Raw genomic sequence first — 191,805 nt, forward strand, 5'->3', positions numbered from 1 at the left:
CTGAACATGAGCCACCTCGCCGCCGACGCCAGCCTCCGCTACGTCGTCCACGGCACAGGCGGCAGCTTCATCAAACACGGCCTCGACGCCCAGGAGAGCCAGTCCAAGGCCGGCCTTCGCCCCGGCCACCCCGACTGGGGCCTCGACCCCGCGCCCGGCGTCCTGACGAAACAGATCGACGGCCAAACCCTCCGCACCACCCCTGCGCCCGAACGCGGCGATTACCCCGCCTTCTACGCCGCCGTCCGCGACGCCATCCGGGGTGAAGGCCCGCCCCCGGTCCCCGCCGACCAGGCCCTGACCGTCATGCGCATCCTCGACGCGGGTCTCCGCAGCGCCGCCGAGGGCCGCGAGGTTCTGCTCTAAGCGCTCCCTCTACTTTCGTCATTCCGGGCGCCGGGCCGCTTGGCCCGAAGACCCGGAACCCCTCGTCATCCTCCGGCCCGCGAAGCGGGACCGGGGGAGGCGCCGAAGGCGAAATCTGTACGCCGCACAATTTTCAGGCAGTGAGTCCGCGACAGGTTCGCGCTCACGCGCGCCGCTGGGTTCCGGGTCTCCGCTGCGCCGCGCCCGGAATGACGAAAGAAGGGACGCCTGACCCTACCGCGAGTTCATCCCCCCGCCTCATTCCCGCCCCAATCCACTACACATGTAGCGCTACATATGTAGCGTCAACAGTCCCGGGAACAGCCTCATGATCGAATCCCTGCCCCGCCGCGAGCGCGAGATCTTCGAGACCCTGTGTCGGCTCGAGAAGGGCGCCGCAGCCGCCGTCCGCAACGCCCTGTCCGACCCGATCAGCGACTCCGCCGTCCGCACCCTGTTGTCGCGGCTGGAGGCCAAGGGTCTGATCGAACGCGCCCCTGGCCCCGACGGCTATGTCTACAGCCCGGTCCAGCGCACCGAGGCCGTCGCCGCCGGCGCCCTGCAACGGATGATCGACACCTTCTTCGCCGGCTCGGCCGCCAGCGCCGCCACCGCCCTGCTGGGCCTGGGCCAGAAGCTGACGCCGCAAGAGGCCGCCGCCCTCGAACGCATCATCGACGAATCCGTGGAGCGCGAGTCGTGACCTGGGCCCTTCTGCTGTCCCTGCTGGTCAAGTCCAGCCTGATCGCCGGCGCCGGCCTGGCCTGTTCGCGGCTTCTGGCCCAGCGGCCGGTCGACCGGGTCGACATCCTGCGCGGCGTGACCTGTCTGCTGCTGGCCCTGCCGGTGATCATGGCGGTCCTGCCGTCGCTGGAACTGGCGCTTCTGCCCGCCGCCGAACCCCTAATCACGCCCCAAACCCTGCCCATGTGGCAGGGCGAGGTCGGCCCCGTCGCCGGGGTCGAAATCTCCGGCGCCCTGCCCTGGCCCACCCCCGCGCTGATCGTCGGCCTGGTCTGGCTGATCGGCGTCGCGGCGGTCGCCGGACGGCTGCTCTTGGGCCTGCACACCCTGGAGCGCTGGACCCAGGAAGGCCGCGCGGTCAAATGCCCCGCCTGGCGCGCCGCGCTGGACACCCAGACCACCGGCCAACCGCCGCGCCTGATCGCCAATGACCGCCTGTCAGGTCCGCTCAGCTGGGGCGCCGCACCCGGCGTCATCCTGGTCGATCCGACCAGTCTCGCCGAACGCCAGGCCGCCCCCGCCATCCTCGCCCACGAACTGGCCCATCTGCGGCGCAAGGACTGGGTCTTCCTGGTCCTGTCGCGGCTCAGCCTGGCCCTGTTCTGGTTCAACCCCCTGGTCTGGGCCCTGCACCTCGACCTGGTCGCCCGCACCGAAGAGGCCGCCGACGCCGACGCCCTGACCACCGTGGACCGTCAGGTCTACGCCCGCGCCCTGGTCCGCCTGGCCGCACATCCCGTCCCCCGCTCCATTCCCTGCGCCGCCAGCCCCATGGCCGCCGACGCCCGCACCCTGAAGACAAGGATCGCCTGCATCATGTCGAACACGCCGTCCCGCCGTCGCCCGCTGACCGTCGCCCTGACCGTCGCCGCCCTCGCCGCTGTCGCCACGCCCTTGGCCGCGCTCGAGCTGAGCCGTCAGGACTGGGCCGGCCCGCCCCCGCCGCCTGAAGCGCCCGAGACGCCCGAACCCCCGGCCCCGCCCGCCCAGCCGGAACCGCCTGCCCCGCCGTCGATGGTCGTCCCGCCCGCGCCGCCTGCGCCGCCTGCGCCGCCCGCGCCTCCCGCTCCTCCTGCGCCGCCCGCTCCCCCGGCGCCGCCCATCTTCAGCTCAAGCTACACCTACACCTACAGGGGCGATCCCTCTCCCGCGGAACGCGCGGCGGCCGACCAAGCCCGAGCCCAAGCCGATCAGGCCCGCGCACGCGCCGACGAAGCCCGTCGCCGAGCCGACCAGGCCCGTCGCGGTGCCGACCAAGCCCGAGCCCGGGCCGAAGAAAGCCGCGCCCGAGCCGAGATCGCCCGCCTCGACGGCGACCAGGCCCGCGCTCATGCCGCCCAGGCCCGCGCCCGGGGCGAACAGGCCCGCGTCGAAGGCGAAAAGGCGCGGCGCATGGGTGAACAGGCCCGGCTCCAAGCGGCCAGCGCCCGCGTGGACGCCCGTCGCCAGATGGCCCTGGGCGCCGAACAGATGCGCAAGGGCGCGCAGGAGATGCGGGCCGAAGCCGTCCGCCTTCGCGACCCCGCCTACCGCGCCCGCCAGATCGCCGAGAACCGCGCGCGCGGCAACCGCGTCACCGACGCCGAACTGGTCGCGCTCTCCGCCAGCCTGCCCGCCAGAGCGGACGAGATGGACCGCGACGCGGACCGTCTGGCGCAAGACGCGCGGCGTCAGGACTGAGCTGGGCCAGCCCCCCAACCGTCACCCTCGGACTTGTTCCGAGGGCCCACTTTTCCGCCGCAGCAGCGGTTAGAGCAAACCCACTGTCTCGCCGTTCCTGCCCGCCGCCGGCGTAGGCCCTCGGAACAAGTCCGAGGGTGACGGACGGGGAGTGACGGACGGGGGTTCACGCCCCCTGCGTCCACCGCTCCACGTCCGGCTGAAGACCGATCAGGGCCAGGCCAGCGGCGATGGACTCGAACTCGCCGCCGGTCTCGATCCGCTCCGCCCCGAACCGGCGATGGAACATCCTCCGCACGGCGGGGGTCAGGGAGGTGCCGCCGGTCAGGAAGACCCGGTCGATCGCCTCCGGCGCCAGGCCCGAAACGCGCATCGCCTCTTCCAGCGCCTCGTCCAGGGCCGTTTCGATGGCGGTCAGTTCGGGCGCGATCCAGGTCTCGAACTCGGCCCGCGTGACCGGCTTCTCGATCCGCACATCGCCCGCCACGAACGAGAAGTCCGCCGCCTCGGCCGCCGACAGATCCTGTTTCAGCGTCGAGACCGCGCGGTACAGGGCGTGGCCGTGATTGTCGTCCAGCACCTCGATCAGCCGGTCGATCTTCTCGGGCTCCAGCGAGGTCGTGGCCAGGCCACGGATGTCGCGCATGTCGCGCGACGCCCGCAGCAGGGCCAGCTGATCCCAGCGGGCGAAGGCCGAATAATAGCGCTGCGGCACCGGCAGGGTCTTGCCGACGCTGGCGTAGAAGCTGCCCTTGCCCAGTTCCGGCGACACCAGATTGTCGATGATCCGATAGTCGAAGGCGTCGCCCGCCACCCCGACCCCCGACCGCGCCAGGGGCGTGGACTTCAGCCCGTCTGGCGTCCGTTCGAAGCGAATGATCGAAAAGTCGCTGGTGCCCCCGCCGAAGTCGGCGACCAGCACCGTCGCGTCCTGTTTCAGGGTCCGCGCGAAATAGAAGGCGGCGCCGACCGGCTCATAGGCGTAGCGGACGTCCTCGAACCCCAGCCGGCGAAAGGCGGTCTCGTACCGCTCCAGCGCCAGGGCCTCGTCCGGCCGCGCCCCGGCGAAGGTCACGGGCCGGCCCACGATGACGCGCGGCGGCAGATCGGCCATGGCCGCCCCCGCATGCTGACGCAGCTTCAGCAGGAAGGCCGCCAGCAGGTCCTCGAACGTATAGCGCCGGTCGTGGATACGGGTCTCGGTGAAGGCGGCGCTGGCGGCGAAGGTCTTGAACGACTGGATGAACCGGGTGTCGTGGGGATCCTCGACATAGGCCTCGATGGCCCAGGGCCCGGCCTCGACCACCCGCTCGGGCCGCCCGTCGCCCTCGGCCGCATGGAACTGGAAGCTCAGGGCCGAGCGGAAGGTCGAACTTTCGCCGCCCTCGACCACGAACTGCACCAGAATGGCCCCGTTCGTCGGGTCCGCCACCGCAACGACGGAATTGGTCGTGCCGAAGTCGATGCCGATCGTCAGCGGCTGTGGCGTGGTCATGACCCGGCTCCTTGAAGGGCGGGCTTCCTACAGTGTCCGGCGGCAATAGGAAACTGAGCTTCGTCGCCCTACGGACATTGGACCGAGCGCGAGGTCGTCGCCGCGCTGTCGGAGCGGCACGCGCTTTGGCGCTCCAGTCCGTCGCCGATCAGCCGAAACACCGCCGCCCAGACCAGCAGCGAGAAGATCACCGCGCCGCCCCAGCCGATAAATCGCCGGTAGGTTCGGCCGGCGGGATCCAGGTCCGGGATGATGTCAAGGTCGTCCATATCGACGTCCGATCAGAAACAGACCCCTTCATTCGCCTCCAGCGCGAGTCCCGCAACCCGGCAAGATACTTAATCGGATCAGCATCTGTGGACGGTCGGCGCCGTCATCGGCTCGCGGCTTTGTGGCGCGCCAGCACGGCCTCGGCCTGGACCAGGTGCAGACGCTCGACCATGGCGCCCCCCACCCGGATCGCGCCCCGGCCCTCGGCCTCCGGCGCGGCGAAGGCCGCCACCACGGCGCGGGCCGCCTCGACCTCCGCCTCGGACGGCGAGAAGGCGGCGTTGGCGAGCGCGATCTGCGACGGATGGATCAGGCTCTTGCCGTCGAACCCGTACAGCCGCCCCTGCGCCGCCTCGGCCGCCAGTCCGTCCGCATCCTCGATCCGGTTGAAAACCCCGTCGATCGCCACCAGCCCGTGCGCCCGCGCCGCGACCACCAGGGCCGCCAGCCACGGCTTGAACGGCTCTCTATCCGGCGCTGCGCCCGTCCCCAGCGCCTTGGCCAGGTCGTTGACCCCCAGCATCAGCCCGTCCAGCCGCCCGCCCGCGCCCGCAATGTCGTTCAGGGCGATCAGCCCACGCGGCGTCTCGATCATGGCCCACAGGGCGGCCCCCGGCGCGCGGGCCGAGATCGCGTGGACCGTCTCCACCGTCTCCACCTTGGGCGCGACGATCAGGCCGGCGCCCGCCTCCGCCAAGGCGTCCAGGTCATCCTCGCCCCACTCGCTGTCCAGACCGTTGATCCGCACCCCCAGCCTCGGCCCAAATCCTCCGGCCCGAACCGCCGCCACCGCCGCCGCCCGCGCCTCGACCTTGGCCTCGGGCGCCACCGCGTCCTCGAGGTCCAGAATGGCCACGTCGCAGTCCAGGGTCCGCGCCTTCTCCACCGCCCGTGCATTCGACGCCGGCAGATACAGGACGCTGCGGACCAGATCGCCCCGCATCAGACCCGCCCGGTCACCGGCACCAGGGCGCCGGTCATGGCCCGGCTCTCGGGCAAGGCCAGGAACAGGATCACCGCCGCAAGATCGGCCGGCGCGACCCAGGTCGCCGGATCGGCGTCCGGCATGTCCTTGCGGTTGGCCGGGGTGTCGATGATCGAGGGCAGGACGGCGTTGACCGTCACCGCCGTCGTCTTCAGCTCCTCCGCCAGGGCCTGGGTCAGGGCGTGGACGCCCAGCTTGGCCGCCCCATAGGCCCCCATGCCTGCGCCGGGCTTCAGCGCAGCGGCCGAGCCGACATTGACGATCCGCCCGTCGCTCGCAGCCTTCAGATAGGGCAGGGCCGCGCGGCTGGCGTTCAGGGCGGTGGTCAGGTTCAGCGCCTGCATCCGCTCCCAGGCCGGCGCCGCATCCTCAGTCGTCTGCCACACGAACCCGCCGGCGATATTGGCCAGCACATCCAGCCGCCCGAACCGGCTGATGACAGAGGCCACGGCCCCCTCGGCCTGGGCCGGGTCGGTCAGGTCGACCCCGCCGATCTCCAGCACCCCGGCCGGAACCGGATGACCCTCGGCGTGGTCGATGACCGCCACCGCCAGACCCGCCGCCCGCGCAGCCTCCAGCACGGCCCGGCCCAGCACCCCGTGCCCGCCGGTAATCACCATCACCCGTTGCGTCATCTCGTCCTCCATCCCCTCCCCCTGTGTTTCCGCTCAACCGGCGGCGAAGACCTTGGCCATCAGCCGCTCCAGCCCCGCCTGGTCCACCGCGTCGAAGGCCGCCGGCGTCGTCGCATCCACGTCGAACACGGCGATCAATTCGCCCGAGGCGTCCAGCACCGGCACGACGATCTCGCTGGCCGAGCGGCTGTCGCAGGCGATATGGCCGGGGAAGGCGTGGACGTCCTCGACCAGCTGGGTCTGGCGCGTCGCCGCCGCCGTCCCGCACACGCCGCGCCCGAAGGCGATCCGCAGGCATCCCAGCGTGCCCTGATACGGCCCGACCACCAGTTCGTCGGCCCCATCCGGCGTCTTGTCCGGCGCCACGACATAGAAGCCCGTCCAGAAATAATGGTCGAAGGCGTCGGCCAGCATCGAGGCCACGGTCGCCATCCGCGCCGTCAGATTCGGCTCCCCATCCAGCACGGCCAGAATCTCGGCCTCGACCTCGGCGTAACGGTCCGCCTTGTCGGCGGGGCGGTCGTCGCGGGCGACATAGGACATGGGCGGCTCCTTCGATTCGCAGCCGATATAGGCGGCGGCGCCCCCGGAAGCGAGCCTCCGCGCAGAAAGCTCAATTTCTTAAATATCGGAAATCGCACAACAAGGTTCGAACACCCGAAAAATGTCGCTTGCTGTGGCGCCGCTTTGTCGCAAAACATCGTTAACCATGTTTGACGGTCTGACCTGTCGGCGCCTGCGCGCCGCCCTGCGTCGCGTCGAACACGGGGCTTTGGGGAGCGACAGGACAGTATGGGGGAGTACGACAACGCGGATCGCGGTCCGTCCCGGCTCCAGCGGCATCGCATGCCCCTGGCCGGCGGAGCCGTGGCGGTTCTGGTCCTGCTGATCGCCGTCCTGCTGCTGGCCAGCTGCGGCGACGGCGCCCCCGCCTTCTGGCGGCGCGGCGGCCAGAACGACGCCGCCCTGTCCTGCCCCCGCCCCGCCTCGATCACGGGGTCCGAGTTCAACGCCCAGGAGGCCGGTCTGCGCCACCTGCGCCGCGCCGCCTTCCGCGGCGACGTCTTCGCCCAGCTCGAGCTGGGTTCGCGCTACGCCGCCGTCCGCGCCACCGACAAGAATATCGAAGATCCGATCGAAAGCTCGGTCTGGTACGCCATGGCCCTGGCCAATGACGAGGGCTACGCCCCGATCAACGGGGTGGACCGCAAGGGCGGCGTGTTCGGCGGCGGCCTGCGCCCCCTGTCGAAATACGACGACTGCCGCGCCTTCGAACGCCACCGCGCCTATCAGGTGCTGGACCGCCAGCTGTCGCGGATGAGCCGCGAAGAGCAGGAGGCGGTGCGCGACCGCGTCATCTACATTCTGTCGACCCAGGACGCCGAAGGCTATCGCACCCTGGCCCGTCTGCACGACGGCCTCTACGGCCCGTTCGGCGAGCCTGCGGACAATCGCGAGGCCCGCGAGGCCCTGGGCCGCAAGCCCGACGGTAAAGGCCTGGCCCAGCCCCGCTCGCGCGGCGGCTACTGGGCGGCGGTCAACCTGTTCCAGCGCAACGACGTCGACGCCTATCTCTACAACTATCTGGCGGTCCAGACCGGCGACGTCGGCGCCTATGTGCTGATGAAGGACTTCGAACGCTCCTCGCCCGGCCGCGCCCAGTACGCCGGCTTCGTCGAGGCCAAGGCCCGCCAGTGGACGCCCCCGTTCGAATTCTACCCGCTGGAGGCGCCGGCTTCGGGCGTGCCCTTCTCGGACGAAAGCCGCCCGCGCGGCGACGCCTATGAATACGCCCTGTCGCGGCTTCAGGGCGAACTGCCCTTCATCCATGTCGGCCGCGCCCTGCGTTATCTGGGCGTGACCCAGGAGACAGTCACCGCCCCCGAACAGCTGTCCCGGCAACAGATCGAGGCCTTCGAGGCCATGATCGGCCATGCGACCGAAAGCCGGCTGTCCCCGGTCGAACGGGTCCGCGCCATTCAGCTGGCGGCCGTCAACGGCTCGTCCGAGGCCCAGCTGGTGCTGGCGGTCATGTACGCCGAGGGGATCGGCCTGCCCGCCGACTACGCACGGTCGTTCAAATGGTTCAGCGAGGCGGCCCGCCAGGGCAGCCCCGAGGCCAAGTTCGCCATGTCCACCTATTTCGCCCTCGGCGTCGCCGGGGTGGCGGATCAGGACAAGGCCGACGCCGTCGCCTTCCGCATCGAATCCGCGCTGTCGGGCTTCGGCCCCTCGGCCTCGCGTTTGCAGGCCCTGCTGTCCCAGGTGTCCCGCGCCCAACAACAGCGCCGTTAACAGGGGGGTCTGGTCGCATGAACATCCGCTCGCTCGCGAAAGTCTCGCTCCTCGCGGCCTTCGCCCTTTCCGCCGTCACCGCCCTGCCCGACCCGGTTCAGGCTCAGGTCGCCGCCAAGGTCGAGGCCCAGACGCGGCCGAACTTCGGCGTCCTGCTGGACCCGCCGACCCGCAGCCGCCCGCGCGCCCATCGCCGCTACGACTACGGCCGTTATCGCGGCCCCGACTGGCGTCCCCTGCCCCGTCCCCCGCACCAGGAGGAAGTCGTCCTGGTCGACTGCGGCGGCAATCCCGGCTCGGGCGCGATCGAAAGCGCGGTCCAGCGCGTGCGCCCCGGCGGCACATTGATCATCCGCGCCCGGGCCGGCGCCTGCGTCGGCTGGCTCAACATCGACAAGCCGATGACCATCATCGGCGACAGCGGCTTCGATCCGCGCCGCTGGGACGCGGCGACCCCGACCCTCCAGGCGCCGGACGGCCTGCCCTGCCTGACCGTCGCGCCCGGCGTCCGGGTCGAGGTTCGCGACCTGGTCTTCGCCTCACCCCGCGCCGGCGACGCCGCCTGCGTGGTCGGCTACAACGCCGAGATCGTCATGAGCCGGGTCGGCTTCCGCCACGCCGGGGACGAGGCCGCCATCTACGCCGACGGCGGCCTGCTGGACCTGCGCGACGTCCTGATCGACGCCCGCACCGTCTCGGCCGCCATCGTCGCCGACGGCGCCGCCGCCACCCTGTACGAGCTGGCCATCACCGGGGCCCAGTCGGGCGTCGATCTGACGCCGGGCTCCGGCGCCCCCTCCACCCTGACCTCGGTCACCCTGATCGGCTCGGAACAGCCGAACAATTTCGGCCCCCGCGCCATCGGCGTCATCGTCCGATCCGCCCGCGACTACGGCCAGGTCGCCATCAGCAACGCCAAGATCTGCGGTTATGTCGAGGGCGTGGCGGTCGAGGGCGCCTCGGTCTCGGTCTCCAACAGCCGGATCTGCAAGGGCGACAAGGGCGCCGTCCTCTATAACGGCGAGCTCGTCTTCGATCAGAACCGCGTCCGCGTCAGCCAGGTCGGCGTCGCCGCCGCCTCGGGCCGGGCCGTCGTCACCGGCAACAGTTTCGCCGGCGTCCGCGAGGCCATCTACGCCGAGGACCGCGCCAATATCGAGGCCCACGACAACCGCGTCTGGTCGCGTGACCTGTGCCGCCCCCGCTTCGAAAGCCGTTACCGCGACCGCTACGCCCCGTCCTGGGGCAATCGCGCCCGCGACTACGAATGTCAGTACACCCCCTATCCCCGCGACTGGTGGGAAGCCGAGGACGGCCAATACTACGACCACGGCTATGCCCTGGACGGCTACGACCGCTATCAGCAGGGCTACGGCTGGTACGACCGCGACGGCCGCTACATCCCCGACGACCGCTACCGCGGCGACGACCGCTGGCGCCGCAGCGGTTGGTTCTAGTCAAGGCTCGAAAGCGAATTCGCGGCTAAGAGCCCCTCCACCACCGCGCAAGAGGCGCGGCGGTCCCCCTCCCCGCAAAGCGGGGAGGAGACGCGGCGGCGGCGCCTGTCTCCTCCCCACGCAGTGGGGAGGTGGATCGACGCGCAGCGGCGAGACGGAGGGGCTCTTTGACGCCGCACCGCGCAAAATGACGCTGCCTTCACACACTCACCTCCCCATTCACGCGCGGAGAGATGACGCCAGCCCCCCTTCTTTCGTCATTCCGGGCTAAGCGCAGCGGAGACCCGGAACCCAGCGGCGCCGAAGGCGAAATCCATCCGACGCACGATGCTGGACCAGCGAGTCCGCGACAGGTTCGCGCTCTCGCGCGCCGCTGGGTTCCGGGTCTGCGGGCCAAGCGGCCCTCCGCCCGGAATGACGAAAGATAAGAGGGGCCAGCGCGCACAATGACGCTGCCTTCACCCCAATGATCCACCCGCGCGCCCGGAAAGGTGACGCCCCCCCTTCCCTCTTTCGTCATTCCGGGCGCAGCGCAGCGGAGACCCGGAACCCAGCGGCGCCGAAGGCGAAATCTATCCGACGCACGATGCTGGACCAGCGAGTCCGCGACAGGTTCGCGCTCGCGCGCGCCGCTGGGTTCCGGGTCTGCGGGCCAAGCGGCCCTCCGCCCGGAATGACGAAAGATAAGAGGGGCCACCGCGCACAATGACGCTGCCTCCACCCCAATGATCCACCCCCGCGCCCGGAAAGGTGACGCCCCCCCTTTCCCTCTTTCGTCATTCCGGGCGAAGCGCAGCGGAGACCCGGAACCCAGCGGCGCCGAAGGCGAAATCTATCCGCCGCACGATGCTGGACCAGCGAGTCCGCGACAGGTTCGCGCTCTCGCGCGCCGCTGGGTTCCGGGTCTCCGGGCCAAGCGGCCCTCCGCCCGGAATGACGAAAATGATGTTCAATCACCTAGGTCAGCGCGCACAATGACGCTGCCCAGCTCTCAACGATTTCAACGCCCTAAAAGAATCTCACCCCGACTTCCGCGCCATAGCATCCGACGCGCGTAACCTCCTCTCATCCCCGCCGATGGGGAGGGCGTCGGATCCAGCGCCCTGACGGCGGCGGGGCTGTGGTCGAGCGATGAAGCCGGCGGGAAGGAGACCGCCGGGGTCCTTAGGGGCGGCGATGGATGCCGCCTCCTGCTCGCCGCACGCTTCGGAAAGCGGACCGCTGTCGATTTTCAATCGGCAGGTCCGCCCCGGCGAAGCCGTCGCAAGGCGGCCCGCCGATCCGGCAAGGCTCGAAGACGAGGGCCGCCAGCCGGAGTGCGTGTGGAAAACGACCGCGTGGGACGACGACTGCGCCGAAACGGTACTTAAAACTTCAAACCCCGGGTGCAGACCCGGCGTCCCACGCCCTCCCCGAACTTCGCCGCAAAAACGGCGAAGGCGAAAACCCGTGCCCGACGCGACACTGCGTCATCTTGTCAGACGGGGCGAAGCGCCCCACCTGAAGCCTATCCGAAAATCTTCCCCTCGCTCGCGACAGGAGCCTCAATGCCGCATGCCGACAGCCTGATCCTCACCCTGGTCGGAGGCTTCGTCCTCGCCTTCGTGTTCGGCATGTTGGCCAATCGCCTGAAACTGTCGCCCCTGGTCGGCTATCTGGTCGCCGGCGTCGTCGTCGGCCCCTATACGGGCGGCTTCGTCGCCGACACCGAACTGGCGCCCCAACTGGCCGAGATCGGCGTCATCCTGCTGATGTTCGGCGTCGGTCTGCACTTCTCGCCCAAGGATCTGATGCAGGTCCGCAAGGTGGCCATCCCCGGCGCCCTGGTCCAGATCAGCGTCGCCACGGTCCTCGGCTGGGCCCTCGGCCGCTTCGTTCTTCAGCTCGGCGACGTCGAGGCCCTGCTGATGGGCTTCGCCCTGTCCGTCGCCTCCACCGTCGTCCTGCTGCGCGCCCTGGAAGAGCGCAAACAGGTCAAGGGCGAGATCGGCCGTATCGCCGTGGGCTGGCTGATCGTCGAGGATCTGGTCATCGTCATCGCCCTGGTCATGCTGCCCATGATCATCCTGCCCGCCGGCGCCCAGACCGATCTGGCGGCCCTGGGCCTGAATGTCGGCTGGACCCTGCTGAAGGTCGTCCTGTTCGTCGTCGGCATGCTGGTCGTCGGCGGCAAGCTGGTGCCGTGGCTGCTGGTCCGCATCGCCCACACCCGGTCGCGCGAACTCTTCACCCTGGGCGTCCTGGCCATCGCCCTCGGCATCGCCTGGCTGGCCTATTATCTGTTCCATTCGTTCGCCCTGGGCGCCTTCCTGGCCGGGCTGGTGATGAACGCCTCGCCCTTGGGCCACAACGCCGCCGAACGGTCCCTGCCCCTACGCGACGCCTTCGCCGTCCTCTTCTTCGTCTCGGTCGGCATGTTGTTCGACCCGATGATCCTGGTGCGTCAGCCCTGGGCAGTGCTCGGCGTCCTGGGCATCATCATCATCGGCAAGTCGGCCGCCGCCCTGGTCATCACACATACTTTCAAACTGGACCGGCCGACCGGCCTGACCGTCGCCGCCGCCCTGGCCCAGATCGGCGAATTCTCCTTCATCCTGGCCGCCCTGGGCGTCAGCCTGGGCGCCATGAGCCGCGAGACCCACGAGACCTGATCCTGGCCGCCGCCCTGCTGTCGATCTCGCTGAATCCCTTCGTCTTCCTGTTCACCGACCGGATGGGCGGACGCCCCCGTCCTCCAGTGGCCGGCACGCCCGAGGCCAAACAGGCGGCGATCGACCACAAGGCCGAACAGGCCGCGCCCAATCCGGCCACGGCGTGAAACTCTCCTTGGCCTCAGCGACCGATCATCGTTAACTGCGCACCATGGACACGACCCTTTCCGCACAGGCGACCCTTCACTACGGCGACGGCGAATTCGCTGTTCTGAAACCCGGACGCTTCGTCCGCTGCGCCGTCACTGAACAGCCCATCCCGCTGGAGACCCTCCGCTACTGGAGCCCGACCCGGCAAGAAGCCTATCTCGGCCCGGCCGAGTTTATCGAAGGGATGAAGGCGGGGTGATCGGGCGCCGCGCCCTGCTGCTGGGCGTCGGCGCAGTCGTAGCGTCGCCGCATCGACTGGGAGCCTCCGCTCCGGCGCGGGATGAACTCGATCTGGTTCTGAACGGCGCCTGGCGTCAGGGCGGCTACGCCCTGGGTCGCACCGAACCCGGCGCCCTGATCTTCGTGGACGGCGAGGCCCTGTCCAACGCCTCGGCCGACGGCCTCTTCGTCGTCGGCTTCGACCGCGACGCCCCCGCCGGGGTCGAGATCGCCGTCCGCTCCGGCGATCGCACGACCCGCCGGGTCCTCGACATCGCCCCTCATGATTTCCCCTCCACCCGCGTCGACGGCCTGCCGCCCGCCACGGTCGAACCCAGCGACCCCGCCCTGTTGGCCCGCATCCAGCAAGAAGTCGCCGTCAAGACCGAAGCCTTCGCCAGCGACGCCGATGCAGACGATTTCCGCGACGGCTTCATTTGGCCGCTCGAGGCCTTCCGCATCTCCAGCGAATGGGGGGCGCAGCGCGTCCTGAACGGCACGCCCGCCCGGCCCCACTATGGCGTCGACCTCGCCGCCCCCGCCGGAACCCCGATCCGCGCTCCCGCCGACGGCCGCGTCATCTTCGTCCGCCCCGACATGCATTTCGAGGGCGGCCTGACCCTGATCGACCATGGACAGGGCCTGATCAGCGCCTATCTGCACCAGTCGCAGCAGGACGTGGCTTCAGGCCAGACCGTCCGACGCGGCGATCCCCTGGGTCGTGTCGGCATGACCGGCCGCGCCACCGGCCCGCACCTGTGCTGGCGCCTGAAGTGGCGCAACCGCAATCTGGACCCCTCATTGCTGATCGGCGCCCACGCGCCCTGAGCCGCCCCGGATACAACTGCAACGCTTGCAAGACTAAGGATAACCCCGTAATCTCAGCGCTCTTTTCGGTGGGGGCTCCGATGTCAGTGCTGCGATCGCTGAACGTGTTGGTGGTCGACGACCACGACCATATGCTGGCCATCGCCTCCACCATCCTGCGCGCCGCCGGCGTCCGCACCGTCCACGAAGCGACCGACGGCGCTGCGGCGCTCGACATCCTGAGCGCAAAGCCGATCGATCTGGCCCTGATCGACTACAACATGTTCCCGCTGGACGGCGTCGAACTGACCCGTCGGGTCCGCACCGGAACGGACGGGGTCAACATGCACCTGCCCATCATCATGATGAGCGGCCACGCCGAAAAAAGCCGCATCCACGCCGCCCGCGACGCCGGCGTGACCGAATTCCTGGCCAAGCCCCTGACCGCCAAATCCATCATCGAGCGGATCAAGTCGGTCATCCTCAACCCCCGCCCCTTCGTGAAGATCGACACCTATTGCGGCCCCTGCCGCCGCCGCAAGGAAGCCGCCAACTACGACGGGCCGCTGCGCCGCGCCGTAGACGCCGATCCGTCTTTCAACGCTGCATAGACCTTGTCGGGCCACCGCTTGTGGACCCAGAACCAGTCTTCCGGAACCTCGCGAACCCGGTCCTCGACGAAGCGGTTCACCGCCTGAACGCCCGCTAGGATGTCCGCGTCCCGGTCTCCGGTCTCGACGACCCGTATCGGTTCATGGGCCGTCACCCGGAACCGCACCCCCGGCAGACGCACCACCGACAGCGGCTGGATCACCGCCCCGAACTTCAGCGCCAGCCGCGCCGCCCCCGGCGAGGCGTTGACCGGCTGATCGAAGAACGCGACCTCCGGCCCCTGATTATATTTCTGGTCGACCAGCAGGGCGATCGAATCGCCCCGCTTCATGCCGGCCATCAGTTCACGCGTCCCGTCGCCCTTCGGCGCGAACAGGCGGATGCCGTAACGCTCGCGGCTCTGGCGGATCAGGGCGTCGACATAGGGATTGTTCGCCGCCCGATAGGTCACTTGGCAGGGCAGGCCCGAGGCCATGATCACCGCCGCCATCACTTCGAAGTTGGCCAGATGGCCCGAGATCAGCACCGCCGCCTTGCCGCTGTCCCGCAGGGCGTGCAGCCGCTCCATCCCCACCACCTCGACCCGCCCGCCCTCGGGCGTCAGCCGGTCCATGACCGCCAGCTCGGCGAAGGTCCGCCCCGTCCGGTCCCACTGTTCCAGCGCCAGGACTTCGCGCTCGGCCTCCGGCATGTCGGGGAAGGCGATCCGCAGATTGCGCATCACCGTCTTCTGCGTGCCCGTCTTCGGCCCCAGGGTCCGCAACAGCCAGCCGCCCAGGCCCGAAGCCCGCTCGACGCCCAAGAGGCGCAGAAAACCAAACAACGCCTGGAAGCCAAAGGCCTCCAGGCGCCAGATCAGATCTTGTCTTACGTCGGTCCGCTTACCAGGCAATCGTCAATCCACCGTCCACCACAAGGGTCTGCCCCGTCACATAGGCCGAAGCGGGGCTGCACAGATAGACCGCCGTGCCGGCGATTTCATCCGGCTGGCCGATCCTTTTCAGCGGGGCGGGCTCCGTCACCGTCTTCAGCAGCTCGGGGTTCTCCCACAGATATTTGGCGAAATCGGTCTGGACGAGGCCGGGCGCGATACAGTTGACCCGCACGTTCGACGGCCCCCACTCCACCGCCAGGTTCCGCACCAGCTGCATGTCGGCCGCCTTGGAGATGTTATAGGCCCCGATCAGGGCGTTGCCGCGCAGGCCGCCGATGGACGAAATCACCAGGATGGCCCCGTCCCGGCGCTCCACCATCTGCGGCGCGACCATCTGGATCAGCCAATGGTTCGAGATGACGTTATTCTGCAGGATCTTCTCAAACTGATCATCGGCGATCCCGCCCATCGGCCCGGCGTAGGGATTGGTGGCGGCGTTGCAGACCAGGATGTCGATCTGGCCGAAGGCGGCGTTGGTCTCGTCCACCAGCCGCTGCAAGTCCTCCTTCGAGGCGATGTTGGCGGGCGCCGCGATGGCCCGGCCTTCGCCGTACTTGGCGTTGATCTCGGCGGCGACCTCGTCACAGGGGCCAGCCTTGCGTGAGGAGATCACCACCCGGGCCCCGTGTTCAGCCAGCCGCTCGGCGATCGCCTTGCCGATGCCGCGCGATGAGCCGGTGATGACGGCGACCTTGCCGGTGAGATCGAACAGTTCCATTGCGTTTCCCTTGGGTTCCGCCGGGTTATTTGCACCCCGGCTCTAGCCGAACGCCATTGATAGCCTGATACTCAGGCGATTCCATCCGGGAGTGGCCACCGCCAGCCGATGCGTAACCTGACTACGGGCTTTCTGTATTTCGCCTATCTGTTCCTCGGCATGACCGTGGGCGCCTTCCTGTGGCGCGCCGGCCTTGGCGCAGGCGCCGGCGTGGCGGGGGCGCTTGGAGCCCTGGGTCTGCTGGGCGCCTTCCACGGCATCGTCACGGGCGTCGTCGCCCGTCGCGCCCTGAAGAAGGAGATCGACCAGGTGCGCGAGGCGCATCGGTTGCTGGCCGATGCGATGGAGTCGACTCAGGGCGCCCTGACCGAACTGGCGCACGCCATCGAAAGCGGCGCCTTGTCGGACACCGACGCCCTGACGGGCGAGGTGCGGATGCTGGAGACACTGGTCCAGCAGATGAGCGACAGCATCGACCATCGCCTGTCCACCGCGCCGAACATCGGCGTCGAGACCTTCGAGGGCCGCCGTCTGGCCCAGTCCAACGTCCTGCTGCGCACCATCCACGAGGCGCTGAGCGAGGGCCGGGTGGATCTTTATCTCCAGCCGGTCGTCTCCCTGCCCCAGCGCCGGACCATCTTCTACGAGAGCTTCACCCGCCTGCGGGATTCGACGGACCGGGTGATGATGCCGGCGGAATATCTGTCGCTGGCCGAAGGCGAAGGCCTGGTGCCGGCCATCGACAACCTGCTGCTGTTCCGCTGCGCCCAGATCGTGCGGCGGCTGGCGCGGCAGGATCGCAAGGTCGGGGTCTTCTGCAATGTGGCCCTGACCTCGCTGGGGGACGACACCTTCTTCCCGCGCTTCCTGGACTTCCTGAGCGAGAACCGCGACCTGAACCAGGCGCTGATCTTCGAGCTGGGCCAGGCGAACTTCGACGCTCGCGGCGCCATCGAAGCCCGCAACATGGCCAAGCTGGCCGACCTGGGCTTCCGCTTCTCGCTGGACAAGGTCCAGACGCTGGACCTGGACTTCGCCGATCTGCAGCGAGCGGACGTCAAGTTCATCAAGGTCTCGGCCGACCTGCTGATCGAGCAGCTTCTGGATTTGGACGGCGGCGCCCCCCTGCGCTCCATGCCCGACATCCAGGCCGCCGACTTCGCCGCCCTGACCCGCCGCTACGGCGTCGAGGTGATCGCTGAAAAGGTCGAGTCGGAACGCCAGATCGTCGATATCCTGGAGCTGGACGTCGGCATGGGACAGGGCCATCTGTTCGGCGAACCCCGCGCCATCAAGGAAAAGGTCCTGGCCGAAACCGACCCGCCGGCCGACTTCCTGCGCTCGACCCTACGCAGCGCCGAGCAGCGGCGCCGGTTCAGCTGAACCTCTTCCCTTCTCCCCTTGCGGGAGAAGGTGGCCGAGCGCAGCGAGGTCGGATGAGGGGTTACCCCCTCTGACCTTGAACGCTGTAACAACCTCTCATCCGGCCCTTCGGGCCACCTTCTCCCGCAAGGGGAGAAGGGCTATGGGATGGTCATGACCCTCCCCCACGCCCTGCCCCACCTCGGCGCCGTCGCCGGCGATTACGACATTCTGCTCTGCGACGTGTGGGGGGTGATCCATAATGGGCGGGAGAGCTGGGCGGCGCCGTGCGAGGCCCTGATGCGGTTCAATCGGGAGGGCGGCCATGTGGTGCTGATCTCCAACTCGCCGCGCCCGGCCTCCGACGTCATCGCCCAGCTGGACGGACTGGGCGTGCCGCGCGAGGCGTGGAAGGCCTTTGTGACCTCGGGGGACGCCACCCGCGCCGAACTGGCCAAGCGGGCGCCCGGGCCGGCGCTGCTGCTGGGCCCGGAGCGCGACGCGCCGCTGTACGCCGGGCTGGGCCTGGACGTGGCGAGCGACGCCGCCGACGCCGCCTTCGTCTCGGTCACCGGACTGGTGGACGACGAGACCGAGACGCCCGAGGACTATCGCGACCGCCTGACGGTCGCCGCAGCGCGCGATCTGGAGCTGATCTGCGCCAACCCCGACCGGGTGGTTCAGCGCGGCGACCGGCTGATCTACTGCGGCGGGTCGCTGGCGGACCTTTACGAGTCGCTGGGCGGCCGCGTGGTCATGGCGGGCAAACCCTACGCGCCGATCTATGATCTGGCGATCCGGGAGGCGCAGGCCCTGCTGGGCCGGCCGGTCGATCGGTCGCGCGTCCTGTGCATCGGCGACGGGGTGGTAACCGACGTCATGGGGGCCAACGCCCAGGCCTTGGACTGCCTGTTCATCGCCCAGGGCATCCACGGCGACCAAGCCAAGGGCGAGGACGGGGCGCTGGATCCGGCCCGCGCCGGCGAACTGCTGAAGGCTGAAACAACATATGCGCGATACGCCGCGCTCGAACTGGCCTGGTAAGGCTCGCCATTTTGTCGCACCGCAGCTAAAGCCTGATCCATGGTCGAATTGGTACAGCAGCATCCGTCCGGTGGTTACATCCTGGACGAACTTCACGTCGGCATGGCCGCGGAGAAAATCGTCGTCGCCACGGAGGATCGCATCCGGCTGTTCGCCGAGGCGTCCGACGATTTCAACCCGGTCCACCTGGACGAGGCCTTTGCGTCCAAGACCGCCTATCGCGGCCGGATCGCCCATGGCCTGCTGAGCGCCTCGTTCGGATCGGCCGTGGTCGGCACCATCCTGCCCGGCGCCGGGTCGATCTACATCTCCCAGACCCTGGCCTTTCATCAACCGGTGCGGATCGACGATGTCGTCCGCATCCTGATCACCGTGATCGAGGTCGAGCCCGAGAGCGCACGGGTCAAGCTCAGTTGCGAAGGCTTCGTCGGCGAGACCATGATCATGGACGGGGTGGCCGTCGTCCGCGTGCCCCGCCGGCGCAAACCGTCCCAGCGCTGATGCAGATCGTCCGCGACTGGCGCGACGTGCCGGACGCCCTGAAGGGCGCGGCGGTCGCGGTCGGCGCCTTCGACGGCGTGCACCGGGGGCACCAAGCGGTCATCGCGGGCGCAAAGGCCGCCGCCGAGCGGCTGGGCTCGCCCTTGGGCGTCGTCAGCTTCGATCCCCATCCGCGCCGCTGGTTCCAGCCAGAGGCGGCGCCGTTCCGCCTGATGACGGCGGACCAGATGGCCCGCGCCCTGGAGCCGCTGGGCGTGGACATCCTGTATCTGCTGCCGTTCGACGGAGAGATGGCCGGCATGAGCGACGCCGACTTTGCCGAACAGGTGCTGGCGGGCGGGCTGGGCGTCCGTCACGCCGCCGTCGGTTTCGACTTCACCTTCGGCAAGGGGCGGTCCGGTTCGCCCGACGCGCTAAGGACCTATGGCGAGAAGCTCGGCTTCACCGTGTCGGTGGCCGAGCGTCTGGACGACGCCGACGGGCTGAAACTGTCGTCCAGCGCGGTGCGCGAGGCCCTGAAGGCCGGGGACATGGACCGGGCCGCCGCCATCCTGGGCCGGCCCTTCGCCCTCCAGGGCGAGGTGATCCACGGCGACAAGCGCGGGCGCACCATCGGCGTGCCGACCGCCAATGTGGCGCTGGGCGACTATATGCGGCCCGCCTATGGGGTCTATGCGACCCGCAGCCGGCTGGCCGACGGCCGGGTCGTGGACGGGGTGGCCAGCCTGGGCGTGCGGCCCATGTATGCGCTGGAAGTCCCGCTGCTGGAGGTCTGGCTGTTCGACTTCGACGGCGACCTTTACGGCCAGATCATCGAGACGGAACTGGTCGCCTGGCTGCGGGGCGAGGAGAGCTTCGACGGGCTGGAGGCGCTGAAGGCCCAGATCGACGCCGATGCGGCGGCGGCGCGGGCGGTTCTGGCGGGGTCCCGCCTCTAGTCGGCGCGGCGCCGATGGATCGGGCGCTGAAATGGACGAAATCCACTCGATAAAAAAACCGTCTATTTTCGTACAATCTTCGCGACCCGTGCAATTTAGTCATGAGATTGTTTTTTAAGAACAAAAAACTGCACCCTGTGCAAAGGCGTGCAATTTCAGGGAATGAGAAAGCGCAGAGCGGCGCGTCTCGGCCGGTCATGGCTCATCCGCAACGATGTCAAAGACCCGGGCGAAAGGCCCACGCAAATCCTAGCCTGGATCCAGAGACCGATAGGTTGAAGGGCGAATTATTTCTCAAGCCCCTGAAAGTCAGGCGCTTTGCCTTTGAAATTAGGAAATCTGGAAAGTCAGGAAATGAGGCGCAGGTCCGACGCGAACCGTTTCCAGTTCTGGACATAGTGTTCGGCCGACATCTGCAGCACGGCGATCTGGTCGGGATCGCGTTCGCGCACCACCTTGCCCGGCTGACCCACCACCAGACTGTTGTCAGGGATGATCTTGCCCTCGGTCAGCAGGGCGTTCGCGCCGATGATGCAGTTGCGGCCGATCTTGACCCCGTTCAGCACCACCGCCCCGATGCCGATCAGGCTGTAGTCGCCAACCTCGCAGCCGTGCAGCATGGCCTGGTGGCCGACGGTGACGCCGCGGCCCAGGGTCAGGGGCGAGCCCATGTCGGTGTGAAGGACGCTGCCGTCCTGGATGTTGCTGTCAGGACCCACTGTGATCGGCTCGTTGTCGCCGCGCAGCACGGCCCCGAACCAGACGCTGGCGTTGGGATGCAGAATCACATTCCCAATCACCGATGCGCTCGGCGCCACCCAGTATTCGCCCTCAGGCGGAAACTGCGGTTTGCTGTCGCCCAAGGCGTAAATTGTCATCAGAACGCCGCCTAATCTTCTAAAAACGAGGGCTTTAACAGATTTCTAACCACGATAGCATCTAACTGTTGATGCGATTCGTGGGTCGCCATTTCGGCCCCGGATCCGAAGCCGGATCAAGCCCGATCCGGTCAGTTGTCGGGGCTTTCGCTTGGCGCGTTGGGATCCTGGTTCGGTTGTTCGGCGGCGGGTCTACCCCGTTGCGGACGGCCCAGCTGTCGATCCGGGCGGTCGCCGTGACGCGGGCCGCGACCTTTTCCTCCCCAAGACCAGCCAAGGCGGAACCCGTATGGGTCCGCCTTTTTTCATGCCCTGGAGGCGTCCATGACCAAGCGTGCGGCAATGAAGCGTCAGTCCCGTGAGAGCGGTATTCTCGATTCGCGGGAGTTCATCGAGGAGTCGAAAGTTCGCCGACTCCACGGCCCTCACAATGAACGGTCGGGGTGGTCGCCCCACCCGTCCAACGACGACCGCGAGCAGGGCTATCTGAAGACGCTGAAGCCGAAGTCGGAGGGCCAGATCGAACTGATGGCGGCCATCGACGCGCACAATCTGGTCATGGCCCTGGGTCCGGCAGGCACCGGCAAGACCTATCTGGCCGTGGCCAAGGCGGTCGAGGCCCTGGAGGCCGGCAAGGTCGGGCGTATCGTGCTGAGCCGCCCCGCCGTCGAGGCCGGGGAGTCGATCGGCTTCCTGCCCGGCGATATGGAGGACAAGCTGGCCCCTTATCTGCGCCCGCTGTACGACGCCCTGTCCGATCGGCTGTCGATGAAACGGGTCAAGGCCTTGATGGCGGAGGGTCTGATCGAGATCGCCCCCATCGGCTATATGCGCGGCCGCACCCTCAACAACGCTTTCATCGTCGTCGATGAGGCCCAGAACTGCACCTACGTCCAACTGAAGATGCTGCTGACCCGGCTGGGCTGGCATTCGACCATGGTGGTCACCGGGGATCCGCAGCAGTCCGACCTGTTGCCCGGGATTTCCGGCCTGTCGGACATCTCGGCCCGACTGGAGGCCATCGACAACATCGCCGTGGTGCGCCTAGCCGAACGCGACATCGTGCGGCACCCGCTGGTGGCCTCAATGATCGGGGTGCTCTGAGACAGCCTTCGCGCGTCGGTTTCACCGGCGACGGACGCGAAGCTCATGGATGAGGCGTGACGAGGGGCCGGGGATGGAAATCATCTCCGGCTTCTCTGACGTCTGCGACCGCCCCAGCCCCGGCAATTCGCGCCTTAAGGGATTTGTGTCGAAATCGGTAACAGGTCGCCTGCTGCAGCGCATCGAATGGGACTGCGAACAGTACGACGCCGCCCTGGGAAACAGGGTATCTGACGCATCCCACTGATAATCTACAGAAAATCTTGAGCTCGATCTGAAAATTGCTTTCACGTGCTTGAAACGACATGTGAACGGCCAAGTCTGATACCGGCGTTCGATCATGTCCATTTCGTGTTGTGAACGCTCTCAATCCATGCTTACCTAAGTCTGCGAGGGGCCGGAGAGCCTCCGTACAGGGAGCGGAAGATCGTCGGCCATAGCGGTCGGTGGAACCTGGCGTCACAGACGTCATCCGCAAACATGATCGAAAAGCCTGCTGCAGCGGGCGATGCTGACGGCTGTCCGCCGCCATCATGGATTGTGTGCGCGTCTCCCAAACTCTTGTTCTGACGGCGGCGCCCGTCGCGGAGTTCGGTCTTGGGGGATGTTTTGAAGTTTCGTACGCCGTCGTTGATCAGCCGTCTCGCCATGGCGCTCGCCATGGGCGCGGCGCCGCTGTCCGTTCTCGCGCATACGCCTGAAGGCGCGGCCGTCGCTGCGCCGACGAATGTGTCTGCGCGTGCGGACGCCCTGCTGGCGCAGATGACGCGCGACGAGAAGCTCCAGCTGATCCACGGCTATTTCCCGCCGATGGCGGCCCGCACGCCTGGCGCGCCGCTCGCCGACATGATTCCCTCGGCCGGCCATATCCCCGGCATTCCGCGCCTGGGCATACCGAACCTGCGTGAAAGCGACGCCAGCCTGGGCGTCGCCAACCAGGTCGAGCAGCGCAAGGGCGACGTCGCCACCGCCCTGCCCTCCAGCCTGGCCACCGCCGCTACCTTTGATCCCGAGATCGCCTATGCGGGCGGGGCCATGATCGGGTCCGAGGCGCGGGCCAAGACCTTCAACATCCTGCTGGCCGGCGGGGTCAACCTGACGCGCGATCCGTGGAACGGGCGGAATTTCGAATATCTGGGCGAGGATCCGCTGCTGGCGGGCGTCATGGCCGGGGAGCATATCCGCGGCGTCCAGTCGAACCGGATCGTCTCGACGATCAAGCATTTCGCCTTCAACGCGCAAGAGACCGGGCGGATGATCCTGGACGCGCGCCTGGACGAGGCGGCCCTGCGTGAAAGCGATCTGCTGGCCTTCCAGATCGCCATTGAACGGGGAAATCCCGGCTCGGTCATGTGCGCCTATAACAAGGTCAACGGCGACTGGGCCTGCGAGAATGACTTCCTGCTGAACCAGGTGCTGAAGCGCGACTGGGGCTATGACGGCTGGGTCATGTCGGACTGGGGCGCAGTCCATTCGACCGAGAAGGCGGCCCTGGCGGGTCTGGATCAGGCCTCGGGCCAGGAGTTGGATCGGGCGCTCTATTTCGATGCGCCGTTCCGTGAGGCGCTGGACGCCGGGCGAATCCCCGAGGCGCGACTGGACGACATGGTGCGCCGCCTGTTGGTCGGCCTGATCGCGACCGGGGTGCTGGACGCGCCCGTGGTCACGACCGAACAGCCGATCGACTACGCCCGGAACGCCGAGGTCGCCCAGCGCGCGGCCGAGGCCGGGATCGTCCTGCTGAAGAACGAGGGCGGGGTCCTGCCGCTGGCCAAGACGGCGAAGCGGATCGTGCTGATCGGCGGCCATGCCGATGTCGGCGTCCTGTCGGGCGGCGGGTCGTCCCAGGTGCGGTCGGTGGGCGGCGCCCCGGTCGAGATTCCGCTGACCTCGGGGGCGGCGGCCTCGTTCGCGCGGATCACCTGGCATGCGTCGTCGCCGCTGAACGCCATCCGCGCCGTCGCGCCGGACGCGACCGTGACCTATGTCGACGGCAAAGACCCTGCGGCCGCTGCGGCTGCGGCGCGAGCGGCGGACATCGCCGTGGTCTTCGCCACCCAGTGGACGACCGAGGCCCAGGACGTAGAGAGCCTGTCGCTGCCGGACGATCAGGACAGCTTGATCGCGGCCGTGACCGCCGCCAACGCCCGGACGGTGGTGGTGCTGGAGACCGGCGGGCCGGTGCTGATGCCCTGGCTGGAGAAGACCCCGACCGTGATCCAGGCCTGGTATCCCGGCCAGCGCGGCGGCGAGGCCATCGCCCGCATCCTGTTCGGCGAGGTCAATCCGTCGGGGCGCCTGCCGATCACCTTCCCCGCCTCGGCAGACCAGGCGCCGCGCCCGACCGCACCGGGTCTGGAGGCGCTGAAGACCGCCGAGGCCGCAGCCGCCGCCAATCCCGGAGCGCCCCAAGCCGGCGAAATCCAGGGCTTCGCGGTCGATTATACGGAAGGGTCGGACGTCGGTTATCGCTGGTACGCCCGCGAGCGCCGCACCCCCCTGTTCCCGTTCGGACACGGCCTCAGCTACACAAGCTTCGCCTATTCCAACCTGGCGGTTTCCAACGACGACGGCGTGAGCGTCAGCGTCGATGTGACCAACACCGGCGACCGCGCCGGAGCCGAGGTTCCGCAGATGTATGTCGCCTCGGGCGATCAGCCCCGACGGCTGGCCGCCTTTGCGCGGGTGACGCTGGCGCCCGGCGAGACGCGTCGCGTCGTGCTGACGGCCGAGCCGCGCATCCTGGCCGAATACGACACCAGCCTGCCCGGCTGGCGCATCGCGCCGGGCGATTACCGAATCACCGTCGCCCGCAACGCCGCCGAGGCGGGGTTGGACGCGACGGCCACACTTTCAGGGTCGACCATCAAGCCTTGAACCAATGCCGCACAACAAAACGCGGCGCCAATGAGGAGGGAGAACGAGATGAGAATCCACAAGAGGCCCATGCTGGCGGCCCTGATGGCCAGTTCGGCGCTTGTCGCGCCGGCCTATGCCCAAACGGGGGCCCAGACCGTAGAACAGGCGCCGATCCCGGCGCCGCAAGACGCGACCGAGGTCGGCGAAATCGTCGTCACCGGCATCCGGGCGTCACAGACCCAGTCGATCAACGTCAAGCGCAACGAAACCGCCATCGTCGACGCCATCTCGGCGGAAGACATCGGCAAACTGCCTGACGTCACCGTCGCCGACGCCCTGCAACGCATCGCGGGCATTCAGATCCGACGCACCGCCGGCGAGGGCTCGACCGTCAACATCCGCGGCCTGCCGCAGGTCGTGACCCTGTTGAACGGCGAGCAATATCTGAGCCCCGGCAATCTCGGCGGCGCCCAGCCGAACCTCAACGACGTGCCCTCGCAGTTGATGAGCTCGATCGTTGTCTTCAAGTCGCAGGACGTGTCGAACGCCTTGTCGGGCATCTCGGGCACTATCGATCTGCGCACCCGTCGCCCGATGGACTTCAGCTACGGCACGACCGTCACAGGCGCCGCCGAATACCAGACCGGGGAACGCACCCGTCAGGACGACTATCTGATCAACGGCCTGCTGAACTGGCGCGGCGATCGGATGGGCGCAATGATCTCGGGCGTCATGAGCAACTCGAACCTGGGCAACAACTACGCCGGTTCGGCAGGCAGCTTGCTCGGCAGCAACGACTGGGGCGGTTCGGGCAACGCTTGGTTCGCTCCCCACGGCTACGAGATGTTCAACCGCGTGGTGGAACGCGAGCGGATCGGCCTGAACGCCGCCTTCCAGTTCGACATCGAGGACGGCATCCGCCTGACGGCAGAGGCCTTCTATACCAAACAAGACGAGTATAACCGCGCTGCGGGCCTGAACGTCTCCAACCGCTGGAGCGGCCTGGGCTGGCTGACGCCGACCGAGTCGACCGACACCGGTCTGGGCTGGCTGGATGTTGAAGAATACGACGTCGACGCCTGGTGGGTGAACTCCTTCACCGTGAACCGGGTCACCAACAACGAGTCCAAGAACTTCAACCTGGAGCTGGACTACGACAAGGGCGGCCCCTTCACCTTCAACGCCCGGGCCATCAAGGCCGAAGCGTCTATGTTGAGCATGAACGGCCAAGTGCAGGGAGACCTGTCGAATTGGGAGTACGGACCGGACCGCGCCTTCACCCTGTTCCGTCAGGGCGCCGACCGGACCCGCGGCACCTTCTATCCGGCCTCCATCGCCGCCATGTATCCGGCGTCGCGCTATTCCAACGGCGTGGTCGGCAGCGAGGGCGGTCGCTACATCAGCCCCAACCCGTTTGGCTACGGAGCGGATCCGCAGTTGCACATCGACACCGGCGGCTCGAAGTTGGCCTGGAGCGGTTTTGAGAACAACATCGTCGGCGGGCTCGGCAATGTTCCGCTGAGCCAGTATATGTCGAACCTCGACTCCTACACGGTCGGCGCCTATTCGTCGGAAAGCAACCAGCGCAACAACTCCGATCTGACCGTCGTCCGCTTCGACGGTTCGTATGAGTTCCAGCAAGCGCCGGCCTTTGGCTTCCTGACCCGCGTCGACGCCGGCGTCCGCCACAGCGCGCGCGAAGTGTCGATCACCAGTTTCCACCTGTTCTCGGACTTCTACGCCGGGCAGGGCGAAGGCAATCCAGCGGGCTGCTCGGCCCAGTGGAAGGCCATCGACGTCGTGATGGACCAATCGCAGTGCCAGGCGGGTGAGTACGTCTCCAACCCTGGCTTCAACGCCGCCCTGCCGGTGGCTGCGACGCCCAGTTCGTGCGCCAATGGCGCGGTCGCCAATGCCCCGACCTGCTTCCAAGGCTATACGGTCAACCGGCCGACGCTGCTGCGGGAGAACAACAACACCTACTTCCTGACCGACTTCGGCTCGGTAACGTCGGGCATTCCTGGCGTGTGGGTGGCGGACCCCCGGGACTTCGACGATCCTCGCGCCTTCCAGGAGCGCGTGTTCGGAAACGCCTATGACGTGATCATTCCCGGCAACTCCTATGACGTCGATCTCTATGAGGACAGCGCCTATCTGAATGGAGCTATCGAGTTCGGGCAGTTGCACGGTGATGTGGGCGTTCGCTATGTCCGTACGGAACTGCGGGCGCGTCAGAACCTGACCGGCGAAACCCGCGCCTATGGCGACACCAACAACGACGTCGGCGACAGCATCTCCAGCCGCAGCTACGACGACTGGCTGCCGACAGCGAACCTGACCTACGATTTCACCGACAAGCTGAAGCTGCGCGCCGCCTACGCCAAGACCATGATCCCGTTGGATCTGGGCAACTACGGCGGTGGCGTCACGATTTCGACGGCGGATACGCCGGAATTGCAACCGGGCGAAGCACCCGATCCCACCCGTCCTCCCGTCGGCGTTCGCCGCGTCACGGGCGCGACGCTGGGCGGAACGGTGGAGCTGAACCCCTGGCGGTCCACAAACTACGACCTCGCCCTGGAATATTACCACGGGCCCGCGACGATGTTTAACGCGGCGATCTTCCGCCTGGACATCGAAAGCTTCGTCACGCGTCGTACGGTTCCGCAAAGCGGATCCTATGCCGACGGCGATGGCGTCATCCGTCGTTTGGTGGACGTCAACCGCCCGGTGCAGGGTGAAGGCGGGCAGCTTCAGGGCGTGGAACTGGGGGCTAAGATCGGCTTGTCCGACTTCATCGACACACCGATCTGGTCAGACTTTGGTTTCGACGGGAGCTACACCTACTCCGACAGCACATCGAACGACTTCGGACTAGACGGCAGAGAACTGCCGTTCCCGGACAATTCCGAACATTCGCTGAACGCTGCGGTTTGGTATCAAGGCGAGAAGCTCCAAGCTCGGGTCGCCTGGAATTATAGAACGCCTCGCCTAAGTGGAACCATGGGCACAACTCGCAACAACCTGCCTGTGTTCATCCCGATCTACCAAGACACGTCGCAATACGTGGACGTTAACGTGACCTATGACGTCAGCGACATGGTGACGATCTACGCCAACGGATCGAACGTCATGGGCGAGATCGAGGAATACTACCTCGAGTTCAAGGACGGCGCGAAACAGTTCCAGGCCCGCAACGAGTTCGAGCCGCGTTACACCATCGGCGTGCGCGCTCGCTTCTGATCTCTTTCCTGAGCCGACTGGCCGGCGGCATTCGTGTCGCCGGCCTCTTTTTTCGCGTATTGGTACCGAGCCATGGATGAGATCGACGATCCTCGCATCCGTTCCGTCGTCATCGTGGGCGGCGGCACCGCCGGCTGGATGACGGCTGCGGCCCTGGTTCAGCATTTCCGCACCACCCCGCTGAAGATCACGGTGGTCGAGTCCTCGGACATCGGCACGATCGGCGTGGGCGAGGCGACCATTCCCACCATCCGTCGGTTCTATGGGCAGCTGGGGCTGCGCGACGACGACGTGATGCGCGCCACCCAGGCGACGTGCAAACTGGGCATTCGTTTCATCGACTGGTCCGGGCCGGGCTCGGACTTCATCCACCCCTTCGGCCTATACGGGCAGGACGTGAAGGGGATCGGGTTTCATCATTACTGGCTGAAACAGCACCGCGCGGGCGAGACCGCGCCGCTGGCGGCCTATTCGCTGGGGGCGGCGCTGGCCGCCGGCGGCAAGTTCACCCTCCCCTCGCCCAATCCGCCGTCGTCGCTGTCGGTGTTCGACTGGGCCCTGCATCTGGACGCCGGCCTGTTCGCCCAGCATCTGCGCGCCTATGCCGAGGCGGGCGGCTGCGCCCGGATCGATGCGCGGATCCGCTCGGTCGAATTGCGGCCCGATGACGGGTTCGTGCGCGCCCTGACCCTGGACGACGGGCGCGAGGTCGAGGGCGATCTGTTCGTCGACTGTTCGGGCTTCAAGGGGCTGGTGATCGGCGAGGCGCTGGGGGTGGGGTTCGAGGACTGGGGCCGCTGGCTTCCGTGCGACGCCGCCTATGCGGTGCAGAGCGAGAACCGGCCCGGCGACGCGCCGGCGCCCTTCACCCGCGTCACCGCCCGCTCGGCCGGATGGCAGTGGGGCATCCCGCTGCGGCACCGGGCCGGCAACGGACTGGTCTTTTCCAGCGCCCATCTGAGCGACGATCAGGCCCTGGCCGAGCTCATGCCTCATCTGCTGGGCGATCCGTTGACGGAGCCGCGCCGCATTCCGTTCCGCCCCGGCCGTCGCACCCAGGCCTGGGCCAAGAACTGCGTCGCCATCGGCCTGTCGGCGGGCTTCCTGGAGCCGCTGGAGAGCACCAGCATCGCCTTGATCGAGACCGGGATCGAACGGCTGAAGGCCCTGTTTCCCGACCGCCGCTTCGCCCAGCCCATCCTGGACGAGTTCAATGATCAGACGGCGCGCGAGATGGAGCGGGTCCGCGACTTCATCATCCTGCACTACAAGCTGAACCGGCGAACCGACACCGACTTCTGGCGCGACTGCCGCGCGATGGCGATCCCCGAGACGCTGGAGCGCAAGATCGCCCTGTGGACCGCGCGAGGCCAGTTCGTCCGCTATCGTTGGGAGATGTTCCACCCGGCCAGCTGGCTGGCCATCTATGACGGCTTCGGCCTGTATCCCGACGGCCATGATCCGGCGGTCGATGCCATGGACCCCGCCTATCTGGCGCGCAGCCTGGCGGAGATGCGCGCCAATATCGCCGACCTGGTCGCCCGCACCCCCAATCACGCCCAATTCCTGGCCGGGCTCGATCCCGCCGCCTCTGCCGCATGAGACCCGACATGGACCAGCCCCGCCGCCCCCTGAAGAAGATCTGCATCGTCGGCGGGGGAACCGCCGGCTGGATCGCCGCCGCCTTGATGGCCGAGCATTTCAAGGGGCGGATGGCCGAGATCGAACTGGTCGAATCCGACGACATCGGCACGATCGGCGTCGGTGAATCGACCGTGCCGCCCTTCCTGGAACTGCTGGCCAAGCTTGGCGTCGACGAACGCGACTTCATCCAGAAGACCCAGGCCAGTTTCAAGCTGGGCATCCAGTTCGAAGACTGGACGCAGAAGGGCGAAAGCTATTTCCACCCGTTCGGCGCCATCGGGGTTCCGGTGGACGTCAGCGACTTCTATCCGGTCTGGCTGAAAGCGCGGATGCACGGCTATGACCGCCCGCTGATGGACTTCGCCGCCTCGGCCCGGATGGCGGCCCAGGGCCGGTTCATGCTGCCGTTCAAGGCCCAGCGCACCCCCATCGGCGGCGCCGTCTACGCGGTTCACGTCGACGCGAAACGGGTCGCCCGCTATCTGCGCGACTTCGCCGAGGCGCGGGGCGTCAAACGCACCGAAGGGATCGTCGAGGATGTGATGACGCGGCCCGACGGCTTCGTCAGCGGCCTGAAGCTGAAGTCGGGCCAGACGGTCGAGGCGGACTTCTTCATCGACTGCACCGGCTTCCGGTCCCTGCTGATCGGCAAGACCCTGGGCGTCGGCTATACGGACTGGTCCGAATGGCTGATGTGCGACCGGGCCATTGCAGTCCAGACCGAGAATGTGGGCCCGCCCAAGCCCTATACATTGGCCCAGGCCCAGGATTGCGGCTGGCGCTGGCGGATTCCGCTGCAACACCGGACCGGGAACGGCCATGTCTTCTGCAGCCGCTATATGTCCGACGACGAGGCGACGGCGCGCCTGTTGGAGCAGGTCGAAGGGCGGCCGGTGGTCAATCCGATGGTGGTCCCGTTCAAGACCGGGGTGCGCGAGAAGATCTGGGACAAGAACGTCCTGTCGCTGGGCCTGGCGAGCGGATTCATCGAGCCGCTGGAATCGACGGCCATCCACCTGATCTATCGCGGCATGGACTTCCTGTTCCGCCTGATGCCGGACCTGGACTGCGATCCGAACCTGGCGGCCGAGTACAATCGGCGGATGACCGTGGATTACGAGGAGATCCGCGACTTCATCATCCTGCACTACGCCCTGACGCGGCGAGACGACACGGCCTTCTGGCGGCAATGCCGGGACATGGTCCTGCCCGAGGGGCTGCAGCACAAGCTGGAGGTCTTCCGCGCCAACGGCAGCCTGGTCGAGGCGCTGGATCCGCTGTTCCGCAATGTCAGCTGGTACGCAGTGATGGATGGGATGGGCGTACGGCCGAGGTCCTATCCGCCGCTGGTGGACCGGATCGATTTCGCCGGCCTGACCGACGAGATGGACCGGGCCGCCGATATTCTGAACGCCTTCGTCGCCGATCTGCCGACGCACCAGGCCTTCATCGACACCCATTGTCCGGCCCCCTCCGTAGACCTGCCCGCGCCATTGGCCGTGCCGGCCTGACATCGGCGCGCTTGCCTTGGCGCGGCCAAGCCTGACACAATGACGGCGGGGATAAGGGATCAGAGTTTGCGCCGCGCCGTCACCATCAAACACGTCGCCGCTGAGGCGGGCGTTTCCCTGCAGACCGTGTCGCGGGTCATCAACAACGAGCCGAACGTTCGCCCCGTGGTGCAGGAGCGAGTGCGCGCCGCCGTGGCCAAGCTGGGCTATGTCCCCAGTCTGGCGGCGCGGCGAATGGGGGGGTCACGCTCCTATCTGCTGATGGCGCTGAACGATCGGGACCGGACCATCGAGGGCTGGAAGTCCGGCGAAGGCACCGACTGGGTCGATCAGATGCTGATGGGCGGCATGCTGAAGTGTGAGGCCCACGGCTATCGGATGATCTTCGAACTGGTCGACACCCATTCCGATCATGTCGACGCCGCCGTGCGCGGGGCGATTGCGGCCTTGCACCCCGACGGTGTCATCCTGACCCCGCCGCACAGCGAAAACCCCGCTATCACCGGCCTGTTGAGCCGGCTGGGCCTGCCCTTCGCCCGCATCGCCTCCATCGCCGAGGGAGACGGGTTCGCCGTGTCGATGGACGACGCCAAGGCGTCCGCCTTCGCCGTCGATCACCTGCTGGGCCTGGGCCATGTCCGTGTGGGATTCATCACCGGCAGCGAGGAATACGCCGTCAGCGGTGCGCGACTGGACGGCTATCGGCAGGCCATGGGAGCCTCGGCCCATGGGCTGGACGAAACCCTGATCGCGCGGGGAGATTTCTCCTATGAGTCGGGCGTGGCCGCCATGGAGGCGCTTCTGGCCCTGCCGTCGCGGCCCACGGCCGTCCTGGCCAGCAACGACCGCATGGCCCACGCGGCCCTGCGCACGGCCAAACGGCATGGCTTGTCGGCGCCCGCAGACCTTTCGGTCATCAGTTTCGACAACACGCCCCTGGCCCGGTTCGCCGACATGACCGCCGTCATCCAGCCGATCGCCGAAATGAGCGCCGTGGCCGCCGAACTGCTGATCCGCTCCACAGCCGGCGAAGCCGAACTGCCCCGGCAGAGCATGGTCGATTTCGGCTTTGCCCCGAGAGGCTCAACAGCCGCGCCGAAAGCCTGAACCACCGTCAGAGGCCTCGGCGGTTAATGAAACGTACACGGCTGGAATGTCTTTCATCCGCCGCCTCAACGTCATCCATCAGCATTCCCAGCGTCGTCTCAACGACATCGCCGCCGGTTACTGATCGCCGTTCAGGCCAAGCTGGGGGAAAACACGATGGCGAATGAATTCAAGACGCGGCTTATGGCTGCGGCGGCGATGACCGGCGCGATGGCGGCGGCGCACGGGGTGCAGGCCCAGACGACGGAGCCGGCGAGCCTCGACGAGATCATCGTCACGGCCCAGTTGCGCGAACAGAAGACGATCGAGGTGCCGTTCGCCCTGACCGCCTATTCCGGCCAGTTCCTGGAAGACCTGGGCATTCAGGAGTTTGAACAGCTGTCGGCCTTCGTGCCCGGTTTCCTGGTGCAGAACCAGTCGCCCAACAACCCGGGCTTCGTGATGCGCGGCATCACCTCCGACTCGGGCGCCGCCACGGCCGAGGCCCGCGTGTCAGTGTTCCAGGACGGCGTGTCGATCTCCAAGTCGCGCGGCTCCTATGTCGAACTGTTCGATCTGGAGCGGGTCGAAATCGCCAAGGGTCCGCAGTCGACCCTGTACGGCCGCGGCGCCCTGATCGGCGCGGTGAACCTGGTCCAGAACCGCGCCCAGCCCGGCGAGACCGAAGCCTACGCCAATATCGAGGCCGGCAACGAAGACTACCGGATGGTCGAGGGCGCGCTGAACCTGCCCGTCGGCGAGACGGCCGGCCTGCGCGTCGCCACCCGCCTGAAGACGCGCGGCGGTTCGGTCGAGAACCTGCTGGGCGGCGAGGACTACAACGCCATCGAGACCAAGGCCGTGCGCCTGTCGGGCGCCTGGGCGCCGTCGGACGCCATGCGGTTCGACGTGATCGGCAACTATCAGAACGACAACGCTTCGGGCACCTCGTTCAAGTCCATGGCCTATGAGCCCGCCAATCCGACCACCGGCGCCGTTCTGGGCGGCAAAGAGCCCTGGGAGGGCGCGGCCCTGACGCCGGGCGCCGACTTCGACGGCGGCAAGACCCTGGGCCTGAGCCGCGAAGTCTGGGGCGTGACCGGTCTGGCGCGGATCGACCTGAACGCGGCCTGGAGCCTGAACTCGACCACCGCCTATCGCGAGTTCGACAACTACGAGACCTTCGACGCGGACGGCGTCTCCCTGCCGATCCTGACGGCGGCGGAAGAGACCCATGGCGAGCAATGGAGCCAGGACCTGCGCTTGGGCTTCGACAACGGCGGCCGCCTGACGGGCTTCGTCGGCGCCGGCTGGTTCCATGAGGAAGGCTATCAGCGCACGCCGACCCAGTGGAACGAAGCCGCAGCCCTGGCGCAACTGTCCGGCCTGCTGGACGGATCGCCGACGACGGTCGGCGACAACACCCTGCCGGTCTCGGCCTATCCGACCGTGGCGCGCAGCATCCTCGCCTCGCTGTTGACCCCGCTGGGCGCCGGCGCCCTGGCCACGCCGATCACCGCCAATCTGGACTCGAACCATATCGAGACCCCGATCAACAGCTCGGAGCTGACGTCCTATGACGTCTTCGCCGACGCCACCTACGCCTTCACCGACCGGTTCGAGATGTCGGCCGGGGTGCGCTACACCCGCGACGACAAGACGACGGGCTACGCCAGCTCGGTCGAGAGCCGCTCTGCCCTGGGCGCCCTGCTGGCGATCCAGGCCGGCGCGATCCCGGCGGCCCAGTTGCCGGCCTTCCTGTCGGCCATGGCGAGCCCGGCCTTCGCCAGCCTGCCGGCCAGCGCCTTACCGCTGTTCGGCCTGACGTCGCAGCCGACCGCCAACAACGGCGACTTCTCCTACTATGACTCGGAAGACGACGGCGTGACCTGGCGGGTGACGGCCCGCTACGAACTGACAGACGACACCAATGTCTACGCCAACTATGCGCGTGGCCGTCGCCCGGAAGTGATCAGCGCCTCGGGCCCGTCCGCTCCCGGCGGAGCGCCGACCTTCAGCCCGGTCGACGCCGAGACGGTCGACAGCTACGAGATCGGGGCCAAGTCGGCCCTGCTGGACGGACGGCTGCGCGTTGATGGCGCGGTCTTCCTGTACAACTACGAAAACTTCCAGACGACGATCCAGGAAGGCACGCAGACGATCACGACTAACGCGGGCGAGGCCAAGTCCTACGGCTTCGAGGGTCAGGCGAACTTCGCCGTGGCGTCGATGCTCGATCTGTTCGCCACCTATGCCTACAACCACTCGCGCTTCGAGAACGGCATCTACGAAGGCAACCAGTTCCGCCTGTCGCCGGACAACGCCGCCTCGATCGGCGCGACCTGGCGCCTGCCGGTCGCCGGCGGCGAGATCGAGGTCCAGCCGACCTATACCTGGCAGTCCAAGGTCTTCTTCGACGACGACAACGACATCCCGGCCCTGCAGACCAGCAATATCGTCGCCGACCTGGTCCAGGACGAATACCAGGACGCCTATGGCCTGCTGAACCTGCGGGTCCGCTACACCCCGGAAGGCGGGAACTGGGGCGTCGAGGCCTTCGGCGAGAACGTGCTGGACGAGGAATATATCAAGGACGCCGGCAACACCGGCGACGCCCTGGGCATGCCGACCTTCATCGCCGGTCGTCCGGCGGCGTACGGCCTGGTGTTCAAGCTGAAACTGTAAGGATCGAACCATGACTCTGGATCGCCGCAGCCTTCTGGGACTGCTCGGCGCGGGGGCGGCGACGCCCGCCGTCGCCGCCCAGGCCGCCCACACCGGTCAGGTCGCCTTCCTTCATGGGGTGGCCAGCGGCGATCCGGATCAGCATTCGGCGGTCTTCTGGACGCGCGTCACCCCAACCGATCCGTCGGTCGGGGAGATCGCCGTGGTGCTGGAGGTGGCTCATGACGCGAGCTTCAGCGCCACGGTCCGTCGTTCGACGGGCCTGAGCGCCCTGGCCGAGCGCGACTTCACCGTCAAACACGATCTGGACGGCCAGGGCCTGGAGCCAGGCCGCGAATATTTCTACCGTTTCATCGCCAATGGCGTGACCTCGCCGGTCGGGCGGGTCCGCACCTTGGCTGCGAACGCCACGCCTCAAGTGAACCTGGCGGTCGTGTCCTGCCAACTCTATCCCGGCGGATTGTTCAACGCCTATGAGGCGATCTCGCAACTGGAGCGGCTGGACGCGGTCGTCCACCTGGGCGACTACATCTACGAATACGGCGCTGCGGCCGACGACTATGGCATGACCACCGGCGCAGCCCTGAACCGGGCGCCGCTGCCCCCGCATGAGATCGTCAGTCTGGCTGACTATCGGACGCGCCACGCCCAGTACAAGACCGACCCCGATCTGCAGGCCGCCCACGCCCGCGCCGCCTTCATCTGCGTCTGGGACGACCACGAGGTCGCCAACGACGCCTGGATGCTGGGGGCCGAGAACCATCAGTCGGCGACCGAAGGCGACTTCGCGACGCGCAAGGCCGCGGCCATGCGCGCCTATTACGAATGGATGCCGATCCGCGAGGCCAAGGCCGGCGGCCTGAAGGAGGCGATCAACCGCAGCTTCCACTTCGGCGACCTGGCCAGCCTGCATATGGTGGAGACACGTCTTCTGGCCCGCGCCGAGCAGATGGATTTCGCCAATATCCCCAAGGCCGCCGACGGCCGTCCCGACCTCGCCGCCTTCGAGGCCCAACGCCAGGATCCGTCGCGCGACCTTTTGGGCGCGGACCAAAGGCGCTGGCTGGGTGAGGCTATGAGCCAATCCAAGGCCGCAGGTCGTCCGTGGCAAATCCTGGGCAACCAGGTCGTGATGGCCCGGGTCAAGGGACCGAATATCGAAGAAATGGTCCCGCCGGCCCAGCTGGCTCAGATGATCGCCGGCCTGCCCGCCGAGTACCAGCCCCAGGTGCAGGCTGCGATCCAGCTGTTCAAGCTGGGCCTGCCGTTCAACCTCGACAGCTGGGACGGATATCCGGCCGGGCGCGAGCGCCTGTATGAGACGATGAAACAGGCCGGGGTCGAACCCATTGTCTTGGCCGGCGACAGCCATGCCTTCTGGGTCAACGAACTGCACGACAACGGCGGCCAGCGTCGGGCGGTCGAATTCGGAACCTCTTCCGTCTCAAGCCCTTCGCCGGGCGATCTGGTGGCCGGCTTGCCGCTGGGCCTGGCGCTTCAGGCCGCCAATCCCGAGATCTAGTTCTGCGACCAGTCGGCCAAGGGCTATGTGCTGCTGACCCTGGAGCGGGATCAGGCGGTGGGTGAACTGCGCACCGTCTCGACCATCCTGGCTAAGCCGTATGAGAAGAAGACGTTGAAAACCTATCGGCTGGCGCGGACCGAGACCGGTCTGGGTCCGCTGGAAGAGGTCACCTCACCCGCCTGATCGAAGCCACAGCCAGGGTCGCCCCGCCGAAACAGGCGGTGGCGGCCAGGAACAGGCTGCGGAAGTCCAGGCCCAGGGTCTCCAGCAGGACCAGGGCGATCAGGGGGGCGATCGCCTGAGGCAGGGTCACGGCCAGATTGATCAGGCCCAGGTCCTTGCCCCGGTCCTCGACCGAGGGAAGCACATCGGTCATCAGGGCGATGTCGATGGCGCCATAGCAGCCCTGGCCCACCCCATAGAGGGCGAAAGCCGCGACCACGGTCGTCCAGTCCTGAGTGGTCGCCATGACCCCCGCCGCAATGGCCAACAACACCCCGCCCGCGATGGCCAGCGGCTTTCGCCGCGTGATCCGCGAGCCGCCCATGGCGACGATAGTGCTGACGCCGACCACGCCGACCACGGCGATGGCGGTCAGCAGCGAATGACCGGCCTCGGCAGAGCGTCCGGGGAACAGGCGCGGGAACCCGATGGCGTCGGCGATGTAGAACAGCAGATAGAAGGCCACCAGCGAATAGCCGGTGACGACCAGGAACCGATACGACCAGGCCAAGGTGAAGTCGCGAACGGCGAAGGGCCGGAGCAGACTGGGCAAGGAAAAGCCCGACAAGGGCGCCCGCACCCGGTCGGCCGGCACGGGATCCTCACGCGACAGCAGGGCGAACGGGACGGTCGCGACCAGAACGACGGCGGCCAGGGTGGCGAAGCGCGCGACCTCGTCCTGCGGCCCCCAGGCCATAACGACCGAGCCGATCATGGCGGCCAGCGGATAGCCCATGCCCATGACCGCAGACATGGCGCTGCGCCGGTTTTCCGGCACGCGGTCGGCGAACAGGGCGATCAGCGGGGCCAGCAGGATATTGAAGGTCAGCTGGAAACAGACCAGACCCAACACCAGGCCCAGAGGAGTCGAGGACTGCTGGATGGCGGCGTAGCTGCCCATCGTCAGCACGGCGCCAACCACGATCCAGGGTCGCCGTCGGCCGTGCCGCGACCGAGTCCGGTCGCTGAGGGCGCCGCCGATGATATTGCCGACCCCGGCCGCCATACAGCCCCAGAACAGGGCCTGGCTGAGCAGAGGTCCCTTGGCCTGGCCGTCGATCAGCTCGGCGTGGAGGGGCGCGAGCACCTGAAGCAGGGGCGCGACGCCGATGAAGGCGCCGATATAGGCGACGGCGTAACCGATCAGGAAGGCCGACCCGACCGGCCGGGGAGACGCGCCGGCGGTCATGCTTCTGGTCTCAGGCCCGTACGGCTCGGGTCGCTTCGACCCCCAGCGCGGTCAGGGTCGCCGCCGCGATATGTTCGGCGTTCAAGCCCGCCTGGGCGTACATGGCGGTCGGGGCGTCCTGGTCCTGGAAGACGTCGGGCAGGTTCAGGGTGCGGACCTTGAGGCCGCGATCCAGCGCCCCCTTCTCGGCGAGCAGTTGCAGAACGAAGGCGCCGAAACCGCCCATGGCCCCCTCCTCCACAGTGATCAGGGCCTCGTGCTCGCGCGCCAGACGCAGGATCAGGTCGGCGTCCAGCGGCTTGGCGAAGCGGGCGTCGGCGACAGTGGCGGACACGCCCCGGGCCGCCAGCAGATCGGCGGCCTTCAACGATTCCTGCAAGCGGGTGCCCAGGGACAGGATGGCGACGGACGTGCCCTCGCGCACGATCCGGCCGCGGCCGATCTCGAACGGGGCGGCCAGTTCGGGAATCTCGACGCCGACACCGTCGCCGCGCGGATAGCGGAAGGCGCTGGGGCGGTCGTCGATGGCCAGGCTGGTCGAGATCATGCCCGCCAGCTCGGCCTCGTCCGCGGCTGCCATCAGCACCATGCCGGGCAAGGCGCCCATGAAGCCGATGTCGAACGACCCGGCATGGGTCGCCCCGTCGGCGCCGACCAGACCGGCCCGGTCCATGGCGAACCGCACCGGCAGCGACTGGATCGCCACGTCGTGGACGACCTGGTCATAGCCGCGCTGAAGGAAGGTCGAATAGATGGCGCAGACCGGCTTCATCCCGTCGGCGGCGAGACCTGCGGCGAAAGTGACGGCGTGCTGTTCGGCGATGCCGACGTCATAGGTCCGCTCGGGGAAGGCCTGACCGAACAGGTCCAGACCCGTGCCCGACGGCATGGCGGCGGTGATGGCCACGATCGAGGGGTCGATCTTGGCGTGTTTGATCAGCTCAGTCCCGAACACCTTGGTGTAGCTGGGGGCGTTGGAGACGGACTTGGCCTGTTTGCCCGAGACGACGTCGAACTTGACGACCGCGTGCAGTTTGTCGGCGCTGCTCTCGGCCGGAGCGTAGCCCTTGCCCTTTTGCGTGACGACATGGACCAAGACCGGACGATCCTCGATGGCCGCCGCCTTCTTCAGGATCGGGACCAGGTTCTCCATGTCATGCCCGTCGATGGGGCCGACGTAATAGAAGCCCAGTTCCTCGAACAGGGTGCCGCCGGTGACCATGCCGCGGGCGTATTCCTCGGCCTTCTTGGCGGCGTTGCGGAAGGGGCGCGGCAGGTGCTGGGCGACCGAACGGCCCAGCCGACGGACGTTCTGGTAGGCGCCGCCGGACACGAGACCGGCTAAATAGGCGCTCATCCCCCCGACCGGCGGGGCGATGGACATGTCGTTGTCGTTCAGGATGACCATCAGCTGGCCGTTGGTCGCCTCGGCCGCGTTGTTCATCGCCTCATAGGCCATGCCGGCGGACATGGAGCCGTCGCCGATGACCGCGACCACCTTGTTCTTCTCGCCCTTCTGGTCGCGCGCAGCGGCGAAACCGAGGGCGGCGCTGATCGAGGTCGAGGCGTGGGCGGCGCCGAAGGGATCGTATTCGCTCTCGCTGCGCTTGGTGAAGCCCGACAGGCCGCCGGGCTGGCGCAGGGTGCGGATCCGGTCGCGACGACCGGTCAGGATCTTGTGCGGATAGCACTGGTGGCCGACGTCCCAGATCAGAATGTCCTTAGGCGTCTCGAACACATGGTGAAGGGCCGTGGTCAGCTCGACCACGCCCAGGCCGGCGCCCAGGTGGCCGCCCGTGACCGAGACGGCGTCGATGGTCTCGGCCCGCACTTCTTGCGCCAGCTGCTTCAGCTGGGCGATGTCGAAGCCCCGCATGTCGGCGGGAAACTTGACGGTGTCGAGAAGCGGGGTGTCGGGCATCAGCCGGTAAAACCTTGAAAGTCTGATCGATCATCCCCTGAGGGAGATCGACGTTTCGTATCAGGACCGGCGCTTTAGCACAAAGTCCACGCTCGCCTTGAGGATTTCCGCCTCGTGACCAAAGGGCTCAAGATGGGCACGAGCCTGGTCGGACAGGTGCGCGACCCTCTGTCGCGCCGCGTCGAGCCCCAGCAGGGTGACGAAATTGGTCTTGCCCAGGGCGGCATCCTTGCCGCCGGCGGCCTTGCCCATCTCCTCGGCCGAACCTTCCGCATCCAGAAGATCATCGACGATCTGATAGGCCAGTCCGACGTCGTGGGCGAAACTGATCAGGGCGTGCTGATGCTGGGCTGAGGCGTCGGCGATGATCAGCGGAATCTCGAAGGCGTAGGCGAACAGGGCGCCGGTCTTCAGCCGCTGCATCCGGGCCACCCCGCCCAGGTCGTCGCGCACGCCCAACAGATCGATCATCTGACCGCCGGCCATGCCCCGCGCGCCCGAAGCCAACGACAGCCGCGCCGCCAGTTCGCACCGCACGGCCGCGTCGTCGTGGGTGTCCTCGTGCAGGATAATGTCGAAGGCCGCCGTCTGAAGCGCATCGCCGGCCAGGACCGCTGTGGCCTCGTCATAGGCGCGGTGAACGGTCGGGCGGCCGCGCCGCATGTCGTCGTCGTCCATACAGGGCAGGTCATCGTGAACCAGGCTGTAGGCGTGGACGCATTCCAGGGCGCAGGCGGCGCGCAGCACCGACCGTTCGTCGATGTCGAACAGCCGCGCCGCCTCCAGGGCGAAGAAGGGCCGCAGCCGTTTGCCGGGACCGAGCGCCGCATAGCGCATGGCCTCGGTCAGGCGGGCCTCCGGCCCCTCGGCGCGCGGCAGCAGTTCGTCGAGCGCCACGGTCACCAGGTCCGCGACTTCGGCGACCCGGTCGATCACGGCCTGCTCGGGCGAGTTGGCGGCGAGGATATGGGTCAAAACAGTCGCCCGCCCAGCGGCAGGTCGCGATCCACGCCGACCAGCACCACCTCGCCGTCCGCGTCGGGGAAACCCAGGGTCAGGACCTCGGACTTCACCGGCCCGATCTGGCGCGGCGGGAAGTTGACCACAGCCGCGACCTTGCGGCCTTCCAGTTCTTCCAGCGTGTAGTGGCGGGTGATCTGGGCCGACGATTTCTTGACGCCGATCTCGGGGCCGAAGTCGATCTGCAGCTTGAAGGCCGGTTTGCGCGCCTCGGGGAAGGCTTCCGCCTTGACGATCCGGCCGACGCGGATGTCGACCTTCATGAAGTCGTCGAAGGTGATCGCCTGCGTCATTCGAACGACGCCGCCTCGACGCCCTTGGCCTGACCGTCCGGTCCGACCACGATCTTCTCGACGCGCAGCTGGGCCGCCTTCAGACGGGCCTCGCAATGGGCCTTCAGCTTCGCGCCCTCTTCGTACAAGGCGATGGATTCCTCCAGCGGCGCCTGGCCTGATTCCAGGCGCGAGACGATGGTCTCCAGGCGCTGAAGGGCGTCTTCGAAGCTGAGGTCTGCAGAGATGGCGGCGGCGGTATCGGTCATGGCGCGGACCCTAGAGGGGGTCGAAGCCCGCATCAACGGTGGATGCGGCTATCGCTTCTCGTAGCGGCGCTGGGACCAGTATTTGAACCCTTGATTATGCACCAGTTTCCAGCCGTCGGCCTTCAGCCGGGCGCCGACCATGTGATTGAAATAACCGTGGGCGAAGACCAGCACGTCCTGGCCGGTTTCGGCGCGGGCGATCAGTTTGCGCGCGGCCTGTTCGGCGCGGGTCTCGGCCTGGGCGCGGGTTTCCTGGCCGCCGTGGTGGTCGAAGGCGTGCCACCAGAAGCGCGACACCACGCCCCACCATTTCGGCGACAGCCTGATCCAGTCGGGGATGGGCGGCGGCGGCAGGGGCGCCTCGATGAACAGGACGTCCGACATCACCTCGCGCCCGGCGGCGACGGCGGCGGCGGTTTCCTGGGCGCGCTGACGGGTCGAGGCGTAGATGGCGCCGGCGCCCTGGGCCGTGGCGATCAATTCCGGCGGCGGGGTCTGGCCGGCCAGCAGGCCGCCGATCTCGTATTTCGCCCACCAGTCGCCGTACTGACGCGCGGTGATCAGGCATTTGCGCGACAGGGCGGGCTCCCCGTGGCGCGTCAGGGTGATGGCGCCCGGCCGCACGCCGACTAAGGCGCGGGACGCAGAGGCCCCGGCCGGCTGGGCGGCAGAGTCTTCGGTCGAATCGAGGGACAGGGCGGGGGATGACATGGCGATCGGACGGGCCTTAAGTTTCAAGGCGTTGTACGTCCTATTCCTCCCCGAGCGCGGCGACGTGTGCGACCGCAGAGCGGCCTAGTCCTTCAAGGTCGTAACCGCCCTCGAGCGCGGACACAACCTTGCCTGCGCAGGTCCGGCGCGCGACCTCCAGAACAGCGCGGGTCGCCCAGGCGAAATCTTCGGCCTCCAGCGACTGGTGCGCCAGGGGATCGCGGCGGTGCGCGTCGAAACCAGCCGAGATCAGGATCAGGTCCGGCCGGAAGGCGTCCAGCGCCGGCATCAGTCCGCCGGCGAAGGTCGCGCGCCAGGCCTCGCGCGCCGCATGGGGCGCAACAGGGGCGTTGACGATATTGCCGACGCCGGTCTCGGACGCCGCGCCTGTGCCGGGGTACAGGGGCATCTGGTGGATCGAGGCGAGGAACAGGCTGTCGTCGTGCTGGAACGCGGCCTGGGTGCCGTTGCCGTGGTGAACGTCGAAATCGACCACCGCCACCCGGGCCATGCCTTCGGCCTGAGCCACGCGCGCCGCCACCGCGACGGACGAGAAGAGGCAGAAGCCCATGGCGCGATCCGGCTCGGCATGGTGGCCGGGGGGTCGAACGGCGGCGAAGGCGCGGTTCATCTCGCCGCGCGCCACGGCCCGGACCGCGTCGATCGCCGCCCCCGCCGCCAGCCGCGCCGCCGTAACACTGCCGGGCGACAGCACGGTGTCGGCGTCGAGCGCGTTCAGCCCCTGCGCCGGCGAGGCGTCCAGCAGGCGGGCGACATAGGCGGCCGGGTGAACCCGCTCCAGGTCGGCGACTTCGGCCAGGGTCGCGGCGCGCCGGTCGGCGGTCAGACCCGCATCGTCCAAGGCATCCAGCACGGCCTTGAGGCGCGCGGGGCTTTCGGGATGACCGACGCCCGGCGCATGGGCCAGCATCGACGGATGGGTGAACAGGGGCACGGACATTTCAGTCACGATACGCCGCCGCCTCCGCCTTGTCGCCGGTGACGCGCGCCTCGCCCCATTGTAGAGCCGGATCATGACCGAGACCCTGATCCGCCCTGCCCGCCTCGAAGACGCCGAACCCCTGGGCGCCCTCGGTCGGCAGACCTTCATCGACACCTTCGTGACCGGTTTCGGCATCCCCTATCCCGAGGCGGATCTGAAGGCCTTCCTGGACGCCAGTTTCGATCCCGAGCCGACGCTGAAAAAGCTGGCCGAACCGGGCTGCGCCTGGTGGGTGGCCGAGCGGGACGGCGAACTGCTGGCCTTCGCCAACGCCGGTCCCAACAGCCTGCCCCACCCCGACGCACGGCCGGAGCATATGGAACTGCGGCGCCTGTATGTGTCGCAGGCCGCGCAGGGTCTGGGCCTGGGCACGAAATTGCTGACCCTGTCGCTGGACTGGATGCAGGCCCATAGTCACGGTCCGCTGTGGATCGGCGTCTGGAGCGGCAACGAAAAGGCCCAGCGTCTTTACACCGCCTATGGGTTCGAGAAGGCGGGCGAGTATGAGTACCCGGTCGGCGCCTGGCGTGACCACGAGTTCATCTTGCGGCGCGGATAGACGAGGCCTATCAAAACAACCGGGGATATTTGATCCGGGGGACGAAATGATACGTCGAATCTCGCCGACCCTATTTGCAATTTTCCTCTTGGCGAGCCCCGTCGCCGCGCAGGAAGTCGCCGGCGCTCCACATGACCCCGTGGCGGCCAAGGCGGAGGGCGATCGCATTCTGGCAGAGGGTCGAGCAGCCGACGTGTTCGACAATATCACTGAAGACGGGGTCACCCGGCTACGCCACAAGGCCAGCGGCATGATCTGCATCTTCGACGCCGCAGCAAGAGGCAATGTCGTTCGCATCTATCCGCAAAGCCGTATGACGCCCAACCGTGGCGACGACGTCAGTTGCGGCAGCACCCTTATGGGCGCGACTTTCACAATCTACGCCACCCGTTATCAGGTGATGCCGAGCGAAGCGCAGGACATGGCCAGTTCCGTGGCGGGAATTCGAGATAACTGGTCCAATGTGCAGCCGCTTACGGGAGCCTTTGGTGTAGCATCGGTGGAGGGACGCCCCACGCCTCTTTTTGCCGCGTTCAAGGGACGTCATCCCTACGGATGGGACGCTTCAACCTTCATCATCCTCACTCATATCGATGGATGGTCATTCAAGACCCGCGCATCCGGCCCCGTCGCCGATGCAGACACCATCGCCTTGACTGCTGGATTGATGTCGGTTTCCAGCATTCCGCCACCAAAGAACTAAGCCACATGACGGCGTCAACGACGCCGTCGTATAGTGTAGCCATGCTCCTGCCCTTCTTCACCGCCCTGCGCGACGCCAAGGTTCCGGTGTCGATGAAGGAATGGCTCCATCTGATGGAGGCGATGGATCGCGACCTGGCCGGGCGCGAGATCGAGGCCTTCTATCACTTGTCGCGCGCGGTGCTGGTCAAGGACGAGAAACACTATGACCGGTTCGACCAGGTGTTCGGGACCGTGTTCAAGGGCGTCGAATCGATCGGCGCGGGCGAGGACCTGACCACCGACATCCCCGAGGACTGGCTACGGCTACTGACCGAAAAATATCTGACCGACGAGGAGAAGGCGCAGATCGAGGCGCTGGGCGGCTTCGACAAGCTGATGGAGACTCTGAAACAGCGGCTGGAGGAGCAGAAGGAACGCCATTCCGGCGGGTCGAAATGGATCGGCACGGGCGGGACCAGCCCCTTCGGCCACGGCGGCTATAATCCCGAGGGCGTCCGCATCGGCGGACCGGGCCGGCATGGCCGGGCGGTCAAGGTGTGGGAGAAGCGCGAGTTCCGGAACCTGGACGACACGGTCGAACTGGGCACGCGCAACATCAAGGTGGCGCTGCGTCGGCTGCGCCGGTTCGCCCGCGAAGGGGCAGCGGAAGAGCTGGACATCGACGGCACCATCGACGGCACGGCCCGCCAGGGCTGGCTGGACATCCAGATGCGGCCCGAGCGGCGCAATACGATCAAGGTCCTGCTGTTCCTGGACATCGGCGGGTCCATGGACGGGCATATCAAGCTGGTGGAGGAGCTGTTCTCGGCCGCCCGGACCGAGTTCAAGAACCTGGAATTCTTCTACTTCCACAATTGCCTGTACGAGGGCGTCTGGAAGGACAACCGCCGGCGTCATACTGAGCGGATCGCAACCTGGGACCTGCTGAACAAATATCCCGGCGACTGGCGCGCCATCTTCGTCGGCGATGCGACCATGTCGCCCTATGAGATCACCATGCCGGGCGGTTCGGTCGAGCACTGGAACGAGGAGGCCGGCGCGGTGTGGATGAAGCGGGCCCGACAGCAGTGGGAAAAGTCCGTGTGGCTGAACCCGGTGCAGGAGCGGTACTGGAGCTATACCGCTTCCGTCGGCCTGCTGCGCGAGGTGATGGACGACCGAATGTTCCCGCTGACGCTCGAGGGGCTCGACAAGGCGATGCGGGCGCTGACAAGGTAGTTTTCGCGTCCGGGGCGAACCGCCCCCTGGATAGTGTAAGAGAGGCCTGAGACATGCTCGCCGCCTTCGCTCTGTTTCTTCTGGCCCAACAGGCCGCCCCGGCCGTGGTCTGGGAGACGCCGCCCGTCGCCGTCGCCGAAGCGCCCCCGCCCCTGGCGGCGCACACCGTGCCGCAATGGGGGCTCGCCGATCCGTTCGGCTACGAGCGGGCGCGGTGCAGTCCGCAGCTACGCGGCGCCCGGTCGCTGGAGGTGTGTCAGGCCGAGGTGCGGGCCCAGCTCGCCCTGGCCCTGGGACCGGACCTGCCCGACGCCCTGCGCCCGGCGGGCATGGCGGGCGACTGTCAAATGACTCAAGCCGCGGAACGCGGCGGCTCGGCCTACGGGCTGCAATGCGGCCCCCAATCCCGCGCGCCGACGGATTCTCCCCTGCCCAAGGAGGTGGACTGCCGCCCCCGTCCTGTCGAGGGGGGCTTCAGCTCCGAATGCCGGCCGGTCGGTGAGACGGAGGACAAGGGGTTGAAGCTGAAGCTGTGGGGTAACGACTGACGGTTCGCCGTCCTCCAAAGCCAAGGCGCGCGATCCCGGCGCAAAGCTTGTATGTCGCCCTGGTCCAACCCTCGTCAGCACTGTGTTTGAGAACGTTCTCAGCCGTGCTAATTTCGTTGAGTTTGTCAGGGGGCAGCGATGAGTTCGGGTGAGGGTGAACGGCTGACCGCGCTGGATGTGCTGCGTGGCCTGGCGGTGGCGGGGATGATCCTGGTGGTCAGCCCGGGCGATTGGGGAATGACGTGGAGCGGGTTGCAGCACGCGGCATGGGACGGCTGGCGCCTGGCCGACATGGTGTTTCCGACATTCCTGTTCAGCGTGGGCCTGGCCATCGCCCTGTCCTTTCCGCGCGCCTTTGATCCGGCGGCGCAACGCGCCTTCTGGCTCAGGGTGGGACAGCGGGTCTTGTTGCTGATCGCGCTGGGGCTGGTTCTGGAGGCGACCTATAATCTGAGCCTGGCCTTGGGCGGCGGCGGGCCGGGTCAGGCTGATCTGGGACATCTACGCCTGCCCGGGGTGCTGCAGCGGATCGCCCTCTGCTATGGTCTGGCGGTGCTCGCCGTCGTCGCCACCGGACGGATCGCCACGCAGCGGATCAGCCTGCGTCCCGCCCCCGTGGCCGTTGTCATCGTTACGGTGCTGATCGGTTACTGGCTGTTGCTGACCTTCACGCCCGTGCCGGGCTACGGCGTCGGACGACTGGATCCAGAAGGCAACCTGGGGGCCTTCATTGATCGGGCCGTGTTTACGCCTCCGCATCTGTGGCCGCTGGGCTGGGCCGAGCCGGGCGGGCCGGTGGTCTATGACCCGGAGGGCCTGGTCTCGACCCTGCCAGCGACGACCAATGTGCTGTTCGGGGTTTTGGCCGGACACGTCGTCTCCACTCGAGCTGCGCGGGCGCCGCTGATCCTGGCCAGCTCTGGCCTCGGCCTCCTCCTCATCGGCCTTGCGCTGGACCCGGTCTTCGTCATCAACAAGCGGATCTGGACCTCCAGCTTCGCCCTCCTGAGCAGCGGCTTTTCATTCATGGTCCTGGCCGCCTTAATAGCGGTTACAGGGCAAAGGGTCATCGACATGCTGTCGACGCCGTTCCGCATCCTGGGCGGAAACGCCATAGCCGCCTTCGTCCTCTCGACCCTTTTGGGACGACTGTACGGCCTGCCCCTGCTCCCCAGCGCCGAGGCCGTTCAGCGAACGCCGCAAGGCTGGCTCAACGCCCGGATGCTGTCGGTGTTCGGAGAACCGTATTGGGCCTCCTTCGCCTGCGCCGTCCTGATGGTCTCGGTGGTGACGCTGATCCTGACGCCGCTCCATCGGCGGGCCATACACATCCGCCTTTGACCAAAAGAAAGGGCCGCCGGCGAACCGGCGACCCTGACTTCATCCTGATCGGGTTTGATCAGTTACGATTGTCGCGAAGACTGTCCTTCACGCCGCCGACGGCGTTCTGGACCTTGCCCTCGACCTGATCGGCCTTGCCTTCGGCCTGCAGTTTGGAATCGCCGGTCAGCTTGCCCGCGCCTTCCTTGATCTTGCCGCCGATGTTCTTGGCGGAGCCTTCGATACGGTCATGATCAGCCATGGGAATTCTCCTTTTCGAGCGACGCCGTCATGGCGCCGGGACGTGAAAGGAGAACGGGACGATCGCCCGCCTTGTTCCGTAAGGTTCAGCTTGCCCGACGCAGCCAGACCGCGACGGCCCAGGCGTGGGCGTCGTGGCGGAGGCGCGACAGAGCCACGGTCGGCTCCAGCCAGACCAGGGTGTGGTCTTCCTCGCACTTGGCGTCGGGGTTCTCGGCCGTGACCGATGCAGTCCAGAAGCCGCCGACATTATAGAGCGGCTCGCCGTTGCTCTTCAGATGATACTGGCCGGCTTCGGCGATGCGGTTCATGGGCGCAACGCAGAGCCCCGTTTCCTCGACGAACTCGCGCACCAGCGCCTCGACCTCGGTTTCCTCGCCGTCCACCGCGCCGCCGGGCAGGTCGAAATAGGCGCCGGCCGGACGCTCCACCCGGACGCAGGCGATCAGGCCTTCACGTTCAACGACGCCGAAGGCGGTCGCGCGATGGCGGTAATCAAGAGCGGGATTGCGAAGGCCAAACTGGAGCATGACGGATGTCCGACCTCAGAGGTCGAAGGCCAGCCTGGCGCGCACGCCCTTGTGAGCCCCGTCGAACTCGACCGCCGAGCGCAGGCCCGAGGCCATGGCCGAGATGATCTTGCCGCCCAGGCCGGTGCCCTTGGGCGTTCCGTCGCCCAGGCCGGGACCGTCGTCCTCGACAGTCAATATGGCGCGATGCTCGCCATCGGGTTTCAGGCTGATGCGGATCTCGCCGCCCTGCCCCGGCTGATAGGCGTATTTCACAGCATTGGTGACCAGCTCGGCGACGACGACGCCCAGGGACACGGCCTGGTCGGTCGTGACCCACATGGGGGCGGCGTCCACGACCAGACGGGGGGAGCCCTCGCCCGGACCGACCGACTTGGACAGTTCGTCCATCAGCCCTTCCAGATAATCGTCCATGGCCACGCGGCTCATGTCGCCCGAGGTATAGAGGCGGCGATGGACGTGGGCCACGGCCTCGATCCGCGCCTGGCATTCGCGCAGGGCTTCGCGGGCGCGCTCGTCGTCGATGTGCCGCATCTGCAGGGACATGAAGCTGGACACCAGCTGCAGCGAGTTGCCGACGCGGTGGTTGACCTCGCGCAGCATGGCCTCGGCGCGGTCACGGGCCAGGCGGATTTCCTCCTGCGCGATCTCGTTTTCACGCTGCAGCCGGCGGCGCAGCAGGGCGTCCTCGAGCGCGGAACGCAGCAGGGAGGTAAAGTCCTCGGAGACGTCCTTGATCACATAGTCGGCGGCGCCGGCGCGCAGGGCGGCGACGGCGATCCGCCCGTCCTGGGCGCCGGTGACATAGACGATGGGCGGCGGCGCGGTCAGGGCCAGGATGTCCGGCAGGACGTCCAGCCCGTCGCGGGTGGGCATATAGTGGTCCAGGGCGCAGACGTCGTATTCGTTGACCGCAAGCAGGGCCAGGCCCGCGTCCCCGTCGGGGGCGCTGGTCACGGCATAGCCGTGGCGGCCCAACTCCTTCTCGACCAAGCGCGACAGACCGCGATCATCGTCGATATAGAGCAGGCGAATGGCGCCCGAGGTTTCGATCACTCGATCTCCGGCGCCTGCATCACCGACAGGAACAGACCCAACTGGCGGATCGCGCCGGCGAAGGACTCATAGTCCACAGGCTTGGTGATATAGACGTTGCAGCCCAGATCGTAGCAGCGCTGGATCTCGACCTTGTCGTCCGTCGTGGTCAGGACGACCACGGGCGCGCGCTTCAGGCGATCGTCACCCTTGACCCGCTCCAGAATGTCCGTTCCCGACATGTCGGGCAGATTGAGGTCCAGCAGGATCAGCAGCGGCCCATTGGCCAGTATCTCGGGGCTGAACAGATAATCGAGGGCCGCGCCGCCTTCGTCGAAATGCTTGATCTCGTTGTTGATGTTGGCGCGACGGATGTTTTTTTCGATCAGCTTGGCGTGACCGTGGTCGTCCTCGACCATGATGATTTTGACGGCTTGCGTCACAGTACGCCTCCGGGTTCCGACAGGATCAGTCGTTTGGGGAATTTCAGCAGGAAAGTCGAGCCCTTGCCAAGCTCGGACTCCACATCGATCGTGCCGCCGATACGGCGCACGCTGTTGCGTACGAAGGCAAGCCCCAGGCCTTCGCCGGCGCGATCCTGTTTTCCGGAGCGGCGGAACAGTTCGAAGATCCGTTCATGGTCGCGGGGGGCGATGCCGCGGCCGTTGTCGGCGACCCGATAGACCACCCAGCCGCCCGCGACCTCCTCGCCCGAGACGATGATCTCGCCGGGACGGCCCGCATCCAGATATTTGACGGCGTTGTCGATCAGATTGCCGAGAATCTGTTCCATCGAAATACGGTCGCTTTCGATCGGCGGCAGGTCCTCGACGAGGATCCGTGCGCCTGAAGCCTCGGTCTGGTGGTGAACGCTGTCCGCGATGTTCTGGGCCATGGCGGTCATGTCCAGGGTCTCGGGCAGCGGGTTGCGCCGTCCCTCGCGCGAGAGTTTCAGGATAGCGTTGATCAGCCGGTCCATCTTCTCGGTCGAGGCGCGGATGAAGCCGATGGCCTCGGGCATGTCCTCGCGGACGGCCATGACAACGTCTGGCGCCACGGGTCGGTGTGTCTCCGCCTCGGCGATGGCCTTGTCTATGACCTTGCCGGCCTGCTCCAGCTCGGAGGTGTAGCCCATCACATTGACGAGGGGCGCGCGCAGGTCGTGGCTGACGATATAGGCGAAGCGCTGAATTTCGTCGTTGGCGCGGGTCAGGGCGGCCGTGCGGTCCCGCACCGTGTCCTCCAGCCCTGCATTCAGGGCGTCCAGCTCTTCGCGGGCCCTCTGGATCTCTGCGACATAACGGCGGACGACCCAGGCCGACAGGATCGCCAGCACCAGCACTAAGAGGCCGGCGATGGCGTTCATCGCGACGGTCAGGACGCCGAGCCGTTCCGACGTCCGCGTGCGCTCGGCGATACGAGTCGATTTCAGCGTGTCGAACGCCGTGATCGTGCCCCGGAGCTCATCCATATAGCGCTTGCCCTGTCCGGATCGCACCAACTGGATCGACTGGCCGATCCGGCCGGCTCGAGTCAGGTTCAAGGTCTTGTCCATCTCGCCGAACTTGGCGTCGGCGAGGGCATGAATGCGCGTCACATACGGCCGAAGCGAAGGATCCGCGGCCGCGCCTGCGTCCAGCAACCTCAAGGCCGGAGCGATCTCTCCGCGCGCCTCTTCAAACGGTTGAAGAAAGTCGGTCCGTCCGGTCAAAAGAAAGCCCCTCTGGGCCGTCTCGGCGTCCAGCATGGCGATCAGGACTGTCCGCGACGCCCGACGCATTCGCTGGGCGTTCTCGATGGAGTCGTTGATGGTCGCCGTTCGCTGGATCATCACGAAACTGGCGACATTGACGGTCAGCAGCAGGAAGAACGCCAGGGTGAGGAGCGCGGTGATCGAGCGCACCAGCGACGGCGTCCGCACGAAGTCGCTGAAACGCGACCAGTTCTGGCTTGAGCGAGGTGTCATGGCGCGGAGCATTAGCGGCGTAGCCGCGCGCGTCAAACGCCTGTTGCACGAAACCTGAGGGCGTTTGGCGACTTAGGGTTAATATGGCTTGGCTTGGACCCTGCGGGGGCAGGTCTAACGTGGGGAGCGGGACAATGATCTGGTGGTGGTGGGTTTTGCCGGCGGCGGTGGCGCTGATCGGGTTTGTCGTATTGATCCGAGGGCTGAGGGCGCTGTCCGGCGGAAAGCCTTTTCGCGGCGTAGCCGGCGCGCTGTTCGGCGGGGGTGCCCTCTGGGCGGCGTCGCTGGCCGCCCTGTTCGGCATGAACCTGCAGACCTACGAGCGGTTGACCTATGAGCGCCCGGTCGCGACCCTGGCCCTGCGCCAGCTCGGGCCGCAATATTACGAGATCAACCTGACGCAGCCGACGGTCCAGGGACAGACGGCCGACGCCGGCGCCCTTTATCCGGTTCACGGCGACGACTGGCGGATCGAGGCCCAGGTTCTCAAATGGAAACCTTGGGCCAACGTCATGGGTCTGGATTCGCAATACAGGCTGGATCGGCTGTCCGGCCGATACCGCGCCATTGAGCAGGAACTACACGGCGAACGCAGCGCCTATGATCTGGCGGCGGCGTCCAACGCTCGCAACGGCGCCGTGCCCTTCAAGGTCGAGGCCTGGGACGCGATCCGCCGGTACCGCCCCTATGTCGACGCCGCCGACACCCTGTACGGATCGGCCGCCTATATGCCCATGGCCGACGGCGCCCGGTACGAGGTCTGGATCACCCAATCGGGCCTGGTCGCCCGGCCCGTCAATGACGTGGCGCGCAACGCCTCGGCCGGCGGTTGGACGGTGGCCAACTGAGCCTCAGACCTGGCCCTTAGACCTGACCCAGCGTCCGCAGCTTGGCGCGGGGATGGATTTCGTTCTGGCTCATGACCACGGTCTGGCCCCGGAACCGCTCGATGATCGAACGGACATAGGGGCGGGTCTGCGGGCCGGTCAGCAGGACGGGGTTTTCGCCGGACATGGCGATCCGTTCGAAGGTGTCGCGCACGGTGCGGATGAAGTCCTGAAGCCGTGACGGCGCCATGGCCAGTTGCTTGTCCTCGCCGCCGCCAACCAGGCTCTCGGCGAAGGCGGCTTCCCACTCGGGCGACAGGGTGACGATCGGCAGGGCGCCGTCACCCCCTTGATGCTGCCAGCACAGCTGCCGGGCCAGCCGCGCACGAACGTGTTCAACCAGAGTGGTGACGCTAGTGCTGTGAGGCGCAGCCTCGGCCAAGCCTTCCAGGATGGCGGGCAGGTCGCGGATCGAGACCTTTTCGCGCAGCAGGGACTGAAGCACCCGCTGAAGCGTGGTGACGGTGACGACGGTGGGGATCAGCTCCTCGACCAGCTTCTTCTCTTCGACGCCCAGTTCCTTCAGCAGCTTCTGGGTCTCGCTGTAGGACAGCAGGTCCGCCATATTCTCCTTGAGGATCTCGGTCAGGTGGGTCGTCAGCACCGTCGAGGGATCGACCAGGGTATAGCCGTGGAAGGTGGCTTCCTCGCGCAGGTTCTCGTTGATCCAGGTCGCCGGCAAGCCGAAGGCCGGCTCTCGCATGTGCTCGCCCGGCAGTTCGACCTGACGACCGGAGGGGTCCATGGCCATCAGGTGGCCCAGACGCACCTCGCCCTGCCCCGCTTCCATTTCCTTGATGCGAATGGCGTAGCCCTGGGTCGGCAGACGCATGTTGTCGAGGATGCGGACCTGGGGGATGACGAAGCCGTATTCCTGCGCCAGCGACCGGCGCAGGGCCTTGATCTGATCGGTCAGCCGGCGCCCTTCGAGATCATTGATCAGGCTGAGCAGGGAATAGCCCAACTCGATCTTCACCTCGTCGATGGTCAGAACATTGCTGATCGGCTCCTCGACCTCCTCCTTCGGCTTGGCGGCGGCGGCGAGCTCCGCCTCGGTCGGCTGGGGCTTCAATCGCCCGCGTCCCAACTTCCAGGCCATGAAGCCCGAGCCGATCGCCAGGGCGGCGAACGGGATCAGCGGCATGCCGGGGATCAGGCCGATCAGGCCGGCGGCGCCCGACACAACGCCCAGCGAGACCGGGTTGGTGGCCAGCTGGGTGACCATGGCCTTGTCCGCCGTGCCCTCAACGCCCGCCTTGGACACCAGGAAGCCTGCGGCGATGGAGATGATGATGGCCGGCACCTGCGTGACCAAGCCGTCGCCGATGGTCAGCTGAACATAGGTATTGGCGGCCTCCATCGCCGGCATGCCGTGCTGCAGCGTACCGATCAGGATACCGCCGATGGCGTTGATGAAGGTGATGATCAGGCCGGCGACGGCATCGCCGCGCACGAACTTCGAGGCGCCGTCCATGGCGCCAAAGAAGGTCGATTCCTGCTCCAGCTCCTTGCGGCGCAGCTTGGCCTGGTCCTCTGTGATCAGGCCCGACGACAGGTCGGCGTCGATGGCCATCTGCTTGCCCGGCATGGAGTCCAGCGTGAAGCGGGCCGAGACTTCGGCGATCCGGGTCGAGCCCTTGGTGATGACGACGAAGTTCACCACCAGGATGATGGCGAAGATGATCACCCCGATGATGAAATTGCCGCCCATCATCAACTGACCGAAGGCGTTGATGACCTGACCGGCGGCGTCGTGGCCTTCCTGGCCGTGGGTCAGGATCAGGCGCGTCGAGGCCAGGTTCAGGCCCAGTCGGAACAGGGTCGAGACCAGAAGGACCGTCGGGAAGATGGCGAAGTCCAGCGGCCGCTTCATCATCACGGCCGTCATCAGGATCAGCACCGACGAGACCAGCGAGATGGCCAGCAGCAGGTCCAGAAGCATCTTCGGGACCGGCAGGATCAGCAGCATGATCACGCCGATCACGCCGACCGCCATCAGAACTTCGCCGCGGTTGACCCAGCCCAGGACGTCGCGCCCGGTGGGGCGCGCCATGCCGTCTTTCATCATCAAAGGCGTATCAGTCACGGCCCAGCGCCTTCAGGGCGCGGCGAGTCGCCTCGGCGATCACGGCGTCGCGCTGATCGTCGGTCGCCTCGATCGCGCCGGTGAAATAGGCGGCGACGATGACCGGCGAACCGCTCAGCGGGGTCAGCATGGCGATGTCGTTAGCCGTGCCGTTGGCGCCGGTCCCGGTCTTGTGGGCGACGGTCCAGCCTTCGGGAACGCCGGCCTTGATCCGGTTCGGACCAGTCGGCGAAGCCGTCAGCCAGCCGTTCAGCAGGGCGTCGTGTTCCGGCGTCAACCGGTCGCTGAAGGCCATCTCGCGAATATTGGCCAAGGTCTGCTCGGGCAGGCAGGTGTCGCGCGGGTCGTTGGGCAGGGCGGTGTTCAGGTCCGGCTCCAGGCGCGAGATCACAGTGGTGGTGTCGCCGAACGTCGGCCACCACGAACGCCATACGGCGATTCCACCCATTTCGCGGATCAGGATATTGGCGGCCGGATTATCGCTGACCTCGACCGTCGCCTGCATCAGCTCGCGGATCGTCAGGGTGCGGCCGATGGCCAGTTCGGTGACGGGCGCATGGGAGATCATGTCCGCTGCGGTGATCCGCACGGGGCGGTCCAGCTGTTCCTCGTCCCGCTGCACCCGTTCCAGGGTGGCCGAGGCCAGGAAGGCTTTGAAGGTCGAGCAGAAAGGGAAACGTTCTTGCGCGCGCCAAAGCACGCGCCGGCTGCTGCCGACATCCAGGGCGGCGAAGCCCAGGCGGCCGCCGTGGCGCGCCTCCAGATCATTCAGAAAGACCTCCGGCCCTTCATCCGCAGCCGCCTCGATCGGACGGGCCGGTTTACAGCCGATCAGGCCCAGCGCGCCCGCGCCGGCGATCAGCATCCGCCTGTCCAGCCCGGACTTCATGATCAGGCCGCATATCCCGAGGCCGACACGCCCGACTGCGGGGCGGGAATGGTCGTGCCCTCGTCGGCGTATTCGTTCAGCTTGTTGCGCAGGGTGCGGATCGAGATGCCCAGAATATTGGCCGCATGGGTCCGATTGCCCAGGCAGTGGGTCAGGGTGTCCAGGATCAAGGTCTTTTCCATCGCCGCCACCGTCTGACCGACGAAGCTGCGCGTCACCGCATCGGCCGCCTGGGCCGCGCGGGCGGCGACGCCGCCTCCGTACGGGTTTTCATGCCCCGCCGAGGCCGCCCCCATCATGCCCGAAGCCGGGGTCAGGGGCTGGCCGTCCGGCAGGCGGATGGCATCGACGTCGATCTCCGGGCCGGTCGCCAGCAGCACCGCCCGGTGCATGGCGTTTTCCAGCTCGCGGACGTTGCCGGGCCAGCGGTGGGCGCTGATGGCCTGGCGCGCGCGCGCCGAGATCGGTCGAACCGGCACGCCGTTGGCGGCGGCGTATTTCTTGATGAAATGCTCGGCCAGAACCCCGATGTCGCCCGGACGCTCGCGCAAGGCCGGCAGACGCAGATTGACGACATTCAGGCGGTACAGCAGGTCTTCCCGGAACGTGCCTTCCGACACAGCGCGGGCCAGATCGCGGTTGGAGGTGGCGATGATGCGGATGTTGACGGGCACGGGCTTGGAGCCGCCGACCCGGTCGATCACCCGCTCTTGGATGGCGCGCAGCAGCTTGGCCTGAAGCCGGGCGTCCATCTCCGAGATTTCGTCCAGCAGCAGGGTTCCGCCGTCGGCCTCTTCGAACTTGCCGATGCGGCGCGCGACGGCGCCGGTGAAGGCGCCCTTCTCGTGCCCGAACAGTTCGGATTCCAGCAGGTTGTCGGGAATGGCGGCGCAGTTGACGCTGATGAAGGGGCGTTCCGACCGGCGCGAATTGTCATGCATATAGCGCGCCATCACCTCCTTGCCGACGCCGCTTTCGCCGGTGATCAGGATCGAGGCTTCCGAGCGCGCCACCTGATCGGCCAGCTGCAGCACCGCCTTCATCGACGGGTCGGCCGAGATCATCGGCTTCTCGTCGTCGGCGACAGCGGCCAGAACGGCGGCGATCAGTTCCGCGTCCGGCGGCAGGGGGATGAACTCCTTGGCCCCGGCCTTGATCGCTGCGGCGGCCTCGCGGGCGTCGGCGTCAACGCCGAAGGCCACGACCGGGACCGTGATCCGTTCCGCCTCGTTCGCGGCGATCAGGGCCGCGATGTCGAGCTGGTAATCGACCATCAGCAGATCGGCGCCCTGCCCTCGTCGCAACTGCTCGGTCGCCTGGTCCGCGCGCTCGACGTGGCTGACCTTGGCGCCGTGCGCCATGGCCATTTTCACCGCCGAAGCGAGCTGTCCGCTCAGTCTGCCTACCACTAGAAGACGCATTGTTCTTCTCCTCTAAACTTTCATCCGGGTCGCTTTCGTTCCGCCGCGCAGAGCCTGCGCGGCGTCGCCTCAGCTCCCCGAGTCCTCGGTCTTGATGATTTCCGTCATGGTCACGCCCAGCCGGTCGTCGACGACGACGACCTCGCCGCGCGCGATCAGACGGTTGTTGACGAAGATGTCGATGGCCTCGCCGACCTTGCGGTCCAGCTCCAGCACCGATCCCTTGTTCAGTTTCAGCAGCTGAGCGACCGACATGTGCGACTTGCCCAGGACCGCTGAAATGTTCACCGGCACCTCGAACACCGTCGCTAGGTCGGCGGCGGTTTTGTCGCCATGATCATCGACCACGGCCAGGGCGGTGGAGTCGGGGAACTCCTCGAGCGAAAGATCGTCGGAGGCCATCAGAAATCACTCCGGTCAGTATTGATAGGGGGTTCGGCGTGCCCGGCCTCGGCGGCCAGAGCGGCGGTCAGGGCCTCGGCCACGCGCTGGGCCGAGCCTTCCGGATCGTGGTCGGCGCGACCGTCAGCCCATTCCAGCTTGAAGGCCGCAAATCCCATGCCCGGCTCGTCGCGGAAGGCGACCACGCCGGTGAAGCCGCTGTCGGCGCAGGCGCGCTCGATCTGAGCGCGGCCTTCGTCGTCCAGACCGGCCGCGCGGACGACCAGACGCGGCGAGGCGTCGATCTCTTGAGCCAGCGCCTCGAGTGCGGCCCGCAACGGCGCCTGGGGGAAGCGCTCCAGCGCTGCGCCGCCGATGGCGCGGGCGGCCGCCAGGGCCAGATCGGCCGACTGTTCGCGGTGGGCCTGGGCGACGCCCCGCAGCGACGGCATGGCCGCCGCTACGCCCTGGGCGATATTGGTCAGAGCCATGGCGCGAATATTGTCGATCTCGGCCAGCGCCTGTTGACGGGCCTCCAGCTTGGCATGCGCGACCAGCGCATCGACCTCGGCCGGCATATAGCTGCGCTTGGTCGGCTTCCAGGCGCTTTCGCGCACTACCGAGCCGTCGGCGCTGAACTCTGTATCAAAGGCGAAGGGCGTGCTCATGTCAGTAGATCAACTCGTCGTCGGAACCCTGGCCGGCCAGCATGATCTCGCCGCGCGCCGCCAGATCCTTGGCGACCTGCACCATGGCCATCTGCGCGGCGTCGACGTCCTTGAGGCGGACCGGGCCCATGGATTCCATATCCTCGCGCATGATTTTCGAGGCGCGTTCGGACATGTTGGAGAAGAACATTTCGCGCAGCGGCTCGGACGCGCCCTTCAGGGCCAGACCCAGCGAGTCCTTGTCCACCGCGCGGAGCAGGGTCTGAACGCCGCCGGGGTCCAGCTTGGCCAGGTCCTCGAACACGAACATCAGGGCGCGGATTCGCTCGGCCGACTCGCGGCTACGCTCTTCCAGGGCGCCGATGAAGCGGGCCTCGGTTTGGCGGTCGAAGCTGTTGAAGATGTCGGCCATCATCTCGTGGCTGTCGCGCTTGGAGGTGCGCGCCAGGTTCGACATGAATTCGGTGCGCAGCGTCGCCTCGATCTTGTCCAGGATCTCGCGCTGGACCGGCTCCATCCGCAGCATCCGCTGCACGCATTCCAGAGCGAAGTCTTCCGGCAGGGCCGTCAGCACGCGTGCGGCGTGGTCGGACTTCACCTTGGACAGAATGACGGCGACGGTCTGGGGATATTCGTTCTTCAGATAGTTGGCGAGGACCGCCTCGTTCACATTGCCCAGCTTGTCCCACATCGTCCGGCCGGCCGGACCGCGGATTTCCTCCATCAGGCCGTCGACGCGATCCTTGGGCAGGAATGCGGCCAACAGTTTCTGCGTCTGTTCGAAACTACCGACAACCGCGCCCGAGCCGGCCAGGCCCGAGACGAACTCGATCATCAGGGCTTCGACCGCCTCTGCGGTCACCGAACCCAGGGTAGCCATGGCCTGGGAGATCTCCTTGACCTCCTCGTCGTCCAGTCGCTCCCACAGGGCGGTGTGATCCTCGCCCAGGGCCAACAGGATGACCGCAGCCTTCTCCGGCCCGGTCAGCTTATTAGGGTCGTCGATGGAGTTCTTCTTGTTGACGAGCTTCGCCATCAGCCTTCCGCCACCCAGCTGCGCAGGATGTTGGCGGCTTCATCGGGATGGGCGGCGACGAAATCCGCCACCTTCTTCACCGACGACGCCTTCACCTGCCCCTCGATCCGGGCGATGTCGATCTTCTGGTCCATCTCGTTTGGGGCCGGCAGTTGCACCAGCTGAGGCTGTCCGTCCGGTCCAATTACCGTCGTTGCGACAGTGGTCACGGGCACGCCGTCCGCGCCGATCGTCGTGGTGGTCACCGCCCCCCCGCCGCCCGCCGTCTTCAGCAGCGGGCGCAGCACGAAGAAGATCAGCAGCAGGGCGACTACCGCCAGTATGGCCAGCTCGATCAGCCGCATGATGTCGGTGCGCGAGAAGTCGATCAGGGACGCCTTGCCTTCCAGTCCTCCGGCGATGCCGGTGTCGTGGTTGAAGCGGACATTGATCACTTCGATCTTGTCGCCCCGTGCTTCGTCGATGCCCGCAGCGGCGGCCACCAGCGACTTTATCTGGGCGATCTCCTCGGCAGTGCGCGGCGCATAGGTCGGTTCGCCCTTGCCGTCTGCAGCGGGGGTCCATTTGCCGTCGACCGCGACAGCGACCGCCAGCTTCTTGACCTCGCCCGGCTCCTTGGTCGTCGTCGTGGTGGTGTTGGAGATTTCGTAGTTGGTCGTCTCGGTGTTCTCGGCGCTGGTCGCGCCGGCCGGTGTATTGGCAGGCGGCGCGCCGCCTGGGATGTTGTTGGCGGCCGTCACACCGCCGTCGTTCTGGCCGGTCGTATCCGAGGATTGCGAGCCATTGGCGGTGGTCGAACGCACGACTTGACCATCGGGGTCGAACTTCTGCTCCTGGGTGGTGGAGCGGCTCTGGTCGATGTCGGCTGTGACCTGGACCCGCGCCGCCCCGATGCCGACGACGCCTTCGACGATATCCTTGATCCGCGCCTGCAACTGGGCCTCGGTATTGCCCTTGGTCTCGGCGGCCGAGGCGGAGGAGAAGGCCCCATCGTCGGTGCCGGCCGCCAGGGTGCGGTTATTCTGGTCGGCGACGGTGACGCGATCCGGCTTCAAGTTCGGCACGGAGGAGGCCACCAGATTGCGGATCGCCCGCACCTGATCCGGCGTTAGGTCACGACCACCCAGCCCGACCAAGACAGCCGCAGTCGGCTCTCCGGCGGCGGCGGTGAACATCTCGCGGCGCGGCATGGTGATATGGACGCGAGCAGCGGTGATGCCCCGCATCGACATGATCGTGCGCGACAACTCACCCTGCAGAGCGCGCTGCTCGTTCAGCTGTTGCTGGAATTCGGTCTGCCCCAGCACCGACTGATTATCAAAAATCTCATAGCCGACAGATCCCGAGGTAACGAGGCCCTTCTCGGCGATCAGCATCCGGGCCGTACCGACATCATCGCGATTGACCATCACGGTCGAGCCGTCGCCCTTGGAGGCGTACTTGATGCCGGCCTGCTGCAGGGCGGCGGTAATCTCGCCGGCTTCGCGCAGATCTAGGTTGGAATAGAGCAAGGCGTCCGGCGCCTGGCCCATACGCAGCATGACGGCGACCAGCACGGCGGTCACGCCTGCGGCGACGCCGAGGACCGCAGCCAGACGGCCGATCCCGAACTTCTGCAACGCCGCCGTAAAGCCGCCCACGCGTTCCCGCCCCAAACTCGCGGAAGACACAGACGCTCCGCTAGGCAGAAAATGCCGCCTGGATGGTAAACGTCGCGTTAAGAGACGTTTACGGGCATCGCCGCCTAACGGGAAAACGGGCCAGAACGCCGTTCGCGGGCTTGTGATCTCCTAGCGCCGAACCGAACAGCGACTCGCGCGTATCTTCCGTACACGTTCCCGTCAGAGGAGCATGGAGGAAGCGATGACGAGCTGGAATCCCGACCACCGCCGCCTGTCCAGCGGAAGCCTGCGCGCCGCCTTGGGCTACGCCGCCGCAGCGGTTCTGTCAGTCGCAGTCTGGGTCGTTCTGGCCAGCCTCATGGCCTGACAGCGGCGGACGTTTTCAATTGAGGCAGGACTTCAGGCGCGCCTGACGGCAGGGGGGCCGAAGGATCCTTTAGCCAGGACACGACGTCACGATAGACGATCTCTGCCTCGAGATCGCGGTTTAGCAGATGCCAGCCGTTCGGATACCAGGCGGTGCGCAGGCTCCCGCCCTCGGCCTGAGCGCGCTCCAAGGCGATCCGCATCGGCCCCTTTTTCACGATCTCGTCGTGGGCGCCATACATGAGGATGGCGTCGCCGCGAATACGACCCAGACTGCGGGACGACGTCTCCATCAGATCGACCAGTCCATAGACGGTGTCGAACCGGGTCGAGAGGATGCTCATCGGATCTCGTCCGTTACGGATCAGCTCCAATGTGTTCGACGAGGCATGGATGTCGCGGGTGATGAACTCCGGCGGCTCCAAGGCCACATCGCCCAGGGCGCGGGCGGCGATGTTCAGGGCCACGCTGTTCAGCGGCCCCTGGGTCGACCAGCCCCACACCCCCGGCGCCAGCAGTATGATCCGGTCCGCGTCCGGCGGATTGTCGGATCCAAAAGCGGCCGCCGTCACCGATCCCCCCATGCTCTCACCCACGACGGCGATGACAGCGTTCGGGTAGTGGGCGCGAGCGAGGGCCGTGATCTCGCGCAGATCGTCGGTCATCCGCTGCCGCCCGGCCCAGACGCCTCGTCCCGGCGCCGCGCCGAAGCCGCGTTGGTCATAGGACCAGGTCTCGATCCCCTGCTCGGCCCACCAGGGCCCCGCCAGACGGAAGCTGGCGTCGTGGTCATTCATGCCGTGCAGAGCCACGATCACGGCCCAAGGCGCATGATCGACCGGCCCCCAACGCAGATAGGGCAGACGCGCGCCGTCGGACATGACCAGGGCTCGATCCTCGACGTGAGCGCCGGCGAACCCCGGCGGCGGCGTCATCTGCGGCTGGATATGGGGCGTGGCGCAGGCCGACAGGCCTATCGTCAGAGCCAGCGCGGTGACGGAAACGACGGCTTTCATGCGCATATCCTCACGGGGGCCATCAAGATCGACCGCACCCGTTTCCGCAGATAGGGAACCACCTCGTCGTCGAACCAGGGGTTCTTCCTCAGCCAGCCCGTATTGCGCCAAGATGGATGCGGCAGGGGCAGAAGGTCCGGCGCATAATCCCGCCAGGCCCGCACCGTCTCGGTCATGCTCGGCTTCGCGCGCCGGCCAAGGGCCCAGGCCTGGGCATAGCCGCCCACTAGCAGGGTCAGCTCCATCTGCGGCAGGGCTTCCAGCAACTGCGGTCGCCACAAGTCGGCGCACCGTTTTGGCGGCGGATAGTCGCCGCCTCTCGGCGCTGTGCCCGGATAGCAGAAGGCCTGGGCCGCCACACCGATGCGACGGGCAGCGTAGAAGGTCTCGTAGTCCAAGCCCATCCAGTCGCGCAGTCGGTCGCCCGACGGATCGGTGAACGGAAGGCCGCTTTCATGCACCCGCCGTCCCGGCGCCTGGCCGCAGATCAGCAGTCGCGTCTCGGAAAAGACCCGCACCACCGGGCGCGGCGTATGCGGCAGCACGCCCGCGCAAGCGCGGCAGGCGCGGATGTCGCTCAGGACTGCGTCGAGATTAGTCGTCATCATCCGCAACGACCGGCGGACGGCGGCTCAGGGCCAGGGCCGTCTCTTCCTCGGTCGCTTGGCGCAGACGCGTCACGCCCCGGAAGTTGTCCGGATCGACCGGCTTGCCCTTCTTGGTGATGGTCAGCTTGCCCTGGCGCATCAGGCCGAGGGCCGTGGCCCGCACTTTGGGCAGCATACGCTGCCACTGCTCCGGCTGAAGCTCTTTGGCCACTTCAGCCGGCTCTATGCTCTTGCCTGGCTCAAGCGCAGAAATTTTGTTCAGGATTGCGGTTTCGATAGGATCGCTCATTGCGCCTATATGCTGCACAGCGAGACCAGAAGTAAGGCCGAGTCGTCATGCCGAAGAAAATCACCGTCACCGAGGGCGAATTCGCCGGCTGGCAAACCTATGACCTCCACGACACCTTCGATGTGGTGGTCGGCCCCTTCTACGGCCGGCTGGACCCCGACGGCCATATGCGCTGCGCCTTCCGCGCCGAGCAAAAACACATGAACGCCGGCGGAAGGATGCACGGCGGCTGTCTTATGACCTTCGCCGACATCGCCATGTTCCAGATCGCCTATCAGGAGATGGAGGGCGCCTCGGGCGTGACGGTCCAGTTGGACTCCACCTTCATCGACGGCGCTTATGTCGGCGAACTGATCGAGGCGACCGGCCAGGTCACCAAGGCCGGCAAGAGCCTGATTTTCGTGCGCGGCCAGATCAATACAGGCGAACGCCTGCTGATGACCTTCTCGGGCGTGATCCGAAAGTTCACGCCGCGGTGACGGCGGTCGCCGAGTAGCTGAAGTCCGTCAGCCGGACAGCGCCCGAACCCGCGCAATAGAGAGCAGGGCGCAGGCTCAGGAAACCGCCGAAGACATTGTGGTTGAGCCCTGAGACCTCCATCCGCGTGGGGTGCCGGATCCAGGTCGCCCCGTCATCGGTGGAGTATCGGTAGGTGACGACATTGTCCTGGTTCTCGATCCGTAGCCGCATTCGGCGGGCTGAGACCGGCATGCGAGCCCAAGTCTGTTCCTCCGCATACTGGTATGACTTGATCATATCACCGTCGAAACCCAGGCCGACGAAGGCCTTGTGATTATAGAAGAGCAACAGCCCGGCCTCGGCTTCGCCGGTCAGCTCCAGCCCGATTTCGACCGCATAGGCGCGATCGCCGACCAGACAGACCAGGGGGGATGAATCCGCCGGAGACAGCCCGCGCCCTTGAAGGCGCAATCCGCCTTCAACACGGCTTATCCGCGCCGCATCGTCTGCGCCGGGCTGATGGAAGCTCCACTGCGTCCCCATGCGATCGCGGCTGAAATCGTCCGACAGGGCGACGCCGGCCGTAGAGGCCTCCCACACGCGAGGCTTCGGCAACGGACGCGACAGGTCGCCGCCCATCGCCTTGAACCAGCCGTCCGCCGTCCACTCGATCGGCTCCAGCAGGGTCTGGCGCCCCAGGGTGCGGAAGCCGTTCTCATAGCCGTGATAGACCATCCACCAATCGCCGGCCGGGCCTTCCACGAGCGTGGCGTGGCCCTTGGACCACCAGGGTTCGTCAGTGGACAGGGTGCGGACCAGGGGATTGTGCGGACAATGCTCCCATGGGCCGTGCACCGACCGGGAACGGGCCGCGATGACCATATGGCCCGTAACCGGCCCCGCCGTGCCGCCGACGGCCGTGACGAGGTAGAACCAGTCGCCTCGCCTGAGCAGCTTGGGCCCCTCGGGCGCAAAATTCTCGGTCACCCAGTCTTCCGGGTACATCCACGGACTGTAAGCGGGCTCAAGCTCGCCCGCCGTCGCGAGGCCGTCGTCGGTCAGTTGGATCTTGCGGATGCCGTTGACGAACAGATAGCGACGACCATCCTCGCCCACGATATGACCGGGGTCGATACAGCCGCGAACGCCCAGGTCTATCGGGTCGCTCCATGGACCGGCGATGTCGTCGGCCCAGATCACATAGATGGACCAGCCGTCGCCGGTCGGATTGGCCGGAATATAGATGAAATAGCGGTCGTCGTGCTTGGCCAGATCCACCGCCCAGACGTCGCCCAGGTTCTTGGACAGCGCCGGTCCGACCGGGGCCCAGTTGACCAGATCCGTCGAGCGCCAGATCACCAGTCCCGGATAGGACAGGAAGGAGGAAAAGGTCATGTAATAGACCTCACCGTCCTTCAGGATCGTCGGGTCCGGATGGTCGCCGGCGACGATGGGATTCAGATAGGTCCCGTCGCCCAGGTCCGCCCGCCGCTGACCTTCGACCCCCTGCCCCCAGGCCGGCGTCTTCGGATTCGCGCTTTTCTCCGCCCTGGTCGCGCCCGCCGCGCCCAGCAACTGCAGGGTCGCGACAGCTCCGGTCACGCCGAACAAACGCCGCCGATCAATCATGAGGCCCTCCGAAAGTTAGCGCTAACATTGCAGGTTCGAAAGCGAAGGGAAAGCGGCCGTAAGGCGTCGATCCCAAAATGTCGCAACGGATTGGCCGTCTACTCCGGCCGACATTCACGCTGTACGGCTGGCCCTGGCGATGCCCGCCATGATGAGGGCGAAGGCGGCGGCGGGCCATAGGGCGGAGAGCCCCAGTCGCCCGAACGTCAGGGCGCCCAGGACGGCGCCCAACGTCAAACCGGCCCACAAGATCAGATAGGGACGATAGGCGGACCGGTCCGCGCCCTTCGCCGCGCCGGCTAGGGCCTGACCCAGCTTGACCAGGGTTCCGGTCATATAGGTCAGGCTGACCCCGACCTCTCCATTTCTCAGGAAGACCGAGTTCTCGGCGCCCATGGCCATAACCATCAGGCCGACGGCCGCAGGCGTCAGCCCCACGCCCGCCGCAGAAGCGGCGAGGGCCAACAGCAGGGCCTCGAACATCAGGACCCGGCTGCGCGAACGGACGTCCTCGCCGCCCGCGACCAGAGCGCCGAGAAACGAGCCCAGAACGAAAAGGGCCAAAATCGCCGCCAGATTTGCGGCCGCCAGCCAATGCCCTTCAGCGAGGTTGGCGGCCAAGCGTGTGGAGTTGCCGCTCATGAAGGAGACGAAGACGCCGCCGAGCTGCAGAAAGCCGAGGCTGTCTACGTATCCGGCCAACCCCGCCAGCAGCAGGGCCATCCACCGGTCGGACGGCGCCAGGGATCTCAAGGCCGCTCAGACCCCGGCCTTGGCCGCCGGGCGGGCCCGGCAGGCGTCGAACCAGCGGTGCAGGTTCTCAAACTCGGCGGGAGGCCGGTAGCGGACCATCCGCGCAAAGTCCAAACCCACCACGGCGACGATGTCGGCGATGGTGAACCGGTCCAGGGCGATGAACTCGCGCTCGGCCAGATGCCGGTCCAGGGTCTTCATGAACCGCTCGGCCGAGACCCGGTTGTAGTCCGCCACCTGGGGAATCTGCACCGCCTCCAGAGCGGCCAGGGCCGGATGGGAGTGTCGGACGTTCAGCATGATCGGATTGGACAGATAGAACTCGCACCGCCGGGTCCACATCTCGACCACCGCCTGTTCCCGGGCGTCGCGGCCGAACAGGTTCGGCTCTGGATACAGGGCTTCCAGATAGCGGCCGATGGCCACGGACTCCGAAATCGTCGTGCCGTCATCCAGCTCCAGCGCCGGCAGATGCGGCACGCCGACCTTGTTCCGATATTCCGGCTTCTTGTGATCGCCGGTCAGGATGTCAATCTCGATCAGTTCGACATCCTCGACGCCCTTCTCGGCCATGACCCAACGGACCCGCCGCGGATTTGGCGCGCGGTGCGAGGTGTAGAGCTTCATGACGGCGTCTCCGTTGTTTTGGGAAACGCTACTGCCCGAACACCGCCGCTGGCAAGGCGCCGACGATGGCGGCGCTCATCAGGGTGGCCATGAAGCCGGCGAACAGGGCCTTCCAGATCAGGCCCAGAACCTCGTGACGGCGCTCGGGCATCAGCACCGACAAACCGGTCACGGTGATGCCGACCGAGCCGATATTGGCGAAGCCGCACAGGGCGTAGGTCATCAGCATGCGAGTGCGTTCGCTCATCGCCTCGGGCGGCAGCTTGCCCAGTTCGATGAAGGCCACGAACTCGGTCAGGGTCAGTTTGACGCCCAGCAGCCAGCCGCCCAGCGCCGCTTCGCGCGTCTCGACGCCGATCAACCAGGCCAGGGGGGTGAACAGGACGCCCAGGATCCGTTCGACCGTCAGCGGCTCGCCAAAGACAACAAAGCCGCCCAGCATGATGTTGACCAGGGCCACCAGGGCCACAAAGACGATCAGCACCGCCGAGATGTTCAACACCACCATCAGGCCGTCCGACGTGCCCTTGGAGATGGCGTCGATGCTGCTGTCGTACTTCAAGGCTGAGTCATAGCTGATCGACTGGATGGCTTCCTTGTCCGGCTCGGGCACGATGATCCGCGCCAGCAACACCCCGGCCGGGGCCGAGACGATGGAGGCGACCAGGACGTGGCCGGCGGCGTTGGGCAGGCTCTGGGACAGGATGCTGGCGTAGGCGACCATGGTCGAACCGGCGACCGTCGCCAGGCCCACGGTCATCATCAGGAAGATTTCGGACCGGCTCAGCTTGTCGAGATAGGCCTTGATGACGATGGGGCTCTCGATCGTGCCCAGGAATATATTGGCCGCCACCGCCAGGGCCGAGGCGCCGCCCAGGCCCATGGTGCGCTGGAACAGCACGCCGAAGCCGCGGATCAGCCATTTCAGGATCTTCCAGTGCCACAACAGAGCCGACAGGGCCGAGATGACCATGATCAACGGCAGGACGTTGAAGGCGAACGTGAACAGGGCGCCCTCGTTCTGAACCGCATAGGGCTGATCGCCGCCGGCCAGATAGCCGAACACGAACCGCGTGCCCTGAGCCGTAGCGACCGCCAGGCCGTCGATGGCGCCCGTCACCGCCGCCAGCACCGAACGCGATCCCGGAATGGCGAACAGGGCCAGCACCAGCCCTGCCTGCACCGCGACCGCGCCGACGGCCAGTTTCCACGGGAAATCGCGGCGGTTCTCGGAGATGGCCCAGCACAGGGCGATGATGACGACCAGGCCGAACAGGCTCTGGAGGTTCAGCAGACTGAACATGAAAAGGCTATCCCCTGCCCGGCCCGCGCCGGCTTCATCCGCTTCAAGGACAAAGTGACGCGGCTGACAAGGGGCGCGCGCGTATCAGTCGATCTTCAGCACACGGTCCAGACTGATCACACCCGGTCCGCGCGCGATCAGATAGGCCAGCGGCCCGGCCCAAAGCAGGTGGACGGGCCAGCCGCCCGGCTCGACGAAGAACTGGATCACGAGGGTCATGAACAGCAGGCCCGCCGCCGCCGGCCGGGTCGCCAAACCCAGCACCAGCAGGATCGGCAGCAGATGCTCGGCATAGGTCGCCAGATGCGCCGCTAGGTCGGGCGGCAGCAGGGGCACGCGGTATTCGTCGGCGAACAGGTAGCGCGTCGAGGGCGTTATCGTCAGCAGCCCCTCGACCTTGGTCCGCCCCGACAGGAAGAAGGGCGTTGCGATCCCGAAGCGCAGCAGCAGGGCCAAGGCGGCCTCGGGCACGGCGGCGGTGATGCGGCGGTGAATATCGGCGATGAGGTTCATGGTCAGTCTTTCGGGATCGAGGATGATGTAAAAGCGCCGAGCGCGATGAGGCCGGCGAAAAGGGCGGACAGATCCAGACCGGGCGCGGCGGTCTGGGCTGCGGCCGCAGCGACGCCGAACGGCCGATTGAGGCGGCAGGCGTCCAAGAAGACCCATTCCGCGCGGCTCAATCGCCGCGCCTGCACCTCAGCGCCTGGCCGGTGCACCAGCAGGCCTTCCGCCTCAGCTCGCCATTCAAGAGACGCGTCCGGGGACGGATAGCGATGCGCCAGCCAGAGCGAGGGCGTGGTCCACTCGAACCAGAACAACTGAACCGACGGGTGCAGGTTGGCCGTCACGCCCGCCAGGGCAGGGCCGAGGGCGGCGGCCTCGCGCGCCTCGAACGGCGCTGCGTCCTTGGCCAGATGAGCTTGGGTCCAGGCCCGGTCCAACTGGGCGCAGGGCGCGAGATAGGTCATGTCCCGCGCTGGCTCGAAGCGGGCCAGCCAACCGGGGAAACCAACGCCGTAATCGACCAGCACCGGCGTATCGCCCGGCTGTTCTGCGACGAAGGCGGCGCAGGCGGCGCGGAACCAGTCTTCGCCGACCATCTGCAACACGGTGGGATAATTGGCCTCCAGGGCGTCGATCCGCGCCTTGATCGTCGTGTTGCGATAGACGGCCAGCGCCCCCAGCGTCCGGTCGCCCGGCTCCAGGTGCGGCCATAGAGACTCCAGCTCGCCGGTCAGCCCCCTGTCGAAAGCGGCGTGAAACTCCGTCACGCCACGGCCTCCACGGCGTTCATCGCTGCGGCGGCGCGCGCCTGTTCGGCCAGAAGGACCGGGAATTGGGGAACATCGCCGTCGCGCTCGACCAGGGTCGGCCGGGGACCGATCCGCGCGATCAGACGATCATAATGCGTCCAGACGGTCTCGGAAACCGGGGCGTCGTGGCTGTCGATCAACAGGGCCTCGCCCCAGACTGGATCGGGGCAATGGCCCGCGAGATGGATTTCGCCAACCAGCTCGCCAGGCACGGCGTCCAGCCAGGCCTCGGCGGAGAAACCCATGTTCGAGGCGCTGACATGGACGTTATTGACGTCGATCAGCAGGCCGCATCCTGTCCGCCGAGCCATCTCGACCAGAAACTCGACCTCGTCCCACTCATGGCCGGCCAGGGCAAGATAGGCGGATGGGTTTTCGATCAGCAGCCGTCGCCCCAGGGCCTGTTGCGCCTCGTCGACATGGTCGCACACCAAGTTCAGCACCTCGCGGCTGCGCGGTACAGGCAGAAGGTCGGGATGATAGACGCCGCCACGTCGTGACCAGGCCAGATGTTCGGACACCACAAAGGGTTCGAATCGGTCGATCAGGGCGCGGAACCGGGCCAGATGGTCGCGATCCGGGCGTTCATCTCCAGCCAGGGACAGGCCGACCCCGTGCAGAGAAAGCGGGCGACCGGCGCGCACCGTCTCCAGCCACGACAGACGGGGTCCGCCCGCGACCATGTAGTTCTCGGGATGAACCTCGAACCACAGGCCGCGCTGGGCTCCGGCCGCCGGACAGGCCGCGGCCTCCGAATAATGCTGGGGCTTCAGACCCAGTCCGGCGGTCGGAAGCGACGACATCAGCGGTTCGCGATCGGGGTCAGCGAACCATTGCCCTTGGGCGTCTGAATCGAGACGCAGGTGCCCTTCGCGACCAGTTTCCAGGCATTGCCCTGATAGTCGCGCACCGAGGTGCCGGCGCAGGTGGTGCCGGGGCCGGCGGCGCAGTCGTTCTTGCCCGCCTTGGCCACGCCATAGCATTTTTCCATGGCGGCTTCCTGCTGCGCGGTGGGGTGGTTCTGCGCAGCGGCGGCATTGGCGCCGAGGGCCAGCAGAGCGCCGGCGCCGACCAGGATCTTGGTGGAGATGTTCATGGGATCGCTTCCTGTGTGACAGCCGTCCAGGGCGGACCAGCTTGACAGGAAGGGTTTCGGTCGCGCCGCGGCCAAGGTTACGCCGACGAGCCGAAAAAGAATTCGTCGCCGATCTGCACCAGCCATGTAACCTTCGCCGCGTCCGGCGCGAATGGGATGCTGCGTGGTCGACAAGGAAGCCGAGCTCAAACGTCTGATGTTACGGGGTCTCGACGGCGACCCCGTGGCCTGGCGCGCCCTGCTGTCCGAGATGCGCGGCGCCCTGACCCCCTTTTTCAAACGTCGCCTGATCGGCTGCGAAGCCGATGCGGAGGATCTCGTGCAGGACTGCCTGATCGCCATTCACGCCAAGCGCGCGACCTATGACCGGTCGCTGCCGTTCACGGCCTGGGCCTATGCGATCGCGCGATACAAGCTGATCGACCATTTTCGCCGTCAGGGTCGTCGTCACGACGTACCGTTAGAGGAGGCCTCCGTACTGCTGGCCGAACATACCGTCGAGGACGGCGTCGTCCGCCGCGACCTGAAGAAGGTCCTGTCCATTCTGCCACTGCGCCAGCGCCGCCTCATCGAGGATGTGCGGGTCGGCGGATTCAGCCTGGCCGAAGCCGCACAGCGCAACGGCTTTACCGAGGGCGCGGCCAAGGTCAGCGTCCACCGCTCCATGAAGACGCTGGTCGCCAGCGTGAACCCCAATGAAGACTGACGACCTGATCGACGCCCTGGCCGCCGGACTGGAACCGGCCAAGCCCGCGCGGCCAAGCCCCGACCTACTGATCGCCGCCGCCTTGACGGCCGGGGCGACCGTGGCCCTGCTGTTGGGCGTGCGACCGGATCTGGCCCAGGCGCTGCAGGGGCCGATCCCGTGGATGAAGGGGCTCTATACCGCCACCCTGACGGGAACCGGGATCTGGCTGGCGACACGGCTGGGGCGGCCCGGCGTCGATCCACGCCCGGCGGCCTTCGCCATGCTCGCCGTCGTGGCGGCGGTGGTGCTGTGGGGCGTGATCGAGATGAGCCTGACCCCGCCGGAGCGGCGAATGGCCGACTGGCTTGGAGGGACTTGGACCGTCTGCGGCCGCAACATCGTGCTGGTCTCGGCCTTCGCCGCGCCGCTGGTCTTCTTGTCGGCGCGACGGCTGGCGCCGACACGGCCGACGACGGCCGGTCTGGCGCTGGGTCTGGCGACGGGCGGCCTCGCCGCCGCCGCCTACGGCCTGCTGCACTGTGGCGAGGCGACCGCCGCCTTCGTCGCCACCTGGTATACGCTGGGCGTCGCGGCCGCCGGCCTGATCGGCGCCGCCGTCGGCCGCTTCGCCCTGCGTTGGTGACGCCGCCTTAGGCTTGGCGGCGCACCAGCCTGCCGTAGGTCTCCATCAGGTCCAGCGACAGGGCGCCGGGGGTGAAGCGATAGTCGCCCACCTCCGCCACCGGCGTCACCTCGACGGCGGTGCCGGTCAGGAAGCACTCCGAAAAGTCCGACAGTTCTTCCGGCAGGATGTCGCGCACCACGACCTCGATCCCCTTAGCCTTGGCGATCTCGATCACCGTCTGGCGGGTGATGCCGTCCAGGATGTGCTCGACCTTGGGCGTGTGCAGCACCCCGTCTTTAACGAAGAAGACGTTGGCGCCGGTCGCCTCGGCCACATAGCCGCGCCAGTCCAGCATCAGGGCGTCGGCGAAGCCGTTCCGCTCGGCCGTGTTCTTGGACATGGTGCAGATCATGTAGAGACCGGCCGCCTTGGCCGTCGTCGGCGCGGTCGCCGGATCGGGACGACGCCACTTGGACCATTGCAGACGCAGGCCGCGCGCCTTGACCTCGGGGTCGAAATAGCTGGGCCAGTCCCACACGGCGACCGCCAGGTGCACCTTGTTGTTCAGGGCCGAGACGCTGGTCTGTTCCGGGCCCAAATAGGCGACCGGACGCACGTAACAGTCGGTCAGACCGTTTTTGGCGCAGGTTTCGTTACAGATGGCGTCGATTTCAGCGACGCTGTAAGGTATCTCGAAATCGAGCAGGTTCGCGGACCGCTTCAGGCGCTCCGAATGCGGCGTCAGCTTGAAGATTTCGCCGCCGTACATACGCTCACCTTCGAATACCGACGAGCCGTAGTGGAGGGCATGGGTCAGAATATGCGTCTTCGTTTCCCGCCAGGGCACGAATTCGCCGTCCATCCAGATCCAACCATCACGATCGTCGAAAGGAACCAAGGCCATTGAAACACGTCTCCCGCAGAATTGCCGGTGTTAGAGCCGCCCGAATCGCTCAGGTCAACGCCCTGATCGCGGGGAACGTCGCATGAGCATCACCGAATATCGTTCGCAAGGCCGTTCCGGCCCCATCGCCGGGCCGGGCGTGGGTCGCCATCTACTGATCGTCGACGACGACGACCGCATCCGCGAGCTGCTGAAGGAGTATCTGTCGCGCGAAGGTTATCGCGTCACCGGCGCCGCCCACGCCGCGGCGGCGAAGCGGATGATGGAGCTGATCGAGTTCGATCTGGTCGTGCTGGACGTCATGATGCCGGGCGAGAGCGGCCTGGACCTGACCTCCTGGGTTCGCGCCAAGGCCGAAACCTCGAAGACGCCGGTCCTGCTGCTGACGGCGCGTGGCGATCCCGAGGATCGTATCGAGGGCCTCTCGCGGGGCGCCGACGACTATATGTCCAAGCCGTTCGAACCGCGCGAACTGGTGCTGCGGATCGAGGCCATCCTGCGCCGCACCGGCGGCAAGCCGATCGGCCCGCGCGAGATCAAGCTGGGCACGGCCGTGTTCGACATGGAGCGGCTGGAGCTGATCCGCGACGGCGCACCCCAGCGCCTGACCGAGGCGGAAGCCCAATTGCTGAAGACCCTGGCCCTGCACGCCCACGCTCCGGTCGAGCGGATGAGCCTGTCGCCCGACACGGCCGACATCACCGGCCGCGCCGTCGATGTCCAGGTCACTCGTCTGCGCCGCAAGCTGGAAGCCGACCCCAAGAACCCGCGCTACCTCCAGACCGTACGCGGCGTCGGCTATATGCTCGCACCCGACTGATATGCGGCTGCTGCCCGCCCCCCTGTGGCCGCGCTTCCTGAAGCGTCGCCTGCCGACCTCGCTCTGGGGCCGTTCGCTGCTGATCATCGTCCTGCCCGTGCTGGTCATGCAGGTGGTGGTGACCTGGATCTTCTTCGACGCCCATTGGCAGACGGTGACTGCGCGCCTTTCCGAAGGTCTGGCCGGCGACATCGCCTGGGCCGTCGAGAGCTATGAAGACGATCCCAGTCCGCGAAATCTTGAGCGACTGGCCGACAGGGCCGAACGCTCCATGTCCCTATCGATCGCGCTTCAGGAAGGCCGCAGCCTGCCTACAGAACAGCGGCGTGGGGCCATCGGCGTCGTCGATCGGGTTCTGGACAAGGCGTTGGCGGCACGGCTGGACCGGCCCTACTGGTTCGACACCACCCGCTACCCCGCCTATGTCGATATTCAGGTGCAGGAGCCGCAGGGCGTGCTGCGCATCATCGCCCCGCGCGAGCGCGCCGTGGCGACCCAGGCCCATATCTTCGTGCTGTGGCTGACAATCGCCACCGTCCTGCTGATGGGGGTGGCCATACTGTTCATCCGCAATCAGGTCCGCGCCATCGAACGCCTGGCCGATGCGGCTGAGGCCTTCGGCCGGGGCGAGACCGTGCCCCGGTTCAAGCCGCACGGCGCGCGCGAGGTTCGCGCCGCCGCCGTGGCCTTCCTGGCCATGCGCGACCGCATCCAACGCCATATCGACCAGCGCACCGCCCTGCTCGCCTCGGTCAGCCACGACCTGCGCACCCCCTTGACCCGGCTCCGCTTGGAACTGGCCCTGGCGCCGCCGTTCAAGCGTCAGGCCGCCATGCGCGGCGACCTGGACGAGATGGAGCATATGATCGACGAATATCTGGACTTCGCCCGTGGCGAGGCCGGAGAGCCGCCTCAGCCGGTGTCGATCCCGGACCTGCTGAAGGCGGCCGGCGAGGATGCGAAACGCGCCGGCGCCGAGGTCCAGCTTGCGGTCGCCGACGGCCTAACGGCCTCGTTACGTCCGCTCGCTTTCAAACGCGCCCTAGTGAACCTGGCCGGCAACGCCGCCGCCCACGGCGAGCGGGTACGCCTGTCAGCCCGGTCGCTGGTGTCAGGCGGGCTCGAGATCACGGTGGAGGACGACGGGCCCGGCATTCCTGAAGACATGTACGACGAGGCCTTCCGGCCCTTTTCAAGGCTCGACGAATCCCGCAACCAGAACCGAAAAGGTGTTGGCCTGGGCTTGGCCATCGCCCGCGACGTGGCGCGCGGCCATGGCGGCGACGTCACCCTGGACCGCAGCGACCTGGGAGGACTGAAGGCGATCATTCGCGTGCCCGGGCAGGTCTCGATCGTCGCCCCCTCTAGCGAAACGGCGCCATAAGGGGCATCTTCATTTCCGACAGGGCATGGAGACAACTACAATGCGTAAACTCGCCTTCTTCGCTCCCCTCGCCGCGACCCTCGCTGTCGCGGCCATGGCCCAGGCACAGACCCCCACCGTCAACGTCACGGTCGGACCCGAACTTCAGCGTGAAATCGAAAAACTCGGCGACCGCGAGGTTAGCGAACAGATCGCCGGCCTACAGGCGGAGGTCGCCAAGGCCCTGGCCGAACGCTACCCGGGTGCAACCGCCAACCTGGTCCTGGTCGACCTGAAACCGAATCGACCGACTTTCGAACAGGTCCGGCAGTCCCCCGGCCTCGACCCGATCCGCAGCGTCTCCATCGGCGGCGCCGCGATTAGGGGGGAGATCATAACCGCCGACGGTCAATCCCGGCCGGTCGAGTTCTCCTACTTCTCGCCGAACATCCGCGATGTCTGGGGCTACAGCGTCTGGCGCGACGCCGATCGGGCCTTCGAACGCTTCGGCGACCGGATCGAACAGGGCCGCTATTAAAAAAACCCTCTCCAGACGGGAGAGGGCTTGAGCGCCCGAGAGCGAAGGATCGTCCTTGCGCGACCCGAAGGGCGGCGCCAAGCAGCCAAAGGGTGAGGGTTGTGGTGGTGCGAACTGGCCCACCGCAGGTCCCTCATCCGGCCCTGCGGGCCACCTTCTCCCCAAGGGAGAAGGAAACAGTCGTCAACCCATCTCGCGATTTCGCCGCACGGCCGCCGCAACCGTTTCATCCAGCATGACGCCCAGACGGCCATCTTTCGCCAGGGCGTCCAGCCCGGCGCGGGTGGAGCCGCCGGGTGAGGCGATCCGCCCGATCAGGGCCTCAAGCGCATCCTCGCCCATGGAATCCGCCGCCGACCGCAGGGTCGCGCGGGCCAGGACGTCGGCCGTCATCGCGTCCAGTCCGGCCGCCTCGCCGGCGCGGGCCAAGGCCTCGGTGAAGGCGTAAAAATAGGCGGCGCCCGACCCGGCCACGGCCGTCGCCGCATCCATCAGGGCCTCGTCCGCCAGTACGACCGTCTCGGCCATCGGCTCGAACAAGGCCTGACCCAGCGCCCGCGCCCGGTCGTCCGCCGACCAGACCGAGGCCACGCCGCGTCCGCGCGACACGCCGGTCGTCGGCATAACCCGTACGATGGGCCAGCCGCCGATCCCCTCAGCCAATGTGGGGGCCGTGACGCCCGCCATGACCGACAGGATCACGGCCCGGTCGCCGAGGAACGGCAGCAGCGGCGTCACCACATCGCGCCACATCGCCGGCTTGACCGCCAGCACGATCACGCTCGCCTCGGCCAGGGCCTCCAGCGGCGGATTGATCCGCGCCCCCTGCGCCCGCGCGACTTCTGCGGCGGGCTTTTCCGAAGGGCTGAGGATGATCAGATCAGCGGCCGCCACGGTCTGGGTCAGCAGCCAGCCTTCCAGAATGGCGGAGCCCAGCCGGCCGCAGCCGATCAGGACGACGAGGCCGACTCCGGGCATCAGGCGTTGCCGACCGTCTCGAACAGGCAGGCGTCGATCGCCTCCTGCGGCTTCTTGTTGCCACGGACCATGAAGTCGAACGCGGGGTAGTAACGATCCGCCGCCTCGATGGCCGCATCGATCATGGACGCCGCCTGGGCCAGGGTCGGCCGCTCGCCCATCGGCAGGGCCAGGGAATGGCGGAAGACGACTTCGCCGTCCTCGGCCCAGACCTCGAAATGGCCCATCCAGGTGCGCTGATTGATCAGGCCGACCAGTTCATAGGCGGCCGTCTTGCGGCTCTTGGCCACCTTCAGGTCCAGGGCGCAGCACAGTTGCAGACAATCCCCTTCCGGACGCCAGGCGAACCACAGCTCATAATCCTTCCAGTCCCCCGCCAGGGCGAAGGCCAGGTCGCCATCGTCGGTGCGGTCGAAAGGCAGATTCTCGGCCGTGAGAACATGCTCCACGACCTCCAGCGGGTCGAAGGGCACGTCCGTTTCCTCGGGCCGGGCGATGTCCATCAAGTCTCTCGATTCACGTTGCCGCGAGAATCACGGCCGTTAACAGAGTGGTAAGCCTGTTCGCGGATTCGGCTCAACCGGCTGCGTCCCCGGGTTGAGTTCCATCTGTGGACGTTCCCGCCCCTGGCTTGCTGGAAGGCTTGCCGCTGGGCTTCTTCGCCGCCTTCAGTTCCGCGATCTCGGCCCGCAGGGCGGCGATCTCGTCCTTCAGCACGTCGAATTCGTCGCGGCGAACCAGATCCATCTCGGCGGCGATCCGGTCGGCCTGGGCGCGCCAGGCGGTCTTGGCCTCCTCGCCGGCGGCCTGGGCCAGGCCCATGGCGCCGGTCGTCAGCTTGGCGAACTCGTCCAGAATGGGGTTGCGGGTCTGCATCGAAGGCTCCGACTCAAACGTCGTTAAGACAGGATCACCAATCATGGTGAACGAAACCTTTCTTTCTGCTGCTTCGCGGGCGCCATCAAGGCGTCGTGATGCGTCTTCACAGGCGACGGCGGCGGCGGCGCTTGCTAAACCGCCCTCAGAGACAGGCCAGCACAGGAACGCCCCTTGCCCTTTCCCGAATTCGATCCGGTCCTGATCCATCTCGGACCGCTTCCGATCCGCTGGTACGCCCTGGCCTATGTCGCCGGCATCGTCCTGGGCTGGTGGTACGCCGCCCGCCTGGTGAAGACCGAACGCCTGTGGACGCCGGGCAAGCCGCCGATCAACACGACCCAGCTGGACGATCTGGTGCTGTGGATCGTGTTGGGCATCATCCTGGGCGGCCGCCTCGGCTACGCTCTCTTCTACAAGCCGATCATGTACGCCCAGCTGTTCACCGGCCAGACCCTGGGCGAACGGTTCGAGCTGTTCCAGCTCTGGACCGGCGGCATGAGCTTCCACGGCGGCTTCCTGGGCGTCTGCCTGGCCATCGTCCTCTATTCCCGCAGCCAGAAGATCGACATGCTGCGCCTCGGCGACGTCGTCGCGCCGGTCGTCCCCCTCGGCCTGATGTTCGGACGCCTGGCCAACTTCATCAACGGCGAGCTGTGGGGTCGCGAGACGACCGTCCCCTGGGCCGTGCGCTTCTGCAACGCCCGCATCCAGCAGATGTACGGCTTCTGCCCCGCCGGCGACGCGCCCCGCCACCCCAGCCAGCTCTATGAGGCCGGCCTGGAGGGCATAGTGCTGCTGTCCATCCTGTCGCTGGGCATCTGGAAGTTCGATCTGCTGAAGAAGCCGGGCTATATCACCGGCCTGTTCCTGGTCGGCTACGGCGTCTGCCGCGCCGCTCTCGAGAATGTGCGCGAGCCCGACTATGGCATGCCCGACTTCCCGCTGGGCCTGACCATGGGGATGATGCTGTCCATCCCGATGATCCTGGTCGGCGGCTGGCTGATCTGGCGCGCCTGGAACCGGCCGCCCGTCGCAGCATGAATGACGTCGAAACCCTGAAGACCCGTCTGGCGCGCGAGATCGCCCTGACGGGGCCGATGACGGTCGCCGACTATGTCACCCGGTGCCTGCACGATCCCAAGGGCGGCTACTACGCGTCCCGCCCGGCCTTAGGCGAAGGCGGCGACTTCATCACCGCGCCCTTGATCAGCCAGATGTTCGGCGAACTGATCGGCCTGTGGGCGGTCGAGACCTGGAACCGCCTCGGCGCGCCCGAGCGGTTCCGCCTGGTCGAGGTGGGGCCTGGCGACGGAACCCTGATGAGCGATGCGCTGCGGGCCGCCCGCCTCGCGCCCGGCTTCCTTGAGGCCTGCGATCTGATCCTGATTGAGCCCAGCGCGCCTTTGCGTGATCTCCAGGCCAAGGCCCTGGCCGGCGCCGACCTGTCGCCCCGCTGGGTGCGCGACCTGACGCGGATCGAGACCGACGCCCCCGTCATCCTGATCGCCAACGAGGTGCTGGACTGCCTACCCGCGCGCCAGTTCGTTCGCACCGAGGGCGGCTGGGCCGAACGCCGCATCGGCGTCACCGACGACAACGACCTGATCTTCGGCCTGACCGCCATCTCGGGCGGTTTCGAGAAACCCGATTTCGATATCGACCCCGGCGGGACCTTCGAGATTTCCGAACAGCAGGCGATCTTCGGCCGCGACCTGGCCCTGCTGATGAAGGCCGCCTCGGGCGCAGCCCTGCTGATCGACTACGGCCGCGCCCGCCCCGAGGCCGGCGACACGCTTCAGGCCCTGCGCCGCCACCAGAAGGTCGATCCGCTGGAAAGCCCCGGCGAGGCCGATCTGACCCAATGGGCCGACTTCCCCCGCGTGCTGGAGGCCGCCGTCCGCGCCGGGGCCGACGTCACCGGCTGCCTGACCCAAGGCGAGTTCCTGCGCCGTCTCGGGATCGAAGCCCGCGCCGAGCGGTTGAAGTCGGGACGGCCCGACGCCGCGCCCGTCATCGACCGCCAACTGAACCGCCTGACTGCGGAGGACCAGATGGGAAGCCTGTTCAAGGCCGCCGCGATCTTCTCGCCCCGCGCGCTGATCGTGCCGGGATGGGACCTGTGAGCGACCTGGCCCCAATCACCCATCCGCTGCTGAGCGCCGCCGGGATAGCCCACGGCTTCTTCACCCGCGCGGGCGGCGTCTCGACCGGCATCTATGACGGTCTGAACGCCGGGGTCGGCTCCCAGGACGACCCCGCCGCCGTGGCGGAAAACCGCCGCCGCGTCGCCGCCCATTTCGGCGCCGACGCCGATCATCTGAACGGCTGCTATCAGATCCATTCCGCCGTCGCCCGGGTCGCCGAAGGCCCGTGGCGAGGCAACAGGCCCGAAGGCGACGCCATCGTCTCGGCCGAGCCCGGCCTGTTGTGCTCGGTCCTGACCGCCGACTGCGCGCCGGTGCTGATGGCCGATCCCGAAACCCGCATCGTCGCCGCTGTCCACGCCGGCTGGAAGGGCGCCTTAGGCGGCGTGGTCCATTCCGCCGTCGCGGCGATGGAGGCCCTGGGCGCCGATCCCCGCCGCATTCTGGCGGTCGTCGGCCCCTGTATCGCCCAGGCCAGCTACGAGGTCGGCTTCGACTTTCAGGAGCGGTTCGCCCACCACGACCCGGGCAGCGAACGCTTCTTCCGCCCCGGCGAGACCGACGACAAACGACAGTTCGACCTGCCGGGCTTCGTCCTGTGGCGGCTGCAGCAGGCCGGCGTGGGTCAAGCCGTCTGGACCGGCCACGACACCTGCGCCGACGCGGATCGCTTCTGCTCGAACCGCCGCGCGTTCCAGCAAGGCGAGCCAGACTTTGGGCGGTTGATCAGCGTGATCGGGATCTGAGAAGAGCCCTCGCCCACACTCACCCCGTCATCCTAGGCCTTGTGCCTAAGATCCATAAACACGGTCGAAGACGGTGCGCAGCCTGCCGATACCGGGAGTATGGATCCTCGCCACAAGGGCGAGGATGACGACAGTGGATTTGTCGTACGCAGTATAAAAAATCTAGCAGTGGTTCTTCACCACTCACCAGTCGCCAATCACCCGGCCTGCGCCAGCTCCGGCACGCGCGTGACCTCGCGCCACGCATGCGGCGCAGCCAGCAGGGCCCGGACCAACCTGTTGTTGACCGCGTGACCGGCCTTGTAGCCTTCGTAACGGCCCAGCATGGGCGCGCCCAGGACGTACAGGTCGCCGATGGCGTCCAGGGCCTTGTGACGCACGAACTCGCGTTCCATGCGCAGGCCGCCAGGGTTGAGGATATCGTCGCCGTCGATGACCACGGCGTTCTCCAGCGAGCCGCCGCGCGCCAGACCGGCCTGACGCAGGGCCTCGACCTCATGGGCGAAGCCGAAGGTGCGGCAGGCCATGATCTCCTTGCGGAAGGTCGGCTCGTCCACGACGAAATCGATGACCTGATTGCCGATCACGGCTGACGGGAAGTCGATCTCGAACCGCATCTCGTAACGGTCGCACGGCAGCAGAGCCGCGTGCTTGTCGCCGTCGGTGACGTGAACCGTTTCCAGGATCTCGATATAGCGCTGCGGCGTCGCCTGGGGGCGGAAGCCCGCCCGGTCCAGCAGCTGCACGAACTCCAGCGCCGACCCGTCCAGGATCGGCAGTTCCGGCCCATCCACCTCGACCACGGCGTTCGAGACGCCGAGCGCACAGAAAGCCGCCATCAGATGTTCGATGGTCGACAGACGCACCCCGGCGGCGTTCTCGATCATGGTGTTCAGGCGCGCGTCCACGACGGCCTCGCCGGAAACGGGAATACGATTGTCGCGATCCGTGATGTCCGTGCGCACGAAGACGATCCCCGTGCCCGAAGGCGCGGGACGAACCGCCAGCCGCACCCGGCGGCCGGTATGCACCCCGACGCCGGCGATGATGGCCGGCGCGACGATGGTGCGCTCGTGATGGTCGTGTCTGAACGACAAACTCAAACTCGCTTCAATCTGTGCGGTCCGCCTCGATGTGCGGATTACGCCCCACGACCGATCTAGCGCGGGGGGCTCAAGCGAGAAATGAAAGTCGAGTTTCGGATTGTTTCGTTCCGGGACTCTCGCACCCGTGACCTCGCCAAAGAAAACGCCCCGGAGCCTGGGCTCCGGGGCGCGATCTTCAGAATTTCAGTCGGTCAGTTTGCGAGCCGGCGGAGAAAAGAAGGAATCTCCAGATCGTCGTCCGCCTCGCCGCTCGTCGGCTGCGGTTGGGTCTGCGGCTGCTCAGACGTCCGCATCTGGGACGTCGGACGAGTGCTGTAGGTGGGTTCGGGCTGTGGCTGGGCGCGCTTTCCCCGGCCGAACAGGCTCCAGCCGCTGCGACGGTGATCGCGGTCGTCATAGTCTTCGACAGCCGGTTCCGGCGACCGGGCGGCATACAGGTCGCCCTGCGGCTCGGGCGCGCGGGTCGATTGCGCCGAAGGGGTGCGGGTGGTTTCGTACTCTTCGACCCAGGGATCGACGATCGGATCCAGGGCGCGCGAGGTCGGCTCCGAAACGCGGATCACCGGCTCTGGCCGGGGTTCTGGCGCGGGAGGGGCCTGAAAGGTGGGTACGACGGGCGCCGGCTCGATGCGGGGTTCGGGCGCACGTTCGGCGCGGGCCGGTTCGCGATAAGGTTCGCGGGCGGGCTCGGGCGCAGCGCGCGACGGCTGGGTTCCGTAAAGGCCGCCTGCCGAACGGCGGGCGCCGTGATCGGCCAAGGGGGCGGTTTGCGGGGCGGCCGGGGCCGAGGGCTCGGCGCGTTGCACGCCGCTCTCGTCCATGCCGGTGGCGACCACCGAGACGCGAATCTTGCCGTCCAGCGCCGGATCGAAGGCGGCGCCGAAGATGATGTTGGCGTCCCCGTCAACCTCGGCCGAGATGGCGTTGGCGGCCTCGTCGACTTCCAGCAGGGTCATGTCCAGACCGCCGGTGATGTTCACCAGCACGGCCTTGGCGCCCTTCAGCGACGTCTCGTCCAGCAACGGGTTGGCGATAGCGTTCTGGGCGGCCAGCAAAGCGCGATCATCACCGGACGCCTCGCCCGTGCCCATCATCGCCTTGCCCATTTCGGACATGACGGCGCGGACATCGGCGAAGTCCAGGTTGATCAGGCCGGGCAGGATCATCAGGTCGGTGATCGAACGCACGCCCGAGTGCAGCACCTGGTCAGCCATGCCGAAGGCGTCGGCGAAGGTGGTGCGTTCGTTGGCGACGCGGAACAGGTTCTGGTTTGGAATGACGATCAGGGTGTCGACATAACGCTGCAGCTCGGCGACGCCCGCGTCGGCCAGGCGCATGCGATGGCGGCCTTCGAAGGTGAAGGGCTTGGTCACGACGCCGACGGTCAGAATGCCGCGATCCCGCGCGCATTTGGCGATGACGGGCGCCGCGCCGGTGCCGGTGCCGCCGCCCATGCCACAGGTGATGAACACCATGTGCGCACCTTCCAGGTGCTGATGGATCTCGTCGGCGGATTCCTCGGCGGCGTTCATGCCGACTTCGGGATGGGCGCCGGCGCCCAGGCCCTGGGTGATCGTCTCGCCCAGTTGGATGCGGCGATCCGTCTTGGCGAAGCTGAGGTGCTGGGCGTCAGTGTTGGCCACGACGAACTCGACCCCTTCGAGGCCGGCGTCGATCATATTGTTCACGGCGTTGCCGCCGGCGCCGCCGACGCCGAACACGACGATACGGGGCTTAAGTTCAGTGTGTTGCGGCTTGACCAACGAGAGCGACATATTTTTCCGACCTTCCGAGCCCTGGACCCCTTGGCACCAAAGCGATTACCCCGCCGAATCGCTTTGGTTATGAGCGCGTTAATGATTGCGCCCACGAGGGTTAAGAGAAGGTTACGGCGATAATGTGAGTCGGACGCGAGAACAGCACAAACCTCGAGCTTGGCCGCAGTTTCTTCCTGAAAACAAAAAGGGCGGCCCGTGAGGGCCGCCCTTTCCGCCTTAAAGGCTCGGATCTTAATACTTGACGGTGACCGATGCGAAGTAGCGGCGGCCGAACAGGTCGAACTGATCTTGCAGACCAGCCTGGATAGACGGTTCCGCGTCGAAGATGTTGTTCACACCGCCACGCACCGTCGCCTTGTCGCTCACGTCCAAAGCGAACGAAAGATCGTTCTGGTAGAAGTTGCCGGTCGTGAAATAACCGGTTTCGCGGTTGTCCAAGTTGGCAAGGATCTGACGACGATCGACGATGATGGTCGCCATCTGAACGTCGGTGCTCCAGGTCACAGCCAAAGGTCCCTTCGACCAGGTCGCGGTGGTGCGGAAGCGAACGCGCGGATTGTTCGCCGACTTGTCCAGGTTCGTTGCGATGGACGGATCCGTCGGGTTGGTGAAGTCCTGACGACGGATCAGGTAGTTGCCCGCAAGGCCAAGGTTGATCTTCCCGTAGTCGGCGCCAAAGACATCCGACGTTTCGAAGCTATATCGTCCTTGGAAATCGATGCCGCGAGCACGCAGACCGGCGAAGTTGAACGGCCCTTCGAGGAAGTCGCTGATTTCGTATTCCTGAGGATCGCCCGCCGGACGACGCGTGAAGTTCGCGCAGGCCGACGTGTTCAGAGCCGCCTCGTCGGTGCAGAGGTTCAGCAAGGTTTGGGCGCTGAGGGTGGCGATCGCGTTGTCGATATCGATGGAATAATAGTCCGCCGTGAAGCTGAAGCCGGGCGCAAAGCGCGGCGTCAGGATCGCCGAGATCGTGTAGCTGAGCGAAGTTTCAGCCTGCAGGTTGGGGTTGCCGCCGCTCTTGCCCTCATTGGACGAGTTCGGATTCGGGTCCACGTAGGTCGTCGGAATACCCAGCAAACCGCAGTTCGTGATGCGGTTTTGACGAATACGCGCATCCGCCGTCGCATTGATGACCGCCGAAGAACAGTTGTCCGTCAGGTTGGGGAAGGTGTCGAAGGCGGAGGAGAATAGTTCGCCCAGGTTTGGAGCGCGCACTGCTTCGCCGTAAGTACCCCGGAAGGCGATGTCTTGAACCGGGCGCCAGAAGGCCTGGACGCTGTAGGTGTCGGCGGTGCCGATGGTGGAGTAGTTCGACGTCCGATAGGCGCCCGAAATCTCGAGGCGTTCCGCGAAGGGAACGTCGCGAAGCAGCGGGATGCGAAGTTCGGCAAAAGCCTCGCTTACGTCATAGCTGATCTCAGGACGGTCATCTCCGGTGTTGCCGAAGATCACCCGATTGCCGAACTGCGTCAGATCCTGGCTGGTCGTTTCCTTACGATACTCGCCGCCGAAGGCGAACCCAATCGGGCCGGCTCCCCAGAAGTCCCACAGGCTGCCCGAGGCGAAGGCTCGAACGTCCTGTTGCTCGTTCATATCGACGGTGGTCAGCGATGTCAGGATGTAGTCGCGAGCGGCGACCTGGCCACCTTGACCAAAGATGTTCTGCGGCACGCAGCCCGCGATGGTCGGATCATTCGCGGCATAGATCGAACCGTCGTTCTGGCTCTCGATGCTCACACCGCGAGCGGCCAGCAGTTGAACGCGGCAGACGATTGCGTTCGCGCCCTTACCCGTCTCGTTCAGCGTATCACGGACAGCATCGGCAGCGTACAGGAACCGCTCGACGTCGATGGTTTCGGGCTCGACGGTGGTCGATTCCGCCTTGCCGTAAGTATAGCCGATCTCCCAGTTGATGTCCTTCACGAAGGCGAGCTGGTCGAGGTCGCCACGAAAGCCGCCGACGAAGCGCGTCACTTCACGTTCAGCGACGGTCGGACGGAAGCCCAGGTCGTAGCTAAACATGCGGAACTGGGCGCGCGGATCGGCAACCGTGCCAGTTTGCACGCCGGCAGAGTTGTAGACAGCGCGCGTGTTGCCCAAGATCGCGGCGCGCACGGTGGGGTCGAGATATGCGTTATCGAGTCCGATCTCACCTGCGAGGATCGTGAAGAGCGAAGGTTGCTCCGTCGCGCCGAACTGACGGATGCCAAGATCGATGAAGTGAGGCTGGAAGATGTCGGTGTTGGTTTCACTGACGTATTTGACCTCGCCGAACGCCTGGATGTTGCTGGTGACATCGAGGTTCGCGCCGACTTGGAAGCGCTTATTTTCCTGCTCGGGAAGGCGGTTGATCTCTTGGAACACCAAGGAGTCGCCGGAGCCGCCAATGGTCGTGGTGCGGTTAACGGCGCCCACGGTGCGGCCCGAGCCGAAGTCGGCCAGATAAGCGCTGCCGTCAGCTCGGAACTGGTAGGCGAGGCCAGGGTTGGACGAGAAGCAGATGCCCGACGAGAAGGCTTGAACATTCTGAGTCGCGGAACAGTTGCCGAACGGGATGTCCGGGTCGGACGCAGGGCTGGGGCGAACGCCGTTGGCGAGCGAGAGGATGCCGCCAATCGGACGACCCAAGGTCCGCAGGTTGCTGAGGGGGACGACGTCATAAACGCCGTCATTCGGCGCGGACGCCGGATCGATGTCGACCGTTTGGAGACGGGTGTTCGACGTCAACCAGTCGATATCGAGATCGTTGTCGTTGATCCGGTCGGAAGTCTGATACTCTGCGAAACCATAGAGGTTCAGGCGATCATCGAACAGGTTCACGCCACCAATGATCGAGGCGCGCTTGTTGAATTCTGATGTGCCTTGAGCCAGCTGACCGACAGCGCCCTCGAGCTCGAGCCCCTCGAAGTCCGTGCGCATGATGAAGTTTACAACGCCCGACACGGCGTCTGCGCCGTAAAGCGCGGAAGCGCCGCCGGTGATGATCTCAACGCGTTCGATCAGCGGCGTGGGAATGGTGTCGACATCGACGGCCGAAGACCCTTGCGGTCCGCCGACGTGACGGCGGCCATCGACCAGAACCAGAGTGCGATCGCTCCCCAGGTTACGAAGGTTGAGCAGAGAGAGACCACCCACGCCGATGAAGCCACCCGTCGTGTCCTCCGGCGTCTGGCTGTTCTGGAGCGCCGGAATGTCGGCGAGGAAGTCGATGATGTTGCCTTGACCCGAGGCGAGGATTTCCTCGCGAGTCGCTTGTTGCAGCGGCGTCGGTGCAGTGGTCGGGTCGCGGCGGATCAGCGACCCCGTGACCACGATCTCTCCTACGTCAGTCGCCTCGGGCGTTTGCGTCTGCGCCAACACCGGAGCCGAGATCGCCATGACCCCGGCTAGAACTGTCGTGCCAAAAAGATGCTTGCGCTTGATCATATGTCTCTGAGCCCCACTGCAATAACATAATCGCGGACAGATCATTCCGCTGTGGGGAAATGGCTACGAGACCCGCTGTCGTCGAACAAGGTTTCAAGCCACTTTTAGACACAATTCCGACTTTGATGTAACAAACTAGACACAGTTTAAACCGAGCTAGGCCAAATTCGGTCGGCGAAGGTTTTGTTATAGGTTGTCGCGCAACCACCCGGCCACGCGCCCCACCACATTACCGCGATGGATCCGCGGCGCATCCGCCGCCGTAATCTGCCGCGCCATCAGCTTTCTGGCCGACACCGCCTCACGTGGGCCGTAGGCGGCGCGCAGAAGCACACCGGCCGTGGCGCAGAACGCAGGACCAGACGCCGCGTCGGCCAAATGTGGCGCTCTTTGGGGTTTTCCGAGGCGGACGGGGCGGTCAAACACCCGCACCGCCAGTTCGCGCACGCCGTTCAGCTGGCTGGCGCCCCCGGTAAGAACCAGGCCTGCGCCGGGCTCCAGCCCCACGCCGGCGTTCTTCAGCCGGTCGCGCAGCAACTCCAGCGTCTCTTCCACGCGCGGCGCAATCACGGTCTTCAGCATGGCGCGCGGGACGATGACCGGACCGGCCGAGGCGTCCTCGCCGCGCGGCGGGGCCTCCAGCATTTCGCGGTCTTCATTGGCGCTGGCCATGGCCGAGCCGTGCAGGGTCTTCAGACGTTCGGCGCCGGCCTTGGACGTCGACAGGCCGCGCGCGATGTCGGAGGTGACATGATCGCCGCCGACGTTCAGGCTCTCGATATGCAACAGGGACCGGCCGCCCCAGACGGCGGCGCTGGTCGAGCCGCCGCCCATGTCGATGCAGACGGCCCCCAGGTCCATCTCGTCCTCTTCCAGCGCAGCCAGGGACGAGACGACGGGCGCGGCGGCCACGCCTTGCAGGTCCAGATGCGCCAGCTCGAGGCAGTGGCTCAGGGTGGTGAAGACATTCTCGGCCATGGAGACGACCAGCAGGTCGAGTCCCAGCGAGCCGCCGCGCATGGACCGCGGATCGTGGACGCCGCGCGCGCCGTCCACCGACCAGGCGATGGGCAGGACGTGGATGGGCCTACGATTGGGCAGCCGGATCTGGGCCAGGGCCATGCCAATGGCGCGCGCCAGATCGGCGTCCCCGACCGGATTGGCGCCCAGGGACACCCGGGCCTGGACCCGATGGCTGGCCATCTGGCCGATGGCGGTGGTGACGACGACGCCGGAGACCGGGCTCTGGGCTGCGCGTTCAGCGCGTTCGACCGCGTGGCCGATGGCCTGGGCCGCCTCGTCCATATTGATGATGGCCCCGCCCTTCACGCCCTTGGACTGGACATGGCTGGCCCCCGCCACGCGGATGGTGCGGTCGGCGTGACGCACGCCGTCCGGCTTCATGATGAAGCACGAGACCTTGGACTGGCCGATATCCAGGGCGGCGATCACGGGGGCGCGGCCGGCGCGGGGATCCATGCCCCGGCCCTGGTCGTTCGCCGATCCGCGCTGCTTTCCCGCCATGTCGTACTGGTCCTTTAAGCGTCGGCGGCGGGTCGCACAGCGACCTCGTCCGGCGTTCTGAGATCGACCCGGGCGAAACCCAGGTCGAGCAGGCGTTCGCGCTGATCCAGCGCATCGAGACGGATCAGGGCCGCCTCCTGTTCCACGGCGGGCAACTGGATCAGGCTGCCGTCCTTCAGACGCAGATCCCAGCGGCGTTCGTCCACCCGCACCAGGGCGTCGATCCGGCTCATCAGGCGCGGACGCTGGCCCAGCAGGGGCAGGATCTCGCCGGCGGCTTGATCCGCCCCCTTGCCCACGACAAGAGGCAGGGTGGGATAGCGGCGGGCGTCGGCGCCCTTGATCACCTGGCCGCGCGCGTCGATGACCTTAATCTGGCCGGCGTCCTGCCAGACGGCGAGACGGTCGTGCTCCTTGATCTCGACGATCAGGGTGTCGGGCAACAGGCGCACCACCCGCGCCTCCTTGACCCAGCCGACGGCCTGCACCCGGTCGCGAATGGCGTCCAGGTCCAGGCTGGTGATCGGCTGGCCGGAATAGAGCCCCAGGGCCTGCTGGATGGCCGGCTCGGCTTCGGCCGAGGCGCCGGTGATATGAACCCGCTTCAGCGACAGACCCATGCCGGCCGTCATCCCGTCGATCCCGTGGGAGACCGACTGGCCGATCCGCTCGGCGCGCGCGCCGGTCGCCAGAACCCCGACGACCAGCAATGCGCTGGCGCCCAGGGCGATCATGACGGTGCGGGGGGAAACATCGATACGGCCGATGGCGGCCATCTTGCCGGGGATGGCGGACACGGGCTTGGGCGCGCCGCCGCGCGAACGCCCGCCCTTCTTGGACGCCGCACCGCGCTGGGAACCCGCACTCTGTCGCCGACCGCCGCGAACTACCGCGGGCATGAGGCGTCCTCCACCATCCACCGAACCAGTTCTTCGTAGCTCATTCCGGTATGGGCGGCCTGCTCGGGAGCGAGCGAGGTCGGCGTCATGCCCGGCTGAGTGTTGACCTCCAACAGAACCAGATCGTCCTTAACATCATCATAACGGAAGTCGCTTCTGGACACGCCTTGGCAACCCATGGCGACGTGCGCCGCCTCGGCCTGACGCAGGGCGGCCTCAAAAACGGCGGGCGGCAGGACGGCGGGCAGGACGTGAACCGAGCCGCCGGGCGCATATTTGGCTTCGTAGTCATAGAAGCCCTTGGTCGGGGTGATGTCGGTCACGGTCAGGGCGCGTGGGCCAGACTTTTCCCCGATCACCGCGACGGCCAGTTCCTTGCCCGCGATATAGGGCTCCACCATCACCTGCTCGCCATAGGCCCAGGCGGGATCGCCCACCTCGGCGACGGGCGCATCGTCCTCGCGCACCAGATAGACCCCGACGGACGAGCCCTCGGCGTTCGGCTTGACCACATAGGGAGGCGCGATCACATGGCGCGACGCCACCTCATGCCGGTCGTACAGACCCCCGCCGGGCACCTTGACGCCCGCCGCCTTTAACACAGCTTTTGACTTATCCTTGTCCATCGCCAGGGCCGAGGCCAGGACGCCGGAATGGGTATAGGGAATCCGCAGGGTCTCCAGCACCCCCTGGACGCAACCGTCCTCGCCCCAGGCCCCGTGCAGGCAGTTCAGCACCACGTCGGGCCTGATCAGACCCGACAGCACATTGGCCAGGTCGCGCCCGGCGTCCACGCGGCTGACGCGCACGCCCTGCCGTTCCAGCGCCTGGGCGCACTGTTCGCCGGAGGTCAGAGACACCTCCCGCTCGGCGGAAAGACCGCCCATCAGGACGGCGACATGAAGGTCGTTGAAAGCGCGGGTCATGGGCTCTCCGATTGCGGCCGACATGTTTAACAGGCCGTCAACCTTATCGCCCGCGCGACGTGAAAATTGTGCGTCAAACTCCGGCGATCAGAGACGCCGGCCGATCCGCTTGATTTCCCAGTCCAGCTGAACGCCGGTCTTCAACAGGACATCGGCGCGGACCGTCTCGCCCAGGCCTTCGATGTCGGCGGCGGTGGCCTCGCCGGGGTTGATCATGAAGTTGGAGTGGAGGTCGCTGAACATGGCCCCTCCCCCCGTTTCGGCATGCAGCTTGCCGCGCCAGCCGGCCTCGTCGACCAGTTTCCACGACGAATGGCCGGGCGGGTTCTTGAAGGTCGAACCGCCGGTCTTTTCGCGGATCGGCTGGGTGGTTTCGCGGCGGCTGGTGATTTCGTCGATCCGGGCCTGGACGGCGGCGGGGACGTCGGGCGTTCCGCGATAGACGGCCTCGACCCAGATGATGTCGGCCGGCGCTTCGGAATGGCGATAGGTGTAGCCGAAGTCGGCCAGGGCGTAATCGACCCGCTCGCCTGCCCGCGTCAGGCCCCAGGCCGAAACCAGCACATCCTTGGTCTCCGATCCGTAGCACCCCGCGTTCATGGTCAGGGCGCCGCCCACGGTGCCCGGGATGCCGGCGTAGAACTCCAGCCCCGCCAGCCCCGCCTTGGCGCTCGCCTTGGCCACCATGGAATCCAGCGCGCCGGCGCCGGCCGTGATGGCGTCGCCGTCCGTCGTCACCTGCGCCCAGGGGCGCCCGGCCAAGCGGATGACCACCCCCTCGACCCCGCCGTCGCGGACGATGACGTTCGAGCCGACGCCCAGCACAGTCACGGGGACGGACGGGTCCAACGCCTTCAGAAAGTCGGCCAGGTCCTCGGCGTCCGCCGGAATGAACAGGGCCTCAGCCGTCCCGCCCACCCGGAACCAGGTGAAGGGCGCCAGGGGTTCGTCCCGCAGGAGCTTGCCGCGCACGGTGGGGAGGTTGTCACGCCAGGTCATCAGATCCTCATCTCTCACTTTCCTTCTCCCGTGGGGAGAAGGTGGCCCGCAGGGCCGGATGAGGGACCGCTGGTGGGCCAGCCCGCACCACCTTACCCCTCACCCTTTCGCGCCAGAACGACGGCTTCGCCGCCGTGCGCTCAAGCCCTCTCCCGACGGGAGAGGGTGATTATCACCCCAGCGCCTCCAGCTGCGCCGGCAGGCCATAGGCCCAGCTGGTGATGTCGCCGGCGCCCAGCAGCACGACCACGTCGCCCGGCCTGGCCTCTTCCTTGATCAGGCGCGGCAGGACGGCGGCGTTCTCCAGCGCCTGAACGTGGCGGTGGCCATAGCGGCGGATGCCGTCGGTCAGGGCGTGCTTGTCCACCCCCTCGATCGGCTGTTCCCCCGCCGGATAGACGTCCGCGACGATCACGCTGTCGGCGTCGGAAAAGGCGGTCGAGAAGTCGTCCATCAAATCGCGCAGCCGGGTGTAGCGATGCGGCTGGACCACGGCGATCACCCGCCCCTCCGCCACCTGGCGGGCGGCCTTCAGCACGGCGACGATCTCGACCGGATGGTGGCCGTAGTCGTCCACGATCCGCACCCCGCCGACCACGCCCGTGGTGGTGAAGCGCCGCTTCACTCCGCCGAAGCTCGCCAGACCCTCGCGGATCGCCTCGTCCGACACGTCCAGTTCGCGCGCCACGGCGATGGCGGCCAGGGCGTTGGAGACATTGTGCCAACCGGCCATCGGCAGGTGCACGCCCTTGATTGTATGTGTCTCGCCATTTTGGATCACGACGTCGAACCGGCAACCGTCCGGCCCCATCTCGACATTGTCCGCCCGCACCATGGCCTGGGGATTGGTCCCATAGGTGACCAGCCGACGGTTATCGATCGAGGCGACCAGCTTCTGCACCTCGGGATGGTCCAGGCAGACGGCGGCGAAGCCATAGAAGGGGATGTTCTCGACGAAATCGACGAAGGCCTTCCGCACCGCGTCGAAGTCGCCGTAGTGGTCCAGGTGTTCCGGGTCGATATTGGTCACGATCGCAACAGTGGACTTGAGGCGCAGGAAGCTGCCGTCGCTCTCGTCCGCCTCGACCACGATCCAGTCGCCGTCGCCGACCTTGGCGTTGGTGCCATAGGCGTTGATGATGCCGCCGTTGACCACCGTCGGGTCCAGACCGGCCGCGTCCAGCAGGGCCGCGACCATCGAGGTCGTCGTGGTCTTGCCGTGCGTGCCCCCGACCGCGATGGAGAATTGCAGCCGCATCAGTTCGGCCAGCATTTCGGCCCGGCGCACGAGGGGGATGCGGCGCTCGCGGGCGGCCTTCATCTCGGGATTGTCGGCCTTGACCGCCGTCGAATAGACCACAGCCGACGCGCCCTCGCTGACGTGAGCGGCGTCGTGCCCGATGAAGATCCGGGCGCCCAGTTTCTCCAGCCGTTCGGTATTGGCGCTGGCCTTGGCGTCCGAGCCCTGAACCGAATAGCCGATCTTCAGCATGATCTCGGCGATGCCGCTCATGCCTATGCCGCCGATGCCGACGAAATGGACGGGACCGAGGTCGAATGGGACGGGGCGAAGGCGAGCGATCATCCGATGCGCTTAGCAAGGGATTAAGCGGAATGCACGGGGGCGCGTGCATCCAAGTTTCGAACCTGGATGGACGGATGGCGTGTACGACTTTAGTCGATTGGCCTTAGGCTGGCCTATCGTGCAAACAGGCTGTGAAACCGTCAGCCGTTCGGTCGAGTAGGAGTCAGTTGTGGGCAAACTCAGCACCCCCTTAATCTTTGGCGTTATCGCCATCCTGGGGGCGGTGTCCCTCGGCGTCATCGCCCTACACCAGGGCGAAAGCATCAGCGCGGTTTGGATGGTGGTGGCGGCGGTCTGCACCTACGCCATCGCCTATCGTTTCTACAGCCGTTTCCTGGCCAACAAGGTCATGCAGCTGCAGCCCTCGCGCCCGACCCCGGCCGTGCGCCGCGACGACGGCCTCGACTATGTGCCGACGCCGCGCAACGTCCTGTTTGGCCACCACTTCGCCGCCATCGCCGGCGCGGGGCCGCTGGTCGGTCCGGTGCTGGCCGCCCAGATGGGCTATCTGCCCGGCGTGCTGTGGATCCTGGTCGGGGCGGTGCTGGCCGGCGCAGTTCAGGACATGATGGTACTGTTCATGTCCACCCGTCGCGACGGAAAGTCGCTGGGGGACATGATCCGCACCGAGATGGGCAATATCCCCGGCATCATCGCCCAGGTCGGCGTGCTGATGATCATGGTCATCATCCTGGCCGTTCTGGCCCTGGTCGTGGTCAAGGCTCTGGCCGAAAGCCCGTGGGGAACCTTCACCGTCGCCGCCACCATTCCCATCGCCATCTTCATGGGCCTGTACACCCGCTTCCTGCGGCCCGGCCGCGTGGGCGAGGTCTCGGTCATCGGCGTCGTCCTGCTGATCCTGGCCATCATCGGCGGCGGCCATGTTGCGGCTGACCCGTTCTGGGGTCCGGCCTTCACTCTGACCGGCCCGACCCTGGCCATACTGATGATGGTCTATGGCTTCATCGCCTCGGTCATTCCGGTCTGGCTGCTGCTGGCGCCGCGCGACTATCTGTCGACCTTCCTGAAGATCGGCGCGATCGTGGCCCTGGCCGTCGGCATATTGATCGTGCGTCCGCATTTGCAGATGCCGGCCATCACCCCCTTCATCGACGGCACCGGCCCGGTCTTCGCCGGCGCCCTGTTCCCCTTCCTGTTCATCACCATCGCCTGTGGCGCCGTGTCAGGCTTCCACGCCCTGATCTCGTCGGGCACCACACCCAAGCTGCTGGAGAACGAGAGCCAGATCCCGCTGATCGGCTATGGCGCCATGCTGTGCGAGAGCTTCGTCGCCGTCATGGCCCTGATCGCCGCGACGGTGCTGGACCCGGCCGTGTATTTCGCCATGAACAGCCCGGTCGCCATCATCGGCAATGACGCGGTCTCGGCCGCAGCCGCCGTGGCCCAGTGGGGCTTCCACATCACCCCCGGCGAGCTGGAGCAGCTGGCCCGCGACGTCGGCGAGAACTCCATCCTGTCGCGCGCGGGCGGCGCCCCGACCCTGGCGGTCGGCATGGCCCACATCCTGTCCAGCGTCATCGGCGGCAAGGCCATGATGGCCTTCTGGTATCACTTCGCCATCCTGTTCGAGGCCCTGTTCATCCTGACCACGGTCGACGCCGGCACCCGCGTCTGCCGCTTCATGATCCAGGATCTGCTTGGCGTCGCCGTGCCCAAGATGCGCGAGACCAAGTCCTGGGGCGCCAATGTCGTCGCCACAGCCCTGACGGTCGGCCTGTGGGGCTATTTCCTCTACACCGGCGTGGTCGATCCCCTGGGCGGCATCAACAGCCTGTGGCCCCTGTTCGGCATCGCCAACCAGATGCTGGCCGCCATCGCCCTGATCCTGGGCACGGTGGTTCTGTTCAAGATGAAGCGCGAGAAGTTCGCCTGGGTCATGGCCGTCCCGGCGACCTGGCTGCTGATCTGCACCCTGACGGCCGGCTTCCAGAAGCTGTTCCACCCCGAGGTCCGCATCGGCTTCCTGGCCCACGCCCGGAAGTATCAGGAGGCCCTGGGCGCCGGCGAACTGATCGCCCCGGCCAAGAGCGTCGGCGACATGCACCGCATCATCGTCAACGATTATGTCAACTCGACGCTGACGGCGGGCTTCCTGTTCGTGGTAATCACCATGGTCGTCTATGGCGTGCTGGCGTGCCGCAAGGCTTATCTGAACAACCGGCCGACCATGCGCGAATACCCCGAGGCGCACGACCTGACGGCGGCCGACGAAGCGGCGGATGTCGCCCGTGCCTAGTCCCTCGAACGAGGATTTGCTCTGCCTGTGCCGCGACACCGCCCTGCGGTGGGGTCGCGGCGTCAAGCGGACGGCGGGCGCCATGATCGGCCAGCCGGATTACGACGCCTATGTCCGCCACGCGGCGACGACCCATCCCGACCAGCCGCCGCTGGACAAGGTCGCCTTCTTCCGCCTGCACGAACAGCGTCGCTTCGGCGGCTCCGGCGCCTTCAAATGCTGCTGACTGATTTTTGAAATTCCGCTCATCCCGGCGAAAGCCGGGATGAGCGGATAGAGAAAACTTGGCCTAAAGCCCGCTGGGCTGATCCGCAGCCTGCACACGCTCGGCCTGCAGCGCGGCGATGGCCGCCTCCAGGGTCGGGTCTTCCCCCGCCCGGCGCTGGGCCACGGTGCGGGGGGCCTCAATGTCGGGGGTGACCCCGTGCTTCTCCAGCCGCACCCCGCCCGCCGTGACGAAATTGGCCCGGCTCAAAGTCAACCGCCCGCCGTCCGGCAATTCCGTTTCCTGGGCGATCAGCACCGAGCCTATGGTCTTTTCGCCCACGACAATCCCCCGCCGAGCCTCCTGCAAAGCCGCCGGGGTCAGCTCCGCCGCGCTGCGGCTGCCGCGGTCCACCAGAACAGCGACCTCGTTGGGCACAGGCTCACGCCGGTCGCCGCAATCGCCCGATGCGGTCAACGTCACCGCCCGCCCGGTCCGCCCCGTCTGGGTCGCCCAGACGCGATCGCGCGGCAGGAAACAGGTCAGAACAGACTCCGCCTCCGACAGGCGCCCGCCCGGATTGGCCCGCAGATCCAGGATAACGTCCACATCCGGCGGCAATCCGTCCAGCTCACCGCCCAGCCAGAGCCCCAAGCCCGGATCGAATTGTTCCACGGTGAGCACCAGCACACCGGGTCGCGACTTGTCCGCCGTAAATGGCTGCGGCCCGTCCATCAGGCGCGGAACCAGGGTCGTGTCGCGCCGCGCGCCCGTCTCATCGGTCAGGACCAGATGCACAGCCCGCCCGTCCTGCACGTCGACATCCGGCCCCCAGGGACGCCCATCGACGCTGTTCAGGGTCCAGCCAAGCTGCACACCCGCCTCCTGCGCCGGCGAGCCCTCGCGCACCCGCTCCACCGTCCAGACGTCGGGATCCTCGCCCCGCATCAGGGTCATGCCCATGACCGCGCGTCGCTCATACTGGGTGTCCTGACGGCGCACGGCCGCCGGCGGGCTGGCCCCGGCGTGACCGTCGTCCAACAGGTCCAGCATCTCGTTCAGCACCCGGTACAGGGCCCGGTCGTCGCCGGCCGCGACGGCCTGCGGTCGGAAGCGATCCCGCGCCGCACCCCAGTCCACCCCGTGCAGTTTGGGATCGTAATAGCCGCGTCGCACCTCGCTCCAGACCTTGTCGAACACCCGCTGGTTCATGCGGGCGCGATCTCGAGACGGCGCCATCTGCACGATGTCGGAAAAGCGGGTCCCGGTCGTCGCCTGGGGCGCGCTCGACGCCGATCCGGCCGCAAGCAGCAAGCTTAACGACAAGGCGCTGGAAACACTCAGGAAGCGACGACCGGACATGGGACGATCCTTGGCCGAACCCCGCTCGCCGCGCAAATCACGAAGAGTCGCGCGCGTCTTGTCTTCGCCACAGGCTCGGGCCAAGAGCCCCGCACCTGATTTGCGGACCGCGCCCCGGACGACCCCCATGCCCATCACCACAGTCGGTCTCGATGCCGACGACACCCTTTGGCACAACGAGACGATCTTTCGGTTGACCCACGCCCGGTTCGTCGACCTGCTGGACGACCACGGCGACGTGGCCACCATCGAGGCGCGCCTGGCCGAGACCGAGCAGCGCAACCTCCGCCTCTACGGCTACGGCGTGAAGGGCTTCACCCTGTCGATGATCGAAACGGCCATGGAGCTGTGCGAAGGCGGCGCCCCGCCCGAGGTCGTGCGCGAGATTCTGGCCGCCGGCCGTGAAATGCTGGCCCACCCGGTCGAGACCCTGCCCGGCGTGGACGAGGTCGTCGCCCAACTCTCCGAAAACTACCGCCTGGTCCTGATCACCAAGGGCGACCTGCTGGACCAGGAGCGCAAGCTGGCCGCGTCCGGCCTCGGCGACCGGTTCGCAGCGGTGGAGATCGTCTCCGAAAAGGACCGCGCCACCTACGACCGCGTCTTCGCCCGTCACGGCACGGGCGCGGCCGAGGCCGTCATGGCCGGCAATTCGATGAAGTCCGACGTCCTGCCCGCCATCGCCGCCGGCGCCTTCGGCGTCCACATCCCCTACCACGTCACCTGGGCCCACGAACTGGCCGACGCCCCGGTGAACGAGCCGCGCTACGTCTCCCTGTCCCGGATCGGCGAACTGCCGGACTGGATCGCGGCCATCGCTGACGCATAAGCTCTTGCCCCCCCGCCCCTCCCTCTCTAAACGGGCCGCTTAACCGACAACCCGACGCGAACTCCGCATGGCGACGCCCTGCGGCGGCTACGCGCGCGCAAACTACGAAGGATCAGGTCGCCCCTTGGACGCCTCGGACATCAGTCATGACGAACGCGACGCCATGGTGCGCGCGGCGCTGGCCGAGCAGGGCGACAGCGGCGTGACCCCGCGCCATACGCTGTTCTTCTTCCTCGGCGACGAAGACGCCCACGGCGATCTGTGCGAGGTGGCGCGACGCGCCGGCTTCATCGCGCGCGGCGACGGCGACATGACGATTCTCGAGACCACCATGGCCGTCGACGCGGAGAGTTTCGCTCCCGTCTCGTCCATGATGCAGACCTGGGCCGCGGCCTTCCAGCTGGAGTACGACGGCTGGGAATGCGCGGTCGTGACCCATTAGCGTTCAATAAGAAGAAGAGCTGGCGATGCCCAAGCGCACAGACATAAAGTCCATCCTCATCATCGGCGCCGGCCCGATCGTCATCGGTCAGGCGTGCGAGTTCGACTATTCCGGCGTCCAGGCGTGCAAGGCGCTGAAGGCCGAGGGGTACCGGGTCATCCTGGTCAACTCGAACCCCGCCACCATCATGACGGACCCCGAGGTGGCCGACGCCACCTATATCGAGCCGATCACGCCCGAGATGGTCGAGAAGATCATCGCCAAGGAACGCCCCGACGCCCTTCTGCCCACCATGGGCGGCCAGACGGCGCTGAACACCGCCCTGGCCCTGGACGCGTCCGGCGCGCTGAAGAAGTACGGCGTCGAGATGATCGGCGCGAAAGCCGAGGTCATCGACAAGGCCGAGGATCGCCAGAAATTCCGCGACGCCATGGACAAGCTGGGCCTTGAAAGCCCCCGTTCCAAGGCCGCCCACTCGATGGAAGAGGCGCTGGAAGGGCTGGAGTTCGTCGGCCTGCCCGCCGTCGTCCGCCCGTCCTTCACCCTGGCCGGCACCGGCGGCGGCATCGCCTTCAACCGCGAGGAGTTCGAGGAAATCGTCCTGCGCGGCCTCGACCTTTCGCCGACCACCGAAGTCCTGATCGAGGAATCGGTGCTGGGCTGGAAGGAATACGAGATGGAGGTCGTCCGCGACACGGCGGACAACTGCATCATCATCTGCTCGATCGAGAACATCGACCCGATGGGCGTCCACACCGGCGACTCCATCACCGTCGCCCCTGCGCTTACGCTGACCGACAAGGAATATCAGCGGATGCGGACCGGCTCGATCAACGTCCTGCGCGAGATCGGCGTCGAGACCGGCGGATCGAACGTCCAGTGGGCCATCAATCCGGCCGACGGCCGGATGGTGGTGATCGAGATGAACCCGCGCGTGTCGCGCTCGTCGGCGCTGGCGTCCAAGGCCACCGGCTTCCCCATCGCCAAGGTCGCGGCCCGTCTGGCGGTCGGCTACACCCTGGACGAACTGACCAACGACATCACCCAGGTCACGCCGGCGTCGTTCGAGCCGTCGATCGACTATGTCGTCACCAAGATCCCCCGCTTCGCCTTCGAGAAATATCCGGGCTCGGAGCCCCTGCTGGGCACCTCGATGAAGTCGGTGGGCGAGGTCATGGCCATCGGCCGCACCTTCCAGGAATCGATGCAGAAGGCCCTTCGCGGGCTTGAGACCGGCCTGTCCGGCTTCGACGAGATCGAGATCGAAGGCGTCGCCGATGTCGAGGACGCCGGCGCCGCCCGCGCCGCCGTGGTCCGCGCCCTGGGCATCCCGACGCCCGACCGCATCCGTGTCATCGCCCAGGCCTTCCGCCACGGCCTGACGGTGGAAGAGGTCAACGCCGCCTGTTCCTACGAGCCCTGGTTCCTGCGCCAGATCGCCGACATCGTGCGCGAGGAAGGCCATGTCCGGGTCAAGGGCCTGCCGACCGACCCGACGGAATTCCGCCGCCTGAAGGCCAAGGGCTTCTCCGACGCCCGCCTGGCCGCCCTGACGAACCAGACCGAAAAATCCGTCCGCGCCGCTCGTCGCGGCCTGAACGTCCGCCCGGTCTTCAAGCGGATCGACACCTGCGCGGCCGAGTTCGCCAGCGCCACCGCCTATATGTATTCGACCTATGAGACCGGCGCCCTGGGCCAGATCCCCGAGTGCGAGTCCGAGCCGACGAACAAGAAGAAGGCCATCATCCTAGGCGGCGGTCCGAACCGGATCGGCCAGGGGATCGAGTTCGACTACTGCTGCTGCCACGCGGCCTTCGCCTTCGACGACATCGGCGTCGAGTCGATCATGGTCAACTGCAACCCCGAGACCGTCTCGACCGACTACGACACCTCCGACCGCCTGTATTTCGAGCCGCTGACGGCCGAGGACGTGCTGGAGCTGATCGAGGTCGAGCGCTCCAACGGCGACCTGATCGGCTGCGTCGTCCAGTTCGGCGGCCAGACCCCGCTGAAGCTGGCCCACGCGCTGCAGGAGGATAATATCCCCGTCCTGGGCACCAGCGTCGACTCCATCGACCTGGCCGAGGACCGCGAGCGCTTCCAGCAGATGCTGGAGGCCATCGGCCTGAAACAGCCCCCCAACGGCCTGGCCCGCAGCGCCGAAGAGGCCGCTCAGAAGGCGGAAGAGGTCGGCTATCCGGTCGTGCTACGCCCCTCCTACGTCCTGGGCGGGCGCGGCATGATGATCGTCCACGACCGCGAGCAGCTGGACCGCTACGTCCACGAGGCCATGCGCGTCTCGGGCTCGGACCCCGTCCTGATCGACCACTATCTGAACCGCGCCACCGAGGTGGACGTGGACGCCCTGTGCGACGACGAGACGGTCTTCGTCGCCGGCGTGCTGGAACATATCGAGGAAGCCGGCGTCCACTCGGGCGACAGCGCCTGCTCCATGCCGCCCTGGTCCCTGTCGGCCGAGACGGTGGCCGAGCTCAAGCGCCAGACCACCGAAATGGCCAAGGCCCTGAAGGTGCGCGGCCTGATGAACGTGCAGTTCGCGATTGAAGAGCCGCACAGCGAGAACCCGCGCATCTTCGTGCTGGAAGTGAACCCGCGCGCGTCCCGCACGGCGCCCTTCGTGGCCAAGACCATCGGCCAGCCGATCGCCTCGATCGCCGCCAAGGTCATGGCCGGCGTGCCGCTGAAATCCTTCGGCCTGACGGACAAGCCCTATGACCATATCGCGGTCAAGGAAGCCGTCTTCCCCTTCGCCCGCTTCGCCGGGGTCGACACCATCCTGGGCCCGGAAATGCGCTCGACCGGCGAGGTCATGGGCCTGGACTGGAAGCGTGAGGGCGAGGCCGACATGGCCCCCGCCTTCGCCCGCGCCTTCGCCAAGTCCCAGATCGGCGGCGGCACCACCCTGCCCACCTCGGGCTGCGCCTTCGTATCGGTCAAGGAGGACGACAAGCCCTTCATCGTCGATGCGGTGAAGGCCCTGCTGTCCGAAGGCTTCTCCATCATCGCCACCGGCGGCACCCGCGATTACCTGGCGACCCAGGGCATCGAGGTCGGCCTGGTCAAAAAGGTGCTGGAAGGCCGCCCGCACATCGTCGACGCCATGAAGAACGGCGAGGTCCACCTGGTCTTCAACACCACCTCGGGCAAACAGTCGCTGCAGGACAGCTTCAGCCTGCGCCGCACCGCCCTGATGATGAAGATCCCCTACTACACCACCACCGCCGGCGCCCTCGCCGCCGCCCAGGCCATCGGCGCCATCAAGGCCGGCGACCTGGATGTCCGACCGATCCAGGACTACGGGTGATCAGGGGCCAGAGGGGCGTGCAGACGCCCCTCTGGCTGCGGTTCAGAAGGCGGCGAAGGCCGTCTCGTCCACGGTGACCTGTTCGACCATTTCCACGGTCACGCCCAGGCGCCGGTCCTTCAGCAAATCACACAGGGCGTCGCCGTCCACCAGGTCCATGGCGGGCGCGCCGTCGCGCGTGGCCTCGCGCCGCGCATCGGCGGTGAAGGTCCCGGTGGTGATGATCAGCCCCTTGTCGGTGCGCCCGACCATGGCGCCGCGAAAGTCGCGCACAGCCCCGGCGCCGACCGAGCCGGAATAGCGCTTGCACTGGAACAGGACGTGGAAGGACAGCAGGTTCACCCGCAGCACGCCCGTGCCGTCGATGCCGCCGTCGCCGGACTTGCCCGTCACCTCGACCTTGATGAAGCCGAACTCGCGCAACAGACGCTGGCACAGGCGTTCGAAGGCGGCGGGCTCCATCGCGAGCAGAAGGGCCATCAGACGGTCCTTCCAGTCGTCGGCGCCGACATCGGCGGGCACGGGGTCATCGTCCACGGCTGAGGCCGAGGCGGCGTTCGCCGCACGCTCGGCGGCGCCGAGCTTCTGAACGGCTTGTTTGATCCCGGCGACCTCAGCCTCGGTCATGGCGGCGCCCTTGGGCGTCAGGCTCCACACGCCCCGCTCGCTGTTCACAAGGGCGCCCATCTTTTTCAGATAGGAGCGCGCCCAGGCCATGCGATAGGCGACGGCGTTCTCCTGCCACTTGCCGTGGGTAACGGCCCGCACCTCGTCCGACAGGCCCATGTGGGTCGCGACGTCATCGACCATCTCCTCGATGGTCATAGACCGGCCCTTGGCCCGCAGCCGCTCCACGATGGGCCACATGAACAGGTGATAGGCGGGAACATCGTTGATCATGGCCATCAGGCGTCGATCTTCTTCTGGTCGCGCGCCGAGGCCGGCAGGGCGGACATGGCGTCGGTTATGGCTAGGGTTTGCAGGCTGACGGTCACGACCCGGGCCAGCAGGTCGATGACCGTCTCCTTGTAGTCGGCGAAACGGTAGGTGTTGAACGTCTCGCGGATAGTCGGGTCCTTGGGCGTCTTTTCCTTGTGCTGGTCCAGCACCCAGTCGATGGCCGAACGGTTGCCCAGGCGATAGCGCCAAGCCTCGGTCGGAATGCCCGACAGCTGGGTGTCGGCGTCCAGCACGACGACGCCCTTGTCCGGATCGGACTTCAGCTTGACCGCCGGGGTCGTGCCCTCGGCCCGTTTGGGATCGGGCGCGTCGGTGCGGGTCAGGGCGAAGGGTTCGACGGCCTCATAGCCGATGTGCAGGTCCAGCAGGGCCTGACCCCAGTCGCGCCAGCGGCGGAAGTCCGGATACAGGGGAATGCGCGGGAACTCGCGCTTCAGGTTCAGGGCGTAGGTCTCGCGGTACATGGGGTCGTGCAGCACCGCATAGACATAGGCGAAGATGTCGTCCTTGGTGATCGCGGCGGCCTTGCCGTAGCGGTCGGTGAACTGTTTCAGGGCCCAGTCGGTGATGTTGTCGAGGCGGTCGCCTTCTTTGTTATAGCGGAACCGGGACGTGCATATCGCGGCGGCCGCTGCGCCGACAAGGTGGAGGTCCGGCACGCCATCAACCGACAGGGCCATCCAAGGCTTCTGGGCGAAGGGATCGGTGAAGATCAGAGTGAGATTTGGCCCGCGTCCGAACATCGAAGGCAGTTGGTAGGTCATCCCGTTGAAGTGGGGATCGAAGTACAGCCACCGCTTGACGAAGGGGCGATAGGCCGCCCGGATGACGGCCTTGTCGTTGAAGGCTTTCGTGACACCGCTGCCTAAATAGCGTGTCAGTTCACGATCCCACTTGATCGCCTCTCGGCCTGCGAAGCCGGGGTCCTTGCGGGTCGCTTCGTAGACAGCGACCATCTGCTGCGCTTTGGCCGTCAGGGCGTCTTTGCTGATGTCGTAGGCCCACTCGTCTCTCTGGGTCTTCAGACCATTCGATGCGAGCCTGAAGACTGCTTTGTGCTGTGCCGTCGTGCGGGCAAGTGACACGCCGGGATCAACCAACGGCAGCAAGCTTTCCCAATCGTTGTCGCTGCGGTCGAGCCAGTCGCTCTTCTTGTCCGGCTGGATCGTCTCCACGCCCAGATTGTTCAGTCCGCCGATGGACGAGATCGCCTGAAGTTTGTCCTCCGCCGTCTCCATCTCGGGCCGCCGCGCGTAGCGAATGACGGCCCCGCCCTTGTGGCCCTTCTTCTTGACCAGGAAGACCATGGCGACGCCGGTCTGGATGCCGAAGACATTGTGCTTGGTCCCCGACAGTTTGGGGTTGTCGCGCACGTCGCCGCCCAGGTCGAAGACCCAGATTTCCGCGAACTCGCGCGCGATCACCTTGCGGAACCCGTCGTAGGCGGCCTTGGCGAAGGGTTTGCGGCCGATGATGAAGGCGATGACGCCCTCGTCCTTCACCCGGTCCGAGGCCCAACGGACGAAGCGGGTGTACATGTCATAGACGCTGTTCTTGTTCTGGGCCGTGCCTTCCTTGATGTAGGTGGCGCTGATCCGCTGATCGACCCGATGATAGGGCCGATTGGCGTTGTTCTGATTATAGTTTTCCTGCCAGGCGTTGTAGGGCGGATTGCCGATGACGACGCTGATCTTGCGGCTGTTTTGACGCCGCACCCGCTCGGAATTCTCGTCTGAAATCGTGCCGAACAGGTCGTGCTGGTGGCCGGAATAGATACCCAGCGCCGCGACATTATCCAGCGTGTCCACGAAACAGAGGCCGGGGAATTCCTCATAGCTGCCGACGATGGCGGCATAGGTCGCCTCGATGTTCAGGTTGGCGACGTAATAGGGCAGGATCGCCACTTCGTTGGCGTAGAGCTCGGTCAGATATTTCCACGCCAGCTGTTCGGGACGGCCCCGGAAATGCTCCATCAGTTCCACGATGAAGGTGCCGGTGCCGGTCGCGGGATCAAGGATGGTGACGTCCCGGTCGATCAGCGACTTCTTGAAATGCTTCTCGCAGAGCCAGTCGGTCGACTCGATCATGAAGCGCACGATCTCGTTGGGCGTATAGACCACGCCCAGCTTGTCGGCGGCCTTGGGATTATAGACCTTGTAGAAGTTCTCGTAGATCGCCTTCAGGAAGCCCTGCTTTTCCGAATGGGAGCTGATCAGGGCGGCGGTCGAGCGGATCGCGGCGTAATAGGGTTCCAGCGCCGCCAGGGTCTGGCGTTTGACGTCGCCTTTCCAGAAGCTGGAATCCAGGGCGTGCAGGGCCTTGGCGACATTGTTCTCGTGGTGGAAGTCGTCATTGCCGAAGACGCGGGCGAAGATGTCCTCGGTCAGGATGTGCTGGATCAGCATTTCGCGCACATCGTCGGCCGTGACCGACGGATTGATCGCGGACTTGGCCTGTTTCAGGAAGGCGGCGGCGGCGGCCTTGAAGGTGTCGTTCGAGGCGTAGGCGTCGTCGATCCGCGCGCGTAGGGCGACCAGGACGGCGGGCAGGTCGGTCTTGAACTGGACGATGGCCTTGCGGAACTCGGCGATCTCGGGTCGCTGCCAGCCGAAGAACAGGTCCAGCAGGTGTTGCAGGCCGGCGCCGTCGTCGGTCTTGCAGCGCATGACCTCGGCGCCGTTCTGGATCAGGACGGCCTGGGTCGAATCCTCGAAGATGATGTTGGTGTTGGGATAGCCGCGGCGGAATTTCTTGGCGATCTCCTCGTCCAGATCGTCGTCGGCGTCCTTGGCCTCCCAATAGCCGAAGGGGACGCGCAGGTCGTGCATCAGGGCGCCGTCCACATAGTTGCGGACCTTGGCCGTGGTGACGATCTCATGCTCGGGGATGAAGACCAGGTTCTGGGACTTGCCCCATTTCTTCAGCAGGTCCTTGAAGGCCTCGCGCACCACGGATTCGCGCTGGGCTCCGGAAACGCGCTTCAGCGTCGCCAAATCGTTCAGATATTCCGTGATCAGCAATTGGCTCATTTCGTCCCCCGAGACCCCGCGACCTAAGCCCGCTTCGCCGTCTGATTGCAACGCGTGAACGGCTCAATCCACCGCCTTGCCGATCAGACGGCATCCTCTAAGGTGGCCTTGGGGAACAAGGGGATCACGGATGAAACGCGCGATATTGACGACGGCCGCTCTGGCTCTGGCCATGACGCTCGGGACGCCCGTCCTGGCGCAGGACGCCGGGCTGAAGGCGGCGGTGAAGGCGGACTATGACGCCAATCTCGCGACCCTGTTCGATTGGTTCCACCGCAATCCCGAACTGTCCGGACAAGAGGTCCAGACCTCGGCGCGGCTGGCGCGCGAGCTGACGGCGCTCGGCTATCAGGTCACGACCGGCGTCGGCGGCACGGGCGTGGTCGCGGTGCTGAAGAACGGCGCCGGGCCCACCGTCATGATCCGCGCCGACATGGACGGCCTGCCGCTGCAGGAGCGCTCGGGCCTGGCCAACGCCTCCACGGCGCGCCAGCTGGACGCCGACGGGGTCGAAAAGCCGGTCATGCACGCCTGTGGCCATGATGTTCACATCACCGCCCTGGTCGGCACGGCGCGTCAGATGGCGGCGCGCAAGGCCAACTGGTCCGGCACCCTGGTCCTGATCGGCCAACCGGCGGAGGAGCGGATCTTCGGCGCCCGCGCCATGATACAGGACGGCCTCTATTCCCGCTTCCCCAAGCCGGACTACGCCCTGGCCTTCCACGTCTCGGCCGACACCCCGACCGGCAAGATCGAGGCCCCGCTGGACATCACCTCGTCCAGTTCGGACAGCGTCGACATCGCGGTGCGCGGCGTGGGCACGCACGGCGCCTATCCGCACATGGGGGTCGACCCCGTCCTGGTCGCCTCCCAGATCGTGGTCTCGCTCCAGACCCTGCGCAGCCGCGAGGTCAATCCGCTGGAGGGGGCGGTCGTCACCGTCGGATCGATCCACGGGGGGATCAAGCACAACATCATTCCCGAACAGGTCGATCTGCAACTGACCGTCCGCGCCGACAGCCCCGAGGTTCGCACGACCCTGCTGGACGGGATCGACCGGGTGGCCCGCAATACGGCCCTGGCCCTGAACGTGCCCGAGGACCGGCTGCCCGTCGTGACCCGTTCCGCCACCGAGACTACGCCGGCGACCATCAATGACCGCGAGACCGCCCAGCGGGTGCGCGACATCTTCGCCTCGACCTTCGGCCCCGACGTGCTGCGCGACACGCCGCGCGGCGGCATGGGGGCCGAGGACTTCGCCTATTTCGTCCAGCCCGAGACCGGCGTGAAGGGCGTCTATTTCAGCGTCGGCGGCACGCCCGAGGCCGAGCTTGAGACCGCCGCCGGCCACCACTCCCCCCTGTTCAAGATCACGCCCGAACCGGCCGTGACCCTGGGCGTCGAGGCCTCGGTCGCGGCGGCCCAGGGGCTGATGCCCCGGACCAACTAGGGACGAACTAGGCGGTTTCGACCGCCTCGTCTTGCCCGTCCCCGCCCTGCACGATCCGCGTCGCGGCCAGGTCGGCGGTGACATTGCCGACGGTGCGGAAGATGTCAGGGATGACCTCGACCGCCAGCAACAGCGGCAGCACCCCCAGCGGCAGGCCCATGGCGAGACAGATGGGGCCGACGCTGGCGAAGAAGCTGACCTGGCCCGGCAGGCCGACCGAGGCGATGGAAACGGCGACGGCCGTCAGACCGCCCGCGACCAGGGCGGCCAGGCTCAGCTCCACCCCGTTCAGCTGGGCGACATAGAGACAGACCCCCAGATTGGCGACCGGGCTGGTGATGCGGAACACCGCCACCGCCAGCGGCAGGACCAGACCCGCCGAGGTCTGTGGCACGCCCAGCCAGTCGCGCGCCCGCTCGATCATGACCGGCAGGCTGGCCAGCGACGACTGGGTCGAGACCGCCACCACCTGGGCCGGGGCCACGGCGCGCGCGAACCGGCCCAGCGAAATCCGCCCCCAGACCGTCGCCACAACATAAATGATCAGGATCAGGCCGATCTGGCTCAGGCAGACGATGGCGACATAATGGACCAGGGTGCCCGCCACCCCCAGGCCGGCGCGCAGGCCGACGCCCAGCGCCAGGGCGAACACCCCGAACGGCGCGGCCAGCAACACCCAGTGGACGATGACCACCAGGGTCTCGGCCACCGCCTCGAAGAAGCCCGCCAGGGGCCGGCGCAGCTCGACCTTGATTCGGGTCGCGGCGAAGCCAAAGGCCAGGGCGAAGACCACCACGGCCAGCACCCCGTCGTCCGCCGCCGCCTTGATCAGATTGGACGGCGCCAGGCTGGCCAGGAAGGCCCGCAGCCCGTCGGTCCGCGCCGCCTCGCCCACCGTCGCCAGCGAATCCGCCGGAACCCCGGCCAGCAGGGCCCGCCCCGCCTCCGGGTCAATGGGCCACAAGGCCAGCAGCCCCAGGCCCGCCAGGATCGCATAGACGGTCGCCCCGACCAGCAGGACGCCGAACACCGTTAACGACCGCACCGCGATCCGCCCCGTCGCAGCGGCGTCGGCGATGGAGACGATGCCCGTCACCAGCAGGCTGAACACCAGGGGGATGACCGTCATCCGCAGCGCGTTCAGCCAGACCTGCCCCAGGCTCTCGACCAGGCCCAGCCCCCCGGTCAACCAGGGCGCGTCGGCCTCCTGGGCCAGGGCGCCGACGACGACGCCGGCCGCCAGGGCCGCAATGACGAAAAAGCTCAGGGAGGTGAAGAAGGCGGCGACGCGAGATCTTTTCATGACGCACGGCTAGCACCGCTTTCACCGTCGCGCCCGTCGAAATTCGCGGTTGCGCCTCAAGTTCATGTCGTCGCAGGTCGAAACGGGATGTCCGTCGGCGCGTTGAGCCGGGGAAGGAGCCCTCCATGTCCCGTCTGCACAAACTCGTCCCGCTGCTTGGCGGCCTGCTGTTGTCCCGTGGCGGTCGCCGCGTCGCTGGACGACACGCCGGCAAGCTGGCGCTCGCCACGGCCTATGAGGTCTGGCGCAACCGCCGCGAAGGCGCAGCGCCCAAGCCGCGTCCCGAACCCCGCACCCGCTGGAGCGGCCGCCCCCCGCGATAGGTCTGGACTTCCCCGACTGCGGCGCGGAATAGTCTGCGCCGTTCGAACGGAGCCGACCCATGATCAAAGTCCACCATCTGAACGACAGCCGCTCGCAGCGTGTTCTGTGGCTGCTGGAGGAACTGGGCCTGGACTATGAGGTCGTCCGTTACGAGCGGGATCCCGGCAGCCGTCTGGCCCCGCCGGCCTTGCTGGCGATCCATCCGCTGGGCAAGTCGCCGGTCATCGAAGACGGCGACGTCAAGGTCGCCGAGACCGGGGCCGTGGTCGAGTATCTGCTGGAAACCTATGGGGCCGGCCGCCTTCGCCCCGCCGCTGGAACCGAGGATGGGCGGCGCTTTACCTACTGGCTCCACTATGCGGAGGGCTCGGCCATGCCGCCCCTGCTGCTGAAGCTGGTCTTCTCCATGCTGCCGCAGCGCGCGCCCGGCCTCGTGAAACCCCTGGTCAAGGGCATCTCCGCCAAGACCCTGACCAGCTTCGTCGATCCGCAACTGCGCACCCATGTCGGCTTCTGGGAGGACGAACTGGGGCGTTCCGAATGGTTCGCCGGCGATCAGTTCACAGCCGCCGACATCATGATGAGCTTCCCGGTCGAGGCCGGCGCCGACCGCGCCTTCGATCCGGCCGCCAAGCCCCGCCTGAAGGCCTTCCTGGACAAGATACACGCACGCCCGGCCTATCGGCGAGCGCTCGAGCGGGGCGGCGCTTACAGCTACGCCTGATGCGTCAAGGCCCTGACGCGTAAGACAAAGGGGACGCAACCCGCCGGGCCCGGCGGCGTTAATCCCCTATGAAGTTTCAAACTCTCCAGATCGTCGCGGGCCTTGCGGCTGCTGTCGCCTTCGTCCTGGCCTTCATGGCCGCCGGCGCCGCCCTCGTGTCCGGCCTTTTCATGCTGTTGGGCCTCGCGGCCGTCGCCTGGCTGGCCTACAGCCTGATCAAGGGCGTTATGCGCCGCGATTCCAAGGCTGAACCACCCGCCCGCGCCTGATTTCCGCCATCGACGCGGGGCAGCTCTTGAATTTACGAGTGCGAAACCCTAGTATTGATGCCCGGCCGCGCCCGCCCCGCGGCCTTTTGTGTGCCTATTTCGCGTCTTTCCAGTCTCCGGGCGAACCAGAAAAATCACGACACCAATGGAAAAAGTGCCGATGACGGGCGAGGGCTATCGCGTCCTCGACGATCAACTGAAGCAATTGAAGTCGGTCGAAAGGCCGAGCGTCATCGCGGCCATCTCCGAGGCCCGCGAACACGGCGACCTGTCTGAAAACGCCGAATACCATGCCGCCAAGGAGCGTCAGGGCTGGATCGAAGGCCAGATCGCCGAGATCGAGGACAAGATCAGCCGCGCCCAGGTCATCGACGTGTCGAAACTGTCGGGCAGCCAGGTCAAGTTCGGCGCCACCGTCACCGTGGTCGATGAAGACACCGAGGACGAGGCCCGCTACCAGATCGTCGGCGAACACGAGGCCGATGTGAAGAAGGGCAAGGTCTCCATCGCCTCGCCCATCGCCCGCGCCCTGATCTCCAAGGAGGTCGGCGACGTGGTCGAGGTCAACACCCCCGGCGGTGTGAAGGCCTACGAGATCCTCAAGGTCGAGTGGAAATAAGCCGAATGGAGGGGACCGCATCCGCGCGTCCCCTCTCCATCTGGGTCGTCTCCGACGGCCGCGCCGGCATCGAGAACCAGGCCCTGGGCCTGGCCGAGGCCGTGCAACGCCTGACCCCGGCCGAGATCGTCGTCAAACGCATTCAATGGCGAAGCCTGTTTGATCGGCTGCCGTCGTCGCTGAAGACGCCGTCGATGCTGGCCTCGACCTCCGACGCCGTAACAGCCCCCCCGCCCGATATGTGGCCCGATCTCTGGATCGCCACCGGCCGCGCCACCCTGCCCCTGTCCGCCCGCATCAAGGCCTGGAGCGGCGGGCGGACTTTCGTGGTCCAGACCCAGGACCCGCGCTGGGCCAAGCCCCGCTACGACCTGATCGTCGCCCCGGCCCATGACGGCCTGTCGGGTGACAATGTCTTCGAAATCACCGGCTCGCCCCACCGCATCACGCCCGATCGGATCGCCGAGGCTGCGCCTGCTTTCGCCGACCGTATCGCCCCCCTGCCCCATCCGCGCGTCGCCGTTCTGGTGGGCGGTAGATCCAAGGCCTTCGACCTGACCGAGGCCCATGCAGCGGACCTGGCCGACCAGATCGCCGACGCCGTTCGCGCGGCAGGCGGTTCGCTGATGCTGACCTTCTCGCGCCGCACGCCCGAGGCGGCCAAGGCCGTCATGACCGCCCGCCTGTCCGACCTGCCCGGCTGGATCTGGGACGGGACCGGCGACAACCCCCTGTTCGGCTTCCTGCATTTCGCCGACCACATCCTGGTTACCGAGGACAGCGCCAACATGGCCGCCGAGGCCGCGTCCACGGGCAAGCCGGTCCACATCCTGCCCATGGTTCCACTGAAGTCCGGCGACAAGTTCGCCCGGCTGCACGACGACCTGGCCGAACGCGGCGCCACCCGTCCCTTCGACGGAACGCTGGAGAGTTGGACCTACGAACCCCTGGCCGAAACCGAGCGGGCCGCGCGGGCGGTGCTTGAGGCGATGGGGACGCGATAGCCTGACTACACTCCGCTCATCCCGGCGAAAGCCGGGACCCAGAGCTTTGGGCGTTCAGATATGGGGCGGATTCACCGCTCTTGGTCCAGCGCACTGCCGAGCGAAAGAACTGGGTCCCGGCTTTCGCCGGGATGAGCGGAACAGGTCTCGTCAGTCGCCCCCGCCTCCGCCGTCCCCACCACCGTCGGAGCCGCCGTCGGAGCCACTGTCCTTGGCTCCATGATGATGCGAGCCCCCTCCGTCAAAAATGACCGGCCCGCCGCCATCCGAACCGTCGCCCTTCTTGGACTTGGGTTTCGCGCTGAGGGCTACGCCCAGTCCAGCGCCGATGGCGACGCCCAGACCGATGCCGAGGGCCAGATTGTCCGTGGCCACGCCCAAAGCCACGCCAATCGAAATCCCCACGCCTATGCCGATCGGCAAATAGGCCGCCTTCTTGTCGCTCATCCCTGCCTCCCTTTGCGCCAAAGGCGAGACTAACATCGCGCAAACGGGAATCAGCCCCTAAATAGGGGCCATGACCCAAGCTCGTACCGTACGCGTCGCTATCATCGGTTCCGGCCCCGCCGGCTGGACCGCCGCCATCTACGCCGCCCGCGCCTCGCTGAACCCCGTCGTCATCGCCGGCCTCCAGCCCGGCGGCCAGCTGACCATCACCACAGATGTCGAGAACTATCCCGGCTTCGCCGAGACCATCCAGGGTCCATGGCTGATGGAGCAGATGCAGGCGCAGGCCCTGCACGTCGGGACTGAGGTCATCCACGACATCGTCGTCTCCGCCGACCTGTCGCAACGCCCGTTCCGGCTGAAGCTGGACGGCGGCGAAGAGATCCTGGCCGAGACCGTCATCATCTCCACTGGCGCCCAGGCCAAATGGCTGGGCCTGGAGTCAGAGGCCGCCTACCAGGGCTTCGGCGTCTCCGCCTGCGCCACCTGCGACGGCTTCTTCTATCGCGGCAAGAACGTCGTGGTCGTCGGCGGCGGCAACACCGCCGTCGAAGAGGCGCTGTTCCTGACCAATTTCGCTTCCAAGGTCACGGTGGTCCACCGCCGCGACGAGTTCCGCGCCGAGAAGATCCTCCAGGACCGCCTGTTCGCCAATCCCAAGGTCGAGGTCATCTGGAACTCGGCGATCGAGGAAATCGTCGGCGTCGTGGACGGCATGGCCAAGAATGTCACCGGCGTCCGACTGAAGAACGTCGAGGACGGCTCGTCCCAGCACATCCCGGCCGACGGTGTCTTTATCGCCATCGGCCACGCCCCGTCGTCGGAACTGTTCAAGGGGCAGCTCGAGACCAACTCGGGCGGCTATCTGCGGGTCAAGCCGGGTACGGCACAGACCGCGATCGAGGGCGTATGGGCGGCCGGCGACGTCACCGACGACGTCTATCGCCAAGCGGTCACGGCGGCGGGAATGGGCTGTATGGCTGCGCTTGAGGCCAGCCGCTTCCTCGCCGAGGAAGACCACGCCAAGGCCAACCATCCGATCAGCCACAAGGAAGCAGAGAAGATCGGGGCCTGGTGACAGGCCCCCAGCCGTCGGTCAGCCGAACAGCTGCAGGCCCGGCGGCGCATATTGCACCGGCTCGCCCTGGCGACGTCGCAGGGCGTAGTCGATGGCGGTCTGGACGGCGCGTTCGTCGGTCGGCTTGGACAGGACGCCGATCGTTCCGGCGACGCCTTCGCGCACCATGCCGGGATTAGCGGTCATGAACAGGACGGTCACGCCCATGTCCTGTCCCAGCTCCCGCCCCAAGCCGATCCCCGTAGGGCCGTCCGAAAGATGGATATCGACCAGCGCCAGATCGACGTCGGTCTCGCGCGCCATGTCCCGCGCCGACTTAGACGTCGCCGCAACCCCTACGACTTCGTGGCCCAGATCTTCCAGGACGAAGCGCAGCTCCATCGCCACAAGGGCTTCGTCTTCGATGATGAGGATACGCGCGGTCATAAGGGTCTGAACTTGTGTTCGGGAACGGACAGAACGCAGACGGGTCCGAAGGGTTTCAAGCGAGGCCTGATCAAATCGCCTTTTCCGCTGCTCGACGTCGCGAAAGCGCGGTGGATGGCAAATCCACCACAATCTTCAGGCCTTCAGGCCGCCATTCGCTCACAAACCGGCCGCCCAGCTGGCCTTCGACCGACAGCAGGGCCAGCGACGACCCGAACCCCGTCTTGGTGGGCGCTCCGTCCAGGACCGGCCCCCCAGTCTCCGTCCAGGTCAGCACGAACCGGTCTTCCTCTCCCCGCGTCGTCAACTCGACCCGGCCTCGATCATTGGACAGCGCGCCATACTTGGCCGCGTTGGTCGCCAGCTCATGGAACAGCAGAGCGACCGATGTGGCGGCCTGGTCGTCGAACACCGCATCATCCCCGGATATGACCACCCGAGCCGCCCCCGCATCGTCCGCATAAGCCCCGAACAAGTCCGACAGGAAGGCGTGCAGGGTCGTCGGCCCCACCGTCGGCTTCGACGTCTCGGTGTGCGGCCGCACGAACTCATGGGCGCGCGCCAGAGCCGCAATCCGCGTTCGCAGCGAGGCCGCGAAGGCCTTCGCCTCGGGATATTGCCGCGCCGACAGAGCGACGAGGGCCGTGATCACCGCGAAGATGTTCTTGATCCGGTGGCTCAGCTCCTGGCTGATCAGCTCCCGGCCCTGCTCCAGCCGCTTCAGTTCGTCAATGTCGGTGCAGGTCCCGAACCACCGCGTAATCTCGCCCTCGTCGTTCAACACCGCCACCGCCCGGCCCAGCGTCCAGCGATAGACGCCCGAATGATGTTTCAGCCGGTATTCGATCTCATAAGGCTCTCCGGTCTCCAGTGACCGGCTCCAGCGCTCCCACGCCCGGGCCTGATCATCGGGATGGAACATGTCGTTCCATCCCTCTCCGTCGGTCGAACCCGCAGGCACGCCGGTGAACTCGTACCAGCGCGCATTGTAATAGTCGTGAAACCCGTCCGGCCGCGTCGACCACACCATCTGCGGCATGGCGTCCGCCAGGACGCGGAACTGCGCCTCCATTTCTTTTCGCAGACGAAGAACGCGGCGCAGCTCCATGTGGGACATGACCTGACGGGCCATGGTCTCCAACGCCATGACCTGGAGGTCGGTCAGACCCTCCGGCCGGGGCTTGGTGTCCAGTACGCACAGCGTGCCCAGCGGAAGGCCTTCCGGCGTCTTCAGCAGCCGCCCGGCGTAGAACCGCAGGCCCGCCTCGCCGGTCACCAGAGGATTGTCGATGAAACGCGGATCCTGCGCCGCATCCGGCACCACCATGCCGTCTTCCTGCAACAGGGCGTGGGCGCAGAAGGACGTGGCCAGAGGCGTCTCGCGCACACCCAATCCGGTCTCGGCCTTGAACCACTGCCGGTCGGCGTCGATCAGATTGACGACCGCGATAGGGGTTTCGCAGATGCGGGCGATCAGGGCGACCACGTCATCGAACGCCGCCTCCCTCTCGGTATCCAGAACACCATAGTCCCGAAGGATCGCCAGACGTTCGGACTCGTCCCACCCCGGACTGTCTCTATCGGGCACGGTCAATCAGGCGTCCTCGTTCGGCCGTCGGTAAAGTCGGTCCATAATGCTTCAACCCGGCGAAGCGTTGCACTAGGGGCCGGCGACCTGATCAATTGGCGGGCCGCCCCACTTCCTCCACCGGCATCGTCGCCACGCCTTCGGGCGCCACGACGACACTGGGCGCAGAGGGAGCCGCCCGTTCGAGGGCTTGAAGCCGGGCGTTGATCGCGGCCACCTCGTCGTGTGTCGGCAAGCGACGGCCGCCCAGGCTGACCACCCCGACGACCCGCTGCTGTCCATCCACCTCGACAGTTTTCATCGGCGTCGCGGCGGCGTCCGGCAGCGGGGCGTCCGGGTCCGCCCCGCCGGTCGCCTGACCGGGTTGAACGCCAGGGCGCGGGCGCGAGAACCGCGCCTCGTCGATCACCGGTTCACGGCCCTTGTACTCCGTGCGGAAGGCGGCGGTTTCGCCATAGACACCCTTCCAGCGATAGAAGATGTGAACGCCGATCTGGTTCACCTTGGCCACCGACGGCGCCCACCAGGGATCGACATAGTTTGCATGGTAGTGGGTGGCTGTCCCCACCTGCTGGGCCACTTCGCCGTTCAACGCCTTCTCCGCCACCTTGCGCGCTCGCTCCCAGGCCCAGGCGACCGGCGCCTGGGACAGCGACCCGTCGCAGGTGAAGCTGAACTGACAGCCGGTGATCCGCTCGGCGCCCTCGAACACCACGCCGCAGACGGTCTTGGCATAGTTGGGATCGCGCACCCGGTTCAGCACCACCTGAGCCACCGCCGCCTGACCGGCGTCCGGCTCAAGCGCCGCCTCGAAATAGACCGCCTGGGTCAGGCAGCGCAGCGCGCGTCGTCGATCCTCGGCGCTCCCCTTGAACACGAATGGGCGTGCGGGGCGCAGAGCGCCGGTCGCCAGCAAAGACTCGTCAGGCTTGTAGGCCGCCGGCTGCAGGCCCGGGTCGTGGCGTTGGGCCAGGGCCAGCTGAGACGGCGTCAACCGCCCCTTCACCGCGTCCAGACCCGCGGCGCTCAGATCCCCGCCCGTCACCCGCGCCACCGCCTCGGCCGTGCGATCGACGTCGGGCCGGACGGTCGATCCCGCCGCCATGGCGACGCCCAGCACGGCGCCGGCGGCCGGCAGAGCCGCCGCCGAGCGCTTCAGCGCCGTCCAGATCGTCTTCCAGTGCGTCAGAGTCATTCGGGTCCACAAAAGACGAGGCTCCCGCCAAAGGGAGCCCGCTTCAACGTCGTCATGCCCGCACTTCGGGGCCGTTTTCGGGCGCCGGGAAGACCCGTGTTATCGCCCGCCCGGATCTTATCGCCCGCCCAGTGTGGACCGCAGCATCCACGCGAACTTCTCATGCGCGCCCAACCTCTGGGTCAGCAGATCGACGGTCACGTCATCGCCGTCGCCGTCCGCCACATCCAGGGCGGCGCGCATGGTGGCGATCAGTGTCTCGTGGTCCCGCATCAGCTCGCGCAGCATCTCGGGCGCTTCCTTCTCCGGATCGCCGTCGCGAATGCTCGTCAGATTGGCGAAGACTCCATAGCCCTGTGGGGCGAACTCGCCCAGCGCCCGGATGCGCTCGGCGATGGTGTCCAGCGCCTCCCACTGGTCCCGGTACTGCTGCTCCAGCAGATTGTGCAGGGCGAAGAACTCCGGACCCCGCACGTTCCAGTGATAGCCGTGCGTCTTCAGATAGACCGCATAGGCGTCGGCCAGCACGCGCGTCAGCTGCTCGGCGACATCGCCGCGCTCGGCCTGGGACAGTCCGGTGTCGATCGTTGCGGTCATATTCGTTCCATCCGTTGATTAGTCTTTACGTCGGACAGCCGCTGTCCGAGCATGACCGTCAGGAACGCGAATCACGAACAAGCGTTGCATCAACAAGTGCTGCACAAGATCGGCGCGATGAGGGCGGGGCGGCATGAACGCAAATGCGTTCTTCACGCGATTTCTGGACGCTGATCGCAGCCTCCTTGCACTGGCGCGCCTGAAGCGCGGCTCGGTCGGAACACGTATCCTGATCGGGGTTGTCGGCGCAGGGGTCGCATTGGCGGTGCGCGCGGCGGGGGCGGCCTTCTACGGCGAAATCACCGGCTTCATGATCCTTCTGCCGGGCGTCATCCTGGCGGCCCTGGCTGGCGGACGCCTGTCGGGCGCGACGGCGGTCTTCACCGCCCTGATCGGCGGTTGGGGCGTAGTGGCGCTCAGCAGCGGATCCGGCGCCGGCATGCAACCGGGCCTCAGCCTCGTCGCCACGGTGAACTTCATTATCGTCGGCCTGTTCTGCGCGTGGCTGGGCGCGTCCCTTCGCCGGACCCTGGCGCGGCTGGACGCGGTGGTCTCGGCCTTGTCCCTGTCCAACGCCCGCGTAGACGAGACCGAAGACCGGCTTCACATCATCAGCGAACTGGCCCCGGTCATGCTTTGGATGACCGATGCGAACGGCGACGTCATCCACCTGAACAGCGACCAGCGCCTGTTCTGGGGCGACCTGGCGGACCTTCGCGCGTTCGACGCAAACGCCATTCTGCACCCTGACGACCGCGACCGGGTCCTGACGGTGTCTCAACAGGCCAACGACGCCCGCACGGGCTATGTCGTGGAGGGACGCCATCGTCGTCAGGACGGCGAATGGCGCGTGCTGCGCACCGAGGCCCGCCCGCGCCTGAACGCCGCGGGCGAATTCATGGGCATGATCGGCGTCAACATCGACGTCACCGACGCCCGCGCCGCAGAGGCCGCCCTGCGCGACAGCGAGACCCGGTTCCGACTTCTGGCCGACACCGCGCCGGTCCTGATCTGGGTCACGGACCAGAATCGGCAACGCGCCTTCGTCAATCAGGCCTATGTCGCCTATTTCGGCGCCGATTATGAAACGGCGCGAGCCGCCGACTGGCGCGCCTCCCTGCACCCCGATGATGTGGAGCGCATCATCGCGGAGTCCATCGCGGGCGAAGCCACCGGCGAACCCTTCTCGCTCGAGGCGCGCTATCGCCGACACGACGGCGAATGGCGTTGGCTGAAATCCTTCTCCCGCCCCCGGCTGGCCGGAAAGACGGTGATCGGCTTCGTCGGCGTCGCCTTCGACGTCACCGACATGCGCGAAGCCCAGGCGCGCCTGGCCGAGTCCGAAGTCCGTTTCCGCACGGTCGCCGACAGCGCCCCGGCCCTGATCTGGATGACGGACGAGATGTCCCGGATCGTCTTCGCCAACAAACGCTACCGCCGCTTCTGCGGCATCCGGTCCCAGAAGCAGTTGGCCGACGCCTGGCGCAGGCTGATCCACCCCGACGACGAGATGGTGTTCGAGGCCGCCTTCCTTCGCGCCTTCCAGGCCCGCGACCGCTTTGAAGCGCTCAGTCGGGTCAATCACCCGACCCTGGGCCTGCGCTGGATCCGCACTGAGGGCGTGCCGCGTTTCGACGCCTCCGGCGGCTTCCAGGGCTATGTCGGCGCCAGTCTGGACGTCACGGACGCCAAGCAGGCCGAGGACGATCTGAAGCACATCAACGAACTGCTCGAAGTCCGGGTCGCCGAGGCCCTGGAGGAAAAGGCGGCCGCCGAGGCCCATCTGATGCATGCCCAGCGGATGGAGGCCGTGGGCCGTCTGACCGGCGGCGTTGCTCACGACTTCAACAATCTGCTCACGGTGGTTATCGGCGCACTGGACATCATCCTGCGATCAAACGATCCGGCCAAGACGAAGAAGCTGGGCGAGGCCGCCCTGGCTGCGGCGAGACGCGGCGAAAGCCTGACCCACCAATTGCTGGCCTTCTCACGCCGTCAGGCCTTGCGTCCCGAGGCGCTAGACCTGAACGGACTGATCCGCGAGGGCGAGCCTCTGCTGCGCCGCGCTGTAGGCGAGGCCGTCGATTTCAAGGTCAAGCTGAAGCGCGGCGGCGCGCGGGTGAAGGTCGACCCGGCTCAGTTCGAGGCCGCCTTGCTCAATCTGGTCGTCAACGCCCGCGACGCCCTTGGCGATGTCACGGGCGGCAAGGGCGCGCGGATCACGATCCAGACCATGAACTGCGCTATCGAGGCCGGTCAGATCGCCGAGCTGGCGCCCGGCGACTATGTCTGTGTGACGGTGTCGGACAATGGATCGGGCATGTCGGCCGAGGTGATCGACCGCGTCTTCGAGCCCTTCTTCACCACCAAGCCGGTCGGCAAGGGCACAGGCCTGGGTCTCAGCCAGGTCTATGGCTTCGCCCGCCAGTCGGGCGGCGGGGTCCACGTCGTATCGACGGTCGGGCGCGGCTCGGAGGTCCGTCTCTATCTTCCGCCGCTGCTCGCCGAAGATCTCCCCTCCCCGGTCGCTGCAAGCAACGCCGGTGAACGGGCTTCCACCCGAGGCGGTCGGATGCTGCTGGTCGAGGACGACCCCAGCGTCGCCGCCGTGGCTCTGGATCTCTTGGAAAGCTTCGGCCTGGAGGTGCAACTGGCCGAAAGCGGGCCAGACGCGCTCGAGGCGCTACGCAACGCCCGGTTCGACATCATGCTGACCGACATCGTCATGCCCGGCGGGATGAGCGGCATCGACCTGGCGCGTCAGGCGGCGCAGGACTGGCCCGAGATGCGCATCGCCCTGACTTCGGGCTATGTCGGAGACGACGTGGACCAGGCCTTGGCCGGCACGCCCTGGCCCTTCCTGCGCAAACCCTATTCAACCGAACAGCTGCGCAGCATCGTCGATGGGCGAGCCGCTCTTCCGGCGGAATAGGTCCGCTTCAGGCGCAGCGGCGCTGCAGGCAAAGAAAAGCGCGCCGCGAAACTCGCGACGCGCCAATCTTTCGGTCAGACGGCCAGTAAACTAGCGACGCGCCTTGCGGGCGGCGTAGCGGGCGTCCCGCTTGGCCTTCTGCTCTTCCTTGGTCAGTTGTTTGCGCGCCTTGCGGTCGGCGCGCTTCTCGGCCTCGATCTCTTCCTGGGCCGCGAGTTCAGCCGCCATACGAGCGGCGTCCTTCTCGGCCTTTTCACGGCGCAGCTCAGCCTTGGCCAGCTCGTGCTGCTGGCGCAGGGCTTCCTTTTCGGCGGCGCGCTTTTCAGCCAGCCGTTCGAACTCGGGGTCGGGGGCGGCGGCCTTCGGCTTGAATTTGGCGAGCAGGGCCTTTTTGGCCTCCTGCTGGGCGGTAATGCGGTCGGAAAATCCGGTCTTCAGATCTTTCATGCGAAAGCGTCAGGGTTCCTTGTGAACAGCCAGGGGCGGCTATCGGGGGTCGGGCGGCGACTAGAAACACACGACCCGAAGCGGGGCGCACAAACCCGATACACGCGCCAAAAGCAAGGTTTGCAGCGGCGAAATCGAGCCGGCGCGCCATTTGAAGCGCATATCCTGCGCCTCGGCCGCCTTAGTGATGCAGATAGGTCGCGCCCTCGCGAGGACAAGGGCACGCCTCAACCTTAGTTCGGTTTTTGCGCCTGACCGACCGCCGTGCCGGCGGCGCCGCCGACCGCCGCTCCGACCGGTCCGCCCACCAGGGCCCCGGCGACGGCGCCGCTGGCCGCCTTCTGTTCTATGGTCGTGCCGCAGGCGGCCAGGACCAAGGCTCCAGCGGTTACAGCCGCCAGGGTGAGGATTTTCGACATGGGCTTCTCTCCAAAGGTGACGCTTCAACGCTGAACAGACATTCAGGTTCCAAGGCAGGCTGAATACGCAGCTCGGCCCAAATATGAACAGACGACTCCCCCGCGTTAGCTGAAATGCGTTCGCGACCCACCGGCGAATGAAGACACAGTGAAAACCAATACAGTATTCGCTATCAGGACTGTCACATTGTTGCCCCAGCAGCAAAAAAGCCCTGAGGTTACAGTGAAAATACCTAATCCTTTCGACGCCTTAACCCCACACTTGCGAATCAGCCACATTCAGGTCACAAACTCCGTTATATAGGCCCGTCCTCGACGTCGGGCAGATTACGCCGTGCGTTGAAACGTCAGCCGGAATGCGACCGTCAAAGTCGCCTGGAAGACGAGACTACCCGGGGGCAGCGTTTCTCGCCCTGCTGAACAGGACGAACCGTTGTCGCATTCCTCTCAGACGCGCGCCGCGTCGCGCGCCGATCGTGTGGCGAAGATCAAGCCCATGACGGCTGCTGCGGCCTTTGGCGGTCTGGTGGGACTGGCGATCGGCGGCGCCTATCTGGGCGGCACCATGGCGCGCACGACGACCTTGCGCGCCCAGGCCGAGCGGATTCAGGGCGCCACCGCGGCCGGTTTCACCGAAGAGGCCCTGTCTGCGGCCGCAGGCGGCCTGGACGCTAGCGCCCTGTCCATCGCCCGTCGCCATGATCCCTATACCAGCGCGGGCTCGGCCCAGCGCGACCGTCAGGCGGAGCTGCTGACCGCCCGCCTCGACCAGCTGGACAATAACCGCGACCCTAACCTCCGTCGCGCCAACCTGACCTCGCCCGTTGGCGCCAAACCCTTCCGCATGGCCAGCGCGTTGGACGCCAGCCGCGATCTCGATTGCCTGACCCAGGTCGTCTATTACGAAGCCCGCGGCGAAGGCCGCGACGGAATGCAGGCCGTGGCTCAGGTGGTCCTGAACCGCGTCCGCCACCCCGCCTTCCCCAAGACCATCTGCGGCGTCGTCTATCAGGGCGCGGCCCGACGGACCGGCTGCCAGTTCTCCTTTACCTGCAACGGCGCCATGCGCGGCCGCGTCAACACCGCCGCCTGGAACCGCGCCAAGAGCATCGCCTCGGGCGCCTTGTCCGGCTCGGTCTATTCAGGCGTGGGCAACGCCACCCATTTCCACACCACCGGCGTCGCGCCCGTCTGGCGCAATTCGCTGATCCGGGTGAACCAGGTCGGCAGCCACCTCTTCTACCGCTTCGGCGGTCGGTCGGGCTCCAGCGGCGCCTTCACCTATGCCGCCCGTCCTTCGACTTCGGACGATCAACCCCGCCTGATCCAGGCCGGGCTCGATCCGGTGGAGGCCGCCCGCCAGGCCGGCCAGGCCGTGGCCTATTCCCTGGTCCTGGCCCAGGAAGGCCTGTCGGCGCCGGAATCGGTCGCCCCCGCGCCTCAGCCGCGCGCGCAAGCCGCGCCGCAACCGGAAGCCGGCGCATCGCGCGCCCAATCCGCGCCCCAGCCGGCTGCCCAGGCTTCAGCCCGCGCCACCCGCTCCTCGGTCACGCCCGCCAAGGCCGCCGCCAAGGTCGAGCCCACGGACGTCTCCAACCCGGCCTGAGCAGAGACGGGAGCGGCTTCGAAAGGCCGCTCCCCGTCCTTCAGGCTCAAAGCGCGTCCAGGCCGATGTCCAGCACGGGCGCCGAATGGGTCAGGGCGCCCACCGAAATCACGTCCACCCCGGTCTCGGCGATCGCGCGCACGGTCGTCAAATCGACCCCGCCCGACGCCTCCAGCGTCAATCGCCCGGCCACCCGCGCCACGGCGGTCCTCAGGTCCGCCAGGCTGAAGTTGTCCAGCATGACCACGTCCGGCGCCACGCCCTCGGCGATCAGGTCCAGCACGGCGTCCAGCTGATCCAGCCCGTCCACCTCGACCTCCACCTTCATCAGATGGGGCGCAAAGGCCCGCGCCCGCCGCACCGCCTCGCTGACGCCTCCACACACGGCCACATGGTTGTCCTTGATCAGGATGGCGTCGTCCAGGCCGAAGCGATGGTTCATCCCCCCGCCGCACGCCACCGCATGTTTCTCCAGCGCCCGCAGCCCCGGCGTCGTCTTCCTCGTATCCGCGATCCGCGCCCCGGTCCCGGCCACCGCCTCGACATAGGTCCGCGTCAGGGTCGCCACGCCGCTCATCCGACCGATCAGGTTCAACGCCGTCCGCTCGGCCGACAGGAAGGCCCGCGCATCGGCCTCCACCACCGCCAGCACAGCCCCCCTGTCGAAGGACGCGCCGTCCCTCAGCCGTACCTCGACGGCGGCCTTCGGGTCCATCGCCAGCACCGCCAGCCGCACACAGTCGATCCCGGCCAGAACCCCCGGCTTGCGCGCGACAAAGGCCGCCTTCATCCGCGCCCCTTGGGGAATACAGGCCATGGCGGTCACATCGCCCGCCCGGCCCAGGTCCTCGGCCAGGGCCATGCGTACGACCGGCTCGATCAGCATATCAGGCAGGGTCCGGCTCATTCCGCCGCCTCCAGCGCCACGACCCGCGTCGCCCTTACACGCGTATGGTCCGCCACCGCATTCGTCTGCGGATAGTCCGCCCGGTAGTGGCCGCCCCGGCTCTCGCGCCGGTCCAGCGCGCCCTGCACGATCAGCCGCGCCGCCAGCAAGGCCGCCGCCGGTCCATACTGGCCCTCCAGCCGGTCGATCAGGGCGATCAGCCCCGTCAGGCCGTCTGCAGTCCGCACCACCCCCGCATGATCCGTCATCCCCGCCCTCAGCTCGGCCAGGGCCGCCTCGGGCAGGTCCGGCGCCGTCTCGACCGGCAGGGCCCGCCCGCCGCCCGTCTCGCCCACGACCGCCCGCCCGGCGCGCCGCCCGAACGCCGCCGCCTCGAGCAGGGAGTTGGACGCCAGCCGGTTCGCGCCATGCACCCCCGTCGCCGCGCATTCCCCAACCGCATACAGGCCCGCGACCGTGGTCCGCCCATCCGCATCGGCGGCGATCCCGCCCATGTGATAGTGGCAGGCCGCCATCACCGGGATCGGGCTGACGCGCGGGTCCAGGCCGCTGCGCATACAGGCGGCGAAGACGGCCGGAAACTCGTGCGGAAACGCCTCGCCTATGGCCGTGCGCGCATCCAGAAAGGCGCCCCGCCCGTCGATCCGCGCCGCATGCACCGCCCGCGCCACCACGTCGCGCGGCTTCAGGTCGGCGTCGTCCTCGGGTCCCAGCAGGAACCGGCCCTCCCCGTCGATCAGCCGCGCCCCCTCGCCCCGCAAGGCCTCGGTCGCCAGGGGCGCCGGGTCCAGGCCCACGTCGATCGCTGTGGGGTGAAACTGCACGAACTCGGGGTCGAGGATCTCCGCCCCCGCCCACGCCGCCAGCGCCATCCCCTCGCCCTTCAGCGCCGACGGGGTCGTCGTCGCGGCGAACAGGCCGCCCGCCCCGCCGGTAGCCAGCACCACCGCCGTCGCCGTGATCTCGACCGCCCGACCGCCACGCGCCACCACCGCCCCGACCACCCGACCGGCCTCATCCTGCAACAGGCCCTTCAGCCGCGCATCGTCCCAGACCTCGATCAGCTTCTCGGCCCGCACCGCCGCGACCACGGCGGACAGGATGGCCCGCCCGGCGCCGTCGCCGCCGACCCGCGCCACGCGCGCCACCGAATGCGCGGCTTCCAGACTGACCACGAAGCCGCCATCCGCGTCCCGGTCGAACGGCGCGCCCAGGGCCGTCAGCCATTCCACCGTCTCGCGCCCCGCGCCGGTCAGGGCCCGCGTCGCGCCCGGCTCGACCAGGCCCGCGCCCGCCGCCTCGGTGTCCCTGGCGTGCAGTTCGGCCGAATCCACAGCCGTCAAAGCCGCCGCCATCCCGCCCTGCGCCCAGGCCGAGGAACAGGCGTTCAGCAAGGGCTCCGGCGTCACCACCAGCACCTTCGCCCCGGCGCGCGCCGCCTCCAGCGCGGCCGACAGCCCCGCCAGACCCGCGCCGACGATCAGCGGCCCGTCATGTCGCGTTCGGTTCATCACCGCACTCCGAGAGAGTTGAGGCCCAGGCGCACCGCGCTCGCGGGATCGCCTTCGACCATGGGCATCAGGGCGCCGACCGCCGCCGCCGCACAGACGGCCAGGGTCAGCAGATAAAGCGCCAGGCTCTTGCCCGCCTCGGGCCAGCTCAGCGTGCCCCAGGCCGCGCGCCAGACGCCGCGTTTCAGATGGCTGAACACCGAAAGGGCCAGGAAGGCGGCCAGGATGAACCGACCCGTCGACAGTCCCCACCAGACCACGGCCACGCCGATGACCAGCAGCACGATCTGCTCCAGGCGCGGATGCACCCGCGTCAGCACCGGCCCCAGAGCCTTGGACCCGTCCAGCGGCGGCGCGGGGACCAGGTTCACCAGGTTCAGCATGGCGATGAAGAAGGCCCCCATCAGCCATTCCCCCTGCCCCGTCGCCATCCACACCCCGACAAACGGGATCATGGCCAAGAGCCCGAACGCCGGCCCGGCCAGCGACACCAGAACCCCGTCCCACTCGCTCTTCGCCGCGCGCCGCGCCTTGGCCAGACCGCCCAGGAAGGGGATGATGTAGATCCGCGCCGGGCCCATGCCGAGCCTGTTCATCACCACGGCGTGCCCCGCCTCATGCACGAACAGGCCGATCAGAACAGCCCCCGCCACGATGACGCTGCCCGTGATCCACCACAGGAAGCCGGCCATCAGAGCCGTGGACAGCACGGCCCAGACCAGGCTCTGGTCCTTCTCGACCGGCTCCTCGAAGGCGGGCTGGGCCTGCGCCTCGCGAACGGCGACCTCCTCGGGTTTCAAGTCCCAAGGTCCCGGCGTGCGGTCAGGCGTGCGGGCGGGTGTGTCTGTGTTGTTCATGGCGTCCAGATGGGCGTCGCGCGCGCTCCCGGCGAGGGGACCGAACGCCGCGCCTCAGATCAGCTCCACATCGACATGGTGCCGCGCCTTGACCAGGTCATAGCGGGCCGGGACCGCCGGCGGCGGCAGGTCGATCATCCGCTGCACGGCCATGCGCCCGCGCTCGATCATCGCCTCCGGGACCGTCACCTCGAACTGCATGTGCAGCAGGCAGTCGTGGATGTTCTGCAGCGTGATCCGCTTCATGTGCGGGCACAGGTTGCACGGCCCGATGAACTGCACCCCCGGCACGTCGCCGGCGACGTTCGCGGCCATCGAACATTCGGTGATCATCACCACCTGTTTGGGCCGACGCGCCTCGACATAGTCGGTCATGGCCGCCGTCGAGCCGGCGAAGTCCGCCGCCGCCAGCACGTCTTCCGGGCATTCGGGGTGGGCCAGAATCTCGGCCCCCGGATAGGCGGCGCGCATCTCGGCGATGTCGTCCACCGTGAACCGTTCATGCACCTCGCAGCGGCCCTTCCAGGCGATAATCCCGACCGTCGTCTGGGCCGCCACATTGCGCGCCAGATATTCGTCGGGGATCAGGATGACCCGGTCCACGCCCCATTCCTTGGCCGCCCATTCCACCACCTGAACGGCGTTGGCGCTGGTGCAGCAGATGTCGGTCTCGGCCTTCACATCGGCCGTGGTGTTCACATAGGTCACGACCGGCAGGCCCGGATAGCGCTGCTTGATCAGCCGCACATCCGCCCCCGTGATCGACGAGGCCAGCGAGCATCCCGCCCGCAGGTGGGGGATCAGCACGGTCTTTTCCGGGCTCAGGATTTTCGACGTCTCGGCCATGAAGTGTACGCCCGCCTGAACGATCACCTTCGCATCCGACCGCGCGGCCTCTTTAGCCAGGCCAAGGCTGTCGCCGACATAGTCGCCGACCCCGTGGAAGATCTCGGGCGTCATATAGTTGTGGGCCAGGATCACGGCGTCGCGCTCGCGCTTCAGCCGGTTGATCTCGCTGATCAGCCGCGCCTGTTCGGGCCACTCCAGCGGCGTGACGTGGTCCTTGACCTTCGCCCACACCCCGGCGGTCTCCCGCTCCAGTTCCTTCGTCAGACCAAAGGCGCCGTCCGCCATGACCGTCTCCCTAGACCCTTATGCTCAAAGTTAGCATAAGCATGTTCAATGTAGGCCGATGCGGGACGGACGCAAGCGGATTGTTCAGTCGATCAGTTCAAACAGATCGCCCAGCGGAACATCCAGAGCCTTCGCCAGGGTCAGGGCCACCACCACGGACGGGGTGAAGACCCGGTTCTCGATCGTGTTCACGGTCTTGCGCGACAGCTTGGCCCGGTCCGCCAGCTCCTGCTGCGTCAGGCCCGCAGCCGTCCGCACCTCCTTCAGCCGCACGACCAGCCGAGGCTCAGCCACGCTCGGCATCGCGATCCAGAAGATAATAGCGCAACACCGCCGCCGTGCCGGTCAGATAGAGCAGGGCCGGCAAGGCCGCGACCGCCGCAGCAGGCCGCCAAAGCCCCAGTGCATAGACGCCGACGATCCCGACGGCTGCGACGCCCAAGGCCGTAGCCAGCGCCTTGTGCCGGAACGACAGAGTCAGATCGTCCTCGAGCAGCCGCTTCATCCGCTTGTCGCGCGGATTGTCCAGCCCGGCCACCATAAGCAGCATCAGGCCGGCAGCCATGGGGCCAACCGCCACCATCAAATAGTCCGTACCGCCGGGCGCACCCGAAGCCAGACCCCAGCCGGCCTTGACCGAAAGGAAGGTCAATAGGCCCGCACCGAACGACATAGCCGCCATGGAATGAGATCGCTCCCGCTGGACCTTGTCGCGATAGGCGGAGCCGGTTTGCAGCCTGTAGGTGTCAGCATTCGGCAGGAAGCGCCGCGCGAAGAAGGCGCTCGCAATCATGGCGACGACGCCCGCCGCCATCGTCACGCCGCCGATCAGACGCCCCATCTCAGGGTTTGCCGGCCATTCCTTCATGACCAGAAGGCCGGTCACCAGCAGGGCCAATCCACCTCCGCCCAGACCGGCGCAGATCGCCAAGCGCTGCGCGCGCTTGTGCTCTCGCGCCCGCACGTCTCGTCTTTCCTGATCGTCCATAACGGCCTCACGTCACCTACAGGTGACATATAACCTATGGGTTACTAGACCCGTCAAGAGGGTCGTTTGCCTGCGCCGCTCCCGGCGCCGTCCTGTGAGAGGTTCAGCCGCCCATCGCCCACAATGCCGCTGGTCGCCGCTTCGCAATTTCAACGCCTTACGGAACTGTCTAGGCGAGTTTCAAGCCTGAGCGCCGACCGCCCTTAAGATAGACGCGATGAAAGCCGCCCTTTCCAGTTCCGCGCCTGATCGCCCCCTCCGGCAGCCGCTCGTGGGGGGCGGTTTGGCGCCTTTGGCACGTTTGGCGCTTTGTCACCCTGTTTTTGCGCCAAGGACCGCCGTCGCCGACGGCAAGAACCGTTCCCAAGACCGGCAGGTTCGCCTAGACAGCAGCCGACTTCATTCTTCAGAACGCCGCCTTCCCGACATTTCCATGCAAGACACCATCCGCCGCATCCTCACCGCCCGCGTCTATGACGTGGCCGAGGAAACGCCCCTTGATCCGCTGCGTCGCCTGTCGGCGCGGCTCGCGCGGCCCGTGCTGCTGAAGCGCGAGGATCTGCAGCCGGTGTTTTCGTTCAAGATTCGCGGCGCTTACAACAAGATCGCCGGCCTGACCCAGGCCGAACTCTCCAGGGGCGTGATCTGCGCCTCGGCTGGCAATCACGCCCAGGGCGTGGCCCTGGCTGCGGCCCGCCGCAACATCCCCGCCGTCATCGTCATGCCGACCACCACCCCCGGCATCAAGGTCGCCGCCGTCCGCGCCCTGGGCGGCGAAGTGGTCCTGCACGGCGACAGTTTCGACGAGGCCTACGCCCACGCCCGTCATCTGGAGAGCCAGACCGGCGCCGCCTTCATCCACCCCTTCGACGACCCTGAGGTCATCGCCGGCCAGGGCACGGTGGGGCTTGAGATCGCGCGTCAGCACGCCGACCCCATCGAGGCCGTCTTCGTGCCCATCGGCGGCGGCGGCCTGGCCGCCGGGATGGCGGCCATCCTCAAATTCCTGCGCCCCGAGACCCGCGTCATCGGCGTCGAGCCGGTGGACGCCCCCACCATGAAGGCCGCCATCGACGCCGGCGAGGTGGTGACCTTGAACGAGGTGGGCCTGTTCGCCGACGGGGTGGCCGTGCGCCGCGCCGGGGATCACACCTTCCGCCTGTGCAAGGATCTGCTGGACGAGATCGTCCTGGTGGACACCGACGCCATCTGCGCCGCCATCAAGGACATCTTCGACGACAGCCGCGCCATCGCCGAACCCTCGGGCGCCGTCGCGCTTGCTGGATTGAAGGCCTGGGCCGCCGCCCATCCCGGCGCGGGCCCCTTGGTCGCCGTCAACTCGGGCGCCAACCTGAACTTCGACCGGCTGCGCCACGTCGCCGAACGGGCCGAGATCGGCGAGGGCGCCGAGGCCCTGCTGGCCGTGGCGATGAAGGACGACCGCGACGACTATCGCCGCTTCCTCGACAGTCTCGACGGCCGCTCGGTGACCGAGTTCAACTACCGCTGGTCCGGCGACGGCGCGGCCCAGATCTTCGTCGGCGTCGCCCTGCGCAACGGTCCGCACGAGCGCGACGACCTGATCGCTACGCTCCGCGGCGGCGGCTACGCCGTCGAGGACATGAGCGACAACGAGACGGCCAAACTGCACGTCCGCTACATGGTCGGCGGCCGCACCGTCGGCCTGCCCCACGAACGGATCCTGCGCTTCCAGTTCCCCGAACGGCCGGGGGCCTTTCTGCGCTTCCTCAACAGCCTCCAGCCCGCCTGGGCCCTGACCCTGTTTCACTATCGCAACCACGGCGACGACGTCGGCCGGGTGCTGGCGGGGATCAGCGTCCCCCCCGAAGAACAGGCCCAGTTGTCCGCCGCCCTCGCCGACCTGGGCTACCCCTATGTCGACGAAACCGCCAACCCCGCCTGCCGCCTGTTCCTGGACGGCGCCTGAACCACGAAAAAGGGGCGACCCTCGCCGGCCGCCCCACCTTCTTACATCACTGTAATATCAGAGCTTCTTGCTGAACCGCACGAAGAAGTAACGGCCGCGCGCCGACACCGGCGTCGCCACCGTGCTCAGGAAGGGCTCTTCGTCCGTGAGGTTGTTCACACCGACGATCAGATCGCTTTCGCCATCGATGTCCCACGACAGAGAGGCGTCATGAGTCCAGATCGGATCGTTCCACGGCGCATCATACGAGACCACGTTCTCGATCTCGACGCCCGATCGGGTCTGCTTGCTCTGATAGTTCGAGAACAGACCCGCTGTGAAATCGCCCACGCTCCACCGAACGGAGGTGTTCAGCACCCACTCCGGAGAGTTCAGCTGTTCCTTGACCGGATTGGCCAGGGACGCATCCGCCACGAACGGATAGTCGTTGCGGTCCTCCAGCCAGGTGCCCCCGACGCCCAACGCCAGCGAACCCCACTCCGGCTTGCCGAACATGTCCATGTCCAGGCGATACCTGACGTCGAAATCGACGCCCGAGGCTTCCAGCCCGGCGAAGTTGACCGAGCTCTGCTGCAGATAGTCCAGGCCGCCCTGGGTCAACGAGCCGGGACGGTCGTCGCGGCTGATCAGGGCGCAGTACTGATTGTTGATGTCGGGCGCATCATAGCAGCTGTTGACGATGTCCTGAGCCGAGACCGAGGCGATCGCATTCTCGATCTTGATGTTCCAGTAGTCGGCCGTGAACGTGAACCCGGACAGGAACCGGGGCTGCAACACCAGGCCCGCCGTCCAGGAGTCAGAGGTCTCCGCCTGCAGATCCGGATTGCCGCCCGAAGCGCCGAAGAACTGGGCCGTCAGCGGATCGGCGAAGTCGTAGGTCGATCCCACCGTCACGCCGTAGCGAGCCAGATCGGCGCGGCAGTTGGCCTCGCGGGAGCTGGAGCCCTGGGTGATGTTCTCCGCCGAGCAGGGGTCGATCGGGCGGAAGCCCTGGGTCTGCAAGGGGGTGAACAGTTCGGCGATGTTCGGCGCGCGAACGGCCTTGGACACGCCGCCGCGGAACCGCAGGTCCGAGATCGGCGCCCAGACCATGTCGGCCTTGAAGGTCTCGGTATTGCCGATATTGGAGTAGTCGCCGAACCGTGCCGCCGCGTTCAGGGTCAGGGTCTCGGCGAACGGCAGATCGGCCAGCAGCGGCAGGCTGATTTCGACAAAGCCCTCCGCGACCTCAAACTCGCCCGCCACCGCCGCCGTGGTCGCATAACGGAAGGTCACGCCCTCCTCGTCATAATCGTTCGGATTGAAGTCGCTCTGTTCCTTGCGATATTCGCCGCCGATCGCGAAGCTGACCGGACCGCCCGGCAGGCTGAACCAGCGTTCCAGGTCGCCAGCCAGGAAGCCGGACACCACCGTCTGCTGAATCAGCGAAGTGTCGGTCACCAAGGGCCCGACGAAGGCCGAGGCCTCCGGGCTGACATTGCCGAGCCCGAACAGGTTCAGCGGCCGACAGTCGGAGCCGGCGCCCGGCGTAAAGGTCTGGAACGGATTGGGCACCGGTCCGCCAAACTCCGGGTAGAGACCCGAAATCGGCGGCGCCGCCGTGGGATCCAGGGTGGAGCGGCAGACCGCCTCACCGGTCACCGGGTCGGTCACCGCGTCAATGGCGGCGAAGAAGCGGTCCTCCAGGCGAACCGCGAAGGTGCTGTCCTGCTCGGTCCGCCCATAGTTGAACGACAGTTCGTAGTTCCAACCGAGGTCAAGCTCGCCCCGCGTGCCTATCACCGCGCGATAAGTGCGACGCTCGTTCTCCGCCTTGGGATCGAAGATGTCGATATGATCACGCGACAGAGCGATTTGCGCGGTGTCGGCGATGCTGGGATCCGCCGCAATCTCCGCATCGACCAGAGCCCTCAACGCTGCCGGAATGAAGGGGTTGTCCAGCGAGATGGGAATGGAGTCGTCATAGGTGTTGTAGGGGTTGTAGGTCGTCCCCTTGCTCCACGACGCGGTCAGTTCGACGAAGGGATTGAAGAAGGTCGAGAGATTGTAATTGCCCGTGAAGCTGAGCGAATAGCTGGATTCCTTGGGCAGCAGGCTTTGATTGTCGAACACCTGGGCCGCCCCGTCGCCGCCCGACTGGTTGGACGAACCCGCATACAGGCCGTCCTGGAACGGTCGAAACTGTCCGGTGACCGGATCGACGGTGTAGCAACCGTAACCAAGCTGGCCGTTTCGGTTGGTGTTGCAGTCGGCGACCACCTGAGGATTGGAATAGAAGTTGGCCGGTTCCGCGTAGCCGTCCCCATCCAGATCGATGCCGATCAGCCCGCTCGTGCTGGAGATCGAGAAGCGCGGATCGGCGATGAAGGCGCGCGGCGTCGCCGACTGAGCCCGTGCGATCAGCGACGCATCCGTCCCAGCGTAGCGCGGCGCGCCGCCCAGCAGGATGGTCCGGCCGCGCGTATTGGCCAAGGTTCGTCCCGGCGGCAGCGGATCACCGGCCTGGAAGTAGAGCGCCGGATTGGTGTAGTCGTCGTACGTCCCGTTATTCTTCGAATAGCTGCGGTCGCCATAATAGAGTTCGGAGCGCTCATTGCCTTGGACGCCGATGGTGAAATTGCCACGCCCATTATCGAAGTTACGGCCGTGCAGCAGAGAGACGTAGAACTCCTCCGCATCGCCTTCGCCGGACAGCCCGCCCTGCACCGTCATTTCGGTGCCTTCGTAGTCGTCCTTAAGAATGAAATTCACCACGCCGGTCACGGCGTCGGATCCATAAACAGCGGATGCGCCGCCGGTCAGGACCTCGACCCGCTCAATCAGACCTGCCGGAATACTGCTGACATCGACGGCGGCCGACCCAGGCACGCCGGCGACATACCGACGGCCGTTGACCAGGGTCAGGGTCCGCGACGATCCCATGCCGCGTAGGTTCAACGTCGCCGCTCCACCATTCGCCTGGGCCGAGCTGGCGGACGACTGCAGCGCAGGAATTCGATCCAGCAGGTCGGAAACCTGGGTCACGCCCTGCGCTTCGATCGTCTCCGCAGTCACCAACTGGACCGGCTGGGCGGCCTGGGTCGCCGACGACGACGAAAGACGGGAGCCTGTTACGACAATCTCGTCCACTTCGGCGGCCTGGCCCGGTGCCGACTGCGCGAATGCCGGCGCCGACAGGCAGCTGAGCATCGACCCGCCAAGCAGGATCGAGCGGAAAACCGCTTTATTACGCATGATTATCCCCAATGGTCGCGAGAGGAGTCGCGATAAGGGAAAGATTTTGCTGCGACGCAGCGAGGGTCAATCGCTAAACGGTGGTTGGCGACACGTTTGATTAAGAACTGTCACCGTTACGCCACAAAAGCGAGGCGAACGCCTCGCTTTTGACATAAAGATTCAACCTCAGATTAACACTGAACCTGAGATGTCGCCCGCCATAGGCAAGCGGCAGCATGGCGGACGACGCTTTGACGTCAGGCCTTTTCGATAGCCGCCGCAATCTGCTCCGTGCTGTGCCCGGTCAGATCCTTGGCGATCTCGCCCGCCAGCTTCCCCTGCAGATCCTTGTGCCAGTGCTTGCGCAGCTCGCCCAGGGTCTTGGGGGCCGCAATGACCAGCAGTTCGTCGATCTTGTTGGTGACCGACCACTTGTTCAGCACCTCGGCCACGCCCATCGCGAACCCGTCCTCGGCCTGAGTATCATTGTCCGGGTTAGCCTCGCTGGAGCGCCGCCCCGCCGACCCCGAGACCCGATCCTCGATCTCCGGCGTCTCCAGGGCTGTCAGCCGGATCTCCTGGGCGTTGGTGTTCTTGAACAGGGCAAGCTTCTCGCCGTCGACCACGGCCACCAGGGCGCCATTGGATAGTTTCATCGTCGATACTCTTTCGGTCTGTGGCCTTGGGTAACGGTCCGGGACCGATGCCGTTGCCTCCCCGATCAGATCAACCGCCCGCCGGCCTCGTGCGCCAGCAGCCAGCGCTTCCGCTCCAGCCCGCCGGCATAGCCCGTCAGGGTCCCGTTCGCCCCGATCACCCGATGGCAAGGCACGATCACCCCGACCGGGTTGGAGCCATTGGCCAGGCCCACCGCCCGTACCGCTTTGGGCGACCCAATCGCCGCCGCCAGCTGCCCATAGCTGCGCGTCTCGCCCGCCGGAATGGCCCGTAGCGCGGCCCACACCGCCTGCTGGAACACGGTCCCGCCGGTCTTGACCACCACCCCGTCGAACGCCGCCAGATCACCGCCGAAATAGGCCTCCACCGCCGTGCGCACCGCCTCCGGCGCCCGCCCCTGGACCAGTTCGACCGGCCCGTAATGACGGCGCAGCAGCCGCCGCAGCCGCTCCTCGTAATCGTGAAAATCCAGCGCCCGCACCGCCCCCTCGCCATCGGTCGCCACCAGCACCTCGCCCACCGGCGAGCCGATCCGATCCAGGGTCAAGATTATCGACTGTCTAGGCATCGCCCGTCTCCTTCATGGTCCAGTACAGCGCCCCATAGGCCCGCCACGGCCGCCACCGGCCGGCCCGCGCCGCCAGGACCGCATCCGTCGTCGCCAGCCGGTCGCTGGGCGCATCCTCCCCGGCGTCGACCCAGTCGCCCGCCGGCCTCAGTCCCGGCCAGGCCTCGAGCGCCGCGCGCAGGTCGGGATCCGCCCACAGATCGCGCCGGATCGCCTCGGGGTCGGCGGCTAGGTCAAACACCCGCCGCACCCGCGCCAGCACGCCGGGCAGGGCTTTCAGTTGGTCCACCCGCGCCTCGACCACCGCCTTGCCCTGAGACCCGGCCCGAACGGACACCTCGCCGTCCGTCCCATCCGTCGCGACCCGCAGCCGCCGCCGCCAGACCCCGTCTGCCACACTCTCGTCCGGAGCGGCCCGCACTGACAGGGCCGACATCATCGAGGCCCAGTCATAAGGGGGGCGATAGGCCAGACCCAGCTTCACCGCCCCACCGCCCTCGCCCTCAACCCTCCGCCGGCGCAGCTCCGACGGCGGCCGGCCGTACAGGGCCTGAAACGTCTCGTTGAACCGTCTCACGCTGCCGAAACCCGAGCCCATCGCCACCTCGGCCATCGACAGGTCGGTCTCGTGGATCAGTTGTTTGGCCAGCAGCACGCGCCGCGTCTGAGCCACGCTAACCGGCGCCGCGCCAAGGTGCTGGCGGAACAGCCGCCGAAGATGCCGCTCTCCCACCCCCAGCCGCGCCGCCAAGGCATCAGCGTCGCCCCCGTCCAGCGCGCCCGCCTCGATCAGGGCCAGCGCCCGACCGACGGTGTTCGACGTCCCCCGCCACGCCCCCATCTCGGGCGCCGTCTCGGGCCGGCAGCGCAGACAGGCGCGAAACCCCGCCGCCTCGGCCGACGCCGCCGTGGGATGAAACACCACATTCTCGCGCCGGGGCGTCCGCGCCGGACAGACCGGCCGGCAATAGATCCCCGTCGAGGTCACGCCCGTGAAGAACCGCCCGTCGAACCGCGCATCTCGCGCGCCCAAGGCTCTCCAGCAGGCCTCCTGATCCAGCGTCTGTTCCATGACGCCAAGATGGCGGCTCGACCCGACGATGTCTCGCGGTTTTCGGACATCAATGATCAGTCCTTCAGATAGAAGATCGCCTCCACCGTCGTGTTCAGCGCCCGCGCCAGATCCAGAGCCACGATGGTCGAGGGGATGAAGACCCCGTTCTCCACCGTATTGATCGTCTTGCGTGACACCTTGGCGGCGTCGGCCAGCTGAGCCTGCGTCAGACCCGCAGCCGTGCGAGCCTCCTTCAACCTCAGCCCCAGCCGACTACTCCCCATCCCGCCCCGCCTCCCGATCGAGCCACGCGAACCGGAGCCCCGCCGACGCCCCGCCTATCGCCAGGACATAGGGCAGGGCCATAATGCCGTATTGGGCGCGCCACAGCCCCAGTCCCAAGGCCAAGGTAATCCCCGACATCAGGACGATAAACGCCAGGATCATCGACTTGGCCCGCATCAGCTGTGTCAATTCGTCTTCCAGGAACCGGCGGTGCTTCCGCGTGTGCGCGTCCCACCCCATGACGACAAGCGGGATGAGCCAGCCATACAGAACCGGCAGCAGAACCTGCACATAGGCGCCCAGATTATGGTCCCCGCCCAGGATCCGCTCCATCGCCCGATGCGCCTGCGCCATGAAGAGCAGCAGCACCACGGGCAGCATCACAAGCTGCTGGGTGCGCGCCCGCTCCAACTTGTCACGGCGCGCCCCTTCGCCGCTCCCCGCCACATCGATCGGCTGGCCGGGACGAGAGATCCACGCCCAGATCGCGCCGATGAGCGTCAGACCGAAACCCACCCCCGCCGCCACACCGGCGGCCGTCGCCTGATCGCCCTCTACGCCAGACACGATTGCAAAGCCCCCGCCACCGACCATGGCTGCGGCGCCGACTGCGGCCAGGGCGAGCGCGGTCCACCAGCACCTGTTTCTTTCCAGTTTGGCGCGCTGGATCGCTTGATCGTCGCTGTTGCTCATGCCGTCCTCCTGACGTAACCTTGAGGTGACATATCACCTATAGGTTACACGTCAAGCCCGTTTTCTTTTTCCGTGCGCCGACTAAAGTGACTGCCTCCCGGGGGTTCACAGTTATGTCCAGTCGTCGTCTTTCCGTACGTCCGCTCGCCTTCGCCCTGGCCGGCGCCTGCGCCGCCGCCCTGATCGCGACCCAGCCCGTCTCGGCGCGCCAGACCCCCGCCGACGTCCCCACCGTGCGCCAGATCCTGGGCTATGACAGCGGTCTGGAGATCACCCGCGCCGCCGACGTGCGCCGCTATTTCGAAGCGCTGAAGACCGCCGCTCCGGACCAAGTCGTCATCGGCGACTACGCCAGGACCTGGGAAGGCCGCCCCCTGTTCTGGGCCGCCGTCGGATCGCCCGCCAACATCGCCCGTCTGGACCAGATCAAGGCCCAGTCCCGCGCCCTGGCCGACCCGCGCCTGACCTCGGCCCAGCAGGCGTCAGCCCTGATCGCGGATCAGCCGGTCCTGGTGTGGATGGCCTATTCGGTCCACGGCAACGAGATCAGCCCCGCCGACGCCGCGATGGAGGCCGCGCGCCGCCTGCTGACCGACCCGACCGCCCAGGCCTGGCTGGCCAATACCGTCGTCGTCTTCGTCCCGACCCAGAACCCGGACGGGCGCGAGCGTTTCCTCAACAGCTTCGCCTCCGGTCGCGGCTCCCTGCCCAATCCCGACCCGGCCTCGGCCGAGCGCGACGAGCCTTGGCCCAGCGGCCGCTACAACCATTATCTGTTCGACCTGAACCGCGACTGGTTCATCCAGACCCAGCCGGAGACCCAGGGACACTCGGCCCAGGTCCGCGAATGGCGGCCCCAGGTGGTCGTCGACAGCCACGAGATGGGCTCGGACGAGACCTTTTTCTTCCCGCCCGAGGCCGAGCCGCTGAACCCGTGGATCTGGCCGCGCACCTTGGAGAACCGCGCCCTGTTCGGCCGCAACACCGGCGCCCGGTTCGACGCGGCGGGCCTGCCCTACTTCAACCGCAAGGTCTATGACGCCTTCTATCCCGGCTATGGCGACGGCTGGCCCGGCTATCTCGGCGCCGTCTCCATGACCTACGAAGCCGGTTCGGCGCGGGGTCTGGCCGCCCGGCGCAGTTCGGGCGAGGTCTTCACCTATGCCGACACGGTCCGCGCCCACCTGACCGCCACCCTGGCCACCATCGAGACGGCCTCGCGCAATCACGACCGGCTGTTGAACGACTTCTACGCCTACCACCGCGACGGGGTGGCGGGACGCGGCGCCTATGTCCTGTCGCGCGAGTCGGATCCGGCGGCGGCGGACCGTCTTGCGGGCCTGCTGGTCCGTTCGGGCATCGAAGTCGGAGTCGCGCGCCAGGCCTTCGGCGCCTGCGGGGGCCAGTACCGGGCCGGCGACTATGTGGTGAACCTGGCCCAGCCCCAGCGCCGGATGGCCGAGGTGCTGCTGACCCGCGACGTGCCCATCCCGCCCGCCTTCCTGGCCGAACAGGAGCGCCGTCGCGCGCGCGGCCTGGGCGACGAGATCTATGACGTCACCGCCTGGTCCCTGCCCCTGATGTTCGGCGTCGATGCGACCCGCTGCGACAGCGCGCCCGGGGTCGCTGTCGATGTGCGCGGTCCGGAGTTGGTCACGCCCGCCGCCGTCCAGAACGCCGAGGCCCGCTACGGCTTCCTGGTCGCCCCCGGGTCGAGCCAACCGCGTTTCCTCGCCGCCGCCCTCCAGGCCGGGCTGACGATCAGCTCCGCCGACCAGGCCTTCACCCAGAACGGCCGTGACTGGCCCGCCGGCACCCTGGTTCTGCCGAAAGCCGGCGCGCCCGCCGACCTGGTCGCCACCCTGAACCGTCTCGCCGCCGACACGGGCGCCGAGGTCGTGGGCGTGGACGAGTCCTGGGTCGAGCGCGGCGCCGGCTTCGGCTCCAGCGACGTGGTGCGTCTACGCGCGCCGCGCATCGCCCTGGCCTGGGACAGCCCGACCGCCCCGGACGCCGCTGGTGCCACCCGCTGGCTGATGGAACGTGACCTGGGCTATCCCGTCACCGCCATCCGCGCCGCCAGCTTCGGCGAGGCCGACCTGTCGCAATACCAGGTCCTGATCCTGCCCGAGGGCCGGGACTACAAGTCCGTCCTTGGCGAGGCCGGGGTCAAGGCCCTGCACGACTGGGTCTCGCGCGGCGGCACCCTGATCAGCCTGGGAACCGCCACCCGTCTGCTGACCGATCCCGACAGCGACATGCTGGCCTCCCGCCGCGAGACCGGCGCCTCCAGCAAGGATGACGACAAGCCCGAGAGCCCCGCCCGGATCGCCAACCATACCGACTACGCCGCCCTGCTGGCCCACAGCGACCACGGCCCGGACTCGGTCGCCGGCGTCCTGGCCCGCGCCCATGTCGATCCCGACCACTGGATCGGCGCCGGCCTGCCGTCCGAGGTGAATGTCCTGGTGCGGGGCGCCGACATCTACGCCCCGCTGATGCGCGGAGAGGGCGTCAACGCCGTCCGCTTCGAAGGCTCCGACCGGCTGCTGGCCTCGGGCCAGCTGTGGGCCGAGAACCAGGCCCAGCTCGGTTTCAAGCCGGTCGTGATGGTCGAGACGCTCGGATCGGGCCAGTTGATCGCCTTCACCCAGGACCCGACGGTGCGCGGCTATCTGGAGGGGCTGAAGCCCCTGTTCGCCAATGCGGTGTTCAAGGGGCCGGCCCACGTCTCGCCGCGCTGGTAACGTCCCAGAGCCTGATCGCGATCAGGGCTGGACACAGGCCCAGACAGGCATAACCTCGTTTTTCGCCCGCAGAGGCGCAAATAGAAAAACGGGAGCTACGCCTTGATACGACTGTCTCTTTCCACCCGCGCCACCCTCGCCGCCGCCGTGGGGGCCGCCGGCCTGGTCGCCTTCACCGCCACGGCCCAGGACCGTCCGAGCCCGGAACCGGCCGCCTCTGGTCGCGCCCTGCCGGTCGGCGCCTATCGCGAGACCTGCCGCAGCATCAGCCTGAACGGCGACCGCTTGCGCGCGCGCTGTATCGCCAAGGACGGTCAGTCGGTCTCTTCGACCCTCAGCGTCCGCAGCTGCCGGGGGGCCCAGATCCAGAACGACAACGGCCGGCTGACCTGCGCCGTCGCGACCACCCGTTCGATCTGACAGCCGTTAAGCGCCGGTCCCAGCGCGCGGGGACCGGCGCGTCCTACATCGGCCAGAACAGCAGGATGACCGGCGGACCGATCACCAGCACCAGCAGGCTCAGCGGCGCCCCCAGCTTGGGATAGTCCGAGAACTTGTATCCCCCCGGCCCCATGACCAGCGTATTGCACTGGTGCCCGATGGGGGTCAGGAAGTCGCACGCCGCCCCCACCGCCACCGCCATCAGGAACGGGTCGGGCCGATAGCCCAACTGCTGGGCCAGGGTCGCGGCGATGGGCGCCACCACCAAAACCGTCGCCGCATTGTTCAGGAAGGGCGTCACCGCCATGGCCGCGAACATCATGCCCGCCACCGCCACCACGGGCGGAATGCCCTGGAACACCGACTTCAGCCCACCCGCGATCAGATCCGCCCCGCCGGTCTGCTGGATGGCGTCCGACACCGGGATCAGGGCGGCGATCAGCACCAGCAGCGGCCCGTCCAGCGCCGCATAGGCCTCGCGCATCTTCAGCCCGCCCATGGCGACGATCACCACCGCCGCCCCGAAGAAGGCGATGGCCACGGGGATCAGGCCGAACCCGACCATCACCATGGCCGCCGCCAGCACCACGGCCGGCAGGAATTTGCGCCGCTTGCCGCCCAGGCGCATCTCGCGCTCGGCCAGCGGCAGCAGGCCCAGGGTCGCCAGCCGCGCCGGCAGGCCCGATTCCGAGCCCTGCAACAGCAGCACGTCCCCGGCCTGAAGCTTGGCCGTCCGCAGATGCTGCGTCAGTTCATAGCCGCTGCGCGACACGCCCAGCAGGTTCAGCCCATATTGGCCGTAAAGGTCCAGCGACCGCACCGACTGGCCTGTCAGGGACGAGTCCGCCCCGATCACCGCCTCGACCAGATGGACCTCGTCCTTGGCCTCTTCCAGCAGCACCGGCCGGTCGCCGCGCACCAGATTCAGCTTGGTCGCGACGATGAATTCCTCAAGCGCCTCCTGATCGCCTTTGATCAACAGGGTGTCCCCGGCCCGGACCAGGGTGTTGCCGCGCGGCCGGGTCTTGCGCCTGCCGTCACGGATCAGGGCCATCACCTGGATATCGTCCGGCGCCATGGCCCTCAGGGCGCTGATCGGTCTGACCTCCAGGGTCCAGTCGTCCGGAACACGCGCCTCGGTCAGATAGGCGTTGGCCGACAGGGCCGCCGACAGGCCGATGCTCCCCGTCCGGTCCTTGGGCAGCAGCCGATAGCCGAAGGCCAGAAACACCAGGGCCACGCCGGTCAGGATCAGACCCACCGGCGCATAGTCGAACATCTGGAACGGCTCGCCGATCATGTCCTGGCGCACCTCGGCGACCAGAATATTGGGCGCGGTCCCGACCAGGGTCACCATTCCGCCCGCCATGGCGCCAAAGGCCATGGGCATCAGCAGCCGCGACTGCTTGGTCCCCGTGCGCCGGCTGACCTGCAGCGCGACCGGCATCATGATAGCCAGGGCGCCGACGTTCTTCGTCACCATCGACAACAGGGTGACGGCCGTAGTCAGAACCGGCACCTGGGACCGTTCGGTCTTCAGATACGGCATGATCCGCTTCAGGGCCATTTCGACGATGCCCGACTTGGCGAAGGCGGCCGACACGATCAAGGCGCAGGCGATGATCACCGTCACATCGTTGGAGAACCCCTCGAACGCCGCCTCGGCCGGGATCACCCCGATGGCCAACCCCGCCACCAGGGCCGCGACGGCGACCAGGTCATAGCGGAACCGCCCCCAGATGAAGACTGCGACCGTCAGGCCCACCAGGCCGAAGGCCAAACCCTGTTGTAAAGTCACTCAGTCGCTCTCGCCCCCGGCCGCCCAGCGCCGCCGATGGACAGCAACGGTGGGCGCGGCCGGAGGTTCAACGCCGTCTATTTCCCCGCGACCAACCGCCCCGCCGCCCGCACCATCCGCCAGATCTCGCCGACAAAGGCCCAAACCACGATCATCATCAGGATCGTCGCCAGTTCACCGCCGTCGCCGGCCGAACGATCGAACAGGTCCCGCACCCGGTCCACGAATTCCGTCACCGTCCCGACCCAGATCACCGGGCTCAGCGGCGACCAGAACCACAGCCACAGCAGGCCCCAGGCCGCCGCCGCCCCAAATCCGATATCGCCCAGCGCCGTCAGCCGCACATCGCCGCCCGACGCCGCCCGCATCAGGTCGAACACCACCTTGGCCGCCGCGAACAGGGTCACGGGCCAATAGGCCGCCGCCACGACCTCGGCCAGGATCCGGCCGTAGTCGACGCCATCCAGCACCCCCGCCACCTCGTCCGGCCGGATCGAGGCGACCGGCAGCAGCCCGGTCCACCACAGCAGCAGCACCGCCCAGGCGATGGCGCTGGACACCGCCCGCGCCACCGGCGACATCTCGGCGCTCTTCTTCACCGCCGGTCCCGGCTTGGCGGCTCCCGACGCCGCCCCGCCGCGCGCCAACCGCTCGCCCCAGGTCTCGGCGTCGATGTCGCCGCCCAGTTCGAACAGGCCCAGATCCTTGACCCGCCATTTGGCGATAAAGTCCGGCTTCTTCTCCTGCCGCTCCAGCACGAAGCCGATCAGGGTCAACACCCCGATCACCGTCATCGCCCCGCTGAACAGGCTCCCAAAGGCCTGACCGATGGCCTGCCCCGCATAGAGGTCGCCGCTGAACACCCGCACCACCAACCCGATTAGGGTGACGCACGCCATGACCAGCAGCGCCGTCTTCACCGCGAACAGCCACCACGGATACAGCTCCGGCCCGATCAGCGCCTGCGGCCCCGCGCGATAGCGCGCCGCCACCGTCAACGGATGGCCGACCTCGCGCAGCAGGGCCTCGACCTCGTCGTCGCTGGGCGCCCGGCCCAGCCGCTCTTCCAGCGCCTCGAGCCGCCCCATGATCTCGTCGCGCAGCTCGGCGACGATGTCGTCGCGCGTCGCCTTGGGCAGCTGCGCCGCCACCGCCTTCAGATAGGATTCAACCAGGTCCATCCCACGCTCTCCCTCTTTCCCGATGTTCACAGCATCTTCTCCAGCGAGGCCGACAGGCCCCGCCATTCGGCCGCCAGCCGCGCCAGCATGGCCTCCCCGCGCGGCGACAGGCGGTAGAACCGCTTCTTGCGCCGCTCCTCCTCGCGCCATTCGCTGTCCAGCAGCCCCTGGCTCTCCAGCCGGCGCAGCAGCGGATAGAGGGTGCTCTCCTCCATCTCGACCCCGACCTCGCCCAGCGCGACCCGCAGCGAATAGCCGTATTGCTCGCGCCGCAAGCTCGCCAGCACGGCCAGGATCAAAGACCCGCGCCGCAGCTCCAGCCGCAGACTCTCGAACAGCAGTTCCTCATCCTGACTCAACCGACCACCTCCGTGCGTCACATAGTGTGTGACACACAGTGTATGGGACATACTGTGCGAGGGAGTCAAGAAGCTGTTGTTATGCGAGCGGCGATGCCATCATCAATGATCAAGGAAGCAGGGAAAGCACCGGAGCCCCGGCGATAAAATAAGCCTCGGGGGTTTTCAGAGGCGCGGCGCAAAGCGCCTCCACCACACCGCCGCTCCGAAGACCATATCGCACCGGCTCGCCTGTCGCGCACCGCGCCGTCACGGCGTCGAACATAGGTTTGACCTCGGCGAGGGGGTCGAAGCCTTCAATGGTCGCGATCTCAGGATCTCCCGACAGGACGCCACACGTGTCGCCCGTGTCCAGTTTGATGCCCTCTCGCGTCGTGTAATAGCCCTTGCCCGCACCGTCATTGCTGCAGTTCTGGCTGTTGAGATGCCACAAAACGGCTTGGCGGTAATCATCGTCGCTTGGCCTGTTCTCCAGAACGACCCCGAGTGCGGCAAGCCGCGCCTCGATCCCGCCCCATCGTCCCTCCCCCGCCCCATCCATCACCAGTGAGACGGCCGCATTCGCCTCAGGCCAGGCGCGAAATTCAGCGACGCCATATCCTCCGCTGCGCCGGCCGGTCGTCAAGATTTCGCGCCAAACGTCCATCACCGTCTGCTTGCCAGCCTTGCGCAGTTCCATGTCCGTCAACCACTGGATCAGAACGCCGCAGTCATAGACGGCGCTTCCGTTGCGGATACCGCGTCCATTCAGTGTCTTTGATCCGAGAAAGGACCGGCACCCGTTCAGCCGCGTCGTCAAAGAGGCGCGGCCCTGTTCTTCGGTCATATCCCCGGTGCTGACCGCACCAAGCACAGCGGCATATTCCGCCCCGCCCTCGTGCAACCAGGGCGCCGAGTCTCCGTCGGTCAACGCGACGCCGTGGCCGTTCCACAGATGGAAACTTTCATGCCAGACGAAGCTCTTCACGAACGGCCTCGTATCGTCCTGAGGCCCGCTCCAGTCGCCATGAAAACGCGTGGAGATGAGGCCGGTATCGCTGACATCGCCACGGAAACCTGACGGCCCGGGACTGTCGGCGGTGATGACCAGGGTCGGCGTATAGGGCAGCGTCAGATCCAGTCTGGCGCCATAGAAGACCCGCGCCTCAACAAAGGCCTCCCGCATCGGCGCGGACAGCGCCTCTGCGACCCCCGCCCCCGTCACCACCAGAGCGCCCTTCTCGGACAGGATTACATCAGCGGGCCCGACATAAACCGCCCCCTCGATACCGCCCTTTTCCGGCAGCACGGCCTCGCCGGGCGCGAGCTCGACCGCCAACACCGTCTCGATACCCTCGAGCGCCAAGGCGGGGCCGTGCGCGATCCAGCCATCTCCGACCCGGACCAACCCCATGTAGATCCGATCCAATTCCGCGGCATCAGGCGCAATCACAAGGTCGAACTCAGAGAAGGGCTGCTCCGAAACGATGGCGTCCTCCTCCAGACGCAGTCCGGGCGTCTCTACTGTCCAAAGCGTTCGGATCGTGTGGTCGTTGGCGAAAACCAGTCGCGAGGTCGGCTCAGCCAGGCGATAGCGAACATGGAGTCCATCCTGGCCGGTCCGGATACGAACCTCCGCCTCGCTGGCGGCCGCCGCCGGGCCTGCCCCGCCGATCGCCATGATCATCAGACACAAGAGAATACGCCCAAAAGCCATCGTCGCCCCCGCACAAACAAGGACAGAGCGTAACGCGATGCGACGCTCCACAACAACCCAGACGCACTCACCAAAGAAAAAGGCGGCGGACCGAAGTCCGCCGCCTCATTCATTCTAGAACCGAGTGATCCTTAGAAGGACTTGGTCAGGTTCACGAAGGCCGTGCGGCCCAGGTAGTCGTAGCCCGAGTACAGCGGGGCGTTGCCGACCCGGTTGTACACGCCCGACGAGATGGTCGGCGGGTTGTCGTTGAACAGGTTGCGGACGCCGAGCGTCGCGGTCCAACCGTCGGACGCATACTGGACCGAGGTGTTGTGCAGCCAGTAATCGTCCGTCGCCAGGTCGTAGTCCGACGTAGCCGGATCTTCGCCGTAGTACTCGTAGCTGTCGGTGCCCTGGATCCATTCGACACCGTAGCGCACGCGCCACTTGTCCCAGGCGTAGGAGACGTCGGCCGTTCCGGTGAACTCCGGATTGTCGATCATGCCGGTGTAGTCTTCCAGCGGATCTTCGGCGAACAGCTTGTTCGAGATTTCCGTGTACTGGGTGATCGCCAGGTTGAACAGCGCCGTGCCCGGGCCGACGTCCTTGCGATAACGGACGGTGTAATCCAGCCCCTTCACATTGTCCGTCGCCAGATTGACGTAGCTGTCGCGGACCGTGAGGCTGTTGTCAGCCGCATCGCGCGTGACGAGGCGGCAGAAGCCGGCGTCGGCCGCGAAGTCTTCCGGGTTGGAATCATAGCAGCGGGTCAGGATTTCGCCTGCGCCGGTGCGCGACACGCCGTTTTCGACCTCGATCTCGTAATAGTCGACGGCGAAGGCCAGATCGCCCCAGCCCGAGGGCAGCGGCGGCTGGATGACCAGGCCGACGGTCATGTTAGTCGAGGTTTCGGCCGCCAGACCGGCGTCGGCGCCGCCTGCGGTGATCACTTCGACGCTGGTGGTCGACAGGAAGTCGCTCGCCAGGCCTTCGGCCGTGCAGTTGGCGACGCGGTTCGGGTTCACGCCCGGCGCGCCGTAGTTGTTGCAGCGGTCGTTGGTGTTCGACAGGAAGCCGGTGGTGGCGCCGACGAACTGTTCGAACAGCGCCGGGGCGCGGTACGAGGTGCCGTAGGTGCCGCGAACCGTGACCCAATCGATCGGGCGATAGACCAGACCGACCTTGTAGGTCGTGTCGTCGCCGTACGAGTCGTAGTCGGTGTAGCGGAACGAACCGTTCAGGGTCAGTTCGCGTACGCCCGGCAGGTCGACCAGCAGCGGCGCTTCGATTTCGCCGAACACTTCCTTCACCGAGTCCGAGCCGCGCGTAATGGCCGAGGTCGAGAAGTTGTAGGTGTTGCCCAGCTGGCTATCCAGGCCCGGGGTGTCGTCGATCTCGGACTCACGCCATTCGGCGCCGAAGTAGCCCATGACGCGACCGGCGGGCAGGCTGAACAGCGGGCCGTCGATGCCGAAGCTGACCACCTTCTCGATGAACTCGGTCGTGCCGGTCACCGGACGGAAGACATAGTCGACCCAATCCTGCGGCAGAGCGCCGGCGATGGTCTGGGCGTTCAGGGCGGGTGCGGCGACGCAGCCGGGGTTCGAAGCCAGTTCGGCGCACTGGAACTGGCCAGGGGCCGTTTCCACCACGTCCAGCGACTCGATCATGCGATCGGTCAGGAACTGTTCGCTGGTGTAGGTCGACTTGGAGCGCGAATAGCTGGCGTAGGCGTCGTAACGCCATTCCGGCAGGAAGAAGTCGCCCTTGATGCCGACGACATAGCGACCGAAGTCGACTTCCTGTTCGGAATAGTCATTGCCGAAGCCGATGAAGGCGCGGGCGCCGACGTCAGCACCCTTGTTAAGACCCTGATCGGCCGAAATCGTGCTGAACGCCAGGCTGTCGGGGATCAGCGGGCTGCCCTTGGCATAGTCCAGCGAGAGCTGACGATAGTCGGTCTGCGACGACTTGCGTTGGTTGAACAGGGCTTCGCCGTAGATCTCGGCATTGCCCAGGGCTTGCAGATCGTAGCCGACTTCGCCGTACAGGGTCGTGATCTCGACCGGCGAGATCAGCGACTGGTTCAGCATACGGTCTTCGAAGGTGTCGCGAACGTTGAGGTCGTTGCCGGGCCCGCCCACGCCCTCAAACCCGGGCACGCCGCCGGCGACGCCCGCGTTCGGCCGCCAACGGTTGAACACGGTCCCGACAGAACCGGGCGCGCCGACGCCGGCCGTGCCGACGAACGTCCGGGCGCCGCTGGCGCTCGGTGCGCCCTCCACGCCCAGGGCGACGGTGTTGATCGTCACGCCGTTCGAGCCGGTCGTGGTGATCGGGTAGCATTTCGACTGGCCGGTCAGCGGGTCGATATAGTCCTGGTCGTTGCGGAAACCGTCGGTCTGGCAACGGGTGAACTCACGGTCGCGCAGGGTCAGTTCGTCACGCTCATAGCGTTCGACCGAACCGGCGGCGCGCCAGCGGTCGCCACTGGCGCCCGCCGTCAGCGAAAGACGGGTCGAACCGCCCGCGCCATTGGCTTCCAGCGGCTCGTTGCGCTGGCCCTCGAAGGTGACGCCTTCAAAGTTGTTGCGGGTCTGGATGTTGACCACGCCGGCGACGGCGTCCGAGCCATAGACCGACGAGGCGCCGTCACGCAGCACTTCGACCCGGTCGATGATGGCGGTCGGCAGCACGTTCAGGTCGGCCGCGCCGACCGAACCGCGCGAACCGGCCGGCGACACGCGACGGCCGTTCAGCAGCACCAGGGTGCGGCTCGGGCTCATGCCGCGCAGGCCGATGGTGTTGGCGCCGGGGCCGCCGTTGGTGACGTAGCCGCCGTACGAGTTGTTGATCTGCGAGGTGCCGCCGGTCACGGCGGTGCTTTGCAGCGCCTCAGTGGTCGAGGCGAAGCCCTGCAGGGTCGCCTCCTCGCGCGTCACGACCTGGGTCGGCGACGGGGCGTTGTAGTTGTCGCGGCGGATGCGCGAGCCGATGACGACGATGTCGTCGACGCTGGCCGAGTCTTCAGCCTGCGCATCGCTGTTACCTTGGGTAACAGCAGCATCCTGGGCCACAGCGCCAGATACAGCAAATATTGACAGCGAAGCTGCCGCAATTCCGCCAACCACAGTCGACGAAAGGAGATTGGATTTACGAGTACGCATACGCCTCATTCACAAACAGTATTGTACAATACTTAGGACTGACACTTGATAACGACGGTATATACCACCGATACATCGAATGCATCGGTTCTGTGACCCTGTTAGGCATGTGAGATACAGTCTGCAACTAAAAAGTCGCAGAAATGTACGAAGAATGGGCAAATTCAGCGCAAAACGAGTCATGTTGCGGCGCAATGAAGCATTATATTTCTATATATCGCCGTTTTTCGGCCTTTTTTCTACTTAAGCTTAGCCCCCCGACAGCTGTTTAAGGGCCTCTATGGCGCCGCCGCCGCCGCCGCACTAAGTTCTGTTCATGAACCGTTCTTCGACGCCGAAGCCCGCCGCCGCAATGCCGGCCAAGCCTGTCCACACGCCCGACCCCGGCGTGCGCGAGGCCGCCGCCGCCTTCAAACGCGACCACGCCGCGAACGGGGGCAAAATGCCGATGTTCGCCCCCGTCGCCGGCCCACGCCTGACGCCGGAGGAGCCCGTCGCCGCGCCCGCCGACTGGGTGCCGCACCGCCCCTCGCACGAGGGCAAGAAGAAGGGCGGCCGGTTCCGGCTCGAGACGAAATACACCCCCGCCGGCGACCAGCCCGCCGCCATCGCCGAACTGGTCGCCCAGGCCGAGGCGGGCGACCGCGACCAGGTGCTGCTGGGCGTCACCGGCTCGGGCAAGACCTTCACCATGGCCAAGGTCATCGAACAGACCCAGCGTCCGGCCCTGATCCTGGCCCCGAACAAGACATTGGCGGCCCAGCTCTATTCCGAGTTCAAGTCATTCTTCCCGGACAACGCCGTCGAATATTTCGTCAGCTACTACGACTACTACCAGCCCGAAGCCTATGTCCCCCGCACCGACACCTATATCGAGAAGGACTCGTCGATAAACGAGCAGATCGACCGGATGCGGCACTCGGCGACGCGGGCGATACTGGAGCGGGAGGATGTGATCGTGGTGGCCAGCGTCAGCTGCATCTACGGCATCGGCTCGGTCGAGACCTATACGGCCATGACCTTCACCCTGAAGGTGGGGGACCAGATCGACGAGTCGAAGCTGCGGGCCGATCTGATCGCGCTGCAGTACAAGCGCAACGACCTGAACTTCGACCGCGGCATGTTCCGCAAGCGCGGCGACGTCATCGAAATCTTCCCGGTCCACCTGGAGGACCGCGCCTGGCGCATCAGCCTGTTCGGCGACGAGCTGGAGGCGATCCAGGAGTTCGACCCCCTGACCGGCAAGAAGACCGCCGACCTGACCGAGATCACCGTCTACGCCGCCAGCCACTATGTGACCCCGCGCCCGACGCTGAACCAGGCCGCCGCCGGCATCAAGGCCGAGCTGAAGGAGACGCTGGACTGGATGATCGAGAACGGCAAACTGCTCGAGGCCCAGCGGCTGGAGCAACGCACCCGTTTCGACCTGGAGATGATGGAGGCCACCGGCAGCTGCGCCGGCATCGAGAACTACTCCCGCTGGCTGACCGGCCGCGCCCCCGGCGAACCCCCGCCCACCTTCTTCGAATACATCCCCGACAACGCCCTGCTGTTCGTGGACGAGAGCCACGTCACCATCGGCCAGATCAACGGCATGTTCCGCGGCGACTACCGCCGCAAATCCACCCTGGCCGAATACGGCTTCCGCCTGCCCTCCTGCATCGACAACCGCCCGCTGAAGTTCGAGGAATGGGAGGCCATGCGCCCCCAGACGGTGCACGTCAGCGCCACCCCCGGCGCCTGGGAGATGGACCAGGCCGGCGGCGTCTTCGTCGAACAGGTCATCCGCCCCACCGGCCTGATCGACCCGCCCGTCGAGATCCGCCCGGTCAGTGGCCAGACCCGCAACCAGGTCGACGACGTCATCGACGAGGTCAAGGCCACCACCCGCGCCGGCTACCGCAGCCTGGTCACCACCCTGACCAAGAAGATGGCCGAGGACCTGACCGAATACATGCATGAACAGGGGATCCGCGTCCGCTACATGCACTCCGACGTCGACACCCTGGAGCGGATCGAGATCCTGCGCGACCTGCGTCTGGGATCCTTCGACTGCCTGATCGGCATCAACCTGCTGCGCGAGGGGCTGGACATCCCCGAGTGCGGCCTGGTCGCCATCCTGGACGCGGACAAGGAGGGCTTCCTGCGCTCCGAGACCTCGCTGATCCAGACCATCGGCCGCGCCGCGCGCAACATCGACGGCCGCGTCATCCTGTACGCCGACCGCATGACCGGCAGTATGGAGCGCGCCATCGCCGAGACCGACCGCCGCCGCGAACGCCAGATGGCCTATAACGCCGAACACGGCATCACGCCCGAAAGCGTCAAGCGCGACATCAAGGAGCTGATGGACAGCCCCTATGAGTCCCGCGAAATGGACCGCCTGACCCGCCCCGGCGTCGCCGAGGCCTCCAAACCCTTCGTCGGCTCAAACTTCCAGGCCGCGCTCAAGGACCTGGAAGGCCGCATGCGCGAAGCCGCCTCCAACCTGGAGTTCGAAGAGGCCGGCCGCCTGCGCGACGAGATCAAGCGCATGAAGCTGCTGGACCTGGAATTCGCCAACGAGGCCCTGACGGGGGCGGGGGAAGAGGTGGACCGGTCGGCGCCGAAGAAGTGGCGCGCGGAAGCGGCGGCGGAGAAGGCGGAGGCGTTCAGGAAGGGGCGGCTTTAGAGATCGCTGGACTTTCAACCAGACCCCATGCAACCCTTGGGTAAAATTTGGGGAGGCTAGAGTTGAGTTATTTTTACGATGGCGAATTTGATTCTCTCAAAATAGAGAAAATGATCCTACACGTGGTCGGAGCAGGCGACTTCGAACCACAGCAACAGATGGATGATGTTGAGCAAGAAGCCTTCTTTCTGTCCCGAATACAGGAGATAGACGCTTCAGGACTTTTTATATTTGATGCCAATTCACAGACAAAAAGGACCATTGGCGAGATTGCCGACGGAACACTTTCATTCGAAGATGGCGCGCAACGATTAGCGAGAGACTTTTCCGGTCGACATAGCGGAACTAGTGCCGACGGAGCATTGTTCATGGTAGAACTAAGCTCTAATACACGCAACTCGTCGCTATACAGTATCTTCAAATACGATTATAGAGAAGCTGTCGAGCGCACAGACGACGGCGGACAAAATCACTTACGGCGCATCGTCGAGGCATTTGTTGCTGATAAAAAAGCTCTACAGAAATCCTGCCTTGTCAGGGTTCAGGACGGCGAAGTATTGGAGAGCGTAGCAGCCCAAGATCGTATGGGGCGAACTCCAGATCTGACGGATTATTTTGCGGCATTTCTAAATGTAAAGCGTGAGAGAAATGACCACGAACTAAATCGCGGCCTTAATGATGCACTTCGAGAAGTGTTCACAGATCGGAAGGCCGATCTTCCAAACCAGGACGCAGCCGCCGCTTTGCGCACCGCAAAGGACGCCCTGAGCCAACGTCAACGGATCGACAATGCTGCTGTCCTCGAAGCAGTCCTAGTTGCGGCAGGCAACCCCGATCAACCCGATATGGTGGCCGCATTTGAAGCCACCGTCGTCCGCAAACTTCGAAGCGCCAAGCTCACTGGCGTGGAATTTGCACCCGATCAGCAAGTGCTGCGCAGAGCTGCGCGAAAGCGGATCCAAACCGTGGAAGGTGTGACATTGGAATATCCATCCGACCTCGAGGGCATTCGCGTACGGACGGTCCCAGGAGCAAACGGCAGCCGCACGATCACAATTGAGACTGCGCGGATTGAAGACGAAACGATTATCCGTGATCGAATTCGCTAAACTGCTCGACGACCTTTCTGCCGACCAGCGGATATTTCTGACCGAATCGTCAGCGGAAGTCGTTGTGGCTCAACTAGATGCCGATCTAGCGCAAACGGCGTTAGATCATGCTCGTCGATTGGGATGGAACGTGCGGGTCGAAAATGCCGCCGCTGAAGAAGTGGCGGACGATCTTAACCCAGCATTCCAGCCCTTCCGATTTACGGTCACTAAGCCTCTAGCCCAAGGACGGGTTAGACTGCTGACACTAGCCGGCTTTGCCCAATGGCTATCTGAAACCCCCTCAGGCTTGGTGCAGGTTGCTCGTTTAGAAACACCATTCGAGACCGGGCTATTCCGGGTGGGAAATTGGACCGACGAGCAAGCCTTCGAGCCGACCCAACGCGCCAAATCCCCCCGTACGCTAGTCAGGGAGACTCAGCAGCGGCGTGATGTACCCGACGACATTCGGGCATGGCTCGTTCCGGACGAGACGCAGCCGGATTGGGACGATCCAGTATTTTGCGTGTGGGCGACACGGGCAACACGGGCGTGCCTTATGGCGATCGCGACGGAAGTGAATGCAGGTTCTGACTTTTCCTTTCGCGGAAACGCCCAACTGACCATCGGGGAACCAGAGGCTGGCTACAAACCACCAATGCGGCAGTTTTGGCAGCTGCAGCGGACCGTAAGCTGGATCTATGAAAACCCCAGCGAGACAGAAACGCGGTTCAGACTTATCAACTACGAGCTGGGCCGCTTAGGTCGGTCGTCTAATGTTGCAATAACTGATGTTCTTGAGTACATGGGAGTTGCACTTGAAAGTGCAAAATTGGCATTTCAGTACAGCCTTGCAAAGGTTAGTTCTGATACAGCTAAGTCATTATCCGATCTAAGAAAATCTCTTTCTGAAGAAACATCTCGGCTTTCAGAGATGGTCCGCCAGGTAATAAGCGCCGTATCAGGAGTTGTTTTCGTCGGTATTGGATTAATTGCCGCAAGATTTTCCACCAGTACGCCTAAACTTGCTCTAATTATTATGGGTTTTGTTTTATGTTGCTACGTATTTTTTGTTATAAGATCAGGAAAAAATCACATCGCTCAACAGCGTAATATGCGCACAGTCTGGCGAAAACGCCTCTACGGATACATCTCAGATAACGATTATAAAGCCATGATCCTAGATCCAGCGGGGAAGTCTGAGGATCAATTCCACAGTGCCGCGTTGTGGGGAGGATTTGTCACTGGCGGAATAGCGTTAGCTATCCTCGCGGCAGTTTGCTTGTAATTGATTTAATTCTGCGCAGCGATACAGGTCTTCGTGTTAATCACCAGACTGCATAAACCAACTCTACCTTCAACGCCCGCCTCAGCACCAGCGCCGCGCGGCTGAACGTGTCCCCCCCCCCTTGCTTTCGTCATCCTCCGGCAAGCCGCGCCTTCGCGGCGCAGACCGGGGGACCCAGCGGCGCGCGTGAGCGCGAACCTGTCGCGGACGCGATCTTCGAAACATCGTGCGGCGGATGGATTTCGCCTTCGGCGCCGCTGGGTCCCCCGGTCGCTTCGCGCCGGAGGATGACGAAAGGAGGGGCGGGTTGACGCCTAGACCAACTCCACCTTCAGCGAATGCCCCAGCACCCGCGCGGCGCGGCTGAGGGTGTCCAGGGTCACGTTCGACGCCTCCGGGTCGAGGACGCGGTTCAGTTGGGCGCGGCTGGTCTCCATTTCGGCGGCCATGGCGGCGCGGGTCAGGCCCTGGGCCTTCATCGCCTGCTGGAGCTGGAGGGCGATCACGCTCTTGACCGCGCGCAGGGTCACCTCCTCGCGGATGCCGTCCTCGTCGAGGAAGTCGTCCAGGGTGGCGAGGTCCGACGGATCGCGGAACTTCATGTCTGAGGTCATTGGGCGCTCCTTTGATTAAAGGCTGCGCTCCTTCATGCGGCGTAGCGCGATCTCGATCTCGGCCTTTGGAGTCTTCTGCGACTTCTTGATAAAGCCGTGGACCACGACCAGCGCCTTGTGCGCCGTATCGTGGAAGAAGATCATCCGCACCTCGCGATTGCCGCCGAGGCTGGACCGGACCTCCCACAGGCCGCCGCCCAGCGAACGGCAGAGCGGAAGCCCCATCGGAAACCCGAACTGGACCCGCTTGAGGTCGTAGCCGAGGATCGCGCGGTCCGGCTTATCGAAGGATCGCAGCCACTCCTGAATAACCGGCCGACCGGTGGGGGTCTGGTAGAAGCGGACCGTGTGCATCAGCGGCTCCTCGGAGCGAGTTTCTGTAGTTTCCGATCATCACGGTCTCTCCGTTTGCCGCCTCGACCTTTGTCGGTTTCACCCAACGCCGTGGCAATGGAAGTACTGTACCATATTTGGTCCACCCCGCAATCCATCACGGCCTTCTCCGGCACGCCCAGACGAAGGCGGCAAGCGCGGTCATTATGGCCGCTACGCCGTGGAGGATTTGAGGTTCGATAGTGATCATCGCAGGCTCCTTGATCAACCTCTGATAATCCCGGTCACAATGATCGGTGAGGCTGTTTGGAGAGCCTATGGTGGATACTCAGCGCCTCAACGCACGCTCGGCCTGTTGTGCGGTGCGGTCCTGACAACACCCTCGCCGCAAGGGGAGGACACAGGTTGCGTCCGGGTTTGGCGTAACGGCGGTTTAGGCCGTGGGGGCATGAGCCAGGGCATTCACCGCAAGATCCGATCCGACGCCGTCTGGGCCGAGGTGCGCAAGGCGTGGGAGGATGGGGAGACCGCGCGGTCGGTGGCGCGGCGGTATGACGTCGGGGTTCACGCCCTGTGGAAGCGGCGGGAGGCGGAGGGATGGACTCGGCCCGAGCCGAACGCGGGGCCGGTGGAGCCGGCCGAGGGCTGGGGCGCCTATGTGCAGGGGCGGCGTGACGCCTTCGAGGCGCGTCTGGAAGAGGCGCGGGCGCTGGCGGAGTGTCTGGTCGAGGCGATGAAGGACGAGCGGCTGACGCGGGCGCCCCACTGGCATATTCCGTGGCTGTATCGCTGGCGCGCCGACCATCTGGGGGCCGAGGCGGCGGCGCGGGACCGGGAACGGGCGCGCGAGGCGGGGCATCCGTGGGCCGAGGTGTTCTGGGACGAGGACGGGGTGCTGAGGCCGCTATGGCGGCTGGATGAAGAGATGGCGCGGCTGCACCCGCAGGACTGGCGCCGGGCGGTGGGCGTGCCGGAGGGGGTGGAGGTGGAGGCTCCGTAGCTCTCCCTCCCCGTTCCGGGGAGGGGGGTCGAGCCGGAGGCGAGACCGGGTGGGAACGGCAGGGCGACGCCCCACGGACCTGCCGAAATCAGAGCGGTGCGGCCTTGCCTGGCCGCCCCCACCCCGTTGCTTCGCAACGCCCCTCCCCCGCAGGGGGAGGGAGAGGTTGGTGCGCTAGGATCAGTCCTCGTCCATCTTCAGCGCCGCGATAAACGCTTCCTGCGGGATTTCGACCTTGCCGAACTGACGCATCTTCTTCTTGCCGGCCTTCTGCTTCTCCAGCAGCTTCTTCTTGCGCGTCGCGTCGCCGCCGTAGCATTTCGAGGTCACGTCCTTGCGGAGCGCGCGCACGGTCTCGCGGGCGATGATCTTGCCGCCGATGGCCGCCTGGATCGGGATGACGAACAGGTGGGGCGGGATCAGCTCCTTCATCTTCTCGACCATGCCCCGGCCGCGCGTCTCGGCGCGGGCGCGGTGGACCAGCATGGACAGGGCGTCCACCGGTTCGGCGTTGACCAGGATGGACATCTTCACCAAGTCGCCGACCTTGTATTCGGTGATCTCGTAGTCGAACGAGGCGTAACCCTTCGAGATCGACTTCAGCCGGTCGTAGAAGTCGAACACCACCTCGTTCAGCGGCAGTTCGTAGACCACCATGGCGCGGGAGCCGACGTAGGACAGTTCGACCTGCGAGCCGCGGCGGTCCTGGCACAGCTTGATGACGCTGCCGAGGTATTCGTCGGGCGTCAGGATGGTGGCCTTGATCCAGGGCTCGGAAATGGTCTCGATCTGCATCACGTCGGGCAGGTCGGCCGGGTTGTGCAGGTCGATCTCGGAGCCGTCGCGCAGGCCGATCTTGTAGACCACCGACGGGGCGGTCGCGATCAGGTCCAGGTTGAACTCGCGGCTGAGCCGTTCCTGGATGATCTCGAGGTGCAGCAGGCCCAGGAAGCCGCAGCGGAAGCCGAAGCCCAGGGCGGCGCTGGATTCCATCTCGTAGGTGAAGCTGGCGTCGTTCAGCCGCAGCTTGCCGATGGCGGCGCGCAGGTCCTCGAAATCGGCGGCGTCGACCGGGAACAGGCCGCAGAAGACCACGGACTGGACTTCCTTGAACCCTTTCAGCGGTTCAGCGGTCGGCTTTCTTTCATCGGTGATGGTGTCGCCGACGGCGGCGTGGGCGACTTCCTTGATCTGGGCGGTGATGAAGCCGACCTCGCCGGGGCCCAGCTGGTCCACCGGGGTGTTCTTGGGCAGGAAGACGCCGACGCGGTCGATCAGGTGGGTCGAGCCGTTGCGCATCATCTTGACCCGCATGCCGGTCTTCAGCACCCCGTCGAAGACGCGGACCAGGACGACGACGCCCAGATAGGGGTCGTACCAGGCGTCGACCAGCATGGCCTTCAGCGGGGCGTCGGGGTCGCCCTTGGGCGCCGGGAGTTTGGTGACGATGGCTTCGAGCACGTCCTCGATGCCGATGCCGGACTTGGCGCTGCACAGCACGGCCTCGGAGGCGTCGATGCCGATGACGTCCTCGATCTGGGCCCGGACCCGCTCGGGCTCGGCGGCCGGCAGATCGACCTTGTTCAGGACGGGGACGATCTCGTGGTTGTTATCAATGGCCTGATAGACGTTCGCCAGCGTCTGGGCCTCGACCCCCTGCGACGCATCCACGACCAGCAGCGACCCCTCGCACGCCGCCAGGCTGCGCGAGACCTCATAGGCGAAGTCCACGTGGCCCGGCGTGTCCATCAGGTTCAGGACATAGTCCTGCCCGTCCTTGGCCTTGTAGTTCAGGCGCACCGTCTGCGCCTTGATCGTAATGCCCCGCTCCTTCTCGATATCCATCGAGTCCAGCACCTGCTCAGACATCTCGCGCTGGGTCAGGCCGCCGGTGAATTGGATCAGTCGGTCGGACAGGGTGGACTTGCCGTGGTCGATGTGCGCGACCACGCTGAAGTTCCGGATGTTCGAGATAGGGGGAGTCGTCATCCGCGCGCCCCTATCACGCGTAGAGGTCCGGGACCAGCGGGCGCGGCGATCCGCGCCCCTGACAGTGTCAGATTAAGGCTTTGCAACAATATGTATCGGCGTTTGAGAGCGGCTCGCGGACGCTGTAAGGATCAGGCCTGCGATCACCGGCGCGAGCCGGGCGGTCCGCTTCGCCTGCAACCGAGGAAATCCCCCGTGTCCAAGACGACCCGAACCGCTTTTAGCCTTGGCGCCCTCGCCGTGTCGGCCTTCCTGCTGGCCGGCTGCGGGGGGCATGGCGACGAGGCGACCGAGGAGAAGGCCGCCGGCGGCTCGCGCCAGACCGTCACCGCCGCCACCGTGACCCAGACCAATCTGCGGCGCACCGTCACCGCCTCGGGCACCGTCTCAGCCTGGGAGGAAGTGCCGGTCGCGGCCGAGACCGGCGGCCTGACCGCCGTCGCCGTCTATGTGGATGAAGGTTCGTATGTGCGTCAGGGCCAGCCCCTGGTGCAGATGAACGACGTCCTCCTGCGCGCCCAACTGCGCCAGCAGCAGGCCCAGGTGCAACTGGCCGAGGCCAATGTGGCGCGCGACGACGCGGCCCTTGGTCGCGCTCAGCAGCTGAAGGAACGGGGCTTCCTGTCTCAGGCCTCGCTGGACACCGCCCTGGCCAACCAGCGCGCCTCGAACGCCAATCTGGCCGCCGCGCGCGCTACCCTGGCCCAGACCCAGACGCAACTGTCGCAGGCCACCATCCGCGCGCCCGTCGCCGGCCTGATCATCAGCCGCAGCGTGACCAAGGGCCAGATCATCGCCGCCGGGACCGAGCTGTTCCGCATGGTCCGCGACGGCCGGCTGGAGCTGGACGCCCAGGTGCCCGAGACCGAGTTGGCCCAGGTTCGCGCCGGCCAGTCGGCGACCGTCTCCTCCAGCGAGGCGGGAACCACCTCCGGCACGGTCCGGATCGTCACGCCCGAGGTCAATGCGAACACCCGCCTGGGCCTGGCGCGCATCTCGCTGTCGCCCGGCGCCCCGCTGCGGCCGGGCATGTTCGCCCGCGCCGACATCGACGTCGGCGACCAGCCGGCCACCACGGTGCCCACCGGCGCGGTCCTGTATCGCGACAACAAGCCCGGCGTCTTCAGCCTGGCCGCCGACGGCCGGGTTCACTTCCAGCCGGTCGTCATCCTGTCGCGGACCGACACCCAGACGGCCGTCACCGGCGTCAATGTCGGCGCCCAGGTCATCGTCGACGGCGCCGGCTTCCTGAACGAGGGCGACCGCGTCAACGTCGCCCAGGCCCCCGGCGGCGCCCGCCCCGCTACACAGCCTGCGGCCAAGTAGGACCGACCGATGAACCAGATGTCGTCCTGGGCGATCAAGAACCCGATTCCGATCATCCTGCTGTTCCTGCTGCTGACGCTCGGCGGCGTGGTCGGCTTCATGGGGATGCGGATCAATCAGAATCCCGACATCGACTTCCCGCTGGTCGCCGTCACGGCCGCCCGCCCCGGCTCGGCGCCGGCGGAAATGGAGGTCCAGGTCACACGGCTGATCGAGGATTCGCTGGCCGGTCTGTCCGGCGTGCGCCACGTCACCTCGAACATCAGCGACGGGGTGTCGTCCACGACGATCGAGTTCGAGCTGGGGACGGACACGGACCGGGCGACCAATGACGTGCGCAACGCCATGACCGGCCTGCGGGCCAGCCTGCCGCAGGACATGCAGGAGCCGGCGGTCCAGCGGATCGACATCACCGGCGACGCCCTGATCACCTATGTGGTCCGGTCGCCGACCATGACGCCGGAACAGATCAGCTGGTTCATCGACAACGAGATGAGCCGCGCCCTGCTGGCCCTCGGCGGCGTGGGCGAGGTCAACCGCTCGGGCGGGGTGGATCGCGAGATGCGGGTCGAACTGGATCCGCAGCGGCTGGCCGCCTACGGCGTCACGGCGGCCGAGGTCAGCCAGGCCCTGAACAACGTCAACAACAACCTGCCCGGCGGCCGCGTCACCATCGCCGGGTCCGAGCGCGCCGTGCGCACCCTGGGCGCCGCCACCTCGGTCGCGCAACTGCGCGAGACCCTGGTGCCGTTGGGCGACGGCAAGACCGTGCGACTGGATAATCTGGGCACGGTCGAGGACAAGTGGAGCGAGCCGCGCCGCCTGGCCCGCTACAACGGCCAGGAGGCCGTGACCTTCAACTTCCTGCGCTCGCGCACCGCCTCCGAGGTCAAGGTCGCCGAAAAGGTCCGCGAAGAAGTCCAGAAGATCGACGAAGCCCACCCCGAGCTGACGATCAGCCAGGTCACGGCCAGCGTCGAGGAGATCGAAGAATCCTATCTGGCCTCGCTTGAGGCCCTGCTGCTGGGGGCCGTCCTGGCCGTCATCATCGTCTTCATCTTCCTGCGCGACTGGCGCGCCACCCTGATCGCGGCGACAGCCATGCCGATGTCGCTGATCCCGACCTTCGCCATCCTGGGCCCGCTGGACCAGTCGCTGAACGTCGTCACCCTGCTGGCCCTGTCGCTGACCATCGGCATCCTGGTCGATGACGCCATCGTGGAGATCGAGAACATCGTCCGCCACATGCGCGACGGCAAACCGCCCTATGACGCCTCGCTGGAGGCGGCGGACGAGATCGGCCTGGCGGTCGTGGCCACCACGGCCACCATCATCGCCGTCTTCGCGCCCGTCGGCTTCATGCCGGGCATCATCGGCCAGTTCTTCAAGGCCTTCGCCCTGGCGGCCTGCGTCTCCGTGGCCTTCTCGCTGCTGGTGGCGCGGACCCTGACGCCGCTGATGGCGGCCTTTATCCTGAAACACACCCACCATGAGGATCGCGATCCCTTCTGGATGAGCGGCTATCTGAAGGCCCTGCGCTGGTCGCTGGGCAATCGCTGGAAGGTCTTCATCATCGGCATCCTGTTCCTGGTCGGATCGATCGCCACCTCGGTCGTGGCCAAGATGTCGTTCGAGTTCATGTCGCCCGGCGACACGGCCCGCGCGGCCTTCCAGGTCGAGCTGCCGCCGGGTTCGACCCTGCGCCAGACCGACGCCGTGGTGCAGCAGATCACCCGCAAGCTGGAGGCCCGCCCCGAGGTCACCTCGGTCTATGCCGCGATCGGCGGCCAGGACGTGACCCAGGCCAACATCTATGCCGACATGGTGCCCAAGGGCGACCGCGACCTGAGCCAGCAGGCCTTTGCCCGGGTCATGGTCGACGAGATGAAACAGATTCCCGGCGCCCGCATCCGCGCCGGCATCGCCCAGTCGGGCGGCGGGCCGGGCGACGGCACCACCTACACCTTCTCGATCCTGAGCGATGATCCGGTCGCCCTGACCGCTGCGGCGCGCAAGGTGGAAGAGGAGATGCGCGGGGTGCCGGGCCTGGCCAATGTGGTCAACTCGGCCGCCATCGCCCGTCCGGAAATCCTGGTCACGCCCCGTGCGGACGAGGCCGCCTTGGCGGGGGTTTCGGCCGGCGCCATCTCGCAGGCGGTGCGGGTCGCCACCATCGGCGACGTCGATCAGAACCTGCCCAAATATAATCTGGGCGACCGCCAGATCCCGATCCGACTGCAGCTGACCGAGGAGGCCCGCGAGGACCTGAGCGTGCTGGAGACCCTGCGCGTGCCCGGCAACAACGGCGCCTCGGTGCCGTTGAGCGCCGTCGCCGACATCGAGTTCGGCGCCGGTCCCGCCACCGTCACCCGTCAGGACCGGTCACGCATCGCCTCGATCAGCGCCGAACTGGACGGCATCACCACGGGCGCGGCGGGGACGGCGGTCAACCAGCTGCCCTCCGTCAAAAACCTGCCCGCCGGCGTACGCCAGGTGCCGGCCGGCGACGCCGAGTTCATCCAGGAGATGCTGACTGGGTTCGGCATCGCCTTCGCCTCGGGCATATTGCTGATGTACGCGGTTCTGACCCTGCTGTTCAAAAGCTTCGCCTATCCGATCACCATCATGGCGGCCCTGCCCCTGGCCATCGGCGGCGCCTTCATCGCCCTGGCCATCGGGGGCGCCAACTTCTCCATGTCAGCCCTGATCGGGGTGCTGATGCTGATGGGGATCGCGGCCAAGAACTCCATCCTGCTGGTCGACTATGTCATCATGGCCGAGAAGGAGGGGATGCCCCGCCACGAAGCCATTATGGACGCGGCGCACAAGCGCGCCCGCCCCATCCTGATGACCACCTTCGCCATGGGCGCGGGCATGGTGCCCATCGCCATGGGCATAGGCGCAGACGTCCAGTTCCGTTCGCCCATGGCCATCGCGGTGCTGGGGGGACTGATCTCCTCGACCTTCCTGTCCCTGCTCTACATCCCGGCCATCTTCACCATCGTCGACGATGTCGCCCAGTGGGCGCGGCGCATCCTGCGCCGGTCGACGGCGGGACAGCGGGAGCTGGCGAAGCCGAGGCAGGGGCCGTTAGTCGAATAGGCCGAAGCCCCTTGGCGGACCTTCGAAGGGTCCGCCAAGGGGATGCAGACACAACTTCCTGCGAGCCGGCGGGTGAAGCCTCAGCCGACCTGAATGGCCTTTTCCGGACGGATCGCCTGATTTTCGCCTGACTACCCGACCGACAACCTCCGCCTTGGGTCGATTTCGGTCTTGAGCTTCGGCGCCGGAACAGACGTTGGCCTCAAAGCCGGAAAGCAGCCATGGTCGACGTCAGCTAGGGGTGGCTAGCGGACGATCACGCCCCCGCGCGCCCGCTGGACCAAGGTTCGGATTTCCGACAAGCTGGCCCCACTATGGAATGGTCCAAACTCGCTTATTCAGCCGTCTTTGCGGGCTGGCTACTGTTAGCTTCGTGCAGCGAGCCGCACAACAAACCAACCCTGGAGGTGGCCCAAAGCGGTTCTGATGGCGACACCTATTTGGGAGTGCCGCTCAACGTAGAGCGAGGCGATGTAAACTGTGGCATAAGCGCCACCGCCCCGACCGTCGTATCAGTGGGGGAGACCGGAAACCGTGTCGAAGCCTCGATCTGGACAGCTCGCTGCGATGCAGATCCGCCGAAGCAAGACGACGGCTTCGCGTTAGATGTCGAATTGTTCGATTGCCGCGATCGGAAACACATTGCGCTCGAATCTGTTGATGGAGACATCAGCTATAAACCGTATTCCGTCAGAAACGGCAGTGGCCCGCCAGGGTTGGACCCGAACCCGGAACTAGCTACCCAAGCTACCTTCCTTCTGCCACCGCAGCCGCGTGGGCGGGTCCTGACGTTCAGGCTTACGAGCCAGAGACCTGGCTGTCAGGCAATGGTGACCATACCGCCAACGCACGTCGCCGCACTGGACGCTTGGGAGCAGGACAACTACCGCAGCTTCCAAGCGCTTAATCGAGACCTCCGCCAAAGAGCAACGCCTTAGGTCCGCTACGGGTCGAAAGCCGAATTGGAGGCCACGTCTGAGACCAGACGTTCCCGCCCTCCCTAACCAGACGCTCAAGAAAAAGGGCCGACCGGTTTCCCGGTCGGCCCTTCGTCGTTCCACCCTGTATGCCTACGGCCCGGGCGGCTGGACGATCAGTATTTGACCTTCAGCGTCACGCCCCAGGTGCGCGGGGCGCCCAGGTAGGCGTTGTAGGTCGCGGTGTCGGTGGCGATATTATAGTAGGTGCCGTTCGCCTGGGGCGTGGTCGTGTTGGTGAAGGCCGTGCCTTGCAGCGGGGCGGCGAAGCCGACCTGGGTGTATTGTTCCTGCAGCAGGTTCTGGCCCCAGATGTCGACGGTCCAGCGCTCGTCTTCCGAACCGATGGTGATGCGGCCGTTGACGACGGTGAAGGCTTCCTGGTCCTTGTAGGGCAGCAGGTCCGAGCCGGTGTTGTAGTCGGTCGAATATTTGGCCGACAGGTTGAACCCGCCGCGCAGACCGCCGCCCAGCGAGCGGTCGAAGGCCAGGGCGCCGGTCAGCGACCATTCCGGAGCGAACGATGCGCGGGCGCCCGGCAGCAGGGACAGTTGCGGGAAGCGCGCGGCGTTCGACAGGTCGGCGGCGGTGAAGTTCCCGTATTTGGCGTCGGTGTAGGTGACGCCGCCCTGGAACGACAGGCCCTCGACCGGGGTGAACCAGACCATGTCGGCGTCGACGCCGCGCGAGGTCAGTTCGGGGATCGACTCCACCACGAAGGCGGTGCCGAGGAAGGTGTTCAGTTGGAAGTTCTCGAACTTCTGATCGAAGTAGGTGATGTTCAACAGCATGGTGCGGTCGAACAGGGTCGTCTTCAGACCCGCTTCGTAGCTGTCGACCGTCTCGGCGTCGAAGAACAGCGAGGCGTCCGGCGTCACGCCCGTCTGCACCCGGTCCATGTTATAGCCGGCGCCCTTGTAGCCGCGAGCGTAGGAGACATAGCCCATGATGGACGGGTTGAGCCGGTACGACGCCTTGAAGGTGCCGCTGACGTCGGTGTCGCTGAACTTCTCCTGGATCCGGCGATTGTCATAGAGCGGATTGGACCAGGGCAGGCAGAGCAGCCCAAGGGCGGAGGCCGGGGTCGCCACCGTGCCGGGCAAGCGGTTGGCCGGGTTCTGGTTGGCCAGGGCGCCGCCGCAGGCCGCGCCGTTGGTTCCCAGATTGTCCTGCACGCCCAGAAGCCGCTTGCTGTCATAGGTGTAGCGCAGGCCCAGGTTCAGATCGAAGGCCTCGGTCACCCGCCAGGTGTTGTTGGTGAACAGAGCCACCGATTCCGACTTCTGGCTGTAGTGGTCCTCATAGGCCTTGCCGGCCGCGAACACGGGCGCCGTCGCGCTGGGGGCTGCTAGGCCCAGGACGCACAAGGGCTGGCCGAGCAGAGGGCCGCTGGTGCCGACCGCGAAACCGCGCGGATTGGTGAAACAGCCTGTGCGGCTGGGGCTGGGCCCGCCGAAGGTCGCCGGCACCGTCGCCGTCAGCAGGAAGGAGGCGAAGCCGTTGTAGTCCGCGCCATAGGAATAGGAGTCGTCCCGATAGACGCCTTCCTTGGTGGCGAACACGCCGACCAGCCAGTCGAACTTGTCGGTCGTCCCGGCCAGGCGGAATTCCTGGGTCAGGTTGTCGACGCCGTAGCCGTTGGACCCGTCGTTGGCGCGATAGAGGAGGTCAGCGCCGGTGTAGTCCAGGTCCATCCCCTGCTGGAACGACCAGTCGCGCCATGAGGTCTGGGACGTCAGGGTGGCGTTCAGGCTGGGCAGGTCGATGGTGGCTTCCGCCGACAGACCCATGTCCTCGATCTCCTGAGGGGTCTCGCGGTTGGAATAGGCGGTGCGGCTGAAGGGCACCGTGCCGAAGCCGGCGACGGGCGGCCGTTGACCGGGACCGTTGGGGGCGGTCAGGGCGGCGATGAAGGCCTGGGTCGGGCCGACGCGGGTCTGGACCGCCGAGCAGCAGAACTCATCGCGCTTGGTGTAGTCGGCGATCAGGCGGATCGACACCTCGTCGCTGGGCAGGATCAGCAGCTGGCCGCGGCCGGTCCAGTAGTCCTGGGTGTTGTCCTCGGTCAGGGTGCGGGGACCGTCGCCGAGATTGACGTTGTAGAAGCCGTCACGCTCGCGGTGCGCCACGAAGATACGGCCGGCGATCTGGTCGCTGAGCGGGCCCGTCGCTGAGACCGACCCACCGATCGCGCCATAGTTGCCGGCGGTCAGTTCGGCCGAGACCGAGGGATTGAACGACGGGCGTTCGGTGATGATGTTGATGACGCCGGCGGAGGTGTTCTTGCCGAACAGGGTGCCTTGCGGCCCCTTCAGCACCTCGATGCGGCTCAGTTCGCCCAGGTCGCCGAAGCCGACCGAGTTGCGCGAGCGATAGACGCCGTCGATGACCACGCCGACCGAGGATTCCAGGCCGGGGTTGTCGCCGACGGTGCCGGCGCCGCGGATACGGACCGTGGTCGAGGCTTCCGACTGGGTCGAGGTGACGGTCATGCCCGGCGTCAGGATCTGCAGATCCTTGATGTCCTGCACCCCGGCGCCGTCCAGCACTTCCTGCGACAGGGTCGTGACCACGATCGGCACGTCCTGCAGGCTCTGTTCGCGTTTCTGGGCGGTGACAATGATGTCGTCGATGGTGGCCGGCGCCTCCTGGGCGGAGGCGGTTCCGGCGAGGCCCCCGACGAAGCCAAAGACGGCGGCGCCGACGACGGCGGCGGACACAGTGGTCCTGAGATAGCGGTTAGTGTGGCGCACGAGGCGTCCTCCCGGCTCTGAAGCCCGGTCGCGCGGAGCGACCGCAGCGTTTCCTAGTTCCCATTCGGCCCGCCTCTACGTGGAGACTGGCTCAATACGGCAGAGGCTAAGCCCGCTTCGGGCCGGGGTACAAGCGAGCGTTGTTCGCCGCGACGATTTTTCGCCGCAGTTCGACCCTCCTGTGACAAGGAAGCGACATAAAATGCTGACGTTGCGTCAGTTTTGACCCGATCCGGAGCCGATCGGTTCAATCTCGGGCTTGAGGGCGGAAGGGTCCGCCTGCCGACGACGCCCGGCGAATCCGAGCACGAGCGCCGCTGTCAGAGCCGACAGAATCGAGCCGCCGATCACGCCCAGCTTGACCTCCACCTGTTCGGGCGAATCCACTGCGCCGGGGAAGGCCAGGACGCCGATGAACAGGCTCATGGTGAAGCCGACGCCGCACAGCAGCGAGACGCCATAGACCTGAAGCCAGGTCGCGTCGGTCGGGCGGGCGCCGATCTTGAGCGCCGACGCCAGCCAGGCGGCGCCGAAGACGCCGATCTGCTTGCCGAAGAACAGGCCCAGGGCGATGGCGACGACCAGGGGGGCGAAGGCCTGGTCCATTGACAGGCCGGCGAAGGAGACGCCGGCCTTGGCGAAGGCGAACAGCGGCAGGACCAGATAGGCGTTCCACGGGTGCAGATCGTGGATCGCCTCCTTCAGCGGGCTCTGGCGATCCTCCTTGCGGGCCTTGATGGGCACGATCATGGCGAAGGCCACGGCGGTCAGCGAGGTGCTGAGCCCCGACAGGACCGTCAGATACCAGACGGCGGCAAAACCCAGCACCCAGAAGGGCGTCGGAATACGCATCCGGTGAGCGACCACGCCTCCGGCCGCGATCAGGCCCAGGGCCCAGAACAGCGGCGTCCAGTCGGCGCCCTCGCTGAACAGGACAGCGATCAGGGCGATGGCGCCCAGGTCGTCGACGATGGCCAGGGTCAGCAGGAACACCCGCAGCGACGACGGCAACCCCTTGCCGACAAAACCGAAGATGGCCAGGGCGAAGGCGATGTCGGTGGCCAGGGGAATGGGCCAGCCGGCGTGCGGCGCCCCCATGGTTCCCGACAGCAACAGATAGACCGCCGCCGGCCCGGCCATGCCGCCGATGGCCGCGAGGACCGGCGTCGCCAGCTTGCGCGGATCACTGAGCTCGCCGCGCACGATCTCGTATTTGATCTCCAATCCCACGACGAGGAAGAAGATCGCCATCAGACCTTCCTTGATCCAGTCGGAGATCGACTCCTCCAGCCGGATCGGGCCGATCTGAAGCACATGATAGCTTTTCAGCCAGGTGAAATAGTCGCCCGCCCAGGGCGAGTTGGCCACCAGAACGGCGGCGATGGCCGCCAGGGCCAGGGCCGAGCCGGATGCGGCCTCGGTCTTGAGGAAGTCGAGAGTGAATTTGCGCGCCACGGCGGCCTCCAGTCGAAAGGATGAGCTGTCGTGACGCCAGGTTATCGACGGGCGTCGGACCGGATTCGTCATCTCTCTGGGAAACGACGCCAGCCTGGCCGCGCGGTGCGACCTGATATCTGCGGACGATAATACGGCGGTGCGTGGGAGGTTCAATCAAAACCGTGGCCATGTTCGCGTTCTAAAAGCAGGTTGCGAAACCAGACCGGGCGACGCACCTAGCCCCCATGCCTCCCTCCCCCGCCTACTGCCCCGAACCGCGCGTCTTCGACCTCGGCCCCGATTTCGCCGACGCCGTCGCTGCGGCGGACTTCCCCCAAACGCTACTGCGGTTCCGCAACGACCGCGCGGCGGCAGAGGTCGGGCTGGAAAGCCTGAGCGACGCCGAATGGATCGCCGCCTTCGGCCGGTTCGCGCCCTTGCCGGGCCAGCCCGGCCCTCTGGCCATGCGCTATCACGGGCATCAGTTCCGCCAGTACAATCCCGATCTGGGCGACGGGCGCGGCTTCCTGGCGGCGCAGATGCGCGACGCCTCTGGCAGACTACTTGATTTAGGCACCAAGGGCTCGGGCACGACGCCCTGGTCGCGCAGCGGCGACGGGCGGCTGACGCTGAAGGGCGGGGTGCGGGAGGTGCTGGCGGCGTCCATGCTGGAAGCCCAGGGCGTACCCACCAGCCGCGCCTTCTCCCTGATCGAGACAGGCGAGGCGCTGGAGCGCGGCGACGAGCCGTCGCCGACGCGGTCAGCCGTTCTGGTGCGCCTGTCGCACAGCCACATCCGGTTCGGGACCTTCCAGCGCGCAGCCTATCTCGGCCGTGTCGATCAGATCGAGGCGCTGATCGAGCACGTCCGCACCCTGTATCATCCGAGCGTCGCCGCCGGGGATGCGCCCGGCCTGCTGCGCGCCGTCGTCGAGGCCTCGGCGAAGCTGACGGCGCGCTGGATCGCGGCTGGCTTTGTCCACGGGGTGCTGAACACCGACAATCTGAACGTCACGGGCGAGAGTTTCGACTATGGCCCGTGGCGCTTCCTGCCCCAATACGACCCGGCCTTCACCGCCGCCTATTTCGACCAGACCGGCCTCTACGCCTTTGCGCGTCAGCCCGAGGCGGTGTTTTGGAATCTGACGCAGTTGGCCGGCTGTCTGAAACTGGTCGCCGAGGCCGAGCCCCTGACGGACGCCCTGAACAGTTTCGGCCCCGCCTATATCCGCGAACTGCGCGCGGCCTTCCTGATGCGGCTGGGCGTGCTGAGCCTGGGCGAGGCGGCGGACCAGAGGCTGGTCGATGCGACCCTGGCCCTGTTGCGTGAGGGCGACCAGGCCCTGCGCTGGGAGCCGCTGTTCTTCGACTGGTTCGGCGGCTTCGCCTCCTCGGCTCGAGCCCTGTCCGGGCCGCGCGCCAAACTGTACCAGGGCGAGGCCTTCGACGCCTTCCGCTTCGCCTTGTTGGAGCATGAGCCCGACCGGATCGACCGGCTGGAGCATCCGATGTTCGCCGCCCGCGAGCCGGAGGAGATGTTGATCGAGGAGGTGGAGGCGATCTGGGCCGCTATCGACGCCAGCGACGACTGGGGACCGTTCCAGGCCAAGCTGGCCCGGCTGGAGGCCGCGCGCACGGCCTGGGGTTTCACCGCCTGAGCCGAACCTTACGAAAGCTTCATCTCGTTTATCGATAATATCCTTGCCCGTTTATCGATAAATCCATATCGATAGTCACGAAGGCGTCGCGGAGGGCGACCCAGTTGGAGGGCTATCAGATGAAACTCGTAGGCAAATATTCGGCCGCCAGCGCCCTGCGGTGGCTGCTCGGCTTCCTGAATGTCTTCGTCATGTTGGCGACCGTGGCTGCGGGCGGCGCCCTATTGATCAGTCTCGTCTCGCCCGACTTCGCCGCCGGCCTGATCGACGGCTTGAGGGACGCGCCGAGCGACCCGAGGACCCCTATCGGCCTGGCCGAACGCCTCACCATTCTGGGCGGCTTCCTTGCCTGCGGCTTCACCTGGTGGATCATCAACCGTCTGCGCCGCATTCTGCTGTCGGTGAACCAGGGCGACGCCTTCGAGTTGGCCAATGTCAAACGGCTCCAGGCCGTCGGCTTCGGCCTGCTGGGCATCCAGCTGACAGCCCTGATGCTGGTCTTCGTCGCGCCCCAGGCCATCGGCCAGTCCGCGATCGACTATAAGTTCGACCTCGGATCCTGGCTGGGCATCCTGGTGGTCTTCATCTTGGCCGAGGTGTTCCGCCAGGGGGCGGCCATGCGCGACGAACAACTGACCACGGTTTGAGGCACGCCATGATCATGATCCAACTGGACCGGCTGTTGCTCGAACGCCGAATGTCCCTGACCGAACTGTCTGACCGGGTCGGCGTGACCCTGGCCAATCTGTCGATCCTCAAGACCGGCAAGGCCCGCGCCGTCCGCTTCTCCACCCTGGACGCCCTGTGCCGAGAACTGGATTGCCAGCCCGGCGACCTGATCGTCCAGACGCCGGGGCCTCAACCGGACGACGCCTGAAACGACGTAAAATCAAAAGCATCGGTTGCTTCGGCGGCGCGAATCGGGCCATTCGCGCCGCCCTTGAAACACAAAGTCATCAGCTGATGTCATCGATTGATGTCATCGCGTGATGACAAAATCGGAAGACGCCGCTATATCCCCCCTTGCGAACGGAGCCACTCAATCCGATATCGCGGCTGTTACGAATTAGGCCCCTTCCGATGACCACCACCCACCTCCCCGTCGCCCAGTCGCGCTCGCGCGCCGTCTATAAGAACATCACCCTCTGGACCCTGCAGGGCTGGATCGCGATGTTCTTCATCGCCGCCGGCTACGCCAAGCTGACCGAGCCGATGACCAACCTCATCACCCTGATGGGCTGGCCCGCCGTGGCGCCTGAGAACATGGTGCGTGGTCTGGGCATGGTCGAGCTGGTTCTGGCGCTCGGCGTCCTGACGCCCCTGATATCGTGGCGCGTCGGCCGTCCCCTGCTGCTGACCGCTTCCGCCGGCTTGATCGTGATGGAATCGACCATGCTGGTCATCCACGCCCTGAGCCAGGACATTGGTCTGGCGGTGGTCAACGCCATCCTCCTGGCCTTCACCCTGGCGGTGTTCCTGGGCCGCCGCTCGGCCTGAGCCTTTCGCGGCCCTAACCCTTTCGCGCCCCTAACCTTTTGCGACTGGGCCGCATCAAGATCGATCGCCGGGGCCCTCTCCCCCCTCATGCCCCGGTCGTCGCGCCCGGAGTCCTTCCCCAAGGCTCCGGGCTTTTCTTTGCCTGACAGGGCGCGCAGGGAAAGCTTACCCTTACGCGCACGTAAAGCCTTTCCTTTACGCGCACGTAAAGTTATGGTGCCCGCATGGCCACCGCCGACGATCACCGCACCTATTCCATCCGCCAGCTGTGCCGCGAGTTCGACGCCACGGCCCGCGCCCTCCGATTCTACGAGGACAAGGGCCTGCTGACCCCTGCGCGCAAGGGTCAGACGCGCGTCTACGACGCCCGCGACCGCGCCCGGCTGAAACTGATCCTGAGAGGCCGCCGCATCGGCTTCACCCTGCAGGAAATCCAGGAGATGCTGGACCTGTATGATCGCAAGGATCACAACGTCCATCAGATGGCGGTGGCCCTGCGTCGCCACCGCGCCCAGATCGAGACGCTGAAACAGCAGCTGGAGGATATCGAGGGCGCGATCCAGACGGCGGAAGACGCCTGCGCCTGGATGGAGTCCAAGCTGGGCGAACACCGCCCCGACCTGCTGCCCGGCGCCGAAGACTATGAGAAGCTGCTGCGCGCGCGTCTCAACCACGACCACCACCACCCCTTCAAAGCGAGAGCCTGACCCCCATGGCCTACAAGTCGCCCGTCCGCGATTTCACCTTCATCCTGAACGAGGTGCTGGAGATCGATCGCTACACCAACCAGCCCGGCTTCCAGGACGTGTCGTCCGACCTGGTCAACCAGATCCTGGAAGAGGGCGGCAAGTTCGCCGACGAGGTCATCGCCCCGATCAACAATCCCGGAGACAAGGAAGGCTGCCACTGGTCCGAGGGCGGCGTCGTCACCGGGCCGAAGGGGTGGAAAGAGGCCTATAAGGCCATGTCGGACGCCGGCTGGATGGCGCTGGCCGCCGACCCGGCCTACGGCGGCCAGGGCATGCCCAGCATCGTCGCCTCGGCCTTTGGTCAGATGACCGCCGGCGCCTCGGCGGCCTTCTCGATGTATCCCGGCCTGACGGCCTCGGCCTACGCCGGCATCCACGCCAGCGCCTCGGACGAGATCAAGGCCAAATACCTGCCCAAGATGGTCTCGGGCGAATGGTCCGGCACGATGAACCTGACCGAGCCCCAGTGCGGCACGGACCTGGGCATGGTGCGCACCAAGGCCGTGCCGAACGGCGACGGCTCCTATTCGATCACCGGCCAGAAGATCTGGATCTCGGCCGGCGAGCACGACTTCTCGGACAATATCATCCACACCGTCCTGGCCCGTATCGAAGGCGCGGTTCCGGGCATCAAGGGCCTCAGCCTGTTCGTCGTGCCCAAATATCTGGTCAACGAGGACGGTTCGCTGGGCGAGCGGAACACGCTCGAATGCGCCGGCCTCGAGCACAAGATGGGCATCCACGGCAACGCCACCTGCGTCATGCAGTATGACGGCGCCAAGGGCTGGCTGCTGGGCGAAGAAGGCCGCGGCATGAACAATATGTTCGTGGTCATGAACGAGGCCCGCCTGGGCACCGGTCTGCAAGGTCTGGCCATCGGCACCGCCGCCTATCAGGCCGCTGTCGAGTTCGCCAAGGACCGCCTGCAAGGCCGCAGCCTGACCGGACCCAAGAACCCGGAAGGCCCCGCCGACCCGATCATCGTCCACCCGGACGTGCGCCGTATGCTGCTCGAGGCCCGCGCCTTCGTCGAAGGCGGCCAGGCCTTCATCCTGTGGACCGCCCTGCACGCCGATCTGGAGAAGTCGGAAGACGAGGCCGTGGCGACCAAGGCCAAGGATTACATGGGCCTGCTGACGCCCGTGCTGAAGGCCTATCTGACCGACAAGGGCTTCCACGTCGCCTCGCTGGCCATGCAGGTGCACGGCGGTTCGGGCTATACCGAACACTTCCCCGCCTCGCAGTATCTGCGGGATGCGCGCATCACGATGATCTATGAAGGCGCCAACGGCATCCAGGCGCTGGACCTGGTCGGACGCAAACTGCCGGCCAACGGCGGGCGCGCTATCATGACCTGGTTCGGCGAGATCGACGCCTTCGTGGCCGAGAACGGATCGAACCAGGCGATCAAGCCCTTCGTCGACGGCCTGGCCGACGCCAAGAAGAAGCTGCAGGAAGGCACCATGTGGCTGATGCAGAACGGCATGGCCAACCCGGACAACGCCGGCGCCGCCTCGACCGACTATCTGAACGTCTTCGGCCTGACGGCGCTCGCCTATATGTGGGCGCAGATGGCCAAGGTGGCCCAGGCCCAGGTCGAGGCCGGCTCGACCGACCCCTACTACGCCACCAAGCTGCAGACCGGCCGCTACTTCGTCGAGCGCATCCTGCCCGACGCCGGCGCGCATCTGGCCAAGATGAAGACCGGCGCAGACGTGCTGATGGCCATGCCGGCCGAGGCGTTCTGATCTGATCCGTCACCCTCGGGCTTGTCCCGAGGGCCCACAGTTCCGCCGCACGAGAGGGACCGTGAGCACGACGACCTGAACTGCGCACCCCTCTGCTCGTGCGGCGGAGGGGTGGGTCCTCGGGACAAGCCCGAGGATGACGACCATAAAAAACTTCAGGGACGAAACCGATGAACGTGCTGGGCAGCCCCGACCCCGATTTCATGCGCGAAGAGGAGATCACCCTCTTCTCCGACAGCGTGGGCAAATGGATCGACGAACACGCCCCGCCGGAGAAGGTCCAGTCCTGGATCGCCAACTCGAGCGTGCCGCGCGACCTGTGGACCCAGGCCGGGGCCGACGGTCTGCTGGGCCTGTCGATGCCCGAGGAAGACGGCGGCATGGGCGGCGACTATCGGCACGAGGTCGTGCTGATGCGCCAGCTGGGCTGGAAGGGCGCGGACCATTTCGGCATCTCGCTGCACAACGCCATCGTCGCCCCCTATATCTGGCACTACGGCACGCCGGAGCAGAAGGCGCGCTGGCTGCCGCGGCTCCAGTCCGGCGAACTGGTCGGCGCCATCGCGATGACCGAACCGGGCGCAGGCTCCGACCTGCAAGGGGTCAAGACCACGGCGGTCAAGTCCGGCAACGGCTATGTCGTCAACGGCTCCAAGACCTTCATCACCAATGGCCAGTTGGCCAACTTTCTGATCGTGGTCGCCAAAACCGATCCGGCCGAGGGCGCCAAGGGCACCTCGCTGGTCGTGGTCGAGACGGACGGGGCGGAAGGCTTCGAGCGCGGCCGGAACCTGCACAAGATCGGCATGGAGGGGAACGACACCTCCGAGCTGTTCTTCAACGAGGTGAAAGTCCCCGGCGACAACATCATCGGCGGCGGCGAGGGCCAGGGCTTCGTCCAGCTGATGCAGCAACTGCCCCAGGAACGGCTGAACATCGCCGTGCAGGGTGTCGCCGCCGCCGAGCGCGGGCTGGAGGCGACCCTCGCCTACGTCAAGGAACGCAAGGCCTTCGGCAAACGGGTCATCGACTTCCAGAACACCCAGTTCAAACTGGCCGAGGTCAAGACCAAGCTGACCGTCGCCAAGGTCTTCGTCGACCACTGTATCGGCCTGCACCTGAAGGGTCAGCTCGACGCGGCCACCGCCTCCATGGCCAAATACTGGGTCACCGACATCCAGGGCGAAACCATCGACGAGATGCTGCAACTGCACGGCGGCTACGGCTATATGAACGAATACGCCATCGCCCAGCTGTACAAGGACGCGCGGGTGCAGCGGATCTACGGCGGCACGAACGAGATCATGAAGCTGCTGATCGCGCGGACGCTGTAGGATCTCCATCCGTTCCTTGTCATGCCGGCTCTGCGCTTCGCTAGGGCCGGGATGACAAGCGCCGTGCGTCAAGTCATGTAGGGCCATGATCCGCCTCCACGTCGCCAGCCCCCTCGCCCCCGCCGCCACCGTGGCTCCCACCCTCGACCAGTCGCGCTATCTGACTCAGGTCATGCGGCTGAAGCTCGGGGACGAACTGCTGGTCTTCAACGGCCGCGACGGCGAATGGCGCTGCACCATCGCCGAAGTCCTGAAGAAGGGCGTGATCCTGCGGGCCGAGGAACAGGTGAAGCCCCAGACCTATGGCCCCGATCTGGAGCTGGTCGTCGCCGTGGTGAAGAAGGCGCGGGTCGAGACCATCGTCGAAAAGGCCGCCGAACTGGGCGCGCGCCGGGTGCGGCTGGTCCTGACCAAGCGGACCAACGCCGACCGTATCCGCCTGGACCGGCTGGACGCCATCGCCGAGGAGGCCGCCGAACAGACCGGGCGGCTGGACGTGCCCGCTGTCGACGATCCGGTGAAGCTGGACGCCCTGCTGGACGGATGGGAGGCCAGTCCCGATTCTGGCCGCCGGCTGATGTTCTGTGACGAGACGGGCGGCGCGCCGGCGATGTCGGCTTTGCGCGAGGCCGGGGAAGGCCCCTGGTCCATCCTGATCGGCCCCGAGGGCGGTTTCTCGCCTGAGGAAGGCGAGCGGCTGCGGTCCCTGCCCTTCACCACCGCCGTTTCCCTGGGTCCGCGCATCTTGCGCGCCGACACTGCCGCCATAGCCGCCATGACCCTGTGGCAGGCTGCGTTGGGCGATTGGGAGCGCTGAAACTTCAAGTTTTCGGCAAGGCGTAGCGGGTCGCGGTCCACAGCTCCGAGACGGCGCAAGATTTGGAATCGCGATAGCCGCTATCGCGCAGACTCCGACGAACCGACGCCTCTCCGAAACCCTTGCCGCCCTTCGGATAGACGAGCCAAAGCGCGGTTTCCGGCCGGCGGCCGTGGGCAGTCAATACGGCCTCCAGCGCCGCGTCGGACTCCACGACAGCCAGAGCCATGTCCGCCTGCGCCTCTTCGGCCGCCGCGTCGCCGACGGCTTCCTCCAGGACAGGATCGCCGACCGGCGTCAGCAGCCAGACCGAACGTCCAGGGCTCAGCCCCAATTTTTGCGCCAGACTGGGCGGCGGTTTCAGCATGGCCTCGGCCCATTTGCGCGCCGTCTCCGCGCCGAGGGAAAGCCGCACCATCTCGCCGCCGACCACGAAGTACAGAACCTCGTCCTCCACGCCCACGCCCGACACATCCGCGAGGGCGTAACGCCGACGGATATCGCCGCGCAGAATCATCTCGCGCGCTTCCAGCAGGACGCGAACCTCTCCCGCCTCCCGGCCGACCTCGGCCTGCGTAAGCGCCTCACGTCCCATCGTCGCCCTCCAACAGCCGCAAGCTTTCTACGACCGCGTTCAAGGTCGGGCGATCCGCGCGATAGAACCAGAAGCGACCTCGCTTTTCCAAGGTCAGGAGACCCGTCTTGCGCAGCACTTTCAAATGTTCCGACACGCTGGCGAGCGCCAGGTTTGACAAGGCCGCCAGATCCCCCGCGGATCGTTCCTGATCCAGACAGGCCTTCCAGAATCGACGGCGATCGGGATGCGCCAAGGCGCGCAAGACTTCGTCGAGCGTTCCGTCGTCCAGCTTCACGCCTGGATCAGCGTCATCAGATTGCCGGCAGGATCGCGAATCTGGGCTTTCTTGACCCAGCCGTTGTCGGTCAGGGGCATCACGACCTCGCCGCCCGCCGCCACTGCGGCTTCAAGGGCGGCGTTCAAGTCGGGCGTCGCCACGCCGAGCGTAAGACTGGCCGTCTCCGACTCGACTAGGGCGCCGTCCAGGGTCGGCGTCTTGAGCTGACTGTAGCCGGGCCCTCGCGGCGCGACCGTCCAGCCCAGAACTGCGCCGTAGAATGCGCCCAGGCCGCCGATATCCGGTCCAGCGATATCAATATGACAAACCGCGTTCGCAGTCCGCAGATTCCCAGTTTGCCCGACCATAGCCCGCCCTCGTTCTTCTATCGCATTATTTCGTAATAATCCGAAATGTAAACCCATGCGAGCGCGCCCCTTGAGCCGGCCCCCAACCTCGCCCATCTAGCCGCGACACACGGTCGCTCGCGATGCGCCGGAGGGGATCTGACGCATGACCGACAACGCGCCGCTGAGCCGGGACGTCCTGATTGAAGCCATGTCCAAGGGCGCCAAGCCCAAGGATCAGTGGCGGATCGGCGCCGAGCACGAGAAGTTCGGTTTCGACAAGACCACCCTGGCCCGCCCCGCCTATGACGGTCCGAACGGCATCAAGGCCATGCTGGAAGGCCTCCAGCGGTTCGGCTGGTCGCGCGTCGAGGAGAACAGCGTCCTGATCGGGCTGGAGCGTCGCAACGACGAGGGCTTCATCGCCTCGGTCAGCCTGGAGCCCGGCGGCCAGTTCGAACTGTCCGGCGCCCCGCTGAAGACCATCCACGACATCTGTTCCGAGACCGGCCAGCACCTAATGGAAGTGAAGCAGGTGGCCGACCAGCTGGGCGTCGGCTTCCTGGGCGCCGGCTTCGACCCGCTGTGGACGCGCGAACAGGTGCCGGTGATGCCCAAGGGCCGCTACGACATCATGCGCGCCTATATGCCCAAGGTCGGAACCCTCGGCCTGGACATGATGCTGCGCACATGCACCATCCAGGCCAACCTCGACTTCGACAGCGAAGCCGACATGGTGGCCAAGTTCCGCACCTCGCTGGCGCTACAGCCGATCGCCACCGCCCTGTTCGCCTGTTCGCCCTTCACCGAGGGCCGTCCGAACGGCTTCCTGTCGGCGCGGGCCAATGTCTGGACCGACACCGACGCCGACCGCACCGGCATGCTGGGCTTTGTCTTCGAGGACGGCTTCGGCTTCGAGCGCTATGCCGACTATGCGCTGGACACGCCGATGTATTTCGCCAAACGCGACGGCAAATACGTCGACGCCTCGGGCCAGTCGTTCCGCGACTTCCAGGCCGGCAAACTGCCCGCCCTGCCCGGCGAATATCCGACCCTCAAGGACTGGAATGACCATCTGACCACCCTCTTCCCCGAGGTGCGGCTGAAGGCCTATCTGGAGATGCGCGGCGCCGACGGCGGCCCGTGGAGCCGGATCTGCGCCCTGCCCGCCCTGTGGGCCGGTGTCCTGTACGACGCCCCGTCGCTGGCCGCCGCCTGGGATCTGGTCAAGGACTGGGACATCGCCGACCACGAACGCCTGCGCCGCGACGTGACCCGCCTGGGCCTGAAGGCCGAGGTCGCCGGCCGCAGCGTGCGCGACATCGCCGTCGACCTGGTCAACATCGCCAAACAGGGTCTGAAGAACCGCGCCCGCTTCTCAGGCGGCATGGTCGATGAGCGCGGCTATCTGTCGGAACTTGAAGACATCGCTGATAGCGGCGTCACTCCGGCCGAGCGGCTGCTGGACCTGTATCACGGGGCCTGGTGCGGCGATGTGAAGCGCATCTACGCGGACTTCGCCTACTGAAGACAAGGCGTCCTTAACCCGCGGGCTGTAGGGTGAGCCCCCTAAGGATAGGCCCGCAATGATCAGCCCATCGATCACAGACCCGTTCACGGCCAGCGCCGCGCCCGACGTGGATCTGGACACATTCTTCGACGTGTCTCTGGATCTTCTGGTCGTGCGCGACATCAATGGGCCGGTGGTCAAGGCCAGCGCCTCCTGGTTCACCGTCCTCGGCTACCGTCCGGACGAACTGGTCGGCAGACTGTTGCCGACCCTGATCCATCCCGAGGATCAGGAAGCCACCCGCAAGGCCATCATCGAGGTCACCAACCGGCGTCCGGGCGATCCGGTGCTGGGTCAGATCAACCGCTACCGCCATCGGGACGGCCATTACGTCACCCTGGAATGGCGCGCCCGGCGGTTCGGCGACCGCATCTACGGCGTGGCGCGCGACGTGACCCAGAAGGTGGCTGACGAACAGGCCCTGATCGAAGCCAAGGCCGCCGCCGAAGCCGCCAACCAGGCCAAGTCCGACTTCCTGGCCAATATGAGCCATGAGATACGCACCCCCCTGAACGGGGTGATCGGCATCGTCGACGCCCTGTCGCGCACAGCGCTAGATCCGGTGCAGGCCGAGATGGTCGCCCTGATCGCCGCCTCGGGCGAGACCCTGGAACGGCTGGTGTCCGACATTCTCGACGTGTCCAAGATCGAGGCGGGGCAGTTGCAACTGGAGGCCCGCGCCTTCGACCTGGACGAGGCCCTGGCGGCGGCGCTCGACATCATGCGCCAACGTGCCGAGGACAAGGGACTGGAGTTCCGGGTCCAGCGAGGCGCGGATGCGCGCGGCGCCTTCGTCGGCGACAGCACCCGCATCCGCCAGATCCTGACCAATCTGATCTCCAATGCGGTCAAGTTCACCCACGCCGGCTCCGTCACCGTGCGCGTCGCCCTGACCGAGGCCGACGATGGCGACGCGATATTGCAGGTCGAGGTGGAGGACACGGGGGTCGGCTTCGACTCGGACCACGCCTCGCGCCTGTTCCAGAGGTTCAGCCAGGCCGACGCCAGCATCACCCGGCGGTTCGGCGGCACGGGCCTGGGCTTGTCGATTTGCCACGCCCTGGCCGATATGATGGGCGGGCGTATCGCTGCGTGTTCGACGCCCGGCGTCGGCAGCCGCTTCAGCGTGCACCTGCCGCTTGTCCGCGCGGCCGATCCTGCAGCGCTTGCCGTTCCGGCGCCCGCATCCGCAGTGTTTGACAGGCCGCAGCGCCCGCTTCGCGTGCTCCTGGCCGAGGACCACCCGACCAATCAGCGCGTGGTCCAGATGATCCTGGCGGGTCCGCAGTTCGAGCTGGTGATCGCGGAAGACGGCGCCTGCGCCGTCGCCGCTTTCGAACAGGAGCGGTTCGACCTGGTGCTGATGGACATGCAGATGCCGGTCATGGACGGGCTGACGGCGACCCGCGCCATCCGTGCGCTGGAGGCCGAACGCGCCGCCAACGCCCACACGCCCGTCATCATGCTGAGCGCCAACGCCATGGCCGAACACCGCGACCAGGCGCGGGAAGCGGGCGCGGACAGCCACGTGCCCAAACCGATCACCGCCGCCAGCCTGCTGGCCGGCATCCAATCCGTCCTGGCCGACTGACGCCGACTCCGAAAATCAGGCGACGGCGGCGATCAGGGGCGCCTCGGTCCTGCGCCAGTCGCTGCCGATCCAACTCAGCACCATGTGGGTCAGTTCGACGATATTGATCGGCTTGGCCATACAGCCGTCCATGCCGGCGGCGGCGTATTCGGTCTTCTGTTCCGCCAGGGTGTTGGCCGTCAGGGCGACGATGGGCACGGCCCCGCGATGGCCCGGCAGGGCGCGAATGGCCCGGGTGGCGGAGACCCCGTCCATGACCGGCATCTGGATATCCATCAGGATCAGGTCCCAATCGCCGGTGCGGGCGGCCTCCAGGCCCTCCGCGCCGTTCTCGGCCGTGGCGCAGACGATGCCTTGGGCGTCCAGAACAGCGACCACCAGGGCGCGGTTGCAATCGTGATCGTCGACATAGAGGACGCGGGAACCGCCGAGCCGGCCTTCAGACCCTCGGGAGGCGAGGGTGCTTGCGCGGCCAGATACGGATGAAGACGCGGGCGGCAGGGGTTCGAGCGTCTCCGGCGGCGAGGCCCCTTCGTCCGCCTCGTCAGCATTGCGTACGGACTGCTCAATCATTTCATTGACCACAGACAACAGACGCTGGCCTGCTTCGTTGATGCTCGCCACACGGGCGGCCTGCTCCGGATCCAGATGGGTCGTTGCGAGCAGGTCCGAGAAACCGATCACCGTATTCAGCGGGGTGCGCAGCTCGTGCGACATATCGGTCAGGAAGGCCTGCCGCGCCTCGGCCATGGCGGCCTTTTGCTCGGCGGCGGCGCGGGCCTTTTCGGCCTGAATTCGCGCAGTCACATCGTGTTCATCCAACAGCACGGCGATCTGGCCGGTCGCCGGATCCGTGGTGGTGCGGACGTCGAGCTGATGCCATCGCAGGCCTCCGCGCGTGACGACCTGGCACACGTCGCTGACGGCGTTTCCAGCAAGGGCGGCGTCCAGCAGCGGCTGGGCGCGATCCGGCTCCGCGAACCGCGCCGAGAAGCGGTCGGCCGCGCCATAGGCCGCGAAGGCCGCAGGATTGGAGAAGATCGGCCCTCCCTCCGTGTCGAACAGGCTGATCAGGGTGGAGGTGTGTCGCAGGGCTTCCGTCGCGCGGTTCTCGTCGCCGTCGGCGACGAGCGGCGACGCCTCCAGCAGCAGCACGGGCGTACCGTCTTCCAAATGATAGGTCGAAATCACAGCAGACACCGACACCGGATGACCGTTGGGATAGAAGGTCCACTGCTCGCAGACGGCGGCGCCGTCTGCGGTTTCACGCGCCAGCCTTTCGACCCGAGCCTCGGCGGCAGGGGACAGTTGGCCAAAGTCCCTCGCCAGGAGGGCCTCAAGACTGTCCGCCTCCCACAGCTCCAGAGCCGCCGGATTGGCGTAGACGCCGCGCCGACTGGCGGGGTCGAACAACCATATCGGACGACGCAGGTCGTCCCAATCCTGCATAGGCACGGCGCGTCCCTTCTGGACGTCGATCAACGATCATCCGTTATCAAAGCAAAGGGCTAATGATCGGCTAAGCCCCCTCTACGGGAACGCGCTTACAAGGAGTCCGCCAGGACGGGTCATCTGGCGCGGCGGAAGGTCACATCACCGCATATCGCGCCGTGATTTCGTCGGGCTGGAAATCATGCTCCGCCAGCTTGTCAAGCGATCGCAGCACGCGTCCGAGGAAGGCGGCGGGATCGCCCGCCTCCACCGCCGGACGCAGCCAGTCGGTGACGACGGCGCGGGCCGGATAGGTCCCCACCGGGCCGGAAATGCTCAGCGCCACCTCAACCCCTTCGGCGATCCAGCCCGCCACAGTCGCGAAGAAGTCCGCCGAGGCCAGGAAGTCCGAGGGGCGGATCACATACAGGGTGATGACCCCGTCCTCGATCCCGTCGGGCCGCACGATCACCCCGCTGAGATCGGGCCGCCAGTCGTCCGACAGCTCGACCACCCGCCACAGGCAGAACCAGACGCGGCAGGTGTTCGGCCGGATCGCATGGACCGAGCAGCCGGCCGCTTCGACGCAATAGGCGCAGAGTTCGCCGGTCGGCTTGGCCAGTTCGGGCAGATCCAGCGGAATGACACGGCAGCACTCGACGCAGGCCCCGCAGGTCCGGCCGGGCAGCAGGGGCAGGCTCAACCGCCCGCCCGCTCCAGACGGGCGATGCGACGGTCCATGTCGGCGACGACGGCCTCCAGCCGCGCCTTTTCCGACGCCATATCCACCGGCGTCCCGTCCTCGTAGGCGATGGTCGCCCCCTGGGCGATCAGATCGAGGCGGTAGATGGCCGTCACACGCTGGGCTTTGAAGCGTTCCAGGGCGGCCTGGGCGGCGGGATCGGGCGCCGGATTTGGGGCGGTGTTCATGGCGGTGGCTCTATCCCATCGCGCCCCCAGGGGAAACCGGGCTGTGGATACGGAGGTTTGACCGTGAACCGCGAACAGAATCCCTGTATGACGTTCACGGATGATCGGGCGCTTTCCCATCCTCTATATCGCCGAGGCCGACGCTGAGGACGCCGTGCTGTCTTCGGGCGTTCTGGCGCATCTGGTCGAGAGCCTGCCGAACGCCGCCTTCACCATTGTCGGCTCGGCCGCCAGCGCCCCCCTGTTCGCCGATACCCCGCGCCTAGAGCGACTGCTGGTGCTGGAGCGCGAGGGTCATTTCGACTGGATCGCCCTATGGAACCAGGTGCGCGGGACCAAATGGGGTCTGGTCGTTGATATGCGCGGCTCGACCCTTTCGGGCCGGCTGAGACGTCACAAGCGGGCGGTGCGCGGCAAGGACGCGCCGGGGCTCCACGCCGTCGAGGCGGCGGCGGCCGTCCTGCAGATGGAGCCGGATGAGGCGCCGACGCCGCGCATCCACGTCTCGGATCTGACGCTGGCTCAGGTCGAGGCCTTGATCCCGGCCGGGGGCGGCGATGGCCCTATTCTGGCGATCGGCCCCGGCGTGGAATGGATGGGCCGGCGCTGGCCCGCCGAACGCTACGCCAAGGTGGCGACCAAGCTGCTGGCCGACGACGGGCCTCTCGCGGGCGGGCGGCTGATGCTCGTCGGCGAGGAGATCGACCGCGAGGCGGCCCACACCATCCGCTACGCCGCGCCCCGCGCGCGGGTCATCGAGCTTCAGGGCAAATTGACGCGTCTCCAGACGGTGGCGGCCCTGTCGAAGGCCCGGTTGTACATCGGGGCGGACTCGATCTGGACCCATCTGGCCACCGCCTCGGGCGCGCCGGTCGTGGCGGTGTTCGGCCCGTCGGACGAGACGACGCGCGGCCCCTGGAAAGGCGTCTCCGTGCGCGGCCCGCGTTCATTCGAAGAGTTCAAGACCCTGGACCCCCGGCTGAACCAGGCGATCCAGCACATGATGGACCTGCCGTGGGAACGGGTGCTGAAGGCGGCGCTGCGGGTGCTGAAGGAACGGGGCTGACCCACACCTCCGTCATCCTCGGGCTTGACCCGAGGATCGAGGGTTCCGCACACGGGGCGCCTTCCGGTAGAAGCACCCTGCCCATGCGTCGTCTCTCGTGACGCGGACGGTCCGATCCTCGGGTCAAGCCCGAGGATGACGGTGATGAATAGCCAGGAGCCGCCCTATGACCCAGACCTATGACCTGATCGTCCGCGGCGGCGAGGTGGCCAATCACGCCGGACGCGGCCTGGCCGACGTCGGGGTGATCGACGGCAAGATCGCCTTCATCGGCGACCTATCCCAGGCCTCAGCCGGCGAGGTGTTCGACGCCGCCGGCCTGACGGTCCTGCCCGGCGTCATCGACACCCAGGTCCATTTCCGCGAACCGGGCCTGGAGTGGAAGGAAGATCTGGAGACCGGCTCGCGCGCCGCCGCTCTGGGCGGGGTCGTCGCCGTGTTCGAAATGCCGAACACCAATCCCAACACCACCGACCCGGACACCATGGCCGACAAGCTGGCGCGGGCGAAGGATAGGATGTGGACAGACCACGCCTTCTACGTGGGCGGCACGCACGAGAACGCAGACTATCTGGGCGAGCTGGAACGTCTGCCCGGCTGCTGCGGGGTCAAGGTCTTCATGGGCGCCTCGACCGGCGACCTGCTGATCGCCGACGACGAGGGGGTGCGCAAGGTTCTGTCCAACGTGCGCCGTCGCGCCACCTTCCACTCCGAGGACGAATACCGGCTGGTCGAACGGCGCGGCCTGGCCCGCACCGGCGACTGGACCAGCCACCCCGAGGTCCGCGACGCCGAAAGCGCCATCCGCTCGACCCGCCGCCTGGTCGGCCTGGCCCAGGAGACCGGCGCCCGCATCCACGTCCTGCACGTCACGACCAAGGACGAGATGGAGTTCCTGCGATTCCACAAGGATGTCGCCACCGTCGAGATCACGCCGCAACACCTGACCCTGGCCGCGCCCGAGGCCTATGAGCGGCTGGGCGCCTATGCCCAGATGAACCCGCCGATCCGGTCGCAGGAGCATGTGGACGCCCTGTGGCTGTGGGGCATGCAGCAGGGCGTCGCCGACGTCCTGGGGTCCGACCATGCGCCGCACACCAAGGAGGAAAAGGCCAAGCCCTATCCGGCCTCGCCCTCGGGCATGCCGGGGGTGCAGACGCTTGTGCCCCTGATGCTGACCCATGTGGCCCAGGGCCGGCTCAGCCTGGAGCGGTTCATCGACCTGACCTCGGCCGGCGCTCAGCGGGTGTTCAGCACGGCCAACAAGGGGCGGATGGCCGTCAGCTATGACGCCGACCTGACCATCGTGGACCTGAAGGCCAAGAAGACCATCACCCATGACCAGCAGGCCTCGCGCTGCGGCTGGACCCCGTTCGACGGGTTCGAGGCCACCGGCTGGCCTATGGCCACCCTCGTGCGCGGCCGGGTGGTGATGCAGGACGGCGAACTGATCGGCGCGGCCCACGGTCGGCCGGTGCGGTTCATGGAGACGCTGTGAGGCTGGCCTCTACACAATCCGTCACCCGCTCCACCCCCACCCCCGTCATCCTCGGGCTTGACCCGAGGACCGGGCGTGGATCGGGCTGTGCGCCAACCGCTGACGCAATGCGGCGGACCCTCCGGTCCTCGGGTCAAGCCCGAGGATGACGGGGGTGGAAACAGCGTTGGCCAAACCCCGCCTCGGCCTGATCGGCTTCGGCGCCTTCGGGCGGCTGACGGCGCGGCATCTGTCGCCCTGGTTCGACATCCACGCCCATGACCCGGCCGCCACGGACGCAGACGGCCACGCGACCCTGACCGACCTGGCTGTCGCCGCCGCCTGTCCCACGGTCATCCTGGCCGTCCCGGTCGAGGCCCTGGCCGCCTCCCTGACCGAGATCCACCCCCATCTGCGCCCCGACGCCCTGGTCATCGACGTCGGCTCTGTGAAGGTCAAACCCGCCCGTCTGATGGAAGACCTGCTGCCCCCCGGCGTTCGGATCGTCGGCACCCACCCCCTGTTCGGCCCTCAGAGCGGCAAGGCCGGCATCGCCGGCCTTCGCATCGCCGTCTGCGAGGTGCGCGCCAAGCGCGACGCCCGCCGCGTCGCCGCCTTCTGCCGCCGCGCCCTGGCCCTGAAGGTGTTCCAGGTCAGCCCCGAAGATCACGACCGCGAGGCCGCCACGGTCCAGGGCCTGACCCATCTGATCGCCCGGCTACTGCTGGCCATGGAGCCCCTGCCGACCCGCATGACCACCGCCAGTTTCGACCGCCTGATGCAGGCCGTCGACATGGTCCGCCACGACAGCCCCGCCGTCTTCCGCGCCATCGAACGCGACAACCCCTTCGCCGCCGAAGTCCGCAACCGCTTCTTCGCCCTGGCGGACGCGGCAAGGGGGGATTTGGACGGGGGATGAGGGGGAAGCCTAATCGAGCAGGCCGCCACATGTGAAAGCTGAGAATTTTGCTCCTAATCCTGCCTTCCCACCGGTGGCAACTTTACAAAGCGTCCCATTGCAGACACTGCGGAAGTTAGCTTTGAGCGAGGAATGCTTTGGGGGCAGTTGTGGTTTTGGCTACGCTAAAATTGATTCTGGCGCTTGGCGGCACGTTGCAAAACAACGGCATGGATGGCCTACACCCGGTTTCGTGGACACTGGGTGCAGGCCAGGACGTCTCAACGCGCTTTGTTGGGAGCTACGAAATGCAACCCGGCCCACCGCAAGCTCAATGGGAGGATGGATGCAGACCGCGCTGGACGCTCTCTAGCAACGGTTTATTCGACGCTGAAATGGGTGCCAACGTGACCCGCGGCCAATGGCGCGTTGAACAGGTTAACGGACGAGAGCTTTGGCTAGTTCTTGAAAACCTTTCCGATAACGCGCAACGCAGTTGCATCGGAAGCATTTTAGCAGGCGGAAGCACACGGCTTTATTTGGTTGTGATAGGTGATCGGTTCTTCATCGCTACGCCGCCGCGAGGGTCGGACGGTGAGCTCAAGAGGGTAAGCCCCCTATTGCGATTTCAACTGATCTACAAACCTTAGATCACATCAATGCCACGCCGACGGTCACTAATCACTCTATGCTCATGGTATCGTTGGGGATGTAGCTTCGAGATCCCTTCATCAGGTCCCTTTCGGACATCCGCATAGCCCGTTCATCCCTCCACTTTCGTCATTCCGGGCGAAGGGCCTCTTGGCCCGCAGACCCGGAACCCAGCGGCGCGCGAGAGCGCGAACCTGTCGCGGGCTTGGTATTCAGACATCCTGCGTCGGATGGATTTCGCCTGACGGCGCCGCTGGGTTCCGGGTCTCCGCTGCGCTTCGCCCGGAATGACGAAAGGGGAGTTCCAACCTTTCCAATAATTCACGCGGCAATCCAGCGTCATCAACCTACCCTACCCCAGGCTGAACCTTCGGAGGCCGGCGTGGCGAAACGGCGAGCGATTCTGGCAGGCGTCCTGGCGGCCTGCGCCCTTTGCGGAACGGCCCTGGCTCAGGCCGCGCCGCCCATCACCAGCGGCGAGGTGGCCGGCGACTGGATGCTGAAGATCACGCCGGCCGAGCGGCAGGACCTCAGCATCTCCTTTGAGTCCAAGAGCGGAAATCGGCTGGATTTTCCATTGACGGTCACGCCCCAGCCGCGCGGCCGGCTCTCGTGCGTTCTCGACGGCGAGCCGGCCGATTGCCGGATAAGGGACGGCAAGCTGATCGTCATCATGGCCTCGGGCGGCGTCAGAATGACCTATACGCTGACAGCGCGGACACGCGCGGGCTTCAGCGGCGACGTCGCTTTGAGGGTCCGCCTGCTGCCCATCGGCGGCCATATCGGCTCCGTAACGATGGCGCCGCGTTAGCCCAAAGGGGGCGACGTGATTCCCACCCCTTTCGTCATTCCGGGCGAAGGGCCTTCTGGCCTGGAGACCCGGAACCCAGCGGCGCGCGTGAGCGCTGACCTGTCGCGGACTTGATGCTCAAGCCCGTGCTGCGGATGGATTTCGCCTGACGGCGCCGCTGGGTTCCGGGCCTCCGCTGTGCTTCGCCCGGAATGACGAAAGAAGTGGGTCGCGCCGATACTGCTCCGGCAATTGACAAACTTTGCCAAGGCGCCACTCTGAACGAACAGGAGCTTACCCATGGCGACGATGAACATCTCCCTGCCCGACCCGATGAAGGCCTGGGTTGAGGAACAGGCGAAATCGGGACGCTACGCCAACGCCTCGGACGTCGTCCGCGACCTGATCCGCCGCGAACAGGTGAAGGCCGAGAAGATCGCCCACTGGCAGCAGTTGATCGACGAGGCCTACGCCTCGGGGGTCAGCGAAAAGACGCCACGCCAGATCTTCGAGGAGGTTCGCGCCGAGTATCTGGCCGAAGCACGGAATCGGACCGGCTGCGTTGAGCCTATCGAAAGCGGCGCGCGCGGACCTGAGGACCACGACAGATGACCCACCCCATCCACATCGGCGTCGGCGGCTGGACCTTCGAGCCGTGGCGCGGGGTCTTCTATCCCGAGGGTCTGGTACAGAAGCGCGAGCTGGAATACGCGGCGTCGAAACTGACCAGTATCGAGATCAACGGCACCTATTATTCGACCTTCAAGCCCGACTCCTGGCGCAAATGGCGTGACGAGACGCCGGACGGTTTCGTCTTCTCGGTCAAGGCCAGTCGGTATTGCACCAATCGCAAGATCCTGTCCGAGGGCGGCGAGAGTTTCGACCGGTTCCTGTCCCAGGGCCTGACCGAACTGGGCGACAAGCTGGGGCCGATCAACTGGCAGTTCATGGGTACGAAGAAGTTCGACCCCGAGGATTTCGAGGGCTTCCTGAAACTGCTGCCGCCCGAGAAAGACGGCCTGCGCCTGCGCCACGCGCTCGAGGTCCGCAACCCCACCTTCGCCACCGAACAATTCTATGACCTGGCCCGCCAATACGGCGTCGCCATCGTCTACGCCGTCGATGACGAGGAGCCGACCTGGCCCCAGATCGACGAGGCCACCGCCGACTTCACCTATGCCCGCCTGATGTCCAGCCGCGAAGACGAACCGACCGGTATGACCGCCGCGGAACTGTCCGCCGTCGCCGACCAGGCCAAGGCCTGGGCCAAACGCGGCGAGGTTTTCGCCTATTTCATCTCGGGCGCGAAGGTGCGGAACCCCGCGGCGGCCCAGGCGCTGATCGCCCAGCTTAAATAGCCCCGCCGCCTTGCGGCCCGTCGTCTCGGGTCACATCTGTCGGCCAAGCCCCCAGCCCTAAGGACTTCCCATGCCGATCGCCACACGCGCCTTCGCCGCGACTGCCGCCGACAAGCCGCTGACCCCCTACAGCTTCGAACGTCGCGATCCCGTCCCGGACGACGTCCTGATCGACATCAAGTTCAGCGGCATCTGCCACTCCGACCTGCACATGGCCCGCAGCGAGACCGGGCCGGCGCCCTACCCCCTGGTGCCGGGTCACGAGATCGCCGGCGTGGTCAAGGCCGTCGGGTCGAACGTCGTCCGCTTCAAGGAAGGCGACCGCGTCGGCGTGGGCTGTATGGTCGACAGCTGCCGCGAATGTTCGTCGTGCCAGGAAGGTCTGGAGCAGTATTGCGTGCCCGGCTTCACCGGCACCTATGGCGCCAAGGATACGAAGGGCGGCACGGCCGAGACCATCACCCAGGGCGGCTATTCCGACCACATTACGGTCGATCAGCATTTCGTCCTGTCCATCCCCGACAGCCTGCCGCTGGACGCCGCCGCCCCCCTGCTCTGCGCCGGCGTCACCACCTATTCGCCGCTGAAGACCTGGGGCGTCGGTCCGGGGTCCAAGGTCGCGGTCATCGGCCTGGGCGGCCTGGGCCATATGGCCGTCAAACTGGCGGCGGCCATGGGCGCCGAGGTCACGGTCCTGTCTACCTCGGACCGCAAGAAGGCCGACGCCGAGCGGATGGGCGCCAAGCATTTCCTGATCAACTCGGACAAGGCGGCGATGAAGGCCGCGGCCGAAAGCTTCGACCTGATCATCAACACCGTCTCGGCCACGCACGAGATTTCCAGCCAGGTCCAGCTGCTGGCGCGCGACGGCACCATGGTCATGCTGGGCCTGACCACCGAGGGTCTGCCGGTCTATGCCGTGCCCCTGTTGTGGCGTCGTCGCCGCATCGCCGGTTCGCTGATCGGCGGCATCGCCGAGACCCAGGAGATGCTGAACTTCTGCGCCGAACACGGCATCGCCTGCGAGATCGAGATCATCGCGCCGGACCAGATCAACGAGGCCTATGAGCGGATGCTGAAGTCCGACGTCCGCTACCGCTTCGTCATCGACATGGAAAAGCTGGCGGCCTGACCCTTCCGCGACATCAAGCCCGGTTTCCGCGAGGGAAATCGGGCTTTGCCTGCAACCCAGACGTGGTTAAACCTCTCTGGGACGGCTCGCATCAGACGGGCTTCAAGGGACAAGGAAACAACGATGCGCGTGGCGTTCGTAACCGGCGGGACCCGGGGAATCGGCAAGGCGATCGTGCAGCGCCTGACGGAGGACGGGATTCGCGTCGCCGCCGGCTACTCCGGCAATGACGAAGCCGCCTTCGCCACGGCCCAGGCCCTGGGCTGTATGGTGGTGAAGGGCAATGTCGGCAGCTTCGACGACTGCGCCCGCGCCGTGGCCGAGGTCGAGGCTCAGCTGGGGCCGGTCGACATCCTGGTCAACAACGCCGGCATCACCCGCGACGGCTTCTTCCACAAGATGAGCCATGACCAGTGGTCCGACGTGATCCGGGTGAACATGGACAGCGTCTTCAACACCACCCGACAGGTCATCAACGGCATGCGCGAGCGCGGCCACGGCCGTATCGTCAACATCTCCTCGATCAATGGGCAAAAGGGCCAGGTGGGCCAGACCAACTATTCCGCCGCCAAGGCCGGGATGATCGGCTTCACCAAGGCCCTGGCGCTGGAGAATGCGCGCAAGGGCGTGACCGTCAACTGTATCGCGCCCGGCTATATCGACACCGAAATGGTCGGCGCCATGGACCCCAAGGTGCTGGACTCCATCGTGGCCCAGATCCCGGTCGGCCGTCTGGGCAAGGGCGAGGAGATCGCCGACATGGTCTCCTGGCTGGTCGGAGAGCGTGCCGGATATGTCACAGGCTGCACACTCTCGTTGAACGGCGGCCAATACCTGGTCGGGTGAACGAGCTTCGCCCAAAATCCGCCGCGTGACGGTTTCATCCACAGTCTCATGAAGTTGACGGAAACGGCTTGGGCGAAAAAATCGCCTCGCGTGACCGCGATGGCGTTCGCGGCCGTCGTGGGCCTCGGCCTGTCCGTCGCTGCGCCCGCCGTGCTGCCGTCGGACTGTCACGCCCAGTCGCGCCGCAATCTGGAACCGTCCGCCCGCTATGTCTCGGGCACGGGTCAGGGTTTCGTGCTGGATGTGACGGGGTCACGCCCCCTGTTGCGGTTCGACCGGTCGACCGAGATCTGGGTGTTGCGCGCCACCCCCGCCCCACGCGGCGACATCGTCTATCGCAACGACAACGGCGACCAGGTTCTGCGCGTTACGGCCGACGGCCGCATGACCCTGTACACGACCAGTGCGCCGCAAGGGTCGCCGGTCTCGCCGTCGGGTCAGGCTGCGCCCCTGCTGGCTCCGGGTCTGACGGCGGTCCAGCTGTGGAATTACATCATCCGCCAGAGCGACCGGGCCAGTCGCGCCCTGGGCCGACTGGTTGTGGTGGATGTGGACATCCAGCCGGGCTCGGAAGCCGTCGCCGCCGACGCCCTGTCGACCGCTGTGGACGCCATCGCCCGCATGTCCCGCTCGCCGACCCTGCGACGCGAGGCCGACAAGATTCGCCGAATCGAGATCGTCGATCAGGGCCGAGCCACCCAGGCGACCTTCGCCCGCGGCACCCTGCGTATCGTGATCGAGCCGCGCGCCGGCGTGGCCGGACGCCCGTCCTCGGCCCGGATCGTCCGCGCCGTCGCGGACGACGTCCTCAGCCGCTGAAGCCGTCCTTCGCCGCCCGACGCGCGGCGAACTGAGCCGCATCGATCGCCGTCAGAAACGGATTGAACCGCAGCTCCGTCCCGATGGTGGTCGGCACGGTCGGCTCGCCCCGCGCCCGCTTCGCAAAGATCGCCTCGGCGTGAGCCTGGGTCTCGGGCCGGTCGTCCAGGCTCAGGGTGAAGCGGGCGTTCGAGGCCGTATACTCATGAGCGCACCAGATCACGGTCGCCTCGGGCCAGGCGGCCAGGGTCCGCAGACTGGCCCACATCTGTTCCGGCGTCCCCTCGAACAAGCGCCCGCAGCCCAGCGCGAACAGGGTGTCGCCGACGAAGGCCAGCTGATCCTCGACCGAGCGGAACACCACATGCCCCAGGGTATGGCCCGGCGTGGCCGTGACCTCGAACCGGGTCTCGCCCACCATGACCCCGTCCCCGTCCGCAACCGCCCGGTCCAGCGGCGCGACGCGGCGCACCTCCTCCGGCCCCACGATCTCGCAGCCCGTCTCGGCCTTCAGCCTTTCGTTGCCCTCGGTGTGGTCCGGGTGCCAGTGGGTGTTCAGGATCAGGTCCAGCCGCCCCCAGCCCAGGGTCTCCAGCTCTTCCAGGATGCGCGCCGCATCGGGCGTATCGACCGTGGCCACGACGCCGGTGGCCGTATCGCGGATCAGGAAGCCGTAGTTGTCGCTGCGGCACGGGAACAGGTAAACATCCAGGGTCATGACCACGTTCTAGCAGGCGGCCCCGACCCGGCCTATGGTGGATCCATGCGGCGCAGCATCGACGAGCTTCGAACCTTCTACGGCGAACCGACCGGGGCGCTGGTGCGGCGTCTGCTGGCGCGACGGCTGGACGACGCCTGGGGCGAGACGCCCGACTGCGACGTGCTGGGCATAGGCTACGCCACACCCTGGCTGGACGCCTTCGTCGGCGCGCGCCGTGTGGTCGCGGCCATGCCGGGCGGCCAGGGCGTCGAACACTGGCCCAGCGTGGGGCGCAACCGCACCCTGCTGGTGGACGACCGCCGCCTGCCCTTCGCCGCCGGTTCCTTCGACCGCATCCTGCTGGTCCACGCCCTGGAAGAGGCCGACGATCCCGCCGCCCTGCTGCTGGAGGCGGTGCGCGCCCTGGCCCCGACGGGCCGGATCATCCTGGCGGCGGCGGCGCGCGGCGGCCTGTGGGCGCGGGCCGAGAACACCCCCTTCGGCCACGGCCGCCCCTTCACCCGCAGTCAGTTGGAGCGGCTGGTGCGCGAGGCGGGGCTAGAGCCTGCGGCCTGGTCCCAGACCCTGTATGTCCCGCCCTGGACGCCGCTGCTGCCCCTCGCCGACGGTTTCGAACAGGTCGGGCGTCGGGTCGCGCCGGGCGCGGCTGGACTGATCCTGCTGGAGGCCTCGCGTCAGGCCTATGCCCGCATCCGCCCCAGCGGCCATGCCCAGCGGGTTCCCGCCAAGCCGGCCCTGACGCCCCAGCCCGCCGCTTCCGTCACCCCGGACTGGCCGCGCTGACGGGGAGTTGAGCCCGACCCATCTGGTCGCGGGACTCGAACGGCCTTATGGCGAAGCCCATGCACCGACTGATCCTCATGCGACACGCCCAGGCCGAGGGCTCCAGCCCGTCCGGCGGCGATGAAACCCGCCCCCTGTCCGCCGTGGGGCGCGGCGAAGCCCTGTTGATGGGCAAGGCCCTGGCCGAGCGCGGTCTGAAGCCCGATCTGGCCCTGGTCTCGTCGGCCACGCGCACCCGCCAGACCTGGGAGCAGATGCACGACGCCCTCGGCGACGTCGAAGTGCGCGACGAGCCCCGCCTTTACAACGCCCCGCCCGAAGTGCTGCGCCGCTTCGTCGAGGACAATGAGGACCAGGCCGGTTGCCTGCTGGTCCTGGCCCATAATCCGGGCGTCCATGTTCTGGCCGGCGAATATCTGAGCGAGAGCGCCGCCTCCCCGGCCATCCTCGAACGCCTGAGCGGAGGATTCCCGACCGGCGCCGCCGCCCTGTTCACCGTCGATGTCGCCGGCAGGTGCGCCTATGAAGGCTTCATCACCCCGCGCGGCCTGGGCGCAACCACATGACCGACATCGCCTACAAGATCCTCGCCGCCGACGAATGGCGCGCCGCCCTGGCCGAGGGCCGTTACGAAGGCTCCGCCGTCGATCTGGCGGACGGCTACATCCATATGTCGACCGGCGAGCAACTGGTTGAAACCGCGCGCCGCCATTACGCCGGCCGCACCGATCTGGTGCTGCTCACCGTGGACCTGGGGCGGTTTGGAGATGAGCTGATCTGGGAGCCGTCGCGCGGCGGCGATCTGTTTCCCCACCTCTACGCCCCCCTGTCCGCGACCGCCGTTGCAGCCACGCGCGCCTTTGAGGTCGCCGACGACGGGGCGATGATCTTCAAGGACCCGGCATGAGCCTGTTCGACCTCGGCTCGGCCGCCCTGCGTCGCCTTGATCCCGAAACCGCCCACCAGCTGGCCGTCAAGGGTCTGGCCTTCGCCCCCCTGCCCGCGCCGGCGACCGACGACCCCATCCTGCACACCAGCCTGGCGGGCCTGTCCCTGCCCAACCCCGTCGGCCTGGCCGCCGGTCTGGACAAGAATGGCGAGGCCCTGCGCGGCCTGTCGCGGCTGGGCTTCGGTTTCGTCGAATGCGGCTCGGTCACGCCCCGGCCTCAGCCCGGCAATCCCAAGCCCCGCCTGTTCCGCCTGAGCGAGGATCGGGCGATCATCAACCGCATGGGCTTCAACAACCACGGCCTGGAAGCCTTCGCCGCCCGGCTGGATCGCCGCCCGTCGGGCGTGGTCGTCGGCGCCAATCTGGGGGCCAACAAGGATACGGACGACAAGGCGGCCGACTATGTCGCCGGTCTGCAACGCCTGGCCGGCCGCGCCTCCTATTTCACCGTCAACATCTCCTCGCCCAACACGCCCGGCCTGCGCGCCCTGCAGGGGCGTGAGCAGTTGGATGATCTGCTGGGGCGGATCGAGGCCGCCCGCCCGACCGAGACCGCCGCGCGCGTGCCGGTCTTCCTGAAGATCGCGCCCGATCTGGTCGCTGACGAGGTCGGCATGATCGTCGAGGCGTCTCTGGCCCACCGGATCGACGGCCTGATCGTGTCCAACACCACCCTGGAACGACCGGAGACCCTTCGATCTCTCGACGCAGGCGAGACGGGCGGACTGTCCGGCGCGCCGATCCGCCCCTTTGCGGAGAAGGCCCTGCGCGCCGCCGCCGAGGCCGCACAAGGCCGCCTGCCCCTGATCGCCGTCGGCGGGATCGACAGCGGGGCCGAGGCCTACGCCCGCATCCGCCTGGGCGCCTCAGCCGTGCAGATTTATTCCGCCCTGATCTACGAAGGGCCGGGTCTGGTGACCCGGATCAAGCGGGATGTGGCGGCTCGCCTTCGCGCGGATGGATTTTCTTCGATTTCAGAGGCTGTGACCGCCGCCCGTTGACGGAGCGTTAGGCCCGCCTGGTGTCTAGTGCGTGCAAGCGAACGAACACGGTTCGCATTGCCGGAAAGCTGGATGTCCAAGACGCCCACCGACGAGATCGCCGAGAGCGGCTGGACCGTGGCCGCCCGCCACCGTCGCGGTACGCTGCTGCAGCGCGTCGGAATGGGCGCTGCCGTGGGTCTGGTGGTCATGCCCATGGTCGGCTGGCCGATCTGCCTGACCTGGTTCGCCGCCTATCTGTTGGTGCAGGGGCTGGAACGGCTCGCGCTCCCTTCCCCGCGCCGGAACCTGGCCGAGATATCCCTGGGGCGCAGGGCCACGACCTGTTTGATCCTGTTCGCCAGCGCCTCGGTGTTCGGCAGTCTGTCGATTCCGATGTGGCTGATCGGCGGCCCGATGGGCGGGGTCTGCGCGGCTCTTATGCTGCCGGCGCTAATGCTGTTCTCTATGATCAATTCGCCGCGGTCCAAGTCGGTTCTCGCCGCGTCTCTGGCGCCGCCAATGTTGTATCTGCTGGCGGTTCCCTTCCAGGCCGCCGCCTTCGGCGCCCCGCCGCCCATGGTGATGACGGCG

175 protein-coding genes and 2 pseudogenes (1 of these 177 cut by a window edge) are annotated in these 191,805 nt (G+C 66.6%); 87 read left to right on the forward strand and 90 right to left on the reverse strand.

The window, feature by feature from the left end:
* The 3 genes from PKE72_RS04835 to PKE72_RS04845 form a co-directional block, all read left to right on the forward strand.
* Window positions 1–366, forward strand: partial view of an oxidoreductase gene (locus PKE72_RS04835; protein WP_271164252.1) — the final stretch only. The gene continues 672 nt to the left of window position 1, outside the view; the window shows 366 of its 1,038 coding nt (coding positions 673–1,038); its start codon lies off the left edge, out of view; the stop codon is at window positions 364–366.
* Window positions 367–694: 328 nt separating this feature from the next.
* Window positions 695–1,069 carry a BlaI/MecI/CopY family transcriptional regulator gene (locus tag PKE72_RS04840; RefSeq protein WP_271164253.1) on the forward strand — a complete coding sequence of 125 codons (375 nt, stop codon included), beginning with the start codon at window positions 695–697 and terminating at the stop codon, window positions 1,067–1,069.
* Window positions 1,066–2,790 (forward strand): M56 family metallopeptidase, encoded by a 1,725-nt coding sequence (locus PKE72_RS04845; RefSeq protein WP_271164254.1) that lies wholly within the window; start codon window positions 1,066–1,068, stop codon window positions 2,788–2,790. The genes PKE72_RS04840 and PKE72_RS04845 overlap by 4 nt, the downstream gene beginning before the upstream one ends.
* 166 nt (window positions 2,791–2,956) lie before the next feature.
* On the opposite strand, the gene PKE72_RS04850 is transcribed toward PKE72_RS04845, so the two are convergent.
* The 5 genes from PKE72_RS04850 to msrC form a co-directional block, all read right to left on the reverse strand.
* Window positions 2,957–4,285 (reverse strand): Hsp70 family protein, encoded by a 1,329-nt coding sequence (locus PKE72_RS04850; RefSeq protein ID WP_271164255.1) that lies wholly within the window; start codon window positions 4,283–4,285, stop codon window positions 2,957–2,959.
* Between the two features lie 68 nt (window positions 4,286–4,353).
* Entirely contained in the window at window positions 4,354–4,554 is a 201-nt protein-coding gene (locus PKE72_RS04855; RefSeq protein WP_271164256.1) for a hypothetical protein, read from the reverse strand.
* A 104-nt stretch (window positions 4,555–4,658) separates the two neighbouring features.
* Window positions 4,659–5,498, reverse strand: a complete 840-nt coding sequence (locus tag PKE72_RS04860) for an HpcH/HpaI aldolase/citrate lyase family protein (protein WP_271164257.1) — start codon at window positions 5,496–5,498, stop codon at window positions 4,659–4,661.
* Entirely contained in the window at window positions 5,498–6,175 is a 678-nt protein-coding gene (locus PKE72_RS04865) for an SDR family NAD(P)-dependent oxidoreductase (protein ID WP_271164258.1), read from the reverse strand. The genes PKE72_RS04860 and PKE72_RS04865 overlap by 1 nt, the downstream gene beginning before the upstream one ends.
* 33 nt (window positions 6,176–6,208) lie before the next feature.
* Entirely contained in the window at window positions 6,209–6,718 is a 510-nt protein-coding gene (msrC, locus tag PKE72_RS04870) for a free L-methionine (R)-S-oxide reductase MsrC (protein ID WP_271164259.1), read from the reverse strand.
* 249 nt (window positions 6,719–6,967) lie between these two features.
* On the opposite strand from msrC, the gene PKE72_RS04875 reads away from it, so the two are divergent.
* The 6 genes from PKE72_RS04875 (at window position 6,968) to PKE72_RS04900 (ending at window position 14,425) form a co-directional block, all read left to right on the forward strand.
* Window positions 6,968–8,470, forward strand: coding sequence for a tetratricopeptide repeat protein (locus PKE72_RS04875; protein WP_271164260.1), 1,503 nt, complete (start codon window positions 6,968–6,970; stop codon window positions 8,468–8,470).
* Between the two features lie 17 nt (window positions 8,471–8,487).
* Window positions 8,488–9,927 (forward strand): right-handed parallel beta-helix repeat-containing protein, encoded by a 1,440-nt coding sequence (locus PKE72_RS04880; RefSeq protein ID WP_271164261.1) that lies wholly within the window; start codon window positions 8,488–8,490, stop codon window positions 9,925–9,927.
* Window positions 9,928–11,474: 1,547 nt separating this feature from the next.
* A complete protein-coding gene (locus PKE72_RS04885; RefSeq protein ID WP_271164262.1) occupies window positions 11,475–12,578 on the forward strand; it encodes a cation:proton antiporter domain-containing protein in 1,104 nt (367 codons plus the stop codon).
* Between the two features lie 211 nt (window positions 12,579–12,789).
* A complete protein-coding gene (locus PKE72_RS04890; protein WP_271164263.1) occupies window positions 12,790–12,987 on the forward strand; it encodes a DUF2093 domain-containing protein in 198 nt (65 codons plus the stop codon).
* The gene (locus PKE72_RS04895; protein ID WP_271164264.1) at window positions 12,984–13,835 is read left to right on the forward strand and encodes a M23 family metallopeptidase; all 852 of its coding nucleotides are present in this window, start codon (window positions 12,984–12,986) and stop codon (window positions 13,833–13,835) included. Before PKE72_RS04890 ends, PKE72_RS04895 begins: the two co-directional genes overlap by 4 nt.
* Before the next feature lie 80 nt (window positions 13,836–13,915).
* On the forward strand, window positions 13,916–14,425 hold the full coding sequence (locus PKE72_RS04900; protein WP_271164265.1) for a response regulator: 510 nt from the start codon (window positions 13,916–13,918) through the stop codon (window positions 14,423–14,425).
* Here PKE72_RS04900 and PKE72_RS04905 read toward each other — a convergent pair.
* Complete coding sequence (locus tag PKE72_RS04905; RefSeq protein WP_271164266.1) at window positions 14,368–15,318, reverse strand: lysophospholipid acyltransferase family protein; 951 nt, start codon at window positions 15,316–15,318, stop codon at window positions 14,368–14,370. The two genes, PKE72_RS04900 and PKE72_RS04905, sit on opposite strands and share 58 nt — an antisense overlap.
* Window positions 15,308–16,078, reverse strand: a complete 771-nt coding sequence (locus PKE72_RS04910) for an SDR family NAD(P)-dependent oxidoreductase (protein WP_271164267.1) — start codon at window positions 16,076–16,078, stop codon at window positions 15,308–15,310. The genes PKE72_RS04905 and PKE72_RS04910 overlap by 11 nt, the downstream gene beginning before the upstream one ends.
* 108 nt (window positions 16,079–16,186) lie before the next feature.
* Here PKE72_RS04910 and tipF point away from each other — a divergent pair, with 108 nt between their 5' ends.
* The 5 genes and pseudogenes from tipF to PKE72_RS04930 all read left to right on the forward strand — a co-directional run bounded on the left by tipF (window position 16,187) and on the right by PKE72_RS04930 (window position 19,923).
* Window positions 16,187–17,461 (forward strand): flagella assembly cyclic-di-GMP phosphodiesterase TipF, encoded by a 1,275-nt coding sequence (gene tipF, locus PKE72_RS04915; RefSeq protein WP_271164268.1) that lies wholly within the window; start codon window positions 16,187–16,189, stop codon window positions 17,459–17,461.
* Window positions 17,462–17,559: 98 nt separating this feature from the next.
* A pseudogene (locus tag PKE72_RS17505) lies at window positions 17,560–17,637 on the forward strand (hypothetical protein); the annotation flags it as partial.
* Window positions 17,615–18,484 carry a TIGR01459 family HAD-type hydrolase gene (locus PKE72_RS04920; RefSeq protein WP_271164269.1) on the forward strand — a complete coding sequence of 290 codons (870 nt, stop codon included), beginning with the start codon at window positions 17,615–17,617 and terminating at the stop codon, window positions 18,482–18,484. The pseudogene PKE72_RS17505 and the gene PKE72_RS04920, both read left to right, overlap by 23 nt.
* Before the next feature lie 39 nt (window positions 18,485–18,523).
* Complete coding sequence (locus tag PKE72_RS04925; RefSeq protein WP_017506733.1) at window positions 18,524–18,985, forward strand: MaoC family dehydratase; 462 nt, start codon at window positions 18,524–18,526, stop codon at window positions 18,983–18,985.
* On the forward strand, window positions 18,985–19,923 hold the full coding sequence (locus PKE72_RS04930) for a bifunctional riboflavin kinase/FAD synthetase (RefSeq protein ID WP_271164270.1): 939 nt from the start codon (window positions 18,985–18,987) through the stop codon (window positions 19,921–19,923). The genes PKE72_RS04925 and PKE72_RS04930 overlap by 1 nt, the downstream gene beginning before the upstream one ends.
* Before the next feature lie 347 nt (window positions 19,924–20,270).
* Here the strand turns inward: PKE72_RS04930 and PKE72_RS04935 are convergent, their stop codons facing one another.
* Window positions 20,271–20,801 (reverse strand): gamma carbonic anhydrase family protein, encoded by a 531-nt coding sequence (locus PKE72_RS04935; RefSeq protein ID WP_271164271.1) that lies wholly within the window; start codon window positions 20,799–20,801, stop codon window positions 20,271–20,273.
* Between the two features lie 312 nt (window positions 20,802–21,113).
* Here PKE72_RS04935 and PKE72_RS04940 point away from each other — a divergent pair, with 312 nt between their 5' ends.
* The 10 genes from PKE72_RS04940 (at window position 21,114) to PKE72_RS04985 (ending at window position 36,641) form a co-directional block, all read left to right on the forward strand.
* Window positions 21,114–21,905: a PhoH family protein gene (locus tag PKE72_RS04940; RefSeq protein WP_271164676.1), complete on the forward strand. Its 792-nt coding sequence runs from the start codon at window positions 21,114–21,116 to the stop codon at window positions 21,903–21,905.
* Between the two features lie 73 nt (window positions 21,906–21,978).
* On the forward strand, window positions 21,979–22,152 hold the full coding sequence (locus PKE72_RS04945; RefSeq protein WP_271164272.1) for a hypothetical protein: 174 nt from the start codon (window positions 21,979–21,981) through the stop codon (window positions 22,150–22,152).
* 401 nt (window positions 22,153–22,553) lie between these two features.
* The gene (locus tag PKE72_RS04950; protein WP_271164677.1) at window positions 22,554–24,782 is read left to right on the forward strand and encodes a beta-glucosidase family protein; all 2,229 of its coding nucleotides are present in this window, start codon (window positions 22,554–22,556) and stop codon (window positions 24,780–24,782) included.
* A 48-nt stretch (window positions 24,783–24,830) separates the two neighbouring features.
* On the forward strand, window positions 24,831–28,007 hold the full coding sequence (locus tag PKE72_RS04955) for a TonB-dependent receptor (protein WP_271164273.1): 3,177 nt from the start codon (window positions 24,831–24,833) through the stop codon (window positions 28,005–28,007).
* A 72-nt stretch (window positions 28,008–28,079) separates the two neighbouring features.
* Window positions 28,080–29,609, forward strand: a complete 1,530-nt coding sequence (locus PKE72_RS04960) for a tryptophan halogenase family protein (RefSeq protein WP_271164274.1) — start codon at window positions 28,080–28,082, stop codon at window positions 29,607–29,609.
* 8 nt (window positions 29,610–29,617) lie between these two features.
* On the forward strand, window positions 29,618–31,162 hold the full coding sequence (locus PKE72_RS04965; protein WP_271164275.1) for a tryptophan halogenase family protein: 1,545 nt from the start codon (window positions 29,618–29,620) through the stop codon (window positions 31,160–31,162).
* A 66-nt stretch (window positions 31,163–31,228) separates the two neighbouring features.
* Window positions 31,229–32,269, forward strand: a complete 1,041-nt coding sequence (locus tag PKE72_RS04970; protein ID WP_271164276.1) for a LacI family DNA-binding transcriptional regulator — start codon at window positions 31,229–31,231, stop codon at window positions 32,267–32,269.
* A gap of 156 nt (window positions 32,270–32,425) precedes the next feature.
* Complete coding sequence (locus PKE72_RS04975) at window positions 32,426–34,933, forward strand: TonB-dependent receptor (RefSeq protein ID WP_271164277.1); 2,508 nt, start codon at window positions 32,426–32,428, stop codon at window positions 34,931–34,933.
* A gap of 10 nt (window positions 34,934–34,943) precedes the next feature.
* On the forward strand, window positions 34,944–36,455 hold the full coding sequence (locus PKE72_RS04980) for an alkaline phosphatase D family protein (protein WP_271164278.1): 1,512 nt from the start codon (window positions 34,944–34,946) through the stop codon (window positions 36,453–36,455).
* A gap of 27 nt (window positions 36,456–36,482) precedes the next feature.
* Entirely contained in the window at window positions 36,483–36,641 is a 159-nt protein-coding gene (locus tag PKE72_RS04985; protein WP_271164279.1) for a hypothetical protein, read from the forward strand.
* On the opposite strand, the gene PKE72_RS04990 is transcribed toward PKE72_RS04985, so the two are convergent.
* From PKE72_RS04990 to PKE72_RS05020, 7 genes are read right to left on the reverse strand one after another with little or no spacing between them, the layout of a single operon-like run.
* The gene (locus tag PKE72_RS04990) at window positions 36,625–37,869 is read right to left on the reverse strand and encodes an MFS transporter (RefSeq protein WP_271164280.1); all 1,245 of its coding nucleotides are present in this window, start codon (window positions 37,867–37,869) and stop codon (window positions 36,625–36,627) included. The genes PKE72_RS04985 and PKE72_RS04990 overlap by 17 nt on opposite strands.
* 10 nt (window positions 37,870–37,879) lie before the next feature.
* A complete protein-coding gene (dxs, locus tag PKE72_RS04995; protein WP_271164678.1) occupies window positions 37,880–39,793 on the reverse strand; it encodes a 1-deoxy-D-xylulose-5-phosphate synthase in 1,914 nt (637 codons plus the stop codon).
* A gap of 57 nt (window positions 39,794–39,850) precedes the next feature.
* On the reverse strand, window positions 39,851–40,726 hold the full coding sequence (locus tag PKE72_RS05000; protein ID WP_271164679.1) for a polyprenyl synthetase family protein: 876 nt from the start codon (window positions 40,724–40,726) through the stop codon (window positions 39,851–39,853).
* 35 nt (window positions 40,727–40,761) lie between these two features.
* The gene (locus PKE72_RS05005; protein ID WP_271164281.1) at window positions 40,762–41,103 is read right to left on the reverse strand and encodes a tRNA-binding protein; all 342 of its coding nucleotides are present in this window, start codon (window positions 41,101–41,103) and stop codon (window positions 40,762–40,764) included.
* Window positions 41,100–41,351 (reverse strand): exodeoxyribonuclease VII small subunit, encoded by a 252-nt coding sequence (locus PKE72_RS05010; RefSeq protein ID WP_271164282.1) that lies wholly within the window; start codon window positions 41,349–41,351, stop codon window positions 41,100–41,102. Before PKE72_RS05010 ends, PKE72_RS05005 begins: the two co-directional genes overlap by 4 nt.
* Before the next feature lie 48 nt (window positions 41,352–41,399).
* On the reverse strand, window positions 41,400–42,062 hold the full coding sequence (locus tag PKE72_RS05015) for a histidine phosphatase family protein (protein ID WP_271164680.1): 663 nt from the start codon (window positions 42,060–42,062) through the stop codon (window positions 41,400–41,402).
* Between the two features lie 40 nt (window positions 42,063–42,102).
* Window positions 42,103–43,023: a histone deacetylase family protein gene (locus PKE72_RS05020; RefSeq protein WP_271164681.1), complete on the reverse strand. Its 921-nt coding sequence runs from the start codon at window positions 43,021–43,023 to the stop codon at window positions 42,103–42,105.
* 73 nt (window positions 43,024–43,096) lie between these two features.
* Here PKE72_RS05020 and PKE72_RS05025 point away from each other — a divergent pair, with 73 nt between their 5' ends.
* The 5 genes from PKE72_RS05025 (at window position 43,097) to PKE72_RS05045 (ending at window position 47,436) form a co-directional block, all read left to right on the forward strand.
* Complete coding sequence (locus PKE72_RS05025) at window positions 43,097–43,624, forward strand: GNAT family N-acetyltransferase (RefSeq protein WP_271164283.1); 528 nt, start codon at window positions 43,097–43,099, stop codon at window positions 43,622–43,624.
* A gap of 46 nt (window positions 43,625–43,670) precedes the next feature.
* Window positions 43,671–44,327, forward strand: coding sequence for a hypothetical protein (locus tag PKE72_RS05030; protein ID WP_271164284.1), 657 nt, complete (start codon window positions 43,671–43,673; stop codon window positions 44,325–44,327).
* 41 nt (window positions 44,328–44,368) lie between these two features.
* Window positions 44,369–45,547, forward strand: coding sequence for a vWA domain-containing protein (locus PKE72_RS05035; protein ID WP_271164285.1), 1,179 nt, complete (start codon window positions 44,369–44,371; stop codon window positions 45,545–45,547).
* Between the two features lie 53 nt (window positions 45,548–45,600).
* Window positions 45,601–46,095, forward strand: a complete 495-nt coding sequence (locus tag PKE72_RS05040) for a hypothetical protein (protein ID WP_271164286.1) — start codon at window positions 45,601–45,603, stop codon at window positions 46,093–46,095.
* A 138-nt stretch (window positions 46,096–46,233) separates the two neighbouring features.
* Complete coding sequence (locus PKE72_RS05045) at window positions 46,234–47,436, forward strand: acyltransferase family protein (protein ID WP_271164287.1); 1,203 nt, start codon at window positions 46,234–46,236, stop codon at window positions 47,434–47,436.
* Window positions 47,437–47,494: 58 nt separating this feature from the next.
* Here the strand turns inward: PKE72_RS05045 and PKE72_RS05050 are convergent, their stop codons facing one another.
* The 5 genes from PKE72_RS05050 to PKE72_RS05070 all read right to left on the reverse strand — a co-directional run bounded on the left by PKE72_RS05050 (window position 47,495) and on the right by PKE72_RS05070 (window position 51,207).
* Window positions 47,495–47,677, reverse strand: a complete 183-nt coding sequence (locus tag PKE72_RS05050) for a CsbD family protein (protein ID WP_271164288.1) — start codon at window positions 47,675–47,677, stop codon at window positions 47,495–47,497.
* An 85-nt stretch (window positions 47,678–47,762) separates the two neighbouring features.
* On the reverse strand, window positions 47,763–48,206 hold the full coding sequence (locus PKE72_RS05055; protein WP_271164289.1) for an NUDIX domain-containing protein: 444 nt from the start codon (window positions 48,204–48,206) through the stop codon (window positions 47,763–47,765).
* A gap of 15 nt (window positions 48,207–48,221) precedes the next feature.
* Window positions 48,222–49,262, reverse strand: coding sequence for a sensor histidine kinase (locus PKE72_RS05060; RefSeq protein ID WP_271164290.1), 1,041 nt, complete (start codon window positions 49,260–49,262; stop codon window positions 48,222–48,224).
* Window positions 49,259–49,660: a response regulator gene (locus PKE72_RS05065; protein ID WP_271164682.1), complete on the reverse strand. Its 402-nt coding sequence runs from the start codon at window positions 49,658–49,660 to the stop codon at window positions 49,259–49,261. The genes PKE72_RS05060 and PKE72_RS05065 overlap by 4 nt, the downstream gene beginning before the upstream one ends.
* A 20-nt stretch (window positions 49,661–49,680) precedes the next feature.
* Complete coding sequence (locus tag PKE72_RS05070) at window positions 49,681–51,207, reverse strand: sensor histidine kinase (RefSeq protein WP_271164291.1); 1,527 nt, start codon at window positions 51,205–51,207, stop codon at window positions 49,681–49,683.
* Window positions 51,208–51,341: 134 nt separating this feature from the next.
* Between PKE72_RS05070 and PKE72_RS05075 the strand changes: the two genes are divergently transcribed.
* The gene (locus tag PKE72_RS05075) at window positions 51,342–52,055 is read left to right on the forward strand and encodes a hypothetical protein (protein ID WP_271164292.1); all 714 of its coding nucleotides are present in this window, start codon (window positions 51,342–51,344) and stop codon (window positions 52,053–52,055) included.
* A gap of 16 nt (window positions 52,056–52,071) precedes the next feature.
* On the opposite strand, the gene flhA is transcribed toward PKE72_RS05075, so the two are convergent.
* The 7 genes from flhA to fliF form a co-directional block, all read right to left on the reverse strand.
* Complete coding sequence (flhA, locus tag PKE72_RS05080; protein ID WP_271164683.1) at window positions 52,072–54,162, reverse strand: flagellar biosynthesis protein FlhA; 2,091 nt, start codon at window positions 54,160–54,162, stop codon at window positions 52,072–52,074.
* Between the two features lie 10 nt (window positions 54,163–54,172).
* Window positions 54,173–55,069 carry a class A beta-lactamase gene (gene bla, locus PKE72_RS05085; protein WP_271164293.1) on the reverse strand — a complete coding sequence of 299 codons (897 nt, stop codon included), beginning with the start codon at window positions 55,067–55,069 and terminating at the stop codon, window positions 54,173–54,175.
* Between the two features lie 2 nt (window positions 55,070–55,071).
* Window positions 55,072–56,490: a sigma-54-dependent transcriptional regulator FlbD gene (gene flbD / locus PKE72_RS05090; RefSeq protein ID WP_271164294.1), complete on the reverse strand. Its 1,419-nt coding sequence runs from the start codon at window positions 56,488–56,490 to the stop codon at window positions 55,072–55,074.
* Between the two features lie 69 nt (window positions 56,491–56,559).
* On the reverse strand, window positions 56,560–56,892 hold the full coding sequence (fliN, locus tag PKE72_RS05095; RefSeq protein ID WP_271164295.1) for a flagellar motor switch protein FliN: 333 nt from the start codon (window positions 56,890–56,892) through the stop codon (window positions 56,560–56,562).
* Entirely contained in the window at window positions 56,892–57,539 is a 648-nt protein-coding gene (locus PKE72_RS05100) for a FliH/SctL family protein (RefSeq protein ID WP_271164296.1), read from the reverse strand. The genes fliN and PKE72_RS05100 overlap by 1 nt, the downstream gene beginning before the upstream one ends.
* A 1-nt stretch (window position 57,540) precedes the next feature.
* Entirely contained in the window at window positions 57,541–58,575 is a 1,035-nt protein-coding gene (gene fliG, locus PKE72_RS05105) for a flagellar motor switch protein FliG (RefSeq protein WP_271164297.1), read from the reverse strand.
* Window positions 58,575–60,215 (reverse strand): flagellar basal-body MS-ring/collar protein FliF, encoded by a 1,641-nt coding sequence (gene fliF, locus PKE72_RS05110; RefSeq protein ID WP_271164684.1) that lies wholly within the window; start codon window positions 60,213–60,215, stop codon window positions 58,575–58,577. The genes fliG and fliF overlap by 1 nt, the downstream gene beginning before the upstream one ends.
* A gap of 223 nt (window positions 60,216–60,438) precedes the next feature.
* Between fliF and PKE72_RS05115 the strand changes: the two genes are divergently transcribed.
* A complete protein-coding gene (locus PKE72_RS05115) occupies window positions 60,439–60,564 on the forward strand; it encodes a hypothetical protein (RefSeq protein ID WP_271164298.1) in 126 nt (41 codons plus the stop codon).
* Here the strand turns inward: PKE72_RS05115 and PKE72_RS05120 are convergent.
* The 3 genes from PKE72_RS05120 to PKE72_RS05130 are packed head-to-tail and all read right to left on the reverse strand — an operon-like array spanning window position 60,554 to window position 62,476.
* Complete coding sequence (locus tag PKE72_RS05120; RefSeq protein ID WP_271164299.1) at window positions 60,554–61,579, reverse strand: alpha/beta fold hydrolase; 1,026 nt, start codon at window positions 61,577–61,579, stop codon at window positions 60,554–60,556. The two genes, PKE72_RS05115 and PKE72_RS05120, sit on opposite strands and share 11 nt — an antisense overlap.
* Window positions 61,576–62,184 carry a uracil-DNA glycosylase family protein gene (locus PKE72_RS05125; RefSeq protein ID WP_271164685.1) on the reverse strand — a complete coding sequence of 203 codons (609 nt, stop codon included), beginning with the start codon at window positions 62,182–62,184 and terminating at the stop codon, window positions 61,576–61,578. The genes PKE72_RS05120 and PKE72_RS05125 overlap by 4 nt, the downstream gene beginning before the upstream one ends.
* The gene (locus PKE72_RS05130) at window positions 62,174–62,476 is read right to left on the reverse strand and encodes a DUF3253 domain-containing protein (RefSeq protein ID WP_271164300.1); all 303 of its coding nucleotides are present in this window, start codon (window positions 62,474–62,476) and stop codon (window positions 62,174–62,176) included. The genes PKE72_RS05125 and PKE72_RS05130 overlap by 11 nt, the downstream gene beginning before the upstream one ends.
* Before the next feature lie 47 nt (window positions 62,477–62,523).
* Here PKE72_RS05130 and PKE72_RS05135 point away from each other — a divergent pair, with 47 nt between their 5' ends.
* Window positions 62,524–62,955 carry a PaaI family thioesterase gene (locus PKE72_RS05135; RefSeq protein ID WP_267514265.1) on the forward strand — a complete coding sequence of 144 codons (432 nt, stop codon included), beginning with the start codon at window positions 62,524–62,526 and terminating at the stop codon, window positions 62,953–62,955.
* Here PKE72_RS05135 and PKE72_RS05140 read toward each other — a convergent pair.
* The 8 genes from PKE72_RS05140 to PKE72_RS05175 all read right to left on the reverse strand — a co-directional run bounded on the left by PKE72_RS05140 (window position 62,942) and on the right by PKE72_RS05175 (window position 69,659).
* Window positions 62,942–64,564, reverse strand: a complete 1,623-nt coding sequence (locus PKE72_RS05140; RefSeq protein WP_271164301.1) for a family 43 glycosylhydrolase — start codon at window positions 64,562–64,564, stop codon at window positions 62,942–62,944. The two genes, PKE72_RS05135 and PKE72_RS05140, sit on opposite strands and share 14 nt — an antisense overlap.
* A 114-nt stretch (window positions 64,565–64,678) precedes the next feature.
* A complete protein-coding gene (locus PKE72_RS05145) occupies window positions 64,679–65,317 on the reverse strand; it encodes a YoaK family protein (RefSeq protein ID WP_271164302.1) in 639 nt (212 codons plus the stop codon).
* A 6-nt stretch (window positions 65,318–65,323) separates the two neighbouring features.
* Complete coding sequence (locus PKE72_RS05150) at window positions 65,324–65,944, reverse strand: glutathione S-transferase family protein (protein WP_267514268.1); 621 nt, start codon at window positions 65,942–65,944, stop codon at window positions 65,324–65,326.
* Between the two features lie 28 nt (window positions 65,945–65,972).
* Window positions 65,973–67,247 carry a NupC/NupG family nucleoside CNT transporter gene (locus PKE72_RS05155; RefSeq protein ID WP_271164303.1) on the reverse strand — a complete coding sequence of 425 codons (1,275 nt, stop codon included), beginning with the start codon at window positions 67,245–67,247 and terminating at the stop codon, window positions 65,973–65,975.
* An 84-nt stretch (window positions 67,248–67,331) separates the two neighbouring features.
* A complete protein-coding gene (locus tag PKE72_RS05160) occupies window positions 67,332–67,760 on the reverse strand; it encodes a DoxX family protein (RefSeq protein WP_271164304.1) in 429 nt (142 codons plus the stop codon).
* Between the two features lie 2 nt (window positions 67,761–67,762).
* Window positions 67,763–68,521: an HvfC/BufC N-terminal domain-containing protein gene (locus PKE72_RS05165; protein ID WP_271164305.1), complete on the reverse strand. Its 759-nt coding sequence runs from the start codon at window positions 68,519–68,521 to the stop codon at window positions 67,763–67,765.
* Complete coding sequence (gene bufB / locus PKE72_RS05170; RefSeq protein ID WP_271164306.1) at window positions 68,518–69,366, reverse strand: MNIO family bufferin maturase; 849 nt, start codon at window positions 69,364–69,366, stop codon at window positions 68,518–68,520. The genes PKE72_RS05165 and bufB overlap by 4 nt, the downstream gene beginning before the upstream one ends.
* A complete protein-coding gene (locus tag PKE72_RS05175; RefSeq protein ID WP_271164307.1) occupies window positions 69,366–69,659 on the reverse strand; it encodes a BufA1 family periplasmic bufferin-type metallophore in 294 nt (97 codons plus the stop codon). Before PKE72_RS05175 ends, bufB begins: the two co-directional genes overlap by 1 nt.
* 163 nt (window positions 69,660–69,822) lie before the next feature.
* Between PKE72_RS05175 and PKE72_RS05180 the strand changes: the two genes are divergently transcribed.
* Both PKE72_RS05180 and PKE72_RS05185 read left to right on the forward strand, forming a co-directional pair.
* Window positions 69,823–70,365: a sigma-70 family RNA polymerase sigma factor gene (locus tag PKE72_RS05180; protein ID WP_271164308.1), complete on the forward strand. Its 543-nt coding sequence runs from the start codon at window positions 69,823–69,825 to the stop codon at window positions 70,363–70,365.
* Window positions 70,355–70,990, forward strand: coding sequence for an NrsF family protein (locus tag PKE72_RS05185; protein WP_271164309.1), 636 nt, complete (start codon window positions 70,355–70,357; stop codon window positions 70,988–70,990). Before PKE72_RS05180 ends, PKE72_RS05185 begins: the two co-directional genes overlap by 11 nt.
* 7 nt (window positions 70,991–70,997) lie before the next feature.
* Here the strand turns inward: PKE72_RS05185 and PKE72_RS05190 are convergent, their stop codons facing one another.
* The gene (locus PKE72_RS05190; RefSeq protein WP_271164310.1) at window positions 70,998–71,876 is read right to left on the reverse strand and encodes a branched-chain amino acid aminotransferase; all 879 of its coding nucleotides are present in this window, start codon (window positions 71,874–71,876) and stop codon (window positions 70,998–71,000) included.
* Between the two features lie 82 nt (window positions 71,877–71,958).
* On the opposite strand from PKE72_RS05190, the gene PKE72_RS05195 reads away from it, so the two are divergent.
* Genes PKE72_RS05195 through PKE72_RS05205 form a run of 3 tightly spaced genes read left to right on the forward strand, consistent with a single transcriptional unit; the run spans window position 71,959 to window position 74,597 of the window.
* A complete protein-coding gene (locus tag PKE72_RS05195) occupies window positions 71,959–72,696 on the forward strand; it encodes a response regulator (RefSeq protein ID WP_267514271.1) in 738 nt (245 codons plus the stop codon).
* Window position 72,697: 1 nt separating this feature from the next.
* Window positions 72,698–74,080, forward strand: coding sequence for a sensor histidine kinase (locus PKE72_RS05200; RefSeq protein WP_271164311.1), 1,383 nt, complete (start codon window positions 72,698–72,700; stop codon window positions 74,078–74,080).
* A gap of 40 nt (window positions 74,081–74,120) precedes the next feature.
* Window positions 74,121–74,597: a hypothetical protein gene (locus PKE72_RS05205; RefSeq protein ID WP_271164312.1), complete on the forward strand. Its 477-nt coding sequence runs from the start codon at window positions 74,121–74,123 to the stop codon at window positions 74,595–74,597.
* 183 nt (window positions 74,598–74,780) lie between these two features.
* On the opposite strand, the gene PKE72_RS05210 is transcribed toward PKE72_RS05205, so the two are convergent.
* The 3 genes from PKE72_RS05210 to PKE72_RS05220 all read right to left on the reverse strand — a co-directional run bounded on the left by PKE72_RS05210 (window position 74,781) and on the right by PKE72_RS05220 (window position 76,451).
* Entirely contained in the window at window positions 74,781–75,575 is a 795-nt protein-coding gene (locus PKE72_RS05210) for a pyrroline-5-carboxylate reductase family protein (protein ID WP_271164313.1), read from the reverse strand.
* Entirely contained in the window at window positions 75,575–76,078 is a 504-nt protein-coding gene (locus PKE72_RS05215) for a type III secretion system chaperone family protein (RefSeq protein WP_271164314.1), read from the reverse strand. The genes PKE72_RS05210 and PKE72_RS05215 overlap by 1 nt, the downstream gene beginning before the upstream one ends.
* Before the next feature lie 73 nt (window positions 76,079–76,151).
* Window positions 76,152–76,451, reverse strand: a complete 300-nt coding sequence (locus PKE72_RS05220) for an accessory factor UbiK family protein (RefSeq protein WP_271164315.1) — start codon at window positions 76,449–76,451, stop codon at window positions 76,152–76,154.
* Window positions 76,452–76,625: 174 nt separating this feature from the next.
* Here PKE72_RS05220 and lgt point away from each other — a divergent pair, with 174 nt between their 5' ends.
* From lgt to pgeF, 3 genes are read left to right on the forward strand one after another with little or no spacing between them, the layout of a single operon-like run.
* Window positions 76,626–77,495, forward strand: a complete 870-nt coding sequence (lgt, locus tag PKE72_RS05225) for a prolipoprotein diacylglyceryl transferase (RefSeq protein ID WP_271164316.1) — start codon at window positions 76,626–76,628, stop codon at window positions 77,493–77,495.
* Entirely contained in the window at window positions 77,492–78,577 is a 1,086-nt protein-coding gene (locus PKE72_RS05230) for a class I SAM-dependent methyltransferase (protein WP_271164317.1), read from the forward strand. The genes lgt and PKE72_RS05230 overlap by 4 nt, the downstream gene beginning before the upstream one ends.
* On the forward strand, window positions 78,565–79,344 hold the full coding sequence (gene pgeF / locus PKE72_RS05235; protein WP_271164318.1) for a peptidoglycan editing factor PgeF: 780 nt from the start codon (window positions 78,565–78,567) through the stop codon (window positions 79,342–79,344). The genes PKE72_RS05230 and pgeF overlap by 13 nt, the downstream gene beginning before the upstream one ends.
* Window positions 79,345–79,541: 197 nt before the next feature.
* Here pgeF and lpxC read toward each other — a convergent pair whose 3' ends face one another.
* The 8 genes from lpxC to murC all read right to left on the reverse strand — a co-directional run bounded on the left by lpxC (window position 79,542) and on the right by murC (window position 91,590).
* Window positions 79,542–80,441: a UDP-3-O-acyl-N-acetylglucosamine deacetylase gene (lpxC, locus tag PKE72_RS05240; protein WP_271164319.1), complete on the reverse strand. Its 900-nt coding sequence runs from the start codon at window positions 80,439–80,441 to the stop codon at window positions 79,542–79,544.
* A 200-nt stretch (window positions 80,442–80,641) separates the two neighbouring features.
* The gene (ftsZ, locus tag PKE72_RS05245; RefSeq protein WP_271164320.1) at window positions 80,642–82,225 is read right to left on the reverse strand and encodes a cell division protein FtsZ; all 1,584 of its coding nucleotides are present in this window, start codon (window positions 82,223–82,225) and stop codon (window positions 80,642–80,644) included.
* A gap of 234 nt (window positions 82,226–82,459) precedes the next feature.
* Window positions 82,460–85,657, reverse strand: coding sequence for a TonB-dependent receptor domain-containing protein (locus PKE72_RS05250; RefSeq protein WP_271164321.1), 3,198 nt, complete (start codon window positions 85,655–85,657; stop codon window positions 82,460–82,462).
* A gap of 186 nt (window positions 85,658–85,843) precedes the next feature.
* Window positions 85,844–87,136 (reverse strand): cell division protein FtsA, encoded by a 1,293-nt coding sequence (gene ftsA / locus PKE72_RS05255; protein ID WP_008263640.1) that lies wholly within the window; start codon window positions 87,134–87,136, stop codon window positions 85,844–85,846.
* 59 nt (window positions 87,137–87,195) lie between these two features.
* The gene (locus tag PKE72_RS05260; RefSeq protein ID WP_271164322.1) at window positions 87,196–88,080 is read right to left on the reverse strand and encodes a cell division protein FtsQ/DivIB; all 885 of its coding nucleotides are present in this window, start codon (window positions 88,078–88,080) and stop codon (window positions 87,196–87,198) included.
* Entirely contained in the window at window positions 88,068–89,006 is a 939-nt protein-coding gene (locus tag PKE72_RS05265) for a D-alanine--D-alanine ligase (protein WP_271164323.1), read from the reverse strand. Before PKE72_RS05265 ends, PKE72_RS05260 begins: the two co-directional genes overlap by 13 nt.
* 87 nt (window positions 89,007–89,093) lie before the next feature.
* Window positions 89,094–90,005, reverse strand: a complete 912-nt coding sequence (murB, locus tag PKE72_RS05270) for a UDP-N-acetylmuramate dehydrogenase (protein ID WP_271164324.1) — start codon at window positions 90,003–90,005, stop codon at window positions 89,094–89,096.
* Between the two features lie 172 nt (window positions 90,006–90,177).
* The gene (murC, locus tag PKE72_RS05275; RefSeq protein WP_271164325.1) at window positions 90,178–91,590 is read right to left on the reverse strand and encodes a UDP-N-acetylmuramate--L-alanine ligase; all 1,413 of its coding nucleotides are present in this window, start codon (window positions 91,588–91,590) and stop codon (window positions 90,178–90,180) included.
* A gap of 169 nt (window positions 91,591–91,759) precedes the next feature.
* On the opposite strand from murC, the gene PKE72_RS05280 reads away from it, so the two are divergent.
* Window positions 91,760–93,847, forward strand: a complete 2,088-nt coding sequence (locus PKE72_RS05280) for a carbon starvation CstA family protein (RefSeq protein ID WP_271164326.1) — start codon at window positions 91,760–91,762, stop codon at window positions 93,845–93,847.
* Complete coding sequence (locus PKE72_RS05285) at window positions 93,840–94,073, forward strand: YbdD/YjiX family protein (protein WP_373878068.1); 234 nt, start codon at window positions 93,840–93,842, stop codon at window positions 94,071–94,073. Before PKE72_RS05280 ends, PKE72_RS05285 begins: the two co-directional genes overlap by 8 nt.
* A 63-nt stretch (window positions 94,074–94,136) precedes the next feature.
* On the opposite strand, the gene PKE72_RS05290 is transcribed toward PKE72_RS05285, so the two are convergent.
* Entirely contained in the window at window positions 94,137–95,414 is a 1,278-nt protein-coding gene (locus tag PKE72_RS05290; RefSeq protein ID WP_271164327.1) for a S41 family peptidase, read from the reverse strand.
* A 127-nt stretch (window positions 95,415–95,541) separates the two neighbouring features.
* Here PKE72_RS05290 and PKE72_RS05295 point away from each other — a divergent pair, with 127 nt between their 5' ends.
* The 3 genes from PKE72_RS05295 to carB all read left to right on the forward strand — a co-directional run bounded on the left by PKE72_RS05295 (window position 95,542) and on the right by carB (window position 100,010).
* Window positions 95,542–96,243 carry an HAD family hydrolase gene (locus PKE72_RS05295; protein WP_271164328.1) on the forward strand — a complete coding sequence of 234 codons (702 nt, stop codon included), beginning with the start codon at window positions 95,542–95,544 and terminating at the stop codon, window positions 96,241–96,243.
* A gap of 67 nt (window positions 96,244–96,310) precedes the next feature.
* Window positions 96,311–96,685: a ribonuclease E inhibitor RraB gene (locus tag PKE72_RS05300; protein ID WP_271164329.1), complete on the forward strand. Its 375-nt coding sequence runs from the start codon at window positions 96,311–96,313 to the stop codon at window positions 96,683–96,685.
* Between the two features lie 25 nt (window positions 96,686–96,710).
* Window positions 96,711–100,010, forward strand: a complete 3,300-nt coding sequence (carB, locus tag PKE72_RS05305; RefSeq protein WP_271164330.1) for a carbamoyl-phosphate synthase large subunit — start codon at window positions 96,711–96,713, stop codon at window positions 100,008–100,010.
* A gap of 42 nt (window positions 100,011–100,052) precedes the next feature.
* On the opposite strand, the gene PKE72_RS05310 is transcribed toward carB, so the two are convergent.
* Together PKE72_RS05310 and PKE72_RS05315 are read right to left on the reverse strand one after the other, a co-directional pair.
* Window positions 100,053–100,916: a restriction endonuclease gene (locus PKE72_RS05310; RefSeq protein ID WP_271164331.1), complete on the reverse strand. Its 864-nt coding sequence runs from the start codon at window positions 100,914–100,916 to the stop codon at window positions 100,053–100,055.
* Window positions 100,916–103,999: a type ISP restriction/modification enzyme gene (locus tag PKE72_RS05315; protein ID WP_271164332.1), complete on the reverse strand. Its 3,084-nt coding sequence runs from the start codon at window positions 103,997–103,999 to the stop codon at window positions 100,916–100,918. The genes PKE72_RS05310 and PKE72_RS05315 overlap by 1 nt, the downstream gene beginning before the upstream one ends.
* A gap of 130 nt (window positions 104,000–104,129) precedes the next feature.
* Between PKE72_RS05315 and PKE72_RS05320 the strand changes: the two genes are divergently transcribed.
* Window positions 104,130–105,449 carry a M20 metallopeptidase family protein gene (locus PKE72_RS05320; protein WP_271164333.1) on the forward strand — a complete coding sequence of 440 codons (1,320 nt, stop codon included), beginning with the start codon at window positions 104,130–104,132 and terminating at the stop codon, window positions 105,447–105,449.
* Between the two features lie 7 nt (window positions 105,450–105,456).
* Here PKE72_RS05320 and PKE72_RS05325 read toward each other — a convergent pair whose 3' ends face one another.
* Window positions 105,457–106,752, reverse strand: a complete 1,296-nt coding sequence (locus tag PKE72_RS05325; protein ID WP_271164334.1) for a dicarboxylate/amino acid:cation symporter — start codon at window positions 106,750–106,752, stop codon at window positions 105,457–105,459.
* Window positions 106,753–106,877: 125 nt separating this feature from the next.
* Here PKE72_RS05325 and PKE72_RS05330 point away from each other — a divergent pair, with 125 nt between their 5' ends.
* The 5 genes from PKE72_RS05330 (at window position 106,878) to PKE72_RS05350 (ending at window position 109,692) form a co-directional block, all read left to right on the forward strand.
* Entirely contained in the window at window positions 106,878–107,075 is a 198-nt protein-coding gene (locus tag PKE72_RS05330; protein WP_271164335.1) for a cysteine protease, read from the forward strand.
* A gap of 59 nt (window positions 107,076–107,134) precedes the next feature.
* Window positions 107,135–107,800 (forward strand): glutathione S-transferase family protein, encoded by a 666-nt coding sequence (locus PKE72_RS05335; RefSeq protein WP_271164336.1) that lies wholly within the window; start codon window positions 107,135–107,137, stop codon window positions 107,798–107,800.
* Window positions 107,801–107,868: 68 nt separating this feature from the next.
* Window positions 107,869–108,069 (forward strand): hypothetical protein, encoded by a 201-nt coding sequence (locus tag PKE72_RS05340; protein ID WP_271164337.1) that lies wholly within the window; start codon window positions 107,869–107,871, stop codon window positions 108,067–108,069.
* Between the two features lie 145 nt (window positions 108,070–108,214).
* Window positions 108,215–108,688, forward strand: coding sequence for a transcription elongation factor GreA (gene greA, locus PKE72_RS05345; protein ID WP_271164338.1), 474 nt, complete (start codon window positions 108,215–108,217; stop codon window positions 108,686–108,688).
* Between the two features lie 5 nt (window positions 108,689–108,693).
* Window positions 108,694–109,692 carry a mitochondrial fission ELM1 family protein gene (locus PKE72_RS05350; RefSeq protein WP_271164339.1) on the forward strand — a complete coding sequence of 333 codons (999 nt, stop codon included), beginning with the start codon at window positions 108,694–108,696 and terminating at the stop codon, window positions 109,690–109,692.
* Window positions 109,693–109,842: 150 nt separating this feature from the next.
* Here PKE72_RS05350 and PKE72_RS05355 read toward each other — a convergent pair whose 3' ends face one another.
* Window positions 109,843–110,139, reverse strand: a complete 297-nt coding sequence (locus PKE72_RS05355; RefSeq protein WP_271164340.1) for a glycine zipper domain-containing protein — start codon at window positions 110,137–110,139, stop codon at window positions 109,843–109,845.
* Window positions 110,140–110,209: 70 nt separating this feature from the next.
* Between PKE72_RS05355 and trxB the strand changes: the two genes are divergently transcribed.
* Window positions 110,210–111,217, forward strand: a complete 1,008-nt coding sequence (trxB, locus tag PKE72_RS05360) for a thioredoxin-disulfide reductase (protein ID WP_271164341.1) — start codon at window positions 110,210–110,212, stop codon at window positions 111,215–111,217.
* A gap of 18 nt (window positions 111,218–111,235) precedes the next feature.
* Here trxB and PKE72_RS05365 read toward each other — a convergent pair whose 3' ends face one another.
* From PKE72_RS05365 to PKE72_RS05380, 4 genes are all read right to left on the reverse strand, one after another.
* Window positions 111,236–111,775: a response regulator gene (locus tag PKE72_RS05365; RefSeq protein WP_271164342.1), complete on the reverse strand. Its 540-nt coding sequence runs from the start codon at window positions 111,773–111,775 to the stop codon at window positions 111,236–111,238.
* Window positions 111,714–113,231, reverse strand: a complete 1,518-nt coding sequence (locus PKE72_RS05370; protein ID WP_271164687.1) for a sensor histidine kinase — start codon at window positions 113,229–113,231, stop codon at window positions 111,714–111,716. Before PKE72_RS05370 ends, PKE72_RS05365 begins: the two co-directional genes overlap by 62 nt.
* 91 nt (window positions 113,232–113,322) lie before the next feature.
* Entirely contained in the window at window positions 113,323–114,426 is a 1,104-nt protein-coding gene (locus PKE72_RS05375) for a cell wall hydrolase (RefSeq protein WP_271164343.1), read from the reverse strand.
* A 117-nt stretch (window positions 114,427–114,543) separates the two neighbouring features.
* Window positions 114,544–115,023 carry a Dps family protein gene (locus PKE72_RS05380; protein WP_267514300.1) on the reverse strand — a complete coding sequence of 160 codons (480 nt, stop codon included), beginning with the start codon at window positions 115,021–115,023 and terminating at the stop codon, window positions 114,544–114,546.
* Window positions 115,024–115,156: 133 nt separating this feature from the next.
* On the opposite strand from PKE72_RS05380, the gene PKE72_RS05385 reads away from it, so the two are divergent.
* The gene (locus tag PKE72_RS05385; protein ID WP_271164344.1) at window positions 115,157–117,955 is read left to right on the forward strand and encodes a hybrid sensor histidine kinase/response regulator; all 2,799 of its coding nucleotides are present in this window, start codon (window positions 115,157–115,159) and stop codon (window positions 117,953–117,955) included.
* Window positions 117,956–118,045: 90 nt separating this feature from the next.
* Here PKE72_RS05385 and PKE72_RS05390 read toward each other — a convergent pair whose 3' ends face one another.
* Both PKE72_RS05390 and PKE72_RS05395 read right to left on the reverse strand, forming a co-directional pair.
* A complete protein-coding gene (locus PKE72_RS05390; RefSeq protein WP_271164345.1) occupies window positions 118,046–118,402 on the reverse strand; it encodes a DUF6481 family protein in 357 nt (118 codons plus the stop codon).
* A 233-nt stretch (window positions 118,403–118,635) separates the two neighbouring features.
* Entirely contained in the window at window positions 118,636–118,821 is a 186-nt protein-coding gene (locus PKE72_RS05395; RefSeq protein ID WP_271164346.1) for a hypothetical protein, read from the reverse strand.
* 433 nt (window positions 118,822–119,254) lie between these two features.
* Here PKE72_RS05395 and PKE72_RS05400 point away from each other — a divergent pair, with 433 nt between their 5' ends.
* Window positions 119,255–120,427: a cell wall hydrolase gene (locus PKE72_RS05400; protein WP_271164347.1), complete on the forward strand. Its 1,173-nt coding sequence runs from the start codon at window positions 119,255–119,257 to the stop codon at window positions 120,425–120,427.
* Between the two features lie 46 nt (window positions 120,428–120,473).
* Here the strand turns inward: PKE72_RS05400 and nadC are convergent, their stop codons facing one another.
* The 6 genes from nadC to PKE72_RS05430 all read right to left on the reverse strand — a co-directional run bounded on the left by nadC (window position 120,474) and on the right by PKE72_RS05430 (window position 125,824).
* Window positions 120,474–121,334 carry a carboxylating nicotinate-nucleotide diphosphorylase gene (nadC, locus tag PKE72_RS05405; protein WP_271164348.1) on the reverse strand — a complete coding sequence of 287 codons (861 nt, stop codon included), beginning with the start codon at window positions 121,332–121,334 and terminating at the stop codon, window positions 120,474–120,476.
* Window positions 121,331–122,845 carry an L-aspartate oxidase gene (locus tag PKE72_RS05410; RefSeq protein ID WP_271164349.1) on the reverse strand — a complete coding sequence of 505 codons (1,515 nt, stop codon included), beginning with the start codon at window positions 122,843–122,845 and terminating at the stop codon, window positions 121,331–121,333. The genes nadC and PKE72_RS05410 overlap by 4 nt, the downstream gene beginning before the upstream one ends.
* Window positions 122,845–123,702 carry a metalloprotease gene (locus PKE72_RS05415; protein ID WP_271164350.1) on the reverse strand — a complete coding sequence of 286 codons (858 nt, stop codon included), beginning with the start codon at window positions 123,700–123,702 and terminating at the stop codon, window positions 122,845–122,847. The genes PKE72_RS05410 and PKE72_RS05415 overlap by 1 nt, the downstream gene beginning before the upstream one ends.
* Window positions 123,703–123,756: 54 nt before the next feature.
* On the reverse strand, window positions 123,757–124,836 hold the full coding sequence (gene nadA, locus PKE72_RS05420) for a quinolinate synthase NadA (protein WP_271164351.1): 1,080 nt from the start codon (window positions 124,834–124,836) through the stop codon (window positions 123,757–123,759).
* A gap of 84 nt (window positions 124,837–124,920) precedes the next feature.
* Complete coding sequence (locus tag PKE72_RS05425; RefSeq protein WP_271164352.1) at window positions 124,921–125,130, reverse strand: helix-turn-helix transcriptional regulator; 210 nt, start codon at window positions 125,128–125,130, stop codon at window positions 124,921–124,923.
* The gene (locus PKE72_RS05430; RefSeq protein ID WP_271164353.1) at window positions 125,123–125,824 is read right to left on the reverse strand and encodes a hypothetical protein; all 702 of its coding nucleotides are present in this window, start codon (window positions 125,822–125,824) and stop codon (window positions 125,123–125,125) included. The genes PKE72_RS05425 and PKE72_RS05430 overlap by 8 nt, the downstream gene beginning before the upstream one ends.
* Before the next feature lie 433 nt (window positions 125,825–126,257).
* On the opposite strand from PKE72_RS05430, the gene ilvA reads away from it, so the two are divergent.
* On the forward strand, window positions 126,258–127,772 hold the full coding sequence (ilvA, locus tag PKE72_RS05435) for a threonine ammonia-lyase, biosynthetic (protein ID WP_271164354.1): 1,515 nt from the start codon (window positions 126,258–126,260) through the stop codon (window positions 127,770–127,772).
* A 57-nt stretch (window positions 127,773–127,829) separates the two neighbouring features.
* Here the strand turns inward: ilvA and PKE72_RS05440 are convergent, their stop codons facing one another.
* From PKE72_RS05440 to PKE72_RS05465, 6 genes are all read right to left on the reverse strand, one after another.
* A complete protein-coding gene (locus PKE72_RS05440) occupies window positions 127,830–131,006 on the reverse strand; it encodes a TonB-dependent receptor domain-containing protein (protein WP_271164355.1) in 3,177 nt (1,058 codons plus the stop codon).
* 239 nt (window positions 131,007–131,245) lie between these two features.
* Window positions 131,246–131,644, reverse strand: coding sequence for a host attachment family protein (locus PKE72_RS05445; RefSeq protein WP_271164356.1), 399 nt, complete (start codon window positions 131,642–131,644; stop codon window positions 131,246–131,248).
* A gap of 65 nt (window positions 131,645–131,709) precedes the next feature.
* On the reverse strand, window positions 131,710–132,234 hold the full coding sequence (locus PKE72_RS05450; RefSeq protein ID WP_271164357.1) for a methylated-DNA--[protein]-cysteine S-methyltransferase: 525 nt from the start codon (window positions 132,232–132,234) through the stop codon (window positions 131,710–131,712).
* Window positions 132,227–133,306, reverse strand: a complete 1,080-nt coding sequence (locus PKE72_RS05455) for a bifunctional transcriptional activator/DNA repair enzyme AdaA (protein WP_271164358.1) — start codon at window positions 133,304–133,306, stop codon at window positions 132,227–132,229. The genes PKE72_RS05450 and PKE72_RS05455 overlap by 8 nt, the downstream gene beginning before the upstream one ends.
* Window positions 133,307–133,362: 56 nt before the next feature.
* Complete coding sequence (locus tag PKE72_RS05460; protein WP_271164359.1) at window positions 133,363–133,572, reverse strand: helix-turn-helix transcriptional regulator; 210 nt, start codon at window positions 133,570–133,572, stop codon at window positions 133,363–133,365.
* The gene (locus PKE72_RS05465) at window positions 133,562–134,266 is read right to left on the reverse strand and encodes a hypothetical protein (protein ID WP_271164360.1); all 705 of its coding nucleotides are present in this window, start codon (window positions 134,264–134,266) and stop codon (window positions 133,562–133,564) included. The genes PKE72_RS05460 and PKE72_RS05465 overlap by 11 nt, the downstream gene beginning before the upstream one ends.
* Before the next feature lie 113 nt (window positions 134,267–134,379).
* Between PKE72_RS05465 and PKE72_RS05470 the strand changes: the two genes are divergently transcribed.
* Both PKE72_RS05470 and PKE72_RS05475 read left to right on the forward strand, forming a co-directional pair.
* Window positions 134,380–137,013 carry a M14 family metallopeptidase gene (locus PKE72_RS05470; protein WP_271164361.1) on the forward strand — a complete coding sequence of 878 codons (2,634 nt, stop codon included), beginning with the start codon at window positions 134,380–134,382 and terminating at the stop codon, window positions 137,011–137,013.
* Window positions 137,014–137,115: 102 nt separating this feature from the next.
* A complete protein-coding gene (locus PKE72_RS05475) occupies window positions 137,116–137,433 on the forward strand; it encodes a hypothetical protein (protein WP_271164362.1) in 318 nt (105 codons plus the stop codon).
* A gap of 43 nt (window positions 137,434–137,476) precedes the next feature.
* Here the strand turns inward: PKE72_RS05475 and PKE72_RS05480 are convergent, their stop codons facing one another.
* From PKE72_RS05480 to PKE72_RS05500, 5 genes are all read right to left on the reverse strand, one after another.
* On the reverse strand, window positions 137,477–139,252 hold the full coding sequence (locus PKE72_RS05480; protein ID WP_271164363.1) for an SLC13 family permease: 1,776 nt from the start codon (window positions 139,250–139,252) through the stop codon (window positions 137,477–137,479).
* A 77-nt stretch (window positions 139,253–139,329) separates the two neighbouring features.
* Complete coding sequence (locus PKE72_RS05485) at window positions 139,330–140,433, reverse strand: HAAS signaling domain-containing protein (RefSeq protein WP_271164364.1); 1,104 nt, start codon at window positions 140,431–140,433, stop codon at window positions 139,330–139,332.
* A 26-nt stretch (window positions 140,434–140,459) separates the two neighbouring features.
* Window positions 140,460–140,792 (reverse strand): PadR family transcriptional regulator, encoded by a 333-nt coding sequence (locus PKE72_RS05490; protein ID WP_008261789.1) that lies wholly within the window; start codon window positions 140,790–140,792, stop codon window positions 140,460–140,462.
* Window positions 140,793–140,901: 109 nt separating this feature from the next.
* Complete coding sequence (locus PKE72_RS05495; protein WP_271164365.1) at window positions 140,902–142,539, reverse strand: hypothetical protein; 1,638 nt, start codon at window positions 142,537–142,539, stop codon at window positions 140,902–140,904.
* An 80-nt stretch (window positions 142,540–142,619) separates the two neighbouring features.
* Window positions 142,620–145,547 carry a TonB-dependent receptor domain-containing protein gene (locus PKE72_RS05500; RefSeq protein WP_271164366.1) on the reverse strand — a complete coding sequence of 976 codons (2,928 nt, stop codon included), beginning with the start codon at window positions 145,545–145,547 and terminating at the stop codon, window positions 142,620–142,622.
* A gap of 406 nt (window positions 145,548–145,953) precedes the next feature.
* On the opposite strand from PKE72_RS05500, the gene uvrB reads away from it, so the two are divergent.
* The 3 genes from uvrB to PKE72_RS05515 all read left to right on the forward strand — a co-directional run bounded on the left by uvrB (window position 145,954) and on the right by PKE72_RS05515 (window position 150,684).
* On the forward strand, window positions 145,954–148,308 hold the full coding sequence (gene uvrB / locus PKE72_RS05505) for an excinuclease ABC subunit UvrB (RefSeq protein ID WP_271164367.1): 2,355 nt from the start codon (window positions 145,954–145,956) through the stop codon (window positions 148,306–148,308).
* A gap of 62 nt (window positions 148,309–148,370) precedes the next feature.
* Entirely contained in the window at window positions 148,371–149,417 is a 1,047-nt protein-coding gene (locus tag PKE72_RS05510; RefSeq protein WP_271164368.1) for a nucleoid-associated protein, read from the forward strand.
* Window positions 149,401–150,684 (forward strand): 6TM ABC transporter family protein, encoded by a 1,284-nt coding sequence (locus PKE72_RS05515; RefSeq protein ID WP_271164369.1) that lies wholly within the window; start codon window positions 149,401–149,403, stop codon window positions 150,682–150,684. The genes PKE72_RS05510 and PKE72_RS05515 overlap by 17 nt, the downstream gene beginning before the upstream one ends.
* 314 nt (window positions 150,685–150,998) lie before the next feature.
* Here the strand turns inward: PKE72_RS05515 and PKE72_RS05520 are convergent, their stop codons facing one another.
* Window positions 150,999–151,298, reverse strand: coding sequence for a helix-turn-helix domain-containing protein (locus PKE72_RS05520; protein ID WP_271164370.1), 300 nt, complete (start codon window positions 151,296–151,298; stop codon window positions 150,999–151,001).
* Window positions 151,299–151,313: 15 nt separating this feature from the next.
* A complete protein-coding gene (locus PKE72_RS05525) occupies window positions 151,314–151,652 on the reverse strand; it encodes a type II toxin-antitoxin system RelE/ParE family toxin (protein ID WP_271164371.1) in 339 nt (112 codons plus the stop codon).
* Window positions 151,653–152,079: 427 nt separating this feature from the next.
* On the opposite strand from PKE72_RS05525, the gene PKE72_RS05530 reads away from it, so the two are divergent.
* Entirely contained in the window at window positions 152,080–152,631 is a 552-nt protein-coding gene (locus PKE72_RS05530; RefSeq protein WP_271164372.1) for a hypothetical protein, read from the forward strand.
* 180 nt (window positions 152,632–152,811) lie between these two features.
* Here PKE72_RS05530 and lepA read toward each other — a convergent pair whose 3' ends face one another.
* Entirely contained in the window at window positions 152,812–154,620 is a 1,809-nt protein-coding gene (lepA, locus tag PKE72_RS05535) for a translation elongation factor 4 (RefSeq protein ID WP_271164373.1), read from the reverse strand.
* A 195-nt stretch (window positions 154,621–154,815) separates the two neighbouring features.
* On the opposite strand from lepA, the gene PKE72_RS05540 reads away from it, so the two are divergent.
* The gene (locus PKE72_RS05540; protein ID WP_271164374.1) at window positions 154,816–155,946 is read left to right on the forward strand and encodes an efflux RND transporter periplasmic adaptor subunit; all 1,131 of its coding nucleotides are present in this window, start codon (window positions 154,816–154,818) and stop codon (window positions 155,944–155,946) included.
* A gap of 9 nt (window positions 155,947–155,955) precedes the next feature.
* A complete protein-coding gene (locus PKE72_RS05545) occupies window positions 155,956–159,048 on the forward strand; it encodes an efflux RND transporter permease subunit (RefSeq protein ID WP_271164375.1) in 3,093 nt (1,030 codons plus the stop codon).
* A gap of 1,093 nt (window positions 159,049–160,141) precedes the next feature.
* Here the strand turns inward: PKE72_RS05545 and PKE72_RS05550 are convergent.
* Together PKE72_RS05550 and nhaA are read right to left on the reverse strand one after the other, a co-directional pair.
* The gene (locus PKE72_RS05550; RefSeq protein WP_271164376.1) at window positions 160,142–162,778 is read right to left on the reverse strand and encodes a TonB-dependent receptor; all 2,637 of its coding nucleotides are present in this window, start codon (window positions 162,776–162,778) and stop codon (window positions 160,142–160,144) included.
* A gap of 216 nt (window positions 162,779–162,994) precedes the next feature.
* Window positions 162,995–164,233 (reverse strand): Na+/H+ antiporter NhaA, encoded by a 1,239-nt coding sequence (gene nhaA / locus PKE72_RS05555; RefSeq protein WP_271164377.1) that lies wholly within the window; start codon window positions 164,231–164,233, stop codon window positions 162,995–162,997.
* A gap of 227 nt (window positions 164,234–164,460) precedes the next feature.
* Here nhaA and PKE72_RS05560 point away from each other — a divergent pair, with 227 nt between their 5' ends.
* The 8 genes from PKE72_RS05560 to PKE72_RS05595 all read left to right on the forward strand — a co-directional run bounded on the left by PKE72_RS05560 (window position 164,461) and on the right by PKE72_RS05595 (window position 172,018).
* The gene (locus tag PKE72_RS05560) at window positions 164,461–165,873 is read left to right on the forward strand and encodes a protein adenylyltransferase SelO (RefSeq protein ID WP_271164378.1); all 1,413 of its coding nucleotides are present in this window, start codon (window positions 164,461–164,463) and stop codon (window positions 165,871–165,873) included.
* A gap of 119 nt (window positions 165,874–165,992) precedes the next feature.
* Window positions 165,993–166,520, forward strand: a complete 528-nt coding sequence (locus tag PKE72_RS05565) for a DUF2975 domain-containing protein (RefSeq protein WP_271164379.1) — start codon at window positions 165,993–165,995, stop codon at window positions 166,518–166,520.
* A gap of 8 nt (window positions 166,521–166,528) precedes the next feature.
* Window positions 166,529–166,750 carry a helix-turn-helix domain-containing protein gene (locus PKE72_RS05570; RefSeq protein WP_271164380.1) on the forward strand — a complete coding sequence of 74 codons (222 nt, stop codon included), beginning with the start codon at window positions 166,529–166,531 and terminating at the stop codon, window positions 166,748–166,750.
* A gap of 203 nt (window positions 166,751–166,953) precedes the next feature.
* Entirely contained in the window at window positions 166,954–167,370 is a 417-nt protein-coding gene (locus PKE72_RS05575; RefSeq protein WP_271164381.1) for a DoxX family protein, read from the forward strand.
* 224 nt (window positions 167,371–167,594) lie between these two features.
* A complete protein-coding gene (locus PKE72_RS05580; protein WP_267515606.1) occupies window positions 167,595–168,077 on the forward strand; it encodes a MerR family transcriptional regulator in 483 nt (160 codons plus the stop codon).
* Between the two features lie 5 nt (window positions 168,078–168,082).
* Window positions 168,083–169,867 carry an acyl-CoA dehydrogenase C-terminal domain-containing protein gene (locus tag PKE72_RS05585; protein ID WP_271164382.1) on the forward strand — a complete coding sequence of 595 codons (1,785 nt, stop codon included), beginning with the start codon at window positions 168,083–168,085 and terminating at the stop codon, window positions 169,865–169,867.
* A gap of 170 nt (window positions 169,868–170,037) precedes the next feature.
* The gene (locus PKE72_RS05590; RefSeq protein ID WP_271164383.1) at window positions 170,038–171,201 is read left to right on the forward strand and encodes an acyl-CoA dehydrogenase family protein; all 1,164 of its coding nucleotides are present in this window, start codon (window positions 170,038–170,040) and stop codon (window positions 171,199–171,201) included.
* An 85-nt stretch (window positions 171,202–171,286) separates the two neighbouring features.
* Window positions 171,287–172,018 (forward strand): 16S rRNA (uracil(1498)-N(3))-methyltransferase, encoded by a 732-nt coding sequence (locus PKE72_RS05595; protein WP_271164384.1) that lies wholly within the window; start codon window positions 171,287–171,289, stop codon window positions 172,016–172,018.
* Between the two features lie 4 nt (window positions 172,019–172,022).
* Here the strand turns inward: PKE72_RS05595 and PKE72_RS05600 are convergent, their stop codons facing one another.
* From PKE72_RS05600 to PKE72_RS05610, 3 genes are read right to left on the reverse strand one after another with little or no spacing between them, the layout of a single operon-like run.
* Entirely contained in the window at window positions 172,023–172,613 is a 591-nt protein-coding gene (locus PKE72_RS05600) for a hypothetical protein (protein WP_271164385.1), read from the reverse strand.
* The gene (locus PKE72_RS05605; RefSeq protein ID WP_271164386.1) at window positions 172,603–172,890 is read right to left on the reverse strand and encodes an ArsR/SmtB family transcription factor; all 288 of its coding nucleotides are present in this window, start codon (window positions 172,888–172,890) and stop codon (window positions 172,603–172,605) included. Before PKE72_RS05605 ends, PKE72_RS05600 begins: the two co-directional genes overlap by 11 nt.
* Window positions 172,887–173,240 carry a VOC family protein gene (locus PKE72_RS05610; RefSeq protein ID WP_271164387.1) on the reverse strand — a complete coding sequence of 118 codons (354 nt, stop codon included), beginning with the start codon at window positions 173,238–173,240 and terminating at the stop codon, window positions 172,887–172,889. Before PKE72_RS05610 ends, PKE72_RS05605 begins: the two co-directional genes overlap by 4 nt.
* A 145-nt stretch (window positions 173,241–173,385) precedes the next feature.
* Here PKE72_RS05610 and PKE72_RS05615 point away from each other — a divergent pair, with 145 nt between their 5' ends.
* Entirely contained in the window at window positions 173,386–174,747 is a 1,362-nt protein-coding gene (locus PKE72_RS05615; protein WP_271164388.1) for a glutamate--cysteine ligase, read from the forward strand.
* A 58-nt stretch (window positions 174,748–174,805) separates the two neighbouring features.
* A complete protein-coding gene (locus PKE72_RS05620) occupies window positions 174,806–176,380 on the forward strand; it encodes a PAS domain-containing hybrid sensor histidine kinase/response regulator family protein (RefSeq protein WP_271164389.1) in 1,575 nt (524 codons plus the stop codon).
* 15 nt (window positions 176,381–176,395) lie between these two features.
* On the opposite strand, the gene PKE72_RS05625 is transcribed toward PKE72_RS05620, so the two are convergent.
* From PKE72_RS05625 to PKE72_RS05635, 3 genes are all read right to left on the reverse strand, one after another.
* Window positions 176,396–177,862 carry a response regulator gene (locus tag PKE72_RS05625; protein ID WP_271164390.1) on the reverse strand — a complete coding sequence of 489 codons (1,467 nt, stop codon included), beginning with the start codon at window positions 177,860–177,862 and terminating at the stop codon, window positions 176,396–176,398.
* A 106-nt stretch (window positions 177,863–177,968) separates the two neighbouring features.
* Complete coding sequence (locus tag PKE72_RS05630; protein WP_271164391.1) at window positions 177,969–178,514, reverse strand: hypothetical protein; 546 nt, start codon at window positions 178,512–178,514, stop codon at window positions 177,969–177,971.
* Window positions 178,511–178,741: a hypothetical protein gene (locus PKE72_RS05635; protein ID WP_271164392.1), complete on the reverse strand. Its 231-nt coding sequence runs from the start codon at window positions 178,739–178,741 to the stop codon at window positions 178,511–178,513. Before PKE72_RS05635 ends, PKE72_RS05630 begins: the two co-directional genes overlap by 4 nt.
* Before the next feature lie 100 nt (window positions 178,742–178,841).
* On the opposite strand from PKE72_RS05635, the gene PKE72_RS05640 reads away from it, so the two are divergent.
* The 9 genes from PKE72_RS05640 (at window position 178,842) to PKE72_RS05680 (ending at window position 187,778) form a co-directional block, all read left to right on the forward strand.
* Complete coding sequence (locus PKE72_RS05640) at window positions 178,842–179,807, forward strand: glycosyltransferase family 9 protein (protein WP_271164393.1); 966 nt, start codon at window positions 178,842–178,844, stop codon at window positions 179,805–179,807.
* 166 nt (window positions 179,808–179,973) lie between these two features.
* The gene (locus PKE72_RS05645; RefSeq protein WP_271164394.1) at window positions 179,974–181,305 is read left to right on the forward strand and encodes a dihydroorotase; all 1,332 of its coding nucleotides are present in this window, start codon (window positions 179,974–179,976) and stop codon (window positions 181,303–181,305) included.
* A gap of 166 nt (window positions 181,306–181,471) precedes the next feature.
* On the forward strand, window positions 181,472–182,203 hold the full coding sequence (locus PKE72_RS05650; RefSeq protein ID WP_271164395.1) for a prephenate dehydrogenase/arogenate dehydrogenase family protein: 732 nt from the start codon (window positions 181,472–181,474) through the stop codon (window positions 182,201–182,203).
* A gap of 1,012 nt (window positions 182,204–183,215) precedes the next feature.
* Window positions 183,216–183,644, forward strand: a complete 429-nt coding sequence (locus tag PKE72_RS05655; RefSeq protein WP_271164396.1) for a hypothetical protein — start codon at window positions 183,216–183,218, stop codon at window positions 183,642–183,644.
* A 279-nt stretch (window positions 183,645–183,923) separates the two neighbouring features.
* Window positions 183,924–184,235 carry a type II toxin-antitoxin system ParD family antitoxin gene (locus PKE72_RS05660; RefSeq protein WP_271164397.1) on the forward strand — a complete coding sequence of 104 codons (312 nt, stop codon included), beginning with the start codon at window positions 183,924–183,926 and terminating at the stop codon, window positions 184,233–184,235.
* Window positions 184,232–184,981, forward strand: coding sequence for a DUF72 domain-containing protein (locus PKE72_RS05665; RefSeq protein WP_271164398.1), 750 nt, complete (start codon window positions 184,232–184,234; stop codon window positions 184,979–184,981). Before PKE72_RS05660 ends, PKE72_RS05665 begins: the two co-directional genes overlap by 4 nt.
* Before the next feature lie 70 nt (window positions 184,982–185,051).
* On the forward strand, window positions 185,052–186,113 hold the full coding sequence (locus PKE72_RS05670) for an NAD(P)-dependent alcohol dehydrogenase (protein ID WP_271164399.1): 1,062 nt from the start codon (window positions 185,052–185,054) through the stop codon (window positions 186,111–186,113).
* 123 nt (window positions 186,114–186,236) lie between these two features.
* Window positions 186,237–186,959 (forward strand): acetoacetyl-CoA reductase, encoded by a 723-nt coding sequence (gene phbB, locus PKE72_RS05675; protein ID WP_271164400.1) that lies wholly within the window; start codon window positions 186,237–186,239, stop codon window positions 186,957–186,959.
* 99 nt (window positions 186,960–187,058) lie between these two features.
* Entirely contained in the window at window positions 187,059–187,778 is a 720-nt protein-coding gene (locus PKE72_RS05680; protein ID WP_271164688.1) for a DUF4908 domain-containing protein, read from the forward strand.
* Here the strand turns inward: PKE72_RS05680 and gloB are convergent.
* Entirely contained in the window at window positions 187,768–188,496 is a 729-nt protein-coding gene (gene gloB / locus PKE72_RS05685; RefSeq protein ID WP_271164401.1) for a hydroxyacylglutathione hydrolase, read from the reverse strand. The two genes, PKE72_RS05680 and gloB, sit on opposite strands and share 11 nt — an antisense overlap.
* A 45-nt stretch (window positions 188,497–188,541) precedes the next feature.
* Between gloB and PKE72_RS05690 the strand changes: the two genes are divergently transcribed.
* From PKE72_RS05690 to PKE72_RS05710, 5 genes and pseudogenes are all read left to right on the forward strand, one after another.
* On the forward strand, window positions 188,542–189,282 hold the full coding sequence (locus PKE72_RS05690) for a class I SAM-dependent methyltransferase (protein WP_271164402.1): 741 nt from the start codon (window positions 188,542–188,544) through the stop codon (window positions 189,280–189,282).
* 59 nt (window positions 189,283–189,341) lie between these two features.
* Window positions 189,342–189,848 carry a SixA phosphatase family protein gene (locus tag PKE72_RS05695; protein WP_271164403.1) on the forward strand — a complete coding sequence of 169 codons (507 nt, stop codon included), beginning with the start codon at window positions 189,342–189,344 and terminating at the stop codon, window positions 189,846–189,848.
* Window positions 189,845–190,189 carry a DUF952 domain-containing protein gene (locus PKE72_RS05700; protein ID WP_271164404.1) on the forward strand — a complete coding sequence of 115 codons (345 nt, stop codon included), beginning with the start codon at window positions 189,845–189,847 and terminating at the stop codon, window positions 190,187–190,189. The genes PKE72_RS05695 and PKE72_RS05700 overlap by 4 nt, the downstream gene beginning before the upstream one ends.
* On the forward strand, window positions 190,186–191,232 hold the full coding sequence (locus PKE72_RS05705; protein WP_271164405.1) for a quinone-dependent dihydroorotate dehydrogenase: 1,047 nt from the start codon (window positions 190,186–190,188) through the stop codon (window positions 191,230–191,232). Before PKE72_RS05700 ends, PKE72_RS05705 begins: the two co-directional genes overlap by 4 nt.
* A 72-nt stretch (window positions 191,233–191,304) precedes the next feature.
* Window positions 191,305–191,805 (forward strand): annotated as a pseudogene (locus PKE72_RS05710) (ATP-binding protein); the annotation flags it as partial.

Origin of the sequence: Brevundimonas intermedia, from assembly GCF_027922165.1 — a bacterium.
In the GTDB taxonomy this organism is placed as follows: domain Bacteria; phylum Pseudomonadota; class Alphaproteobacteria; order Caulobacterales; family Caulobacteraceae; genus Brevundimonas; species Brevundimonas intermedia.

What these genes read in the sequence shown, in the direction of transcription:
- PKE72_RS05620 (WP_271164389.1), top strand. Translation starts at nt 174,806, where the DNA reads ATGATCAGCCCATCGATCACAGACCCGTTCACGGCCAGCGCCGCGCCC.
- PKE72_RS05295 (WP_271164328.1), top strand. Translation starts at nt 95,542, where the DNA reads ATGCCCATCACCACAGTCGGTCTCGATGCCGACGACACCCTTTGGCAC.
- PKE72_RS05230 (WP_271164317.1), top strand. Translation starts at nt 77,492, where the DNA reads ATGAATGACGTCGAAACCCTGAAGACCCGTCTGGCGCGCGAGATCGCC.
- PKE72_RS05570 (WP_271164380.1), top strand. Translation starts at nt 166,529, where the DNA reads ATGATCATGATCCAACTGGACCGGCTGTTGCTCGAACGCCGAATGTCC.
- PKE72_RS05705 (WP_271164405.1), top strand. Translation starts at nt 190,186, where the DNA reads ATGAGCCTGTTCGACCTCGGCTCGGCCGCCCTGCGTCGCCTTGATCCC.
- PKE72_RS05210 (WP_271164313.1), bottom strand. Translation starts at nt 75,575, where the DNA reads ATGCCCGGAGTCGGCCTCGTCGTCCTGATCGGCTGCGGCCGGCTGGGC.
- PKE72_RS05485 (WP_271164364.1), bottom strand. Translation starts at nt 140,433, where the DNA reads ATGGACCTGGTTGAATCCTATCTGAAGGCGGTGGCGGCGCAGCTGCCC.
- PKE72_RS04840 (WP_271164253.1), top strand. Translation starts at nt 695, where the DNA reads ATGATCGAATCCCTGCCCCGCCGCGAGCGCGAGATCTTCGAGACCCTG.
- PKE72_RS05300 (WP_271164329.1), top strand. Translation starts at nt 96,311, where the DNA reads ATGGCGACGCCCTGCGGCGGCTACGCGCGCGCAAACTACGAAGGATCA.
- PKE72_RS05455 (WP_271164358.1), bottom strand. Translation starts at nt 133,306, where the DNA reads ATGGAACAGACGCTGGATCAGGAGGCCTGCTGGAGAGCCTTGGGCGCG.
- PKE72_RS05695 (WP_271164403.1), top strand. Translation starts at nt 189,342, where the DNA reads ATGCACCGACTGATCCTCATGCGACACGCCCAGGCCGAGGGCTCCAGC.
- PKE72_RS05545 (WP_271164375.1), top strand. Translation starts at nt 155,956, where the DNA reads ATGAACCAGATGTCGTCCTGGGCGATCAAGAACCCGATTCCGATCATC.
- PKE72_RS05320 (WP_271164333.1), top strand. Translation starts at nt 104,130, where the DNA reads ATGAAACGCGCGATATTGACGACGGCCGCTCTGGCTCTGGCCATGACG.
- PKE72_RS05415 (WP_271164350.1), bottom strand. Translation starts at nt 123,702, where the DNA reads ATGAACAACACAGACACACCCGCCCGCACGCCTGACCGCACGCCGGGA.
- PKE72_RS05130 (WP_271164300.1), bottom strand. Translation starts at nt 62,476, where the DNA reads ATGAGCGATCCTATCGAAACCGCAATCCTGAACAAAATTTCTGCGCTT.
- ilvA (WP_271164354.1), top strand. Translation starts at nt 126,258, where the DNA reads ATGCAAGACACCATCCGCCGCATCCTCACCGCCCGCGTCTATGACGTG.
- PKE72_RS05035 (WP_271164285.1), top strand. Translation starts at nt 44,369, where the DNA reads ATGCTCCTGCCCTTCTTCACCGCCCTGCGCGACGCCAAGGTTCCGGTG.
- PKE72_RS05050 (WP_271164288.1), bottom strand. Translation starts at nt 47,677, where the DNA reads ATGGCTGATCATGACCGTATCGAAGGCTCCGCCAAGAACATCGGCGGC.
- PKE72_RS05450 (WP_271164357.1), bottom strand. Translation starts at nt 132,234, where the DNA reads ATGCCTAGACAGTCGATAATCTTGACCCTGGATCGGATCGGCTCGCCG.
- fliG (WP_271164297.1), bottom strand. Translation starts at nt 58,575, where the DNA reads ATGGCGAAGCTCGTCAACAAGAAGAACTCCATCGACGACCCTAATAAG.
- PKE72_RS04980 (WP_271164278.1), top strand. Translation starts at nt 34,944, where the DNA reads ATGACTCTGGATCGCCGCAGCCTTCTGGGACTGCTCGGCGCGGGGGCG.
- PKE72_RS05615 (WP_271164388.1), top strand. Translation starts at nt 173,386, where the DNA reads ATGACCGACAACGCGCCGCTGAGCCGGGACGTCCTGATTGAAGCCATG.
- PKE72_RS05680 (WP_271164688.1), top strand. Translation starts at nt 187,059, where the DNA reads ATGGCGTTCGCGGCCGTCGTGGGCCTCGGCCTGTCCGTCGCTGCGCCC.
- PKE72_RS05660 (WP_271164397.1), top strand. Translation starts at nt 183,924, where the DNA reads ATGGCGACGATGAACATCTCCCTGCCCGACCCGATGAAGGCCTGGGTT.
- phbB (WP_271164400.1), top strand. Translation starts at nt 186,237, where the DNA reads ATGCGCGTGGCGTTCGTAACCGGCGGGACCCGGGGAATCGGCAAGGCG.
- PKE72_RS05260 (WP_271164322.1), bottom strand. Translation starts at nt 88,080, where the DNA reads ATGCCCGCGGTAGTTCGCGGCGGTCGGCGACAGAGTGCGGGTTCCCAG.
- PKE72_RS05030 (WP_271164284.1), top strand. Translation starts at nt 43,671, where the DNA reads ATGATACGTCGAATCTCGCCGACCCTATTTGCAATTTTCCTCTTGGCG.
- PKE72_RS05195 (WP_267514271.1), top strand. Translation starts at nt 71,959, where the DNA reads ATGAGCATCACCGAATATCGTTCGCAAGGCCGTTCCGGCCCCATCGCC.
- PKE72_RS05200 (WP_271164311.1), top strand. Translation starts at nt 72,698, where the DNA reads ATGCGGCTGCTGCCCGCCCCCCTGTGGCCGCGCTTCCTGAAGCGTCGC.
- PKE72_RS05385 (WP_271164344.1), top strand. Translation starts at nt 115,157, where the DNA reads ATGAACGCAAATGCGTTCTTCACGCGATTTCTGGACGCTGATCGCAGC.
- PKE72_RS05700 (WP_271164404.1), top strand. Translation starts at nt 189,845, where the DNA reads ATGACCGACATCGCCTACAAGATCCTCGCCGCCGACGAATGGCGCGCC.
- PKE72_RS05530 (WP_271164372.1), top strand. Translation starts at nt 152,080, where the DNA reads ATGAGCCAGGGCATTCACCGCAAGATCCGATCCGACGCCGTCTGGGCC.
- PKE72_RS05025 (WP_271164283.1), top strand. Translation starts at nt 43,097, where the DNA reads ATGACCGAGACCCTGATCCGCCCTGCCCGCCTCGAAGACGCCGAACCC.
- PKE72_RS05460 (WP_271164359.1), bottom strand. Translation starts at nt 133,572, where the DNA reads ATGGGGAGTAGTCGGCTGGGGCTGAGGTTGAAGGAGGCTCGCACGGCT.
- PKE72_RS04875 (WP_271164260.1), top strand. Translation starts at nt 6,968, where the DNA reads ATGGGGGAGTACGACAACGCGGATCGCGGTCCGTCCCGGCTCCAGCGG.
- PKE72_RS05585 (WP_271164382.1), top strand. Translation starts at nt 168,083, where the DNA reads ATGGCCTACAAGTCGCCCGTCCGCGATTTCACCTTCATCCTGAACGAG.
- PKE72_RS05020 (WP_271164681.1), bottom strand. Translation starts at nt 43,023, where the DNA reads ATGTCCGTGCCCCTGTTCACCCATCCGTCGATGCTGGCCCATGCGCCG.
- PKE72_RS05175 (WP_271164307.1), bottom strand. Translation starts at nt 69,659, where the DNA reads ATGAACATCTCCACCAAGATCCTGGTCGGCGCCGGCGCTCTGCTGGCC.
- PKE72_RS04910 (WP_271164267.1), bottom strand. Translation starts at nt 16,078, where the DNA reads ATGGAACTGTTCGATCTCACCGGCAAGGTCGCCGTCATCACCGGCTCA.
- PKE72_RS05100 (WP_271164296.1), bottom strand. Translation starts at nt 57,539, where the DNA reads ATGAGCACGCCCTTCGCCTTTGATACAGAGTTCAGCGCCGACGGCTCG.
- PKE72_RS05670 (WP_271164399.1), top strand. Translation starts at nt 185,052, where the DNA reads ATGCCGATCGCCACACGCGCCTTCGCCGCGACTGCCGCCGACAAGCCG.
- PKE72_RS05595 (WP_271164384.1), top strand. Translation starts at nt 171,287, where the DNA reads ATGATCCGCCTCCACGTCGCCAGCCCCCTCGCCCCCGCCGCCACCGTG.
- PKE72_RS05075 (WP_271164292.1), top strand. Translation starts at nt 51,342, where the DNA reads ATGATCTGGTGGTGGTGGGTTTTGCCGGCGGCGGTGGCGCTGATCGGG.
- PKE72_RS05375 (WP_271164343.1), bottom strand. Translation starts at nt 114,426, where the DNA reads ATGACTCTGACGCACTGGAAGACGATCTGGACGGCGCTGAAGCGCTCG.
- PKE72_RS05045 (WP_271164287.1), top strand. Translation starts at nt 46,234, where the DNA reads ATGAGTTCGGGTGAGGGTGAACGGCTGACCGCGCTGGATGTGCTGCGT.
- PKE72_RS05065 (WP_271164682.1), bottom strand. Translation starts at nt 49,660, where the DNA reads ATGGTCGAGGACGACCACGGTCACGCCAAGCTGATCGAAAAAAACATC.
- PKE72_RS05160 (WP_271164304.1), bottom strand. Translation starts at nt 67,760, where the DNA reads ATGAACCTCATCGCCGATATTCACCGCCGCATCACCGCCGCCGTGCCC.
- PKE72_RS05310 (WP_271164331.1), bottom strand. Translation starts at nt 100,916, where the DNA reads ATGGCCATGATCAACGATGTTCCCGCCTATCACCTGTTCATGTGGCCC.
- PKE72_RS05580 (WP_267515606.1), top strand. Translation starts at nt 167,595, where the DNA reads ATGGCCACCGCCGACGATCACCGCACCTATTCCATCCGCCAGCTGTGC.
- ftsA (WP_008263640.1), bottom strand. Translation starts at nt 87,136, where the DNA reads ATGGATCCCCGCGCCGGCCGCGCCCCCGTGATCGCCGCCCTGGATATC.
- PKE72_RS05315 (WP_271164332.1), bottom strand. Translation starts at nt 103,999, where the DNA reads ATGAGCCAATTGCTGATCACGGAATATCTGAACGATTTGGCGACGCTG.
- PKE72_RS05470 (WP_271164361.1), top strand. Translation starts at nt 134,380, where the DNA reads ATGTCCAGTCGTCGTCTTTCCGTACGTCCGCTCGCCTTCGCCCTGGCC.
- PKE72_RS04990 (WP_271164280.1), bottom strand. Translation starts at nt 37,869, where the DNA reads ATGACCGCCGGCGCGTCTCCCCGGCCGGTCGGGTCGGCCTTCCTGATC.
- PKE72_RS05440 (WP_271164355.1), bottom strand. Translation starts at nt 131,006, where the DNA reads ATGCGTAATAAAGCGGTTTTCCGCTCGATCCTGCTTGGCGGGTCGATG.
- PKE72_RS05390 (WP_271164345.1), bottom strand. Translation starts at nt 118,402, where the DNA reads ATGAAAGATCTGAAGACCGGATTTTCCGACCGCATTACCGCCCAGCAG.
- PKE72_RS05690 (WP_271164402.1), top strand. Translation starts at nt 188,542, where the DNA reads ATGCGGCGCAGCATCGACGAGCTTCGAACCTTCTACGGCGAACCGACC.
- greA (WP_271164338.1), top strand. Translation starts at nt 108,215, where the DNA reads ATGGAAAAAGTGCCGATGACGGGCGAGGGCTATCGCGTCCTCGACGAT.
- msrC (WP_271164259.1), bottom strand. Translation starts at nt 6,718, where the DNA reads ATGTCCTATGTCGCCCGCGACGACCGCCCCGCCGACAAGGCGGACCGT.
- PKE72_RS05575 (WP_271164381.1), top strand. Translation starts at nt 166,954, where the DNA reads ATGACCACCACCCACCTCCCCGTCGCCCAGTCGCGCTCGCGCGCCGTC.
- pgeF (WP_271164318.1), top strand. Translation starts at nt 78,565, where the DNA reads ATGGGACCTGTGAGCGACCTGGCCCCAATCACCCATCCGCTGCTGAGC.
- PKE72_RS05430 (WP_271164353.1), bottom strand. Translation starts at nt 125,824, where the DNA reads ATGGACGATCAGGAAAGACGAGACGTGCGGGCGCGAGAGCACAAGCGC.
- PKE72_RS04925 (WP_017506733.1), top strand. Translation starts at nt 18,524, where the DNA reads ATGGTCGAATTGGTACAGCAGCATCCGTCCGGTGGTTACATCCTGGAC.
- PKE72_RS04950 (WP_271164677.1), top strand. Translation starts at nt 22,554, where the DNA reads ATGGCGCTCGCCATGGGCGCGGCGCCGCTGTCCGTTCTCGCGCATACG.
- gloB (WP_271164401.1), bottom strand. Translation starts at nt 188,496, where the DNA reads ATGACCCTGGATGTTTACCTGTTCCCGTGCCGCAGCGACAACTACGGC.
- PKE72_RS05115 (WP_271164298.1), top strand. Translation starts at nt 60,439, where the DNA reads ATGACGAGCTGGAATCCCGACCACCGCCGCCTGTCCAGCGGAAGCCTG.
- bufB (WP_271164306.1), bottom strand. Translation starts at nt 69,366, where the DNA reads ATGTCGTCGCTTCCGACCGCCGGACTGGGTCTGAAGCCCCAGCATTAT.
- PKE72_RS05135 (WP_267514265.1), top strand. Translation starts at nt 62,524, where the DNA reads ATGCCGAAGAAAATCACCGTCACCGAGGGCGAATTCGCCGGCTGGCAA.
- PKE72_RS04920 (WP_271164269.1), top strand. Translation starts at nt 17,615, where the DNA reads ATGACCCTCCCCCACGCCCTGCCCCACCTCGGCGCCGTCGCCGGCGAT.
- PKE72_RS04955 (WP_271164273.1), top strand. Translation starts at nt 24,831, where the DNA reads ATGAGAATCCACAAGAGGCCCATGCTGGCGGCCCTGATGGCCAGTTCG.
- ftsZ (WP_271164320.1), bottom strand. Translation starts at nt 82,225, where the DNA reads ATGTCGCTCTCGTTGGTCAAGCCGCAACACACTGAACTTAAGCCCCGT.
- PKE72_RS04930 (WP_271164270.1), top strand. Translation starts at nt 18,985, where the DNA reads ATGCAGATCGTCCGCGACTGGCGCGACGTGCCGGACGCCCTGAAGGGC.
- PKE72_RS05465 (WP_271164360.1), bottom strand. Translation starts at nt 134,266, where the DNA reads ATGAGCAACAGCGACGATCAAGCGATCCAGCGCGCCAAACTGGAAAGA.
- PKE72_RS04890 (WP_271164263.1), top strand. Translation starts at nt 12,790, where the DNA reads ATGGACACGACCCTTTCCGCACAGGCGACCCTTCACTACGGCGACGGC.
- PKE72_RS04935 (WP_271164271.1), bottom strand. Translation starts at nt 20,801, where the DNA reads ATGACAATTTACGCCTTGGGCGACAGCAAACCGCAGTTTCCGCCTGAG.
- PKE72_RS05190 (WP_271164310.1), bottom strand. Translation starts at nt 71,876, where the DNA reads ATGGCCTTGGTTCCTTTCGACGATCGTGATGGTTGGATCTGGATGGAC.
- flbD (WP_271164294.1), bottom strand. Translation starts at nt 56,490, where the DNA reads ATGCGTCTTCTAGTGGTAGGCAGACTGAGCGGACAGCTCGCTTCGGCG.
- PKE72_RS05355 (WP_271164340.1), bottom strand. Translation starts at nt 110,139, where the DNA reads ATGAGCGACAAGAAGGCGGCCTATTTGCCGATCGGCATAGGCGTGGGG.
- carB (WP_271164330.1), top strand. Translation starts at nt 96,711, where the DNA reads ATGCCCAAGCGCACAGACATAAAGTCCATCCTCATCATCGGCGCCGGC.
- lepA (WP_271164373.1), bottom strand. Translation starts at nt 154,620, where the DNA reads ATGACGACTCCCCCTATCTCGAACATCCGGAACTTCAGCGTGGTCGCG.
- PKE72_RS05600 (WP_271164385.1), bottom strand. Translation starts at nt 172,613, where the DNA reads ATGGGACGTGAGGCGCTTACGCAGGCCGAGGTCGGCCGGGAGGCGGGA.
- PKE72_RS05640 (WP_271164393.1), top strand. Translation starts at nt 178,842, where the DNA reads ATGATCGGGCGCTTTCCCATCCTCTATATCGCCGAGGCCGACGCTGAG.
- tipF (WP_271164268.1), top strand. Translation starts at nt 16,187, where the DNA reads ATGCGTAACCTGACTACGGGCTTTCTGTATTTCGCCTATCTGTTCCTC.
- PKE72_RS05635 (WP_271164392.1), bottom strand. Translation starts at nt 178,741, where the DNA reads ATGAACACCGCCCCAAATCCGGCGCCCGATCCCGCCGCCCAGGCCGCC.
- PKE72_RS04960 (WP_271164274.1), top strand. Translation starts at nt 28,080, where the DNA reads ATGGATGAGATCGACGATCCTCGCATCCGTTCCGTCGTCATCGTGGGC.
- PKE72_RS05445 (WP_271164356.1), bottom strand. Translation starts at nt 131,644, where the DNA reads ATGAAACTATCCAATGGCGCCCTGGTGGCCGTGGTCGACGGCGAGAAG.
- PKE72_RS05125 (WP_271164685.1), bottom strand. Translation starts at nt 62,184, where the DNA reads ATGACGACTAATCTCGACGCAGTCCTGAGCGACATCCGCGCCTGCCGC.
- PKE72_RS05215 (WP_271164314.1), bottom strand. Translation starts at nt 76,078, where the DNA reads ATGGACATCGCCCGGCCCGAGGAAACGGACGTGCCCTTCGACCCGCTG.
- PKE72_RS05265 (WP_271164323.1), bottom strand. Translation starts at nt 89,006, where the DNA reads ATGACCCGCGCTTTCAACGACCTTCATGTCGCCGTCCTGATGGGCGGT.
- PKE72_RS05150 (WP_267514268.1), bottom strand. Translation starts at nt 65,944, where the DNA reads ATGAAGCTCTACACCTCGCACCGCGCGCCAAATCCGCGGCGGGTCCGT.
- PKE72_RS05155 (WP_271164303.1), bottom strand. Translation starts at nt 67,247, where the DNA reads ATGTTCAGTCTGCTGAACCTCCAGAGCCTGTTCGGCCTGGTCGTCATC.
- murC (WP_271164325.1), bottom strand. Translation starts at nt 91,590, where the DNA reads ATGATCGCTCGCCTTCGCCCCGTCCCATTCGACCTCGGTCCCGTCCAT.
- PKE72_RS05525 (WP_271164371.1), bottom strand. Translation starts at nt 151,652, where the DNA reads ATGCACACGGTCCGCTTCTACCAGACCCCCACCGGTCGGCCGGTTATT.
- PKE72_RS04975 (WP_271164277.1), top strand. Translation starts at nt 32,426, where the DNA reads ATGGCGAATGAATTCAAGACGCGGCTTATGGCTGCGGCGGCGATGACC.
- PKE72_RS05335 (WP_271164336.1), top strand. Translation starts at nt 107,135, where the DNA reads ATGATCAAAGTCCACCATCTGAACGACAGCCGCTCGCAGCGTGTTCTG.
- PKE72_RS05350 (WP_271164339.1), top strand. Translation starts at nt 108,694, where the DNA reads ATGGAGGGGACCGCATCCGCGCGTCCCCTCTCCATCTGGGTCGTCTCC.
- PKE72_RS05380 (WP_267514300.1), bottom strand. Translation starts at nt 115,023, where the DNA reads ATGACCGCAACGATCGACACCGGACTGTCCCAGGCCGAGCGCGGCGAT.
- PKE72_RS05410 (WP_271164349.1), bottom strand. Translation starts at nt 122,845, where the DNA reads ATGAACCGAACGCGACATGACGGGCCGCTGATCGTCGGCGCGGGTCTG.
- PKE72_RS05520 (WP_271164370.1), bottom strand. Translation starts at nt 151,298, where the DNA reads ATGACCTCAGACATGAAGTTCCGCGATCCGTCGGACCTCGCCACCCTG.
- PKE72_RS04900 (WP_271164265.1), top strand. Translation starts at nt 13,916, where the DNA reads ATGTCAGTGCTGCGATCGCTGAACGTGTTGGTGGTCGACGACCACGAC.
- nadC (WP_271164348.1), bottom strand. Translation starts at nt 121,334, where the DNA reads ATGAGCCGGACCCTGCCTGATATGCTGATCGAGCCGGTCGTACGCATG.
- PKE72_RS05290 (WP_271164327.1), bottom strand. Translation starts at nt 95,414, where the DNA reads ATGTCCGGTCGTCGCTTCCTGAGTGTTTCCAGCGCCTTGTCGTTAAGC.
- PKE72_RS05205 (WP_271164312.1), top strand. Translation starts at nt 74,121, where the DNA reads ATGCGTAAACTCGCCTTCTTCGCTCCCCTCGCCGCGACCCTCGCTGTC.
- trxB (WP_271164341.1), top strand. Translation starts at nt 110,210, where the DNA reads ATGACCCAAGCTCGTACCGTACGCGTCGCTATCATCGGTTCCGGCCCC.
- flhA (WP_271164683.1), bottom strand. Translation starts at nt 54,162, where the DNA reads ATGATGAAAGACGGCATGGCGCGCCCCACCGGGCGCGACGTCCTGGGC.
- PKE72_RS05665 (WP_271164398.1), top strand. Translation starts at nt 184,232, where the DNA reads ATGACCCACCCCATCCACATCGGCGTCGGCGGCTGGACCTTCGAGCCG.
- PKE72_RS05040 (WP_271164286.1), top strand. Translation starts at nt 45,601, where the DNA reads ATGCTCGCCGCCTTCGCTCTGTTTCTTCTGGCCCAACAGGCCGCCCCG.
- murB (WP_271164324.1), bottom strand. Translation starts at nt 90,005, where the DNA reads ATGACCTGGCGTGACAACCTCCCCACCGTGCGCGGCAAGCTCCTGCGG.
- PKE72_RS05325 (WP_271164334.1), bottom strand. Translation starts at nt 106,752, where the DNA reads ATGAAAAGATCTCGCGTCGCCGCCTTCTTCACCTCCCTGAGCTTTTTC.
- PKE72_RS05005 (WP_271164281.1), bottom strand. Translation starts at nt 41,103, where the DNA reads ATGACGCAGGCGATCACCTTCGACGACTTCATGAAGGTCGACATCCGC.
- PKE72_RS04850 (WP_271164255.1), bottom strand. Translation starts at nt 4,285, where the DNA reads ATGACCACGCCACAGCCGCTGACGATCGGCATCGACTTCGGCACGACC.
- PKE72_RS05590 (WP_271164383.1), top strand. Translation starts at nt 170,038, where the DNA reads ATGAACGTGCTGGGCAGCCCCGACCCCGATTTCATGCGCGAAGAGGAG.
- nadA (WP_271164351.1), bottom strand. Translation starts at nt 124,836, where the DNA reads ATGGCGGACGGCGCCTTTGGTCTGACGAAGGAACTGGAGCGGGAGACC.
- PKE72_RS05330 (WP_271164335.1), top strand. Translation starts at nt 106,878, where the DNA reads ATGTCCCGTCTGCACAAACTCGTCCCGCTGCTTGGCGGCCTGCTGTTG.
- PKE72_RS05140 (WP_271164301.1), bottom strand. Translation starts at nt 64,564, where the DNA reads ATGATTGATCGGCGGCGTTTGTTCGGCGTGACCGGAGCTGTCGCGACC.
- fliN (WP_271164295.1), bottom strand. Translation starts at nt 56,892, where the DNA reads ATGGCCTCCGACGATCTTTCGCTCGAGGAGTTCCCCGACTCCACCGCC.
- PKE72_RS05560 (WP_271164378.1), top strand. Translation starts at nt 164,461, where the DNA reads ATGCCTCCCTCCCCCGCCTACTGCCCCGAACCGCGCGTCTTCGACCTC.
- PKE72_RS04945 (WP_271164272.1), top strand. Translation starts at nt 21,979, where the DNA reads ATGGAAATCATCTCCGGCTTCTCTGACGTCTGCGACCGCCCCAGCCCC.
- uvrB (WP_271164367.1), top strand. Translation starts at nt 145,954, where the DNA reads ATGAACCGTTCTTCGACGCCGAAGCCCGCCGCCGCAATGCCGGCCAAG.
- PKE72_RS05015 (WP_271164680.1), bottom strand. Translation starts at nt 42,062, where the DNA reads ATGTCATCCCCCGCCCTGTCCCTCGATTCGACCGAAGACTCTGCCGCC.
- PKE72_RS04880 (WP_271164261.1), top strand. Translation starts at nt 8,488, where the DNA reads ATGAACATCCGCTCGCTCGCGAAAGTCTCGCTCCTCGCGGCCTTCGCC.
- PKE72_RS05185 (WP_271164309.1), top strand. Translation starts at nt 70,355, where the DNA reads ATGAAGACTGACGACCTGATCGACGCCCTGGCCGCCGGACTGGAACCG.
- PKE72_RS04885 (WP_271164262.1), top strand. Translation starts at nt 11,475, where the DNA reads ATGCCGCATGCCGACAGCCTGATCCTCACCCTGGTCGGAGGCTTCGTC.
- PKE72_RS05010 (WP_271164282.1), bottom strand. Translation starts at nt 41,351, where the DNA reads ATGACCGATACCGCCGCCGCCATCTCTGCAGACCTCAGCTTCGAAGAC.
- PKE72_RS04855 (WP_271164256.1), bottom strand. Translation starts at nt 4,554, where the DNA reads ATGGACGACCTTGACATCATCCCGGACCTGGATCCCGCCGGCCGAACC.
- bla (WP_271164293.1), bottom strand. Translation starts at nt 55,069, where the DNA reads ATGAAGTCCGGGCTGGACAGGCGGATGCTGATCGCCGGCGCGGGCGCG.
- PKE72_RS05220 (WP_271164315.1), bottom strand. Translation starts at nt 76,451, where the DNA reads ATGCAGACCCGCAACCCCATTCTGGACGAGTTCGCCAAGCTGACGACC.
- PKE72_RS05395 (WP_271164346.1), bottom strand. Translation starts at nt 118,821, where the DNA reads ATGTCGAAAATCCTCACCCTGGCGGCTGTAACCGCTGGAGCCTTGGTC.
- PKE72_RS05070 (WP_271164291.1), bottom strand. Translation starts at nt 51,207, where the DNA reads ATGACACCTCGCTCAAGCCAGAACTGGTCGCGTTTCAGCGACTTCGTG.
- PKE72_RS05250 (WP_271164321.1), bottom strand. Translation starts at nt 85,657, where the DNA reads ATGATCAAGCGCAAGCATCTTTTTGGCACGACAGTTCTAGCCGGGGTC.
- PKE72_RS05645 (WP_271164394.1), top strand. Translation starts at nt 179,974, where the DNA reads ATGACCCAGACCTATGACCTGATCGTCCGCGGCGGCGAGGTGGCCAAT.
- PKE72_RS05565 (WP_271164379.1), top strand. Translation starts at nt 165,993, where the DNA reads ATGAAACTCGTAGGCAAATATTCGGCCGCCAGCGCCCTGCGGTGGCTG.
- PKE72_RS04965 (WP_271164275.1), top strand. Translation starts at nt 29,618, where the DNA reads ATGGACCAGCCCCGCCGCCCCCTGAAGAAGATCTGCATCGTCGGCGGG.
- PKE72_RS05610 (WP_271164387.1), bottom strand. Translation starts at nt 173,240, where the DNA reads ATGGTCGGGCAAACTGGGAATCTGCGGACTGCGAACGCGGTTTGTCAT.
- PKE72_RS05055 (WP_271164289.1), bottom strand. Translation starts at nt 48,206, where the DNA reads ATGCTCCAGTTTGGCCTTCGCAATCCCGCTCTTGATTACCGCCATCGC.
- PKE72_RS04865 (WP_271164258.1), bottom strand. Translation starts at nt 6,175, where the DNA reads ATGACGCAACGGGTGATGGTGATTACCGGCGGGCACGGGGTGCTGGGC.
- PKE72_RS05120 (WP_271164299.1), bottom strand. Translation starts at nt 61,579, where the DNA reads ATGAAAGCCGTCGTTTCCGTCACCGCGCTGGCTCTGACGATAGGCCTG.
- PKE72_RS04860 (WP_271164257.1), bottom strand. Translation starts at nt 5,498, where the DNA reads ATGCGGGGCGATCTGGTCCGCAGCGTCCTGTATCTGCCGGCGTCGAAT.
- PKE72_RS05340 (WP_271164337.1), top strand. Translation starts at nt 107,869, where the DNA reads ATGAAGTTTCAAACTCTCCAGATCGTCGCGGGCCTTGCGGCTGCTGTC.